This is a genomic window from Streptomyces phaeofaciens (assembly GCF_014648915.1).
Lineage (GTDB): Bacteria > Actinomycetota > Actinomycetes > Streptomycetales > Streptomycetaceae > Streptomyces > Streptomyces phaeofaciens.
In genome coordinates this window covers 454,536-682,542 of sequence record NZ_BMSA01000002.1, presented here as the reverse complement: position 1 = coordinate 682,542, position 228,007 = coordinate 454,536, and the positions used below count along the sequence as shown (strand labels likewise).

Sequence of the window (228,007 nt, the reverse complement as noted above, 5' to 3'; positions counted from 1 at the left end):
CGCCGTTGCCCGCGTCGTGTGTGACGCCCTGGGTGTCGGTGCACCGCGGCCGGTCGATCAGGGTGTCGCGCGGAATGGAGACCACGCTGGCCTTCTTGTGGCCCTCGTAGACGTGGACGATCATCGCCGTGTCGGAACGGGCGCTGCCGTCGTCGGTGCCGCCGCCGAGCTTCTTGTTGGCGCCGGAGCGGGTGTCCGAGCCGAGGACCAGGATGTTCTCGGAGCCGTTGTCGACCTTCGTCGGCCGGTCGGTGCCCAGTGCCTGGTCGATGTCGACGCTCTTGATGTTGCCGTTGAGCTTGAAGTACAGATAGCCCGCGCCGGTGCCGCCCAGGACCACGATCCCCGCGGCCGTCCAGGCCATGATCAGCAGGCCCTTGCGCCGGCCCCGCTCCTTACGGTGGCGCGGACCGTCGCTCGTGCCGGTCTCCCCCGGTATGCCGGGCTCCGGTGTGCTCTCGGCAGACATGTGCTCCTCTGTTCTCGTGCAACCTCACCATCGTCACTCCGCCTGGTCAGACGGGGAAACTCGGGACAGGGTTGCACGACGCTTTGTGCCCGAACCGCGGGGGTTCGGGCACAGAGCGTGTCCGCAGGGGCGGGGCAGACCCCGCTCACCTGCGCGTTCGGCCGAACTCAGCCGAAGAGGTCGTACTGCTGGAAACCGGTACCGAGCGACACCCTTGTGGCAAAGATCTCGCTGGTGTTCTTACCGGTCCCCTTGTAGAGGTACAGCGTTCCGGCGGGCGTGCGGGTCAGCAGGTCGGCCTTGCCGTCGCCGTTGACGTCCCCGACGGTGTCGAAGACGTTGTACGTCGTGGTGGCCCAGGTGGCGACCTTCAGACCGGCCGCGAAGGCGCCCGTGCCGGCCTGGCCGGTGCCCTTGAACAGGTACACCGCACCGGTGCTCTTGTTGCGGGCCAGCAGGTCCGCGCGGCCGTCGTTGTTGAAGTCGCCGTGACCGCGCACGACGTTGTACTGGTTCCAGCCGGTGCCGGCCTTCACGGCCGTCCCGATCTTGCCGTTGCCCAGGCCCGGGTGGATCCACAGCACGCCCGCGGAGTCGACGGAGAGCACGTCCGGCAGGGTGTCGCCGGTGACGTCACCGGGGGCGACGATCGCGAGGCGGGTCTTCCAGTTGTCGGCAAGCAGGTTGCTGACCCAGCTGCCGCTGGACGGCACGTAGTGCCGCCAGTAGACGTCGCCGTCCGAGGTGCGGCGCTGGATCAGGTCCTGGAAGCCGTCCCGGTCGAGGTCCGTCTGCACGACCAGGTTCCAGGCCGAGTACGAACCCCAGGACGCGCGGGAGCCCAGCGAGCTGCCCTTGGACGGCAGCTCGTAGCCGGTCTTGCTGGAGGAGTTGCGCACCCACACGTCGGCGTAGTTGTCGCCGGTGAGGTTGGTGTCGTCGACGCGCGGGTAGGTCGCGCCGACATACGTGGTGACCTTGCTGAAGACGCTGTACGCGCCTGCCGCGACGCAGTCCCGCACGCCCCACGACACCACGCCCACGATCCTGCCGCCGACCACGAGCGGGCCGCCGGAGTCGCCGTTGCAGGCGGAGGTGGTGCCGGTGTCGGAGCCGGTGGCGGGCTCGCCCGCGCACACCATGTGCCCCGCGACGAAGTCGGAGCCGTAGGCGTCCGAGCAGGTCGCGTTGGACTGGATCGGCAGCTCGGCCGTCTTCAGCAGGTCCGAGATGTCCTGGCTGGTGGAGCTGGTGCGGCCCCAGCCGAAGACCTTGGCCGGGGTGCCCGCCGTGTACGAGGCGGTGTCACCGGCGGTCGTCATCGGGATCGGCGTCGCCTTGACCGGGGTCGGCAGGGTCAGCAGGGCGATGTCGTTGTCGATGGTCACGTCGTTGTACGACGGGTAGTTCCACTGCCGCCAGACCCCGCGGGCGGTGCCGCCGTGCAGGTCGAGGTTGCCGCCGGCGTCCTCCGACAGCAGCTGCGCGGTGCCGGTGACGACGACGCCGTGGGCCTTCCAGTCGTAGCCCTTGACGCAGTGCGCGGCGGTGAGGATCTTCGTCGGGGCGACGACGGCGCCGCCGCAGAAGAAGCCGATGTCGTCCCTGGTGGTGGTGGTGCCGCGGTCGTCGCCGTACCAGAGCTGGGCCATCCAGGGCGCGTTGGCGATCGTCGTCGTGGAGCCGCCGATGATCTTCGGGTCCACGGAGGCGGTGCCGGTGCTCGCGCTCTGCGACGCCTTCGAGGACGACTCGCCCGCGATCTCGTCACCGTCGAGCGCGATCGCGAGGCGCGCGTCGATCTCGGCGGTCGACGGCGAGGTCCGTACCGGTGTCGGCGCCGCCGTGGCCGCGTCGGCCGTCGACATCAGCAGCACGCCGCCGACGGCGGCGGCCAGGGTCGCCGCGGCGACGGGCAGTGCGAAACGTATCCGGCGTCTGTGTCGGCCCCCGGACGTGGGTGTACCCACTCGAGTCCCCCCTCGGGATCAAGAAGTTCGGTGTCGGTACCCGCTCGACGAGCTGACCGAAGGGCGTGATCCTAACAACGGCCACGGACAACGCGGAGGGCCGCCCCCGGTGACGGGAGCGGCCCTCTGGTACGGCGTTCGGCGCGGGATCAGTCGTTGCCCGGCGTCGGCGTCGTCTTCTGGATCTGGAGCAGGAACTCGGCGTTCGACTTCGTCTGCTTCATCTTGTCGAGAAGCAGCTCGATCGCCTGCTGCGAGTCGAGCGCGTGCAGCACCCGGCGCAGCTTCCACACGATGCCCAGCTCTTCGGCACCGAGCAGGATCTCCTCCTTGCGGGTGCCGGACGCGTCGACGTCCACCGCCGGGAAGATGCGCTTGTCGGCGAGCTTCCGGTCGAGCTTGAGCTCCATGTTGCCGGTGCCCTTGAACTCCTCGAAGATCACCTCGTCCATGCGGGACCCGGTGTCCACAAGGGCGGTGGCGAGGATCGTGAGAGATCCGCCGTCCTCGATGTTGCGGGCCGCACCGAAGAAGCGCTTCGGCGGGTACAGGGCGGTCGAGTCGACACCACCGGACAGGATGCGGCCGGAGGCCGGGGCGGCGAGGTTGTACGCGCGGCCCAGGCGGGTGATCGAGTCGAGCAGGACGACCACGTCGTGACCCAGCTCCACCAGGCGCTTGGCGCGCTCGATGGCCAGCTCGGCGACCGTGGTGTGGTCCTCGGCCGGGCGGTCGAAGGTCGAGGAGATGACCTCGCCCTTCACCGACCGCTGCATGTCGGTGACCTCTTCCGGACGCTCGTCGACCAGGACGACCATCAGGTGGCACTCGGGGTTGTTGTGGGTGATCGCGTTGGCGATCGCCTGCATGATCATGGTCTTGCCGGTCTTCGGCGGGGCCACGATCAGACCGCGCTGGCCCTTGCCGATCGGCGACACGAGGTCGATGATCCGCGTGGTCAGCACGCCCGGGTCCGTCTCCAGACGGAGGCGGTCCTGCGGGTAGAGGGGGGTCAGCTTGTTGAACTCCGGGCGGCCACGGCCGTGTTCGGGCGCCATGCCGTTGACGGAGTCCAGGCGGACCAGCGCGTTGAACTTCTCGCGGCGCTCGCCTTCCTTGGGCTGACGGACCGCGCCGGTGATGTGGTCACCCTTGCGCAGGCCGTTCTTGCGGACCTGGGCGAGGGAGACGTACACGTCGTTCGGGCCCGGAAGGTAGCCGGAGGTCCGGATGAACGCGTAGTTGTCGAGGATGTCCAGGATGCCCGCGACGGGGATCAGGACGTCGTCGTCGGCGAGCTGCGGCTCGGCGGTGCCGATCTCGTCACGCCCACGGCGGCCACGGCGGTCGCGGTAGCGGCCACGACGGCCACGGCGGCCGCCCTCGAAGTCGTCGTCGTCCTGCGGACCGGCGTTGCGGTCCTGACGGCTCTGCTGCTGGGTCTGCTGGCCGCGCTGCTGGCCACCCTGCTGCTCGTCGCCCTTGCCGCGACGGTCACCGCGCTCGCCGCGGTCACGGTCACCGCGCTCGGTGCGCTCACCGCGGTCGCGGCCACGCTCACGGCGGTCACGGCGACGGCCCTCGGCGTCACCGGCGTCGGCGGCGTCGGCCGTCCTGGCCTGCGCGGGCGACTCGGCCTTGGGCTCGCTCTTCGCCTCTGCCGCGACCGTCTCGGGGCTGCCCGCCTCGGCGGTGGCGCGGCGACGGCGACGCTCGACGGGGGCGTCGGCACCGGCCGGCTGGCCGGGGATCTCGATCTGCTGCTGGGCCACGGCCTTCTCGGCGGGGGCCTCGGCGGCCTTGGGGGCGTCCGCCTTCTTCTCGGCGGCGTCGTCGCCCGTCCGGGCCTTGGAGGTGGCGCGGCGCTTGGGCTTGGTCTCGGCGGCCGGGTCCCCCGCGGGAGCGGCGGCCTTCGCCGGGGCGGCACCGGCTCCGGCCTGCGCCTCCTTGATGACCTCGATCAGCTGGCTCTTGCGCATCCGCGCGGTGCCCCTGATGCCGAGGCCGGATGCGACCTGCTGAAGCTCGGCCAGCACCATGCCCTCGAGGCCGGTACCGCGGCGCCGCCGGGAGCCGGCACCGGTGGCAGGCGCGGAGGCGTCCGTGGCGGGCGCGGCAGCGGTCTCCTCGACACGTGCGCCCATCAGATCGGTGGTGTCGCTCACGAAGGGTCCTTCCCTGGAGCGGACGTCGGCCTGTCTGGCTCGGCGACCGGTTGTGCTGTCCGACTTCGGTCCTTGCTGTGGCGAAGCCGGGGCGGTTGTCCGCCCGAAGCGGCGGAGGAAAATTTGCTGGTGATGGCGCTTCCTCGACGAGCCGTGGCACCGAGTGTCACGTGGCGTGGTAGCACCGATTCCGGAGCGTGCCCTGTGGACCGCTCAGCGTCGGTGTACGGCGTATTGCCCAGATACGACATACGGAACGCAGTGCGGCTTGGGGAGCTCCCGGAAGAATGTCTGTCCCGGACGGGGACGTGAAGCACCTCGCCATGGTGGGGTCGGGTGCAGACTTGAGGTTAACACTACCGGATCCAACAAACATTCCCCCTCTCGAAATCCGGCAACCGAGCACTAAATGTCGCCGGAATGCGTTTCACCGGCCGGTGCGAGCGGCAGCACGCTGGCGCCCCGCAGGTCCAGGGCCAGCCGGTTCGCGGCCCAGTCCGCGCCCGCCAGGGCCTCGACCTTGTCGGCCGTCTCCGCGTCGGCCAACGCCATCACGGTGGGGCCGGCACCCGAGATCACCGCGGGGATCCCGTCGCCGCGCAGCCGCTCCACCAGGGCGGCGCTCTCCGGCATGGCGGGGGCGCGGTACTCCTGGTGCAGCCGGTCCTCGGTGGCGGGCAGCAGCAGCTCGGGGCGCCTGGTCAGCGCCTCGACGAGCAGGGCGGCACGGCCCGCGTTGGCGGCGGCGTCGACATGCGGCACGGTGCGCGGCAGCAGTCCGCGCGCCATCTCGGTCAGTACCGGCTTCCCGGGCACGAAAACCACCGGAACGATGGAATCGGCGGGCTCCATCCTGATCGCCCGCGCGGCGCCGGACTCCATCCAGGACAGGGTGAATCCGCCGAGCAGACAGGCGGCGACATTGTCGGGGTGGCCCTCGATCTCGGTCGCGAGCTCCAGGAGGGCCGCGTCGTCGAGCTTGTTCTCGCCGCCTATGGTCACCGCGCGCGCGGCGACGATGCCCGCGCAGATCGCGGCGGAGGAGGAACCGAGGCCCCGGCCGTGCGGGATGCGGTTGGCGCAGACGATCTCCAGGCCGCGCGGCTGGCCGCCGAGGACGTCGAAGGCGGTGCGCAGGGACCGGACGAGGAGGTGCTTCTCGTCGCGCGGCAGCGTCTCACCGCCCTCCCCCGCGATGTCGATGTGCAGCCCGGAGTCGGCCACCCGGACGACGACGTCGTCGTAGAGACCCAGCGAGAGGCCGAAGGCGTCGAAGCCCGGGCCGAGGTTGGCGCTGGTGGCGGGAACGCGCACCCGTACGGCGGCGGCGCGGAAGGCGGGACCGGCCATCTCGCGATGACTCTCCTTGAGCTGCGTGATTGTCGAATGACATTCGATACGTGCGGGGGGACCCTGGGGCCGCGACGGCGGCGCGGCGACCACGTCGACTACATCGCCTCGATCGACGACGTCGACGACACGGTCGCTGCGCGGCACTGCGGCATATGCGGCAGGCGGGTTCAGTACAGCCTATCGAAGGAAGGTTCTGCGGCGACATAGGGCGCACAGGAGGCGCACGATGCGTGTCGCAAGCCCCCCGTGCACCCCCGACCGGGAAACCCCCCGCCGGGTCGCTCCCGGGGCGCCCGGGGCGCCCGGTCACCAGGGCCGGATCCCGGGCTCGCACCAGCGGGCCCGGGGGCGGTCCGGGTGCGGTTACGCGAGTCCGAGGCGCTCGGCGGCCGTCGCCGCGTCGACCGGAACGGTGACCGGCTGCGGGGCACCGGCGACGGCCCAGTCGGGGTCCTTCAGGCCGTTGCCGGTGACCGTGCAGACGATCCGCTGGCCCGGATCGACCAGGCCCTGCTCGGCGGCCTTCAGCAGACCGGCCACGGACGCGGCGGAGGCGGGCTCCACGAAGACACCCTCCTGAGCGGCCAACAGCCGGTAGGCGCGCAGGATCTCACGGTCCGTCACCTCGTCGATGAGCCCACCGGACTCGTCCCGCGCGGCCAGCGCGTACTGCCAGGACGCCGGGTTGCCGATACGGATGGCGGTGGCGATGGTCGACGGGTCCTTGACGACCTCGCCGCGCACGATCGGGGCGCTGCCGGACGCCTGGAAACCCCACATACGGGGGGTCTTCGCGGCGACACCGTCGGCGGCGTACTCCTTGTAGCCCTTCCAGTACGCGGTGATGTTGCCCGCGTTGCCGACCGGCAGGACGTGGATGTCCGGGGCGTCGCCCAGCATGTCCACGATCTCGAACGCGGCCGTCTTCTGCCCCTCGATGCGCACCGGGTTCACCGAATTGACCAGCGCCACCGGGTAGTTGTCGCTCAGCGCACGGGCGAGCGTGAGGCAGTCGTCGAAGTTTCCGTCGACCTGGAGGATCTTCGCGCCGTGGACGAGCGCCTGGCCCATCTTGCCGATCGCGATCTTGCCCTGCGGGACGAGTACGGCGCAGACCATCCCGGCGCGCACCGCGTAGGCGGCGGCGGAGGCGGAGGTGTTGCCGGTGGAGGCGCAGATGACGGCCTTCGCACCCTCCTCCTTGGCCCGGGTGATGGCCATGGTCATACCGCGGTCCTTGAACGACCCGGTCGGGTTGGCGCCCTCCACCTTGAGGTGGACCTCGCAGCCCGTGCGCTCGGAGAGCACCTGCGCGGGCACGAGAGGCGTGCCGCCCTCGCGGAGCGTCACGACGGGCGTGCTGTCGGAAACCGGCAGCCGGTCCCGGTACTCCTCGATGATTCCGCGCCACTGGTGAGTCATTGCTGGTTACTCTCCTTCGACCCGCATGATGCTGGCGACACCCCGCACGGTGTCGAGCTTGCGCAGCGCCTCGACGGTCCCGGTGAGGGAGGCGTCGGACGCGCGGTGGGTGACGACGACGAGGGACGCCTCGCCGCCTCCGTCCTGCCGTCCTTGCTGGCGCACCGTATCGATGGACACCCCGTGCTCGGCGAACACGGTGGCCACCTGGGCGAGAACACCCGGTTTGTCGGCCACGTCCAGGCTGATGTGGTAGCGCGTGACGACATCGCCCATGGGCGACACCGTCAGGGCGGCGTACGCCGACTCGCCGGGCCCCGTCGCCCCGCTGAGCCGGTTGCGGCAGACGGCGACGAGGTCGCCGAGCACGGCGGAGGCGGTGGGGGCACCGCCCGCGCCGGGGCCGTAGAACATGAGCTGACCGGCCGCGTCCGACTCGACGAACACGGCGTTGTAGGCGCCGCGCACCGAGGCGAGCGGGTGGGTCAGCGGAATCATGGCGGGGTGCACCCGGGCGGTGACGGATCCGCCGTCCGCCGCGCGCTCGCAGATGGCGAGCAGCTTGATGGTGCAGCCCATCTCCTTGGCGGAGGCGAAGTCGGCCGCGGTGACCTCGGTCATGCCCTCGCGGTAGACGTCGTCGAGGCGCACGCGCGTGTGGAAGGCGATCCCGGCGAGGATGGCGGCCTTGGCGGCGGCGTCGAAACCCTCGACGTCGGCGGTCGGGTCGGCCTCCGCGTATCCGAGGGCGGTGGCCTCGTCGAGGGCTTCCTGGTAGCCGGCGCCCGTGGAGTCCATCTTGTCGAGGATGAAGTTGGTCGTCCCGTTGACGATGCCCATCACCCGGTTGATCTTGTCGCCGGCGAGGGACTCGCGCAGCGGCCGGATCAGCGGGATGGCGCCGGCCACGGCGGCCTCGTAGTAGAGGTCCTTGCCGTGCTCACCGGCGGCCGCGTGCAGGGCCGCGCCGTCCTGGGCGAGGAGGGCCTTGTTGGCGGAGACGACGGAGGCGCCGTGCTCGAAGGCGGTGGTGATGAGGGTGCGGGCGGGCTCGATACCGCCGATGACCTCGACGACGACGTCGATGTCCCCGCGTTTGACCAGGGCGGTCGCGTCGGTGGTGACGAGGGCCGGGTCGATGCCCTCACGGACCCTGGAGGGCCGCCGTACGGCCACACCCGCGAGTTCCACGGGGGCGCCGATCCTCGCGGCGAGGTCGTCGGCGTGCGTCGTCATGATGCGCGCCACCTCTGAGCCGACCACTCCACAGCCCAGCAGCGCCACCTTCAGCGGACGCGTACGCATCATCCGACCTCGTTTCCTCATACCGTCTACGGTTGGTCCAGTCTCACTCACCGGACCGGAGTTTCTGCCCCTGGTCCGGATTGTGAGACATGTATTTCATTTTCACAGGGGCGGCAGACAGAAGATTCTCCCGCCCCCTTCTTTCTTTCCTTTTCCGCTTCAACCCGCCGCCCGCTCGCCCACGCGCCACGCGCCCGTCCGCCCACTCGCCCGTTCGGCCACCGGGGCTCACCCGACGTCGAGGCGCAGCAGATCCTCCTCGGTCTCCCGGCGGACGATGATCCGCGACGCGCCGTCGGCCACGGCGACGACCGGCGGCCGCAGCACGTGGTTGTAATTGCTCGCCATGGACCGGCAGTACGCGCCCGTCGCCGGTACGGCGATCAGGTCACCCGGTGCCAGGTCGGCCGGCAGGAACGCGTCCTTGACCACGATGTCCCCGCTCTCGCAGTGCTTGCCGACGACCCGGGCGAGCATCGGCGGGGCGTCGGAGGTGCGGGAGACCAGGGCGACGCTGTACTCGGCGTCGTACAGCGCGGTACGGATGTTGTCCGACATCCCGCCGTCGACGGAGACGTACGTCCGCAGCCCGTCCAGCGGCTTGATGGTGCCGACCTCGTAGAGCGTGAACGCGGTGGGACCGACGATCGCGCGCCCGGGCTCGACGGAGATCCGCGGAGTGCTCAGCCGCGCGGCCTCACACTCACGGGTGACGATCTCGGTCAGCGCCTTGGCGATCTCGTGCGGCTCACGCGGATCGTCGTCGCTCGTGTACGCGATCCCGAGACCGCCGCCGAGGTCGATCTCCGGCAGCTCCACCCCGTGCTCGTCACGGATGTCCTTGAGCAGCCCGACCACCCGGTGCGCGGCGACCTCGAAGCCGGACATGTCGAAGATCTGCGACCCGATGTGGCTGTGGATCCCGATCAGCTCGAGCCCGTCGAGCTGAAGGGCACGCCGGACGGCCTCCGCGGCCTGCCCGCCCGCCAGCGGGATCCCGAACTTCTGGTCCTCGTGGGCGGTGGCGATGAACTCGTGCGTGTGCGCCTCGACCCCGACCGTGATCCGGATCTGCACGCGCTGCCGCGTACCGAGGGACTGCGCGATGTGGGCGACCCGCACGATCTCCTGGAAGGAGTCGAGGACGATCCGGCCCACGCCGGCCTCGATGGCACGGTGGATCTCTTCCTTCGACTTGTTGTTGCCGTGGAAGGCGATCCGGTCGGCGGGCATCCCGGCGGACAGCGCGGTGGCGAGTTCGCCGCCGGAGCAGACGTCGAGGTTGAGTCCCTCCTCGTGCAGCCACCGCACGACGGCGCGGGAGAGGAACGCCTTGCCGGCGTAGAAGACGTCGGCGTCGGCCCCGAACGCGGTGCGCCAGGCACGGGCACGGGCCCGGAAGTCGGCCTCGTCGAGCACGTAGGCGGGGGTGCCGTGCTCCTCGGCGAGCGTCTTGACGTCGACACCGCCGACGGTGACGACGCCGTCGTCGTCGCGCGCGACCGTCTGCGCCCACACCTTGGCGTCCAGGGCGTTGAGGTCGGTCGGCGGGGCGGAGTAGTGGCCCTCGGTGAGGACATCGGCGTGACGGGGCCCGGCGGGGTGGGCGGAACGGCTCATCTTCGGCGTGCTCTTTCAGAGGTGGTCGGGTGCGTCGATGCCGAGCAGGGACAGGCCGCCGGCCAGCACCGTCCCGGCGGCTTCGGCGAGCGCGAGCCGGGCTCGGTGGGCGGCCGAGGGTTTCTCGTCACCGCGGGGCAGGGTGGCGGGGAGCAGATCGAGCGTGGCGTCGGCGACGGCGACCAGCTGCCGGGCGAGCCGCCCGGGCGTACCGATGCCGTCGGGCCGGGGCAGGGGGGCGGCGGTGGCGAGGAGGCGGGGGTAGTCGGCGAGGAGGGGGAGAAGGGTCGCGGGGACGCCGGACGGGGTGGCGGGCGCGGCCTGCGCGGCCTGCGCGATCGGCACGCCCGGCTCGGTGGGCTCGCCCGGCTCGGCGGAGAATCCGAGGTCGGCGGCGTTGCGGACGGTGGCCCGGGTGCGGGCGTGGGCGTACCGGACCCGGAAGAGAGGGTTGCTCTCCCGCTGGACCAGATGGTCGGCGGTGACACGGGGCCGGTCGTGCGGAGCGGGGTGCAACAGGGCCCAGCGGGCGGCGTCGGGCCCGAGCGGGGTGGGATCCTCCGGGGCGGGAACGGGCCGGACGTTGGCGGGCTCCCGGTGCTCCACCTCGACCCGTCCGCCCTGCGAGCCGACGATCCGGGCGAGCACGTCGGCGATCACCTCGGCACGGACCTCGTACGGCACACGCAGCACGTAGACCTGCCCGGTGAGGGCGCCGGTGTGCCCGTACCGGATTCCCTCGCGGCGGATCCGCCGGACGAGGGCGGTGGAGGCGGCGGCACGGTCGAGGCTGATGTTGAGGAAGCCGGGCCCGGTGATCTCGACGCCGGTGACGCCCTCGGCGCCGGCGAGATGCGGCCGCAGCACCTCGGCGACCTTCAGCGGGGGCTGCCCGGCGGGCCGGGCCAGTTGCAGCGCGATGTTGGTGGCGTAGTCCCCGGCCCCTCCGGGCCCCGGCACGGTGACGACGGCCCGCTCGGGAACGACGACGCTCAGCTCCCCGGCATCGACAGCACGACGCACCGCGCGCAGCACGGTACGGGAGAGCTCGACGGGGGTCACGGGACAAGCGTATGGGAGGAGGGGGGTGGGTACGCGAGCCGGTTTGGGGCGGTCCCGGGATGTGGACGGTGGGGAGGGGTGGGGAGGGACGGGGGGACGGGGAACGGCTGGGAAGGATGGGGAACGTTGAGGAACGTTGAGGAACGGGGGACCCGAGACGCGGGGGCGCTGTGGAACCCGGTGGAGGCGCGATGGGACCCGGGGACAGGAGGCGCGATGGGACCCGGGGACACGACATACGGGGCTGGTCCGCCGCCCCGAGCAAACCGCCGCGACGCGGAGGAAGGGGCAGCCGGCCTCAGTCCCCTCCCGGCCCCCCACCGGCCCCACTGCCCTGTCCGGCACCGAGCACGCTGCCCAGCCCGCGGCCACGCCCGCGACCACCGCCCCCGACGTCGGGGGCGTCACCTCGCCGCTCCCCCTCCAGCAACTGCCGTACAAGGGTGACTAGTTCATGGGGCTCGAAGGGCTTCGCGAGGAAGGCGTCGACGCCGACCTCGAGGCCGGTCTCGACCTCGTACTGCGTACACGCGCTGATGATGGCGAGGGGAAGATCACGCGTCCTCGGATCGGAACGCAGCCGAGCGGCGGTCCGCAGACCGTCCAGCCGGGGCATGACGACATCGAGGGTGACGACGTCCGGTCGCACCTGATGAACGACTTCCAGACACTCGGCACCATCGGACGCGGTCACGACCTCGAGACCCTCCAGCTCGAGATTGACCCTGATCAGCTGCCGGATGACCTTGTTGTCGTCCACAACAAGCACCCGACCCGACGCGCCTGGCACAACTCGAGAGTAGGTCCGCACCGGCCACCGCGTCCGGGTTTTCCCCACTTCCACCCCGTGCGGGCGACCCACCCCTCCCCACCCCCGGAAACCCGTTCATGACCACCCCGACCAAGCTGGTAGTGTTCTACCCGTCGCCGCGAGCAACACCCACACCGGCCGACACGCCCCCGTAGCTCAGGGGATAGAGCAACGGCCTCCGGAGCCGTGTGCGCAGGTTCGAATCCTGCCGGGGGCACCTTGAAGAAGGTGCCTAAAGACCCCGCCATCAGCGAGAACGCTGAGGACGGGGTCTTCGCGTATGTGCAGGCAGATGCAGCCCGGAGCGGGCGTATGTCGGGGTCTGTGGACGAGGCGTGGACGGGATCTTGGGACATTGCCGCAGGTGAGGTCCGGGAAAGAGTGAGGACCCGCACCACGGCCAGACGGCCCCACCCCGACGATGGTCATGCCGGGGAGACCACCCGCAGCTCTCGCGGGGGGGCCGCCGCACTCCACCGAGGCGCACCCAGCTCAGGCATGGCTCCAAGCCTGGCGGTGGCGAGCGACGCTGTACACCTGCTCAACCTGCTCGGGCGTCAGCACCCCTGAGAGCGGCGCCAGTGCCGCTACTTGGCGTTCCTGATACACGCGGACGCTGAGTTGGGTGGCGACCACCTTCAGATCGGTGACGCCGACGAAGACGAGCACGGGCTCCACCGGTACGGGAAAGCCGCAGTAGCGCTCAAGTACGCGGACTACTCGCGTGGCCTCCGCGCGGCTCTTGCGTACGTAGGGTGCCGGCTTTCCGTGATCGACTTTCACAGAATCGTCGCCGACCCACACGGCCCTTTTGTGGTGGTGCTTCGTATTGATGCTGAATACCCCACCGGGCCCGATCAGTAAATGATCGACATCCACCTTGTCGGCCAGGGGAATGGAGTGCAGGACCCGCCAGCCGTGACGTGCCAAGCGGTTCAGCTCGGCTCCCACCCTCTTCTCCCCCGCCAGCCCCTTGCGCCAGGAGTCCCACTCTGAGGGGCGCCGCAGGAGCTGTGAGACGGCTCGCTCGATCAGACCCGGACCAGACTTGTCGAGCAGATCACGCAGGGACTTACCGGGGGCGTTGGTGGACAGGTCGTCGTCCGGTGTAAGAGGCGGCAGCATCGGGCGCACTCGAACCTCAGGCGCGCTTTCCGGTGGAACCGGCTCGGCTTCGTTCTGTAAATGGTGTTTCAGTACAGCGATCACGCCGTCGCGATACTCAGCGACCAAGACCGTGATCTCCCCCGTCCTTACATCCGCCCAGCCGACCGCTGTGCCATCAGGCAGGTTCGCGTACAGGCGATCATGTCCGTACCGCTTCCAGTGCGTGACCTTCAGCTCCACGAGGCCCCCTCGTCCGCTCTCGGCTCGAAGCATCGCAGGAGGTGGGGCGCAAAACGAGAGAGGCCCCGGACAAGATGCCCGGGGCCTCGGTGGGGTGCAGCGTGTCTTACTCGTACTCGCGCAGGAGGTCCTCGATACGCCGGTTGGCGATGTCCTGCCCTCCGTCGAGACGCTTCGCATAGCGGGTCAGCAGCACCTCGACGCTGTTGCCGGCACGCTCGGCCGCGTCAGCCGGGTCGACACCGGCGTTGAGCCAGGTCGACAGCGCCGAGTGACGGAGGTCGTACGGCCGCCGGCAGCGCGAGGAGGCGAGCCTCCTGCCAGACGCGGCGGTAGGTCGTCTATACAAAGAGCGAGGAGAGCACTACCGCCCGGGCAGCTCGGCCAAGAGCAATGGGCGGGGCGGTCGTGAAGGGCGGATCGCGCGAAGCGTCGCAGACAAAGCTCTAATCAAGAGCCGCTAGGCCCGGCCACCAATTGGGGTGCTCGTTGATCAGTGATTGCATCACAGGACTGTTGTCCCGGATAAATTTACAGTAGTCGCTCCAACCTTCGTGCGACACCGTCCCCGGAATCCTGCTGGTGACGTTCAGGCCGTCTGTAAGCATGTCTGCGAATAGTTCTGCAAGCAGGAGGACTCGTTCGCGTTCTTCCCCTGCTTCCGGACACGGTTTGTTGTCGTAGAAGTACGCCCTCGCGCCAGGGTGCTCCATCATTTTGAAATAGATCTCACGCAGGCTCTGTAGCGTGTGGTCCAGCCCGTGAGTCGCGTTCAGGGTGTTGGAAGCCCGTACTTGCTCCGAGACGTCCCTGGTCTGCTTCGCCAGGAGCAACAACGAAAAGATCAACCCCAGAAGACCGCCGATTGCCGTAACTGCTGTCAGCACACCGCCCCCTGACAAATCAACCTCGGACCTCAGCATGCAGCACCGGACGGCGTCCGTCACCATCGCGTCGAAATCAGGCCGCCGCAGCTTGCGGGCGGGGCCGGCGCAAGCAGGTTGGCTGCACCGTGAGGGCAGCGAGGCATACACACCTCCGATCGGCCGGTGCACCCGTCGTCAGGTGCGCGGTCACCAATTGACGAGCAGGCGTTCAAGGCCCGGTATCCGCGCGGGGCTCTTCGAAGTGCCAGGAATGATGCCCGCACCATTCACGTGCCAGATCCTGGGGAGACTCACAGTGAGCGGCGGGGACTCAACCATGGCTCTGGTGAGGTCGGATCACCGTTCCGCCGTACGCCCTTGGCGCCGCGCACATCGACCGACATGAGTAAGCGGGGGTCGGTCTCGTTCGGTGCGCGCCGGGTCGTCGAGGCCGGCCGGCACATCCCGGTGTCGCTCGTCGTCGGAGTGTCGACAGAGCGGTGCTACCGGCATCGTGTACGGGCGACCAGATCGTTCCGTCGGGGGCAGGGACGTCGGGCGTACCGCTGAGAGCGTCGTCGACCTGGTCTTCGGTCCGCGGACGATGAAGGTGTTCGTTGACGTGAACATCGGCCTGACGATCTTCCGTATAACCAGCAGGAGCATCCGCGACGAGTAGTGGAGCTGCGCCGGTCCAGCCCGCTGGGAACGTCCGCAAGCATCTTTGGGGTGTGGGGAGTTCGCCACGGTAGCGCAGCGCGTGTTCGTCCGGCCATGGGCCCGCTCCTTGTCATGCTCGCAACCATTCGTGCGGGCAGGCTCGACCGATTTATCGATTTCTTGGAGGTTCGATGAAGTCCGTCATCCGGAAGATCGCAAGCTTCGCGGGGGTGAGTGTGGCTGCCGCGACCATGTCCGTGACCGGTGCGTCCGCGGCCCATGCGGAGTCGCCAACCCAGGGCTGTCCGTACCCCTATGTCTGCTTCTACGTGGACAACGACGCCTTGCTGGCAGGCAAGCCGCTCTCGAAGTACAAGGACGTCACCAGCGGGTATCAGGCGGTCACGCCCCGGCCGCACTACGGGGTCCTGAACACCCGGAACGACGACGTGGTGTATCTGCGGCTCCAGAGCGGGGGCTCGATCTGTCTTCCGCCGAACAGCCAGACGGTGTTCGCGGACGGCTACGCCGTCAACGGGATAAAGATCTCCAGCAGCTCCACGTGCTGATTCCGCTGGAACGGTCGGCAGCCTCGCGTGATCGCGCCGGCTGTCGGACGACGGGCGGGGCTGCGTCGTGCTCGCCGTGTCGCTCGGTTTGATCGCGTGACACCCAGAGCGGTGAGCAAGTAGGCGGGGCTGCCGGCGTGGTGGCGGAAGCCTGCGGAGACGTTGGTGCGGCCGGTGAGCCGGAGTGTGCCGACGGCGGGGTGTCTCAGGGCGCGGGCTCCGTCGCGTGACGCGACCCGGCCTGGAGGCGGAGACCCGTAGGGGCGCCGTCCGGTGAGGACGGCGCCCCTGTGGGACAGCCGCCGGGACTCGTCAGGTCCCGGAGACGCTCTCAGTACGTGACTACCGGACGTCCACGAAGTCGCCGGCCGCGTTGACGGCCGGAGTCGTCGTCGTGCCCGCGAAGCTGTAGCGGTAGTAGCCGTCGGTGGAGGCGGTGACGGTCGTCTTGAGGTTGCCCGTCGAGTTGGACTTGACCGTCTTCACCGTGGTGTAGGTGCTGCTGCCCTTCTTGCGGAACTGCAGCTTCACCGGCTGGCCCGTGTAGCCGTGGTACTTGTTGTCGTCCCAGCTGGCCCGGGAGAGCTTGCCGGTGACCGTGACGGTCTTGCCCTTCTTCACCGGCTCCGGCGCGGCGTTGGCCGTCAGCTTCGAGTCGCGCTGCACCTTGAACTTGGTGGCCGCGTCCCGGTGGATGTAGTCGTAGTCGTTGGCGGAGACCAGCGTGCGGAGGTTCCAGGTGCCCGCCGCGCTGTTGCCGACGAAGCCGGTCGACGCCTGCGGGTCGAACGTCAGTGTGCCTGTGCAGGTCGACGTGGTGGCGCTCACCTTGACGCAGGTGATGTCGCCGTCGTCGTACCAGATCTGCGCGTAGTTCGGCGTCGGGCCGAACGCGCTGATGTAGGTGGTCTCGGCGATGCCCGAATCGTCCGACGCGGTCACGGAGACCTTGACGGACACGACCTTGGTGGTACCGACCACGACCGGCTTGCCGCCGTTGACGACGACCTTGTCGATCGTGATGTTGCCCGCTCCGCCGTCTACCGCCTGGGCGGTGGTGGCACCGACCGCGGTGGCGACCAGCGCGACGCTGGTGCTGAGCAGGGCAAGGCGCGTGGTTGCGCGCATGAATGTCCCCCCGGATTTCATTGATCGATCGACGGGAGCCTACGGCGTTGGCCAACGGTTCACCATTTTGTTTTCTCAACGCCTCGGCACTCAGAGGCACTTCGTCCCCTTTCGAGCCCCAGGAGCCCTTGCCAGTGCCACGCCCTGTGCCCTTCGAGTCGAAGAACGAGGTGCTGCCCTTGCGGTGACCGGGCACCCTTCTACGAACACCGTGCTGGGGAGGGGCGGGTATGGGCGGAGAGCCACGTACGGCGGAAACGACGGCGGCAGGAATGCGTATCGCCCCGGTCGTGCTCAAGACGCTGATCACCGTCGCCGTGACCACGGTCGCGTATGTGATCACCGATCTGATCGACCTGTCCCGGGACGGACTGTGGAAACTCGGGATGTCCGTTGCCATCGGATGCTCAGCGTTGATCGTGCAATACCTGGTCGACGTCGAACGGCGGTTGACCTCGACGGAAGCCGGCGAGCGCGAGCGAGCCCGCGGGCTCCAGGACCACTTGACCCGGCTCAGCGAGGACGCCGGGCTCCTGACGGAGCTCGACCGGGCAGGCATGAGCACCAGTGGCGCCAGGCGTCTGCTGACAAGCGCGAGCCAGGTGGGTCTGCAAGGCCCGGAGATCATGAAGGCCTTCGTCCGTGCCGAACTGGAACGCCTCGCCTCGGTCGTCACCGGGCTGACCGCGATGACCGCCCACTGGCCGCGGGACAACGACGAGTGGCTCATCGGGCTCACTGAATGCGCTCGAAGCACCATCGATGTCACGAGCAGCTCCGTCGGTCTGCCCTCTTGGGACACCGACCGCGCGCGGAAGTCCCTGGACGCGCAGATCGCGGCGATGCGGGATCCCGGGGTGCGCATCCGGCGGCTCTTCCTGATCAGCGCTGCCGAGGAAAGCGACCTCGACTTCATGGACAGGTTCACGGCGCTCTGCCGTGGACAGCAGGAGCTCGGCATCACCGTGCGTTTCCTGGTCCTCTCCCCGCAGCGGCACGTCCGGGCGGTGGCGGCACGAGACCTCGTGATCTTCGATGGCGAGCTGTATCTGGAGTTCGAGCCGGACCGGCAGCAGGGAGACGTCGAGACCAGGCTCGACGCGGACATCCTGCGCGTCGACCAACAAGTCAGGCGCTTCAACGAACTGTGGGAGGCCGCTGCCGAGCCGGGTCCCCGACCGGGTTCCGCTACACGGTCCCCAGCGGAGTGAGCCTCCCTGTCGCACCTCCCTGCACCTCCCTGCACCTCCCTGTCGCACGACAGGGCGCGCGGCGGCCTGCGCCCCCTCTGCTCCGGCGCAGTTCCCGTGACACAGCACCCATCCGATGGAGACATAACTCATAAATCCTCCATATTGGGCAGGCGGATGGGTCAATGGGTGGAACAGAGGGGTGGAGACGCGCGCTTCTTGCGCTGTCCATCGCTCCGGCCGAGCGTGCGCGAAGCCCTCCGTGCGGCATGGCCGGACGGGCGGGCGGACCGAAATGGACGAGCCGGGCGAGCGGGACAGGCGTACAGTTTGTTCCGCCGCAGGTCAGCGGCGGGAATCCGCGGCTACTTTCCTCGTCTCTCCCCTTATGTCGTTCTGATCGTGCGGAGTCTGTGACGAACAGCGGACGCGAGGGGGAGGCCTGCGGGCGCATACTGGGGGCAATGACAAAGCCTGCTGCACCGAAGCGTCACTTGCCGACCAGTCCCTTCAAGGCCCCGGCCGCTCCACCGCCGAAGCACTTCGCCGTGGGCGACCAGGTCACGCATGACATGTACGGCCTCGGCCGGGTGATCGGTATCGAGGACGGCATCGCCGCGCTCGTCGATTTCGGCTCCGCCCAGATGCGGATCTTGAGCCCGTACTCCAAGATGACCAAGCTGTAAAACCGCTGTGCCCGGTCACGGCACGCCGGGTCCCTTCCGGGACCTGTCACGAATGGGAGACCTCTCATCGATCTGACCTCGCTGTTCTCCGCTCCGGAAGGGGCGCCCCGGCGCGCCGCCGCGGCATCGCCGCCTCCGGCCACCAACCCCTTCCATGCCCCGGACTTCGGGGAGGACGAGAGCTTCCTGCTCGAGGACGGGCAAGCGTCCGTCTCCGGCCTGGGCGCGGCTCGACGCACGACCGGCTGACTCCCACCTGTGACCGTGGCTCGACAGCCGGCCACGCCTTGCCATGCCAGGGGCCCGCTCCGCCGCCGTTCCACGGCCTGCGCCTGGTCCCCTGGGTGGGGCTCCGGCTGACAGCCGGGAATCACCTTCGCGCCCGGACCCGAACCACCTGCGCCGCAGGTTCCCGGACCTCGGCACCATCGACGACCGTCCACGGATCGTGCGTGGACGACGTCCCCCGACATCCGTCGCGAACGACCCCGGCAGCGGCCTCAGCCGCAACCGCACCCTCCATGAGGTGCCCAAGACCCCGTCACCAGCGGAAACGCTGAGGGTGGGGTCTTTTGTGTCGGGCGGACCTGTGGCCGGCGGACGCGTCTGCGGCGGCCCGTGCGTGGGCTGTGGCAGCCGGCAGCCCGTACGCGTGCGTGTAGCAGTCCGTACGCGTGCGTGCGGGAGTCCGTGGACATGCGTGCGGCGGTCCGGCGGTCGACTCTGGAGGGAGGGGGCCGGGAGGTGAGGTCGGTATGGAGATGCGTCCGGTCGTGTCGGCGGAGGAGTGGGAGGCTGCCCGGCAGCGGATGCTGGCCGAGGAGAAACGGCTGACCCGTGAGCGGGACGCCCTGGCCGCCGAGCGGCGCCGGATGCCGTGGACCGCGGTGGAGAAGGCGTACGCCTTCGAGGGGGCCGAGGGGCGCGTCGACCTGGCGGGGCTGTTCGACGGGCGCCGGCAACTGGTCGTGTACCGGGCCTTCCTCGAACCCGGGGTGAACGGGTGGCCCGAGCACGCGTGTGTGGGGTGCTCGATGGTCGCCGATCATGTGGGGCACCTCGCGCATCTGCACGCCCGGGACACCACCCTCGTCTTCGTCTCCCGTGCGCCGCAGGCGGACATCGAGCGGGTGAAGGCGCGCATGGGCTGGACGATGCCCTGGTACACGCTCACCGACGGCTTCGACGCCGACTTCGGGGTGGACGAGTGGCACGGCACGAACGCGTTCATCCGGGACGGCGACCGGGTGTTCCGTACGTACTTCATCAACGCCCGCGGTGACGAGGCGCTCGGCAGTACCTGGAGCTACCTCGACATGACCGCCCTCGGGCGGCAGGAGCAGTGGGAGGACTCGCCCGAGGGGTACCCCCAGACCCCGCCGTACGAGTGGTGGAGCTGGCACGACGCCTACCCTGACGCGTAGGGCCGCCGCCCCGCCCCCTGCCGTCCGGCCCTTCGGCCCGCTGGCCTTCTGGCGCACGGTCGTCGTCAGTAGCCCGCCGCCTCGATCCCCAGCGGTACGTCGTCGTCCGGGACCGGGACCCTGATCAGGGAGAAGCGGCCTTCGCGGGCCCGGTGTCCGGCCTGGTGGAGGGCCGTGTCCAGGGACTCCTCGTCGTGGACCGTCGTGCCATGGCCGCCGAAGGCCCTCGCCAGGTGGTCGGCCGGGGCGTCCGGGTCCCACGACGTGCCGATGTGGGGTCCGTCCGCTCCGGCGCGCAGCCGGCGGGGCCAGCCGAAGCCCTGGTTGTCGAGGACGACGACGATCACGCCGAGGGCGTGGTGGCGCAGCGCGTCCAGGGCGCCGACGCCGAGGCGCAGCGCGCTGTCTCCGGTGACCAGGACGACCGGCTCGTCGGGGCGGGCCAGGGCGGCGCCGATGGAGGCGCCCGCGCCGAAGCCCATCATCGTCTGTTCTCCGGGGCAGACCGGGCGTGCGCCATGGGCGACCGTGAGGACCGGGTAGTGGTAGGTCCAGATGTCGTGCAGGCCGTTCTCCTGGACCAGGAGGGTGTGCGGGCCGAGGATCCGCGACAGCGCGCGCAGGGTGGCGCGTACCGGGGAGGTCGCGAAGTCCGCCTCCGTGTGGACCCGCTGCGCTGCGGCGACCCGGTGCTGGAGGCCGGTCCAGGCCTCCGCCTCGGGGTGCGGGGTACGGGGACGGCTTCTCAGGCGGGTGCTCAGCTCCGGTACGGCCAGATGTACGTCGCCCAGGAGCGGGTGGGCCACCGGGCAGCCCTCTCCGAAGGCGACCGGTGACCGGTCCACCTGGATGACCGGTGCCGTCCGCCAGGACGTCCAGCCCATACGGGCCGTCTCCTCCAGTTTGGAGCCGAGGACGAGGATCGTGTCCGCCGATTCGAGGAGGTCGGTGGCCGGGGGCGTGGTGTAGAGGCCGAGGAGTCCGAAGGAGCGCGGGTGGCGTTCGTCGACGGCCCCGCGGCCGGCCGCCGTGGTGAAGACGGGGGCTTCCAGAAGGTCGGCCAGTTCCTCCACGCCCTGGAGGTCGTGCGGCCAGCGGGTGCCGCCGCCGGCCACGATCAGGGGGCGGTGGGCCTTGCGCAGCGCCTCGGCCGCCTCGTCCAGGTCGTCCGGGGGCGGGAGCGTACGCAGGTGCCGTACCGGGAGGGGGACGGGTGGCTCCTCGGGCTCCGACCCGGTCAGTTCGTCCGCGATCTCCAGGACCGTCACGTCCGGGCGGCCGTTCACCGCCCGGTGGACCGCCTGGCGTACGGCCCAGGCGACATGGTCCGGGTGGTCCGCGCGGTGGGTCCACCCGGCCAGGCGGTCGATCATGGCGAGCTGGTCGACGTACTGGAACGCCCCGCGGCCGGTGTTCTCCCTCGGGACGGCGGTCGTGATCACCACCAGGGGTACGGAGAGGGAGGACGCCTCCAGGAGGCCGGCCAGCGCGTTGGTGAAGCTGGGGCCGGAACTGAGGGCCAGGACGGTGGGTTCGCGGGCGGTGAGGGCGTAGCCGGTCGCCGCGCAGGCGGCCGTGCGCTGGTCGCCGATGACCGTGACGTCGAGGCCGGGGACGGCCGAGGCCGCGTCCAGCAGGCCCGGCTCGTCGGAGGGCAGGCCGAAGACGCGGCGTACGCCGGAGTGGGCGAGGGTGCGTGCCACGGTGTGCCAGCAGCCGGGGCGGTGCGGGTGAGCGGGGCGGCCGGTCGTCATGCTCGGGGTCCTTCCTCGGGGCGGGTCCTGCCGAGTTCGGCCGAGAGGAGGAGGGGGCGGGCCGAGAGTGTGCCGTGGGCGCGTACGTGGGCGGCGTCCGGGCCGTAGCCGCCGAGAGGCTCGTTGCCGTTCTCGGCGTCCAGGGCGGTGCGGGAGTCCAGGGCCACGCTGGTGCCGAGCCGGGGGTGGGGGGAGGGGTGGATGGAGGGGTGGGGGTGATGAGAGGGGTGGGTGGGGGTGGGGTGGATAGGGGTGGGGTGGAGTCCGGGTTCGCCGTAGAGCGAGACGTACATGCCTCTGCGGCGTTCCGCCGGGGTGTGCAGCCAGCGCAGGACGTCCGCGGCGGCGGTGTAGCGCATCACGCAGACGACGGGGGCGAAGAACTCGGGGGGTAAGAAGGAGTCGTCCCAGGCCAGGTCGAGGAGGGTGGGGGTGATGAGGCCGGCGCGGTGGTCGGTGGTGCCGCCCTCCCGGACGCGGTCACGGTGGGCTTCGAGGAAGGCGGCCGCCTGGCGTACGGCGTCCGGGTAGCACAGGGGGCCCACGCTGGTGGCCGGGTCGGTCAGGGGGCCGACCGGTACCGCGCGGAGCGCCTCGCGCAGGGCCGTGAGGAGGTCGTCCGCGATCGTGTGGTGGGCGAAGACGACATCGGGGCAGAGGCAGTCCTGGCCGGAGTTGTGGGTGCGGGTGCGGACGATGTCCCGGGCGGCGGTGGAGAGTTCGGCATCGGGACCGACGACGATCGGGTTCGGGCCGGAGCCGAAGGCGAGGAGGAGGGTGCGGGACGGCAGGCGTCCGCCGACGTCCTGGGCGTTCTCCGGGCGGCCGTTGAAGACCACGGCCTCCGACCGGGCGCAGCGCGCGATGAATTGACGTTGCGTCACGTCGGTGAGGTCGATGGGGTGGTGGTTCCGGAACGCGGGGTCGGAGGTGATGATGCGGTGTATCTCCCTCGACTCCTCCCCCACCCTGCGGGACGGCCGCATCACGATGCGCTGCGCGAACCGGCTCGGTATCAGTCCGAAGAGGACGTACGAGTAGAGGATGTTGTTGGAAGGGAGGAAGACGCCCAGTTCCGTGATGGCGCGCGGGCGGTGGGCGTCGATCTCCGCGCGGGCGCCGCGCAGGGCGGCTAGAGAGCTGTCGAACTCCGCGGTGGCGGCCTCCTGCGTGGCGATGGAGCCCAGCGCGGCAAGGAGTTCGGCGCGGTTGCGGTGGAGGACGGACGTCGCCGGGTCCGCCTGGTCCGGTGGGTCCGCCTGGTATGGCGGGGGCGCCTGGTTCGGCGGGGGCGCCTGGTTCGGCGGGGGCGTGGGATTCGGCTGGTCCGTGTGGTGCGTGTGGTGCACGTGGTCTGTCTGGTCCGCCTGGTCCATGAGGTGCGGCTCGGGCATGGTTCCTCCTGGCCTCGGACGGCGAGTTCGCCTCGGGTATCCGGTGGTTATGCCGTGGGGGTGTGCCGTGGGCGTGATGTACCCGACAGGTGCGGGGTCCACGCACGCGCAGGTGCCGAGCGGGTGTGCGTCGTACGGGTGAACGAATCGAAGCGGACGGGCGGCGCCTCAGCCGGCCGGCCGGGTGCTGTGGCGGACGCGCAGTTCCACGGGTACGAGGGTCAGGGGCGGCTCGGGCGGCGACGCGTCGTCGATGCGGCGCAGAAGGACGTGCAGGGAGCGGGTGCCGATGTCGGTGAAGTCCGTACGGACGGTGGTGAGCGGCGGGAGGAAGTGGGCCGCCTCCGGAATGTCGTCGTAGCCGACCACGCTCACGTCCTCGGGGACCCGGCGGCCCGCCTCGTGCAGGGCGCGCAGGACGCCCAGGGCCATCTGGTCGTTCGACGCGAAGATCGCGGTGACGGTGGGGTCCTTCGCCAGCTCGCGGCCCAGGTCGTAGCCGGAGTCGGCGCTCCAGTCCCCGATCAGGGGGGCGGGGATCTCGGCCCCGGCCGCCTTCAGCGTGTCCCGCCAGCTCTCCGCGCGGCGGTCCGCCGAGGTCCATCCGGTCGGGCCCGCCACATGCCGGACCGTGGGGTGGCCGAGGGAGAGGAGGTGGCGAGTGGCCAGGCGGGCGCCGGTGCGGGCGTCCGAGGTGACCACGGGGGTGCCGTCGCCGAGGTCGTTGTCCATGACGACCAGCGGGATGTCCAGGCGGGCCTCCGCCAGGGCCCTGGCCACCCACAGCTGCGGGGCGATCGCGATCACGCCGTCCGCGCCCTCCGCCGACAGCCGGTCCGCGGCCTGGAGCACCGTGTCCTTGTCGGCCGTGTCCAGGGCGATCGAGCTGAGCAGGTAACCCGCCTCCTGTGCCGCGGTGTTGATGGCGGTGAGGGTGGAGGCGGGACCGTAGCGGGCCGCGTCGAAGGAGATCACGCCGAGCATGCGGGTACGGCCGCTGGCCAGCGAACGGGCACTGCGGCTGGGGCGGTAGCCGAGGGTGCGCATGGCCGCCAGGACCGCCTCGCGGGTCTCGGCGCGGACGGCCGGGTTGTCGTTGAGCACCCGGGACACAGTCTGCTTGGAGACACCGGCCAGCTTCGCCACGTCGTCCATCACCGGACGGGCGCCCGCGAAGTTGCGGCGGCTGCGGCCCTTGGTCGCCGGGCCGTCGGCGGCGCTTGGGGTCATGGGGGGAGCTCCGCTTCCTTCGGCCTGGTGTTCGCGTCTGCCGGCTGGTGCAGTGTGCCGTGTGCCGTGTGCCGCGCGGAGCAGGCCGGTTCTGTCCGGCCCTGCCGTGCCCTGCCCGGCGGGACCCACAGGATAGGCCGGGAGGCACGGGCGGGGGCGGGGAGGCGGGGGCGGAAGGGGGAAAGCGGGGGTGGAGGGGGTGGATCGGTGGGGTGGGTGGAGGGGGGTGGGTGGGTGGAAGGGGGTGGATCGGTGGGTGGGGGGTGGGGTGGGTGGGGGTGGAGGTCAAGGGGTTTGGCGCAGCGTCCACCTTCGGACTGTCACGAACTCCGCCGCCCGGACCTCCGCGACCTCGGGCTCCGGGGTCTCCTCCGGAATGTGGACCTTCGCCCCGGCGGCCAGGGGCAGGATCCTCACCGTCAGCGGTGTGCCCGAGGGGAGACGGTCCAGGGACATGTCCCACGGGCGGCCCGTGAAGAACTGGTCGGCCACCAGCTCGTCCCCTGCGTACGCCCGTGCCGTGTCCCCCGTCCAGTGAAGGCGGAGGAGGGTGGTGCCCTCCGGGGTGGTGCTCGCGGGTGGGAGGTCCACTCGGTAGACGGCCGCGGTGGTGTCGTAGTGGTGGTCCGCCGGGGCGCTCGCGCGGTTCAGGGGGCCCGTTTCGGGGGTGGGGGGCGGGCCCGGTCTGGTGAGGAGCGTGAGGGTGGGGGTGGAGGGGGCGGGGGTGGTGGATGTGGTGGGTAGTTCCGGGTCGGGGAGGAGGGTGTAGCGGGTCAGGACGCCGTCCTGGCTCTCCTTCACCGTCGCTCCGGGGGCCGTCGGCGGGTGGTGCGGGGCGGGGAGGACGGAGAGGGACGCGGACTCGGCCGGGGAGCGGGTGTGGAGTCGTACCTCGTCCGCCGGCTCGTCGAAGACCACTCCGGCCGTGGCGAGGACCAGGCGTTGCGCACCCCAGGCCTCGCCCCGGTAGGCTGTACGGGCCGTTGCCGCGTCCAGGACGAGGAGCGCGACGGTTCGGGGGGTGTCTCCGGCGCCCCTGCCGGGTTTCCCTGTGGTTGCGGCTGTGGTCGGCTCCGGCTCCAGTTGCACTTCGATCAGTGCGTTCGTGCCCGGGGTGATGCCGGTGATCAGGATGCGGTCTTCGGTGGCCGTCGTCCGGGCGCCCTCGGGGGTGACCACCGATCTCACCGTGCTCGCGTCCAGGGCGACTTCCGGTGCGATGCCGTCCGTCGCCGCCAGGACCAGGACCGTGCGGTCGGCGTCGCCGTCGCCATCGGGGTCGGGGTCGGTGACCGTGCAGATCGGCTGTGCCGTGGCCCAGTCCACGCGGAGGCCCGCCACCTCCAGGCGCAGGGGCCAGCAGAAGTAGGCTCCCGCGGGGATCGTCACGGGGGTGCTGGGCAGGGTCAGGGGTGCGCTCTCGGGGAACTCCACCCTGAAGCGGGTCTCCGGGTGGTCCGGGAGCGGCTCGTGCGGCTGGTGGTTCGTGACGAAGAGGAAGCCGGACGCCCTGCCGTCCGTACGGACCGCCCAGCGCAGGGTGTCCCGGTCGTGCTGGTCCCGCGGACCGGCCTCCGGCAGCGCCGACTCCATCGGGGCCAGCGTCGCGCCGAAGTCCGCCAGCATCAGGTGCTGAAGGCGCAGTTCGTCGTACGACGGGCGGTACTGGCCGTACTCGCCGAGCGGCGCCTGGAAGTCGTACGTCAGGACCGGGAGGTCGTTGGGGTAGGCGGTGGCATGGGACTCCTGGAGGGTGGACAGCTCGCCCTTGGGATTCGTGCCGCCGTGGAACATGTAGTAGCCCTGCCACACCGAGCCGCAGCCGATCTTGGTGAGGGCGAGGGCCCCGATGTCCCGCGCGTCGACGCGCGGGCGACGGTGGTACGCCACGGCCATGCCGCCGCCCAGTTCGCAGGTCGCCCACGGGAAACGGGCCGTGCGGGACTCGGGGTCCGTGCCGCGAACCGTCGTCGGGCGCAGGTCGGCGCCGATGCCCTCGTCGTCGCGCTGGTGGGTGAAGAAGAAATGCTTGCGGCAGGTGTCCGGCCAGCCCGCGTCGGACTCCGTCCAGAACGCCTCCGGGTAGCCGCCGTAGAGCGGGAGGAGTTCGTCGCCCGGGAGCTGGACCCCGCCCCACGCCGTCGAGGTCCACAGCGGGGCGCTCAGGCCGGCCTCCTGGGCCATGCGCTTCAGCGTCAGCAGGTGGTCCGGGCGGTCGTACAGCTCGTTCTCGATCTGGATGGCGACGACGGGGCCGCCGTTCGCCCGTTCCAGACCGCGCAGCTGGGCGGCGATCGCCTCGAACCACGGGCGTACGGCGGAGAGGTACGCCGGGGCGTCCGTGCGGGTCGCCGTGGTGCGGGCCAGGACCCAGTCCGGGAGGCCGCCGTTGCGGACCTCCGCGTGGGCCCAGGGGCCGATCCTGGGGATGAAGTCGAGGCCGTGGCGGGCGCAGAGCCGGGCGAAGCGGCGCAGGTCGCGGTCGCCGTCGAAGCGGATGCGGCCCTCGGTCTCCTCGTGGTGGATCCAGATGACGTAGGAGGCGACCGCCGTCACTCCGGCCGCCTTCGTCTTCAGCAGCTCCTCCTCCCAGTGCCGGGCCGGGTGGCGGGAGTAGTGGAACTCGCCGGAGACCGGGAACCAGGGGCGGCCGCCTCGGGTGAGCCAGCGGCTGGTCACCTCGATGGGGTCGGGGACGCCGGGGGCGTCGGAGAAGGGGAGGTGCCCTCGTAACGGGGGTGCGGCGGCCGCCGGGACGCGGATGCGGTGCCTCATCAGGACCCCGCCGGGCCGAGGTCGGGGGTGTCGGTGAGGTGGGCGTGGCGGGTGGTGGTGCCGTGGAGTTCGAGGAGGATCAGGTCGTTGCTGCCGGGGCGCAGGACCGGGGCCGGGACGTAGAGCGTGCGCTGGGGGCCTCGGTTCCAGTAGCGGCCCAGGGGGAAGCCGTTGATCCACGCCTGGCCCTTGGTCCAGCCGGGGAGGGCGAGGAAGGCGTCGGCCGGCTCGGTGACGTCGAACGTACCGTGGTGGAAGGCCGGTTCGCGGGAGACGGGAGCGGTGGCCGGGGCGAACGTGGTCGGGTCCGGCGGCTCCGCCAGGGGCAGGGGGTGGCAGTCCCAGTCCCGGAGGGGCTCGCCGTCGAGGCTCACCGGGCCGAGCAGGCCCTTGGGGACTCCGATGCGGGGGCCGTAGTTCACCCGGCCCTGGTTCTCCACCAGGACGTCGAGGACCGCGTCCCGGCGGGGGACGTGGACCGGCAGCGTCTCGTCGTAGCGCTCGCGTTCGAGGACACCGGCCGGGGCGCCGTCCAGGAAGACCTGGGCCCGGTCGCCGACTCCGCCCTCGAAGGCCAGCAGGCCGGCTCCTTCGGCGGGGACCGTGGTGCGGTACAGGACGTATCCCGCCCGTTGCCCCAGCTCGTCGGCTGTGAGGGGGGCGGTGGCGCGGACGGCGGGGCCGAGGTGCGAGAGGAGGGGGGCGCTGGTGGTCAACTTCAGGGTGGTGAGGGGGAGTTTGGGGGTCGGTGCGGGGGTGGGGGTGGGTGGGATCTCAGCGTGGCGGGCCAGTACCTCGCGGAACGCGTGGTACTTCGGGCCCGGGTCGCCGCTCTCGGTGAGCGGGGCGTCGTAGTCGTACGACGTGACGGTGGGGACGTAGGCGTGGTGGTGGTTGGCGCCGCTCGTGAAGCCGAAGTTGGTGCCGCCGTGGAACATGTAGATGTTGACGGAGGCGCCCGCGGCGAGCAGGCGGTCCAGGTCGGCGGCCGCGTCGGCGGCGTCCCGGCCGTGGTGCGGGCCGCCCCAGTGGTCGAACCAGCCGATCCAGAACTCCCCGCACATCAGGGGCCCTTGGGGCTGGTGTTCGCGCAGGCGGGCCAGGGAACGGTCGACGCGGCTGCCGAAGGTGCCGGTGGCGAGGACGCCGGGGAGGGTGCCGTTCTTGAGGTGGTCGCCGTCGGTCTGGTCGCAGGTGAAGAGGAGCTCCTCGATGCCCCGGGAGCGGAGCGATGCCTCCAGGTGCTTGAGGTAGGCGATGTCGTCGCCGTAGGCGCCGTACTCGTTCTCCACCTGTACGGCGATGACCGGGCCGCCCGCCGCCGCCATGTGGGGCAGGAGCGGGGGGAGGAGGAGGTCCAGGTAGCGGTCCACGGCGCCGGTGAAGCGGGGGTCGCTGGTGCGCAGGCGGATGGTGGGGTCGGCGGTCAGCCAGTACGGGAGGCCGCCGCCGTCCCACTCGGCGCAGATGTACGGGCCGGGGCGGAGGAGGACGTGCAGGCCCTCGGCGGCGGCCAGGCGGAGGAAGCGGGGGAGGTCCAGGAGGCCGTCGAGGTCGAGGGTGTCGGGGGTGGGCTGGTGGAGGTTCCAGGGGATGTACGTCTCGACGGTGTTCAGGCCCATCAGGCGGGCCTTGTGGAGGCGGTCGGACCACTGGTCCGGGTGGACGCGGAAGTAGTGGAGGGCGCCGGAGAGGATGCGGAACGGTTCGCCGTGGAGGAGGAAGCCGTCGTTCGTCGTCGTCAGGGCGGGCATTCGGGTCCCTTCGGGGGTCGGGTGGGGGGTGGGGTGGGGTGGGGTGGGTGGACAGCGCTGATCGTCGGGTGTGGGTCGGGGTCGTGGCGGTGCGGCGAGCCCGTCGCGTGTTGGGCGTACTGCTGCCTGCTGCCACAGTCCGACCCGGCAGTGACGAGCTGAGCGACGGGCTGCGCCGCACCGCCACGACCCGCTCCCGTGGTACGGCGACCGCGGGTGCGTCGGGGTGTCCGGATCGCCGAAGCCGTCGCTCCCGCCTTGTGGCGGCCGGCGGTGCGTCGGGGTGTCCGGCTCAGCGGGGCGTCGCGCGGATCAGCCAGCGTGTCGCGGCCAGGCAGGTGGCCGAGACGGCCGCGAGGAGGAGGGGTACGGCGGTGACGCTCGACCACTCGATGACCTTGCCGAGTGCCGGGCCTGCGGCCACGCCGCCGACCATGGAGGCGGCGATGACCAGGGCGCCGGCGCGGCGGGCTCGGGGGGCGGCGCGGTTGAGCCAGGGGAGGCCGGTCGGGAAAATCGGTGCGATGAAGAGGCCTACGCCCGCGTAGGCGTACGGGGCCAGGTTCGGTACGGCGGCCAGGAGGAGGCAGGCCGTCATGCCGGCGCAGGAGGCCGTGATGATGGTCTGGGCCGAGAAGCGCAGGGTCAGCGGAACGACCAGGAAGCGGCCGACGGTCATCATCAGCCAGTAGACCGACGTGGCGGTCGCGGCGATGCCCGCGCCGTAGCCGACGGTTTCCAGGTGGGTGGGTTCCCAGCCGCCGACACCCGCCTCGATGCCTACGTGCAGGACGTAGAGGACGACGAAGACGGCCAGTACCGAGCGCAGGGCGTGGGTGGCGGGGGTGTCGCTCCGGGGGCCTTCGGTGGGTTGGGGGGTGTGGTCGCGTACGCCCCGGAGGCAGAGGAGGAGGGGGAGGTTGGCCAGGGCGAAGGCAAGGAAGATCGCCGGGTAGTGGTCGGCACCGACCGCGCCGATCAGGGCCGGGCCGAGGATGGCGCCGATGCCGAAGTGGGCGTTGAGGATGTTGAGCATCGCGGTGGAACGGCGGCCGAAGCCGACGGCGAAGAGCTGGTTGAGGCCGTAGTCGATGCCGCCGAAGCCGAGGCCGGCGAGGAGGGACGCGGTGAGGGCGAGGGGCCAGTTCGGGGCCAGTGCGAAGCCTGCGGCGCCGGCGGCCATCAGGAGGTAGGAGGTGCCGAGGATGCTCCGGTTGCCCGTGCGGCCGTAGAGGCGGTCGAAGAGGAGGACGCCGGCGACCCCGCCGACGAAGTGGGCGCTCAGGGCCAGTCCGGCGGTGGAGGGCGAGAGGCCGTACTCGTGGCGCAGGGCCGGGATGGCGGGGCCGTACAGGGCCTGGAGTGCGCCGATGAGCATGAAGCCCGTGCAGGAGGCGACCACGGCGGCCGTGCTGAAGAGAGTGGGGGCGGTCTCCGCCGCGCTCGGGGGTGTGGGGGTGCGCTGTGCCAGGGGGCGGTCGGTCACGCGGACTCCGGGGCGGACGGCCCACGACGGTGTGGGTGCGGGTGGTGATGCTCCGACGAGCGTCGATGTTACCGGTAACATTCGGTGCGTCAAGGGGGCCGGGGTGATGTGAGCGGCCGGGCAGGCGGCGGGCTCAGCCCGTTGATGGAGGAGGGCGTCGCCGAGCGTTTCGCGGTGCCCTGGTGACGGCGGGCCGAGTTGCTGGACAAGACCGGCGAGTCGGCGCGGCCGCGGCACATTCCGCGAGCGGACGCCCGCTGGCGGGTCGCCCTGCTGCGGGCTGCCCACGCCGCGGCCGCCCGGCGGGCAGTCGTCGGCTCCGCCAGGGACCGGGGATACGGGGCGCGACCGCTTCGAGTCGGCCGGGGCCTCCGTGGAGGTGGTCGACGGGGTCAAGGTCGGGTTCGAGACGGAGACACCGCTCACTCCCCCGGCGGTCTGACCCCCGACCCCGACCGTGTCGGCCGACCCGGCGCAGGACGACTGAGGGTTCGTCAGCCCTGTGCCACGAACCGTACGAACGCGGCCCACCGCGCCGACGCGAACGCCAGTTGGGCGCGGGTGGGCGCCTTGGAGTCGCGGATGTGGGTGGTGCCGGGCGTGGCGGCGGCCTCCAGGCATTCGCCGCCCTCGGCGCCGCTGTAACTGCTCTTGAACCAGGCGAGATGTGCGGATTCAGCGGTGCTCATCGGTCTCCCCGCGTGCTCTCGAGCCCACTTGGGCCTACGTGGTCCTCAGCCTTGCGCCGCGAACCGTACGAACGCGGCCCACCGCGGGGTCGCGAACGCCAGTTGGGCCCGGTCGGGAGCCTTGGAGTCGCGGATGTGGATAGTGCCGGCTGTGGCGGCGACCTCCAGGCAGGCACCGCCCTCATTGCCGCTGTAGCTGCTCTTGACCCAAGCGAGATGTGCGGGCTGCGGAGTGCTCATCGTTCTCCCACCATGCTCTCGATCAGGGCGACGGACTCCTGCATGGTGAGCGCCTGCGCCCTGATGCTTCCGTACCGTGCGGCCAGGATACGTACCTCCTCGGCGTCCGTTGTGAGTTGCGCCGAGTCCTGCGCCTCCGTGTAGCCAACCTGACGCTTCCCCTTGGGAGTCAGCAGGATGAACGCTCCTCCCATACCGGCGTGCTCGGTGCGGTTCATCGGCATCACCTGCAGCTCCACACTCCGCAGGGAGGCCAGCCGGATCAGCTGCTCCAACTGCTCTTGGTGGACCTCGGGCCCTCCGAGCGGTCGTCGCAACACCGACTCCTCAATGACGGTGCTGATCATGGTCGGAGGCCAGCAGGTCAGGATCTCCTGCCTCGCCAGCCGTGCCGCGACCCGCTGCTCGATGGTCTCTTCGTCCAGTAGCGGCCTCCTCATCTCGTACAGCGCCTGAATCCGATGTTTCGTCTGGAACAGCCCCGGGATGTCGTGGCAGCTGTAGTCGTTGATCTCGACCGCACTCCTCTCCAGCCGCGCGTAGTCCTTGAACCACGCCGGATGCCGTACCCGGGCCTTCGCCTTCGCTCGCTCGATGTCCTCGACGAGTGCCTTCAGCAAGCCTCCGGCGTCGAGGAGTTCGTCGGCGGCTTCCAGGAACTCCCGCTGAGGCGTCCGCACGCCCCGCTCCAGCGCGGAGACCAGGTCCGGACCGTATCCGAGCCGGTCCCCCACGTCCCGCTGGGCGAGGCCGGCTCGTTCCCTTAGCAGTCTGACCTGCCGGCCGACCGCCCGGTTGAGGTCGTTGAGCTGCTCGACCTCGTCGTAGGCCTCGGCGGCCGTCACGTCCTCGGCCTGCTCCGACACCGTCACTCCCGACCCCTCACTCTCCGTCCGAAGGATCCCCACGCGGATGCAGAGTAGAGCAGCCCGAACACGCTCCGTGACGGAAAGTCACAGATCTCCACCCCCGGGTGGAGCCTGCGGTTCCAGGTTTCGTGACGGGCACGGGTTGGTTGCGACAAGGGCTTTCGGGTGTGCGGGAGTTGGGGGGACGGGAAGCTGCGGGCATGAGTCGGGACCGGTACGTGGACTTTCTTCGGGCGTGGGCGATTCTGCTCGTCGTCCTGGGGCACTGGCTGATCACCGGGCTGGTCCGGCGGCCGGACGGGACGATCGTCGCGCCGGAGCTGCTGGCGACGGTGCCCTGGACGCAGTGGCTGACGCTCGGCTTCCAGATCATGCCGCTGTTCTTCCTCGCGGGAGGGTACGCGGCGGGCGGCTCCTGGGAGCGGGCGCGGGCGGCCGGCGGGACGGCGGCCGGGTGGGTGGGGCAGCGGGCGGTACGACTGCTGCTGCCCACGGCCGTGTACAGCGGGCTGGTGCTGCTCGCGGTGGGGGTCTGCGCGGCGGTCGGTGTGGATCCGGGCACGCTCGCGCTGGTGGGGTGGGCGATGGCCATGCAGTTCTGGTTCCTGCCGGTGTATCTGCTGCTCAGCGCGCTGACTCCGGTGCTGTACGCGCTGCATCGGCGGGGCGGGCTCGGTGTCCCGTTCGGGATGGGGGTGGCCGGGTTCGGCGTCGGTGTGCTGGTCGTGACGGTGGACGGGCCGTACGCGGAGGCCGTCGGGGCGCTCAACCACCTGCTGGTGTGGGGGGTCGTGTACCAGCTCGGCTTCTGCTGGCGGGAGGGGCTGCTGGGCAGGGGGCGGGCGGTGCCGGCCGCGATGGCGGCCGTGGGCGGGGCGGGATTCGCGCTGCTCGTCGGGATCGGGCCGTTCCCGGTCAGTCTGATCCTGGTGACCGGGCAGGACGTCAGCAACACCAATCCGCCGTCGGCGGCCATGCTGGCCTGGGCCGTCGCCCAGGTCGGGCTGGCGCTGCTGGTCGCGCCCGTCCTGCGACGGGGGTTGGGGCGGGCGCGGGTGGGGCGGGCCGTGCGGGGGCTGGGGGCCGCGAGCATGACGCTGTACCTGTGGCACATGCTGCCCGTGCTGGTGATCGCCGCCGCGTTCTATCTGACCGGGCTGGCTCCGCAGCCCGACTACGGCTCGGCGGGCTGGTGGGTGCTGCGGGGGCCGTGGCTGGTGGTGCTCGGGGTCGTGCTGGCCGCGGTCGTGCGGGGGCTGCGGCCGGTGGAGCGGCGGCTGGCACTGACGGAGGCGCGGGTCCGGCCGGGCGCGGGCGTGCGGGGCGTGGGCGGCTGGCGGGTGTGGGCGGGTGTCGGGGTGAGCGCCGGTGCGCTGACGTACTTCGCGGGGCACGGGTTCGCCTACGGGGGGCGGTTCCCCGTGGCGGCGGCGGTGGGGTTGGGGGTGGGGGTCGCGCTGGTGACGGTTCCGTGGGGGTGGGGGGAGACGGGCGGGGCCGGGGTGCGGGGCGGGGCCGAGGGGGCGCTGGAGCGGGTGGGGTGAGGGGGCGGGGAGCACCGGGTTCCCCGGGTCGTACGGCGTGATCCGGGGGCGAGGGGCCGGGTTCGGGCGGTCAGGCCGTGCGCTTGCGTGACGTCGTCTTCTTCGCCGGTGTCTTCTTCGCGGTGGTCTTCTTGGCCGCGGCCGTCCTCTTCGTGGCCGAGGTGCTCTTCGTCGTCGACGTGCTCTTCGACGCCGTCGTCTTCTTCGTGGCCTGCGCCGTCTTCGACGTCGTCTTTCTCGCGGTGCCGGAGGAGGCCGACTTCTTCGCGGTGGACGTCGACTTCTTCGCATCCGTCCGCTTCGGGGCCGCACGGGCCGACTTGCGTTGCGGGAGGGCTCTGACCTCGGCCTCTTCCGCCGCGGCCTGTCCCGCCGGCTCCTCGCCTCGCGACTGCTTCGCCGCGCGCACGCTCTTCTCCAGCGCCGCCATCAGGTCCAGGACCTTGCCGCCGGACGGTGCGGTGGGGGCCTCGGGGGGTGCCTCGCCGGCCGCCTTCGCGGCGACGAGTTCCTCGACCGCCTCGCGGTACTGGTCGTGCAGGTCGTCGAGGTCGACCTCGCCGAGGGTGTCCATCAGGGCGTCCGCGAGGTCGAGTTCCTTGTCACGGACGGTGACCGGGGTGTCCGGGGCGACGCCCTCGGGCGCGCGGACCTCGTCGGGCCAGAGCAGGCCGTGCATGGCGATCGCGTCGCCGACCACGCGGAGCATGCCGAGCCGTTCCCGGCCGCGCAGGGCGTACTTCGCGATGGCGACCTTGTTGCTGCGCTTCAGCGCTTCCCTGAGCAGGGTGTACGGCTTCGCGGCGGGGGCACCGCCGGCCTGGAGGTAGTACGCGGCGTCCATCTGGAGCGGGTCGATCCGGTCCTCCGGCACGAAGGCGACGATCTCGATCGTCTTCGCCGTGGGGATCGGGAGGTGGGACAGCTCCTCGTCGGTGATCGGGATGATCGTCCCGTCGGCGTCCTCCCACCCCTTGCCGATCTCCCCGGAGCCGACCTCGCGGTCCTCCAGTTCGCAGACCTTGCGGTAGCGGATGCGGCCGCCGTCCTCGGTGTGGATCTGGCGGAAGGAGATCGTGTGGCTCTCGGTGGCGTTCACCAGCTTGATCGGGATGCTGACGAGGCCGAAGGAGATGGCACCGTTCCATATGGATCGCACGTGCAGCACCCTCCTGGGCGGTCGGGGGTCGCGGGTCGGGGGTCGGGAATCGGCGGTCGATCGCCGGGGGTCGGTGGCGGCGGTCGGTCGCCGGGGGCGGTGGTCGACGGGAACACGGTGGGCGTTATCTGCCGTTTTCGTGTGATTCTCATCGTATGACGCCGATCACAGAGGTGGAGGGGCGGAGGCTCGCGCTCAGCAATCTGGAGAAGGTGCTGTATCCGGCGACCGGCTTCACCAAGGGCGAGGTGCTGCACTACTACGCGACCGTGGCCGACGCCCTGCTCCCCCATCTGCGGGACCGGCCGCTGTCCTTCCTGCGCTATCCGGACGGGCCGGACGGGCAGGTGTTCTTCGCCAAGAACGTGCCGCCGGGAACGCCCGAGTGGGTCACCACCGCCGAGGTGCCGCGCTCGGAGGGGCCGGCCCGGATGGTGCTCGTACAGGATCTGGCCACGCTGGTCTGGGCGGCGAATCTCGTCACCGAGTTCCATACGCCCCAGTGGGTGATCCAGGAACCCGGGCAGGCCGACCGGCTTGTTTTTGACCTCGATCCCGGTGCGCCGGCGGCCGTCGCCGAGTGCTGCGAGGTCGCGCTGTGGCTGCGGGAGCGGCTGGCGGCCGACGGGATCGAGGCGTACGCGAAGACATCGGGGGCGAAGGGGCTGCATCTGCTGGCGGCGGTGCGCGGGGCGTCGTCCGAACGGGCCACCGCGTACGCGAAGGAGCTGGCCGTGGAGGCGGAGCGGGCGATGCCGCGGCTGGTGGTGCACCGGATGACGCGGAGCCTGCGGCCGGGGAAGGTGTTCGTCGACTGGAGTCAGAACGCGGCGCGCAAGACCACGGCCACGCCGTACACCCTGCGGGCGCGGGCCGAGCCGACCGTGTCGGCGCCGCTGATGTGGGAGGAGGTGGAGGAGGTCACCGAGTTCCGGGGGCCGGAGCGGCTGGTGCTGCGGGCGCCGGACGTGGCGTCCCGCGTCCACGACCACGGCGATCTGCTGGCCCCGCTGCTCGACGCGGACCGGGCGGCGCCGCTGCCGTGAGGGCGGGGGGCTGCGCCGCTGCCGTGAGGACCGGGGTCGTGCCGCTGCCGTGAGGGCCGGGCCGCGCCGCCCCCCACCCCCCGAGGGCTCCGCCCTCGAACCCCCCAGGGCCCACGTCCCAGACCCCCGCTTCGGCCCTGGACGTCGTCCTCGAACGCCGGACGGGCTGAGGCATCCGGCCGGGGCCGGACGGCCGAGCGGCGGCGAAGCCCCCTCACGCGCCGTACGGCGCCCCCCTCACACCCTCCCCCACGTCCTCCGGTCCCGCGCCATCGCGTGCAGTGCCTCCACGTCCGCCGGCTTCAGGATGCCGCCCAGGCGGGCGAGGTCCGGGAGGTCGGTGTCGGTGAGGACGCGGACCTCCCGGGGTGGGCTGGTGAAGGAGATGTCCGTGGGGCCCACGAGGGCCAGTACCGGGCGGACCTCGGCGGTCAGGGCGTAGGAGGCCCGGTCCGCCTCGGCGCGGACGCGGCGCAGCAGGGGTTCGGGATCGCGGCGGCCCAGGGCGAGCAGCGGGTCGGCGACGCGTACCCGCTGCTTGCGGGCGTGGAGCGTGTGGACCGCGAAGAGGCCGCCGGGGCCGATGGCCAGGTGGTGGAGGCGGTCGCCGCCGGGGAGGGGGATCGAGTGCAGGGTGTGCCAGCCGGCGCCGTCGAGGCCGTCCAGGAGCTCGCCGACGGTCTGCTCGGCCGCGAGCGCGCGCCGGCGCGGGTCGGTGCGGAGCCGGTGGGCGGGGCCCGGGTCGCGGTCCAGGGCGACCAGGAGGGCCTCGCCGGGGCGGTTGGGCGCCAGGTCGTCGTCCGGGGGGAGGGTGAGCCGGGCCAGCTCCGCCGGGGTCGGCACCGGCGGTGGGCCGACCGTGACCGGGCCGGTCAGGAAGGGGCCGAGGGCCTCCAGTACGTCCGCTCTGCGGTCGTCGCTGAGCAGGTTGACCCTGGCCGTCTCACGGTCGTACCAGGCGATGTTCCTGCCGTCCGTGAGGCAGACGTAGAGACGTTCCTGGCCATGTCGCCAGGTCGGTATGACGCGCAGTCCGCTCATGCACCATCACCCCTTGACCATGGGAACAGGCCGCATGCTCCACGGGCAAGAAGGCGGTTACCTTTGGAGGGAGTTGGGCAGTCCCTCCAGAAGCATGTCGCAGGCCCTCGGGCAGCGCGTTGGGGAGGCGCCGTTGCGGACCCGCAGAAAGCAACCCGACGTACCGGCGCCGGACGGCCCGTGGGACGAGATCGTGCCCGGCCTGTGGATGGGCGGCCACGAGTTCCGCGGGCGCTCCGGCCGGCTGGAGTCCGCCGTGGTGCGTGATGAGTTCGATCTTGTCCAGACGTTGCTGCGGCAGCCCGGGCACGGGCCGGACCCCGGTGTGGAGCACCAGGTGTGGCCGATTCCGGACGGTCCGCTGGACGGCACCCAGCTCGCGGGGGTGATCCGGCTGGCCCAGGCCGCGGGCGACGCGCTGGACGCGGGCCGCACGGTCCTCGTCCGTTGCTACAGCGGATACAACCGCTCGGGGCTGGTGGTGGCGCACACCCTGACCCGCCGGGGGCACTCGGCCGACGAGGCGATCCGGCTGATACGGTCGCGGCGCTCACCGTGGGCCCTGCACAACGAGCTGTTCGTCGAGTACCTGCGGGCGGGGCTGCCGACGGCCAGGCTGCTGGAGGAACTGGCCGAGTGACCATGAACAATCGTTTCATCCGCAGCCACCCGCCCGGTACGCAAAAAGGACTTCCCTACGAATAAGGTGTACGGGGCCCCGCATCACCATGCACCACAGGAGTTCCGTGCCGCCCCGTCGCCCCACCCGCACCGCCCTCGCCGCAGTGGCCGTCGTCCTGCTGGGCACGGCCGCCGCGGCCTGCGGTGACGCCGGCGGGCTCCAGGGCGCGGGGGCCACACCGACCGCGGTCAGCCCGGACAAGCTCTGGCCGGATCTGACCCCCGCCTCCAGCCCGGCCTTCGAGCTGGGCGAGGTGGAGACCGAGGTGGTGAAGGGTGTCACCGTGCCCGGCGGCGACATCCGCACGGTGGACCCGGTGGAGGTGGTGCGCAAGGAGATCGCCGCGCATCCGGGCGACTACGCCGACGGGACGTACGGCGAGACCGCCCGGCGGATGGCCGACTGCGGGCCGCACGACGAGGACGGGAGCCGGTGCCCGGTCCTGCGGGCTTACTACCGCGACCTCACCGGCGACGGCCACGACGACATGACCCTCGGCTTCCGCCAGCTGCCCGGCAATCTGACCGCCGTCCGCGTCTACACCGTCCGGGGGGACCGGCTCGTCCAGGTCATGGCGTACGAGGACGCGGTGAGCGGGGTCGAGCTGGCCCGCCGGGCCGTGATCATCCGGGCCCCGTCGGAGGTCGCCGGGTACGAGTACCGGCTCCAGTGGACCTGGGACCCGCAGCAGCGCGCGATGCTGCTCACCCACGACGAGATGCTGCGGACCGGCGACCCGAAGCGGTCACCCCGCCCGACGGGCTCGGCCGGCCCCTCCTCCGCCTTCTCCTCCCGCTCGCCCGCCCCCTCCTCGGCCGCCCCCTCGACCTCCGCGAGCGGCCGATGAGGCTCGCGCTCCCCCGGTGGTCCGGCACCCTCGCCGTGAAGGCCGCCGTGTTCATCACGGTGATGTGCTGTGCGCTCGCCGCCCTGCTCGGCGTCCTGGTGCATGTCTCGGTGACGAACCAGACCGTCGGCCAGGCCCGCGACCTCGCCCTGTCCCGGCTGGACGACGCGACGACGGCGTTCGAGGCCGGGGACACCCTCGGCCCCGGCGCGGGCGTCGACCCGCCGGGGCTGCCCGCGTCGCTGCGGACGCTGGCCCTGTCCGGGGAGCGCGGCACGCTGGTCGCCGACCACCGGGGGCGGCCCACGATGTGGGCGGCCGGTCCGGTGGACGGCGACCGGGCCCTCGCCGTCCAGGTGGACTACGCGCAGAGCGCCCGCACCATCGAAGGACTGGACCGCGCGATCCTGTGGTCGTCCGGGCTGGCGATCGGGGCGACCCTGCTGGTCGGCGCGTTCGCGGTGACCCGGGTGACCCGGCGCCTGCACACCACCGCGCGGGTCGCCCGGCGGATCAGCGCGGGCGACCTGGACGCCCGGGTGGACGACCCCCGCACGAAGGAGCCGGGCCGGCCGCAGGACGAGGTGGCCGCGGTCGCCGCCGCCCTCGACACCATGGCCGCCACGCTCCAGGGCAAGCTGCTGAGCGAGCAGCGCTTCACCGCGGACGTGGCGCACGAACTGCGTACTCCGCTGACCGGGCTGCACGCGGCGGCCGAGCTGCTGCCGCCGGGCCGGCCGACGGAGCTGGTGCGCGACCGGGTGGCGGCGCTGCGCACCCTGACCGAGGACCTGCTGGAGATCTCCCGGCTGGACACCGGCCGGGAGCGGCTGGAGCTGGACGCGGAGGAGCTGCGGGCGCTGGCCGGCCGGGTGGTGCGGGCGTCGGGGAGGACGGACACGGAGGTCCGGATCGTCCGGGACGCGCGCGTGGAGACCGACCGGCGGCGGCTCGAACGGGTGCTGGGCAACCTGGTCGCCAACGCGCACCGGCACGGGCGGGCGCCGGTGCGGCTGACCGTGGACGGCGCGGTGGTCACCGTACGGGACCATGGGGACGGCTATCCGGAGTACCTGCTGGTCCATGGGCCGCAGCGGTTCCGCACCGAGGGCGGGTCGAAGGGGCACGGGCTCGGGCTGACCATCGCGGTCGGCCAGGCCGAGGTCCTGGGCGCCCGGCTGACGTTCGCCAACGCCGCGGACGGCGGGGCGGTCGCGACGCTGACGCTTCCTTCGGCGTAGCGAAGGGAGCGGGTGCCCGCGCCCCGATGGCCCAGCGTGACGGGCGGCGCCTGAACCGTGCCCCTAATGTGGCGACGAGTCAGTTTCGTACCCCGCACGGAGGTCTCGCCATGTCCCTGGAGTCAGGGCGGCGACGGCAACGACGACCGGCGCCCGCACGGCGACCCCATCGGCGAGGCGTCGCGCCGGTGCTGACACGACACCATGCCCAAGGCTCACAAGGAGCCCTATTTGGGTAAGTTCCGGACATGACGAGAGTCGGAGTCGGCGCCGGGACCGGTGCCCGCATCACCGTGGCGGCAGCCGACGCTCCCGCCACCGCGGGCCGCCTCCCCCGGCCCCGCGGCATCGAACTGGCCCTCATCGTCCTGGCCGTTCTGCTGTCGGTGTACGGCTACTGCGCGGTCGGCATCGCGAAGAACGGCACCGTCCCGCCCGGCGCCGCCGGCTACGGCGCCGGGCTCGGTGTGCTCGCGCTGCTGGCGCACTGCGCCGTACGGGTGCGCGCCCCCTGCGCCGACCCGCTGCCGCTGCCCATCGGCGTGCTGCTCAACGGGATCGGCCTGGTGCTGATCTACCGGCTGGACCTGGAGACGCCCGGCGACCGGGGGGCACCCGCGCAGCTGGTGTGGTCCACCCTCGGCATCACGCTCTTCATCCTGGTCGTGGCAGCCCTGCGGGACCACCGGGTGCTCCAGCGGTACGCGTACGTGTGCGTGGTGGCCGCGCTGGCCCTGCTCACCCTTCCGATCTTCTTCCCCGCCGTGAACGGCGCCCGGATCTGGGTCCGCGTCGCCGGGTTCTCGCTCCAGCCCGGCGAGTTCGCGAAGGTGCTGCTCGCGGTGTTCTTCGCCGCGTACCTGGCGGCGAACCGCACCGCGCTGGCGTACGCGGGCCGCAAGATCTGGTTCATGCAGCTGCCGACCGGCCGGGTGCTCGGCCCGATCGTGGCGATCTGGCTGATCAGCGTGGGCGTGCTGGTCCTGGAACGGGACCTGGGCACGTCCCTGCTCTTCTTCGGCCTCTTCGTGGTCATGCTGTACGTCGCCACCGGCCGCACCGGCTGGATCGCCGTCGGTCTGCTGCTGGCGGCGCTGGGCGCGGTCGCCGTGGGCCGTCTCGAACCGCATGTCCACGGGCGGATCGAGGACTGGCTGCACCCGTTCGCCTCCATCGAGGCGGGCCTCGGCCCCAATCAGCTCGCCCAGTCGCTCTTCTCCTTCGCGGCCGGCGGCATGCTCGGCACCGGCCTCGGCCTCGGCCACTCCCATCTCATCGGCTTCGCCGTGAAGTCCGACTTCGTCCTGGCGACGGCGGGCGAGGAACTGGGCCTGGCCGGACTGTCGGCGCTCTTCCTGCTGTACGGCCTGCTGGTGGAGCGCGGCTACCGGGCGGGCCTCGCCCTGCGCGATCCCTTCGGCCGGCTGCTGGCGATCGGGCTCGCCTCGATCGTGGCGCTCCAGGTGTTCGTGATCGCGGGCGGGGTGACCGGGCTGATCCCGCTGACCGGTATGGCGATGCCGTTCCTGGCGCAGGGCGGTTCGTCGGTCGTCACCAACTGGGCGATCGTGGCGCTGCTGATCCGGGTGAGCGACTCGGCCCGGCGGCAGTACGACGGAAAGGCGGCTCCATGAGTCCCACCGGTCCCAGAAGCACCACCGGCCCCAGAAGCACCGGGAGCACCGGAAGCCTCATGAGCATCAGGAGCCGTACGGCGGTCGAGCGGGGCGTCATGGCCTCCCGGGCCGCGCGGTGACCCGGTACATCCGGCACGCCGCCGTCTTCTGCGCCCTGCTGCTGCTGGCCCTCCTGATCAACGCCCTGCGCGTCCAGGTCGTCGAGAACGAGGCCTACGACGGCAACCCGGCCAACCGCCGGGACTCCATCGCCCGCTACGGCCGGCCCCGCGGCGACATCCTGGTCGGCGGCGCCCCGGTGACCGGCTCCCGGGACACCCGCGAGCAGCTGCGCTACGAACGGACGTACCGCGACGGGCCGTTGTACGCGCCGGTGACCGGCTTCTCCTCGCAGGAGTACGGGACGACGTTCCTGGAGCACACCGAGGACGGGGTCCTCTCCGGCACCGATCCGATGCTCGCGCCGTTCCCGCTCTGGAACGACGTGACCCGGGGCCGGCCGGCCGGCGGGAACGTCGTCACCACCCTCGACCGCCGGGCCCAGCGCGCCGCGTACGACGGGCTGCGGGGCCGCAAGGGCGCGGTGGCGGCGGTGGAGCCGGCGACGGGGCGGATCCTGGCGCTGGTGTCGAGTCCGTCGTACGACCCGTCCGTGCTGTCCGGGAACGACGCCGGGGCCGAGCGGGCCTGGGCGCGGCTGAACGGCGATCCGGACCAGCCGATGCTCAACCGGGCGATCCGGCAGACGTATCCGCCGGGGTCGACGTTCAAGGTGGTCACCGCGGCGGCGGCGCTGGACGCGGGGGTGATCACGGACCTGGACGAGCCGACCCGCTCCCCGGCCCCCTACCGGCTGCCCGGGACCAGGACGCGCCTGACGAACGCGGGCGACGGCTGCCGGGACGCCCCGCTGCGGGCGGCCTTCGTGTGGTCGTGCAACACGGTGTTCGCGAAGCTCGGCGTGGATGTGGGGCTGGCCCGGATGACGCGTACGGCGGCGGCGTTCGGCTTCAACGACGCGGACGTGCGGATCCCGTTCTCGGTCGCCACGAGCACCTTCGACACCTCGCTGGACCGGGCGCAGCTGGCCCTGTCGTCGATCGGGCAGTACAACACGCGGGCGACGCCGTTGCAGATGGCGACGGTGGCCGCGGCAGTGGCCGACGGGGGGCTGGTGCGTGAGCCGTATCTGGTGGAGCGCACGACCCGCCGGGGCGGGGCGACGGTGGCCACGGCCGGGCCGCGTCCGGCACGTCAGGCGATGTTGCCGTCCACCGCGCGGCGGATGCGGGAGCTGATGGAGGACGTGGTGCGGGAGGGCACCGGGACGAACGCGGCGATCCCCGGGGCGACCGTCGGCGGCAAGACCGGCACGGCCCAGCACGGCGTCGGCAACGCCGGGACGCCCTACGCCTGGTTCGTGTCGTGGGCGCGGGGCGAGCGGGAGATGGAGCCCGGGGTGGCGGTCGCGGTGGTGGTGGAGGACGGGTCGGCGGTCCGTGGCGACATCACCGGGGGCGGGATGGCGGCGCCGATCGCGCGGGCGGTGATGGCGGCGGTGCTCAGCCCGTGAGACGGGGGGTTTCCGAAGCGGACAGGAGCGTCCTACGGTGCGCGCATGACTGAAGCCGCGCACGAAAACGCCCCGGAATCCGCTCCCGCATCGTCCGCCCCCGAACTCGCCCAGGTCAACATCGCCCGCCTCAAGTTCCCGTTGGACTCACCCGAGTTGAAGGACTTCGTCGACGCCCTCGACCCGGTGAACGCGGACGCGGAGGCCGCGCCCGGTTATGTGTGGCGGCTCCAGTCGGAGGGGGGCGACGCCACCGACATCCCGGTCTTCGGCGACTCCTGGCTGATCGTCAACATGTCGGTGTGGCGGGACACCGACGCCCTGACCGCGTACATGTACCAGGGGCGCCACCGCGAGATGCTCTCCCGCCGGCGGGAGTGGTTCGAGCGGGTGAGGGAGGCCATGGCGGTCCTGTGGTGGGTTCCGGCGGGGCACCGGCCGACGGTCGCCGAGGCCGAGGCGCGCCTGCTCCACCTGCGGGCGCACGGTCCGACGCCGTACGCCTTCACCCTGCGGACCTCCTTCCCGCCGCAGGGCGCGGAGCCGGTCTCCTTCGCGGTGCCGGAGGAACTGGGCTGCTCCGTCTAGACCGGACCCGGCCCGGAGGAACTGGGCTGCTCGGTCTGGGCCGGACCCGGCCCGGTGGCCTACGGAAGTCTCAGCCGGAACGGGCCGGACGGGGGCGGGCGGTGGTGGCCGCAGTCGATCTCGTTGCCGTCCTCGTCGCCGACGAACGCGTGCGACGGGGCCCACACCGTGATCGCGCCCGGCTCGTGGGCCACCTCGAAGAGACCGACGTCCTCGGCCGTGAGCGCCCAGATCACGAAGGTCTCGCCGGGCCGCATCCAGTGGTCGCTGCCGTACGGTTCGAGGATCAGTTCCAGGAGTTCCTCGCCGCTGTTGGTCACCCGCAGGCCCGGGACCGGGCCGTCGGCGGGCCTCACGCGGGCCGTCCGGCCCCGGGCAGCGGCTCGCGCCGCTCCAGCCAGACCGCCGGGACGCCCTCGACTCCGGCGCGGGCCGCCACGACACCGCCGGTGATCGCACAGGTGGTGTCGACGTCACCGAAGCCCTCGGCCGTGGTCCACAGGGCGGCGACGAGGTCGTCGGGGTGGCGGGCGGCGGACCAGAGGGCGAAGGGGACCGTGTCGTCGGCACGGACCCGCCCGCCGCTGCCGAGGAGGTCCGCCGCCTTCCAGGGCTCGGTGGTGAAGGGCAGTGCGGCGGCACGGGCGAGGCCCTCGCGGACCGCGCTGTCCGGGGTGAGCGCGGCCACCGCGTCCAGGCTCTGCTCCCGCCGGGCGGAGAGCGCCGCGGCGACGGCCACGGCGACCGCACCGGCGATGCCCTCCGGGTGGGCGTGGGTGACCTCGGCGGAGCGGACGGCCTGCTCGGCGACCCGGTCGAGGTCGGCGTGGAACCAGGCGCCCAGGGGTGCCACGCGCATCGCCGCGCCGTTGCCGAGGCTGCCCTCGCCGCCGAACAGCTCGCGGCTGAACCCGGGCCATCCTGAGGGTTCCCGGAGCAGCCGGGGCAGCAGGGCGTGCATGCCGCGGCCGTAGCCCCGGGCGGGGTCGGCGTCGTGGCCGAGGGCGAGGGCGAGGGCCAGTTCGGTCCGCCGTATCTCGCCGTACCGGTCGAGGACGCGGAGGACGCCGAGGGCCATCGCGGTGTCGTCGGTCCAGTACCAGTGCGGTTCCGGCGGGATCCGGCGGGCGCGGATCTCCGTGTACGCCTGCCGTGGTGGCCTGAAGAGCGGGAACCAGCGTTCGCCGAAGGCGTCCCCGAGGGCGAGACCCTCCAGGCTGCGGCGTGCGGCGGCGCTGCGCTCGACGGTTGCGGATGCGGTGCTCACGCGCGTCTCCCCCCGACGTTCCCCCCAACCCGGCCAGTCTCGCACGCGTGTGCGGCGACGGGCGGGTGGACAACGGGCCCGCGGACAACTGGTGTGCGGGCAACAGGTGTGCGGACATCGGGACGACGAGTTGCCGCAGGGGGATTGACGCTCTTGCTGACAAGCAGTCTCATAAGAGCCATGACGACCCTCACGGACGCCGACGCACTGGAAGGGCTGCGGGACGCACTGGGCCTGCTCAAGGACCGGGAGCAGGTGGCGGAGCGGCTGCTCGCCTCCTCCGCCAAGCACTCCTTCGACCCGGACAAGGAACTGGACTGGGACGCGCCCTTCGAGGAGGGCAAGTGGTTCTGGCCGCCGGAGCTGGTGTCGCTCTACGACACCCCGCTGTGGAAGCGGATGAGCGAGGAGCAGCGGATCCTGCTGTCCCAGCACGAGGCCGCCGCGCTCGCCTCGCTCGGGATCTGGTTCGAACTCATCCTCATGCAGCTGCTCGTCCGGCACATCTACGACAAGGCGGCGACGAGCGCTCACGTGCGGTACGCGCTGACCGAGATAGAGGACGAGTGCCGCCACTCCAAGATGTTCGCCCGGCTGATCACCCACGGGGACACCCCCTGGTACCCGGTGAGCCGCGCCCACCAGCAGCTCGGCCGCGTTTTCAAGACGATCTCCACCACCCCGGGCTCGTTCACCGCGACCCTGCTCGGCGAGGAGGTCCTCGACTGGATGCAGCGGCTGACGTTCCCCGACGAGCGGGTCCAGACACTGGTCCGGGGCGTCACCCGGATCCATGTCGTGGAGGAGGCCCGGCACGTGCGCTACGCCCGTGAGGAGCTGCGCCGCCAGATGGTGACCGCCCCGAGGTGGTCGCAGGAGTTCACCCGGATCACCTCCGGCGAGTTCGCCCGCGTCTTCTCGGTCGCCTTCGTCAACCCCGAGGTCTACACGAACGTCGGTCTGGACAGGCGCGAGGCCCTGGCCCAGGTGAAGGCCAGCGGACACCGCCGCGAGGTCATGCAGACCGGCTCCAAGCGGCTCACGGACTTCCTGGACGACATCGGGGTGCTGCGGGGCGTCGGGCGGCGGCTGTGGAAGTCGTCGGGGCTGCTGGCCTGAGGACGCCCCCGGGACCACCGGCTCGGGCGCGCCCGGCGGGCGGGGCGATTACGCTGCACGTCATGACCCCCGCCGTGCCCGCCTACCGTCGGCTCAGCGTCGAGGAACGCCGCAGCCAGCTGCTCGAGGCCGCGCTCTCCCTCTTCGCTCTCCGCGCCCCCGAGGACGTCTCGCTGGACGATGTCGCGGAGGCCGCCGGGGTCTCCCGGCCGCTGGTCTACCGGTACTTCCCCGGCGGCAAGCAGCAGCTGTACGAGGCCGCGCTGCGCTCGGCCGCCGAGGAGCTGCGGCACTGCTTCGACGAACCCCACGAGGGCCCCCTCCTCCCCCGGCTCGGCCGCGCCCTCGACCGCTACCTCGCGTTCGTCGGCCGCCACGACGCCGGCTTCAGCGCCCTGCTCCAGGGCGGCAGCGTGGTGGAGACCTCCCGTACCACCGCCATCGTGGACGGCGTACGACGGGCCGCCGCCGAGCACATCTACAGCCACCTCGGGGTCAACGGTCCCGGGCCCCGGCTGCGGATGACCGTCCGGATGTGGATCACGGCGGTCGAGGCGGCCTCCCTGATCTGGCTCGACGAGGACAAGGATCCGCCCGTCGGCGAACTGCGGGACTGGCTGGTGGAGCAGTTCGTCGCGCTCCTCACCGTGACCGCCCGCCGGGACCCGCAGACCGCCGAGGTGGTCCGGGGCGCGCTGGCCGCGCGGACCTGATCGACACTGGTGCGGTGAAGAGCGAAGACACCCCCTTCGAGGGCGGGCCCATGGACGGCCGCGTCCTGCCCGTCCTGGTCGGCCCCACCGGACACCCGCCGAAGACGTACCGCATCCCCGTCCCCGACGCGGCCGGCGGCCCGCCCACCGTCCTGGTCTACCGGCGCGTCCCGCGCGGCCACACCAGACGGCTCGGCATCCAGCAGGGCTGGAAGTACGCGTACGACCCCACGGGCAGGGCCGGGGGCCGGCTGAAGTGGCCTTGGTCGAAACCGGAAACCCCCACGCCGGACGAGCGCCGGGACGACGCCGACGGGTGACCTCGTTGCGCCGAACCGCGCACGCCCGCGCGCGCACCGCGCCCACCCGCCCCAAGCTCGCCCTGCGGGACGGAGCGGCCACCCGGGCACCTCCCCCGCGGCGGAGGTGATGACGTGTCAGAAAGGCTCCTGCGGCTGGCCTGTACGGCGGTGACGGCGGCGCTGGCCACCCAGGTCGCCCTGGCCCCGGGGGCCGCCGTGGCCGTACCGGAGCCGGACCCGGCCGGACCGCCGGCGGCCGCGTCCCCGGATCCGGGCGGGCCGCGGGCGGCCGCTCCACCGGACCCGGCGCCCCCCGGCGAGCGGTCCGTGACCGACCTGCTGACGGACCTTCAGCGGCTGTACCGGGAGGCCGAGCGGGCCACCGAGACGTACAACGCCACCGAGGAGAAGCTGAAGGAGCGGCGGGCCGAGACCGGCCGCCTGGACACCGCGCTGGCGCGGGCCCGGCTGTCCCTCCAGGAGAGCCGCGGCGCGGCCGGCCGGCTGGCCCGCCAGCAGTACCAGGGCACCACCGAGATCTCCTCGTACGTCCGGCTGCTGTTCGCCCGCGATCCGCAGCACGCCCTCGACCAGGGCCATGTGATCGGCCGGCTGGCCCGGGAACGGGCCGACACGGTGGGCCGGCTGGAGGGCGGCGAACGCCGGGCCGACGCGCTGGCCCGCGAGGCCCGCGCCGCCCTCGACGCCCAGCTCACCCTCGCACAGCGGCGCAAGAAGGAACGCGACGACGTCCGCCGCCGCCTCGACGACGTCGAGAAGCTCCTCGCCTCCCTCACCGCCGCCCAGCTCACGGCGATCGCCGAACGGGAACGCGCCGATGTCGACGAGGCCCAGAAACGCGTCATGGCCACCGGCGACCTGGACGACGACCGCCCGCCGTCCCCGGAGGGCGACCGCGCCGTACGGTACGCCGTGGACCAGATCGGGAAGCCGTACGAGTGGGGTGCGGAGGGCCCCCGGTCCTACGACTGCTCGGGCCTGACCTCCGAGGCCTGGATCCACGCGGGCACCCCGATCCCGCGCACCAGCCAGGAGCAGTGGGCACGACTGCGGAGAATCCCGCTGAAGGAACTCCGCCCCGGCGACCTGGTGATCTACTTCCCCGAGGCCACGCACGTGGCGATGTACCTGGGCGACGGGACAGTGGTCCAGGCGCCGCGCACGGGAGAGAAGGTCAAGATCTCCCCGATCGCGTCCAACCCGGTCCTGGGGGCGGTCCGCCCGGATCCCGGGGCGAGGGCGACGGCGACGCCAACGCCGAAGGCAAAGGCGAAGGTGACGCCGGCTGGATTCACCGACCTGCTGAAACGCAGATCGCGCCCGGCGGGGTTCCCGCGTTGAGGTCCGAGGGTTCCCGTGGACCAGGGATGGCGTGCGACCGAAGGAAGATGCGTCTGGCGCCTCGGTCGAGCCCGAATGGTCCACGCAGTCCGAATGGGTGCGCTTGTTGGACTGTTGGGAGCGCAGGGCGCTCGCCCCCGGTACTGCGCTGCCTGGCCAGGGCACCACATGTGCGATCACGGGGTGCTCACGACGCGCTGAGAGAACGACGTGAGGGCGTACCCCTTTTCCGGACATGCGTAATGAAATGCCAGGAGAAGCCAGATGCGCATCGAAGTAGTCAGGATCCTGCGGCGCCGCTGGGTGCGGTCGGCGACGGTAGCGGTGGCGGCAGGGGCAGCCGGCGTGACCGGAGTCGCCCCCGCCGCGGCTGCCCAGGTGACTGCGGTGAACTGCAACGCCAACCCCGGCGCCTTGCAGCCGGCCATCACCGCCGCTTCGCCGGGAGACACCCTGCTGGTGAGAGGAACCTGCACCGGCCCCTTCACCATCGACAAGGACCTGACCCTGAGGGGCGTCGGCAGGACGGTGCTCGACGGCAACCAGGCAGGCTCCACCGTCACGGTCGGCAGCGGAGCCCAGGTTCTCTTGGACAGCCTGACCCTCACCCATGGCAGCGCCGCGGCCTCCGGCGGTGGCGTCAACAACGAGGGCACGCTGACGGTGAGCCGCTCCACGGTGAGAGACAACACGGCGCCCTCAGGCGCGGGTGGCGGCATCCACAACCTGGGCACGCTGACGGTGCTCGGCTCCGTGGTGAGGGACAACTACTCACTCGGCGCCGGCGGCGGCATCAACAACAACGGATTCCTCACGGTGCGTGGCTCCACCGTGTTCGGCAATTCCGGAGACAACGGCGGAGGCGTCTTCAACTATCTCGCCGGCCAAACGGTCGCGCTGATCAACTCGGCGGTGCACCACAACACCGCGAGAGTGAGTGACGGCGGCGGCATCCTCAACTACCAGGGCGAGATGACGGTCTCCGGCTCCACGGTGTACAGCAACACCTCCACCATCGGTGGCGGCATCTGGAACGGAGGCACGCTGACGGTGACCCGCTCCACGGTGCTACGCAATACCGCGACGGGCGGCCCCGGCAGTGGCGGCGGCATCTACAAAGCCGACGGCACCGTGGCCCTCGCCCGGTCCGTGGTCCTCAACAACACCCCGGACAACTGTGCTCCGCCCGGAAGTGTCCTGGGCTGCACAGGCTGAACCACCCAGCTCACCCGCATCCCTACAACTGCGGGGCTCATAGCGAAGAGGCCCCCAGTCGCAGTGTCCAGGGGCCTGTCCCTCAGCTGATGGGTGATGCGGGGCCGTCGGGGGCCGTCCGGGACCGTCCGAGGGCGACCCACAACGACCGATGACGACCGATGACGACCAGAGACGACCAGAGACGACCGTCAAAGCGCTGGTCAGGAGAGTGTCAGGCGCCCGTGACCGAGCCCAGGTACGCGGCCGTCTTCTCCGGCTCATAGAAGAAGTTCTCGAAGTCCGCCGGGTCGTTGAAGGCGTTGGCGAAACGATTGGCCACGGGCGGCAGCTGGCCGGCCGCGCCCAGCAGGTTCACGATGTGCTCCGGCGGCGGCGCCAGCATCGCGTTGGTCCACTTGGTGACGTGCTGCGCGGTGTCCCAGTACCGGTCGAAGGTGGCGCCCATCCACTCCTCGTCGAACTCCTTCTCCCCGCGCTCCAGGATCGACGCGAGGTAGGCCGCCGCGCACTTGGAGGCGGAGTTGGAGCCCTGTCCGGTGATCGGGTCGTTGGCGACGACCACGTCCGCGACGCCGAGGACCAGTCCGCCGCCGGGCAGCCGGCCGATGGGGTTGCGGACGGTCGGCGCGTAGCGGCCGGCCAGCGTGCTGCCGGCGTCCGTCAGTTCGACGTTCCTGGCGCGCTCGTACTCCCAGGGTGTGAACCGCTCCATGAGTTCCAGGGTCAGGGAGAGGTGCTCCGCCGGGTCCTTGACGCCGTTGAAGACGTCCAGCGGGCCGCCGGGTATGCCCTCCCAGAAGAGGATGTCGGCACGGCCGGACGTGGTGAGCGTCGGCATGACGAACAGCTCGCCGACGCCGGGGACCAGGTTGCAGCGGACGGCCTCGGTGTCCGGGTGCTCGGGGCGCGGGCCCAGCCCGTGGACGTAGGAGACGGCCAGCGCGCGCTGCGGCTCGCGGTAGGGGGAGCGCTCGGGGTCGCGGGCGAACATGGAGACCAGTTCGCCCTTGCCCGCGGAGACCAGGACGAGGTCGTAGGCGCGGGCGAAGTAGTCGAGGTCGGAGACGGCCGCGCCGTGGATGACGAGCTGGCCGCCGCGCTGGGCGAAGGTCTCCATCCAGCCGGCCATCTTCACCCGCTGGTCGACGGACTGCGCGAAGCCGTCGAGCCGGCCCAGCCAGTCGATCGCGCGCTGGGTCGGGCCCGGGTCGTGCGAGCCGGGGGCGGCCACCGAGACGCCGAGTCCCTGGATCTTCGGGGCCTGGGACTCCCAGAAGTTCAGCTGGAGATCGCGTTCGTGCTCCAGGGCCGTGTGGAACATGCACTGCGTCGACATGACCCGGCCGGAACGGATCTCGTCCGCCGTCCGGTTCGACATCAGGGTGACCTCGTACCCGTGCGACTGGAGGCCGAGGGCGAGCTGGAGTCCGGACTGGCCGGCTCCGACGACGAGTATCTTCCGCATGCGGGGATGGCTCCTAAGGGGGACTACTCGGGGGTTTCGTCCAGCGCGTGGCCCACCAGGGCCAGGAGGGTCTCGATCACCGAGATCCGGCGTCGCGCATCCATGATCATGACAGGTATGTGCGGGGGGATCGTCAGCGCCTCCCGCACGTCGTCCGGCTCGAACAGCTCGCTGCCGGTGAAGTGGTTGACGGCGACGACGTACGGCAGCCCGCAGCTCTCGAAGTAGTCCAGCGCGGGGAAGCAGTCCTTGAGCCGGCGGGTGTCGGCCAGCACGACCGCGCCGATCGCACCGCGCACCAGGTCGTCCCACATGAACCAGAACCGCTGCTGGCCCGGCGTGCCGAACAGGTAGAGCACCAGGTCGTCGTCGAGCGTGAGGCGGCCGTAGTCCATGGCCACCGTGGTGGTGGTCTTCTCGGGCGTACCGGTGAGGTCGTCGGTCTCCTCGCTGGCCTCGGTCATCAGCGCCTCCGTCTGGAGGGGCTCGATCTCCGAGACGGTGCCCACGAGGGTGGTCTTGCCGACCCCGAAGCCGCCCGCCACCACGATCTTCGTGGCTATCGGGGCACGGGTGCGGTCCGTCTGCCAGGGCTGGAGGGTCTCGTCGGGCTCGGGTGCGACGAGAGGGGTGACGCCAAAGGAGGAGGCGGCGTCAGAGACGACGGAGTCCACTCAGCACCCTTTCCAGCAGAGCGCGGTCGGGACGGCCCGTACCGTGAGCGGTACCGGTGCCGTACACACGGATCTTTCCCTGGTCGGCGAGGTCGCTCAGCAGGACGCGGACCACGCCGAGCGGCATCTTCAGCAGCGCGGCGATCTCGGCCACCGTGCGCATACGGCGGCACAGTTCGACGATGGCCCGCAGTTCCGGCATCACGACGGACCTGAGGGAACCGTTCGTCAGTTCCTTGCGCTCCTCGGGGGCTTCGAGCGCCGCCACGAAGGTCTCCACGAGGAGGACGTGACCGAAGCGGGTGCGGCCGCCGGTGAGCGAGTAGGGGCGGACCCTCGCGGGCCTGCGGTCGCCCCCGCGGACGGGGAGCTGGGGCCTGCTGGGCCGCGGCCGCTCCTGAGCGCCGCTCATCGGGTGCTCCCCGCGGACTCCGGCTCCGGCTCCGATTCGGATTCGAGGGATTTCCTCAGCTCGCTGCGGAGTTCGGGCGTGAGCACATGTCCGGCGCGGCCGACGAAGAGGGCCATGTGGTAGGCCACGACGCTCATGTCGCAGTCGGCCGCACCGTGGACGCCGAGCAGGGAGCCGTCGCTGATCGACATCACGAAGAGGCTGCCCTCCGCCATGGCGATCATGGTGTGTTTCACCCCGCCGGAATCCATCAGCCGGGCGGCGCCGATGGTGAGGCTGCCGATGCCCGAGACGATGGTGGCGAGGTCGGCGGACGAGCCGCGCGGGCCGGTGGGTTTGCCGCTTCTGGGCTGCCGGGCCTCGTCGTTGCGCCCTGGGTCCGAGGACAGCAGGAGCAGGCCGTCGGAGGAGACGACCGCGACGGACTGGATGCCCGGTACCTCCTCCACCAGGTTGGTCAACAGCCAGTGCAGGTTACGGGCTTCACTGCTCAGTCCGAAGGTACTGGGCGCGGTCAACTGCTTGCCTCCTCGACTGTGCCCCCCGTGTCTTCTTCGGCGTGTGCGTGTGCTTCTTGAGCTGTTTGAGGTGACGGAACCTTGTTCTGGCCCGTCCTTTCGGCGATCTCCGCTTCTACGTCGCGGTAACCGGCCTCCGCCCCCCGGCGGAAGCCGCCCAGACGACGGCGGAGGGCGTCGGCGTCGACCGAGCCGGTCCGCTGCCGCGGGGTCTGTGCGGGGGTGGTGATCCTGGGTGTGCGCTTGGGCAGACCCTTGTCGGTGACGCGTTCCTCGGACTCGTCCGGGACACGGCTGTGCTCCGGGCTGCGTACGCCGTCCTCGACGTCGGACGCGGGCTCCGGGGCGACCCGCGCCTCGTCCGCGTCCCCACGCGGGCTCGGCAGCAGGAGTTCCATGGTGGTCTCGGGCGAGAAGGCGGCGGGTGCCTCCGGCTCGGGACCCGGACCGGGTTCGGGCTCCGGGTCCGGCTCCGGGTCCGGATCCGGCGAAGTCTCCGTGCGGGGCTCCGGCGAAGTCTGCGTGCGGGGCTCGGCCGACGCCTCGGCCTGCGCCTCGGCGCGCGTCCCAGTGGTGGCCTCGGTGGTGGCCTCGGTGGTGGCCTCGGTGGCGGGCTCCGGCGGGTTCTTCTCGCCGTCCTCCTCCGTCGCCTCCTGTACGGCCTGCTCCGCCAGCGCGACCAAGGGGTCCGCGGTGGGCTTCGGGCGGCCGGGGAGGACGTTGGAGTTGGCCTCCGCGTCGGCGCCGGGGAGGGAGAAGGACGGGGCCGCGGCGGAGGCCGGCGCGGCGGACGGGACCGCGGCCGCCGGGGCCTCGGCGAGCAGCGACGTCGGCAGGACGACGACGGCCGCCACCCCGCCCTGCTTCTGCTCGCGCAACTGCACCCGCACCCCGTGCCGGTGGGCGAGCCGGGCGACGACGTACAGGCCGAGGCCGAGTCCTTCCTCGCCCTCCTGGTCGTACGGGGTCTCCGGGTCGAAGTCGGTGAGGCGGCCGTTGAGCCGGGTCAGGCGATCGCCCGGGATGCCGATGCCCTCGTCCTGGACGGAGAGCATGACCTCGCCGTTCTCCAGGAGCCAGCCGGAGACCTCGACGGGGAGGTCGGGCGGGGAGAACGAGCTGGCGTTCTCCATGAGTTCGGCGAGCAGATGGCTCAGGTCGTCCGCGGCGAAGCCGGCCACATGCGCGTGCGGGGGCAGGGAGGAGATCCGGACCCGCTCGTACCGCTCGATCTCGCTGACGGCCGCCCGGACCACGTCCACCAGCGGGATCGGGCCCGCGTGCTGCTGTACGTGTTCCGTGCCGGCGAGGACCAGGAGGTTCTCGCTGTGCCGGCGCATGACCGTGGCGAAGTGGTCGAGCTTGAAGAGGGTGGCCAGTCGGTCGGGGTCCTGCTCGCGCTCCTCCAGGGTTTCGATGACGGCGAGTTGACGCTCGACGAGACCGAGGGTGCGCAGGGCGAGGTTGACGAAGGTGCCGGTGATGCTGGACCGCAGCCGCTCCAGCTGGGTGGCGGAGTCAGTGAGTTCGGCGCGGAGTTCCTCACGGGCGTCGGCCATCCGCTGGCGCTGGCCGACGAGATGCTTGCGGTCGGACTCCAGCGTGCCGACCCGCTCGTGGACGGCGAGCGCGTGCGCGTGCAGGGCGTTGACGGAGCGGACGACCTGGGCGAACTCGTCGTTGCGGCCGGTGAAGGTGACGGGTTCCTCGGCGGCCGGGTTCTCCGCCTCGGCGAGCCGGGCGGAGCCGCGGCGCAGCACGGAGAGCGGGCGGGTGAGGCTGCGGGCCATGCCGGTGGAGACGGCGACCGCGAGCAGCATCAGCGCACCCAGCAGGGCGACCCGGATCTCCAGCGCGGTGACGTCGTCGTCGCGCAGCAGGGCGAGATCCTCGGTGCGGTGGTTGTAGGAGGAGGACTCGGCGCCGCGCATCAGGTCGACACGGGCGGAGAGCGCGGCGTCCAGCTTCTTCAGGCTGGTGCCGAGTTCGCGGGCGCTCAGCTCGGGCTGGTCGGTGAGGTCGGCGAGGTACTTCTCGGCGGTGTCGACGTCGCCGCCGGTGACCGTGGAGTCGTAGGAGTCCACGGCGTCCTCGGGCGCGCCCTCGCGGAAGTCGGCGAGGGCCGCGTCGGAGCGGACGCGGGACTGCTGGGCGGCGGCGGTGAGGGCGTCGCGCTGCTCGGTGTCGGCCTCGGAGGAGACCTTCTCGGTGCTCGTCAGGCCGGTGACCGGGTCGAGGACGGACCGGGTGGTGGTCGGCACGTTGAGCGCGGCGAGCAGCAGTCCGCGGGTGGCGGAGGCCTGCTGGACGGCGGTGTCGAGGGCGACGAGGGCGTGCGCGCCGGCGCCGGCGCGCGGTGGCGTCTGCTCCGCGAGGCGCTCGGCGAGCCCGTGCAGCGCGGTGATGACCTTGGAGTACGCCTGGTGGGCCTCCAGGGCGGTGCCCTCACCGGTGAGCGCGCCGCGGCGCACGGACCCGATGGAGTCGAGTGCCTCGCGCAGCGCGGCGGAGGTCTCCGTCTCTGCGGTCAGCTCGCGTGCCTGGCGGTCCACCCGGGCGCTGCCCTGCGTCGACGGGGTCCCGGACTTGGGCCGGCCGGCCGCCACGTAGACGGTGACCTCGTCGCGTTCGTCCGCGAGGGACTGGGCGAGTGCGAGGGCGTCCTGGGTCTGCTCGGCCAGGGTGACCAGGTCCTGCGAATCCTTCAGCTGCCCGGAGGCGGTGAGGAGTGCGGGGGCACCGGCGCCGGCGATCGCGGCGGCCACCACGGCCACGGCGACGATCAGCCGGTTGCGTACATGGGTCGGGCGGCCCTTGCCGACAGGGGTGCGCTCCGCGCCCCCCTCGGAGGCCGTCTGCCTGCCTGTGCGCCGAGGCCGCGTTTTCTGCACCGGTGCTCGCATTCCTGACTCGTGTGCTCATGGGCCGGATGTGACGCTTCGTCAACCGAGGCGTACGTCCGGTTCGGTCCCCGACCCTCCCAGTGCCGGTGGGCAGGGGCCGTGCATCGCCTGCCCCGCCACCCGAAGGAGTGAACATCGGAGGGGAGTTGACGGGCAAGTTCCTCTGGCGCGCGCAGCGGCCGTCTTCGGCAGGCCGGTTGGACGTGAGCGGCGGGCTTTGACAGTATTCGCCGCCACGCCTTCCCGGAGTGCTTCAATCCCTCCCAAAACAGGCGTCTGACCTGCGCCGGTACGCCTGTTCGGCAATCGATGCCGGCCTTTCGCGGAAGCGGTGGAGCAGTCGTGCAGACTGGCCGGATGCGTACGGAACTTGTGTCGGAGCCGGGCGATCGGGCCCGCCCCGACGAGGACTTCGCGAGTGTCGGACTTCCCGTCTCCGGACAGGGCGGTTCGGTCGTCCTCCTGGACGGAGTGACGCCGCCGCCGGACGGCGCGGGCTGTCTGCATTCGGTCCCCTGGTTCACGGCACGCCTGGGCGGGGCCCTGACCGAACTGACCGTTTCACTCCCGGATGTTCCGCTGGCCGAGGCCCTCTCGCTCGCCATCGCACGTACCGCCGGGGCCCACGCCGAAACCTGTGACCTTTCTCACCCACGCACACCGCAGGCGACCGTGGCCATGGCCCGCTGGTCGCCCGACACCGTGGAGTACCTGGTGCTGTGCGACGCGACGCTGCTGCTGGCGTCCCCCGGCGGCACGGTCACCCCGGTCCAGGACACCCGGCTGGCCCGGCTGCCGCGCGCCCTGCTGAGGAGCGCCGGGACGGTCGACGGCACGCTGCGCAACAAGGAGGGCGGCTTCTTCACCGCGGCGGCCGACCCGGCGGTGGCCGGGCGGGCGGTGACGGGGAGCGTGCCACGGGCGGACGTCGGCGCGCTGGCCGCGCTGTCCGACGGGGCGACGCGCTGGACGGAGACCTTCCGCGAGGGCGACTGGGCGGATCTGTTCGCCCTCGTCCACGAGAAGGGGACACGGACGCTGGTGGACCGCGTACGGGAGCTGGAGCGGGCGGACGAGGTGGAGCGGGCGTTCCTGGGGAGCGCCAAGACCCACGACGACGCGACCGCGGTGTACGTGGAGCTGTAGGACCGGGCCCGGTCCGGGTCGCTTCCCGAGGGGCCCGGCCGTTTTCCGAGGGGCCCGGTCGCCTCCCAAGGGGCCCGGCCGGCTCTCCCCTTCTTTCCTTATCTTCCCCGGGGCGGGCTACTTCTCCATGCCCCGGTTCAGCTCGTGCAGCAGCCGGGCCAGCTCGCCGACCTCGCCGCGGTCCCAGTCGGAGAAGTGGCGGACGTACCGCTCTCGGCGGGCCTCACGGACCCGGCTCACCCGGGTGCGGCCCTCCTCGGTCAGGTCGACGAGCCAGGCACGGCCGTCCGCCGGATCGGGTTCGCGGGCCACCAGACCGAGCTGCTCCAGGGCGCGCAGCTGGCGGGACATGGTGGCCTTGCCGACGCCGATGTAGGCGGCCAGTTCGGTGGCCCGCTGCCGGCCGCACTCCTCCAGCCGGACGAGCAGGCCGTACGCGGCGGACTCCAGGTCCGGGTGGACCTCGCGGGCCATCTCGCCCTGATTGGCCCGGGCCCGGCGCAGCAGCACCGTCAGCTCCCGCTCCAGGGAGAGGAACTCCGTGGACTCGCCCCCGCGGCCCTCGTGTCCCTCGTCGTGTGTGTCCTCGTGCACGTCAGCACCCCTGATCCGGTTCCCCGTACCTGCCTGCTCCTCTACGTGCGTAGCTTTCCATGCTTTTCCCGGGGGTTCTTCTGGTGCTCCCCCTGCCGCTCCCCGGGCGCTGCCTGGGTGTTCCCCGCCGTGCCCGGGTGCGGCGGGGGCCCGAGTCTCCCTCACGGAAGGCCCGGGCCCCGCCTTCTTCCGGCGGCGTCCGTCACGCCGCCACCGGAACCTCCGGCGTCGCGCCGTTGGCGGCGGGCGCGAGCGCCAGTTCCAGGACCTGGCGGACATCGGTGACGGCGTGGACGTCCAGCTTCTCCAGGACCTCCGCCGGGACGTCGTCCAGGTCGGGTTCGTTGCGCTTGGGGATGACGACGGTCGTCACCCCGGCGCGGTGGGCGGCGAGCAGCTTCTGCTTGACGCCGCCGATCGGCAGCACCCGGCCGGTCAGGGAGACCTCGCCGGTCATCGCCACGTCCGTGCGGACCAGCCGGCCCGACAGCAGGGAGGCGAGGGCCGTCGTCATGGTGACGCCGGCGCTCGGGCCGTCCTTCGGGACCGCGCCCGCCGGGAAGTGGATGTGCACGCCCCGGTCCTTCAGATCGCCGACGGGCAGCTCCAGCTCCGCGCCGTGCGAGCGCAGGAAGCTCAGCGCGATCTGCGCCGACTCCTTCATCACGTCACCGAGCTGGCCGGTCAGGGTCAGCCCCGCCGCGCCCGTCTCCGGGTCGGCGAGCGACGCCTCGACGTAGAGCACGTCACCGCCGGCACCGGTCACCGCGAGGCCCGTGGCCACGCCCGGCACCGCCGTGCGGCGCTCGGCCGGGTCCTGGGCGGCCTCGGGCACGTGGTGCGGCCGTCCGATCAGCGCGCGCAGGTCGGCGTCCGTGATGGTGAACGGCAGCTTCCGCTCGCCCAGTTCGTGCTGGGCCGCGACCTTGCGCAGCAGCCGGGCGATGGACCGCTCCAGGGTGCGCACGCCCGCCTCGCGGGTGTACTCGCCGGCCAGCTTGCGCAGGGCGCTCTCCTGGAGGACCACCTCGTCCTTGTCCAGGCCCGCCCGCTCCAGCTGGCGCGGGAGCAGGTGGTCGCGGGCGATGACGACCTTCTCGTCCTCGGTGTAGCCGTCGAGGCGGACCAGCTCCATCCGGTCGAGCAGGGCCTCGGGGATGGCTTCCAGGACGTTGGCGGTGGCGAGGAAGACGACGTCCGACAGGTCCAGCTCCACCTCCAGGTAGTGGTCCCGGAAGGTGTGGTTCTGCGCCGGGTCGAGGACCTCCAGCAGGGCGGCCGCCGGGTCGCCCCGGAAGTCGGACCCCACCTTGTCGATCTCGTCGAGCAGGATCACCGGGTTCATCGACCCGGCCTCCTTGACGGCGCGCACGATCCGGCCGGGCAGCGCGCCGACGTAGGTACGGCGGTGGCCGCGGATCTCGGCCTCGTCGCGGACGCCGCCGAGGGCGACGCGGACGAACTTGCGGCCCATGGCGTGCGCCACCGATTCGCCGAGGCTGGTCTTTCCGACGCCGGGCGGCCCCACGAGCGCCAGTACGGCACCGCCGCGCCGGCCGCCGACGACACCCAGTCCGCGTTCACCGCGGCGCTTGCGCACGGCCAGGTACTCGGTGATCCGCTCCTTCACGTCGTCCAGCCCGGCGTGCTCGGCGTCGAGGACCGCCCTGGCGCCCTGGATGTCGTACGCGCCGGTGTCATCGGTCCGTTCGTTCCACGGCAGTTCGAGAACGGTGTCCAGCCAGGTGCGGATCCACGATCCCTCGGGGGACTGGTCGCTGGACCGCTCCAGCTTGTCGACCTCCTTGAGGGCGGCCTCGCGGACCTTCTCGGGCAGGTCGGCGGCCTCCACGCGGGCGCGGTAGTCGTCGGACTCCTCGGCCGAGTCCTTGGAGTTCTCGCCGTTCAGCTCCCGCAGTTCCTTGCGGACGGCCTCCAGCTGGCGGCGGAGCAGGAATTCGCGCTGCTGCTTGTCGACGCCCTCCTGGACGTCCTTGGCGATGGTCTCGGCGACGTCCTGCTCGGCGAGGTGGTCGCGCAGCTGCTGGGTGGCGAGCTTCAGCCGGGCCACCGGGTCGGCGGTCTCCAGCAGTTCCACCTTCTGTTCGGTGGTCAGGAACGGCGAGTAGCCGGAGTTGTCGGCGAGCGCGGAGACGTCGTCGATGGCCTGGACGCGGTCGACGACCTGCCAGGCGCCGCGCTTGCGCAGCCATGCGGTGGCCAGCGCCTTGTACTCCTTGACCAGCTCGGCGACCTGCCCCGACAGGGGCTCGGGCACGGTCTGGTCGATACGGGTGCCCTCGACCCAGAGCGCCGCGCCCGGACCGGTCGTCCCGGCGCCGATCCGCACCCGGCCCCGGCCGCGGATCAGCGCGCCCGGGTCGCCGTCGGCCAGCCGGCCGACCTGCTCGACGGTGCCGAGCACCCCGGTGCTCGCGTACGTCCCGTCGATCCGTGGCACCAGCAGCACCCTGGGTTTTCCGGGCTCGGACCGCGCGGCGGCCTGGGCGGCCTCCACCGCGGCGCGTACGTCGGTGTCGTTGAGGTCCAGCGGAACCACCATGCCGGGGAGCACGACCTCTTCGTCGAGAGGCAGTACGGGCAGAGTGAGCGATGCGGACGTCGAAGCCATGATCTCCCCTTCGGCAGTCAAGTTGAGCTATGCCGACTCAATGCATGTGCGCCTCGGGATGTTCCCGGAACTGCCCCACGTTCGCTGTGGGCGATCACAGAAGGGAGAAGGAGAAGGGAGCCCCGTCCATTCCCCGTCATCCCCGTCACACGTCCGCAACGGCACTCACAGGCAACTCACGCACACTGCTGGCCGGTTCACAGTGAGCAAGCCGCCCGAAACGCGGGCACAACGGGGCCAGGGGGACGACATGAGCGACGCACCCGACAGGACGGGCGGCCGTGGGCCGAACCGCCGGGCACTGGTCGCCGGAGCCACCGCGATCGCCGCGGCGGCGGTCGCGGTCCCGGTGGCCGTCCGCGCGCACCGCGCCGAGGACGGCGCGCACGTGCCGGCCGCCGTGACCCCGTCGCCGGCCGCCCGCCGCGGCGGCCCGCGCGCCGAGCACCGGCCCAACATCCTCCTCGTCCTCACCGACGACCAGCCCAAGGAGACCGACTGGGCGCTGCGCCGGACCCTCGACTGGCTCGGCCGCGACGGCGTCGCCTTCGATCGCGCGCACGCCAACACCCCGTTGTGCGCCCCCTCCCGCGCCTCGGTCATGTCCGGCCGGTACGCCCACCACCACGGCGTCCTCGACACCCGCCACCCCGCCCACCTGGACCAGCGCACCACCGTCCAGCGGCACCTGCGCGAGGCCGGCTACCGCACCGGGCTGTTCGGCAAGTACCTCAATTTCTGGCGCCCCGCGGACAACCCGCCGCACTTCGACGAGTGGCTGCTCCAGGAGCCGGTCGCCTACACGAACGGCCACTACAACGACCAGGGGACGGTCCGTACCGTCCCCGGCTACAGCACCACCGTCATCAGGAACCGCGCCCTCGCCTTCATGGAGCGGTCCCGCACGGACCCCCGCCCCTGGTTCGCGTACGTCGCCCCGCGCGCGGCGCACGAGCTGAACATCCCGGAGGAGAGGTACGCGTACACGCGTGTGCCGGAGTGGGACGGCAGGCCGTCGGTCCGGGAGACCGGCCGGGCGGACAAGCCTCCGTTCCTGCGGGCCGCCCGCCACTCCTTCGCCGAGGGCCGGGCCCTGCGCGCCCGCCAGCTGCGCACCCTGCTCTCCGTGGACGACGCGATGCGCGACTTCCGGGACAAGCTGCGCGAGCTGGGCCGGCTCGACAACACCCTCGTGCTGTTCACCAGCGACCACGGCCTGTGCTGGGGCGATCACGGCTGGCTGCGCAAGTCGGTGCCGTACCGGCCGAGCCTGGAGGTGCCGTTCCTGATGTCCTGGCCGGCCGGGGGCCTCGCGCGCGGCAGCCGGGACGACCGGCTCACCGGGCATGTCGACATCGCCCCGACCTTGCTGGCGGCGGCCGGCGTCACCCCCGACACCCCGCACGACGGCCACTCCCTCCTCGACCCCCGCAACGACCGGGAGCACCTGCTGGCCGAGTGGTGGTGGAACCGCCAGGACAAGGTGCCGATCCACACCTGGGCGTCGTACGTCGGGAAGGGCGAGCAGTACACGGAGTACTACCGCGGCCGCCTCGGCGCCGACGGCCGGGCGCGGGGCACCCGTGAGGTCCTCTTCCGGGAGTACTACGACCTGCGCGCCGACCCCTACCAGCTCACCAACCTGCTGTACGGCGCGGACGCCGAGCGGGAGACCCGGCTCCGGATCCCCGAGCTGTCCCGCCGGCTGAGGGCGGCCGCCGCGGGCGGCTAGGGCTCCTCAGGGTCTTCTGCCGGGGTCGCGGCGTCCGGCACGCCCGTCCGCCGCGGACCGGAGCCGGCCTGATCCGAAGGGGAGGACTAGGCGGAGCGCCGCGCGGACACGTCACCCGCGCGCGGCTCGCGTGCCGCGGCCCGGCGGCGGACCCACGGCCAGGTCCCGATCCCGGTCGCCAGGGCGATGAGGTGTCCCCAGCCGGTCATCGGGTCGGTGAAGGAGAGGAGGTCCTGGGCGAGCATCCCGCCGAAGGCGGCGAGCAGCGGCCACCGCAGCCAGGGCCGCAGCAGGCCCGCGAGGGCGCCGACGCTCGCGGCCACGCCGAAGCTGATGCCGTAGTCGAGGCGGTGCAACGAACTGTCGGGAAGATGGCCCACCAGCACGGCCAGTCCCACCGGGACCTCGGTGGCGAGGGTGGCCAGGACATGCCCGACCAGGAAGACGACGGCCGTACGGACGCCGCCGAGGCGCCGTTCCAGCGCGCCGAGCACGAGCAGGAAGCCGAGCGTGAACGGCGAGAGGATCCCGCCGGCCACCCAGAGCGCGCTGGCCACCAGCACCAGGACCGGTGCGCGCAGCAGGTGCGCCACATCGGTGCTGGAGCCCTGGTGGAGGGCGTGCACGAGCGCGGGGTCGAGGTGGGCGGTGACCCAGGAGGTGACGACGAGGACGGCGGCGTAGGAAAGGGTGAAGGGGACGGGGACGCGGGGTCGGCGGCGGGGGCCCCCTCCGGCGGGCGGTTCGGCGGGTCGCGGGGCGCGCTGACGGGGGATGCCGTCCAGCGGTCGGGACACGCCGGGAGGAGCCGGGCTGCTGCGTTCCACCGCGAGGGGCTCCTTCCGTTTCCCCCAGCCTTCGCGCCCGACCGGCACCCTGTCTGTGACCGACGCCACGCGAGCGCCGATTCACAGGATGCTCCGAGGCCGCCGGAAGCTCCACCACCTACAGCGCACAGCGGTGCGTCAACGTCACACAGCCCCTTCACCCCTGCCCGACCAGCTCTCTCTCCATTCCGTCAACATTCCGTCAGGGAAGTGCCACGATGGGTCGATGGCCACCCCGTACGACATCCCCGAAGTGCTGGACCGTCGCGAAGGCCCTTACGGCGAGGTCGTGCTGCGCCGGCACGGAGAGCTGCTGCAGATCATCGCCAACGGCTGCTTCCTGATGGACACGTCCGACGGCCGCTCGGAGCGGTTACTCGTCGACGCCGCCCGGGACGCCCTCGACGCGCGTCCCGAGCCGAAGGTGCTGATCGGCGGCCTCGGGGTCGGATTCTCGCTCGCACACGCCGCGGCCGATCCCCGCTGGGGCGGCGTCACCGTCGTGGAGCGCGAACGCGCCGTCATCGACTGGCACCGGGACGGCCCGCTGGCCGCCGTCTCCGCCCCGGCTCTCGCCGATCCGCGCACGGTGATCGTCGAAGCGGACCTGCTGGACTACGTCAATGAGACATGCGACACGTTCGACGCGGTCTGCCTCGACATCGACAACGGCCCTGGCTGGACCGTCACCGAGGGCAATGGGAACCTCTACTCGACCACCGGACTGGCAAGCTGTGCCCGGGTGTTGAGACCCGGTGGCGTCCTCGCCGTATGGTCGGCGCAGCCCTCTCCGGAATTCGAGGGAACCTTGGGGAATGCCGGGTTCCAGCAGGTGCGTACCGAAGAGATCCCGGTTGCCCGAGGCGTGCCGGACGTCGTGCACCTCGCCGTCAGGCCTGGATAGCAATGGCGAGGTGACTCCGGGTACGTTGCATGCCTGACGCCGATCATTTACGCGTCAACCGCAGTCATGCGCAGACAAGGGACCACCCCACTGGTTCCGGAAAGCACACTCAGGGGCGGGCGATGGAGCAGACACACACCGCGCACAACGGCACGGCGACGGCGACCCAGGGCGCGCAGCGTCGCGTTCTGGTGGTCGAGGACGACCCGACGATCGTCGACGCCATCGCGGCCCGCCTGCGCGCCGAGGGATTCCTCGTGCAAACGGCGGGCGACGGCCCGGCGGCCGTCGACACCGCGGAGGCCTGGCAGCCCGATCTGCTGATCCTCGACATCATGCTGCCCGGCTTCGACGGTCTGGAGGTCTGCCGACGTGTGCAGGCCGCCCGTCCGGTGCCGGTGCTCATGCTCACCGCGCGCGACGACGAGACCGACATGCTCGTCGGGCTCGGCGTGGGCGCCGACGACTACATGACCAAGCCGTTCTCGATGCGCGAGCTGGCGGCCCGGGTGCACGTGCTGCTGCGCCGGGTGGAGCGGGCCGCGATCGCGGCGACCACTCCCCGCAGCGGCATCCTGCGGCTCGGCGAGCTGGAGATCGACCACGCGCAGCGCCGTGTGCGGGTCCGCTCGGAGGACGTGCACCTCACGCCCACCGAGTTCGACCTGCTGGTCTGCCTGGCCAACACCCCGCGCGCGGTGCTCTCCCGTGAGCAGCTGCTGGCCGAGGTGTGGGACTGGGCGGACGCCTCCGGCACCCGCACGGTCGACAGCCACATCAAGGCGCTGCGCCGGAAGATCGGCGCCGAGCGGATCCGCACGGTGCACGGCGTGGGCTACGCGCTGGAGACCCCCACGCCATGAGCGGCGCGGACGGTCCGAGAGACCCCGGGGAGGAGCCCTGGGGCAGAGTGCGCCCGTTCTCGATCAAGACCAAGCTGGGCGCACTGGTCGTCGTCTCGGTGCTGATCACCACCGGCCTCTCGGTGATCGCCGTGCACACCAAGACGGAACTGCGCTTCATCACGGTCTTCTCGATGATCGCCACACTGCTCATTACGCAGTTCGTGGCGCATTCGCTCACCGCGCCGCTGGACGAGATGAACACGGTCGCCCGCTCCATCTCGCGGGGCGACTACACCCGCCGGGTGCGGGAGAACCGCCGTGACGAGCTGGGCGACCTCGCCCAGACGATCAACGTCATGGCGGACGAGCTGGAGGCGCAGGACCGGCAGCGCAAGGAGCTGGTGGCGAACGTCTCGCACGAGCTGCGCACCCCGATCGCCGGGCTGCGGGCCGTGCTGGAGAACGTGGTCGACGGCATCGCCGAGGCGGATCCCGAGACGATGCGCACGGCCCTGAAACAGACCGAGCGGCTCGGCCGGCTGGTGGAGACCCTGCTGGACCTGTCCCGGCTGGACAACGGCGTCGTACCGCTGCGCAGACGGCGTTTCGAGGTGTGGCCGTACCTGTCCGGCGTGCTCAAGGAGGCCAACATGGTCGCCTCGGCGCGGGCGACCATGGGCTCGGGCGGCAACCACACCCGGACGGACGTGCATCTCCACCTGGACGTGTCCCCGCCGGAGCTGACCGCGCACGCGGACCCGGAGCGCATCCACCAGGTCGTCGCCAACCTGATCGACAACGCGGTCAAGCACAGTCCGCCGCACGGGCGGGTGACGGTGAAGGCGCGACGCGGCCCGCTGCCAGAGTCGCTGGAGCTGGAGGTCCTGGACGAGGGGCCCGGCATTCCGCGCTCGGAGTGGCACCGCGTCTTCGAGCGGTTCAACCGGGGATCCGTCCGCCGGCCGCACGGTCCGGGCAGCGACGGCGGTACGGGGCTGGGGCTGGCGATCGCCCGCTGGGCGGTCGATCTGCACGGAGGCCGGATAGGAGTGGCCGAATCTCAGCGGGGTTGCCGGATTCTTGTCACTCTTCCGGGAGAGCCTTCTCTTCCAAGTTGACGTAAAGTTCGAACCGGAGCCACAAGATCCACCGGCGTCCGCGCAGTCGGACACGTGTGATCAGGCAGAGGACCGTCGCAGGTCGGCTCGGGTCCGCACGCTCAGCGTGCGCGACCTGCATCAACGCACCCTTTTCGCAGCGCAACCGCGCTTGTTTCCCGCCATTTCCAGCCCCGAAACACGCTCTCCGGTGTGACTTACGCGACGATGGACCGGCTCGGCCTGACCTTCGTGCTCTTGGAGGCGTAGCCTTTATTCCCGCTGTCCATCACCTTGTGAAGCGGAAGAGGGCGGTTGCCGCCGTGTCGCCACAGTCCCCCAGTAACGCATCGAGCATCTCGACCGACGCAGACCAAGCGGGCAAGAATCCCGCTGCCGCGTTCGGACCGAACGAGTGGCTCGTCGACGAGATCTATCAGCAGTACCTCCAGGACCCGAATTCGGTAGACCGTGCCTGGTGGGACTTCTTCGCCGACTACAAGCCGGGCGCGGCCTCCGCCCCGGCTCCGGCGGGTACTGCGGCCGCGGGGGCCGCAGGGACCACCACCACGCCCCCGGCTCCCGCCGCACCGGCTCCCGCGCCGGCCGCCGCCGCGCCGCAGCCCGCGGCCGCCGCCCCGGCCCCGGTCGCTCCGGCCCCGGCCGCCCCGGCCGCCGCCGCTCCGGCCCCGGCTCCGGCGAAGCCCGCCGCGGCCCCCAAGCCGGCCGCCGCGAAGGCCGCGCCCGCCGCCGAGGCACCGGCCTCGCCGGAGGGCCCGGAGCTGGTCACGCTGCGCGGCCCGGCCGCCGCGGTCGCCAAGAACATGAACGCCTCGCTGGAACTGCCCACGGCCACGTCCGTGCGCGCGGTCCCGGTGAAGCTGCTGTTCGACAACCGCATCGTCATCAACAACCACCTCAAGCGCGCCCGGGGCGGGAAGATCTCCTTCACGCACCTGATCGGCTTCGCGATGGTGCAGGCCATCAAGGCCATGCCGTCGATGAACTGGCACTACGCGGAGAAGGACGGGAAGCCCACCCTCGTCAAGCCGCCGCACGTCAACTTCGGCCTGGCCATCGACCTGGTGAAGCCCAACGGCGACCGCCAGCTCGTCGTCGCCGGCATCAAGAAGGCCGAGACGCTGAACTTCTTCGAGTTCTGGCAGGCCTACGAGGACATCGTCCGCCGCGCCCGCGACGGCAAGCTGACGATGGCCGACTTCACCGGTGTCACCGTCTCCCTGACCAACCCCGGCGGCCTCGGCACCGTCCACTCCGTGCCGCGTCTGATGCCCGGACAGTCGGTCATCATGGGCGTCGGCTCCATGGACTACCCGGCGGAGTTCCAGGGCACCTCCCAGGACACCCTGAACAAGCTCGGCATCGCCAAGGTCATGACGCTCACGTCGACCTACGACCACCGGGTCATCCAGGGCGCCGCCTCGGGCGAGTTCCTGCGCGTCGTCGCGAACTACCTGCTCGGCGAGAAGGGCTTCTACGACGAGATCTTCGAGGCCCTGCGCATTCCGTACGAGCCGGTCCGCTGGCTCAAGGACATCGACGCCTCGCACGACGACGACGTCACCAAGGCCGCGCGGGTCTTCGAGCTGATCCACTCCTACCGGGTCCGCGGCCACGTCATGGCCGACACCGACCCGCTGGAGTACCGCCAGCGCAAGCACCCCGACCTGGACATCACCGAGCACGGCCTCACCCTGTGGGACCTGGAGCGCGAGTTCGCCGTCGGCGGCTTCGCCGGCAAGTCCCTGATGAAGCTGCGCGACATCCTCGGCGTGCTGCGCGACTCGTACTGCCGCACCACCGGCGTCGAGTTCATGCACATCCAGGACCCCAAGCAGCGCAAGTGGATCCAGGACCGCATCGAGCGCCCGCACACCAAGCCGGAGCGTGAGGAGCAGCTGCGCATCCTGCGCCGGCTGAACGCGGCGGAGGCCTTCGAGACCTTCCTCCAGACGAAGTACGTCGGCCAGAAGCGGTTCTCCCTGGAGGGCGGCGAGTCCGTCATCCCGCTGCTCGACGCGGTCATCGACAGCGCCGCCGAGTCCCGCCTCGACGAGGTCGTCATCGGCATGGCCCACCGCGGCCGGCTGAACGTCCTCGCCAACATCGTCGGCAAGTCGTACGCGCAGATCTTCCGCGAGTTCGAGGGCAACCTCGACCCGAAGTCGATGCACGGCTCCGGCGACGTGAAGTACCACCTGGGCGCCGAGGGCACCTTCACCGGCCTGGACGGCGAGCAGATCAAGGTCTCGCTGGCCGCCAACCCGTCCCACCTGGAGACGGTCGACCCGGTCATCGAGGGCATCGCCCGCGCCAAGCAGGACATCATCAACAAGGGCGGCACGGACTTCACCGTCCTGCCGGTGGCCCTGCACGGCGACGCGGCCTTCGCGGGCCAGGGCGTGGTGGCCGAGACCCTGAACATGTCGCAGCTGCGCGGTTACCGCACGGGCGGCACGGTCCACATCGTCATCAACAACCAGGTCGGCTTCACGGCGGCTCCCGAGTCGTCGCGTTCCTCGATGTACGCCACCGACGTGGCGCGCATGATCGAGGCCCCGATCTTCCACGTGAACGGCGACGACCCCGAGGCCGTCGTCCGGGTTGCCCGTCTGGCCTTCGAGTTCCGCCAGGCGTTCAACAAGGACGTCGTGATCGACCTCATCTGCTACCGCCGTCGCGGTCACAACGAGTCGGACAACCCGGCCTTCACCCAGCCGCTGATGTACGACCTGATCGACAAGAAGCGCTCGGTGCGCAAGCTCTACACCGAGTCCCTGATCGGTCGCGGCGACATCACCCTGGAAGAGGCGGAGCAGGCCCTCCAGGACTACCAGGGCCAGCTGGAGAAGGTCTTCACGGAGGTCCGCGAGGCCATCACCTCGCAGCCGGCCACGGGCGCGGTCTCCGACCCGCACGCGGAGTTCCCGGTCGCCGTGAACACCGCGATCTCCACGGAGACCGTGAAGCGGATCGCCGAGTCCCAGGTCAACATCCCCGACTACTTCCACGTGCACCCGCGTCTGCTGCCGCAGCTGCAGCGCCGGGCGACGATGGTCGAGGACGGCACGATCGACTGGGGCATGGGCGAGACCCTCGCCGTCGGCTCCCTCCTGCTGGAGGGCACGCCGGTCCGGCTGTCCGGCCAGGACTCCCAGCGGGGCACCTTCGGCCAGCGTCACGCGGTCCTCATCGACCGTGAGACGGGCGAGGAGCACACGCCGCTCCAGTACCTCGCCGAGGACCAGGCGCGCTACAACGTCTACAACTCCCTGCTGTCCGAGTACGCGGTCATGGGCTTCGAGTACGGCTACTCGCTGGCCCGCCCCGACGCGCTCGTGATGTGGGAGGCGCAGTTCGGCGACTTCGTCAACGGCGCGCAGACGGTGGTCGACGAGTACATCTCGGCGGCCGAGCAGAAGTGGGGCCAGACGAGCGGTGTCACGCTGCTCCTCCCCCACGGCTACGAGGGCCAGGGCCCGGACCACTCCTCGGCCCGTGTCGAGCGGTTCCTCCAGCTCTGCGCCCAGAACAACATGACGGTGGCCATGCCCACGCTCCCGTCGAACTACTTCCACCTCCTGCGGTGGCAGGTGCACAACCCGCACCACAAGCCGCTGGTCGTCTTCACCCCGAAGTCGATGCTGCGTCTGAAGGCCGCCGCGTCGAAGGCGGAGGAGTTCACCACGGGCCAGTTCCGCCCGGTCATCGGCGACGCCTCGGTCGACCCGAACGCGGTCAAGAAGGTCGTCTTCTGCACCGGCAAGGTCTACTACGACCTGGACGCCGAGCGGCAGAAGCGCGGGGTCACGGACACGGCGATCATCCGCCTCGAGCGGCTGTACCCGCTGCCGGGTGCCGAGGTCCAGGCCGAGGTCAACAAGTTCCCGAACGCCGAGAAGTACCTGTGGGTCCAGGAGGAGCCGGCCAACCAGGGTGCCTGGCCGTTCATCGCCCTGAACCTGATCGACCACCTGGACCTGGCGGTCGGCGCCGACGTCCCGCACGGCGAGCGGCTGCGGCGCATCTCGCGCCCGCACGGCTCGTCCCCGGCCGTCGGCTCCGCCAAGCGCCACCAGGCCGAGCAGGAGCAGCTGGTGCGTGAGGTGTTCGAGGCCTGATCCCGCTCTCGCGGCAGTGCCTGCGCGGCCGGGCCGCACCCCCTTTCCGGGGGGTGCGGCCCGGCCGTTTCGCACACTTATCCTGGACCTCATGTACTTCACGGACCGTGGCATCGAAGAGCTGGAGAAGCGGCGCGGCGAGGAGGAGGTCTCCTTCGAGTGGCTCGCCGAACAGCTGAGGACGTTCGTCGACCTCAACCCGGACTTCGAGGTCCCCGTGGAACGACTGGCCACCTGGCTGGCCCGGCTGGACGAGGACGACGACGAGTAGGCCCGGAACGGCAGAGGGGCGCCCCTTAGGGCGCCCCTTTCGTGTGTACGAGGGGGAGGCGGCGTTCTCGGGGGGGTGGGGTGCGTCGGGTGGGGGCTGGGGGCTGGGGCTGGGGACGGGTTCTGAGGCCGGGGCCGGGGGGCTGGGTGCCGGGGCTGGCGCCGGGCGCCAGGTGCCGAGGCCGGGTGCTGGGGCTGGGTGCCGAGGCCAGCGCCGGATGTCGAGGCCGGGTGCTGAGGCCGGGGCCGGGCGCCGGGTGCCGAGGCCGGGTGTTGGGGCTGGAGCCGGGTGCCGGGTGCTGCGACGGGGTGCCGTCGTCAGTCGCGTGGGCGCCCCAGGTCGTACGCCAGGCCCAGGAGGCCGTGGGCCAGGAGCAGGGCGCCCGCGGCGATCCAGCCGGTGCTGCGCCGCCGCAGGCCCCAGGCGGTGACGGGGAGGCCGGCCGTCACCTGGGCCAGGGCGAGGGCGTGTGCGCGGGGCGTGCCGGACCAGGGCAGCCAGGGGCCCAGGGGGCTGTTCTCGACGACGCTCTCCACGGCGTCGAGTTCCGTGCGGACCGTCTCGCGCCAGCCCGGCCATTCGATCCGCCGGACGTCGGCCCGCGCGCGGGCGGCCCGGCCGAGACGGTCCGCGGGGAGGCCGGGGGCCAGTCCGGCGGGGAGGACGAGCCCCGCGCGGGTGAGCACGGCGAGCAGCGCCCGCACGCGCGCGTGGGCATCGGCCTCGGCGTCCGCACGGGTCAGCCGCTCCAGGTCCTGGACGTCGAGGACGGGGTCGAGGCCGAGGCGGCCGGCGAAGGTGTGCAGGGCCTCGTCCTCGCCGTCCGGGGTGCCGTCGGCGAGCCAGGTGTAGCCGACGGGGCGACGGAAGCCGGACGCGAGGGCGAGGCCGGCCCGGTCGGCGTCCCACCACAGTGCGAGGACGGGCCAGGGCGCGCCGACGGCCAGGGCGGTCGCCCAGCCGGTGAGGACCTCGTCGACGGGGTCGTCGCCGCGCAGCCACGGCGCGCCCTCGGGCACCAGGACGCTCCAGTCGTCGCCGGCGCCGGTGAGCAGCATGCGGGCGCGCAGAAGGTGGGCCGCGGGGGCGACGGAGTCGGGGTCGGCCCGGCACAGGAGCAGGGCGCCGGGGGCGGTGTCTTCCGTCGGCATGTCCCCACGCTAGGACGATCCGCGCTCCCGCGAGTGCCGGTGATCACCCGAACGGGTGTCTTGACTTCCCGAGGTCGCGATATATCGTGAATAGCGGAAGACGCGATATGGCGCGTTGCCGTCGCACCGAGGAGGTCAGCACCATGTCCGAGTGGTCCGTCGCCGAGCCCAGGAAGCTTTCCTTCGACGAGCCGGTGAGCGACCTGCACGTGCGCCTGGTGAACGGCACGGTGAACGTCGTGGGCACCGAGGGAGGACCCGCCCGACTGGAGGTGTCCCGGATCGAGGGACCACCCCTGCTGGTGAGCCGGCGGGACGGCATCCTGACGGTGGCCTACGAGGACCTGCCCTGGAAGGGCTTCCTCAAGTGGCTGGACCGCAAGGGTTGGCGGCGCAGCGCCGTGGTCTCCCTGGCCGTGCCGGCGGGCACCCGCGTGGAGGTGGGCGTGGTGAGCGCCGGCGCGACGGTGTCCGGGATCGACGGACCCACCGAGGTCAAGGGCGTCTCCGGTGACACCACCCTGGTGGGCCTCGCGGGCCCGGTCCGCGCGGACACGGTGTCGGGGAGCGTGGACGCCCAGGCCCTCACCGGCGACCTGCGCTTCAACTCCGTCTCCGGGGACCTCACGGTCGTGGAGGCCGGCTCCTCCGTCAGGGCCGACTCGGTGAGCGGCTCGATGGTCGTCGACCTGGACCCCACGAGCGGGCCCACGGACATCTCGCTCGCCAGCGTCTCCGGCGAGATCGCCATCCGCCTCCCCCACCCGGCGGACGCGCACGTGGAGGCGAACACGGCGAGCGGTTCGGTCTCCAACGCCTTCGAGGACCTCCGGGTCAGCGGCCAGTGGGGCGCCAAGCGGATCACCGGCCGCCTCGGCGCGGGCAACGGCCGGCTGAAGGCCACGACGGTCTCCGGCTCGATAGCCCTGCTGCGCCGGCCCGCGACGGAGGACGGACCGGCCTTCGGCACAGGAGACAATGCCCCTTCCGGCCCGGAGGACGGCTCCCGCGACATCCCGGCCGACAGCACGACCGACAAGAAGGTGCTCTGACATGCCTCCCGTCTTCGCCCACGGCCGCCTCCGCCTCTACCTGCTGAAGCTGCTGGACGAAGCCCCACGCCACGGCTACGAGGTGATCCGCCTCCTGGAGGAACGCTTCCAGGGGCTGTACGCCCCGTCGGCGGGCACGGTGTACCCGCGGCTGGCCAAGCTGGAGGCCGAGGGTCTCGTCACCCACACCACCGAGGGCGGCCGCAAGGTCTACGCGATCACCGACGCGGGCCGGGCCGAGCTGGCCGACCGCAGCGGTGAACTGGCCGACCTGGAGCTGGAGATCCGCGAGTCGGTGGCGGAGCTGGCCGCGGAGATCCGGGCCGATGTGCGCGGCGCGGCCGGCGATCTGCGCCGCGAGATGCGGGCGGCGGCCTCCGAGACCCGGCAGGGGACCGGGGCGGGCCCCGCCGGGGAGCAGGAGTACGGCGACAAGGAGGCATGGCGTGCCGCCAAGGAGGAGATGCGCCGCGTCAAGCTGGAGTGGAAGGAGCAGGCCCGCCGGGCGAAGGACGAGAGCCGCCGCGCCCGTGACGAGGCCCAGCGGGCCCGCCGCCAGGCCAAGGAGGCCCAGGACCGCGCCGCCGCCCAGGCCCAGGAGGAGGTGCAGCGCATAGCGCGCCGCGTCCAGGAGCAGGTCCAGGACCACTTCGCGCGCGGCGACTGGCCGACGGGCGTCCGCGAGGGGCTGACCGAACTGGCCAAGGAGTTCGGCGAGTTCGGAAAGGACTTCGGCCGCGACTTCGGGTTCGGCCGCACCGCCGCCGACAAGGAGCCGACGGCGACGGCCCCGCCGTCGGCGACCCCGCCCTCGGCGGACCGGACCCCCGAGTACTCCCGCACCCCGGAGGACTTCCCCGCCGGGTACGAACCGGCCTGGGCCCACGAGGACTCCAGCGGCGACCCGGCGCGCGACCTCGACCGTCTCCTCGACCGCTTCCGCGACGACATCCGTGACGCGGCCCGCGACCACGGCGTCACCCCGGACCAACTCCGGGACGCCCGCCGCCACTTGTCGACGGCGGCGGCCCATATCGGGGTGATACTGCGGTCGCCGAAGAGCTGAGGCCGAGGGCGGGCCGGGTCAGCCGGCCCGGGCCTCTCCCCCGGCGCCCAGCACCCGGGTCAGGGATGCATGGGTCACCCCGTGGTCGGCGAGCACCTCGGCGGCCGGTCCGGGGGTGACGGTCATCGCGAGCAGGATGTGCTCGTCACCGATGAACCGCTCACGGCGGGCCATGGCCATCCGCAGGGACTGTTCCAGGATGCGCTTGGCCTCCCGGCCGAAGCCGGGGCGCCCGCCCCACCGGCCCCCGCTCTTCCCGTCGCCCGACATCGCGCCGGCGCCGTGCACCTCCTCGACCCGGGAGACGATCTCCGAGACGTCGATGCCCAGCCCCGCGAGGGCCTCGGTCTCGGCGCGGGACAGGCCCGCCCGCCGGCGGGTCTCGTCCAGCGCCGTGCGCACCGAGTCCTTGCGCTCGGCGAGCCCGAGGGCGGCCAGCGCGAACGACGCGCGGCTCGCCTCACGGTCCAGCAGCGCCAGCAGCAGATGCTCGACGTCGACGGTCCTGACCCCCGCCCCCTCGCAGTGCTCGACCGCACCGCGCACCACGTCCCGGGCGTCCTTCGTGAACCGCTCGAACATCACTGCCTCCCGTGCTTCTTGTGGACGGCCTGCCGGCTGACTCCGAGTTCCGCGGCGATCTCCTGCCACGACCAGCCCTGGTTGCGCGCACTGCGCACCTGCACCGCCTCCAGCTGTTCCAGCAGCCGGCGCAGTGCGGCGACGGCACGCAGTCCGACCCGTGGATCGCGGTCGCCGGCGCGCTCGGCGAGATCCGTTGCTTCGGTCATGGCGTCAACTTACATTGACAAGAGCGGGGGCGTCAACCGTGGTTGACAATCCGGGGACGCAAAAGGCGGGCCCGGGTTTCCGGACCCGCCTCACGGCGAAGGACGCAGGGGCGAAGAGCGAGGCGCGGCGCGCCCGGCGCGACGACCGTCAGGAGTGCGTGAGCACGATCTTGCCGAACTGATCGCCGGACGCGAGGCGCTCGAACCCCTCACGGGCGCGGTCCAGCGGGAGCATCTCGTCGATCACGGGGCGGACCCCGGTGGCGGCGCAGAAGGAGAGCAGATCCTCCAGCTCGTCCTTGGTCCCCATGGTGGAGCCGACGACCTTCAGCTCCAGGAAGAAGATCCGGGTCAGCTCGGCGTGCGAGGGCCGGTCACCGCTCGTCGCGCCGGAGATCACGAGCGTGCCGCCCGGCCGCAGCGACTTCACCGAGTGGGACCAGGTGGCGGCGCCGACGGTCTCGATGACGGCGTCCACCCGCTGAGGCAGCCGCGCCCCCGGCTCCACCGCCTCCACGGCACCCAGCTCCAGCGCCCGCTTCCGCTTGGCCTCGTCCCGGCTGGTCGCGAAGACCCGCAGCCCGGCGGCCTTGCCCAGCACGATCGCGGCGGTGGCGACCCCACCCCCGGCGCCCTGCACGAGCACGGAGTCACCGGGCCGTACGCCCGCGTTGGTGAAGAGCATCCGGTAGGCCGTCAGCCAGGCGGTGGGCAGACAGGCGGCCTCCGCGAAGGACAGCTCCCTGGGCTTGGGCAGGATGTTCCAGGTCGGAACGGCGACCTGCTCGGCGAAGGTGCCCTGGTAGCGCTCCGTGAGGATGGACCGGGGTTCCCTGGGGCCGACGCCGTGGCCGCTCTGGCCGATGACGGAGTGCAGGACGACCTCGTTGCCGTCCTCGTCGACACCGGCGGCGTCGCAGCCGAGGATCATCGGCAGCTTGTCCTCGGCGAGGCCGACGCCGCGCAGGGACCAGAGGTCGTGATGGTTGAGGGAGGCGGCCCGGACCTGGACGGTACTCCAGCCGGGACGGGCCTCGGGGGCCGGTCGCTCCCCCAACTCCAGTCCGGAAAGCGGCTGGTCGCGGTCGATTCGGGCGGCGTAGACGGCGAACATGTCCCTGACGATAGGGGCCGGGAGGGGTGGGGGAAACCGGGGGCCACTGTGAGACATGCCCTCTTGCGCAACGGCGTTCCCGTCGTGGCCGACCGGCCGGCGCCGGCCGGTCGGGCTCCCGGCACACCCGGCGCACGCCGCTCACCCGAACGGGCCAGCGGGTGGGCAAAGAAATGGCCCCGCCCGAACGGACGGGGCCATTCGAGGCACATCAGCGACGCGCGACACCCTCGGCACGGGCAGCGGCGGCGACCGCGGCCGTCACCGCGGGAGCGACCCGCTCGTCGAAGGGCGACGGAATCACGTAGTCCGCGGAGAGGTCGTCACCGACGACACCCGCCAGCGCCTCCGCCGCCGCGATCTTCATACCCTCGGTGATCCGGGACGCCCGCACCTGGAGCGCGCCCGCGAAGATCCCCGGGAACGCCAGCACGTTGTTGATCTGGTTCGGGAAGTCCGACCGCCCGGTCGCGACGACCGCCGCGTACTTGTGGGCGACGTCCGGGTGCACCTCGGGGTTCGGGTTGGCCATGGCGAAGACGAACGCGCCCTCGGCCATCGAGGCCACCGCCTCCTCCGGGACCGTACCGCCGGAGACGCCGATGAAGACGTCCGCGCCGGCCAGCGCGTCCTCGAGGGAGCCGGACAGCCCGGCCTTGTTGGTGAACCCGGCCAGCTCGCGCTTGACGTCGGTCAGGTCCTGCCGGTCCGCCGACACGATGCCCTTGCGGTCGGCCACCGCCACGTCCCCGATACCGGCCTCGACCAGCATCTTCGCGATGGCGACGCCGGCCGCGCCGGCGCCCGAGATGACGGCCCGCAGGTCACCGACGGCCCGCCCGCTCAGCCGCGCCGCGTTCCGCAGCGCCGCCAGCGTCACGACCGCCGTACCGTGCTGGTCGTCGTGGAAGACCGGGATGTCGAGGGCCTCCTGGAGCCTGCGCTCGATCTCGAAGCACCGCGGTGCCGAGATGTCCTCCAGGTTCACTCCGCCGAACGAGGGTGCGAGGCGCACCACCGTCTCGATGATCTCGTCCACGTCCGTGCAGGCGAGCGCGATCGGGACCGCGTCCACTCCGCCGAACTGCTTGAAGAGGATGGCCTTGCCCTCCATCACGGGAAGGGAGGCCTCCGGGCCGATGTCGCCGAGTCCCAGCACGGCCGTACCGTCGGTGACGACGGCGACGACCGAGGACTTCCAGGTGTAGTCGTTCACCAGGTCCGGCTGTTCCGCGATCGCGGTGCACACGCGCGCGACGCCGGGGGTGTACGCGAGGGACAGGTCGTCCTTGTCACGGATCGGGACGGTGGCCTGCACGGCCATCTTTCCGCCCCGGTGCAGCGCGAACGCCGGATCGAACGAGTCGAGGGGCTCCGCACCGCCCTCCTGGCCCGCATGGTCCGCGCTATCGCTGCGAGGATTGACGATCTCCGCTGCCACTGTTTTTTACCCCTTAGGTGTTCATGGTTGAGGGTGGCCACTCCTGGTGAGGAGTGGGCGGGCGCCGCGCAGAGCCCAGAGGTGATGCGTACGAGCGCCTGCGCGTCGGGCGCGCCGCACACGCGCCCTGAGCCCCGGATGAGGGGTGTAAAGAACCTTCTTACCGGACGGAGACCACAGCCGACGAGTCCATTCGTGCAAGGTCACATGGCGTCCCTTGCAGGACTCCTACAGTCCGCACCGCGCAGCCACGCCGCACCCGCCCCGCAGTCGTATCCCAGTGACATGACTCATGCGGGGAGAAGTGGACAACCATCGGACGGGGCCTTGACAAGACTCTTGACACAGACTCAAGTCAACGGACAGGCCGCATCAGTGGCGATCACATGGTGAGATGAACCGAAGATCTTTCGGCCGGAACGGGAGATTCCCGCAGATGGTCCGGCTCCGTCCGGCCGTGATGTACCGGACTGGTGCGGTTCGGGGGTGGCCCGTTATCCGATTTTGACATAGCTGGCCCCCTGAATGGCGTAGTCCGAATGGCAAGATGCCGTAATCACACGAGGTCGCGACACCCGAAGGTGTGTGTTCTCGTCGACCCATCGGCATTTGTCGACCCATCGGCATTCCATCCATCCGCCGGAGGAACCCACCATGACCGCACGCTCCACCCGACGCACGACCGCCTCGCGGACCCGCCTGGCAACGGTCGGATCCCTCGCGGTCGCGGGCGCCCTGCTCCTCTCCGCCTGTGGTGACCAGACCGAAGGCGGCGGTGACAGCACCTCCGACGCGACGGGCAACGCCAGCACCGCCCCCCTCTTCTCCAAGCTGCCCGCGGACATCCAGAAGAGCGGCGTCATCCAGGTCGGCACCAACGCCGAGTACGCCCCCATGGAGTCCGTCGACAACGGCAAGATCGTCGGTGTCGACCCCGACATCGCGGCCGCCCTCGGCAAGCAGCTCGGCGTCGACTTCAAGTTCACCTCGGGCGGCTTCGACACCCTGATCACCGCGGTCAACACCGGCCGCTACGACATCGCGATGTCGTCGATCACGGACAACAAGCAGCGCCAGGAAGGCCTGGACGACAGCGGCAAGAAGCTCGGCGAGGGTGTCGACTTCGTCGACTACTTCACCGCCGGCACGGCCATCTACGTCAAGAAGGGCAACCCCGAGGGCATCACCTCCCTGGACGACCTCTGCGGCCGGACCGTGGCGGTGCAGCGGGGCACCACGTACGAGGAGGCCCTCAAGACGCAGTCCGCGAAGTGCACGGACGGCGGCAAGAAGGCCATCAAGATCGAGTCCTTCGAGAACGACACCGAGGCCCAGACCCGCGTGAAGTCCGGCGGTGCCGTGGCCGGCGTCAACGACTACCCGGTCGCCGTGGACCTGGCCCGCAAGGCCGGCGGCGGCAACACCTTCGAGGTCCTCGACAAGCAGTACGAGGCCGCTCCGTTCGGCATCGTCGTCGACAAGAAGAACACCCAGCTGCGCGACGCGCTGAAGGAAGCCGTCGACGCGATCATCAAGGACGGCTCGTACCAGAAGGTCCTGGAGAAGTGGGGCGCCGAGAGCGGCGCGATCAAGGAAGCCGCGATCAACAGCGGCAAGTGATCCACCCGCACTTCTGAAGGGCAGTCCCCATGACTGACAAGCTCGAGAAGTCCTCGGCGGGCGTACCACCCGAGGACACCCCGCCGGTCTCGAAGGACTCGGAGTTCTCCGGCCCGCCGGAGGCCATCAAGGCCATCCCGGTGCGCCACTGGGGCCGCTGGGTCAGCGGCGTCGTCGTCGTCGCGCTCCTCGCGCTGCTGGTCAACGCGTTCGCGAACGGTGACATCCAGTGGGGCACCGTCGGCGACAAGGTGTTCGACTCCACCGTCATCGCGGGCGCCGGCCGCACCCTGCTGATCAGCATCCTGGCCATGGTGCTCGGTGTGGTCCTGGGTGTCGTCCTGGCCGTGATGCGGCTGTCGAAGAACCCGGTGACCAGCACGGTCTCCTGGCTGTACATCTGGTTCTTCCGCGGCACCCCGGTCTACGTCCAGCTGCTGATGTGGTTCAACCTGGCGCTGATCTTCCCGATGCTGAACCTCGGGCCGATCTACAAGGACGAGATGACGGACGTCATGACGCCGTTCATGTGCGCCCTGCTCGGCCTGGGTCTGAACGAGGCCGCGTACATGGCCGAAATCTGCCGTGCCGGCCTGCTGGCCGTGGACGAGGGTCAGACCGAGGCGTCCCACGCCCTGGGCATGAGCCACAGCAAGACCCTGCGCCGGATCGTCATCCCGCAGGCGATGCGCGTGATCGTGCCGCCGACCGGCAACGAGTTCATCAACATGCTGAAGACCTCGTCGCTGGTGTACGTGGTGACGTACAACGAACTGCTGCGCTCGACCTCGGTGATCGGCTCCTCGTCGTTCGCCGTGATGGAACTGCTGTTCGTCGCCTCCATCTGGTACCTGGTCATGACCAGCATCTTCAGCGTCTTCCAGTACTACCTGGAGCGTCACTACGCACGCGGCAGCAGCCGTAGCCTGCCGCCCACGGTCTTCCAGAAGATCAGGGCGAACCTGTTCGGATCCTCGAGGAGCAAGGCATGACCGCGATGGTGAAGGCCGAGGGCGTCCACAAGTCCTTCGGCGCGGTCGAGGTCCTCAAGGGCATCGACCTGGAGGTCAAGAACGGCGAGGTGTTCTGCCTCATCGGCCCGTCCGGCTCCGGCAAGAGCACGTTCCTCAGGTGCATCAACCACCTGGAGAAGATCAACGCCGGCCGTCTGTACGTCGACGGGAATCTGGTGGGCTACCGCCAGAAGGGCGACAAGCTGTACGAGCTGAAGGACAGCGAGGTCGCGCTCCAGCGCCGGGACATCGGCATGGTGTTCCAGCGGTTCAACCTGTTCCCGCACATGACGGCGGCGGAGAACATCGTCGAGGCCCCCGTGCAGGTCAAGGGCGTCAGCAGGGCGCAGGCCAAGCAGCGGGCGCTGGAGCTGCTGGACCGGGTCGGTCTCGCCGACAAGGCCGGCAACTACCCCGCGCAGCTCTCCGGCGGCCAGCAGCAGCGGGTGGCGATCGCCCGGGCTCTGGCCATGGACCCGAAGCTCATGCTGTTCGACGAGCCGACCTCGGCCCTCGACCCGGAGCTGGTCGGTGACGTCCTCGACGTCATGCGCGACCTGGCCGAGTCGGGCATGACGATGGTCGTCGTCACCCACGAGATGGGCTTCGCCCGCGAGGTGGGCGACAGCCTGGTCTTCATGGACGGCGGCGTGGTCGTCGAGTCCGGCAACCCGCGCGAGGTTCTCACGAACCCGCAGCACGAGCGGACGCAGGCGTTCCTGTCCAAGGTGCTGTAACCCGGCAACGCGGAAGGGGCGGTACGGAGTTCCCGTACCGCCCCTTCCGCGTGTCACCCGTCTCCCGTGCCGCGCTCCTCGGTCGCCCCCTTCCCGTGCCGCTCTCGCCCCTGTCCTACGGCAGCAGCTCGTCGCTGAGCGCCAGTTCCCGCAGCTGCGCCCGCGTCAGGGGGTACGTCTTCAGCGGCGGGCCCTGCGAGCGGACCCCGCTGAAGCCGGTCAGGTCACTGAGGGTGAGCAATGTCCCGTCGTCGAGCCGCAGACGGGCCGAGAGCAACGCCCCGCCGGAGACCACCACCGCCCGTGCTCCGGCGGACTTCTGTTTGACCGCCCACTTCGTGGCGGCCGTCTCCCAGATCGACAGCAGGCCGACGCCGGGAATCCTCTCGTTGGTGCACCGGTCCGCGATCGCAGCCAGGTCGGCCAGGGCGCACGAGTCGGGCCCGGGGTCGGTGCCGGTCTTCTCGACGCCCTTGACGCCCTTGACGCCCTTGACGCCCTTGACGCCCTTGTCCACGTGGATGGTGATGTACCCGATGCCTCCGGCCCGGGCGACGGAGTACTCCCCGTCGTAGGGCCCGACGTTCTTTCCGGCCAGCGGCCCGCCCCCGCCCCGCAGCAGGCTCCCCAGTGACACCTCGCGCACCGTTCCCACGTCCGAGGGCAGCAGCTTCTCGAATCCGGCCGCCCGGCCGCCGGCGTTCGCGGACGTCGTCGAGGGAAGCAGGCCGGACCCCAGGAGGACTCCCCCGGTGACCACGGCGGCGGCCGCCGTGGTCACCGCCGTGCGCCGCCTCAGCCGCTTCGCCGCGGCCCGCGCGAAGACGGACTCGCCGCCCGGCCCGGGAGGCACGGCCACCGTGTCGACGGCCCGCCCCAGCAGCTCCCGAACTTCCGTGTCGTTCATACGTGTTCCTCCCGCACCGCGGCCTTCAGGGCCGCGAGTCCCCTCGCCGTGTGGCTCTTGACCGTGCTTTCCCGCATGCCGAGCAGCTCGGCGGTGGCGGCGACACTGAGGTCCTCCCAGTAGCGCAGCACCAGCACCGCCCGCTGCTTGGGGGTGAGCTCCGCCAGGGCGGCCCGGACCATCAGGCCGGTCTCGTTGTCCGCCTGCTGCGCGGGCACGTCGGGCAGTTCGCCGTACGCGTGCTCGCGGCGCCAGAACCGTCGGCGTCCCGAGACGAACGTGTTGACCAGCGTCCTGCGCGCATAGGCGTCGAGGTTGTCCAGCCTCCCGTGCCGGCGCGCGCCGAGGACGACCCTGACCAGCGTGGTCTGGACGAGGTCCTCGGCCTCGTCCCGGTTGCCGCACAGCAGGTAGGCGCTGCGGAACAGCGCCGTGCGCCTGCCCTCGACGAAGACATGCAGCGCCGTGTCCGTGCCCCGCCTCATCCCTCCCCCTCTCCCGGCCCTCCCGTGGGGACCGTCTCACCCCTTCCAGTGCGGTGGGAGGGTGTGGGGGACGCAGCGGAGGCGGTACGAATTCCTTCGTACCGCCTCCTGGCCCGTCGGGGTCACTTCAGCGCGAGCAGCAGCGTGTCCGAGGGGGACGCCCACACCGGCCGGGCCTCCGTGAATCCCCTTTCCTTCAGCACGCGCGCGTGCCAGGCGGCGGAGGGCATGTCGCCGTCGGCGTGTTCGCCGTAGATCTCGAAGCGGCGGGCGGTGGGGGCGGCCAGGACCGGGTCCTGGGCGGCGAGCTGCCACCACTCGGCCCAGTCGAGGGCGCCGTCGACCCTGGCCTGATCCATGCGGGTGTGCCGCTGGGCCCGTTCCGCCGCGTTGATCCGGGGCGTCGAGTCGTCGATCATGTGGTCCGCGTTCATGAAGACACCGCCGTCGCGGACGAGTTCCGCGATCCGACCGTAGAGGGCCGCGAGGGGTTCGCTGTGCAGCCAGTGCAGGGCCGTCGCGGTCAGTACGGCGTCGTACGAGTCGTGCGGCAGCCGGGCGGGCCAGTCCGGGTCCTTGAGGTCGGCGGTGACGAGGGTGACGCGGTCGTCGCCCGCGAAGGTGCCCTCCGCGATGGCCAGCAGGGCCGGGTCGAGGTCGACGCCGGTGCTGGTGGCGTCGGGGAAGCGGGCGAGCAGCCGGGCGGTGACGGTGCCGGTGCCGCAGGCGAGGTCGAGGACGCGCGGTGCGGTGCCGACGAGCGCCTCGACCATGTCCAGCATGATCCGGAAGCGGTCCTCCCGGTCGGGCATGTACCACTCCTGCTGACGGTCCCAGCTCTCCTGCCAGGCCTGCCAGTCGGTTCCCGTACCCGTGGTCATGGGAGCACTCCCCTCCGTCGCCCGCGTAATACCCTGGATGCACGATCAGCTGTTACCCCGACCGCACCCACGACCCTAGAGCTCCCCTGTAAGGACTACAAGTGGAACTGGCCTATTACTCGGATTACGCCGTCCGTCTCGTCAACAGCGAGGAGCCGGCCCGGGGCAAGGACTCGCTGACCTCGGTCGAGGCCGTCCGCGACCTGTTCGGCGGCAACCAGTCGGCGGCCCGCCGCGCCACCGACGCGGACGTCACCCGGTTCCGCTCGGTCCGGGCCCGGCTGCGCGCCGTCTTCGAGGCGGCCGACAGCGGCGACGAGACGCTCGCCGTGGACCTGCTGAACTCGCTGCTGCTGGAGTTCCCGGTCAGCCCGCAGATCTCCGGCCACGACTTCCGCGACGACGACGGCCGCCCGCTGTGGCACATGCACCTGGCCGACCACCCGTCGAACGCGACCGCGGGCTACGCCGCGATCGCCGCCATGGGCCTGGCCTTCCATCTGACGGAGTACGGCGTCGACCGGCTCGGCCTGTGCGAGGCAGCGCCGTGCCGCAACGCCTACCTGGACACCTCCACCAACCGCTCCCGGCGCTACTGCTCGGACCGCTGCGCGACCCGCGCCAACGTGGCCGCCTACCGCGCCCGCAAACGCCTGGAGGCCGACCGGGCGGACAGCACGGGCCTCGCGGCCGAGAACGCCCAGCGCACCCACGCGAACGGGGAGCGCTGAGCGGACGTGCGCGGCCGGTAGCGCAGCCGCACCCGGCCCAGGATCAGCTCGTCGGGCACGGTCCCGTAGTCGGTGCTGTCGCCACCGGCGTAGGCGTTGTCCCCGAGGACCCACCAGCCGCCCTCACGGCGCTCCGCGGCCCGCTTGACGACGAGCAGGTCCTGCTGGAAGGGGTGCCGCAGCACGACGACGTCTCCGGGCCGGACCCTGGCCCCGTACTGCACCACCAGCTGGTCCCCGTGGTACAGCGTGGGCACCATCGACGGACCGGTCACCTCGGCCAGTCCGAACAGCGCGGCCACCCTGCCGCGCTCGGTCTCCTGCGACAGCTCCGGCATCGCCGGCACCTCCCCTGGTCCGTTCCTCCACCAGTCTCAGTCTGACCCCGGACTTTTGTCCTAAGCCCATGGGGGCACTCGCGAAAACCCTTCCCGCAGGGAGTAATGTCCCACCTGAGAAGACGATCACGAGGAAGGAACGCTCCATGCTTTCCCGCCTGTTTGCCCCCAAGGTCAAGGTCAGCGCGCACTGCGACCTGCCCTGCGGCGTGTACGACCCGGCCCAGGCCCGCATCGAGGCGGAGTCGGTGAAGGCCGTGCAGGAGAAGATGGCCGCCAACGACGACCCGCACTTCCAGGCGCGTGCCACGGTCATCAAGGAGCAGCGCGCCGAGCTCGCCAAGCACCACGTCTCCGTGCTGTGGAGCGACTACTTCAAGCCCCCGCACTTCGAGAAGTACCCGCAGCTGCACGTGCTGGTCAACGACACCCTGAAGGCCCTGTCGGCCGCCAAGGCGTCCGCCGACCCGAAGACCGGTGAGAAGGCCCTGGAGCTGATCGCCGAGATCGACCGCATCTTCTGGGAGACCAAGGCCTGACATCCGGGCCTCCCCCACCGGCGGTCGGTGCACCACCGCGGGCCCGGGGGTTCTCGGAAAAGGGCCCGGTCGACGCACGTCGTCGACCGGGCCCTTTTCGTACGCCAGCCCCGGGCCCGCCCCAGGCCCGCCCCGGGGCCTGTCTACGATCACCGCATGGACTCCCGCACCCGCGTCCGCTGGACGTACGCCTTCGCCGACCGGCCCGCCGAACGCTTCGCGCGGGCGTGCGACTTCTGGACGGCCGTCACGGACACCCGGCTGTCCGCGTTCCGCGGCGAGCGCGAGGAGTTCGTCACGCTGCTCGCGGAGGGCGCCGACGCCTGTGTGAAGGTGCAGGGGGTCGCCGGCACGGAGGGCGGCGCGCATCTCGACTTCGCCGTCGAGGACGTGCCCGGGTTCGTCGCGGCGGCGCTGGAGCTGGGCGCGACGACCGTGGCCGCGCACGACGGATGGTCCGTACTGCGCTCCCCCGGCGGGCAGTCGTTCTGCGTGGTGCCGTGGCACGGCGAGTCGGTCCGGCCGCCCGTGGTCGCCGGCAGCCGCCTGGACCAGGTCTGCCTCGACGTCCCACCCTCCGCGTACGACGCCGAAGTCGCCTTCCTCGGTGCCCTGCTGCCCGACTGGACGTCCCGGGCCGGCTCCCGGCCCGAGTTCCATGTGGTCGAGCCCCCGGCCGGGCTGCCGATCCGCATCCTGCTCCAGCGCCTCGGCGGCGAGGCACCCGCCGCCGCCCACCTCGACCTGGCGAGCGGACCGGACATCGGCGCCGTCCGCGCGCGGCACGAGCGGCTCGGCGCGGTCCTCGTCGCCGAACAGCCCCACTGGACGGTGATGCGTGACCCGGCGGGCGGCCTGTACTGCCTGACCGGCCGCGACGCGGAGACCGGCGGACTGCCGCGAGCGGACGCCTGAGCCCGCCCGCTAACGGCCCGTCGCCCGGATGCACAGCACGACCCCGCCGTCCGGATCCCGGGGACACGCGTCGTCCTCGTCGACCTCCGCGCTGAGCAGCGGCGCGGCCGACTCCTGGGGCGTGGGCCCCCCGGACGGCCGTTCCGCCTGTCCGTTCGTGTCCTGGAGCCACAGGGTCAGGGCGCCCCCGGCGACCGCGGCCGCCACCCACACTCCGACGGCCCACCGCCACCGTCGGCGCCGGCTTCCCCCCGCCGCCGTCACCGCCAGGGCTCCACGTCCACGACGGCGTCCACCGGGATCGGCCCGTACACGTGCGGGAACTCCTCGCCGCCGGGCTCCGGGGCCTCGTACCTCAGCGGGACATCCAGCCGGGCGGGGTCCACGACCAGGACCACCAGCTCGTCGGGGCCGTCGTACGCGCCGTAGAGGAACGCGGCGACCTTGGGGAGCTGGGCGCGGGTCGAGCAGTGGATGAAGCCCTCCTCGGCGAGGGTGCGGCCGCGGGTCGACCAGGCGTAGGCGCCCTGCTCGCGGGCCGCGCTCCACAGGGCGCGCTCGGTGAGGTGCAGGACGTACGGGAGGGGTGTGGTCATGGGCTCACGCTAACCGGTGGGCCGCACGGGAGCGCCGGAATTCCGTCCGGGCTCCACTCCCTCCTCGACGTACGCCTCGCACTTCGGGTTGTGGCAGGGGCCCGCGACCCAGCGCGGAACCCAGGCGCCCAGCGTTTTGTGGCGCTGGACGACTGACTGCACGGACTGTCCACAGGCGGGACAGCTGCGTTGTTCCCTGTCCATGCCCTCAGGGTAGGGCGGTCCGGGCGCCGGCGCTCCCTGCTGTCGGCCGGAAATCGCGGGGAGCCCCCGGGAGCACCGGTGGGGCGAGAGGTGTCCCGGCGGGAACACGGGCGGGCCCCGCACACCGTGGGGATGTGCGGGACCCGTCGGGCCGGCGCCACGGACGCCCTACGGAGTCAGGGCCGCGGGGTCCGGGGTGCCGGGTCAGGGGGACCCGGGTCGTGAAGGCACCGGGTGCCGGATCGGGGTCGTGGGGTCGGGTGCCGGGTCGCCGGGCAGGGGTGCCCGGTCGTGGGGATCCGGTTCGTGGGGACGGATCCGGCTCGTGGGGACGGGGACCGGCTCGTGGGGACGGGTGCCGGCCTCGGGACGGGTGCCGGGTTCCGGGGCGTGGGCGTTCGCCCGCCTGTGGGGCACCGCCCGTCGCCCTTCGGCCCCGTCGCCCTGTCTCAGTTGCTGCGGCGGGTCACGAACTCCGCCAGGGACAGCAGGCCGCCCGCCGACTCCGGGTCCGGGATCGCCCGGGCCAGCTCCGACATCGCCCGGGACATCCGGTCGGCCGCCTGGTCCTGCGCCCAGGCCCGCCCTCCCGCCTGTTCCACGGCGAGTGCCGTGCGGTCCAGGTCGGCCGGCTCGTACGGCGCCGCGTACAACGCGGCCAGCTCGACGGCCGCCTGGGTGCCGGAGGACAGCGCGGCGACCACCGGCAGGGACTTCTTGCGGACGGCGAGATCCGCGCCGGCCGGCTTGCCGGTGTGCCGCGGGTCGCCCCATATGCCGATGACGTCGTCGATGAGCTGGAAGGCGAGCCCGGCCTCGCGGCCGAACGCGTCCAGCGCGTCGACGTCCTCCTCCGCCGCGCCCGCGTACAGCGCGCCGACCGCGCAGGCGCACCCGATCAGCGCCCCGGTCTTGGCCTCGGCCATGGCGAGCACCTCGTCGAGGGCGACCTCGCCGGGGTCGCGCCGCTCCATCGCCGTGTCCACCTGCTGGCCGGCGCAGAGTTCGACCACACAGGCCGCGACCCGCGCGACGGCCGCCGTGGACGCCGGGTGCGGGTCCTCCGCGAGCATGCCGAGGGCGAGTGCCTGGAGGGCGTCCCCTGCCAGGATCGCGTCGGCGTCGCCGAACACGCTCCAGACGGTGGGGCGGTGGCGGCGGGTGGCGTCCCGGTCCATCACGTCGTCGTGCAGCAGCGTGAAGTTGTGGACCAGTTCGACCGCCGCGGCCGCCCGCACGGCCGCCGCGCGGGCCGCCGGGCCGCCGAGTGCGGCGGCCGCGGCGAGGACGAGCGCGGGACGGATCGCCTTGCCGGCGTTGCCCGTGGCCGGGGTGCCGTCGGCGTGCTCCCACCCGAAGTGGTAGCGCGCGATCCGGCGCAGCGGTCCGGGCAACGCGTCGACGGCCGCGCGCAGTTCGGGGTCGACGGACACCCGTGCGCGCTCCAGGATCGCCGCCGCCTCCTGCCCGTCGGACGCACCCGGCCCGGTCCCGCCCTGGCTCCCGACGGACCCCCGCGTTCCGCGCGTCCCGTACGGCCTGGTGGCGGAGGTCACCGCCAGCGGCCGATCTCGACGTTCTCCAGGACGCCCAGCGCGTCGGGCACGAGGACGGCGGCCGAGTAGTAGGCCGTCACCAGGTACTTGATGATGGCCTGTTCGTTGATGCCCATGAACCGGACGGACAGGCTCGGCTCGATCTCGTCCGGGATGCCTGACTGGCGCAGGCCGATGACGCCCTGGTCCTGCTCGCCGAGACGCAGCGCGATGATCGAGCTGGTCCGGGCCGGGGTGACGGGGATCTTGTTGCACGGGTAGATCGGCACGCCGCGCCAGGTCGGGATCCGGTTGCCGCCGATGTCGATCGTCTCGGGGACCAGCCCGCGCTTGTTCAGCTCACGGCCGATCGCGGAGATCGCGCGCGGGTGGGCGAGCAGCATCTTGGTGCCGCGCCGCCGGCTGAGCAGCTCGTCCAGGTCGTCCGGGCCGGGCACGCCGTCGTGCGGCTGGAGCCGCTGGTCGTACTCGCAGTTGTGGAGCAGCCCGAACTCCCGGTTGTTGACCAGCTCGTGCTCCTGGCGCTCCTTGAGCGCCTCGACCGTCAGCCGCAGCTGCTGCTCGGTCTGGTTCATGGGCTGGTTGTAGAGGTCGGCCACGCGGGTGTGGATGCGCAGGACGGTCTGGGCGATGCTCAGTTCGTACTCGCGCGGGCGGGCGTCGTAGTCGACGAAGGTGTGCGGGATGTCCGGCTCACCGGCGTGGCCCGCGGCCAGGTCGACCTCCTTCTCGCCGTACTTGTTGGTGCGCTGCTCGGGGATCGCCCGGAGCTGCTGGAGGTGCTCGCGCAGGGTGTCGGCGCGCTCCGCGACCTGCTCGACCTCCTGGCGGGGCAGGATCAGCACCGTGCAGGCGGTGTCCGCGCGGGCCGTGTACTCCCAGATGGCGTCGCCGTCGAGCAGCGCCTGGTCGCCGAAGTAGGCGCCGTCGGCGAGCACCCCGAGGACCTGGTCGTCGCCGTAGGGGCCGGTGCCGACCTTCTCCACCCTGCCGTGTGCCAGCAGGTAGACCTCGTCGGACTGGCTGCCGAAGGACGCGATGACCTCGCCGGGGCCGAACTCCCGCTGCCGGCAGCGCTGGGCCAGCTCCGCCAGCACCTCCTGGTCCTCGTACGAACGCAGCGCCGGCAGTTCGCCCAGCTCGGCCGGGATCACCTCGACGCGGTCGCCGGTCTTGACGAACGTGATCCGGCCGTCGCCGACCGCGTACGTCAGTCGCCTGTTGACCCGGTACGTACCGCCCTGCACGTCCACCCAGGGCAGGGTCCGCAGCAGCCAGCGGGAGCTGATCTCCTGCATCTGCGGTGCGGACTTGGTCGTGGTGGCCAGGTTCCGCGCGGCCGCGGTGCCGAGACTCTGCTGCGGCGTGCCCGAATCCGTGCGGACCTCTTCGCCTACCGACATGAGAAATTGCCCTCCCAAATCATGCACGGGCGCCGAACTGCGCCGATGCACTGTTCACGCGAGCCAGCCTTCCATCACGGTGTGTGCCCGTGCCATTACCCGAAAGAGCGGGAATGGATCATTGCGGAGCCGGGAAGAGGGACGTTTCCGCGAACGATGTTCGACAATGACCGGGTGACCGACCTGCGCCCCCGCCTGCCCTCCCCGCTCCAGGAGGTGGCCGACGACCGGTTCGCCCGGCACGGCGTGCGGCTGCTGCTGAAGCGCGACGACCTGATCCACCCGGAGCTGATCGGCAACAAGTGGCGCAAGCTCTCGCCCAACCTGGAGCGGGCGGCGGGCCGGACGCTCCTCACCTTCGGCGGGGCCTACTCCAACCACCTGCGCGCCACCGCGGCCGCCGGCCGGCTGCTCGGACTGCCCACGGTCGGCGTGGTGCGCGGCGACGAACTGGCCGGCCGGCCGCTGAACCCGTCCCTGGCCCGCTGCGCGGCCGACGGCATGCGCCTGCACTTCACCGACCGCGCGACCTACCGCCGCAAGGCCGAGCCGGACACCCTGGCGACGGTCCTGCGGACGGCCGGCGCCGAGGACGCGTACGTCGTCCCCGAGGGCGGCAGCAACACGCTCGCCGTGCGCGGCTGCCGGGCCCTGGGCGAGGAGCTGCGCGGCCGTGCCGATGTCGTCGTCCTGGCGTGCGGCACCGGCGGCACGCTCGCCGGGCTGGCCGCCGGGCTCGCCCCCGAGCAGCGCGCCGTCGGCATTCCGGTTCTCAAGGGCGGCTTCCTCGGCGAGGAGATACAGGCCCTCCAGCAGCAGGCTTTCGGCGCCCGGCGCGGCGCCTGGCGTCTCGACGACCGGTTCCACTTCGGCGGCTACGCGCGCGTTCCCGCAGAGCTCGACTCCTTCGCCGCGGACTTCGAGCGGCGCCACGGGATCCCGGTCGAGCGTCTCTATGTCGCCAAGTCGCTGTACGCCCTTGTCGCCCTCGTCGAGGAGGGCGCGTTCCCGCGCGGGACGCGCCTCGCGGCGGTCGTGACGGGGGCACCCTTCCCCGCCTGAGCGCTCGCCCGGCCGAGCGGCTACGTGGCCTCCCGGTAGGCCGCCGCCTCCTCCAGGTCCAGTCGGCGCAGCAGGGCCCGCAGCATCTCGTCGTCGATGTAGCGGCCGTCGCGGAGGCGGACGAAGACCTCACGCTCGGCGCTGATCATCTCGCGGGCGAGGCGGCGGTAGGTGTCGTCGACGGTCTCGCCGGTGACCGGGTTGGCCTGGCCGAGGCGCTCCCAGACGGCGTTGCGGCGGCGCTCCAGGACGCTGCGCAGCCGGTCGGCGAGCGGTGGGGGCAGGGTGTTGCGCTCGTCCGCCAGCAGGGCGTCCAGGCGCTCCTCGGCGACCCGGGACGCCTGCGCCTGGGCGTTGGCCTCGGCGAGCGTGGCGGCCTGCGGGTCGGGCTCGGGGAACTTCAGCAGCCGGATCATCGGGGGCAGGGTCAGGCCCTGCACGACCAGGGTGCCGATGACGGTGGTGAAGGTCAGGAACAGGATCAGGTTGCGGTGCGGGAAGGGCCCCTCGCCGTGGTCCACGGTCAGCGGGATGGAGAAGGCGATGGCCAGCGAGACCACGCCCCGCATCCCGGCCCAGGCGATCACGATGGGCCCGCGCCAGGTGGGGTTCTCCTCCCGCGCGCGGATGCGGGCCGACAGCAGCCGCGGCAGGAAGGTCGCCGGGTACACCCACAGGAAGCGGACCGCGACGACCACCAGGAACAGGGCGATCGCGTACCAGGCGGCGTCCAGGCCCTCGTAGTCGCCGAGTCCTCTGAGGACGACCGGGAGCTGGAGGCCGATCAGGGCGAAGACCGCCGACTCCAGGATGAAGGCCACCATCTTCCACACGGCCTCCTCCTGGAGGCGGGTGGCGAAGTCGACCTCCCACGCGCGGTGCCCCAGGTAGAGGGCGACGACGACCACGGCGAGCACACCGGAGGCGTGGAACTGCTCGGCGGCCGCGTAGGCGACGAAGGGGATCAGCAGGGAGAGCGTGTTCTGGAGGAGGGGTTCCTTCAGATGGGTGCGCAGCCAGTGCAGCGGGGCCATCAGGACCAGCCCCGCGGCGACCCCGCCGACCGCCGCCACCAGGAATTCCTCGATGCCGCCGGCCCAGGAGGCGCCCTCGCCGACCACGACCGCGAGGGCCACCTTGTAGGCGGTGATCGCGGTGGCGTCGTTCAGCAGGGACTCGCCCTGGAGGATCGTGGTGATCCGTGAGGGGAGGCCGACCCGGCGGGCCACCGCGGTCGCCGCGACCGCGTCCGGCGGCGCGACGACCGCGCCCAGCACCAGCGCCGCGGTCAGCGGCAGCCCCGGCACCAGCAGGTACACGGCCCAGCCGACGACGAGCGTCGCGAAGAGCACGTAGCCGACCGACAGCAGGGCCACCGGCCGCAGCTGGGCTCGCAGGTCCAGGTAGGAGCTGTCGGTCGCCGAGGTGTACAGCAGCGGGGGCAGCAGGAGCGGCAGGACGACGTCGGGGTCCAGGGTGTAGTCCGGGACCCCGGGCACGTACGACACCACCAGGCCGACCGCCACGAGCAGCAGCGGCGCCGGCACCGGGGTGCGCCGGGCCGCGGCCGCGATCGCCGCACTGCCCGCCACCAGCAACAGCAGTGGCATCACGTCCATGTCTTGCCCGCCCTCGTTTTTCCGCGCGGTCGTCCGCACACCCGTCGTAATCTGGCAATCATGAAACAGTGCACGCACGCCGACGCGCTGCCCGACCCCGAACCCGTCGCGCTCGGCGAGACGTGTCCCGAGTGTCTGCGCGACGGCACCCACCCGGTACAGCTGCGGCTGTGCCTGACGTGCGGCCACGTCGGCTGCTGCGACTCCTCGCCCGCCCGGCACGCGACGGAGCACCACAAGGACTCCGGGCACCCGGTGATGCGTACCTTCGAACCCGGCGAGAACTGGCGGTGGTGCTTCGTCGATCACGTTCTGGTGTGAACATCCACGGCCGCCCGTTCGTTTCAGTTCTGAGACGGTCCGAGCGCCGTACTCGTGAGACGGCCCGGCCGTCCGGCGGGTACGGTTCGACCATCTGACGCCTGGGTACGTCAACCCGGCGCGCCCTCTTCCCTTTTGGGTCCGCAGACCCCCTAGACACGGAGCGTGTTCACAGCTTTACTGTGAGTGACGCCAGGGGGTTGGGGTCCCGGGACGGGAGACCGGAGAGCGCGGTAGCGTCACCGCTGCACCACCCACGCGTTACGCCGGGGGGCGACCCTCGGCCCCGAAAAGCTTGTACCACCTTGGAGGTGAGGGTGTCCCAGATCGCAGGCGAGCCCGCGACCCAGGACTTCGTGGAAGTCCGGCTGCCGGCTGCGGGTGCCTACCTGTCGGTGCTGCGGACGGCCACGGCCGGCCTCGCGGCCCGTTTGGACTTCACCCTGGACGAGATCGAGGACCTCCGCATCGCGGTGGACGAGGCCTGCGCGATCCTGCTCCAGCAGGCCGTGCCGGGCTCGGTACTCAGCTGTGTGTTCCGGCTGGTCGACGACTCGCTCGAGGTGACCGTCTCGGCGCCGACCACGGACGGCCACGCCCCCGCGCGGGACACCTTCGCCTGGACCGTCCTGTCCGCCCTCGCGGGCAAGGTCTCCTCGGCCGTCGACGAGGACAAGACCGTGTCGATCAGCCTCTACAAACAGCGCGGCGCGGGACCCGGGCCGGCGTGAGGAACGGGGACGGGCCGGTGCGGGACGAAGAGCGCGGCACACGGGAGCTGCCGGCCGAGGACACAGTCTCTCCGGGCGGTTCCCGACGCATGACGGCGGATGGCATCGACGGCATTCCCGAGCAGGCCAGGCCGCACCCGGAGGACGATCCGGCCTCCGCGGAGGCCGGTCTCCCGGATGATGCCGTGCAGGACGGCTCGCCTCAGGAGAGGCGGATGGGGGGTTCCCCCGGCCGGGCTGCCGAGGCCAGGGCTCGACAGAGGGCGACGGGCGGGACGATGAGCGAGCACCAGCGAGACGACGAACACCGCGTGCCGGGCACGCAGCACGAGCCCCGTCCTGAAGGGGACCGCAGCGGGGCACGGGCGATGTTCGTCGAGCTGCGCGGACTGAAGGACGGCAGCCCCGAGTACGCGGAGCTGCGCAACCGGCTGGTCCGGATGCACCTGCCGCTCGTGGAGCATCTCGCGCGCCGCTTCCGCAACCGCGGGGAGCCGCTGGACGACCTCACCCAGGTCGCCACCATCGGACTGATCAAGTCGGTCGACCGCTTCGACCCGGAGCGCGGCGTGGAGTTCTCCACCTACGCGACCCCGACGGTCGTCGGCGAGATCAAGCGGCACTTCCGCGACAAGGGCTGGGCGGTGCGGGTGCCGCGGCGTCTCCAGGAGCTGCGTCTCGCGCTGACCACGGCGACGGCGGAGCTGTCCCAGCAGCACGGCCGCTCCCCCACGGTCCACGAGCTGGCCGAGAAGCTCGCCATCTCGGAGGAGGAGGTCCTGGAGGGCCTGGAGTCCGCCAACGCGTACTCCACGCTGTCCCTGGACGTGCCCGACACCGACGACGAGTCCCCTGCGGTCGCGGACACGCTGGGCGCGGAGGACGAGGCGCTGGAGGGCGTCGAGTACCGGGAGTCGCTCAAGCCGCTACTGGAGGATCTCCCGCCGCGTGAGAAGCGGATCCTGCTGCTGCGCTTCTTCGGCAACATGACCCAGTCGCAGATCGCGCAGGAGGTCGGCATCTCGCAGATGCACGTCTCCCGGCTGCTGGCACGCACGCTGGCGCAGCTGCGCGAGAAGCTGCTGGTCGAGGAGTGACGAAGGAAGGCGAGGGGAAGCCCCCGAGGGGCTACCTCTGGTCCTGTACGTTGCCCGGCCCCCGGATCCCGAGGGCCCGGGTCGTCTCTCCGTTGACGAGCAGGACGAGCGCCGCGACGGCGACGGCCGCGAGCGCGATACCCGCCGGGATCGCCATGCTGTCGGCCTGGAGCAGGTTGTAGGCCACGGGCAGCGCCATGATCTGTGTGATGACGGCGGGTCCGCGGCTCCAGCTGCGCATCCCCAGCAGCCCGCGCGCGGCGAGCAGCGGCAGCAGGGCGAGCACGATCAGCGTGATCCCGCCGGTGACGGCCTGCTGCCGGTCGTCCGGGGCGCCGGTGACCCCCAGGACGAGGATCCAGATCCCGCCGACGACCAGCGCCAGCCCCTCCAGGCCGGTCAGCGCGGCGGCGTAGGTCAGACGGCGCGGGCGGGCGCCTGCGGTCTCGGGGGCGACGGGGCTCTGCTCACTGCTCACCCCTGAAGGGTAGCCGTCGGGGCCCACGGTTCCCCGGCCGCCCGCGCGCCGGCCGACGGCCTCTCCTCGGAGCACCGGCCCGCCCGGACGTGCGGCGCTCGTGTCGAGCCTCACCCCGCGATCTCCTGTCCGATCACGGCCTCGGCCTGTGCCGGGTACCACCCAGTAGGTACGCTGCAACCCATGCGTGCACTTCTCGTGGTCAATCCGGCAGCAACGACGACGAGTGCACGGACGCGTGACGTCCTCATCCACGCGCTCGCCAGCGAGATGAAGCTGGAGGCGGTCACCACCGAGTACCGCGGGCACGCGCGTGACCTGGCACGACAGGCCGCGGAGAGCGGGAACACCGACATGGTCGTGGCCCTCGGCGGCGACGGCACCGTCAACGAGGTGGTCAACGGTCTGCTGCACGCCGGCCCCGACCCGGAGAACCTGCCCGGTGTCGCGGTGGTCCCCGGCGGCTCCACCAATGTCTTCGCCCGCGCCCTGGGTCTGCCCAACGATCCGGTGGAGGCCACCGGCGCCCTGCTGGACGCGCTGCGCGAGGAGCGCCAGCGCACGGTCGGCCTGGGTGTCGTCTCGGGCACGCCGGGCTCCGAGGACGAGGCGGTGCCCTCGCGCTGGTTCACCTTCAACGCCGGGCTCGGGTTCGACGCGGGGGTCGTCGGCCGGGTCGAGCAGCACCGGGAGCGCGGCCGGAAGTCCACCCACGCGCTCTATCTCCGGCAGGCCGTGCGCCAGCTCCTCGGCGAGTCGCACCGCCGGCACGGGTCGATCACACTGGAGCGGCCGGGCGCGGATCCGGTGACCGATTTGGTGCTGTCCATAGTCTGCAACACGGCTCCGTGGACCTATCTGGGCAATCGCCCGGTGTACGCGTCGCCTAAGGCCTCGTTCGATACAGGGCTCGACGTACTCGGTCTCAGCCGTCTGTCCACTGCCGCGGTTGCCCGGTATGGCACCCAGTTGCTCACTTCGTCCCCCGAGCGCGGTCCGCACGGCAAGCACGCCCACTCCTTCCACGACCTGGACCAGTTCACCTTGCATTCGAAGGCGCCTCTGCCCCTCCAGATGGACGGCGACCACCTCGGACTGCGTACGAGCGTGACGTTCACAGGCGTACGCCATGCACTGCGTGTGATTGTGTGAGCAGAAAGGGCTGAAGTCCTTTCACTCGAACGTTTAGGCCAGGGTCCACCCCATGGAAGTACGGCTGTGACCTAGTCGACACCGAGGAATCAAAAAAAACTTTCCGGAAGGGGTTGTATCCGTCGCCGAGGTTTGCGAGTCTCTTCATGGCGATCGGGACGGCCCGCAACACCAGCCTCCACTGATCACCAGAACCCCTCTTCAATCCACAGGACCACGCCAGCGAACCTGGCGGGCTGGCCCTTCACTTGTTGAGGGATTCGTGAAAGCGTTCACATTCACAAGCAACCTGCACGTAATACCAAGGAGAGGTAGCAGCCATGGACTGGCGTCACAACGCCGTTTGCCGCGAGGAAGACCCCGAGCTCTTCTTCCCCATCGGCAACACCGGTCCTGCGCTGCTGCAGATCGAGGAAGCCAAGGCCGTCTGCCGTCGCTGCCCGGTTATGGAGCAGTGTCTGCAGTGGGCGCTCGAGTCCGGCCAGGACTCCGGCGTCTGGGGTGGTCTCAGCGAGGACGAGCGTCGCGCCATGAAGCGCCGCGCCGCCCGCAACCGGGCCCGTCAGGCCTCCGCCTGACAACACCCGCCCCGTACACAGCCTGAGCTTGGCGGCGCGTACAGCGAGTACGCAACTCCCGCCCCCGAGCCGCAGCGCGCAGTACCCCCGATGCGCAGCTAATCGCTGGCAACGAGCATTTGAGCCCCGGACCCCTGAACGGTCCGGGGCTTCTTGCTGTCCCCGGCCGGACCCTCCACCGAATTCCTCGGCGCACATTCCTCCGCGCGCATTCCCCATGCGCATTCCTCGGCGCGCATTCCTATGCACGCATTGCCGCACCCGCACGGGTCGCGCCCGCATTCCCCACGGCCCACTCGGACGGCTGCACTTCGGCGGGCGCGGGCCGGCGTTCGCGCTCCTACTTCTGCGCCCGCACCGGAAGGTCGAGGATCACCTGCGTGCCGCGCTCCGGCGCCGGGACCATGTCGAAGGTTCCCCCCAACTCCCCCTCCACCAGGGTCCGTACGATCTGGAGGCCGAGGTTGCCGGAGGTGTGCGGGTCGAAGCCCTCGGGCAGGCCCACGCCGTCGTCCTGCACGGTGACCAGCAGACGGGCCTCCTTCGTCGTACCGCCGCGGACCGCCGACACCTCGACCGTGCCGGTGTCGCCCTCCCGGAAGCCGTGCTCCAGCGCGTTCTGGAGGATCTCGGTGAGCACCATGGAGAGCGGGGTGGCGACCTCCGCGTCCAGGATGCCGAAGCGTCCGCTGCGCCGGCCGGTGACCTTGCCCGGCGAGATCTCGGCGACCATGGCGAGGACCCGGTCGGCGATCTCGTCGAACTCCACCCGCTCGTCCAGGTTCTGGGACAGCGTCTCGTGGACGATGGCGATCGAGCCGACCCGGCGGACCGCCTCCTCCAGGGCCTCGCGGCCGCGCTCGGACTCGATCCGGCGGGCCTGGAGGCGCAGCAGGGCGGCGACGGTCTGGAGGTTGTTCTTCACCCGGTGGTGGATCTCCCGGATGGTCGCGTCCTTGGTGATCAACTCGCGCTCGCGGCGGCGCAGTTCGGTGACGTCCCGGAGCAGGACGAGCGAGCCGATGCGGGTGCCCTTGGGCTTGAGCGGGATCGTGCGGAACTGGATGGCCCCGTCCTTGGCCTCGATCTCGAACTCGCGGGGTGCCCAGCCGCTGGCGAGCTTGGCGAGCGCCTCGTCCACCGGGCCCCGGGTGGGGGCGAGTTCGGCCGTGGTCTGCCCGAGGTGGTGGCCGACGAGGTCGGAGGCGAGGCCGAGGCGGTGGTAGGCGGAGAGCGCGTTCGGGGAGGCGTACTGGACGATGCCGTCGCCGTCGACCCGGATCAGACCGTCACCGACGCGCGGGGCGGCGTCCATGTCCATCTGCTGGCCGGCGAAGGGGAAGGAGCCGGCCGCGATCATCTGGGCGAGGTCGGAGGCGCTCTGGAGATAGGTCAGTTCCAGCCGGCTCGGGGTGCGCACGGTGAGCAGGTTGGTGTTGCGGGCGATGACGCCGAGCACGCGGCCCTCGCGCCGTACGGGAATGGACTCGACCCGGACGGGGACCTCTTCGCGCCACTCCGGGTCGCCCTCGCGCACGATCCGGCCCTCGTCGAGGGCGGCGTCCAGCAGGGGACGGCGGCCGCGCGGCACCAGGTGGCCGACCATGTCGTCCTGGTACGAGGTCGGGCCCGTGTTGGGGCGCATCTGGGCCACCGAGACATAGCGGGTGCCGTCGCTCGTGGGGACCCACAGGACCAGGTCGGCGAAGGAGAGGTCGGAGAGCAGCTGCCACTCCGAGACCAGCAGGTGGAGCCACTCGAGGTCGGAGTCGTCGAGGGCGGTGTGCTGGTGTACGAGTTCGTTCATGGAGGGCACGCTGCGAGCGTACCCGCGGGTCTGTCCCTGGCCTAAAAACACCGTGCCCCGGAAACACCCGCGGGCCGCGGCGCCTGGGAGGGACCCTCAACCCTCCCGGCACCGCAGCCCGGAGCAATATCGGCCGCGGGGTGTGCGGTCCCGTCGGCCGAAGGTGAGGAGCCGGGGCAGTCAGGGCAGAGAGCTCCGGACCCTCGGTCCGCCTTCCTGTGCGGGGAAGACGGAAGTTCTTGGTGTTGCTTCTCCTGCTACTCCCGCCATTGTGGACTAGACCACTAGGTGTGTCCATGAGGGGGAGGCTGTCGGTTGTTGTGGACGCGCCGACTATTCGGACGCCCTAGCATCCACAACGCAGCCTAGCCTGTGCGAGTTCCCGCGCGGGGCCAGTTCGAGGGGGCAATTTGCGCGAGGGTCCGCGGCGCACTCCCGGACCGCGACCCGCAGGCGCTCCGGAGGCGACACCGGGCGGACGGCCGGGGTTCGCCCGGACCCCGCCCGACGGCCATGCCACCCTCACCCAGCTCTGCTAGATTGGTCTAAACCACATAGCCTTGCAGCCCCTTCAGATCTCTCCAGAACGGCAGGCCCAGCGTGGAAGTTGTCATCGTTCCGGACGCCGAGTCGGGCGGCGAACTCATCGCCGAGGCCATGGCGCAGCTGCTGCGGCGCAAGCCGGACGCCGTGCTCGGCGTGGCCACCGGCTCCACCCCGCTGCCCGTCTACGAGGCGCTGGCGGCCAAGGTGCGGGCCGGCTCCGTGGACACCGCGCGGGCGCGGATCGCCCAGCTCGACGAGTACGTGGGGCTGCCCGCCGAGCACCCCGAGTCCTATCGCTCGGTGCTGCGGCGCGAGGTACTGGAGCCGCTGGGCATCGGAATGGACGCGTTCCTCGGGCCCGACGGCACGGCCGGGGACATCCAGGCGGCCTGCGAGGCGTACGACGCGGCGCTGGCGACGGCCGGCGGGGTGGACCTCCAGCTGCTGGGGATCGGGACCGACGGGCACATCGGCTTCAACGAACCGTGCTCCTCGCTGGCCTCGCGCACCCGGATCAAGACGCTGACCGAGCAGACCCGCGTCGACAACGCGCGCTTCTTCGACGGCGACATCGAGCAGGTCCCGCACCACGTGATCACCCAGGGCATCGGCACGATCCTGGAGGCACGGCACCTGGTGCTGCTGGCGACGGGCGAGGGCAAGGCGGACGCCGTCGCGGCCACCGTCGAGGGCCCGGTCGCCGCGATCTGCCCCGCCTCCGCGCTCCAGCTGCACCCGCACGCCACCGTCGTGGTCGACGAAGCCGCGGCGTCCAAGCTGAAGCTCGCGGACTACTTCCGCCACACCTACGCCGCCAAGCCTGACTGGCAGGGCATCTGAGGACAGGTCCGGGCCTGCCGTCCAGGCCCACTGGACCTGCTTGTCCGGGCCTGCCGGCCGGAAGCACGGTCCGGAAACGCGAAGGCGCCGGGTTCCTGTCGGGAACCCGGCGCCTTCGCTCGTGATCAGTCCGCCCGGCGGCCGGTGACGAACTCCGCCGCGGCCCGGCCGCAGGCCCTCGCCGCGCCGTGGGTGGCCAGGTGCAGGGCGCCGCGGGGCGTGGCCTGGGGAACGCCCATCTCGACGACGACCGTGTCCGGGCGGGCCGCCAGGAGGGTGTCGAGGGCCGCCGCCATCCAGGGGTGACGGTGTTCGTCGCGGACCACGGCGACGATCCGCCGCTCCCCCGCGTCGGCCAGCGCCGCGCGGCCGGCGTCGTCCCCGGTGAAGCTGCCCGTCCGGGTCCCCGGCAGCAGCCGGGCCAGTTCCGCGGCCACACCCCACGGCGTCTCGTCGCCGACGGCGATGTTGGCGACCGGGGTGAGGGCGGCGACGTACGGGGGCTCGGTGAGCGGGGTGAAGCCGTCCGGGGCGGTGTCGCGAAGGGCCCGGCGGGCGGCGGTCAGGCCGATCTCCGGCTCGGCCTCGACGGTCGTGGCGGATGCCGACGCCGTCCAGCGGGCCAGGGCCCGTACCCGCCGCGCCGCGTCGGCGAGGCGTTCCTCGGGGAGTTCGCCGGTGCGCACGGCGGTGACCAGCGCGTCGCGCAGCCGGCGTACCGTCTCGTCGTCGGCGAGGCCGCCGCCCACGCAGATGGCGTCGGCGCCGGCCGCGATCGCGAGGACGCTGCCGCGCTCGATGCCGTAGGTGCCGGCGATCGCCTGCATCTCCATGCCGTCGGTGACGATCAGGCCGTCGTAGCCGAGTTCCTCGCGCAGGAGACCGGTGAGGATGCGGCGGGACAGCGTGGCCGGGCGGACCGGGTCCAGGGCCGGGACCAGGATGTGGGCGCTCATGACGGCCCGGGTGCCGGCGTCGATGGCCGCGCGGAACGGGATCAGCTCGCGGTCCGGCAGGACGTCGGCCGGTACGTCGATGCGGGGCAGCGCGTGGTGGGAGTCGACGGCCGTGTCGCCGTGGCCCGGGAAGTGCTTGGTGCAGGCCGCCACGCCCGCGGACTGGAGGCCGGTGACGTAGGCGGCGGTGTGCCGGGCGACCAGAGCGGGGTCGGCGCCGAAGGAGCGGACGCCGATGACCGGGTTCGCCGGGTTGGAGTTCACGTCCGCCGACGGGGCCCAGTTCAGGTTCACGCCGCACTCCGCGAGCCGGCGGCCCAGCTCGCGGGCGACCTTGCGGGTCAGGTCCACGTCGTCCACCGCGCCCAGGGCGTGGTTGCCGGGGAAGGAGGAGCCGGTGCGCACCTCCAGCCGGGTGACGTCGCCGCCCTCCTCGTCGATCGCGACCAGGACGTCGTCCCGTTCGGCGCGCAACTGGGCGGTGAGAGCGGCGAGTTGCTCCGGGGAGGCGATGTTGCGGCCGAACAGGCCGACCGAGGCGAGGCCTTCGCCGACGCGGCGCAGCAGCCAGTCGGGGGCGGTCACCCCGGTGAAACCGGGCTGGAGGACGGTCAGGGCGTCGCGCGTCAGAGTGTCGCTGCCACTGGCGATCGTCGTCATCGGGGGCGTCATCCCTTCACCGCGCCCGCGGTGAGACCCGCGGCCATCTTGCGCTGGACGAGGAGGAACAGGACGACGATGGGGACGGCCATCATCGTGGCGCCGGCCATCATCGGGGCGTACTCGGTGCCGTGCTTGGTGGTGAAGTTGCCGAGCCACACGGTCGCGGTCTGGTTCTTCTGGCTGAGCAGCATCAGGGCGTAGAGGTACTCGTTCCAGGCCTGGATGAAGGCGTAGACCGAGGTGGCGACCATGCCGGGGGCCAGGAGCGGGAAGACGACCCGGACGAAGGCGCCGGTGCGGGTGCAGCCGTCGACCATCGCGGCCTCCTCCAGCTCCTTCGGGATGTTGACGATGAACCCGCGCAGGGTCCACACCGTGAAGGGCAGGACGAACGTCAGATACGTGATGACCAGGCCGGACAGCCTGTCGTACTGGTTCAGGTCGTTCAGCAGCAGGAAGACCGGGATGATCATGGCGACGAGCGGGACCATCTGGACCGCCAGGATGCCCACGATCACGATCTTGCGGCCGCGGAAGGCGAACCGGGAGATGGCGAGGGCGGCCAGCAGTCCGACGATCATGCCGATCACGACGACCGCCAGGGAGACGATCAGGCTGCGCCCGACCGGGCCCCAGAAGTCGGCGATGTCCAGCGCGCGGCCGAAGTTGGAGAAGGTCACGCTGGTCGGCAGCAGGCTCGGATCCGGGTCGATGGCGTCCTTCGCCGGTTTGAACGCCGTGTTGAGCATCCAGTAGACGGGGAAGCCGACGACGACGAAGACGAGGAGTCCGAGGATGTTCCAGCCGAGCTTCGACCGCCTCGGAGCGGACACCGTGCTCATTCGACCTCTCCGATCTTCAGCATCTGACGCATGTACACGGCGACCACCCCGAGCAGCAGCAGGACGGTGACCAAGGCGATCGCCGAGCCCTGCCCGTAGTCGTTGACGACGAAGGCGCGGTCGTAGGAGTACGTCGTCAGCAGCTGGAACTCGGCTTCCGGGTGGCCGTTGCGCATCACGAAGACCTGCGGGAAGACGCCCATGTCCCAGATGACCGACAGGGTCGTGAGCATCACGATGATCGGCTTGAGGATGGGCAGGGTGACGTACCGGAAGACGCCCCAGGCGCCGGCGCCGTCGAGCCGGGCGGCCTCCTCCAGCTCGGCCGGGACCTGGGTGAGGCCGGCGCTGAGGGTGATCACCACGAAGGGCACCGCGCCCCAGATCACCAGCAGCATGATGACGGCGAGGCCCTGCGGTCCGCTGGCGAACCAGTTGTGGCCGATCAGATCGACCCCGGGGAGCTTGCTCAGGACCGCGTTGAGGATGCCGTAGTCGGAGTCGAACAGCCATTTGAAGACGGTGGTGGCGACGATGACCGGCATGCCCCAGCTGGCCACCAGAGCGATGTTGACCAGGGTCTTCACCCAGCCGGAGACCCGCTGGAGGAGCAGCGCGATCACCATGCCGAGGACCATCGTGAGGATCACGCAGCCGGCGGCGAAGACGATCGTACGGACGACGACCTGCCAGAACTCGCCGTCGCCCAGCACTCCCGCGAAGTTGTCGAAGCCGACCGACTCGGCGGGCTGGAAGCCCCAGAGCTGGGACTGGCCGAACTTCTGGAAGGAGAGGGTGACCAGGCGGACCAGCGGATAGCCCATCACCAGCGCGAGCACCAGCAGACAGGGTGCCAGCAGCAGCCAGGGAGTACCGGCGGAGCCCGAACCCCGCCGTCCCGGTGGCTTTCTCGCATCGGCCCGTGGTGGGGGTGACGGCCGCGTCGGCGGCACCTTGGCAGGGGTGGTCGTGTCTGCGGCACTCATCCGCGCGCTCCTCAGCGGTCCCTCGGGTCGTACGACGAGCGGGGCCCCGCCCCCGAAAGACACCTCCCGGGTGCGACGGGGCCCCGCTGTCAGGTCACTTGGTGTTGATGACCTTGTCGATCGCGGCGTCCGCTTCCTTCGCGGCGTCCTCGACCGACTTCTTGCCGGTACCGATGCTCTGGAGCATGGTCTGGAGCACCTGGGCCTTCTCGACCTGGCCCCAGCCGGGGGCCATCGGGACGAACCAGTTGGACTCGGCCGCGGTGGCCGGGACGGCCGTCGCCGGGTCGTTCTTGAGGGGGGCGAGGTCCGTCAGGTTGTTGGGCAGGTTGCCCTTGGCCATCAGGCCCTTCTGGCCGGAGGGGCCGGTGAAGGCGTTGATCCACTCGGCGGCGAGGTCCTGCGCGTCCGACTTCACCGGGACGGCGAGGTCGGAACCGCCCAGGAACACCGGGAGGTTCTTGCCGGACGGGCCGGGCAGCACGAAGTTCTCGACGTTGTCCTTGAGCTTGCCCGTCTTGTCGTTCTCCGGGGCGGCGGCCGTGGCGCCCTCCCAGGCGGGGGCGAAGATCATGCCGGACTTGGCCTGGCCGTAGACGATGTAGCGGTCGGACTCGTCCTTGGTCTTGTCGCCGTGCATGTACTTGTCGACGACGTTCTTGAACTCGTTGAGGCCCTTCAGGGACTCGGCCGAGGAGAGGTTGCCCTTCCACTGGCCGCCCGACTCGACCGCGATGGAGCCGCCGGCGTCGTAGACGAAGGACATGGCCGCGTACCAGTCACGGGTGGGCTGGTACCAGGCGGAGAACTTGCCGCCTTCCTTCTTCTGCACCTTGTCCAGGGCGGCGGTCAGCTCGGCGTAGGTCTTCGGCGTGGACTTGACTCCCGCCGCGGCGAAGACGTCCTTGCGCCAGTTGGCGACGCGGCCTCCGGCGTAGTAGGGGACGCCGTAGGTCTTGTCCTCGTAGGTCACGGAGGCCTTGAGGCCGTCCAGCCAGGCGGAGGAGTTGTCGAACTTCGAGGCGTCGAGGGGGGCGAAGGCACCCTTGACCATGTAACCGAGCATCTCGGTGTTGCCCATCTCGACCACGTCGGGGGCCTTGTCGGTGGCGAGCACCGCGTCGAGCTTGGCGTTCTTGTCCGGCCAGCCGTAGTACTCGTGAGTGATCTTGACGCCGGGGTGCTTCTTCTGCACCGCCGCGTCGGCGGCCTTCACCAGCTCGGGCCAGTTGTTCTGGGCGTCGACGGTCAGCCAGACCGTCAGCTCCTTGGCGTCGGTCCCCTTCGAGTCCCCGCTGCCCTTGTCGTCCCCGCACGCCGCGATGGAGACCATCATGCCCGCGATACCGATCGCGGCTATCAGCTTGCGCTTCACGCCACCCTCCTCAGGGATGCCACAAACCCCCCTGCCTCCCCGCCGCGGTTGAGCGTCAACGCGTACCGTCCGTGGGGCCGGGACCTGGACCATTGGTGTAGACCAGTAGGGGGAGCTTGGCTCAGACCAATAGGGCTGTCAAGGGTGTTCGAGCGCGCTGGAGTCGTCCGTTACGCGACCGCGATATGCAGGGACTTTTCGTTTTTCGGCCACCGGAACGGAGGGGGATCGGGCGCCCGCGCGCGGGTGTACCACCGGGCCGGCCGCCACCCCCGGAAGCGGAATCTTGGACTAGACCAAGGGCGGGCGTGAAGGTATACAGGGAGATCACGGACGTGCGAGGTCACCCACACGGGACACCCCGCGCACCAAGCCGTGCCACGATGTGAGCCGCGGCCGACGGCGTGTCGGCCATTTCGGCACCCGGAGCCGGGAAGGCAGGCCATGAGCACCGACGTCAGCAGTGCGGAGAACGAGGGTGGGGCGACCGTCCGTACCGCGCGTGTGCCCAAGTACTACCGCCTGAAGAAGCACCTGCTCGACATGACGGAGACACAGGCGCCGGGCACCCCGGTCCCGCCGGAGCGGACCCTGGCGGCCGAGTTCGACACCTCCCGCACGACCGTCCGCCAGGCCCTCCAGGAGCTGGTCGTCGAGGGCCGCCTGGAGCGCATCCAGGGCAAGGGCACCTTCGTCGCCAAACCGAAGGTCTCCCAGGCACTGCAACTCACCTCGTACACCGAGGACATGCGCGCCCAGGGTCTCGAACCCACCTCGCAGCTGCTGGACATCGGCTACATCACCGCCGACGACACCCTCGCCGGGCTGCTCGACATCACCGCCGGCGGCCGGGTGCTGCGCATCGAGCGGCTGCGCATGGCCAACGGCGAGCCGATGGCCATCGAGACCACCCACCTCTCGGCGAAGCGTTTCCCCGCCCTGCGCAGGTCACTGGTCAAGTACACCTCCCTCTACACGGCCCTCGCCGAGGTCTACGACGTCCGTCTCGCCGAGGCCGAGGAGACCATCGAGACCTCCCTGGCCACCCCGCGCGAGGCCGGCCTGCTCGGCACCGACGTCGGTCTGCCGATGCTGATGCTCTCCCGGCACTCCCTCGACCAGGAGGGCAAGCCGGTGGAGTGGGTGCGGTCGGTCTACCGCGGGGACCGCTACAAGTTCGTGGCGCGTCTGAAGCGGCCCACGGAGTAAACCGTGCAGAAGCGGAGGTGATCTACGGAGGAGGTCTTCCGCTGCGCTTACCCGTCACTTACATTGCCTGCGCATTACAACGGTGATCAAGGCAATCAGTGAGGGGACGGGAGCCGCCGATGTCAGAGACCCCGGAAGGAACCAGGGATCCGGTGGTGACGCCTGTGCGCGTCGTCATCGCCCTGTGCCTGCTCGCGCCGTTCGTGGCGATGCTGTGGGTGGGCTCGTACGCCAAGGTGGATCCCGCGTTCATCGGGATCCCGTTCTTCTACTGGTACCAGATGCTGTGGGTGCTGGTCTCGACCGCGCTCACGATGGTCGCCTACCAGCTGTGGCAGCGTGACCAGCGCGCCCGCAAGACCCGGACCGGGGGTGCGGCGCAGTGAACGACGGCGTGAACGGCGTGGCACTCGCCGTCTTCATCTTCTTCTTCCTGGCCGTCACGATCGTCGGCTTCATGGCCGCGCGCTGGCGCAAGGCCGAGAACGAGCACAGCCTCGACGAGTGGGGCCTGGGCGGCCGGTCCTTCGGCACCTGGATCACCTGGTTCCTGCTCGGCGGCGACCTCTACACCGCGTACACCTTCGTCGCCGTACCCGCGGCGATCTACGCGGCCGGCGCGGCCGGCTTCTTCGCGGTCCCGTACACGATCCTGGTCTACCCGCTGATCTTCACCTTCCTGCCCCGTCTGTGGTCGGTGTCGCACAAGCACGGGTACGTGACGACCTCCGACTTCGTGCGCGGGCGCTGGGGCTCCAAGGGCCTGTCGCTGGCGGTGGCGCTGACCGGCATCCTCGCGACGATGCCCTACATCGCGCTCCAGCTCGTCGGCATCCAGGCCGTGCTCGACGTGATGGGCGTCGGCGGCGGCGAGAACACCAACTGGTTCGTCAAGGACCTGCCGCTGCTGATCGCCTTCGGCGTGCTCGCCGCGTACACCTACTCGTCCGGTCTGCGCGCGCCCGCGCTGATCGCGTTCGTGAAGGACACGCTGATCTACCTCGTCATCGCGGTGGCGATCATCTACATCCCGATCAAGCTCGGCGGATTCGACGACATCTTCGCCAAGGCGGGCGAGGCGTTCAGCCAGACGAACCCGGCCACCGGCAAGCCACGCGGCTCCCTGGTCCCGGCGGAGGCCGGCCAGTGGACGTACGCCACCCTCGCCCTCGGCTCGGCGCTGGCGCTGTTCATGTACCCGCACTCGATCACCGCGACCCTCTCCTCCAAGAGCCGTGAGGTGATCCGCCGCAACACCACGATCCTGCCGCTCTACTCCCTGATGCTCGGTCTGCTGGCCCTGCTGGGCTTCATGGCGATCGCGGCCGGCGTCAAGGTCACCAACGGCCAGCTGGCCATCCCGCAGCTCTTCGAGGACATGTTCCCGGCCTGGTTCGCGGGCGTGGCCTTCGCGGCGATCGGCATCGGCGCGCTCGTCCCGGCGGCCATCATGTCGATCGCGGCCGCGAATCTCTTCACCCGCAACATCTACAAGGACTTCATCAGGCCGGACGCCACCCCGGCGCAGGAGACCAAGGTCTCCAAGCTGGTGTCCCTGCTGGTGAAGGTGGGCGCCCTCGTCTTCGTCCTCACCATGGACAAGACGGTCGCCATCAACTTCCAGCTGCTGGGCGGCATCTGGATCCTTCAAACCTTCCCGGCCCTGGTCGGCGGCCTCTTCACCCGCTGGTTCCACCGCTGGGCCCTCCTCGCCGGCTGGGCGGTCGGCATGGTCTACGGCACGGTCGCCGCGTACGGGGTCGCCTCCCCGACCCAGAAGCACTTCGGCGGCTCGTCCGACGAGATCCCCGGCATCGGCGAGATCGGCTACATCGGCCTCACGGCCTTCGTCCTGAACGTCGTCGTCACGGTGATCCTCACCTTCGTCCTCAAGGCCGCGAAGGCCCCCGAGGGCATCGACGAGACCCGCCCCGAGGACTACACGGCGGACGCGGGCGACCCGGGCGTCCAGACCGAACTGCCGCCGGCCACGGCGGGCACCTCGCACTGAACCTCATCGGCACGTGCACGGCCGGACAGGTACTGGACCTGTCCGGCCGTTCGTGTTTCCCCACGGCTGGGGCCTGACCCCGCCGGCCGGGTCCTAGTCGCGGGTCCGGCCTGCCATCGCGTCCCAGAAGCGGTCCAGTTCACGGACGCGCATGCCGACCCAGTGCGGTGTCTTCCTGCGCAGCCCCCTGGGCAGCCAGCGCCGCACGCTGCCGGGCAGCAGGGCCTGCTGCTGGCGGCAGAACGGCTCGCGGATCTCTCCCCGGGGAACCCAGCCCCTGGGAGGGTACGGGCAGAGCTGGAACTTGCAGTCGGGCAGACAGCCCGACCCCGGTGCGGGCGGGGTGGACATGCCGATCCGCAGTCCGGGCTGCAGCGGTTCCCGGTCCCTGCGGATGCACGGCGGCAGCGGCATACCGGGCTGCTCCGCACGGGCGAGCCGCTCCTCGACCTCGTCCGGGTGCCCGTCCCGCTCGATGAGGTTCAGCATGACCAGGACGTCGGCGACGAGGCGCTGGGCACGCGGGTCGAGGGTGCTCCAGCCGACCGACGGCGCGATCCACAGGCTGTGCCTGCGGTATCCCCCGGCGTTGTCCGCGCGTGAGCCGATGTTGTCGGCGACACCTTTCTCGTCGATCCACAGGAACCGCTCGGGCTGCCCGGTCTCCAGGGCGAGGGCCACCAGGTCCCCGGCCTCGGCGACGAACGGATGCAGGCACCGCCGGGCCGGCTCACCACGGGCGTCGGACCGCCCCGGCGAGGCGTTCACCGTGCCCGCCATCGACAGCCAGCGCCGCACGGTCCGTACGGCGGCGGCTCCGCCGAGCGGCTGGAACGGCTCGTGTCCGTCGGAGCGGCCGCCGTTGCGCCCCGAGGCGGCGGGTCCCCGCGGGTCAGGGCCGCCGGCACTGTCCGCGAGCTCCCACAGGCACAGTGCCTGGAGGAGGCTGAGCTGCGCGTACCAGCACCGGGACTGCTGGAGGACGGTCTCCGCCTGCCGGATCAGGTCGGCGCGGCCGCCCGGATCGGTGTACGGGTGCCGGTGGCGCCGGTTGGCCGCGTACTTGAAGCCCTGGGCCAGCGCGGCCTCGAGGGCGAGCGGCAGATCAGGGGCACCGCCGGTGAAGTTCGGGTCGAGGTGACGCAGCCACTTGGTGAGGCGTTCCCGGGCCTCGTCGCGGTGGGCCTCGTCGACGGAGCCCAGCAGCATGGGGACCATCCAGGCCCGCATCACGAACTCCCGGAAGAGATCGACCCGTTGCTCGCGATAGCGTCGGTTCAGTACCTTCCGGTCCTGTTGCAGCCGTCTGACGCTCTCGGACGACGCGGCCCGCGACGAGGGACCGGCCGCCCTGGCCCGCCCCATGCGCGCGGCCCATGACTCGTATTCCCCTCGCTTCCATGCCTTCAGCCTGTCGAGCCGGTCGTTGTACTCCTTGACGGGATCGCTGTTCAGGCCGACGCGTTCGCGGATCACGGCGAACGCCGCGTTGCCGCCGGTACCGAACTCCTGGGCGACGGCCAGGCGGATGGAGTAGGAGGGCTCTTCGATGCCCAGCCGGAAGAGCTGCCAGTACAGAGGGGTGGTGTCCGTCCGGTCGGAGACCTTGCGCAGCGCGGCTCCCACTTGCCTGAGCAGCCTCAGCTTGGCGTCCTCCAGGGTGCGCCGGTCGCCCTTGATCCCGGACCAGCGCTCGCGCACGGCCCTGATGATGGTGCCCAGCAGCTTCGGGTCGTCGTCCACGCTCGCGATCTCCAGGGCCGCCGCGTAGAGGTCGAGGGCCTTCGGGTCGTCGGTGCGGCGGTCCGCGGCCGAGCACAGCCGATGGGCCAGGGGTCGGCCCCGCACGGGGGTCTGCCGCACCAGCCCCGCAAGTTCCTTGCGCACCTCGGCTCGGACGCCGCCGCCGGGCGCGGGGCGCGCCGCCGCCCGTCGACGGGACAGCAGCACCAGGGCGATGAGCAGTTCACGGCTGGGTCCGGGCGGCTGGAGCGCCCGCTCGACCAGCTCGCCGACGCCCCGCTCGCCCAGGTGGTTCAGCACGCGGTAGCCGAAGTAGGCCTGGATGATGCTGTGCGGAAAGCGGACTCTGCGCGCGGTGCCCTCCACGAGTTCGAGCTGGTGCGCGCGGGCCGCGTAGCGGGCGAGGGCGGCGCGGCACTGGTCGAGGTTGCCCTCGCGCAGCCGCCGGCTCTCCTCGTCGCCGAGGCGCTCGCCGAGCGCGTTCCAGATCTTCTGACGGTGCCATTCGGTCAGGCCGTTGCCGCGCCTGCCGTACCGGTCGAAGCCGCGTCGGCCGGCCCACAGGTGCTCGGCCCGGGCCCGGGCCCGACGCCCCGCGCCGGGATGGTGGACGTCCGGGTGGAGCAGCTCCGCGAAGCCGACCTCCAGGCTGTCCTGGAGCAGTCCGAGGCAGGCGAGGGCCGAGACCACCTCCAGGGTGTCGCGGCGCTCGCGCGGGGTCAGCGCGACGTCCTCGCGCAGTGTCCCCCGGCACAGCGCCTCGTCCCAGGTCCGAAGCAGCCACAGGCGCAGGGCGGCCCGGTCGCGGCCCCGTGTGCCCAGGTGCTGGGGGTCGTCGTCCGGGCGTTCGTGCTCCAGGGCTCCGTGCCGGTGGAGTTCGCGGGCGATGTGGAGGTAGATCGGTGACTCGGTCACCTCCGCCGTCTCCACGATCCAGTCCACGAGCCGCTCGTCGGTCTCCGGTACGCCGGCTTCGACGAAGCGCAGCGCCGCCTCCTCGCTGAGCGGTTCCAGTTCGACGATCGCGGCGGAGGTGCTCTCCAGCGGGCTGTGCGGGCGTGAGGCGATGACCAGGGGCAGTTTCTCCTCGTGGGCGCGCTCGATGGCCCGGCGGATGATGTTGTCCCGGTTGTGGCCCTGACCGTCGTCGAGGAGGGCCTCTTCGAGGCCGTCGGCGAGGACCACCGGCTTGTCGTCGGCGAGGAGCTGCTGCCAGACCCGGTCGGTCTTGCCGCGCGCCAGGATGCCTTTGGGCGCCTCCTCGGCGAAGCGCCGTCTGGCGAGGCGTTCGAAGTTCAGGTCGGACCCGTCGACGGCGTCCCGCAGCCGGATCGGAACCGGTACGGCGTTCTGGTGGGCCAGGAGTTCGGTGAGCCGTACGAGGACGGCGGTCTTGCCCGCGCCGACGCCGCCGACGAGCAGATAGGGCCGACGGGTGTCGCGCTCCCGCAGCCGTTCGGCGATGACCTGGGCGATCTCCTCGCGGCCCACGATCTCGGCGGTGTCGTGCCCCGCGGTGGGCACCAACTGGCGGGGATCCCGTAGCGCCTTGGTGAGGTAGCGCCGTTTGGTCCAGCGGTACCACCAGAACAGGAAGAGCGTGGCGGCGATCGAGGCGCCGAGGATCGGGCCGACGAACTTGAAGACGGTCTCGAACCCCTCGTTGCCCTGCCGCCATTCCTCGAAGCCGGTCGTCTGGTGCGTGATGAGAATGAACAGGCCCTCCCCGACCCAGGCGAGCAGTGCCAGCACGGCGACGAGCCAGATCATCCTGGTGACGTTGGCGTAGGAGACGTAGCGGCGCCACTTCCTGGGCCGGGTGGACCCGCGGCGGGCCTCCAGACGGATCGTCAGGCTGTGCCAGCGGCCCATGAGGCCGTGTCCGACCCGGTTTCCCGCCCGCCGGACGTCCAGGGTCGCCATCGGCGCGGCGCGGGGTCGGTCCTTGCCCGGCGGGTGACGCACGACGCTCGTCATGGCGCGTTCTCCTTGCGGGTTCCTTGCGGGTTCCGAGAGTGCTTCTCGGGACGGAGGATCCGCGGAGCGCCGACGCCTCCTTCCATGGAATCACTCCCGGCACGCACCGCAACCCGGCCGCCCCCGGCGAAAATCACCCGGCCGCACGACCCGGGCGTCCGGCACACTCGGCGGCATGGACATCGTGATACGGCGGGTGGAGCGCGGGGAGTTCGCGGCGCTCGGGGAGATCACCGCGCGGGCCTACCTGGACGACGGTCTGCTCGACTTCGGGGAGAGCGACGCGTATCTGGTCGAGCTGCGGGACGTGGCGAAGCGGGCCGGGGCGGCCGAGGTTCTCGTCGCCGTGGAGGGCGGGTGTCTTCTCGGCGGAGTGACCTTCGTGCCGGGCCCCGGGCCGATGGCCGATCTGGCGGTGCCCGGTGAGGCCGAGATCCGGATGCTCGCCGTCGATCGTGCCGCCCGCGGGCGGGGTGCCGGTGAGGCACTGGTCCGCTCCTGCGTCGAGCGTGCGCGGGCCGTCGAGGGGTGCGTGAGGGTGATCCTTTCGACCCAGCGGTCCATGCGCTCGGCCCACCGCATCTATGAACGTCTCGGCTTCGTCCGCACACCCGAGCGGGACTGGAATCCCGTGCCGGAGTGGGACGACATCACTCTCCTCACCTATCAGTTGACGCTCTGACACCGCCCCGACACAACATCTGGGGGTGGCACGACAGGCGGGCACAAGATGTATGCTCATGCTCGCTGTCGCCGCAGGGGAATCCGGTGCGAATCCGGAACTGTCCCGCAACGGTGTACTTGTGCATATCTGTGCACAGGAGTCAGTCCGAGGACCTGTCGACAGCGCACCCGGCCGTCCGGTTCGGGTGCTTGCCGTCCGGGCCTCGTGGAGTGGGCCGGTGGACCGCGACGCCGTGCGCGCTCGCGTGCTGCCTCCTGCCCTCCGCCAGGCCCACTGCCGAGCGAGGGAGAGCCCCACGTGACCATCGCGCCAGCCGACCCGGCTTCAGCCATCCAGCTGGACACCGACGGTCCTGGTACCGCACTGCTGCGGACCCTGACCGAGCTGACCGCCGACCTCCCCGACGCCGACCCCGGCCGGGTCGCCGCCGCCGCGCTGCGCGGCCGGTCCGCGCGGGCGGACGAGACGGAGCTGCGCGAGCTGGCCACGGAGGCGGCCGCCGGCCTGATCTCCGAGGACCCCGCCTACTCGAAGCTGGCCGCCCGGCTGCTGACCGTCAGCATCGCCGCGGAGGCGGCCTCCCAGGGGGTGACGTCGTTCACCGAGTCGGTCGCCGTCGGCCACCGCGAGGGCCTCGTCGCCGACCGCACCGCCGAGTTCGTCCGGCTGCACGCGGCCCGCCTCGACGCGCTGGTCGACACCGGCGCCGACGACCGCTTCGGCTACTTCGGGCTGCGCACCCTGCACAGCCGCTATCTGCTGCGCCACCCCCACACCCGCCAGGTCGTCGAGACGCCCCAGCACTTCCTGCTGCGGGTCGCCGCCGGTCTCGCCGAGGACGACACGCCCCGCTCCGTCGACGAAGTCGCCGCGCTCTACGGGCTCATGAGCCGGCTCGACTACCTGCCGTCCTCCCCCACCCTCTTCAACTCCGGCACCCGGCACCCGCAGATGTCGTCGTGCTACCTGCTCGACTCCCCGCTGGACGAGCTGGACTCGATCTACGACCGCTACCACCAGGTGGCCCGGCTCTCGAAGCACGCCGGCGGCATCGGCCTGTCGTACTCCCGGATCCGCAGCCGCGGTTCGCTGATCCGCGGCACCAACGGCCACTCCAACGGCATCGTGCCGTTCCTGAAGACCCTGGACGCCTCGGTCGCCGCCGTGAACCAGGGCGGCCGGCGCAAGGGCGCGGCCGCGGTCTACCTGGAGACCTGGCACTCCGACATCGAGGAGTTCCTGGAGCTGCGCGACAACACCGGCGAGGACGCCCGCCGTACGCACAACCTGAACCTCGCGCACTGGGTGCCGGACGAGTTCATGCGCCGGGTGAACGCCGACGGGCAGTGGTCGCTGTTCTCCCCGTCGGACGTGCCCGAGCTGGTCGACCTGTGGGGCGAGGAGTTCGACGCCGCCTACCGCGCGGCCGAGGCGAAGGGGCTCGCGCGCAAGACCATCCCGGCCCGTGACCTGTACGGCCGGATGATGCGCACCCTCGCGCAGACCGGCAACGGCTGGATGACCTTCAAGGACGCGGCCAACCGCACCGCCAACCAGACGGCCGAGCCGGGCCAGGTGATCCACTCCTCGAACCTCTGCACGGAGATCCTGGAGGTCACGGACGACGGCGAGACGGCGGTCTGCAACCTGGGGTCGGTCAACCTCGGCGCGTTCGTCGACACGAGGTCCGGTGACATCGACTGGGAGCGGCTGGACGACGCCGTCCGCACCGCCGTCACCTTCCTCGACCGGGTCGTCGACATCAACTTCTACCCGACCGAGCAGGCGGGCCGCTCCAACGCCCGCTGGCGTCCGGTGGGCCTGGGCGCGATGGGTCTCCAGGACGTCTTCTTCAAGCTGCGGCTGCCCTTCGACTCCCCGCAGGCCCGGGCCCTGTCGACGCGGATCGCCGAGCGGATCATGCTCGCCGCGTACGAGGCCTCCGCCGACCTCGCCGAGCGCAGCGGCCCGCTGCCGGCCTGGGAGAAGACCCGTACCGCCCGCGGTGTCCTGCACCCCGACCACTACGGTGTCGAGTTCACCTGGCCGGAGCGCTGGGCGGCGCTGCGCGAGCGGATCGCGGCCACCGGGATGCGCAACTCGCTGCTCCTCGCCATCGCGCCGACGGCCACCATCGCCTCCATCGCCGGTGTGTACGAGTGCATCGAGCCGCAGGTGTCCAACCTGTTCAAGCGCGAGACGCTGTCCGGCGAGTTCCTCCAGGTCAACTCCTACCTGGTGCAGGACCTCAAGGAGCTGGGCGTCTGGGACGCGCGCACCCGTGAGGCGCTGCGCGATTCGGGCGGCTCGGTGCAGGACTTCGCCTGGATCCCGGACGAGGTGCGCGCCCTGTACCGCACGGCGTGGGAGATCCCGCAGCGCGGCCTGATCGACATGGCCGCCGCCCGCACGCCGTACCTGGACCAGGCGCAGTCCCTGAACCTGTTCCTGGAGACGCCGACCATCGGCAAGCTCTCCTCGATGTACGCGTACGCCTGGAAGTCGGGTCTGAAGACGACGTACTACCTGCGCTCGCGCCCGGCGACCCGGATCGCCCGTGCGGCCCAGGCCGCGATTCCCGTCCAGCAGCCGGCCCCGGAAGACGCGGTCGCCTGCTCCCTTGAGAACCCCGAGTCCTGCGAGGCCTGCCAGTGATGACCCCCGAAGCCAAGAACCTTCTCGACCCGGGCTTCGAGCTGACCCTCCGGCCCATGCGCTACCCGGACTTCTACGAGCGCTACCGGGACGCGATCAAGAACACCTGGACCGTGGAGGAGGTCGACCTCCACTCGGACGTCTCCGACCTCGCGAAGCTGACGCCGATGGAACAGCATCTGATCGGCCGGCTGGTGGCGTTCTTCGCGACGGGCGACTCGATCGTCGCGAACAACCTGGTGCTGACGCTGTACAAGCACATCAACTCGCCGGAGGCGCGGCTGTATCTGTCGCGTCAGCTGTTCGAGGAGGCCGTGCACGTCCAGTTCTATCTGACGCTGCTGGACACCTATCTGCCCGACCCGGAGGACCGCAACGCCGCGTTCGCGGCCGTGGAGAACATTCCCTCCATCCGCGAGAAGGCCGAGTTCTGCTTCAAGTGGATCAACGAGGTCGAGAAGCTGGACCGTCTGGAGTCGAGGGCCGACCGCCGTCGCTTCCTGCTCAACCTGATCTGCTTCGCCGCGTGCATCGAGGGCCTGTTCTTCTACGGTGCCTTCGCGTACGTCTACTGGTTCCGCAGCCGGGGTCTGCTGCACGGTCTCGCCACCGGCACCAACTGGGTGTTCCGTGACGAGACCATGCACATGAGCTTCGCGTTCGAGGTGGTCGACACCGTCCGCAAGGAGGAGCCGGACCTCTTCGACGACCAGCTCCAGCAGGAGGTGACGGACATGCTGCGGGAGGCCGTCGAGGCCGAGCTGCAGTTCGCCCGTGACCTGTGCGGGGACGGCCTCCCGGGGATGAACACCGACTCCATGCGGCAGTACCTGGAGTGCGTCGCCGACCAGCGTCTGGCACGGCTCGGCTTCGCTCCGGTGTACGGCTCGGAGAACCCGTTCTCCTTCATGGAGCTCCAGGGCGTTCAGGAGCTGACCAACTTCTTCGAGCGCCGTCCGTCGGCGTACCAGGTCGCCGTGGAGGGCACGGTCGACCTGGACGAGGACTTCTGACCCTTCCTGTCCCTCGGGGTCTCCCGGGTCTCCTGGGCCTCCCTGATCTGCCGGTCGGCGCGCCGGTCGCGCACCACGCCGAGCGCGGAGGGGAGGACCAGGAGGACGAGGATTCCGAGGACCATGAGCATTCCGACGAGGCCTTCGATCTGGTTCGTGTTCATGGACACCACTGTCCCGCCGAACACTCCTGACCGTGAGTGGCAGGACTGCCGTACACCTTCAAATTACTGCCACCTCGGGTGCACACTGGAAGCATGCTGAAGAACGTGGCGGCCGTCCTCCTCGACGGCGTACATCCCTTCGAACTCGGCGTCGTCTGCGAGGTGTTCGGCCTCGACCGCAGCGACGAGGGGCTGCCGGCGTACGACTTCGCGGTGGTCTCGGCGGAGGGCCCGGTCCTGGGCACCCATGTCGGCGGGCTCACCGTGTCCACGCCGTACGGCCTGGACCGGCTGGAGGAGGCCGATCTGATCGCCGTACCGGCCTCGGACGCGAACGTCGAGCGGGACTATCCGCCCGCGCTGCTCGACGCCCTGCGCCGGGCGGTGGACCGGGGCGCCCGGGTGCTCAGCGTCTGCTCGGGCGTCTTCGTACTGGGCGCCGCGGGGCTGCTCGACGGGCGGCGCTGCGCGGCGCACTGGCGGCACGCGGACCTGCTGGCCCGCCGGTACCCCCGGACCGCCGTCGAACCGGACGTCCTCTACGTCGACGAGGACCCGGTCATCACCTCCGCCGGCACGGCCGCGGGGATCGATGCCTGTCTGCACATCGTGCGCAAGGAGCAGGGGCCCGAGGTGGCCAACGGCATCGCCCGGCGGATGGTCGTACCGCCGCACCGGGACGGCGGCCAGGCGCAGTACATCGCCCGCCCGCTGCCCGCGTCGTCGTGCGACACGATCGGCCCGCTGCTGGCGTGGATGGACGAGCACCTCGACCAGGAGGTCACGGTCGAGCAGCTCGCCGCCCGCGCCCACATGGCCCCGCGGACCTTCGCCCGCCGTTTCCAGCAGGAGACGGGCACCACCCCCTACCGGTGGCTCCTGCGCCAGCGCGTCCTGCTGGCACAGCAGCTGCTGGAGGCGACGGACGAGACGATGGACGCGATCGCCTGGCGCACCGGCTTCGGCACGGCGGGCGCCCTGCGCCATCAGTTCGTGCGGGCCCTGGGGACGACCCCGAACGCCTACCGGCGCGCGTTCCGGGGTCCGCAGGCCGCCTGACCCGCACGTCGTGTCTCACCCCGCGCTCACCCGGGTATCGCCCGCAGCCTCAGCCGGCGCGGCCGCAGGGTGATACCGATACGGGTCCTGGGGTCGGAGCCCTCCGCCGGCTCGAAGCGGAACGCGGTCGCGACGACCGCGGTGATCAGCGTCAGCTCGGCCATCGAGAAGTGGTCGCTCGGGCACTTCCGGTTGCCGACGCTGAACGGGGCCATCGCGTACTTCGGCACCTCCTTGGCCCGTTCCGGGAGCCAGCGGTCGGGATCGAACTCGCCGTGGCGCCGGTAGGACCGCGGATCGCGCTGGATCGCGTACGGGCTGTACACGATGTCCGCACCGGCGGGAATGCGGTATCCGCCGAGGTTCGTGTCGGTCACCGCCCGCCGCGTCAATATCCATACGGCGGGGTGCAGACGCATGGTCTCGACGACGACATTCGCGGTGTGCGTGAGCTTTCGGACGTCGCCGAATGCGACGGTCCGGTCACCGACCACGCTTTTCACCTCGGCGCGGATCTTGTCCACCTGATCCGGGTGCTCCGCGAGGACGAGGAGCAGCGACATGACCAGGGATCCGACGGTTTCGCTGCCGGGGGTGAGTATCGCGATGACCTGGTCGTGGATCTCCTGCTCCCCGATCGGGTCCCCATTCTCGTCCTTCGCCTCCAGCAAAGCCGTCAGCAAATCGTCCGGCTTTTGACTGGATGCCCGGCGGTCGGCGACGATCTCGTCCACCAGGCGATGCAGATCGGCCAGCGCCCGGTTGAATTCGCGGTTGGCCGGAATCGGTACCCGATAAAGGGGTCCGAGGGGCACGACCATGCGTTGGTACATACCGGCGAACAGGGTGGCGAGCGCGGAGGTGATGTGCTCGGCCCGCTCGTCCATGTAGCTGCCGCGCATGAGACAGCGGGCGGAGATGCGCACGGCGACCCGGAAGGACTCCGCCGTGATGTCGAGGGTCTCGCCGGCCTTCCAGCGGTCGACGAGCGCGTACACCTCCTCCTCCATGATCGGGCCGTAGGACGCGATGTGGTCGAGCCGGAACGCGGGCTGGATGGTGCGTCGCTGCCTGCGGTGGAGCGGGCCGTTGGCGGTGGCCACGCCCTCCTTGCCGAGCAGGTCCTCCAGGGACTCCCAGAGGGGGCCGGAGATGATGTAGTCCGGGCTGAGGGCGAGCGCCCCGGTGAGGTCGGGCGCGGTGACGGCGTACACCGTCTTGGGGCCGAGCCTGAGGCGGACGATGTCGCCGTGGTCGCGCAGCCGGGCCAGGAAGGCCAGCGGGTCACGGGCCAGCCTCCAGCCGTGGCCCAGCAGCGGGACGCCGCCACCGGCCAGGGGTGGCTCACGCAGCTCGGGTGGTTCGGACGTGACGGGTTTCACCGACTCGACGGTCATTTCTCACCTGCCGCTTCGTTGTTGACGTACGGGGGCGTGGACCGGTCGTCCCAGCTGTCGACCATGTATCGGCCGGACTCGTGGTGGAACCAGTAGACGGAACTGAACCAGTTCCGCATATTGGCGAGGCAGGTCCGTACGGCGGCGCCGAGTTCCTTTCCGTGGACCGTCCCGTCATCGAGGCGGTCGGCGAGCCGTAAGACGTCCTGCTCGACGACGAGGAATTCTGATATGCATTCCTCGACGCGCCGTCGGAGTTCTTCAACTGCTTCTTCCAGAGTCAGTCCCTCATGGGTGATGAGACTGATTCCGAGATTGTGCACCTCATCGCCCGCTATTTCTTTGGGGAGCGAGCAGAGATCGTTGTACCAGGCGGCGAATTCCTGACTCAGTACGGCCGCGCGCCGATAGGCCGGATGTTTCCGCACCGGATCCGGGAGTTCACATCCCGCGCTCGGTTCGAGCAGGTCCGTCCAGATCCAGTGCGCAAAGGTGAGCCGCCGCAGTGCAAGATATTCGTCGACCCCGGGGACGCGCCCTTCCAGGCGATTGCGGAATTCCCGGTCGTACGCCTCGATCACGGCGTGGAAGTGCCGGGTGAAGCGCGCGCCCCAGGTGCCGGGAAGGAACGAGAACAGCCGGCCCGCGCTGTCCGCGAGCCCGGCCACCAGCGGATCCCGGTGGTGGAGGTGCTCCGCCGGGGCGTCCAGCGCCGCGTGCAACCGGAACCTAAGCTGCCGCCAGGCCTTGACCCGGCCGTGGACGACGTCCCGGTCGTGCCGGTCGTCCCAGACGAAGAACCATGCGCTGTAGTCGGCTATGGCCTGGAGCACCTCGTCGGGTGCGCCGAGGTAGTAGCCCGCCATCAGGTCCGTGTAGCACAGGCCGTCGGCATATTCTGCGACCTTGTCCGGCGGCATCAACCTTTTTTCCAGCAGCCAGGAGCGGGTCTTCTCCTGCAACTGCGGCCAATACGGATGCAGCCGCCGGGGAAACACCGCCTCGATGACCGGAAGAGAGAGCGAGGGCGGGACCGCGGGCGCGGCCGCCGTCGCCGTGGTGCTGTATGTGGTGCTGTATGGGAAAGCTGGCACGAACAACCCCTCTCAGCCGCCAGTGGGCACACGCCCCTCCCGCCGTGCCGGGCGCGCACCGTTGCGTATCCCCGCCCTTCCCATTCAGCACTACAACTGACCGTTCTGGGAACGGATTTGCTGCATTCACTACACCAACATGCTGAGAATCCACCCCTGTGTGACTGGTTATGGATCAGCGGATGTGCGTAAGCGATCGAACATGCGACGGACATACGAACGACGCCTGACCGGGAGTGTTCCCGGCCAGGCGTCGTGATCTCCGCGTATGCGCTCAGTCGTTGGCGACCACGGCGTAGCGGGGCTCGTTCTCGGCCATCTGGCGCAGCGCGTCCTTGCGTTCGCGCTTGGACAGCCGGTCGATGTAGAGGTATCCGTACAGGTGATCGGTCTCGTGCTGCAAACACCGAGCGAAGTACCCGGTGCCACGCACCTTGATCGGGTTGCCCTTCTCGTCCTGACCGGTCACCTCGGCGTAGTCCGGTCGGGCCAGCGGCGCGTAGGCGGTGGGCACCGAGAGGCAGCCCTCGTTGCTGTCGTCCAGCCGGCGCCGCTCGGCGGGCAGTTCGACCAGCTTGGGGTTGCAGACGACACCGGTGTGCCGCACGCCCTCGTCGTCGGGGCAGTCGTAGACGAAGACCTTCAGGTCGACACCGATCTGGTTGGCGGCCAGGCCCACGCCCTCGGCGGTGTGCTGGCTGGCGAACATGTCGTCCACCAGCTTCAGCAGCTCGTCGCCGAACTCGGTGACGTCCTTGCACTCCTTGTGCAGCACCGGGTTCCCGACGACGGTGATCGGCCGCGAGGTGCCGCGCTCGCGGTACGCCAGCTCCCGCTCCTCCGCCTGCTCGGTGTCGATGACGAAGCCCTCGTCGTCCACGGGGAGCACGCCCGCGTGCTGCTGATCGGTGTCCTGCTGCGCCATGACCGACGTATGCCTTCCTAGAAAAACAAGGGGGGTGTAATGCTCGATACAGGGTACGGGGACGCGCCCTCACGGGGCGCGGGGCTGTGTCTCCCGTGCGGCTGCGCCGCGGGGCGCGACCGGCCACGACAGGCCCGCGGACGACGGACTGCCTCAGCAGACCTCTTCCAGATCGCGCCAGTCACGGGAATCCGGGCTGTCGGCGACCCAGCCGTCCAGCAGGCCTCTGACCAGCGATGCCGGCGCGGCCACCCCGCACTCCCGCTCCGGCACCCACAGCTGCCCGTCGGTGCGATGCCCGAGCGGTCCGGGGTGCCCCGGCTCGCTGTGGTCGTGGGGATCGAGATGCTCCCCGTCGCCCTCGTCCGACGGCATCCGCGACTCCGAGCACATCCGGCACAGCAGCCGCACGGACGACGACCAGTCCTCCGCGGCGAACCCCGCGTCGGCGGCCAGCTGCTCCAGGGCGTCCCGGTCCGCCTCACCGGCCGCCTCCAGCAGCACCACCCAGGTGGGGACCGGCGACGGCGCCCACAGCTCGATCTCGTCGAAGACGGGGTACGCGTGCCCGGAGGACGTGGTCCGCTCCCCGTGCGGGACGCCGTCGTGCAGCACGACCTCGCCCCAGCGCCGCCCGGACGACGGCAGCGGGATCGACAGCACCTCGATGCGCGCGGGGTCCAGCCGCCGCCCCCACACCACCTCGGCCTCCCCCTCGGGCGACAGCCGGACGGCGGCGCTGCCCAGCTCCATGCCGAGGGGCTCGCCGGAGCCGGTCACACTGCCGGGGACGTGCAGTCCGTACGCCTGCCAGGCGCGGCGGGCCAGCGGCCAGTCCTGGAGCGCGGTGGCGGCGATGCCGACGTTCCACCAGTCGGGGGCGCCGGTCTCGCGGTCGAGCAGGGCCACGGCCCGCAGCCCGGCGGTACGGGCCTGCTCCCAGTCGTGCCGGAACTTGTGCAGCAGGGCGAGGTTGAACCAGGACTCGGACAGCCAGGGTTCCAGGTCGGCGGCACGTGTCAGCAGCGCCCCCGCGTCCTCGTAGCGTCCGTCGCCGATCAGCGTGAACGCGCGGTCGGTGGCCTGCCGCCAGGAGGCGGAGGGCCGGTGCCGTCCCTTGCCGAAGATCCTCACGATTCCCGCCTGCCAGTTCCGTGGTGTGGGCTGGCCAGTGCCCCCGGACACTCTCTCCCTCGCATCCAACCACGTGTGGCTGGAGGGCCGCTCATTACCCATGGGTTACCCAGCCCTGGGCAGGGTCAGACAGTCCCGCCCGACGCCCGCCGGCGGCCTGCCCGGGACTCCCCCAGGGCTGAACGCCCGGGGGCACCCCCGGCGCGCCGCCCCCTTGATCCCCGAGCACCCTGGCCAGCGCCTCCACGACCTCCGGCGCGTACTCCCCGCCGGTGCCCAGCCGCAGCTCCTCCAGGGCGGTGAGCGGCCCACCGGGGCCGGCGTCGCGCACCTTCTCCTCGTAGGCGTTCACCACCCGGACTATGCGGGCGGCCGCCGGCTGCTCGAGGTAGGGGTCGGCCTGCCGCTCGACGACCGCGGCGACCTGGGCGCTCGCCCCGGTCTGGCGGACGACGGCCCCGCCCAGCAGGGCGATCCGCCGCTGCTCGGCCGCGGGCAGGTCCGCGGTGGCGCCGGCCGGGACCGGGTCGACGAGGCTGAGCTGGCCGATGTCGTGCATGAGGGACGCGTACTCCAGGACGGTCAGCTCGGCCTCCGGAAGCCCCAGGTCACGGCCCACGGCCTGGCCGAGCGCGGCGACCCGGTGGGCGTGTCCGGCCGGCGTGTACCCGGCGATCTCGGTGGCGCGGGCGAGGGAGGCGATGGTCTGCCGGTAGGTCGCGCGCACGGCGGCGCACCGGCGCAGGGACAGCTGGGTGAGCAGCAGCGGCACCGAGAACACGGGCAGCGCCCACAGGCCGACGACGGCCACCGCGAGCGCCATCACCGCGCCCGTCGCGCACACCGCCGACCCGATGCCGGGCACGGCCCGCAGCTCGTCCCGCAGCAGCGGCCCGAACGGCCAGCCGGTGCGGGAGTGGGCCAGCGCGGCGGCGACCACGGCGTCGCAGAGCACGGTCATGACGAGCAGCGCGAGCAGCAGCAGCGCGTACGCCGGGCCGCTCCAGCCGTCGAAGAAGCCGCGGTGGTAGAGCGGCTGGAAGCACACGGCGGTGAAGCCGGCGGCCAGGACCCGCCGGACCAGGTGGTCGAGGACCGGTCCCTGCCCCCGGGCCACGTGCGGCACGCTGCCCAGCAGCGCGGCGGCCGCCACGACCGACACCACCTGGGCGACCCCGTGGTGCGTGGGCTGACCCGCGTGCTCCCCGACCAGCGCGTACGACAGGGCCCCGGCGGCGCCGAGCGGCGCGGCCTCGCGCGGCCCGGGTCCGCCGCTCCAGCGGATCAGCTCGCCGACGGCCACCAGGACACCGAAGGCGAGGGCGGTCGGCCGTGCCTCGACGCCCGTGCGCAGGGTGGCGAGGAGGGAGAGGGCGGCGAGGAGCGCGGCGGCGGCGCGCAGGACGAGGAGGGGACGGCGTGAGGTCATCGGCGTACCTCGGGGCGCTGCCGGGCGGACGGCTGCGGGGGAAGGGCGGGCGAGGGCTCGTCGGCGGTGACCACGGGATGCCAGCCGTCGCGGTCGATCACCCGTACCAGGGCCGTCACCATCCGCGGGTCGAAGTGGGTCCCGGCGCACCGCCGCAGTTCCTCCAGTGCCGTGTCCACCGGCCTTGCCCGGCTGTAGCTCCGGTTGGAGGTCATCGCGTCGAAGGCGTCCGCGACGGCCACCACCCGTGCGGACTCCGGGATCTGACGGCCGACCAGTCCATACGGGTAACCGCTGCCGTCGATCCGTTCGTGGTGGTGGAGGATCGCCGAGCGGGCCTCGCCGAGGAAGGAGATGCCCCGGGTGATCTCGTGGCCGTACTCGGGGTGCAGCTCGATCACCCGCCGTTCCTCGGGGGTCAGCGGCCCGTCCTTGCGGAGCAGCCGGGTGGGGACGCCGAGCTTGCCGACGTCGTGCAGGATCCCGGCGAACCGGAGGACCTCGATCCGCCCCTCGTCCATACCGAGTTCGCGCGCGATCATCATCGAGGCCTGGCCGACCCGCTCACTGTGCCCGCGGGTGTACCCGTCCTTGATGTCGACGGCCTGCACCAGCGCCCGGATGGTCGCCCGGTGCGCGGCCCGCTCCCGGTGGTACTGGGCGAACACCCACCAGGAGACGCCCACCGGGAACAGCACGAGCAGCGCGGAGACCGGTCCGTAGGGGCTGCGCCACAGCACGGCCGTCATCAGCCCGGCGAGCCCGTGCACGGCGAGGGGGGCGAGGGAGCGCACGAACAGCCCCCGGCAGACCCGGCGCAGCGGCAGGCCCTCGGCGAGCGCGAGCATCCCGCCGTCCAGCAGGACGAGCACCGCGCAGAAGACGAGGACGGCCGCGCCGGCCGGCAGCAGCGCGTACGGCAGCGCGGCGCCGAGCATGGCGTCCGGCCCGCCCAGCGCTCCGTGCGCCCGCGCGGCGGCCCACACCGCGAGCGAGGACTGGGCCGCGCGCCAGATCCGGCGCAGCAGAACGGGGCCCTGCTCGACGTGCGAGAACAGGGCCCCGGGGAGGGGGACGAGCGCGGCGGCGGGTGGCGGCAGCAGAAAGGCGCCGGCGAGCAGCACGGTCGAGAAGGTGCCCGCGAACCGGCGCCGGGCGATCTGCTCGCCCCCCGCGTACAGGGCGGCGAGCAGCCCGACGGTCCACCAGGGCGTGCGTACGGTGGTGAGCGGGGCGAGACAGACCAGGGCGCCGAGGGCGGCACAGGCGACATGGACACGCGCCCGTACCGGAACTCCCTGCATGTCCGCTCCGCCTCCCCCAGCTGTGCCTGTCCGGGCTCAGGAGCCTAGGACGGCCGGGGGTGGTCGGGCGGGCGTATCACCCGCCGATTAGCACATTCGAGTGACCCGCGGGCGATTCAGGGCCGCCGCGGCCGCACGGCTGCCCGCGCCTGGGGCACCTGTGCGGGTGCGGCGGTGGGCAGCGGCGATGGCGGCGGGTGCCTCAGGACTCCTGGGGAGTCACGGGGGCGGCCGTCACCTCGTGCTCGGGCACGGCCTGGCCGGAGCGGATCAGGTCGAGCCGGCCGAGAACCTTGGCGCGCAGGTCGGTGGGCACGTCGTCATGCCCGCAGCACCGCTTGACCAGCTTCTTCACAGCCTCCTCCAGCCCGTACTTCTCCAGGCAGGGCGAGCACTCCTCGAAGTGGTGCTGGAACTTGTCCCGGTCGAGCGGGGGCATCTCACTGTCGAGGTACTCGTACAGGTGGTCGAGGACCTCACTGCAGTCCGTCTCGTGCGGATCTCCGCAGCTCATGAGCCCGAACCTTTCGCTTCGTTCGACTCTCCGGCGCCGGCCGGGACCAGCCCGCGCTCACGGGCGTAGTCCTCGAGCATGCCGCGCAGTTGACGGCGGCCCCGGTGCAGCCGGGACATCACCGTACCGATGGGTGTCCCCATGATGTCGGCGATCTCCTTGTACGCAAAGCCCTCGACATCCGCGAGATACACGGCGATGCGGAACTCTTCGGGGATCGCCTGAAGTGCTTCCTTCACGTCCGAATCGGGCAGGTGGTCCAGCGCCTGCGACTCGGCGGAGCGCAGACCGGTCGACATGTGCGACTCGGCACGGGCCAGCTGCCAGTCCTCGATCTCCTCGGCCGCACTGCGCTGGGGCTCGCGCTGCTTCTTGCGGTACGAGTTGATGAAGGTGTTGGTGAGGATCCGGTACAGCCAGGCCTTGAGGTTGGTGCCCTCGCGGAACTGGTGGAAGGACGCGTACGCCTTGGCGTACGTCTCCTGCACCAGGTCCTCCGCGTCCGCCGGGTTGCGCGTCATGCGCAGCGCGGCCGAATACATCTGGTCGAGGAACTCCAGCGCGTCCCGCTCGAAGCGCGCACTGCGCTCCGCGGTCGACTCCGTGCCCGTCGCCGCGTCCGTGCCCTGGCCCTCGGGCAGCTCCGCCTGGCCGTTGTCGGTCCCTGCGTCGGTACCGGTGACCGGACCCACCTCCTCAAGATTGCGGGCGAGACCGAAACCGATCCCACTCGAATCGGAGGATAGACGACTGCCCGTGCCCGCCGCCCCTCGAATAGGCGCGGTCGTGGCCGCGTGCAGCACCGTCCAGTCCAGGTCGGTGCGGCTGCTGCGGCCCGGGCAGATGGTCGAACCCATGCGGCGGACTTCCTCTCCCACGACGTCGGTGCTGCGTGTTCAGCACTGTGTCCACTCAACAGGGAGGGGCCCCACAACATTCCCTGCCCTTTACCCGAGTGACTCGGCCCACTTCACGACGGCGGACGAGACGATCTCCAGCGCCTGCTCCTGGCTGATCGCGGCCCGCTTGGGCACCGCGAGGCCGTGGTCGCCGTACGGCACCTCGGTCAACTCGTAGGCGCCCTCGGGGAACTCGCCGGGCCGGCCGAAGGCGTCGTTCCCGCCCTGGACGACGAGCGTGGGCACCCCGGCGCCGAGCAGTTCGGCGGCCCGGGACTTCTCGGGGCGCCCCGGCGGGTGCAGCGGGAAGCCGAGCGCGAGGACGGCGTGCGCGCCGAGTTCGCCGGCGGTACGACAGGCCACCCTGGCCCCGGCCGACCGTCCGCCCGAGATCACCGGCAGCCCGGGCCCGGCGACGGCCGGCCAGATCCCGCGCCAGCCGACGTCCAGCGTCCTGGGCGCGGGCGCCACCTTCTTGCCCGCCACCCGCCAGGGCTGTTCGACGAGGGCGACGGTGATGCCGTGGGCCGGGAGGACCCGGGCCAGCGTCTGGAGGTCGCGGGCCTCGATGCCGCCGCCGGCGCCGTGGCCGGCGGCGAGGACGAGCCGCGGCTCGGCGGCGGGATGCCAGGTGACACGGGCGTCGCCCGCGTCGGTGGACACGATCTGTGAGGTCACGGTGGTCACGTCAGAAGAGTGTGCCCTCCTCCGGCCCCTCCAGCTCCTTCAGCAGCTCCGGGCCGTTGTTGCGGACGTTGCTGACGGCCGTGGACACGGGGTAGGCGCGCATCAGGCCGGCCGGCGGCGCATCGAGGAGGGAGCGCAGCTCGTCGAGGTCGGTGCGGGCCGGGTCCAGCCAGGCGTCCCAGCGGTCCGGGGTCAGCATCAGCGGCATCCGGGGATGGATGTCGGCGAGCGCGTGCGGGCCGTCGGCGGGGGCCACGGCGAGCGGGGTCGTCTCCGCCTCGGTGGTGATCACCGAGCAGGTGACCCACCAGGCCCGCGGGTGGTCGTCGGGCAGGGTCCCGTCCCGCCAGAACTCGTACAGCCCGGCCATCGCGAAGACCGAACCGTCGGCCGGGAGCACGAAGTACGGCTGCTTGCGGGCCCGCTTCTTCTTCCCCTCGACCTCCAGTTCGCGCTCGTCCCTGGCCGTGACCCACTCGTAGTAGCCGTCGGCGGGCAGGATGCAGCGCCGGGCGGCGAAGGCGCGGCGGTACGACGGCTTCTCGTGGACGGTCTCCGCGCGCGCGTTGATCATCCGGGCGCCGCCCTCGGGCGACTTGGCCCAGGACGGCACGAGCCCCCACTTCAGCGCGCGCAGCTGGCGAACCGGACGCCGGTCGTCGGCGTCTTTCACCGGACGGTCGAGAACGGCGTAGACCTCCTTGGTCGGCGCCACGTTGAAGTCGGGTGCCAGGGTCTCCTCCGGCTCCCACTTCTCGATTTCAAAGATTCCTGCGAGATCCTCGGGCCTGCGACTCGCTGCATACCGTCCGCACATGCGTGCCACACTGCCAGGCCCACCCGTCACCCGACCACCGTCCCCCGAAACACGGCGCTCCGCGCCGGCCCCGTTGATTCCACGTTGATCCACGAGAGGGAGCCACCGCCGAACATGGAGAGCACCGCCGCCATAGCGCTGCCCGACCTGTGGGACCGTCTCGTCGGCACCCAGCCCGACCCCGACCTGTGGGTGGTGATCGCCACCGCGGTCGTCGCACTCGCCGTCGTGGTCCCGCACCACCTGTGGCGGCTGTCCCGCAACGCCATCACCATCGCGCACGAGGGCGGCCACGGCCTGGTCGCGCTGCTGACCGGACGCCGGCTCACCGGCATCCGGCTGCACTCCGACACCAGCGGTCTGACCGTCAGCCGCGGCAAGCCGCACGGCCTCGGCATGATCCTCACGGCGGCGGCCGGCTACACCGCTCCCCCGCTGCTCGGCCTGGGCGGCGCGGCCCTGCTCGGCGCCGGCCGCATCACCCTGCTGCTGTGGCTGGCCACGGCGCTGCTGGTGGCGATGCTGGTGATGATCCGCAACGCGTACGGGGCGCTGACCGTCGTCCTCACCGGGGGCACGTTCCTGCTGGTGTCGTGGCTGGCCGGTCCCCAGGTCCAGGCGGCGTTCGCGTACGTGGTCGTCTGGTTCCTGCTGCTGGGCGGGGTGCGGCCGGCGTTCGAACTCCAGGTGAAGCGGACCCGCGGCGGGGCGGGCGACTCGGACGCCGACCAGCTGTCGCGTCTGACGCATGTCCCGGCGGCGCTGTGGCTGTTCCTGTTCCACGCGGTGAGCCTGTGCTCGCTGATGGGCGGGGGGCGCTGGCTGCTCGGGCTGTGAGCGCCCCGGGTCCCGGTGGACGCGACCGGGGCCCACGGCGCCGCACCCCGAATGTCCCCCTCCGACTAAAGTGAACGCATGCCCGTGAACCCGGCCCACACCGCCCTCTGGCCCGCCCCCACCGTGAGCGAGGCCGTCGACGCGACGGTCCACGTGCCGGGGTCGAAGTCGGTCACCAACCGCGCCCTCGTCCTCGCCGCCCTCGCCTCCGAACCCGGCTGGCTGCGGCGCCCCCTCCGCTCCCGCGACACCCTGCTGATGGCGGAGGCCCTGCGCGCGATGGGCATCGGCATCGAGGAGGGCGTGGGCCCGGACGGCACCGGCGAGGCCTGGCGGGTCCTGCCGGCGGGGCTGCACGGCCCGGCCACGGTCGACGTCGGCAACGCGGGCACGGTCATGCGGTTCCTCCCGCCGGTCGCCGCGCTCGCCGACGGCCCGGTCCGTTTCGACGGCGATCCGCGCTCGTACGAGCGTCCCCTGCACGGCGTCATCGACGCGCTGCGCGTCCTCGGTGCCCGGATCGACGACGACGGCCGGGGCGCGCTGCCCCTCACCGTGCACGGCTCGGGCGCGCTGGACGGCGGGCCGGTGGAGATCGACGCCTCGTCGTCGTCCCAGTTCGTGTCGGCGCTGCTGCTGTCGGGGCCGCGCTTCAACCAGGGCGTGGAGGTCCGCCACACCGGCGCCACGCTCCCCTCCGTGCCGCACATCCGGATGACCGTCGACATGCTGCGCGCGGTCGGCGCCCAGGTGGACACCCCGGAGTCGGGCGGTGAGCCGAACGTCTGGCGGGTCACGCCGGGCGCGCTGCTGGGCCGGGACCTGACCGTCGAGCCCGACCTGTCGAACGCCCAGCCGTTCCTGGCGGCGGCGCTGGTGACGGGCGGCCGGGTGACCGTGCCCGACTGGCCGGCGCGCACCACGCAGCCCGGTGACCGGCTGCGCGAGATCTTCACCGAGATGGGCGGCTCCTGCGAGCTGACCGACTACGGGCTGGTGTTCACCGGGTCGGGCTCGGTCCACGGGGTGGACGTCGACCTGAGCGACGTGGGCGAGCTGACCCCGGGCATCGCGGCCGTCGCCGCCCTCGCGGACTCGCCCTCCACCCTGCGGGGCGTGGCGCACCTGCGCCTGCACGAGACGGACCGGCTGGCGGCGCTGACCAAGGAGATCAACGAGCTGGGCGGGGACGTCACGGAGACGGCCGACGGCCTGCACATCCGTCCGCGCCGGCTGCACGGCGGGATCTTCCACACCTACGACGACCACCGCATGGCCACCGCCGGTGCGATCATCGGCCTGGCCGTGGAGGGCGTACAGATCGAGAACGTGGCGACGACGGCGAAGACGCTGCCGGACTTTCCCGAGCTGTGGACCGGGATGCTCGGGATCTAGGGACTATCGCCATGCGCCGCTACGGCAAGCACACCGACGAGGACGACATCCGCAGCCGCCCGAACCGCAAGGGCAACCGGCCTCGTACCCATATCCGCCCCAAGCACGAGGACGCCTGCGAGGGCATGGTCCTCACCGTCGACCGAGGCCGGCTGACCTGCCTCGTCGGCGACCGGATCATCATGGCCATGAAGGCCCGTGAGCTGGGCCGCAAGGCCGCGATCGTGGGCGACCGGGTCGCCCTGGTCGGCGATCTGTCCGGCACGAAGGACACCCTGGCCCGGATCGTCCGCATCGAGGAGCGCACCTCGGTGCTGCGCCGCACCGCGGACGACGACGACCCGTACGAGCGGGTGGTGGTCGCCAACGCCGACCAGCTCGCCGTCGTCACCGCCCTCGCCGACCCCGAGCCGCGCCCGCGCCTGATCGACCGCTGCCTGGTCGCCGCCTACGACGGCGGTCTGACGCCGCTCCTGGTCATGACCAAGTCGGACCTGGCCCCGCCGGACAAGCTCCTGGAGCTGTACGGCGACCTCGACATCCCGTACGTCGTCACGAGCCGCGAGGAGCTGGAGAACGGCGGCGCGGCGGACCGGGTGCGCGCGTTCCTGGCCGGGCGGACCACGGCGTTCGTCGGCCACTCGGGCGTCGGCAAGACGACCCTCGTCAACGCGCTGGTCCCGAAGGACAGACGCCGGGTGACGGGGCACGTCAACGCGGTGACCGGCCGGGGCCGGCACACCACGACCTCGGCGCTCGCCCTGCCCCTCGACGGCACCGACGACTGGGTGATCGACACCCCGGGCGTGCGGTCCTTCGGCCTCGCCCACATCGACCCGTCCCGGGTGATCCACGCCTTCCCCGAGCTGGAGGAGGGCACGGAGGGCTGCCCGCGCGCGTGCAGCCACGACGAGCCGGACTGCGCGCTGGACGCGTGGGTGGCCGCGGGCCACGCGGACCCGGCGCGGCTCTACTCGCTGCGGCGACTGCTGTCCACGCGGGAGCGCACGGAGGGCGACTGACCTCCGCGTTGTTTGTGGGGTGGTGAGCCCGGTAAGTGCATAATCGCACCGAGCCGCACACACGGGAGGACAGCACATGGCGTGGCTGCTGGTCATCGTCGCGGGACTGCTCGAGACCGGCTTCGCCGTCTGCCTGAAGCTCTCGCACGGCTTCACCCGGCTCTGGCCGACCATCGCCTTCTGCATCTTCGCCCTCGGCAGCTTCGGCCTGCTGACCCTCTCCCTGAAGAAACTCGACGTCGGCCCCGCGTACGCCGTGTGGACCGGCATCGGCGCGGCGGGCACCGCGATCTACGGAATGATCTTCCTGGGCGACCTGGTGTCCACCCTGAAGATCGTCTCGATCAGTCTGGTGATCATGGGAGTGATCGGACTCCAGCTGTCGGGGTCGTCGCACTAGGGGGCTTCCGGCGGTCGGGGGGTCTCCGGCGCGGTGGCGGAATTCGGCGCGGTGGTGGGGTTCGGCGCGGTGGTGGGGGTGTACCGGCGTGCCGGCGCGCTGCCGGCGTGCCGGCGCTACTGCCCGTTCTGGCGCGGCAGAGCGCAGCGCAGCAGGTCCGCCACGCCGTCCCGTCCGGGCGGTGGCGCCGCGACGCAGGACAGGGCCAGCCGGACGGTCAGTTCGCAGGAGCGGGCCAGGTCGGCGAGGTCCGCCCGCGCCGCCGCCCCGGGGCCGCCCAGTACGGCCACCGCCCGGTCGCGGACGGCCGCCATGAGGTCCCCGGGGGAGGGCAGCGGGCCGTCCGCCCGCCGTTGCGCCGGGACGGCGGAGGAGGACGGCACCGCGGAGAGCGTCGGGGACGGCAGGCGCTCGCTCCAGCAGCCGGTGAGCATGGCCCGTATCAGCGCGTTGTCACCGGCGGCGGAGACGATCCACTCGGCGGCGGCGGTCAGGCGCGTGCGCACGTCGCCCTGCACGGCCAGGGCGTGCTCGGCCCCGGCGAGATATCCGTCGGCCTCCCGCCGCACCAGCGCCCGGGCGAGGCCCTCCTTGCTGCCGAACTCGTTGTAGAGCGTCTGCCGGGAGACTCCGGCCGTCGCGGCGACGTCCACCATCCGCACCGCGGACCAGGGCCGCTGGGCAAGCGCCGTGAAGGCGGCGTCCAGTAGGGATTCCCGCGCAGCAGGCATCATCGCCTCCCTGGGGCGAGCGGCTTGCTGCCCAGTTTGACGCGGAAGGGGGCACTGTCAAGGGTGCGCGGAGACAGTCGGCCGGGCCCCGCCGTCCGCACCCCGGTCCCCTGTGGCCCCGTCCGACGCCCGCCGGATACCGTTCGTCCCATGCCGGACTACCTCGACGACCTCCGTCTCGCGCACGTCCTCGCGGACACCGCCGACGCCGCGACCATGGACCGCTTCAAGGCCCTCGACCTCAAGGTCGAGACCAAACCGGACATGACTCCGGTGAGCGAGGCCGACAAGGCCGCCGAGGAGCTGATCCGCGGCCAGCTCCAGCGCGCCCGCCCCCGGGACGCGGTCCTCGGCGAGGAGTACGGCCTCGAGGGCACCGGTCCCCGCCGCTGGGTGGTCGACCCGATCGACGGCACCAAGAACTACGTCCGCGGCGTCCCGGTCTGGGCGACCCTCATCTCCCTGATGGAGGCCGGCGAGGGCGGTTACCAGCCCGTCGTCGGCGTGGTCTCCGCCCCGGCCCTGGGCCGCCGCTGGTGGGCCGCGAAGGGCCACGGCGCCTACTCCGGCCGCAGCCTCTCCTCCGCCACCCGGCTGCACGTCTCGGGCGTCTCGCAGCTGTCCGACGCCTCGTTCGCCTACTCCTCGCTCTCCGGCTGGGAGGAGCGCGGCCGGCTGAACGGCTTCCTGGACCTGAGCCGCGAGGTGTGGCGCACGCGCGCGTACGGCGACTTCTGGCCGTACATGATGGTCGCCGAGGGGTCCATCGACTTCTGCGCCGAGCCCGAGCTGTCCCTCTGGGACATGGCGGCCAACGCGATCGTCGTGACGGAGGCCGGCGGTACCTTCACCGGGCTCGACGGCCGCCCGGGCCCGCACAGCGGTGACGCGGCCGCGTCGAACGGGCTGCTCCACGACGAGCTGCTGGGGTATCTCGACGGGCGCCGCTGACCGCCCACAGATGAGCGCGCGCGCCCTCAATTGGCAGCGCGCGCCCTCTTGTTGACCCTCGCTTTACCTGGGACTCTGAGAGCACCGCCACTTGTGAACTTGTGAATCCATGAACTAGCCCTCATGGATCCGTAGGAGGTGCTCCAGCCCATGCTCGTCCGAGACGCCATGAGCACGGTGGTCCTCACCATCGGCCCCGACCACACACTGCGCCAGGCCGCCGCCCTGATGTCCGCACGCCATGTCGGCGCGGCCGTCGTCCTCGACCCGGACGCCGGCGGCACAGGCATCCTCACCGAGCGGGACATCCTCAACTCCGTCGGCCTGGGCCAGGACCCGGACGCCGAGCGGACCCACGCCCACACCACCAACAACGTGGTCTTCGCCGCGCCGACCTGGACCCTGGAGGAGGCGGCCCGCGCCATGGCCCACGGCGGCTTCCGGCACCTGATCGTCCTCGACCGGGGGGAGCCGGCCGGGATCGTCTCGGTCCGCGACATCATCCGCTGCTGGGCGCCGCAGAGGGAGCACGCGCCCGTCTGACACCGGCCCGACAGCTCCGCGAGCACGCACGGACGGGCCGGATCTCCGCACCGGGAGGTCCGGTCCGTCCGCTCACGGCAGGTGGACGACTCCGGGCACACCTTGGCCAGAGCCGCGCGCGATCCTACAATGGACCGAGTCCAAGTCCAGCTCTGATCCAAAGTCACACCCGATCGGAAACTGTTCCCCCTGCTGTTAGGCTGGTGCGCATGAGTGACCTTCTGGAACGCCTGCGCGGACGCGGCTGGCGGATGACCGCGCAGCGACGTGTCGTGGCCGAGGTCCTCGACGGCGATCACGTCCATCTGACGGCCGACGAGGTGCACTCCAGGGCGGTCGCCAAGCTGCCCGAGATCTCCCGCGCGACGGTGTACAACACGCTGGGCGAGCTGGTCTCCCTCGGTGAGGTGCTCGAGGTCGCCACCGACAAGCGCGCCAAGCGGTACGACCCCAACGCGCACCGCCCGCACCACCACCTGGTGTGCGCCCAGTGCGGCGCGATCCGCGACGTCCACCCGACCGGCAACCCGCTGGCCGACCTCCCCGACTCGGAGCGCTTCGGCTTCTCCGTCTCCGGCGTCGAGGTGACGTACCGCGGCACCTGCCCCAACTGCGCGGCGGCGTAACCCTCCCCCTTTCTCCGAAGCCCCGGCCCCTTCGAGGGCGCCGGGGCTTCGTGCTGCACCGGGAGACTCACCACCGGCCGGGCCGAGGCACACATGCACCGAGGGCCGGAACCCTTTCGGATTCCGGCCCTCGGCCTTCAGTAGCGGGGACAGGATTTGAACCTGCGACCTCTGGGTTATGAGCCCAGCGAGCTACCGAGCTGCTCCACCCCGCGTCGATGAATGCAACATTACGTGATGGGGGAGGACGGAGGCAAATCGCTTCCCCGAGGGCCTTCCGCCGGCCCCCGGGGGTTCTCCGTCAGCCCCCCGAGGGCCTTCTCCCGGCCCCCGGGGAGGTCACGCCGACAGTTCCTCCCGCAGCGCGTCCCGCAGCCGTGCCGCCCGCTCCGCGACCTCGCCCGGCCCCAGTGACACCGCGCGGTCGGCCCAGCGCTGGCCTTCCGCCAGCTCACCGCGACGCGCGTAGACCAGGGCTAGCCGCAACGCCGCCCGTCCGTGCCCGTCATCGGCGGCCCGGGTCCACCACACCACCGCCTCGGGCTCGCTGCCCTCTCGCGCCAGCAGCAGCCCCAGATTGAAGGCACCGTTGCGCGACCCGGCCTCGGCGGCCGTCCGGTACCACCGCGCGGCCTCCACGACGTCGCCCCGCGCCGCGGCCAGCATCCCGACCCGCACCTGGGCCCGCCGGTGCCCCTGCGTGGCGGCCCGCTCGTACCACTCCTCGCATTCGGTCTTCTCGTGCACGATCTCGCCCAGCTCGTGCGCGGGCTGCGGCGGCCGCCGCGCGTCGAGCACGGCCGCCAGCCGGTACGCCGCCTCCGCGCTGCCCCCGCCCGCGGCGCACCGCAGATGCCGCTCGGCCTCCGGCTCGTCGCCGTCCCGGAGCCGGGCGATGCCGACCTGGAGCGCCGCCTCGGTGTGTCCCGCGGCCGCCGCACGTCCGTACCAGCGCAGCGCGACCGTCTCCTCGCCGCGCCCGGCGAACAGGATCCCCAGATTGAACGCGGCGTCCACGCTCCCCGCCTCCGCGGCCTTGGAGAACCACGGCTCGGCGCCGGCGGTGTCCCCGACCTGGAGCAGCAGGACGGCGAGCGCGTTGGCGGCCTCCCGGTGCCCGGCGTAGGCCGCCCGCCGGTACCACTGCTCGGCCTGCGCGGTACGGCCCTGCTCCGCGCAGAGCAGTCCGAGGTTGTAGGCGCCGTTGTCGTCGCCGGCGTCCATCGCGGCCCGGTACCAGCGCTCGGCGGTCTGGGTCTGGCCGCGCTCGGCGTGCAGCGCGCCCAGCGCGTTCGCGGCGTTGCCGTCACCGTCCTGCGCGGCCCGCAGCCACCAGATGGCGGCGTTCTCGGTGTCGCCGGCGTCGCGCAGCAGGAAGCCGAGCGCGCAGGCGGCCCGTGCCTCGCCGTCCTTGGCCGAGGTCAGGTACCAGCGTCCGGCTTCCTTGAGCTCGCCGCGCCGCTCCAGGATCGCGCCGAGGTGCAGCGCGGCCCGCCGGTGCCCGCGCGCGGCGGCCTGCCGGTACCACTGCTCGGCCTCCGTCTGCCGGGAGACACCGTTGTCGGGGCCGCCCTCGGCCGGGGAGGCGACCCTGGCCTCCGGGTCGTCCCGGTGTTCGAGCGCCCTCGCCAACCGGTACGCCGCCTCGCGGTGCCCGCGCTCGGCCGCGGCCCGCATCCACCGCTCGGCCCCGCTGTCGCCGCGGTGCTCCAGCAGATCGGCGAGGGCGTACGCGCCCAGCGCGTGGCCCTGCTCGGCGGACTGGCGCAGCCAGTACTCGGCGGCGGGTTCGTCCCCGCGCTCACGATGGTGACGGCCGAGGGCGTGCGCGGCCGCGACGGAGCCGGCGACGGCGGCGACCCGCCACCATCCGGCCGCCTCGTCGGGGTAGCCGCGCTGGTGCAGGAGGACACCCAGATTGTTGGCCGCGGCCCGGTCGCCCGCCGCGGTGGCGGCCCGCAGATGGGGCTCGGCTCCGTCGAGGTCGCCGCGGCGCAGCAGCATGGCCCCGAGGACGCTGGTCGACTCGGCGTCGCCGCCCTCGGCCGCGAGCCGCAGCCGCATCTCCTCGACGGCCTCCCCCGCCTCGACCGTCCCGGCCGCTTCGACCGCGTCGGCCGTGTCCACCGTCTCGACGGACTCCACCGTCTCGTCCCGGCTCTGGTCCGGGGTCGCTTCCTCACCGGAAGGCTGCACAAACCGCCCTGTCTCGAACAGAGTTGCCTTGTCCCCCATAACGTCCATCGTCGCACCACCTGCAACCCGGGTACACCTGGTATACCGCAGCCCGTAAGGTCACTTCAGCGTTTTGTCGACATGCCCACAGAGAGACAAGTCAAACACAACTCCCCGAACTCCCCACAGCGGCGCGGCGGCCCGCCGTGGCGGCACATGCGTTCGCACACCACGAAGGCCCGGATCCGTTTCCGGATCCGGGCCTTCGTTTTCAGTAGCGGGGACAGGATTTGAACCTGCGACCTCTGGGTTATGAGCCCAGCGAGCTACCGAGCTGCTCCACCCCGCGTCGTGTGAGACAACTGTACCACGACGCGGGGGGAGCTTGATCAGCCGCTGTCGGCGCCGGCGGTCGGACTCGGACTGGCCGCCGGGCTGGCGGAGTTGCCCGGACTGGGGCTGCTGCCGGCCTTGTCGCCGCTCTTCTCAGCCGCCTCCTGCGCGTCCTCGGCCCGCTTGAGCGCGGCCGCGAGGTCGTCCTGCGCCTTGCCGTACGCCTCCCAGTCGCCCTTCTTGAGGGCTTCCTGGCCGGCGGTGAAGGCCGCCTGGGCGTCGTCCAGCGCCTCCTTGACCGTGGGGTTGGTGGACGTCGGTGGCGGTGTGGTGCCGCCGTCGTCTCCCCCGTCGTCCTCGGGCGGGGCCGTGGCCGTGGCGCCGAAGACCTTGTCGAGAGCCTGGTCGAGGGTGTCCTCGAAGGCCGTCACACCGCCGTAGGACACCAACACCTTGCGCAGCAGCGGGTACTTGAGGCCACCACCGCGTACGTAGACCGGCTCCACGTACAGCAGTCCTCCGTCGAGCGGCACGGTCAGCAGATTGCCGTACTCGACCTCCGAGTCGCCGCCTCTCAGCAGCCTGATGGACTCGGCGATGTCCTGTTCGGAGTTGAACTGGCTCTGGACCTGTTTGGGTCCGTCGACGGTCGTGCTCGTCGGCAGTTTCAGGACTCTGATCTTGCCGTAGTCGGGAGTGCCCGCCTCGGAGTCGACCGCCATGAACGCGCTGAGGTTGTCCCGGCCGTTGGGTGTGAAGGTCGTCGTCAGCGAGAACGCCTGCGCCTGCTGGTCCGGCATCTTCATGCTCAGGTAGTACGGCGGCACCGCGTCGCCCGACTTGTTGGTCGGGTCGTCCGGCACCTGCCACACCTCGCTGCCGCTGAGGAACGTCGTCGCGTCCTTCACGTGGTAGCGGGTGAGCAGCTCGCGCTGGACCTTGAACAGGTCCTGCGGGTACCGGAGATGGGCCATCAGCTTGTCCGAGATGGCGGTCTTGGGCTCGACCGTGCCCGGGAACGCCTTCATCCAGGTCTTCAGGACCGGGTCCTGGGTGTCCCACTGGTAGAGCTTGACCTCACCGGTGTACGCGTCGACGGTCGCCTTCACCGAGTTGCGGATGTAGTTGACCTGGTTCTGCTGGGCCACCACCGCACGGTTGTCGTTGGTGGCGGTCAGCGAGTCGGCGGTCGTGTCACCGAGGGTCGTGCGCGAGGCGTACGGGTAGCCGTTGGTGGTCGTGTAGGCGTCGACGATCCACTGGATCCGGTCGCCCACGACCGCCGGGTAGGCGTCGCCGTCGATGGTCAGCCACGGGGCGACCGCCTCGACGCGGTCCTTCGGCGTGCGGTTGTAGAGGATCCGCGAGCCGTCGCCGATCGCGCCGGAGTAGAGGATCTGCGGCTCTCCGAACGCCACCGCGTACGCGGCGCGGTTGATCGGGTTGGAGAGGTTGACGCCGCTCTCACCGGTGTAGCTGGTGGTCTTCTCGCCCTGGTCGTCGGAGTAGTCGATCTCCTTCTGGGGACCGCCGACGATCGAGTACGTGGTCGTCTTCTCGCCGTAGTAGATCCGCTGCTCGTAGTCCCCGAGCACGCCCTCCGACGGCAGGTTGGACTCGGTGAATGCCGGGCGGCCGTCGGCATCGGCCGTGGTGCCCTTGGCGGCGACCACGCCGTAGCCGTGGGTGTAGCGGAAGTGGTTGTTGATCCAGTTCTGCTTGTCGACGCCCGCGAGGTTCAGCTCGCGCAGACCGATGACGGTGTCCTGGTCCTGGCCGTTCACGCTGTAGCGGTCCACGTCCAGGTTGGTCGGGAACGCGTAGTACTTCCGGATCTGCTGGAGTTGCTGGAAGGTCGGCGACACGATGTTCGGGTCCAGGACACGGATGCTCGCCGTCGTGCCGACATCGTCGCGCAGCGTGGTCTTGTCCTCGGTCTTGCTCGTCCCCGAGTACTCGTCGACCTGGGCGCCGTCGATGCCGTACGCCTCACGCGTCGCCTTGAGGTTCTTCTCGACGTACGGGGCTTCCTTGGCCTGCTCGTTCGGCTGGACCTGGAACTTCTGGACGATGGCCGGGTACAGGCCGCCGATCAGGATCGCCGAGAGCACCATCAGGCCGAAGCCGATCACCGGCAGCTGCCAGGTGCGCCGCCACAGGGTGGCGAAGAACAGCAGGGCGCAGATGACGGCGATGCAGAACAGGATCGTCTTGGCCGGCAGGTAGGCGTTGGCGTCGACGTACCGCAGGCCGGTCCAGTTGTCCGTCGCCTTGAAGTCGCTGGACTTCACCGCGAGGCCGTAGCGGTCGAGCCAGTAGGCGACCGCCTTCAGCGCGACGAAGATGCCCAGCAGCACCGACAGGTGCCCGGTGGCCGCGGCCGTGGCGCGCGCCCCGGGGCTGGTGACGCGCAGCCCGCCGTAGAGGTAGTGGGTGAGCGCGGCGGCGATCAGGGAGAGGATCGTGGCGGCGAAGCCGAAGCCGAGCAGGAAGCGGTACCAGGGCAGGTCGAAGGCGAAGAAGGACACGTCGAGGTGGAACTGCGGGTCCTTCTGGCCGAAGGACACGCCGTTGACCCACATCAGCCAGGTCCGCCACTGGCCGGCCGCCGAGGCGCCCGCGATCAGGCCCACCAGGGCGGCGATGCCGAGCAGCAGCCACCTCTTGAAGGGCGCGATCCCCATGCGGTAGCGGTCGAGGCTCTGCTGCTCGACGGACATCGCGCTCAGCGGCGGCCGCAGCCGGTGGGCCAGCCAGATGTTGAAGCCGACGGCGAGAGCCATCAGCAGGCCGAAGACGGAGAACAGCCCGATCTTGGTCCACAGGGTGGTGGTGAACACCGACGAGTAGTTCACCGACCGGTACCACAGCCAGTCCGTCCAGAACCCGGCGAACATGGTGAACGCCATGCCGAGCACGGCAAGGACGCCCAGTGTCATGAGCAGGGTTCTGACCCGCCGGGACGGGCGGCCCACTCTGATCCGCGGCCCTGTCGGGCCTCCGCCGCGGTCCGGCATCTGGAAAGCCAAGGTGCGCACCTCGAAAGTCGCTGTTGATCCGTCAGGCCCGCGTGTTCGTGGACCGTGAGTGGCCCCCCGTGATCGTGGGCCCACACCTATGCAACTTACTCACCGTTTACTCGGTTCCCGATTCCGCCCAGGAACGAGGCAGGATTGTGACCATGTCCAACACTCCCATGGCGGCGAGCCCGCTCACCCGGGCCGTACTCGAGATCGACGAGTACGCCTCCGGCCTCGGCTGGGACCAGCCCGCCCGCCTTTTCGCCCTCGTAGACACCGCACGGCTGCGGGCTCAGGAACCCTCGCTCGCGGCCCAGCTCGGCCTGGAGCAGGCGAGCGAGACCACCGGTCTCACCCCGATCGAGCAGGACGAAGTGCCAACGGACAAGGCGCTCGACGAGTTCCTTGCCACGATCGCCTGGCCCGACGCGGTGGTCGGCTGCGCGCTCACCGTGGAGCGGCTGATGCTGCCGCCGTCCGCCGAGGCCCAGGTCCCGAAGGGGCTGAGCGACGCGAAGCTGGCGCGGTGGGTGGCCGAGCACCCCGACCGCCAGGAGGTCCGGATGACGGTCGGCGTGCTGCGCGACGGCACCCGTGACTCGGCCCTGCGGCTGCGCGAGAAGGACGCCCCGTCGGAGGTCCTCACGGGCGCGAGCCTGGTCCCCGGCCTGGCGGAGGCCCTGTCGGCGACCTTCGAGGAGTAAGGGCCTCTCTTTCGGATCTTGCCGGGGGTCGCGGGGTCTGGCACGCACATCTGCGGCGTTGTCGTCGGTTGTCAACGCTCCGCGTTGCCGCCCTCCTCCGCCTTGCAGCTGCACGCACCAGACCCCGCTCGGCCATGCCGACAACTCCCGCGGACCGGAACCGGCCTGATCCGAAAGACAGGCCCTAGCCGCCCCGGCTACCTCGTGCACTTCGGCAGATCGGCGGTGTCGCCGCTGCGGATGTCCTTGAGCGCGGCGAGGGCGTCGTCGATGGTGTCCACCTTGACGAGCCTGAGCCCCGCCGGGGTGTCCTTGGCGGCGGCCTTGCAGTTGTCCTTCGGGGTCAGGAAGTACTGGGCGCCCTGGCTGCGCGCGCCGACGGTCTTCATCTCGATGCCGCCGATCGGCCCGACCTTGCCGTCGTCGTCGATCGTGCCCGTGCCGGCGACGAACGTGCCGCCGGTGAGGCTGCCCGGCGTGAGCTTGTCGTAGATCCCGAGGGCGAACATCAGACCGGCGCTGGGCCCGCCGACGTCCGCGAGCTTGATGTCGATGGTGAACGGGAACGTGTGATCGGTCCCGGCGGAGATCCCGACGATCGCCCGCTTCTCACCGGTGTCGTCCGAGGTCGCGGTCTTGATCGCGACGTCCTGCGTCGTGGTCGCGGTCTTGTTCGCCTTCTCGGCCGCGGCCTGTTCCTTGGCCGGGACGATCGTGAAGACGACGTCCTGCCCCGGCTCGTGCTTGGTCACCAGCTCGGCGACGTCGCCCGGCTCCTTCACCGCCTTGCCGTCCACGGCCTTGATCACGTCACCGGCGTGCAGCTTGCCCTCCGCCGGGGAGTCCTTGACCACGGTCGAGACGATCACCCAGGACGAGACCGGGATGTCCAGCTCCTTCAGGGCGGCGACCTTGGCGCTCTCCTGCGACTGGCTGAACTCCTCGGCGTTCTCCTGGGTGGACTCCTCCTCGGTCTTGCCGTCGGGGTACAGCGTGTCGTGCGGCACGACCTTGTTGTCGTGCGCAAGCCACCCGTACACGGCCTCGACGAGGTTCATCCGGTAGTCGGCGCTGGTGACGCGCACGGTGGTCATGTTGAGGTTGCCGTCGGCCTTGTACGTCTTGCGCCCGGAGATCTGGAGCACCGGCTCGCCGTCGTGCTCCCCCAGCGTGTTCACCGTCGGCCCCGGGGACATCTCCGCGTACGGCACGGGGATCAGCACCCCCGCGCACAGGAGCGCGATCAGCATCAGGGTGGAGGCGAGCATCGTCGCGGTGCGGCGTGGCATGACTCGACAGTACGGGACGCTTCTGTCAGCGCACCGTCAGGGCCACCACCAGGGTGGGCTCTCGCGGCGGGCGGTCCGGGTCAGCTCCCCGAGTGGGACGTCTCCCTGGCCTCGGGCCGCTGCACCACGGCGGACCGCTCCATGGCGGCACGGAACCGCGCGTACCCGTCCAGCTCGGGTCCGTCGCCGCGCGCCCTGCGGGTGCGGTTGGCCCAGCTCCCCCACAGGCCGGCACCGACGGCAGCCACAAGCGGAATCAGCAACCAGACGAGCACCGCCATGCCGACCTCCCAACCCCATACCGCAACTGACTGATCAGCAGATTAACCATCTGCACTGACAACGCTCACGGCAGGGGGCCGGTTACGCAACCGGAGCACCGGAGTGGTCCGGTCCGGGTCGGATCCGGGTCGGATGTCGGCCGGTCGGGGATCGGATCCGGGCCGCTACGGGCCGGTCGGGATCGGGTCCGGGGCGGTCGGGGTCCTCAGCAGGCCCCGACCCACTCCTCGGTCCCGTCGGAGAACGTCTGGTGCTTCCAGATCGGCACCTCGTGCTTGAGATCGTCGATCAGCTTGCGGCAGGCCTCGAAGGCCTCCCCCCGGTGCGGACACGACACGGCGACGACGACAGCGAGATCGCCGACCCTCAGATCCCCGACCCGGTGCACCGCCGCGAGCGCCCGCACCGGGTACTCGGCGACCACCTTCTCCGCGATCCGCCGCATCTCCGCCTCGGCACTGGGGTGGCAGGAGTACCCGAGCGAGTCGACATCGGCACCCCCGTCGTGGTTGCGCACGGTGCCGACGAACAACGCCGTCCCGCCGGCCGCGTCGTCCCCGACGGCCCGGAAGACCTCGTCCAGGGAGAGCGCCGTGTCCCGGACGGCGATCAGCTTCACGGGATCCTGCGCACCCTGCTCGCCGGGATGATCGTTGGTGACTGCCATACCCCCATCGTGCCGCACGCCCGGGAGCACGGGGAATAGCGTGATCGCCCGGCACACGCGCGTGCGGGCTTGGAGTCTTCTACAGGGACGGCGGGAGCGCGGCCCCGGACGCCGAGGCGCCCGCCCCCGCCGTCGGGCTCACCGCCGCCGCGCCTTCCGGGCCCGCCGCACCACGGCCGCCGCCCCGAGCAGGGCGACGGTCGCCCCCGCGGCGCCCGCCGCGGTCGCGTCCTTGCGTCCCAGCCGGCGTCCGGCCACCGTGTGCCGCCCGGCCACCTCCTCCAGCAGCTCGGCGAGCACCTCCTCATTGGTCCACCGCGCCCGCCACCCCGCGTCGTGCAGCCGGCTCCCGCTCACCACCCACGGATACATCGTGTAGGCGAGATCACCCGCGGGGGACGGCGTGAGCCCGATCCGGTGGAGCCGGGCCGCCGCGCCGAGCGCCACCGCGGACGGCAGCTCCATCCGCCGGATCCCGCTGAGCTCCTCGACCTCCTCCTGCTCCAGCCAGCCGTCGCAGCCGACGGCCAGCTCGCCGTCGACCTTCTCCAGGACGGCGTACTCCAGGGCACTGCACAGGTCCTCGACGTGGCAGAACTGCCAGGCCGGCCGGGATCCGGCCACCACCAGCAGACGGGGCGACTCGAAGTACCGGGTCAGCGCCGTGTCGGTGCCTCCCACCAGTACGGCGGGCCGCACCACGGTGACGTTCAGCCCGGGATGCGCCCGAGGCGCCCGCCGGGCCAGCCGTTCGACCTCCAGCAGGTCGCCGACGCCCGTCGCCTCCGCCGTCGCGCGCAGCTCGGCGTCCTCCGAGAGCGGCAGCTCGTTGTCCTCCAGCGCCCCGTAGACCATCGCGGAGGTGCACAGCACCACGCGGCGCACACCCGCCGCCGCGGCCGCGGTCAGCACGGTCTGCGTCCCGCGCACGTTGTAGGCCGTCCGGGCGGCGGCGTCACTCCCCAGGTCGAGATCGAGCGCGAGATGGACGACGACGTCCGCCCCGCGCAGCTTGTCGGCGATCGCGGGGTCACGGACGTCCAGGATGTGCCACTGCGCCGCGTCGCACTCACCCCGCCGCTCGTCGATCGCGAGGACCTGCTTGACCTCGTCCGACGCGGCGAGCCGCTCGGTGAGCAGCGCGCCGACCCCGGTGGCGGCGCCGGTCACGGCGACGACGGGCCCGCGCGAGCCGCCCGGGGTGGAGGGGTTTCGCGCTGCGCGAACCTGCGGATCTGGGGAACTCACCAGGTGTCTCCAGCGGTTGTCTTGGCATACGGGCGCGAGTGACGCGTACGTACCAGTGGCATCCATCCTGCCGCAGGCCAAGAGTCGGCGAAGCACCGAGGCCCGATCGAGCCCCGGGGTGTCTACGCTGGGTGGTGTTGCAGGGCAGCCGCGCCGCCGGGCCAGAACCGGTGGCCTTACCAGCCGAGGAACCCCGTGAGTGACACCCCATTCGGATTCGGCCTTCCGCCGGAGGAGCCGGAAGACGGCGACGAGGGCAAGAAGAAGGACCAGCAGAGCGGTGGTGGTCAGGGACCGGCCAACCCGTTCGGTTTCGGCGGGATGCCCGGAGCCGGCGGCTTCGGCGCCCCGGGCGCGGACAATCCGCTCGCGGCCATGTTCGGTTCGCTGAACCCCACCGACCTGGGCGCCGCGTTCCAGCAGCTGGGCCAGATGCTCTCCTACGAGGGCGGCCCGGTGAACTGGGACATGGCCAAACAGATCGCCCGCCAGACGGTCTCCCAGGGCACGCCCGACGGCGTGAAGGACGCGAGCATCGGCCCCGCCGAGCGCACCGCGGTCGAGGAGGCCGTCCGCCTGGCCGACCTGTGGCTGGACGACGCGACGTCCCTGCCGTCCGGCGCCGGCTCCGCGGTGGCCTGGTCGCGCGCGGAGTGGGTCGAGGCGACCCTGCCCGCCTGGAAGGAACTGGTCGACCCGGTCGCCGAGCGGGTCGGCGCGGCCATGGGCGACGTCCTGCCGGAGGAGATGCAGGCCATGGCCGGCCCGCTGATCGGCATGATGCGTTCCATGGGCGGCGCGATGTTCGGCTCGCAGATCGGCCAGGCCGTCGGGGTACTGGCGGGCGAGGTCGTCGGCTCGACCGACATCGGGCTGCCGCTCGGCCCGGCCGGCCGGGCCGCGCTGCTGCCGGCGAACATCGAGGCGTTCGGCAAGGACCTGGGCGTGGCGAAGGACGAGGTGCGGCTGTACCTCGCGCTGCGCGAGGCCGCCCACCAGCGTCTGTTCGCGCACGTCCCGTGGCTGCGGTCGCATCTGTTCGGCGCGGTCGACGGCTACGCGCGCGGGATCAAGGTCGACACGGCCAAGCTGGAGGACGTGGTCGGACAGTTCGACCCGCAGAACCCCGAGCAGCTTCAGGACGCCCTTCAGCAGGGCATGTTCCAGCCGGAGGACACCCCGGAGCAGAAGGCCGCCCTGGCCCGTCTGGAGACGGCTCTGGCGCTGGTCGAGGGCTGGGTGGACGCGGTGGTCCACGCGGCCGCGAAGCCGCGTCTTTCGTCCGCGGACGCGCTGCGCGAGATGCTGCGCCGCCGCCGTGCCACGGGCGGTCCGGCGGAGCAGACGTTCGCCACGCTGATCGGCCTGGAGCTGCGCCCGCGCCGGCTGCGCGACGCCTCCCGTCTGTGGGCGTCGCTGACGGACGCGCGCGGGGTCGACGGCCGGGACGGCCTGTGGGCCCACCCGGACATGCTGCCGACGGCCTCCGACCTGGACGACCCGGACGGCTTCGTGCACCGCGAGCACCTGGACTTCTCGGAGCTGGACAAGATGCTCGGCGAGGCGGCCGGCCATGCCGCGGGCGAGAAGCCGAACCTGTCGAAGGACGACGAAGGCGACCGGGGCAACGGCGGAAGCGACGGCAAGGGCGACGGCAAGGGCGACGACACCGAGTGAGTCTCCACGACGACGCGGTCCTCGTGCTGAAGCGCCACGAGGGCCAGGACGAGCTGCGTCATGCCTACCTGGAGCATCTGGAGACCCATCCGGACGGCATGTGGAAGGCCTGCGGCGACGGGCATGTCACGGCGAGCGCGCTGGTGATCGACCCCGAGCACGGCCGGGTCCTGCTGACCCTGCACCGGAAGCTGCGCAAGTGGCTCCAGATGGGTGGCCACTGCGAGCCGCAGGACACCTCCCTGGAGGCGGCGGCGCTGCGCGAGGCCACGGAGGAGTCCGGCATCGAGGGCCTGACGCTCCTGGCGGGCGGCCCGGTGCGCCTCGACCGGCATCCGATCCCCGAGCCGTGCCGGTGGCACTTCGACGTCCAGTACGCGGTCCTGGCCCCCGCCGGCGCGACCCAGGCGATCAGCGACGAGTCCCTGGACCTGCGCTGGTTCCCGTACGACGAGGTCGCGGCCGTGGCGGACGACTCCGTCGTACGGCTGCTGGAGGCCACCCGCGCGCTGGTGTGAGAGCGCCCGCGTGGCCCCCGCGTCGAACGCGTGTCCGACGCGGGCATGGGTAAGGGGCGGCCACCTGGGCAGCCGCCCCTTACGCGAGCCTTCCGGACGGTCAGCTCCAGACGTTGCCCTGGTTCTGCCCCCGGACCCCCTGCTGTCCCATCCCGTACTGCGCGGCCAGGCCGGAGCCGATCTGGGCGTTCTGCGGCGGCAGCAGCTCACTGGGCTGCACGAGCGCGAAACCGGTGCCCATGAAGCTCAGCTCCCAGCCCTCACCCGTGCTGCCCCGTCGGCGCCACACCCCGGAGGTGTGCGTCTGCGCCTGCATCTGCACCCGCAGCCCGGTGGACCAGGCCACGATCGCGTCGGCGTCGCAGTTGACGTACTTGTCCGGCGTGACCTGCATCATCAGCGGCGCGCCCGAGGTCATCAGCGCAACCTTGCCGCGGCCGGTGATGTTGAGCTGGTACTTCCCGGAGCCGGAGATGCCGTAGAGGCTGTCGACGGCGATGACCTCGTGGTGCAGCGAGGAGTCCATGGCCAGCACATAGCTGCTGTCGACGGTCAGGCCGTCCTGCTCCACCTCCACGAGATGGACGTGCTGCGCCAGGTTGGCGAGGAAGACCGTGCCCTGTCCGTGACAGCGCATCAGGTCCAAGCCCTCGCCGGTACGCGCACGCGCGCGTCCCTGCTGGTTGCTCTGGTATTCGGCGTCGAACTCGACCAGGCCCTGATAGGCGACCATCGTGCCCTTGCGGGCGAGGATGTCGTCGTGGCCCTCCAGGGCGACGCGGAGCATCTGCTTGTTCTGGAGGCTCCAGCGGTCCTGGGTCTGCTGGTCGTTGTAGGCGAAAAGCGGGCTCTGCATGGCTTTCTGGCTCCCCCTCAGCCCCGGATCCGGAGGCGGTCGGTGCTGTCCTCACTGGGCTGGACGACGACGATGCCCTGGCCGGAGAAGGCCATCTGGTAGGCCTCGCCGCTGCCCCGGCCGATCAGGGACTGCGCCTTGAAGCTGCGCTTGCCCTTCACCTTCAGGTTCGGGGACCAGGCGACGAGCGCGTCCGGGTCGACGTACGTCTCGTCCTCGCCGCCACCGCAGTCGACGACGATGGGCTTGCCCCGGGAGGTCAGCGCGACCCAGCCCTGCCCGGAGATCTTGGTGTTCCACAGGCCCTGACCGGCGAACTTCGCCAGGCCCTTCACCCGCTCGACGCCCCAGGTGAGGTGCGCGTCGAAGGCCAGCAGGTTGGTGGCGTTGACGGAGATGCCGTCGCCGTTGAGGTTGATCACGACGACGTTGGCGCCGTAGTCGGCGAGGTAGAGCAGACCGTCCCCGGAGCACTTCATCAGGGGTGCGCCCTCGCCGGTCATCCAGTCGCGCGCGATCTGGCGCACGGCCGGCGGGTTGGGCTCGTACTGGACGAAGCCCTCGTAGGCGACCATCGAGCCCACGCGCGCGAAGAGGTCGTTCCCGGTCTGCATGGCGACCTTCAGCATGTGATTGCCGTGGTTCTCCATGCGGGCGGTGACGGGTGCGGGGGCGTAGCCCGCGAGCGGCTGGTTCATGACGGGCTCCCTCAGACCTCGTACGGCTGGACGACGATGAAGTTGCCGGGAGCGCCCCGGAACTGGAGGTTGACGCTCTCTCCGGTGTCGCCGGGGTAGGCGTTGCGGCGCATCCGCACCTGGCTGGAGACGACCACCTGGGAGGCGGCCGACCAGGCGACGACGGCGTTGCAGTCGGCGAAGGTGGTGGGCGTGACCGGCAGGACGACGGGGACACCGTGCGTCTTCACCACGATGGTGCCGGTACCGGTGAACTGCATGGTGAACAGGGCGCCACCGGGGATGCCGTGACCCTCGACGCGGCGTACCTCGTACTGGAGGCTCTCGTCGAACGCGAGGACGTTCTCCGCGGAGACGCAGATGCCGTCGCCCTGGAGCTCGATCGGGTGCAGCATCGTGGAGTTCTCGGCGAGGAACACCTGACCCTGGCCGGTGCAGCGCATCAGCTGCATCTCCTGGCCGGTCGCGTTGCCCACGATCCGGCCGGCGAAGCCCGCGCCCTTGTAGCTGAAGTCGACCTTGCCCTGGTAGAGCACCATGCTGCCCTGGCGGGCGAGCACGGGCTGGCCGCCGACGCCGAGGTCGACGCGGACCAGCTTCCTGTTCTGCTGGGTCCAACGCTGCCCGGTGGGCGTCTCCTTGAACTGCTGGAGCGCGGCCGTCACACCGGCACCACCCTGGGGCGCGCCCTGCGGAACGCCGTACGCCTGCTGGCCGGGGGCCTGCCCGAAGGGAGGCTGCTGGCCGTAGCCGGGGGGCGTGGGCTGCTGGCCGTAACCGGGCGGCATCGGGGCCTGCGGCGCCTGGGGCTGGCCGTAGCCGGGCGGCATCGGGGCGCCCGGGGCGGCGGGCTGGCCGTAGGGCTGCTGCTGCGGCGGCTGGCCGTACGGCGGCTGGGGCTGGCCGTAGGGCGCGGGCGCCGGGGCCGGCGGCGGGACATGGACTCCGCCGGGCGGGGTCAACGGCGCCACGATGGTCGGCGCGCCGTGCACGGAGGGCGCGGGCGCCGGGGCCGGCGGCGGCGTCGCTCCGGGCGGCGGCGCGAAGCCCTGCGCGGCGGCGGGCTGCGGCTGCTGCGGGGCAGCGGGCGCCGGGACGGGCGCCGGGCCCGGGGCGCCGAACGCGGGCGGGGCGAAGCCGGGGCTGGCACCGGCCTGCGGCTGGGACGGCGCGGCGGGCGCCTCCTCCTCCGCCACCTCACCGCCGAAGTTCTTCAGCAGCGCCTCCAGGCCGCCGTCGAAGCCCTGTCCGACGGCCGCGAACCGCCAGACGTCCTTCAGGTAGAAGTCACCCAGCATCACGGCCCGCTCGGTGGTGAACTCGGAACCGTTGAACGCGTACCGGGCCACCTCCTCGCCGCCGGCGACGATGCGGAGGTACCCGGGGGCGATCTGCGACATCTGTCCGGCGCCGTCGATGGTCGCCGTGAAGGACAGCTTCTGGATCTGCGCCGGGATCCGGTCCAGGGTGATGCGGAAGGACTCCGTGTCGCCCGCCTGGGCGCCCAGGAGCTGGACGGACTCCTCGGGGGACTTCGGCTGGTTGAAGAAGACGAAGTACCGGTCGTCCGAGAGCCGCTCGTCGGCGTCCAGGCCGAAGCAGCTGATGTCGAAGGACAGGCCGGGGGCGGAGATCTGCACGCCTACGTACAGATCGGTGCCCGCCGTGAGGTCACTGATCCTGGCCTTGTGGCCGCGCTGGAATTCCCTGGGCATGCGTAACGACCGTCCCCCATCCCGATTGCGAGTGCGTCGCGTCAGGCTAACGGCAAAGTCGGACAACGCACGATGTCGGTACAGACCCGGTACAGAACCGGCGCTCGGGGTGCCGGGAGGACTACTCTCCGCGCGCGTCCGGCAGGTGGGGCAGCCGCTCGGCGGCGACCACGCCCTCGAGATAGCCACGGGCCCGCTCGGTGCGCGGGTACGCCTCCAGCAGCCGCCAGAAGTCGGGCCCGTGCCCCGGGACCAGCAGATGCGCCAGCTCATGGGCGAGCACGTAGTCGATGACGTACTCCGGCATCCCCTTCAGCCGGTGCGAGAGTCGGATGCTGCCCTCGGCCGGGGTGCACGAGCCCCAGCGGGTGTTCTGGTTGGTCACCCAGCGGACCGAGGTGGGCCGGGCCCGGCCGCCGAAGCACTGGTCCGACAGCCGCTGCGCGCGCTCCGCCAGTTCGGTGTCGCCCGGTACCCGCCTGCTCTCCTGCGCGGCGAGCTTGTCGAGCATGACGCTCACCCAGCGTTGCTCCTCGGCCTCGGACATCCGGGCGGGGATGAGCACGATGGTGCGGTCGCCCTCGCGGTACGCGGAGACCGTCCGACGCCGACGGGCGCTTCTGCGAACCTCGATCGGGCTCGTCCTCGATCCGCTGGGCGGCTGGCTCGTCGTGCTGCGCGGTGGGGTTCCGGCGCGGTGCAGGGGGTCGGCGGGCACGCCCCGACGTTACCCGCTGCACATGGGAGAAGTCCCGACTCCGGGACGGTCGGGTTCCGAACCCTCACCCCCGGTTCGCCTGGTACGACGGATTTGTACGACGAACTCCCCCGCCTGTGGACAACTTTCGGCACGCCTCGGCGGGGGCCGGGCATGCTGGCACTCGCCGGCGGAGCGAGGACGAACCCCACGCCCCCGCTCCGCCGGCGTACGGGGAGTACGAGGCGTACGGGGGTCTTCGATGCATCCGATGGTGAAGCCGGCGCTGCGGCGCGGCTGGCGTGATCTGAACACCGTGCAGTTCGGGATGGCTCCGGCGCACGCGCTGACACTCGGTCCGGTGGACACGGCGACAGGCAGTTTCCTCGACCTGCTGGACGGCACCCGCGGGCTCGCCCTGCTGCGCGAGGAGGGGCGCCGCATGGATCTGCCCGACGGCCACGTCGACCGGCTGGTGGAGCGGCTGGCGCACGCCGGCCTGCTGGACGACGCGCGCGGGGGCGGTCCGGACGCGGACGCCCTGCGGGAACGCGAGGACGTCCTGGACCGGCTGCGCCCCGATCTCGCCTCGCTGTCCCTGACCACGGCGGAACCGGGCGAGGCGATCGGCCGGCTTGCCGCCCGGCGCCGGTTGCGGGTTCAGGTCCGGGGCGCCGGCCGGGTCGGCGTGGTGCTGGCCTCGCTGCTGGCGGGCGCGGGGGTCGGCGAGGTGGACGTCCGCGACGGCGGCCGGGTGGAGCCGCAGGACGTCGCACCGGGCGGGCTGCCCGCCGAGGCGGTCGGCGAGCGACGGGACGAGGCCGCCCGGCGGGCCGTGCGCCGGGCCGCCCCGGGGCGCCCGCCGCGCCGGGGCGCGGGACCGTCGGCCGGTTCCGACACGCCCGGTTTCTCGCTGGTGGTCCTCGCCCCGCGCGACGACGTGTCCGTGCACGCGCCCGATCCGTCGGCGGCCGAGCCGCTGATCGCCTCGGGCACACCGCACCTCTACGCGGGGGTGGTGGAGGCCACGGGCGTCGTCGGCCCGCTCGTCCTGCCCGGTGAGACGGGCTGTGCGGGCTGTCTGCACCAGGAGCGCACCGACCGGGACGCGACCTGGCCGCGGCTGGTGGCACAGTGGCAGTCCGGGCGGCGGCGTCCGGCCCGCGCCTGCGACCTGGCGCTGGCCGGAACGGTCGCCGGGCTGGCGGCCGCCCACGCGCTCGCCTTCCTCGACGGCGGGGCACCGCCCGGCGCGGGAGCCCGTTGGGAAGTGGCCCTGCCCACACTCCAGTGGCATGCGCGACCGTTGTGGCCGCATCCCGCATGCTCGTGCGGGGCCGCCGAGAAAGGTAAGCGGGAACACACCGCCGAGGACGGGGGATCACGCGAGACAATGACGGGGCAACGGCATTCGAAGGCATTACGCCGTACGACAGTGGCGGCGCGGCAGGCTGGGACTTGGAGGGCGTATGTCTGATCTTCCCCGGAAGGCGGTCACCAGGACCGCCAAGCTCGCCGCGCTCCCGCTCGGCTTCGCGGGCCGGGCGACCTGGGGCCTGGGCAAACGGATCGTGGGCGAGTCCGCGGAGATCGTCGGGCGTGAGCTGCAACAGCGCACCGCGGAGCAGCTGTTCAAGGTCCTGGGCGAGCTGAAGGGCGGTGCGATGAAGTTCGGGCAGGCCCTGTCCGTCTTCGAGTCGGCCCTGCCCGAGGAGGTCGCCGGCCCCTACCGGGCGGCCCTGACGAAGCTTCAGGACGCGGCACCGCCGATGCCGACGCGCACGGTGCACGCGGTGCTCGCCGAGCGGCTCGGCGAGGACTGGCCGGAGCTGTTCCGGGAGTTCGAGGACCGGCCGGCCGCCGCGGCCTCGATCGGGCAGGTGCACCGCGCGGTGTGGCACGACGGCCGTGCGGTCGCGGTCAAGGTCCAGTACCCCGGGGCGGGCGAGGCCCTGCTGTCCGACCTCACCCAACTCAGCCGCTTCGCCCGTCTGCTGGGCCCCCTGATCCCGGGTATGGACGTCAAGCCCCTGATCTCGGAGCTGCGGGACCGGGTCTCCGAGGAGCTGGACTACGGCCTGGAGGCACAGGCCCAGCAGGCCCACGCGGAGGAGTTCGCCGGCGATCCGGACGTGGTGGTCCCTGCGGTCGTCCACCAGTGCGACCAGGTGCTGGTCACGGAGTGGATGGACGGCGTGCCGCTGTCCGAGGTGATCACCGACGGCACACAGGAGCAGCGCGACCGCGCGGGCCAGCTGTTGTCCCGGTTCCTCTTCTCCGGCCCGGCCCGCACCGGTCTGCTGCACGCCGACCCGCACCCCGGCAACTTCCGTCTGCTGCCCGGCGGTCCGGACGGCGAGGACGACTGGCGGCTGGGCGTCCTGGACTTCGGCACCGTCGACCGGCTCTCGGGGGGCCTGCCGCAGCCGATCGGCGAGTCCCTGCGCATGACGCTCGACGGCGAGGCGGACGCGGTCTACGACCTGCTCCGCACGGAGGGCTTCGTCAAGGAGTCCATCGATCTGGAACCCGACGCGGTCCTCGACTACCTGCTGCCGATCATCGAGCCGGCCCAAGTGACCGAATTCACGTTCACCCGGGGCTGGATGCGCAGCCAGGCGGCCCGGATCGCCGATCCCCGCTCCCCCGCCCACCAGTTGGGCAAGCAGCTCAATCTGCCGCCGGCCTATCTGCTGATACACCGGGTGACGCTGAGCACGATCGGTGTGCTGTGCCAGCTCGGCGCGACGGTTCGGCTGCGGGACGAACTGGAGGAGTGGCTGCCCGGGTTCGTCCTGGAGGACGACCTGGACGCGGAGCAGGCGGTGGCGGAGGCGTGAGAGGGGTTCCCGCCGCGTGGCGGGGCCTCGTCCCGGCTCCGGGCCTCACCACCACTCCGAGTCCAGCCGTCCCTCGATCGCTCTGAGGTTCTCCCGGGCGCAGGCCTCGCAGATGTAGCGGCGGACGCCGTTCTCCACGGAGCAGGTCCAGGTGACGGGCGGCGGTTCCTCGGCCCGGGTGCCGCAGCGGTCGCATCTGAGGGGGCGGGGCCTCGGCGGGGAGCCGCCGTGGTCGCTGCCGCCGGATTGACTCGTCACGCCCGGGACGATACGCCGAGGTGGCGCCGCTCCGGGGACAACGCACCGCGGGGGCCGGTCCGTGCGGACGGACCGGCCCCCGCGGGAAGAGTTCCGCCTCCCCCGGAGGGGAGGCCACCGCTTCCGGTGTGTGCTCGCTACTGCATCACGGCCATGGCGAGCGCCCGGCGGGCACGCATCGAGGCGCGCTCCGCCCGGCGCTGCATCCGGCGAGCGGTCGCCAGGCGCAGCGCCCGGCGTTCCCGCTCGGCCAGGTGCAGCTGCTCGTGCATATGCGCACGAGCCAGGGCTTCTGGGATGAGTTGCATCTCGCGGGTCCTGTTCTGACGCGAGTCGATCGCGCCGGTGGTGGTGACGTCTTCGGTCGCTGAGCCTTCGGGCTCGCTGGTGAACGGCTTCATCGGGGCCTGCTTCTGGGGGTCTTGCGTGAGGGGACGGTCGATCGTTCCTGTGGTGTTCATGCCGTGACCGGGTTCTTGCGCGGGCGGCCACGCGGCCGCTTCCGGGCGACGACGACGCCCTGGACGAACAGCTCGCCACCCCAGACGCCCCACGGCTCACGCCGCTCCTTGGCGCCGGCGAGGCAGGCCTCCATCAGCGGGCAGGTGCGGCAGAGGGACTTGGCGTACTCGACATCGGCCGGGGACTCGGCGAAGAAGACCTCCGGGTCGTAGGAACGGCAGGGGACGGGTACGCCGAGGTTCTCGATGGCGTCGTCGAGCGCGGTGAGCGCCGTGAGCGGGGTCAAGGTGGAGTCCTCCGTGAGGCCGGGCGGGGGGATCGTTTCGGAAGGCGGTACGGACGGGGCGTGCGCTTCGAGTTGCACGGTTCGTCTTCCTCGTCTGGTCGGTCCGGCCCTGTTGGGCCGGGTGTCGGCGTTTCTTGTCCCGAGGCCCCTTCGCCCGTCTGTCCCCGGTACGGGGACAAACAGAAGGGCCGCGGATCCCGGTTGGGGTTCCGCGGCCCTGAAGGCGCCGGCCTGATCTTCGATCAGACTGGATCACTCCAGGGTTCTGGCCCACGGAAGGCCCACATCAGGTGGTGCTGCGTCGTCTGCTTCCGGTCTTCGGCACCGGCCGCCGTAAAGGCATAGGCCTGCGCCTTTGCCGCTACTGCTTCCAGTGCCTCGGTCGGTCGCTCATTGCGCTCACGGGTGAGAAGACCCGTGGGGGCAACGGAGAGGGACGCCGACCGGTCGGCACGAATGCCGGACAGACCGGTGCCCAGGTTCGAGGCGCCGAGCATGCACATGGAGACGACCGAGCGATCGGTCAATTTGGCGGTGCTGACAGAGCTGCTGTTGATGATGATCACTGGAATCGCCTCCTCTCGGCGTCTCGGGGGACCGGGGGTGAGCCCAGTCCTGCGGATATGAAAGTAGAACACGGAATCAGGGCCTCCGAGAAGGCCGCCGCTCTCGTGTCTAAGAACCTATGGGGATTGCCGGGGCATGCGCAAACTATTTTTTCGACGAGTTCGCATCAATCCCCCTCGTCCCCCTCGGTGAGGTGTTGGCCTGCGCAGATGGCCAGCACATCGGTTCCGTAGCGGTTGAGCTTGCGCACGCCGACCCCGGGGATCCTCGCGAGTTCGCCCGCCTCCTCGGGGACGGACTCGGCGATGGCCATCAGGGTCTTGTCGGTGAAGACGCAGAACGCGGGCTGTCCGTTGCGTCGCGCCTGGACCGCGCGCCAGTCCCGCAGCCGTTCGTAGAGTCCCTCGTCCATGTCGGAGGGGCAGGTCTCGCAGCGCATCAGCTTCAGCTCACCGGCGTCGGTGAGGGTGCGCCCGCAGACCCGGCAGCGGGCCGGGGTGCGCTGTCTGCGGCGCGGCACGTCGGGGGTGCCCACGACAGCGCCGGAGAAGCCCCGCTCGATGCCTCCGGCGGCCCCGGAGGCCGAGCGGCCCGCGGCCGTCCCCGAGCCGGGGCGCAGTCCGTCGAGGAAGCGGCTGGGACGGCGGCTCGGGCGGCCGCCGGGCGAGCGGGAGAGCGCCCAGGAGACGTGCAGGCGCTCCCGGGCCCGGGTGACCCCGACGTAGAGGAGGCGGCGCTCCTCCTCGATCTGCTCGTCCGTCTTCGCGTAGGTGATCGGCATCATGCCCTCGGCGACGCCGACCAGGAACACGACGTCCCATTCCAGGCCCTTGGCCGAGTGCAGGGAGGCCAGGGTGACGCCCTGGACGGTCGGGGCGTGCTGGGCGTTCGCCCGCTCGTCGAGTTCGGCGACCAGGTCGGCGAGGGTGGCGCCGGGGCTGGCGGCGGCGAAGTCCTGGGCGAGGTTCACCAGCGCGGCCAGGGAGTCCCAGCGCTCTCTGACGGCTCCCGAGCCGGCCGGCGGCTGTGAGGTCCAGCCCTCGCCGGAGAGGACGGCACGCACCTGGGAGGGCAGGTCGACGGTGTCCTCGAGGAGGGTGTCGTTGCCGCCGAAGCGGGCGGCGCCGCGCAGGGCCACCCCGGCCTTGCGCACCTCGGGCCGGTCGAAGAACCGCTCGGCACCGCGCAGCTGGTACGGGATGCCGAGGTCGGCGAGGGCCTGTTCGTAGGTCTCGGACTGGGCGTTGGTGCGGAACAGGACGGCGATCTCGGCGGCCGGCACCCCGGCGGCCAGCAGCTCGCGGATGCGGCGGGCGGCGCCCTCGGCCTCGGCGGGCTCGTCGGTGTACTCGGTGTAGGCGGGCTCGGGTCCCGGGCCGCGCTGGGAGACCAGCTCCAGGCGGTGGTCGGCGGCGCGGCCGCTGGCCTGGGAGAGCAGACCGTTGGCCAGGTGGACGACCTGGGGGGTGGAGCGGTAGTCGCGGACCAGTTTGACGACGGTGGCGCCGGGGTGGCGGGTGCGGAAGTCGAGCAGGTGGTCGGGGGTGGCGCCGGTGAAGGAGTAGATCGTCTGGCTGGCGTCGCCGACGACGCACAGGTTGTCCCGGTCACCGAGCCACAGATCCAGCAGACGCTGCTGAAGGGGGCTGACGTCCTGGTACTCGTCGACGACGAAGTGCTGGTACTGGGCGCGGACCTGCTCGGCGATGTCGCGCCGGTCCTGGAGGACGGCGACGGTCAGCAGCAGGACGTCCTCGAAGTCGATGACCGCGCGGTCGCGCTTGAGGTCCTCGTAGGCGGCGTAGAGCTGGGCGATCTCGGCGGGGGCGCGGGGGGCCTCCCGGCCCGCCTTGGCGACGGCGGCGGCGTAGTCGGCGGGGACGGTCTGGGTGACCTTGCACCACTCGATCTCCGCGGTGGCGTCCCGCAGCTCGCCGCGGTCGAGGCGGATGCGGCAGGCGGCGGCCGCGTCGGCGACGAGCTGGATCTTGCGGTCGACGATCCGGGGCAGGGAACCACCGATGGCTTTCGGCCAGAAGTACTGGAGCTGACGCAGGGCCGCGGAGTGGAAGGTGCGGGCCTGGACACCCTGCGCGCCGAGCTGGCGCAGCCGGCCGCGCATCTCGCCGGCGGCACGGTTGGTGAAGGTGACGGCGAGCACGCTGGAGGGCTGGAGGATGCCGGCGCGCACCCCGTAGGCGATGCGGTGGGTGATCGCCCGGGTCTTGCCCGTACCGGCTCCCGCCAGCACGCACACCGGCCCGTGCAGGGCGATGGCCACCTCGCGCTGCTCGGGGTCGAGCCCTTCGAGCACCGCGTCGGCCGAGTCCGGTACCCGCGGGAAGAGGGGGGAGTGCGTTGCTGCTGTCACATGGCCATGCTGCCAGGTCGGCGGAGGCGGGCGAGCCGGTTGTCCACAGGTGGGCCGCTGCGGTCGTACCAATGCGGCGGAGGTCACGTCCGGCCGCTCCCGCCCCGGGGACCTTCCGGGAATGGTGGCCCTTTCACGTACGTTCTCTCTCTGCGACCCTCCGTCCCCCGACCCGCCGAAGGAGCACAAGAGACATGCTGGGCACTGTGACGATGTACAGCACCACGTGGTGCGGCTACTGCCAGCGGCTGAAGAAGCAGCTGGAGCGCGAGGGCATCGCGTACACCGAGATCAACATCGAGCAGGACCCGGAGTCCGCGGCGTTCGTGGAGAAGGCGAATGGCGGAAACCAGACGGTGCCGACCGTGCTGTTCCCGGACGGTTCGACGATGACGAACCCGTCCCTGGCGCAGGTGAAGCAGAGGATCGGCGCGTAACCGCACGCCGAAGGGCGGCCCCCGGAACACCGGGGAGCCGCCCTTTTGCGTGAGGTGGATCGGATCTCGTGCCGTGCGTCACACGAAGCTGCGCGTCGGCAGCGGCTTGCCGTACCAGAGCTCGATCAGGCGGGCCGCGATCGAGATGCCGTACGGGGGCAGGACCTCGCCGGACTCGAAGGCCGCGCCCAGCTCGTCGCGGGAGAACCAGCGGGCCTCGTGGATCTCGTCGCCGTCGACGTCGATCTCGGTGGAGGTGGCGCGGGCCACGAAGCCCAGCATGAGGCTGGACGGGAAGGGCCAGGGCTGGCTGGCGATGTAGTCGACCTGGCCGACGGAGACGCCGACCTCCTCGAAGACCTCGCGGCGCACGGCCTGCTCGATGGACTCGCCGGGCTCGACGAAGCCGGCCAGGGTCGAGAAGCGGCCCTCGGGCCAGTGGACCTGGCGGCCGAGGAGGATGCGGTCGTCCTCGTCGGTGACGGCCATGATCACCGCGGGGTCGGTGCGCGGGTAGTGCTCGGCGCCGCACGCGGGGCAGCGACGGATGTGGCCGGCGGCGGCGATGACCGTGCGCTCGCCGCAGCGGGAGCAGAAACGGTGGGTGCGCTGCCAGCTCTCCAGGCCGACCGCGTGCACCATCAGGCCCACGTCGCGCGGCGACAGCAGCAGTCCGGCCTCGCGCAGCCCGGCCGGGCGCGCGGACTGGTCGATACGGCCGGGCAGGGAGTCCTTCTGGAGGGCGAAGTAGCTCGCCCCTTCCTCGTCCGTGCCCAGGAAGTAGCGGTGCGCCTCGGTGAGCGGGGCCTCGAAGGAGGGGGTCATGACCAGCTCGGTCCGGCCGTCGGGCGTCTCGTCGATGAGGACCTGCCCCCCGGAGACGACGAAACAGCGCGTCGTGGGGTGGCTCCACGCGGCGGCGAGCCAGGCCTCGTCGAGCCGGTGGTGGGCGGCCCGGTCGATGCCGCTGGGTGCGGTGAGTGAGATGGGCCGGTCGGCGTTCTGGTCGGTCCAGGTGGTCACGGGTGCTTCCAACTCCCCCGGTGGAACGGTTGATTCGGCGGACGGTTCAGCGGAACGTGCGCGAGGGGGCAACCGGGTCCGGTGCGGTGGCGCGGTGCGGCATCTCCAATGTGCCCCGCGCGCTGCCGCGCTCCGGTCCGAGCGAGGCCGTCAGGGCGCATGGCGCCAGTTCTCGGCGAGGTCGCCCCAGAGATACGCGGTGGTCTCGACGCCCTTGACGAGGAGATCCAGCTCGACCTTCTCGTTCGGGGCGTGCCAGCCGTCCGAGGGGACGGAGATGCCCAGGAAGAGCACGGGGGCGCCGAGGATCTCCTGGAGGTCGGCGGCCGGTCCCGAGCCGCCCTCACGGGTGAAGCGGACGGGCCCCTCGAAGGCGCGGCCCATGGCGCGGACCACGGACCGGAGGGCGGGGTGGTCCAGCGGCGTCAGGCACGGGCGCGTGGCCGGGCTGAACGCGATCTCGTGGCGGATCCCGGCGGGCAGCCGCTCGGCGGCCCAGGCGCGGACCGCCTTCTCCACCTGCCCCGGGTCCTGGCCGGCGACCAGCCGGAAGGACAGCTTCACGAAGGCCGTGGACGGGATGATCGTCTTGCTGCCGGGGCCCTGGTAGCCGCCGCCGATGCCGTTGACCTCGGCGGTGGGGCGGGCCCAGATGCGCTCCAGGGTGGTGTGTCCGGCCTCGCCGTGGGTCGCGTGGGACTTGGCGGTGCGCAGCCACCGGTCCTCGTCGAAGGGCAGCTCGGCGAAGAGCTCGCGCTCGCGGTCGGTGAGTTCCACGATGCCGTCGTAGAAGCCGGGGACGGCCACCCGTCCGTGCGCGTCGTGCAGGGCGGCGACCAGGCGGGCGGCCGCGGTGGCCGGGTTGGGCACGGCGCCGCCGAAGGACCCGGAGTGGATGTCCTGGTCGGGGCCGGACAGCCGGATCTCGCACTCGGCGAGCCCGCGCATGCCGGTGCACACGGTGGGGGTGTCCTCGGACCACATGCCGGTGTCGGAGACGATCACGGCGTCGGCGGCGAGCCGCTCGGCGTGCTCCTCGACGAGGGCGCGGAAGTGCGGGGAGCTGGACTCCTCCTCGCCCTCGATCAGCAGCTTGAGGTTGACGGCCGGGGCGTCGCGGCCGGTGGCGGCGAGGTGGGCGCGGACGCCGAGGGTGTGGAAGAACACCTGGCCCTTGTCGTCGGCGGCCCCGCGCGCGTAGAGGCGGTTGTCGCGGACGACGGGCTCGAAGGGGTCGCTGTCCCAGCCGTCCTCGACGGCGGCGGGCTGCACGTCGTGGTGGCCGTAGACCAGGACGGTGGGTGCCTCGGGGTCGCCGGAGGGCCACTCCGCGTAGACGGCGGGGGCGCCCGGGGTCGGCCAGACCTCGGCGGTGGGGAAGCCCGTCTCCTTCAGTTTCGCGGCGAGCCAGTCCGCGCTGCGGCGTACGTCGGGGGCGTGGTCGGGCTGCGCCGAGACCGACGGGATGCGCAGCCACTCGGCGAGGTCGTCGAGGAAGGCGGCGCGGTGCTGCTCGATGTACGTGCGGACGGCGCTGACGGCACTGTCAACGGTTTGGCTCATGGTCACGAGCCTATCGGCCCGCGCGGGCTTACTCGCCGGACGGTTGTGCACGGTTTTCTTGCGCGGCCTGCCCCCGCGGATCGCCGGAAACGGCCTCCTCGCCCGTCAACAGGCGCTCCAGCGCCCCCCGATCGGGCAGGCCGTCGGGCCGGACGACGTCGCCGGTGCGCACATAGAGGAACGCCGCTGTGACCGATTCCACGGGGACACCCCGCTGCTCGGCCCAGGCGAGCCGGTAGAGAGCGAGCTGGAGCGGGTCGGCGGTGCGCAGCCGGTTGGTCTTCCAGTCGACGATCTCGTACGTCGCCGTCTCGCCGTCGCCCTCCTTGTAGACGGCGTCGATCCGGCCCCGTACGACCCGCCCGGCGAGGGCGAGCTGGAAGGGGGCTTCGACGCGGTAGGGGGTGCGGCGGGCGTACTCGGTGCGCTCGAAGGCTTCCTTGAGGGCCGCCAGGTCGTGCTCGTCGGCGATCTCCGCGTCGGCGCCGGGCAGCTCGTCCGGTTCCAGCAGCGGAAGCGTCAGTTCCTCGAAGCGGGCCTCGACCCATGCGTGGAACCTGGTGCCCCGGCGCGCGGCCGGTTGCGGCGGGCGCGGCATGGGGCGCGCGAGTTCCTGCGCGAGACCGTCCGGGTCGGCGGCCAGACGCATCAGCTGCGACGCGGTCAGGGTCGTCGGCAGGGGTACGTCGGTGACGCTCCGGCGGGCCCGCATCAGCTCTCCGGAGAGCGCGTCGAGGTCGCGGTCCCAGGAGGCGACGGCGCGGGCCTCCTCGGGCGTGAGGCGGCCGCGCCGGGCCGCGGGGCCCGAGCGGGGGCGGCCGCCGGAGAGCTCGGGGGCCGTGGCCTGGTGGGGGACGGCGGGGCGGGCGGTGGGCCACTCGTCCCGGTCGTCCCGTGCGTCCCGGTCTGCGGGATCCGCAGGGTTCGCGGCGGGGCCGTCGGCGAACGCGGCATCCGGGTCGTCGGCGAACGGGTCGGAGTCGTCGTATCCGTAGACGTCGGCGTCGTCGTGTCCGTAGTCGTCGGAGTCGGCGTCGTAGGGCGGCTCGTCGTCGTCCGGCGGCGGGGGCCAGTCCGGGTCGTCGTAGGTGTCCGGGTCGTGGGTGGCGGCGGGGTGGGCGGCCTCCTGGGAGGCGAGGTCCTCCAGGTGGGCGAGGACGGTCTCGGCGGCGGCGCGGCGCCGGGCGAGCGCGGCGTCGTCCAGGGGGAGCGGCCAGACCTGGTCGGCCCGCGCGGCGTGCAGGGTGGGGTTCTCCTCGTCCTCCTCCGGTTCCTCCGCCCAGGCCTCGATCTCGCCGTGTCCGGCCGCGCAGTGGTCGTACAGGGCCCACAGGAAGTCGGAGGGGCCGCGGGGCTTCTTCTGGGTGGGGCCCCACCAGTGGCCGGAGCCGAGGAGGAGGGAGCGGGGGCGGGTGAAGGTGACGTAGCCGAGGCGGAGTTCCTCGGTGTGCTGGTGATCCTTCATGGCCTCGTGGAAGGCCTTCATCCCCCGGGAGTACCAGGAGGCGATGTCGGGGAGGGTGTCGGCGTCGCCGCGCAGTTCGTGCGGCAGCACCTTGGCCTGGGCGGTCCACTTCTCGCGGCCCTGGCCGCTGGGGAAGGTGCCGTTGACCAGGCCGGGGACGACGACGACGTCCCACTCCAGGCCCTTGGACCGGTGCGCGGTGAGCACCTTGACGGTGTTCTCGCCGCCGGGGAGGGCGTTGTCGAGGCCCTTCTCGTACTGGGCGGCGGTGCGCAGGAAGCCGAGGAAGGCGAGCAGGCTCGCCTCGTTCTCCCCGGCGGCGAAGGACGCGGCGATGTCGAGGAAGTTCGACAGGGTCTCGCGGCGGCGGGCGGCCAGGGCGTGCGGGGACGCCGACAGTTCGACTTCGAGGCCGGTGACGGCGAGCACGCGGTGCAGGACGTCCATCAGCGGGTCGGACAGGGAGCGGCGCAGGTCCCGCAGTTCGGTGGCGAGCCGGGCGAAGCGCACGCGCGCGTCCGGCGAGAAGGGCAGGCCGTCGTCCTGAGGACGCTCCAGCGGCGTCTCCAGGAACGTGTCGAGGGCGTCCGCGAGCGATATCACCTCGGACGGGTCGACCCCCTCGACGGCCTCGGCGAGACGGCGGTCGGGGTCGTCGCCGGCGTCCCCGCGCGCGTGGGACACGAGCAGCCGTGCCCGCCGTCCCAGGAGGGCGAGGTCGCGCGGGCCGATGCGCCAGCGCGGGCCGGTGAGCAGCCGGACGAGGGAGGCGTTGGCGCCGGGGTCCTGGAGCACCTCGCAGACGGCGACCAGGTCGGCGACCTCGGGGAGGTGCAGCAGGCCGGAGAGGCCGACCACCTCGACGGGCACGTCCCGGGCGACCAGCGCGCCCTGGATCTCCGCGAAGTCGGTGGCGGTGCGGCACAGGACGGCGATCTCGCCGGGCTCCTTGCCGGTGTTCACCAGGTGGGCGACGGAGTCCGCGATCCAGTCGATCTCCTCGGCGTGGGTGGTCAGCAGGGCGCAGCGGACCACGCCGTCGCGTTCGGCGCCCGGGGCGGGGCGGAGGGCCTCCACGCCCGCGTGCATGGCGCGCAGCGGCTCGGCGAGGCCGTTGGCGAGGTCGAGGAGGCGGCCGCCGCTGCGGCGGTTCTCGCTGAGCGCCTGGCGGGTGGCGCGGGCGCCGTCGGCGTGGGCGAAGTGCTCGGGGAAGTCGTCGAGGTTGGCGACGGAGGCGCCGCGCCAGCCGTAGATGGCCTGGCAGGGGTCGCCGACGGCCGTCACGGGGTGGCCCGTGCCGCCGCCGAACAGCCCGGCGAGGAGGATGCGCTGGGCCACCGAGGTGTCCTGGTACTCGTCGAGCAGGACCACGCGGAACTCGTCGCGCAGGATCCGCCCGACCTCCGGAACTCCGCCGAGGCGGGCCGCCAGGGCGATCTGGTCGCCGAAGTCGAGCAGGTCGCGCTCGCGTTTGGCGGCCCGGTAGCGCAGCACCAGCTCGGCGAGTTCACGGCGGGCGGCGGCCGTCTCGGGCACCTTGCGCAGGTCGGCGTTGGTGAGCTTCGCGCCGTCCAGGGTGGTCAGCAGGCCGGCGTCCCACGCGCGCAGGTCCTCGGGGCGTACGAGGTGCTCGGCGAGTTCCGCGTCGAGGGCGAGCAGGTCGCTGACCAGGTCGGCGAAGGAGCGGGTGAGCGACGGGTAGGGGCCGGGGGCCTCGCGCAGCACGCGCGCGGCGAGCTGGAAGCGGGTGGCGTCGGCGAGCAGACGGGCGGTCGGTTCCAGTCCGATGCGCAGTCCGTGGTCGGTCAGCAGGCGGCCCGCGAAGGCGTGGTACGTCGAGATCACCGGCTCGCCCGGCGGGTTGTCCGGGTCGATCACGTCGGGGTCGGTGACGCCGGCCCGGATCAGTGCCTTGCGGACGCGTTCGGCGAGTTCACCGGCGGCCTTGTTGGTGAAGGTCAGGCCGAGGACCTGTTCGGGGGCGACCTGGCCGGTGCCGACCAGCCACACCACGCGCGCGGCCATCACCGTCGTCTTGCCCGACCCGGCTCCGGCCACGATCACCTGCGGTGCGGGCGGCGCGATGATGCAGGCCGTCTGCTCCGGGGTGAAGGGGATCCCGAGGAGCTCCTTGAGCTGCTCGGGATCGGTGATACGGGCGGGCATGTCGGAGAGGCTATCGGCGCCCACTGACAGTCGATGACAAATCGCCCGCCGGGGCGGAGGAAGCGCAGGTCAGCGCGTGTGGTGCGGTCCGTCACACCGGGGCGGCCCCGGCGGCACCGCCCTCACTCCACGACGTGGCGTCCCTCCGGCCGCGCGCTGCACGAGGCGCGGAACGCGCAGTGTGTGCAGTGCTGGCCGGCGCTCGGGGTGAACCGCTCGTCGAGGACCTTGCCGGCCGCCGTGGCGAGCAGGTCGCCGACCCACTCCCCCGACGCGCCGTCCAGGGCCTCCTGCGCCTGCACCTTGGGCAGGGTCTCGCCGCCGTCCCGCTTGGCGGCGCCCTGGCGCAGCTGGACGAGTTCGGCGCCGCCCGGCTCGGGGCGCACACCGTCGAAGGCCTCGTCGACGGCGCCCTCGCGGACGGCGAGCTGGTAGACGGCGAGCTGGGGGTGGCGCTCCACCTCGCGGGCGGTCGGGGCCTGCTTGCCGGTCTTGAAGTCGACGACATAGGCGCGGCCTTCGCCGTCCGCCTCGACGCGGTCCATCTGGCCGCGGATACGCACCTCGTAGTCGCCCGCTTCGAGGGTGACGTCGAAGTCGTGCTCGCTCGCCACGGGTGTACGGCCGGTGCGGGCGCCGGTGGAATCGACGTGCCAGGTCAGGAAGCGTTCGAGTGCCACACGGGCGTGCTCCTTCTCCTGCGCCGACTTCCAGGGCGCGTCGAAGGCGAGCGCGTTCCACACGGAGTCGAGGCGCTCCATGAGGACGGCGAGGTCGGCAGGGGTGTGCCCGGAGGCGACCTCGTCGGCGAGGACGTGCACGACGTTGCCGAAGCCCTGCGCGGCGGTGGCGGGGGCGTCGGCCTTCACCTCGCGGCCCAGGAACCATTGCAGGGCGCAGGTGTTGGCGAGCTGGTCGAGGGCGCTGCCGGAGAGCACGACGGGCTGGTCGCGGTCGCGCAGCGGCACCTTGCTCTCGGTCGGTTCGAACATGCCCCACCAGCGGTAGGGGTGCGCGGACGGCACCAGGGGCCGGCCGTCCTCGTCGGTGAGCGCGGCCAGCCGGGCGAGACGCTGGGCGGCGGCCTCCCGCAGGGCGGCGGAGACGCGCGGGTCGACGGTCGTGGCGCGCAGTTCGGCGACGAGCGCGGCGACGGAGAGCGGGCGGCGCGGTCGGCCCGTGACGTCCCTGGGCTCGACGCCGAGTTCGGTCAGGAAGCGGGAGGGCTGGTCGCCGTCGTCGGCGGGGGCCTTCACCGCGGTCACGACGAGACGGTCACGCGCGCGTGTGGCGGCGACGTAGAAGAGGCGGCGCTCCTCGGCGAGCAGGGCGCCCGGGGTGAGCGGTTCGGCGAGTCCGTCGCGGCCGATGCGGTCGGCCTCCAGGAGCGAACCGCGGCGGCGCAGGTCGGGCCAGAGCCCCTCCTGGACTCCGGCGACGACGACCAGGCTCCACTCCAGGCCCTTGGCGCGGTGCGCGGTCATCAGCCGTACGGCGTCGGGGCGCACGGCGCGGCGGGTGAGGGTGTCGGCGGCGATGTCCTCGGCCTCGATCTCGGCCAGGAAGTTCAGGGCGCCGCGGCCGCCGGTGCGCTCCTCCGCGCGCGCGGCGGTGGCGAACAGGGCGCATACGGCGTCCAGGTCGCGGTCGGCGTTGCGGCCGGCCGCGCCGCCGCGCCGGGCGGCCCGCTCCAGGCGGGTGGGCCACGGCGTGCCCTCCCACAGGTCCCAGAGCGCCTCCTCCGCCGTACCGCCGCGCGCGAGGCGCTTGCGGGCCGTGGCGAGCAGGGCGCCGAGCCGTTGCGCTCCGCGCGCGTAGGCCGGGTCGTGCGTGACGAGCCGCTCGGGCTCGGACAGGGCGCGCGCGAGCAGCTCGTCGGAGGGGGGCGGCAGCGGGTTGCCTGCGGCGCGCTCCTCCTCGCGCAGGGCGCGGCCCAGGCGGCGCAGGTCGGCGGCGTCCATGCCGGCGAGGGGGGAGGCCAGGAGGGTGAGGGCGGTCTCGGTGTCGAGCCAGCAGACGCCCGCGTTCTCCCGGTTCTCGTCCACCGCGGACGGTGCCGGAGTGTCGGCTCCGGGTGCGTCCGCCACGGTCGGTGCCGGAGTGTCGGCTCCGGGTGCGTCCGCCACGGTCGGTGCCGGAGCGTCCGCTCCGGGTGCCGAGGCCTCCGCCGAGGATGCGGAAGCCTCCGCTCCTGGTGCTGCGGCCGTCGCCGCGGGCGCCGAAGCCTCCGCCGGTACGTCCGAACCGCCCGCCGGTGGCGTCGCGGCCTCCGCCGTCGCCACCGCGCGCAGGGCCGTCAGCAGAGGCGCCACGGCGGGTTCGTGGCGCAGGGGCAGGTCGTCGCCGTCGATGTCGAGGGGGACGCCGGCGGCCGTGAGGGCACGGCGGACCGTCGGGATGGTGCGGGAGCCGGCGCGGACCAGGACGGCCATCTCGCCCCAGGGGACGCCGTCCTCCAGATGTGCGCGGCGCAGGATGTCGGCGATGTTGTCCAGTTCGGTGCCGGCTGTCGGGTACGTGTAGACCTCGACGCCGCCGCCCGCGCGCGCGGGCGCCAGGTCCCGGTGGGCGCGCACCTTCTCCGCCGGGAGGCGGGTCAGCGGCATGCGCTGGGTCAGCAGCCGGGTCGCGGCCAGCAGCGTGGCGCGGGAACGGCGGGAGGTGCGCAGGACCTCGACGGGGGCGGGCCGGCCGTCGGGGCGGGGGAAGGCTCCGGGGAAGTCCAGGATGCCGTTCACGTCGGCGCCCCGGAAGGTGTAGATCGACTGGTCGGGGTCGCCGAGGGCGACGAGGGTGCGGCCGCCGCCGGCGAGAGCGTGCAGCAGCCGTACCTGTGCGGGGTCGGTGTCCTGGTACTCGTCGACGTAGACGGCGTCGTACTGCGCGGCGAGCCGCTCGGCGACCTCCGTGCGGTGGGCGAGCAGTACCGCGCGGTGGACGAGTTCGGCGTAGTCGATCACGCCGTGCAGGTCGAGGACGTCGAGGTACTCGGCGAGGAAGGCGGCCGCGGCCCGCCAGTCGGGGCGGCCGATGCGGCCGGCGAACGCGTCCAGCGCCTCGGGGCCGAGGCCCAGTTCGCGGCTGCGGGCGAGCACCGCGCGGACCTCGTCGGCGAAGCCACGCGTGGTGAGGCAGGCGCGCAGTTCGTCGGGCCAGCGCACGTGCGCGAGGCCCAGCCGTTGCAGGTCGAGCTGTCCGGCGAGCAGCTCGCGGACGGCCACGTCCTGCTCGGGGCCGGACAGCAGCCGCAGCGGCTCGACGAACAGGTCGGCGTCCTGGTGGGCGCGGACCAGGGCGTAGCAGTACGAGTGGAAGGTGGTCGCCTGGGGCGCGCGGGCGGCGCCCATGCGCAGTGCCATCCGGTCGCGCAGCTCGACGGCGGCCTTGCGGCTGAAGGTGAGGACCAGCACGCGCGCGGGGTCGGCGCCGCGGGCGATCCGGGCCGCGACGGACTCGACGAGGGTGGTGGTCTTCCCGGTGCCCGGACCGGCGAGGACGAGCAGTGGACCGGCGGTGTGGTCAACCACGGAGCGCTGTGCGGCGTCCAGAGGAGGGGGATCCGCCTGGGCCGGCCGGGTACGGACCAGTCGGTAAGCGCCACGGTTCCCCTGTCGCCCCTGGGGGTGCGACAGGTGCCTGGTGGAGAAAGAGGAGCTCACGTGGTTCGCCGGTCCTGGTGGGTGTGCTGTTGGTCACCGTCGGTGCGGAGCACCGCCGGAACGGGGTGGTGCCCGGGTGATGTGCGGGAGGACCAGGGCCCGGGGCGGGCGGTGGTCGAGGGATGAGCGGGACGCGTGCAGCCGACGCTACGCCGGAGGGCCGTACGGAAGCAGGGCTTCCGATTCTTCCCTCCCGGCCCGCACGCCACGCGCGCCCCATGCCCCTCGAACGTACGCCATGCCACGGACGTGCCCGGTTCCTCCCGGTTCCCCCGTACGGACCACGGACTCCCCTCGGCCCCGTCCGATGGCGGAAGCTGTCAGGTGTGACCCTCCGCGCGTTCGCCGCCGTCCCATCGCGCCCGTTTCATGTCGAGGCGCGGCAGGTGGCCGTCGGCGGCCCGGCTCGCCTCCTTCAGGGGCGTGCCCTCGGCGCGGTACCGGTCCAGCGCCCGCAGCTCGTGCCCGGGGAGCAGCACGCCGTCCGCGCGCACCACCCGCCACCAGGGCACGGCTCCCCCGTAGAGGGCCATCACCCGGCCGACCTGCCGGGGTCCGCCCTCGTCGAGCCACTCGGCGACATCGCCGTAGGTCATGACCCGGCCGGGCGGGATCAGCTCCGCGACGTCGAGGACCCGCTCGGCGTACGCGGGCAGGGCGTCCGTGTACTCCGGGCGGGCGTCGTCCGGAAGGCTCTGCTCGCTCATCCGCCCCATCCTGCCGCATCGCACCGACAATGCGACGGGCCCGCGACCCTGCGTGACCCTCGCCCCCGGGCGGTGCTTCGGGCAGACTGTGCGCCCCCGCGTTTGCACCCTGATGCCCCCGTGTGTCGGTGCGGCATGCCACCATCGTGCGGGCGGTGACCGGTGATACGAGATCAAGAAGAGACGATGAAGCAGCAGGGTGTGCACCCCGAGGACGCCGAGGGCACCTCTGATGCCGCGTCGCGCCCGGAGGCCGCCGAGGACCCTCGGGAGGAGGTGCACATCGACGAGGTCGAGGGCGACGAACCGCTGCTCCCCGCGCGCGTGCACCGCCCTTCCGACCTGATGCGGCTGCTGGTCGGCGTCCTCGCGGTCATCGTGCTCCTGGGCATCGCCGCCTTCGCCCACGGGACCACCTCGGGCCTCGAACAGGACATCAACAAGGGCACCGGACAGGCGCCCGATCTGCTCATCAAGATCGCCGGCCTGGCGTCCAGCATCGCGATCCTGCTGGTGCCGGTCGCGTTCGCGATCGAACGGCTGATCAAGCGGGACGGACTGCGTATCGCCGACGGTGTGCTCGCCGCCGTCCTCGCACATGGTGTGACCCTCGCCACCGACCTCTGGGTCGCCAAGGCCGCCCCGGACTCGATCCAGGAGGCGCTCACCCAGCCCTCCCCCGGTGACATCCACGCCCTCACCGACCCGGTGCACGGCTATCTCGCGCCCGTCATCGCGTACATGACTGCCGTCGGCATGTCACGCCGTCCGCGCTGGCGGGCGGTGCTGTGGATCGTGCTGCTCCTCGACGCGTTCTCCATGCTCGTCACCGGCTACACGACACCGTTCTCGATCATCCTGACCGTACTGATCGGCTGGACCGTGGCGTACGGCACCCTGTACGCGGTCGGCTCGCCGAACGTCCGGCCCACCGGACGCACCCTGATGGCGGGCCTGCGGCACGTCGGCTTCCACCCGGTGAGCGCGGCCCGCGAGGAGGCGCCGGACACCTCCGAGACCGGCGACCGGGGCCGGCGCTACTTCGTCACCCTGGAGGACGGACCACCGCTGGACGTCACGGTCGTCGACCGCGAACAGCAGGCCCAGGGCTTCTTCTACCGCGCGTGGCGCAATCTGACGCTCCGGGGCTTCGCCACCCGCAGCAGCCTCCAGTCGCTGCGCCAGGCCCTCGAACAGGAGGCGCTGCTCGCCTACGCGGCGATCGCCGCGGGCGCCAACGCGCCGAAGCTGATCGCGACCTCGGAACTCGGCCCGGACGCCGTGATGCTCGTCTACGAGCACACCGGCGGGCGCACGCTGGACTCGCTGGCGGACGACGAGATCACCGACGAGCTGCTGCGGGACACCTGGCACCAGGTGCGCGCCCTCCAGTCACGGCGCATCGCGCACCGCCGGCTGGTGGGCGACGCGATTCTGGTGGATCGTTCCGGCACGGTCATCCTGACCGATCTGCGCGTCGGCGAGATCGCGGCGAACAACCTGCTGCTGCGGATGGACATCTCCCAGCTGCTGGTGACGCTCGGCCTGCGGGTCGGCGCCCAGCGCGCGGTCGCCTCGGCGGTGAGCCTGCTCGGCCCCGACACCGTGGCCGACTGTCTGCCGATGCTCCAGCCCATCGCGCTCAGCCGCTCCACGCGCGCGACGCTGCGCAGACTCGCCCGGGAGCGCGCGCAGCGCGAGCGCGACGCGGTCCTGGAGGCGTCCCGGCAGGCCAAGCAGGCCCGCCTGGAGGCCGGGCACGAGGAGTCGGCCGCCCCGGAGAAACCCGACAAGAAGGCCGTACGCGCGGAGCAGCGCGCCGAGAAGCGGGCCATCGACGACGCGCTGGAGGAGGCCCGCGAGGAGGACCTGCTCACACAGATCCGGCACGAGGTGCTGCTGATCCGCCCGCAGGCCCCCGTCGAACCGGCCCGGCTGGAGCGGGTGCGGCCGCGCACCCTGATCAGCTTCATCGCCGGTGCCATCGGCGCCTACTTCCTGCTGACCCAGCTCACCCACATCGAGTTCGGGCCGCTCGTCGCCAACGCCGAGTGGGGCTGGGTGGCCGCGGCGGTGCTGTTCTCGGCGCTGAGCTATGTCGCCGCGGCGATGAGCCTGCTGGGGTTCGTGCCGGAACGGGTGCCCTTCCCGCGGACGGTGGCCGCGCAGGTCGCCGGGTCGTTCGTGAAGATCGTCGCCCCGGCCGCGGTCGGCGGCGTCGCCCTCAACACACGGTTCCTCCAGCGCGCGGGGGTCCGGCCGGGGCTCGCGGTGGCCAGCGTGGGCGCCTCGCAGCTGTTCGGGCTCGGCTGCCACATCCTGATGCTGCTGTCCTTCGGCTATCTGACCGGCACCGAGAAGACCCCGTCGCTGTCGCCGTCCCGCACGGTCATCGCCGGTCTGCTGACGGTGGCGGTACTCGTGCTCGTGGTGACATCGGTGCCCTTCCTGCGGAAATTCGTCTCCACGCGCGTGAGGTCGCTGTTCGCCGGGGTCGTGCCGCGCATGCTGGACGTGCTCCAGCGGCCGCAGAAGCTGGTCACCGGCATCGGCGGCATGCTGCTGCTGACGGCCTGCTTCGTGATGTGCCTGGACGCGTCGATCCGCGCGTTCGGCGACCAGACGACGTCGATCAGCATCGCCAGCGTCGCGGTCGTCTTCCTCGCCGGCAACGCGCTCGGCTCCGCCGCTCCCACGCCGGGCGGCGTCGGCGCCGTCGAGGCGACCCTGACGGTCGGTCTGATCGCGGTCGGGCTGCCCAAGGAGGTCGCCGCCCCCGCGGTGCTGCTCTTCCGGCTGCTGACGCTGTGGATCCCGGTGCTGCCGGGCTGGCTGGCCTTCAACCACCTGACCCGCAAGGGCGCCCTCTAGGTCCCCGCGCAAGGCCGTGCCGGCCTGTTCCTGAGCCTGGGCGGGGGCCTGGGCTGGGGCCTGGGCGAGGGCCTGGGCAGCCGTCCCTCGTACGGCCCGCGCCCCGCGCGCGCGGGTGGGCCCGACCGCAGGATGGGATCATGCCGAACGCCTCCCGCCTGCGCGCCGCCGTCGTGACCGCCGTTCTGCTGTCCTCCCTGGTGGCCGGGTGCGGCGACGACGCCGGGGACGGGGATCTGACGGCGCAGCGGCTGGACTGGGAGGACTGCCCGGCGCCGTCCCGGGCGGAAGGCGGCGGGAGCGCCCCCTCTCCCCTGCCGAACGGCGACGAGTGGGAGTGCGCCACGATGAAGGCGCCCCTGGACTGGGCCGAACCGGAGGGCGATACCATCGGCATCGCGCTGATCCGGGCCCGGGCGAGCGGCCCCGCGAGCGGGCGGATCGGCTCCCTGGTGTTCAACTTCGGCGGACCCGGCGGCTCGGGCATCAGCACGCTGCCCGCGTTCAGCGAGGACTACGCGAAACTGCGCACCCGGTACGACCTGGTGAGCTTCGACCCGCGCGGGGTGGGCCGCAGCGCCGGTGTGCGCTGCGAGAACGACCGGCAGCTCGACGCGTACTTCCAGCAGGACACGACGCCCGACGACAGCGGCGAGCGCACCACGCTGCTGGACAACACCAAGGAGTTCAACGCGGCCTGCGAGCAGCACTCCGGGAAGACGCTGCCGCATGTGCGCACCACCGACGCGGCCCGCGACCTGGACCTCATGCGCCAGGTCCTCGGCGACCGCCGTCTGTTCTACTTCGGCATCTCCTACGGCACCGAACTGGGCGGCGTCTACGCCCATCTGTTCCCGACACACGTGGGCCGGGCCGTCTTCGACGCGGTCGTCGACCCGACGCAGACCTCCGAGCAGGGTGCGCTCGGCCAGGCCAAGGGCTTCCAGCTGGCGCTCGACAACTACGCCGAGGACTGCACGTCCCGGACCGAGGACTGCCCCGTCGGGGACACCGCGCAGGACGTGAAGGACCGGATCGCCACGCTGCTGAAGGATCTCGACGCCAAGCCGATCCCGGGCGCCTTTCCGCGCGAGCTGACCCAGAGCGCCGCCACCAACGGCATCGCGCAGGCCCTGTACTCCAAGGACTTCTGGGAGTACCTCACCGAGGGGCTGGAGCAGGCCTATGACGGGGACGGCAGGATCCTCATGCTGCTGTCCGACTCGATGAACGGCCGCGGCGCGAACGGCGAGTACAGCAACATCGCGGCCGCCAACGTCTCCATCAACTGCGCCGACGACAAGCCGCGCTACTCCGCCGGCCATGTGGAGGAGGCACTTCCGGAGTTCCGCGCCGCCTCCCCGCTGTTCGGGGACTTCCTGGCCTGGTCGATGGTCACCTGCACCGACTGGCCGGTGCCGGGCGCCGGCGACCATCCCGCCGTCGGCGCCCCCGGCTCGGCGCCGATCCTGGTCGTGGGCAACACCGGTGACCCGGCGACCCCGTACGAGGGGGCGGGGAAGATGGCCGCGGCGCTCGGCGAGGACGTCGGCGTCGAGCTGACGTACCGGGGACAGGGGCACGGCGCCTACGACAGCAAGAACCCGTGCGTACAGACGGCGGTGAACGGCTACCTCCTCGACGGCAAGGTGCCGGCGGCCGGTACGGTCTGCTCCTGACACCCACCCCTCGGATCGGGGAAAACCGCAGGTCAAAAGGTTATCCACAGGCTCGTCCTGGCGGGCCGGGATCCGCCTACCATTGCAGGACAGCCGTCCCGCCATCTGGCGCGGACGGTCCGCGAGGGGGGAAGTGCACATGGCGCGATTCCTACGGTGGACGGCGCTCGGCGCCGCCGCCGCACTGCTGGCGACGGGCTGTAGCAGCGGCGCGTCGGACGACGGGGACGACGGCAAGGGGGGTACGGCGGACGCGCGTGCGTCGGCGGGCTCCTCGGCCACGACGGCGGCGCTGCCGGCCTCGCTCACCGGGCAGAAGCTCGACTGGGGGCGGTGCAAGGCCACCGCGGACTCCGCGCCGGGCAGTGAGTGGAGTTGCGCGTCGCTGAAGGTGCCGCTGGACTGGTCGAAGCCGGAGGGCACGACCATCGATCTCGCGCTGATCCGCGCCAAGTCCCGCGGCAGCGGCGGCAAGCGCATCGGCTCGCTGCTGTTCAACTTCGGCGGCCCCGGCGGCTCGGGCGTCTCGACGCTCCCGGCCTTCGGCTCCACGTTCTCCTCGCTCCGCGACAGCTACGACCTGGTGAGCTGGGACCCGCGCGGCGTCGACCGGAGCGAGGGCGTCCGTTGCCGCAGCAACAAGGACATCCAGGCCGCCGAGTCCATCGACTCCACGCCCGACACCCCGGCCGAGGAACAGGCGTACTTCCAGGACTCCAAGGACTTCGGCAAGGGCTGCGAGCAGGCCGCCCGCTCCCTGCTGGGGCATGTCTCGACCACGGACACCGCCCGCGACATGGACCTGATGCGCCAGGTCCTGGGTGACCGGCAGATGCACTACTTCGGCATCTCCTACGGCACGGAGCTGGGCGGTGTGTACGCCCACCTGTTCCCGAAGAACGTGGGACGGCTGATCCTCGACGCGGTCGTCGACCCGAGCGCCGACGCGGTGGGCCACGCCGAGAACCAGGCCCGGGGCTTCCAGCGCGCGCTCGAGGACTACCTCAAGTCCACGGGCCAGGACCCGAAGCAGGGCAGCGCGAAGATCGCGGACCTCCTGGACCGGATCGACGGCGACCCGCTGCCGACCTCGGACGGCCGCGAGCTGACCCAGACGCTCGCCGTCACCGGGATCGTCCTGCCGCTCTACAGCAAGGAGGGCTGGCCCAGCCTGACCAGCGCCCTGGAGGCGGCACAGGCGGGCGACGGATCCGAGCTGCTGGCGCTCGCCGACGGCTACAACGAGCGGGACCCCTCGGGGAACTACGGCACGACGACCCACTCGCAGCGCGTCATATCGTGCCTGGACGACAAGCAGCGGCCGACCGCCGAGGAGACGAAGAAGCTGCTGCCGGAGTTCGAGAAGATCTCGCCCGTGTTCGGCGACTTCCTCGGCTGGGACACGGCCGGCTGGTGTCACGACTGGCCGGTGGCCGGGCAGTTCGACACCCCGGAGGTGAGCGCGGCGGGTGCGGCGCCGATCCTGCTCGTCGGCAACACCGGCGACCCGGCGACGCCGTACGAGGGCGCGCGGAAGATGGCCGACGAGCTGGGCAAGGATGTCGGTGTGCTGCTCACCTGGAAGGGCGAGGGGCACGGCGCGTACGGGAGCGGCAGCGACTGCGTCGACTCGGCGGTGAACGCCTACCTGCTGAAGGGCACGGTCCCCAAGGACGGCACGGTCTGCTCATGACGACGGCGGGGGCTTCGGGCACCCGTGGTGCCCGAAGCCCCCGCCGCTCGGACGGTCGAACCGGATCAGTAGATCGGCTTGCTCGGCTCGATCTGGTTGACCCAGCCGATCACACCGCCACCGACGTGCACGGCGTCCGCGAAGCCCGCGGACTTCAGGACCGCGAGGACCTCCGCACTGCGGACACCCGTCTTGCAGTGCAGGACGATCTTCTTGTCCTGCGGCAGGCCCTCCAGGGCGGTGCCGAGGAGGAACTCGTTCTTCGGGATCAGCTTGGCACCCGGGATCGAGACGATCTCGTACTCGTTCTGCTCGCGGACATCGATGATCTCGATGCTCTCGCCGTCGTCGATCCACTCCTTGAGCTGCTTGGGAGTGATCGTCGAACCGGCCGCCGCCGCCTGGGCCTCCTCGGAGACGACGCCGCAGAAGGCCTCGTAGTCGATGAGTTCGGTGACGGTCGGGTTCTCGCCGCAGACCGCGCAGTCCGGGTCCTTGCGGACCTTGACCTGGCGGTATTGCATCTCCAGGGCGTCGTAGATCATCAGGCGGCCGACCAGCGGCTCGCCGATGCCCGCGAGGAGCTTGATCGCCTCGTTGACCTGGATGGAGCCGATCGACGCGCACAGCACACCGAGGACACCGCCCTCGGCGCAGGAGGGGACCATGCCCGGCGGCGGGGGCTCCGGGTACAGGCAGCGGTAGCAGGGACCGTGCTCGGACCAGAAGACGGACGCCTGGCCGTCGAAGCGGTAGATCGAGCCCCACACGTACGGCTTGTTCAGCAGCACGCACGCGTCGTTGACCAGGTACCGGGTCGCGAAGTTGTCCGTGCCGTCGACGATCAGGTCGTACTGGCTGAAGATGTCCATCACGTTCTCGGCCTCGAGCCGCTCTTCGTGAAGGATCACGTTCACGTACGGGTTGATGCCCTTGACGGAGTCCCGCGCGGACTCTGCCTTGGAGCGGCCGATGTCCGCCTGGCTGTGGATGATCTGGCGCTGGAGGTTCGACTCGTCGACCTCGTCGAACTCCACGATGCCCAGCGTGCCCACGCCCGCCGCGGCCAGGTACATCAGCGCCGGCGAGCCCAGGCCGCCGGCGCCCACACAGAGCACCTTGGCGTTCTTCAGCCGCTTCTGCCCGTCCATCCCCACGTCGGGGATGATCAGGTGGCGGGAGTACCGGCGAACCTCGTCTACGGTGAGTTCGGAGGCTGGCTCGACCAGGGGTGGCAGCGACACGGGGACTCCGTTGGTCGGTCGATCACTACAGTTGTTCTCCCTGTAACACTGCCATGGCCTTCTTCATTCCGAGACACCCGTTCCGATCCGCGAGACGATTTCGTCCCAGTAGCCGGGCATGGTCTCCCAGGGGTCGCACCGGCCCCCGCGGTCGTGACGGTCGGTGAACCAGATCGTCGACGCCCCCTGCCAGCGGGCGATGCGCAGCGCCTCGTCGAGATGGCCGCGGGGCATCCCGTGCACGAAGTGGCAGAACCGCTCGGGCGGATGGTCCGCCGTCCACTCGGCGACCTGCGACCAGCGGTAGTCGTTCCACGAGCCGGAGAAGGTGACCAGCTGATCGGCGAGGGCGGCGTAGCCGGGGTGGGGGTGCGTGCCGTGGTCGAGGACGACGTGGGGCGTGTCACGGAGCGTACGGAGTGTGGCGACGGTGCGCCGGATGTCGGGGAGTGTGCCGCCGTCGGACGGACAGCGGTCCAGGAGGAAGCCGTCGACCTGGTACCAGTCGAGGTAGCGCTGCGCGTCGGCGATCCGTTCCGCGAAGGCCCGGATCCCGTAGGCGGTGTCGACCCGGCCGAGGACGCGGATGCCCGCGTTGCGCAGCCGGCCGGCCGCCTGGAGGCAGTGCGGGTCGGGGCGGACACCGGGGCCGCCGGCGACATCGAGGACCACCCAGTGCAGTGGCGGGCCGGGGCGGGCGAGTTCGCCCCACTCGGCCGGAGCGAGCAGGGGGTGGGCGATGCCGGGGACACCGAAGCCGGTGCGGACATCGGTGGCCCCGGTGCCGGTGGTGCCCGCCGGAGTGCCGGTCAGATACGACATGCCGCCTCCATCCAGATGTCGGCGAGGGACTCCTCCAGGTTGATCCGGGGCCGCCAGCCGAGCCGGTCGCGGGCGGTGCGCACATCGGCCTGCTGCCAGCTGCCGCAGCCGTCCGGGTACGGGTACGCGAGCGGGCCGGCGTGGTCGGAGTCGGGGCGGGGGTGGCCGATGGTGGGCCGGAGGTGGCCGCCGGGCGGTCCGTCGAGTTCGTGGAGGGCACCGCCGTATCCGGCGACGCGCGCGAGGATCGCGGCGGCGTCACGCAGCCGCACGGCGCGGCCCGAGCCGATGTTGATGACGCCCTGGGCGGCGGAGAGCGAGGCGGCGTGCACCGCGCGGGCGACGTCCCGGACGTCGACGAAGTCGCGCTGGGCGCCGAGGCCGCCGAGCTTGAGCTCGCCGTCGCCGGACTGCATGGCGCGGCGCATGGCCTCGGCGAGCCGGCCCAGCGGGGATCCGGCGGGGGTGCCCGGGCCGGCCGGCGAGAAGACCCGCAGCACGACGGCGTCCAGACCCGAGCCGAGGACGAGTTCGGTGGCGGCGAGCTTGCTGACGCCGTACGGGCCGCCGGGGCGCGGTACGGCGTCCTCGGCCGTGGAGGAGCCGGGCTGGCTCGGGCCGTACTCTGCGCCGCAGCCGATCTGCACCAGCCGGGCGCCGCAGCCGCTGCGGCGCAGCGCCTCGCAGACGGTGGCGACGGCGACGGTGTTGTGCCGGGTGAGTTCGCGGGCTCCGCCGCGGGTGGTGCCCGCGCAGTTGACGACGACCTGCGGGTGGACGGCGTCGAGGAACCGGGTGAGTGCGCCGGGGCTGCCGGTCGCCAGGTCGAAGCGGACGTCGGCGTCGTCGCCGCGGCCGAGCGCGGTGAGCTGGACGGCAGGGTCGGCGAGCAGGCGGTCGGCGACGAAGCGGCCGAGGTAACCGTTGGCTCCGATCAGCAGGACCCTCATCGTGCGGCCTTCCGGGTGTGCGTCGTGGCTGGTGCGGGTGGCGCGGCTGCTCCTGTGACCGCGGGGGCTCCTGCGACCGCGGGGGCCCCGGTGGCTCCGGTCGCTCCGGATCGGGAGGTGGTCATCTGGTCTCTCCTTACAGGGGTGTTGCGCTTGCCTGCGGCTGGATGGAGGAGCGCGTGCGTCGTGCGGTGGTCGGGGCACGGTGGGGGTGGCGCTGCGCGCGGGGTTCGGGGGGCGGCGGGGCACCGGTGCGCGGGGGCGGGGCCGGGCGTCAGCACGGTGCGGCCGTTCGGGCGTGGGCCGAGGCCCTGGTCAGGGTGCGGGCGGCGTGGAGCAGCAGGGTCAGGGCCGCCGTCGCACAGATGAGGACGGGGACGGCGGCCGGGCCCCGGGCGGCCACCAGGGTCTCCACGGGGACGGCGAGGAAGCCGCAGCCGGGAAGGCGGCCCGCGAAGACGGTGGCGACGGCGAGCACCTCGGCCGCCGCGGCGGCGGTGAGGACGGCCGCCGGGGCGTGGGGGAAGCCGTGGACGGTGAGGAGGCGGGCGAGCAGGAGGAGCGCGCCCAGCGTGAGGGTGGCGGCGTAGCCGGCGGGCTCGCCCAGGGCCGCCGCGCAGAGGGCGGTCAGTACGGCGAGCGCGCACAGGTACAGGGTGAACGTGCCGAGCAGCAGCGGCCGTACGGAGGCGGCGAACTCCTCCAGGCCACGGCTGGTGTCCAGGCGGCGCCCGGCGCGCACGGCGAGGAGGCGGGCGCACCAGGCGGCCGGCGCGCAGGCCAGGGCGAGGGTGAGGAGGGGCGTGGCGGCGAGGGGCCAGGCGCCGTCCGCCGTGCCGGTGGGCGGGCCGTCGGGTCCGCCGGTGACGGCGGCGTGCAGCAGGCCGTCGCCGAGGGCCGCGTAGGCGAGCAGCCAGCAGGTCCAGGCTCCGGTGCGGTGGGGGCCGGGGCGGTTGCCGGCGCGGGGGCTCAGGGGGCCCCGGCGCAGGGTCGCGCGCAGGGCGAGGAGCACGGCGAGCACGCCCACGGCGACGACCAGGAGGCGGGTCCTCCCCTGGGTGAGGCGCAGGCCGCCGATCGTCGCGGCGCACAGGATGCCCGGCAGCAGGGTGAGCAGCGCCCGGTCCGGGCGAGGCCGCGGGAGGGCGGCGGGCACGGGGCGGGGAGGCGGGTCGCCGTCGCGGGGGACCCGGGCGTACATCTCCTCCGCGAGGGAGAAGACGTCCCGGTGCCGGAAGCGGGCGGCGGTGCGGTCGGTGACCCCGTGCGCCTCCAGGCCCGCCGCGATCTCCAGCGGGTCGACGGCCCGTTCGCACAGCTCGCGGTGCCGGTGCATCAGGGTCTTCACCGGGTCCACGGCGCCGCGCCGGGAAGTGGCGGGGCCGGCAGGCCCCGGGGCGTCGGCGGGGGCGTCCGCGCCGGAGCGCTCCTGTCCCCGGGGACCGGCGCCGGCGCCCGCGCGCACGCCGGCATGCGCGCCGCTGCCCGCGCCTCCCTCTCCCGCGGCCCACTCCCCCGACCGCGCGTCCCAGGCCCCACCGCTCTCCGGGGTCCCGGGCCGGTCCAGTTCACCGAGCCCGCTCATCGCGCCCCCTTCCCCGCGGAAACGGTGGGGACGGGCGAGACAGGGGAAACAGAGGAGACAGAAGAGGCAGGCGGGGAGGCGGAGGAGCAGTGCGGGACCGGAACGGCCGGCGAGGTCCCCCGCACCGGCGGCCCCGCCGCCCAGCCGGGTCCGCGCCGGGTGGCGGTGACCCGCGCCCCCAGGCCGGTCCACCGGCCGGGCAGCCAGGCCTCGGCCGGGACGGCGAACGGGAGGGGGTCCCCGGCATCGTCCAGGGCGAACCGGCGTACCGGGCTCCGCGAGACGATCTCCAGGTAAATGCCGTGAAATGCCGCGACGTTCTGCTCGACCGTGAACAGTTCCAGGGCGCGTGCGCGGGCGGCCGCGCCGAGGCGCGCACGGCGCTCGGGGTCGCGCAGCAGTGCCCCGCACGTCTCGGCGAGCGCCCGCGGGTTGCGCGGCGGGACGACGAGTCCGGTGCCGCCGATGACCTCGACCACCGCGCCGACGTCCGTCGACACGGTCGCCCGGCCGCAGAACATCGCCTCGGCCAGACCCACCGGGAACCCCTCCACGACGCTGGACAGCACGACGACGGCACCGGCGGCGTACGCCTCGGCGAGGGTGGGCACCTCGGGACCGCCGATCTCCTCGAAGGAGACCGGGTTGTCGCCGACGGCGTGGGGGCTCTCCGCCTCGTCGGGGAAGAGCTGCGCGGCCAGCATCCGGCAGTGGCCGAGGTAGGCGCGGCCCTCGGGCCCGGCCGGCGCGCCGATGATCCGCAGCCGGGCCCTGGGCTCCGTCCGGCGGATCTCCGCGAAGGCGTGCAGCAGGGACACCAGGTCCTTCGCGGGTTCCACCCGGCCGACCCAGACCAGCGTGTGCGGGTCGGCGCCGTCCGGGCCGTCGCCGACCTCGGCGAACCGATCGCTCTCCATGCCCGGGTGGACCGTGCGCAGCTTGGCGCGGTCGGCCCCGCAGCGCTCCTGCCAGCGGCGGGCGTGCGCGTTGCCGGGCGTGACGCACGCGGCCTGCCGGTACATCTCGGCGGCGAGCCGGCCGTGGAACGCGGCGAGCAGGGCACGTACGGCGGGGGCGCTCTCGCCGGAGGGCGCGTCGGGCGTTCCCGAGCCGAGGTAGTGGCTCCGCAGGCGTACCCCGTACTCGGTGACCAGCAGGGGCACGTCGAAGAAGTGCCCGGCCAGCAACCCGGGCAGCGCCGCGACGCCGCCGGACGCGGCATGGCAGAGGTCGACCGAGCCGAGGCCGCGGGGCGCGTCGCCACCGCCGTCCGCGTACCAGTCGAGCGACAGGGGGCGCAGTGCGCGTTCGAGGTGGGCGGCGACGGCGAGGAGATCGGGTACGCGTGCCTCCCGCGCCGCGCGCAGCGCGCCGGGCGCGCGGCAGGCGCGCTCCAGGGCGCGCACGGCGCCCTCCGAGCGGAGTGCCCCCACCAGTCCGCCCTCGTCGCGGGCCAGGTCGGCAAGGCCGTACAGCGCGCTGGCGAAACGGTCCGCCTGAGAAGCGGAGGCACCCTCGGATCCGTGCCCCTCGGTACTCCCCGGGGCGTCGGCCCCGCCGCTCTCGCACAGCGCGGCCGCCAGCTCTCCGTAGCACTCGGTGAAGCGCCGGCGCGCGCGCCTGCCGTAGGCGACGCCGTCGTCCTCGGCCGTCCACAGCGGTGCCGTCCGTACGCCGCCGACCTGCGGCGGAAGGGCGACCCAGCCCGCAGTCTCCTGGTGTGGGCCGCAGCTGAGCGCGTAGATGTCGAACTCGTGCTGCCCGAGCCCGCGCACGAGCCGGTCGCACCAGAGTCCGGCGTCACCGCTCACATACGGATAGCCACCCTCCGTCAGCAGTCCGATGCGCAACGCACGCACCCCCGATCTCCCGTTTGGGGAGCCGCCGTTGACCCGGCGGCTCGCAGCGGGAAGAACGTATGCGGACAAGAGGGTGGCGCGACGGACGGTTGTCCGTCGCACCACCAAAAGGGGTGAACGGACGTAACTTTCCCGTACGGTCGGCGTTCCGTCGCGCTAAGAGATCACCTGGATGCGAAACGTCACACCCGCACCGCCGCGCCCGGCCGCCACGGACACCAGGCCGCGGCGCGGCTCGTCAACTCTTCGGGTAGGCCCAGGGGTTGGGCAGACAGTGGACCCCGTCGTGGTCGAGGAACTTCGTCTGCTGCTGCATGACGGGCGCGAGGTCGCCGTCCTTGTCGCAGGTCACATGGTGGTGGCCGAGCCGGTGGCCGACCTCGTGGTTGATCAGCATCTGCCGGTACGCGTGGATGGCGTCACCGTAGGTGGTCGATCCCTGGGCCCACCGGTACGCGTTGATCATGACGCGTTCGGTGGCGGCCGAGTCGCAGGAGACGTTGTCCTCGGTGGTGTCCAGGCCGGACTTGGCACACCAGTCGGCGGTGGTGCCGGGGCTGGCGAGCGTGATGACGAAGTCGGGCTCGCCGGAGTGGATCCGCTCGAAGGTGCGCGCGCCGTCGTGCGCCCAGCTGCGGTCGTCGTTCAGGGTCTTCTGCACGGCCTGCGCGAAGAGCGCGCCGTCCAGCCCGAGACCCCGCTCCACGTCCACCCGATAGGTGAACTTCTGCCCCTTGCCGGGCGCCTTGTCGACGCCGGGGATCGCGTCGAACTTCCCCGATGCGTCGAGCTTGGCGCTGAGCGCGTACGTGGCGTCCATCTTCTGTTCGTACGTCAGCGTCACCGGGCGGCCCGACGCGGACGGGCTGGGCGCGGCGGACTCCAGGGCGTCCTGGGCACCCTGGGCCTTCTGGCCCCCCCGGTCGGCGGACTGCGACCGGACGGTGTCCTCGTCCCGCGTGTCGGTGACCTGCCCGGCCACCACGACGGCCAGCACGGTGGTGACGGCGGCGGCCGCGATACCGGTGAACGCCCGCCCCTTGGCGCCCTTCCCGGGCGCCGGCTCCCCGGTCGGCGGCGCCTCGTCGCCCTCCGGGCCGACACCGGCCGGGGCGGCCGCGGCGGCGCCCTCGTCCCACCCGGTGGGGGCGGCGTACGGGTCGGCCGCGACGGACGCGTACGGGTCCCCCGCGCGCGAGGGTGCGTACGGGTCGGCCGGGCGCGGCGGCGCGTAGGCGTCCCCCGCGCGCGCGGCGGCGTACGGCCGTCCCGCGCGCGTGAAGACGTCGTCGTCCTCCCCGAAGGCGTCGAGGTAGTCCTGGCGCGGCCCCTGCGGCGGCATCGGCCGCTGACGCGGTATCACGGGCTGCCCGGCGCCACCGGCCGGCCTGCCCCTCAACTCGCCCCAGCCGCCCCCGGACTCGCGCTGCTCGGGATGCCCGCCCCGCACCCGCGGAACACCGTGGGCGGGGGTGCCGTCGGGATACCGGGGCACTCCGCGCGCGGGCGTTCCGTCGGGAAGGCGAGGCACTCCGCGCGCGGGGGTGCCGTCGTAGTCGTAGGGCCGGGGCGGCGCGCCCGTCGGCCCGCCGCCCCGGGAAGCCCCACGAGGCGCCCCGTCGGCCCCCGCCGCGCCCCCGGATCCGCCCGACGCCCCGGATCCGGCGGATCCACCGGATGTACCGGATCCACCGGATGTACCGGAAGCGTTCTTGGGCGTGCTCTTGGGCGCCGGTCCACGCCGGCTGTGGCGTCCCACGTCCGCCTCAGCCCTTCGAGGCCGCGGACGCGGTCTCGGCGAGCAGTTCGCGGAACGCCGTGGCCACCGTCTCCGGGTACTCCATCATCGCCACGTGCCCGGCCTCGGGCAGGGTGAGCAGACGGGAGTCGCGGAAGGTACGGGCGGCCCGCTGGGCCATCCGGTAGCCGACGAGCTGGTCGCGGCCGCCGTAGACCAGGAGGGTCGGGGCGAGGACCCGCTCCGCCTGACGCCACAGTCCGTGCTGCCCGCCGAGCGTGTAGGCGCTGAGCAGTCCGCGGGTGGACCGCGTCAGCGCGTCCCAGAAGTACGGCAGCTGGAGTCGTCGCTCCAGCTCCTGCACCGCGTACCGGAAGGCCTCCGGGCCGACCCGCCCGGGATCGCCGTAGCAGAGCGCCAGGACGCCGCGGACGCGCTGTTCCGCCGTCCAGTCCCGGGTGAGCCGGCTGAAGAGCGCGGCCACGCCCGGCAGGCCGACCAGCCCGGTGGGCAGCGCGGTCCGCTGCACGCGCAGCTCGGGCAGCGCGGGCGAGACCAGGGTCAGGGTCCGCACGAGATCGGGCCGTACGGCGGCCACCCGTGTCGAGACGGCGCCGCCGAGCGAGTTGCCGACGAGGTGGACGGGGCCGCGGTCGGCCGCGTCGAGGTAGCGGATCACGGCACGCGCGTGTGCCGTGATGGAGTACGTGCCGTCGTCCGGCGGCGGGGAGTCGCCGAAGCCGGGCAGGTCGACGGCCTCGCTCTCCACCACGCCGTCGAGCAGTGCCATCATCGCGGACCAGTTCTGCGAGGAACCGCCGAGGCCGTGCACGAACAGCGCGGGCGCGAGCCCCTCGCGCGCGGGCGGCCGGGAACGGACCGTCAGCGTGGTGCCGGGCAGCCCGACCGACCGGAGTCGCTCCCCCTCCGCGACCCGGACGGCGACCGCCTTCGGCAGCACACTGGTGGGCGGCACGGAGGGCAGCTCGGTCGAAGACATGCGGGCAATGTTACGAGACGATCACGCCGAGCCTTACGTGTTCGGCGTCACAGGCGTGGGGCGGGTGGGGTGGAGACCGGAGCGAATCGGGGGGCTCATCGCATAGCGCCCGAAACGGGTGTCTCCTAGGCTCGTACCGAGGGCACCCGCTTGTGGCCCCTGCACGTTTCAGGGACGTTCGTAGGAAGGGAGCCCATCATGGCCGTTGATCCCACCGACCCCGGGACGTTCGAGGAGGACGACGACTTCGGGGACATCGACGTCGAGACACCGGAGAGCGAGGCCGCCGAGCAGTACGCGGACATCGCGCCGGAGCGTGACGACCCCCTGGAGGACGTGGACCCCGCCCGGGCGAACGAGGCGGACCTCGTCGAACAGGCTCGTGTCGTCTCGCTCGACGAGGACGACTACCGCTGACGACCGGGTGACCGGAGCGGCGCGGTGAGCAGGAGCGGGGCCGCATTTTGCCCGGACCGACCCACTTAAAACCTTCTGTACTACTTTCGTGATCGTCCGGTCCGTGAAATTCTGCGCTCTCACCGCGCACAGCACGGTTACCGAAAAGTACGATGGCCGCGCGGCGCACACCGCAAGTGGACGACTTTGGGAGGCGGCGTGACAGCCATCGAGCAGACAGAGGCGGCGCGCCCGCGAGGTACGCGCCTGCCGCGCCGTGCCCGACGGAACCAGCTGCTGGGCGCCGCCCAGGAAGTCTTCGTGGCGCAGGGCTACCACTCGGCCGCCATGGACGACATCGCCGAGCGGGCCGGCGTCAGCAAGCCCGTGCTCTACCAGCACTTTCCGGGCAAGCTCGACCTCTACCTGGCCCTGCTGGACCAGCACTGCGAGTCGCTCATCCAGGCCGTGCGCGGTGCGCTCGCGTCGACGACCGACAACAAGCAGCGCGTCCGCGCGACCATGGACGCCTACTTCGCGTACGTCGAGGACGACGGCGGCGCCTTCCGCCTGGTCTTCGAGTCGGACCTGACGAACGAGCCCGCGGTCCGCGAGCGCGTCGACAAGGTCACCACCGAGTGCGCCGAGGCGATCTGCGAGGTCATCGCCGAGGACACCGGTCTCTCGCGCGCGGAGTCGATGCTGCTCGCCTCCGGACTGGGCGGCCTGGCGCAGGTCGTGGCCCGCTCCTGGCTGCACAGCGACCGCAGTGTCCCGCGCGACCAGGCGGTGCAACTGCTGGCCTCCCTGGCGTGGCGCGGCATCGCCGGTTTCCCGCTGCACGGCACCGAACAGCACTGACGGGGACCGCGTCGCTGGTTTGTTCCCGTCCGCTGTTCGCTCCTGGCGTGGACGGCCGCGCGGTGTACGTCCCCTCACCGGGCTAATGTGTGCAGCGTACGGCGCGGACGCCCGCGCACTCAGTGACCGTCGGAGGGACATAGCCGTGGAGGTCAAGATCGGCGTGCAGCACGCGCCCCGCGAGATCGTTCTGGAGAGCGGTCAGACTCCCGAGGAGGTCGAGCGCGTGGTGGCCGAGGCACTGGCCGGCAAGTCGCAGCTGCTCAGCCTCGTGGACCAGCACGGCCGCAAGGTCCTGGTGCCGGCCGACCGCCTGGCCTACGTGGAGCTGGGCGAGCCCGCCCCGCGCAAGGTGGGCTTCGGCGCGCTGTAGACACACGCATCGGACGAAGGGGCCCGACGGTCGTCATGACCGCCGGGCCCCTTCGTCGTGTTCACGCACGGACGCGGCACGTTCACCCACGGAGCACAGGTCCTCCACGGGGAGGATTGCATTCCGCAGGTCACGGGTATGACGGGCTACGACCTTGGTGCACCGCCCCGCCGTCCGGGAGGGACCCCTACATGATCTTGGAAGCGCTCGGCTCCGCTGTGCTCGGTCTCGCCCTCGCGTGGGCGGCACTGCACCGTCTTTCGCACCGCCTGCCGTTGCGCCCCCTCGTCCTGGCGACGGGCGTCGCCGGAGCCCTGTTCGGTGACTTCGTCACCCACAGCGCGCTGGGCCCCGGCACCCTCCTGGTCAGCCTGATCGGAGCGGCGGTGGTCTCCGCCGCGTCCCTCTCCCTGCTGCTGCGCCCGGCCGGCCACTTCCGTCGCCGATCGGCCCCGGCCCAGGTCTGAGGCCGACGGCACCACGACGCACCGGCGGCATCGCGGCACCCCGCCGCCGGCACCACGACACCGCGCCGCCGACATCACGGCACCGCACCGCCCGTCGCCACCGCGACGCCGTCACAGCGCGAGAGCGCGACAGCGCCGCGGTACCGCGCCGCACCGCTCGGCGACAGCCCCGACTACGCGGCCAGCCCCAGCGCCGCCATCCGCTTGGTGTGCGCCTCGGTGATCCGGGAGAACATCCGACCGACCTCGGCGAGGTCGAAGCCGTCCGCGACACCGCCCACGAGCATCGTCGACAGCGCGTCCCGGTCCGCGACCACCCGCTGGGACTGCGACAGCGCCTCGCCCATCAGCCGGCGCGCCCACAGCGCGAGCCGTCCGCCCACGCGCGGGTCCGCGTCGATCGCGGCGCGCACCCGGTCCACGGCGAAGCCCGCGTGCCCGGTGTCGTCGAGCACGGCGATCACCAGGGCGCGGCTGTCGGTGTCCAGGCGCACCGCGACCTCGCGGTAGAAGTCGCTGGCGATCGAGTCGCCGACGTACGCCTTGACCAGGCCCTCCAGCCAGTCCGAGGGGGCCGTCTGCCGGTGGAAGCCGTCGAGCGCGGCGACGAACGGCTCCATCGCCAGGGTGGGCTGCTCGCCGATCTCGGTGAGCCGGTCGCGCAGCCGCTCGAAGTGGTGGAACTCGGCGGACGCCATCTTCGCCAGCTCGGCCTTGTCGTCCAGCGTGGGCGCCAGCTTGGCGTCCTCCGCGAGCCGCTCGAACGCCGCCAGCTCGCCGTACGCGAGGGCGCCGAGCAGGTCCACGACCGCGGCCCGGTACTGCGGATCGGCGGAGGCCTGCGCCCAGTCCTGGGCGGCGATGCCGGTGGGTGCGGCGGACTCCGCGGACTCGGCGGACTCCGCGGGCTCGTCGGACGCGTTGTCAGGCTTGTCAGAGGTCGTCATGAAGCGCACAATAGCCCGCCCGCCGCGCGGCGGAAGTCCCTGGTCAATACGTGTGGCCTGGACGACGCGAGGGACCGGGCCCGGCACTGTGACAACCACAACGTGACCGGATCGGCCATCGCATGTGCGTGATTCCAGGGTATGGTGGTAATGCGCCTGCCGAATATTCGACGGGCCGCACGTATGAGGATGCCCGGTCGGTGGCCCGATCGGCTCCGACCCGACAGCCCTCCCTGACCGTACGGCCCATCGCGTACGACGACCGGAGGGAACCCCTCAGCGGTACGAGAGCTAGAGCGTCGGCAGTGGTCCCCGTGTCATACGGCTTGCCTTGACGGCAACCCGTACGGCCGCCGACGTCCCCCGGCACGGTCCGTCAAACGACCCCCGCGCTCGCCTCGCACCGCGTACACAGAAGAGGCAGCACCCTGACTACGTTCCGAGAGCTCGGAATCCTTCCCGAGACCGCCGAGGCCCTTGAGGCCGTCGGCATCATCACCCCCTTCCCCATCCAGGAGATGACGCTCCCCGTGGCCCTGACGGGCACGGACGTCATCGGCCAGGCCAAGACCGGCACCGGCAAGACGCTCGGCTTCGGCCTCCCGCTCCTCGAGCGTGTCACCGTCCCCGCCGACGTCGAGGCCGGCCGCGCGAAGCCCGAGGACCTCACCGACGCCCCGCAGGCGCTCGTCGTCGTCCCCACGCGCGAGCTGTGCACCCAGGTCACCAACGACCTGCTGACCGCGGGCAAGGTGCGCAACGTGCGCGTCCTCGCCATCTACGGCGGCCGGGCCTACGAGCCCCAGGTCGAGGCCCTCAAGAAGGGCGTCGACGTGGTCGTCGGCACCCCGGGCCGCCTGCTGGACCTCGCGGGCCAGAAGAAGCTCGACCTCAAGCACATCAAGTCCCTCGTCCTGGACGAGGCCGACGAGATGCTCGACCTGGGCTTCCTGCCCGACGTCGAGAAGATCATCAACATGCTGCCGGCACGCCGCCAGACCATGCTGTTCTCGGCGACCATGCCGGGCGCGGTCATCGGTCTCGCCCGCCGCTACATGTCGCAGCCCACGCACATCCGCGCCACCGCGCCGGACGACGAGGGCGTGACCGTCGCGAACATCTCGCAGCACGTGTACCGCGCGCACAACATGGACAAGCCCGAGATGGTCGCGCGGATCCTCCAGTCCGAGGGCCGGGGCCTGGCCATGGTCTTCTGCCGCACCAAGCGCACCGCGGCCGACCTCGCCGACCAGCTCCAGCAGCGGGGCTTCGCCTCCGGCGCGGTCCACGGCGACCTCGGCCAGGGCGCCCGCGAGCAGGCGCTGCGCGCCTTCCGCAACGGCAAGGTGGACGTCCTCGTCTGCACCGACGTCGCCGCCCGCGGCATCGACGTCGAGGGTGTCACCCACGTCATCAACTATCAGTCCCCCGAGGACGAGAAGACGTACCTGCACCGCGTCGGCCGTACCGGTCGCGCGGGTGCCAAGGGCATCGCGATCACCCTCGTCGACTGGGACGACATCCCGCGCTGGCAGCTCATCAACAAGGCGCTGGAGCTCAACTTCAACGACCCGCCGGAGACGTACTCCACCTCCCCGCACTTCTTCGAGGAGATGAACATCCCCGCGGGCACCAAGGGTGTCCTGCCGCGAGCGGAGCGCACCCGCGCCGGGCTCGACGCGGAGGAGCTGGAGGACCTCGGCGAGCCGGGCGGCCGCGGTGCACGCGGCGGTCGCGGTGGCCGGGGCGAGCGGAACGACCGAGGCGGCCGGGGCGAGTCCCGTTCCGCCGACCGCGAGCGGGCGGCCCGTACGCCGCGCCGCCGTCGCCGTACGCGCGGCGGAGCGGTCCTCGACGGGGCACCGGAGCAGGCCGGCACCGCCGCGCCCGTGGCCGAGTCGACGCCCGTGACCGAGGAGGCCGGCACCTCGCGCACCCCGCGCCGCCGGCGCCGTACGCGCAACGGGGCGGCACCCGAGGCGGCGGCCGTTGTGGCGGCTGTCACCGAGTCCGTCGCCCCCGAGGCGGCGGAAGCGGCCGTGACGACGGCCGAGGGCCCGGCCCTCGACCTTCCGGAGACCGCGAAGGCCCCGGCCAGGCCGCGCCGCCGCCGTACCCGCAGGAGCGGGGAGGCCGCGCCGGCCCAGCCGACCGCCGCCGAGACGGCCGTCGACACGGTCGCCGTCGTCGACACGCCGGAGGTCGTGGAGCCCGCTCCGCGCCGCCGCACCCGCAAGGCGACGGCTCCGGCCGAGACCCCCGCGGTCGTCGAGACGCCGGAGGCCCCCGCGGCCGAGGCCGAGGCCGAGCCCAAGGCGCCGCGCCGTACCCGCAAGGCGGCCGTGGCGGCCGTCGACACGGCGGAGGCCGTCGAGGCCAAGCCGCGCCGCACCCGCAAGGCCGCCGCCCCGGCCCCGGCCGAGACGGCCGCCGCCGAGACCGCGGTCGACACGGCCGAGGCCACCGAGGCCAAGCCCCGCCGCCGCACCACCCGCAAGGCCGTCCAGGCCCCGGAGACGGCCGCGACGGCCACCGCCACGGCCGACATCCCGGCCCAGGCCACGCAGGAGCCGGAGGCGGCGGTCAAGCCGCGCCGCACCCGCAAGACGGCCGCCACGGCCACGACGGCCGCCGCCGAGACCGCGGTCGACACGGCCGAGGGCACGGAGGCGGCGGTCAAGCCCCGTCGCACCCGCAAGACGGCTGCTGCGGCCGAGACGGCCGTGGACACGGCGGAAGCCACCGAGGCCAAGCCCCGCCGCACGCGCAAGACGGCCGCGGCGGTCGTCGAGGCCCCGGAAGCGGCCGAGGCCGAGCCCAAGCCGCGCCGGACGCGCAAGACGGCGGCCACGGCCGCGGTCGACACGGCCGAGGGCACGGAGGCGGCGGTCAAGCCCCGTCGCACCCGCAAGACGGCCGCGACGGCCGCGACCGCCACGGCGGAGGCGGACACCGCCGCCGAGGTCACGGAGGCGAAGCCGCGCCGTACCCGCAAGGCGGCCGTGGCGGCCGTCGACACGGCGGAGGCCGCCGAGGCCAAGCCGCGCCGCACCCGCAAGACCGCCGCGACGGCCACCGCCACGGCCGACATCCCGGCCCAGGCCACGCAGGAGCCGGAGGCGGCGGTCAAGCCGCGCCGCACCCGCAAGACCGCGGCCACCGCCACGGTGGCGTCCGACGCGGTCGAGGAGCCGAAGCCGAGGGTGCGCCGCACCCGTAAGGCGACGGCCGCCGCGGAGCCCACGGACGGCTGATCGACCGGCAGCACGACCCGACGGCCCGGCCCCTCCCCCCGGAGGAGCCGGGCCGTCGGCGTACGCGCCGCGGGCACCCGCCGCAGCGCCCCCGGCCCCCGTTACCCGGCTGTGCCGCTGCCGGTAGCCTCGGCACGTGACCAGGCCGACCAGCAGCACCTCGACCCCGTTCCCCCCGCCCGCCGGCGCCCGCGCGTACCCGCTGCGGACCGCGCGGGGCGAGTTCGCCGTCGTCGACTCGCCCGTGGCCGCCGGTGTCGAGCCGCGCGGTGTCGCGCTGCTGCTGCCGGGGTTCACCGGCAGCAAGGAGGACTTCCACCTGCTGCACGAGCCCCTCGCGGCACGCGGTTACCGGACCGTCGCCGTGGACGGCCGCGGGCAGAACGAGAGCGACGGTCCGGCCGAGGACGAATCCCCTTACGCGCGGGCCGAGTTGGCGCTGGACGTGCTGGCGCAGGCGGCCGCCCTCGGCACCGGGCTGCACCTGGCCGGGCACTCGCTCGGCGGCCAGATCTCCCGTGCCGCCGTGCTGCTCGACCACTCCCCGTTCGCCTCGTTCACCCTGGTCGCGTCGGGGCCCGCCGAGATCTCCGAGTCCCAGAAGCAGCGGGTGAAGCTGCTGCACGACGCGCTCGCGGTGATGACGATGCCGCAGGTGTGGGAGGCGATCCTGGCGATGGGCCCGCCGGAGGAGGTCGGCGGTCCGGCGCGCGGCTTCGGCACCCCGGAGCAGCTGCATCTGCGCTGGCTGAACCACAAGCCCGCCCAACTCCTGGCCACGGGGCGCCAGTTGTGCGCCGAGCCGAACCGGGTCGAGGAACTGGCCGCCGTCCCGCTGCCGTTCCACGTCCTGTCGGGCGCCCGCGACGACACCTGGCCGGTGACGCTCCTGGACGAGATGGCCGTACGGCTGGGCGCGCACCGCAGCGTGATCCCGGGTGCCGAGCATTCGCCGAACCTGGACCGGCCCGAGGCGACGGCCGCCGCCCTCGCGGACTTCTGGGACGACCCGGCGGCACACCAGGACCTGTCCGGCAGGTCCTAGTACTGCGTCTGCACGTGCTCCCAGAAGCCGTCCCGCAGGGCGCGCCGGAGGTCGGCCTGGCCGCGCAGGGAGTACTGGAGCAGTCCCTCGGCCTCCACGAGGAGGTCCTGGTCGACGGATCCCGGCAGATACGGGTGGCCCGGCAGCAGCTCGACGAGGGCCTCGCGGCCGCGCGCCGCGAGCCACTTCGCGGCGATCTGCGCGCCGACGAAGCGGACGTCCTCGCGGGTGGGCCGGTTGGTGCCGGTCGCGTCGTAGGCCTGGGCGGTGCGGCGGGCGACGTACGGCTTGAAGAAGTCGAGGTCGAGGGTGCGCTGGCTGTCGACCTCCCAGAGCAGCGGTTCGGCCTGGTTGCGGCCCTCGGGGGCCTCGATGCCCCAGAGGTGGACACGGGCGCCGTACCCCTGGGCGGCCTCCACCGCCGAGACGAGGTCCTCGTCACCGCCGAGGAGCGCCGCGTCGCTGATGGCGCGGTGCCGGGCCAGTGACTCCAGGTCGGTCCGGATCAGCGAGTCGACGCCCTTCTGCTGGTTGTTGGCGTTGAGGTTTCCCAACCGGACCTTGACGTCGGGGAGTTCGGCGATGGACTGCTGCTCGGCGGTGTGGATGCGGCGGCGGGCGCCGTCGTACCAGTAGACGCGCAGCAGTCTGCTGTCCGCGAAGATCGTGCGGGCGCGGTCGATGAGGGCCTCGATGAGGCCCTCGGCGTCCAGGTCGAACGCTCTGCGGTCCTCGGTGCCGGCGATGAGCCGCCCCGCGGCCGCGTAGAGATACCCCGCGTCGACGAAGATCGCATGGGTCGAGGGCGTCTTGGCCACCTCGGCGAGCATGCGCGTCAGGAGTTCGTTCGTACGGTCGATGCGGGCGGCGAGGGCCGCGTGGTCGTCGTTCATCGACTCCATTGTCCCGGCGGTCACGCTGTGAACACAACCGATCCCGTTCAGTCTCCGCAGAGTCCCTTACTCGTCAGTAATTAGTCGTTCGAAAAATTTCTTTAGCGTAGGGAATGTTTGTAACACGCACCCCGTTGACTCCTCATGTAGCAAGCAATCCTCCAGGAGGATGACCAGACGAAGGGAGAAGCGATGCGCTTCGAAATCATGCGACTCGACGACGTCGACGGCACGCCCGTGGACAGCACCGTCGTGGACGCCGCCTCCGTCAACCGGATCGTTCAGCAGGCCGCCGCCATCGGGCAGCGGCTGTGGATCCGTCCGGCCGACTCCACGGCCTCGTAACACCACGAGCCCTCGGCACATCACACTTCAGAGCCCCGTACGGCGACGAACGCCGTACGGGGCTCTGCGTGTGCCCGGGGACTCCGCGCCAGGGACTCAGCTCCCCCGGATCACCTGGGTGACCCCGTTGATGATCTGCTGCACGGCGATCGCGGAGAGCATCATGCCCGCGAGCCGGGTCACCAGGACCACGCCGCCGTCCTTGATGACGCGGATGATCAGCAGCGAGTAGCGCATCACCAGCCACAGCACGACATGAATGGCCAGGATCGCCGCCCACACCGACACCTGGCCGGCGACACCGTCGGCCTTCTGCACGGCGAGGATGACAGACACGATCGCGCCGGGACCGGCCAGCAGGGGCATGCCCAGCGGCACGAGCGCCACGTTCACGTCCTTGGTCTGCTTCGGCTCGTCGGTCTTGCCGGTGAGCAGGTCGAGGGCGATCAGCAGGAGCAGCAGCCCGCCCGCGATCATCAGGGCGGGCACGGAGACATGCAGGTAGTCGAGGATCTGGTGGCCCAGGAGCCCGAAGACGGCGATGACACCGCCCGCCACGCACACGGCCTGGAAGGCCATCCGCTTCTGCACCTTGGCGGGGCGCCCGGCGGTCAGCGCGAGGAAGATCGGGGTGATCCCGGGGGGATCCATGATGACGAAAAGGGTCAGGAAGAGGGAGCCGAAGACGGCGACGTCGAACATCAGTGCAGAGGCCTTGCAGGAAAGAGGGTGAAGGGGGACGCCGAGGTGGTGAGGCTCAGGCTCCGCCGGTCCCGGGCACCGGGAACGCACCGGTCGCACGCCGGGTGATCTCCCCGTACACCTCGGGGTCGGTCGTGTACTCGCCGAGCACACAGGTCTTGCGGCTGCCGTGGTAGTCCGAGGAACCGGTGACCAGCAGCCCCAGATCGGCGGCGAGCCCGCGCAGCCGCGCGCGCGTGGCCTCGTCGTGGTCCATGTGGTCGACCTCGATGCCGTCGAGTCCGGCGGTGGCCATCTCGGCGATCACGGCCTCCGGGACGGTACGGCCGCGCTTGCTCGCGCCCGGGTGCGCGAAGACGGTGACCCCGCCCGCGCCCTTGACCAGCCGGATCGCCTCGAACGGGTCGGTCTCGTGCTTCGCGACGTGGGCCCGGCCGCCGTCGGCAAGCCAGTCCTGGGTGAACGCGTCGCTCACGGTCGGTACGACACCCAGCTCGACGAGCGCGGTGGCGACATGCGGCCGGCCGACGGACCCGTCCCCCGCGATCCGCTCCACCTGTTCCCAGGTGACCGGCACGCCCAGCTCCTGGAGCCGGGCGACCATCCCTCGCGCCCGCGGCACCCGGTCGTCCCGCACCAGCTCCCGCTCGGCGAGCAGCGCGGGCTCCTCGGGGTCGAACAGGTAGGCCAGCATGTGCAGGGAGACGCCGTCGACCCGGCAGGACAGCTCGGCCCCGGTGACCAGCGTCAGCCCGGCCGGCAGCGCGCCGATCGCCTCGGCGTGTCCGCGGGTGGTGTCGTGATCGGTCAGCGCCATGACGTCCAGCCCGGCGGCGGCGGCGTTGCGCACCAGCTCGGCCGGGGTGTCCGTACCGTCGGACGCCGTGGAGTGGCAGTGCAGATCGATACGCACGACGCGGACTCCCAGCGGGGACGGGGTGGACGGGACGCTTCAGCATAGCGGCAATTCGAACGCCCGATGTCACACCTGAAAGTGGGGTGCACCCCCTACAGGCGCCTCCCGCGGAAGCCCTCGCGGAAGCCCTGGCGGGCACCCCGCACCGGCACCCTCTCCGGGCGCCGCGCACTGGCACCCCTCCGGGCGCCGCACACCCGACACCCCCTCCGGGCGCCGCGCACGGCGGGCACCCGGCGCCGACGCCCTCGCCCTCGCCCTACGGCTTGAGCAGGCGCGGCGACAGCGCCCCGCAGGGCACCAGCTCCACCTCCGCCCCCGCGTCCCGCAGGTCCGTCAGCACCAGCTCGTCGTACATCAGCAGTCCCGACTGCTCGGGCCAGACCACCGCCCACAGCCACAGCCCCAGCGCCTCACCGGCGAAGACCGCCCGGTCGTCCGGGGTCGCGGAGACATGCCACAGCGGTGTCGGCCGGCCGGCGGCGAGCACCTTGGCCTGCGGCGGTTTCTCGACGCTCAGGTACGGGCCCGGGTCCGGACCGTCGACGCCCGCGTACCGCGCGCCGAGACCGACGCCCAGTTCCTCCGCGACGAGGATCAGCTCGCCCATGCCGCCGAGCGGACCGGGTCCGGAGCAGGCCACGGCGGTGGCGCGACCGCCGCTGCGGTCGTCACCGGCGTACGTCACGCCCGTGAACAGCCAGCCCACCGGCAGGGGCCACGGCATCCACACGGGCACCTGCGTGCGGTGCACCACCACACCGAGGGCCTCGACGCTGGGCGGGATCACGGGCTGGAGTGGATGCACCGTCCCGTGCGCATCGCACTGCCAGGAGTCGGAGAAGAGTCCGGGAGCCCTGACCCGGCCACCACACTTCGGGCAACTGGGTTCGCCCCTCATAGAGCCCCACGGTCCTACCCGAGCCCGCCCACGTCAAGGACGATCACCCGTCCGGACGGAACCGGTTCACCCCTCGACCGCAACAACCCCGCACCCGCGACCCCCTCGTGGGCCCCACCGGCCAAAACTAGATGCACCTTGCATTAATTAGACGACCTAACTTACTGTGTGCATATACCAACCATCTGCCGGAGCGAGTGAGCCGGAGTGAGCGAGGGAGCGGAACCATGGACCCGTTCGACGAAGGAGCACGCGGCCTCCTGCGACAGCCCGGGGCGGTCTGGGCCACCGCCGGCGCCTCGGTCGTCGCCTTCATGGGCATCGGCCTGGTCGACCCGATCCTGCCGTCGATCGCCCGCGGCCTGGACGCCACGCCCGGCCAGGTCTCCCTGCTCTTCACCTCGTACTTCCTGATCACCGCGTTCGCGATGCTGCTGACCGGCTGGGTCTCCAGCCGCATCGGCGGCCGCCGGACCCTGCTGCTCGGGCTCGCCCTCGTCGTGGTCTTCGCGGGCCTGTCGGGCACCTCGGGCTCGGTCGCCGAACTCGTCGGCTTCCGCGCGGGCTGGGGTCTGGGCAACGCCCTCTTCGTGTCGACCGCGCTCGCCGTCATCGTCGGCGCGGCGGCCGGAGGCAGCGCGGCCGCCATCCTGCTGTATGAGTCCGCCCTCGGCCTCGGCATGGCGTGCGGGCCGCTGCTGGGCGCGCTGCTCGGCGACGCCAGCTGGCGCTACCCCTTCTTCGGCACCGCGGCCCTGATGGCGATCGGCTTCCTGTGCATCACGGTGTTCCTGAAGGAGCAGCCGAAGCCCGCGCGCAGGACCTCGCTGCTCGACCCGCTCAAGGCGCTCGGTCACGGCGGGCTCGCCTCCGTCGCCGCCTCGGCGTTCTTCTACAACTACACGTTCTTCACCGTGCTGGCCTTCACGCCGTTCGTGCTGGACATGTCGCCCTACAGGTCGGGGGCGGTGTTCTTCGCCTGGGGCCTGCTGCTCGCGGTGTTCTCCGTGCTCGTGGCGCCGCGGCTCCAGCAGCGGTTCGGCTCGCTGAAGGTGCTCGGCGGCTCACTGGTGCTGCTCGCGGCCGACGTGCTCGTCCTCGGCTACGGCGACCACACCACGGCGGTCGTCTGCACGGTCCTGTCCGGTGCGTTCATCGGCGTGAACAACACCGTCTACACCGAGTTGGCGCTCGGCGTGTCCGACGCCCCGCGTCCGGTGGCCAGCGCGGGCTACAACTTCGTGCGCTGGTTCGCGGCGGCGGCCGCGCCCTTCTTCGCGCCGAGGATCGAGGAATGGACCGACGTCCACGTCCCGTTCGTCGTCGCCGCGGCCACCGCGCTCGCCGGCGCCGCCGTGGTCGTCGTACGGCGCAGGGCACTTGTGGCCGAGGCCGCGGAGGCGGCGCCGCGGCGCACGGCCGAGGACTCGGTCACCGTCTTCGCCAACTGACGGTTTTCAGCCACCGGTTGGTGACATCAGTCACTCCAGCGGGACGGACCGCCGGGACGGGTCCCGCAGGTCCGTCCCGTTCGTCAGCCACCGCTCCTGGAGGGCCTGGGCGCCGTGCACCCGCTTCCAGGCGGCCTCGTTCGGGGTCATGGGCAGCAGCGGCAGGAAGCGGACCGGGTCGAGCGGCTCGTCCAGCTCCAGGTCCGCCACCAGACCGCCCGGCTCGGCGACCAGCACCGAGGTGAACGGGGCGCCCGGCCACAGGGGTCCACCGACGTCGAGGGAGGCGCCGGGGGCCACCACCACACCCTCGACCTGCGGGGAAGCGGCGAGGACGGCGAGCGGGCGGAGCACCTTGTCGGTCTCGGCGAGCCCGCCGCGGACGGAGATGACCAGCTCGGCGCGGGGCCCCTTGACCGGGTCGGCGAGCATCGCGGTGGGATCCGCCATCGGCTGCGCGGACATGCCGAGCGTGGCGTAGCGGACGATGTCGCCCTCCTGGAAGCGGAGCACCTCGATGCGGTCCGTGCCCAGGAACGTGACCGCCGCGCGGGCGTCCGGCTCACCCAGCGCGGTGCGCAACCGGGCCTCGACAAGGGGAAGAACATCAGCCATGCCGCGAGCATAGAACTCGTCAGTACCGGGCAAAGCAGCGCCTTGACACTTCAGTCGGCTGATACTCTTGGCCGGTGGTTCGGGGCAGCACGCAGAAGCGTCGCGATCTTGCCTCGACGCCGATGGGACTCCCTTACGAGGGACCGGCTGGAGGAGGTGGGGCTGTCATGGATCGAAGTCACCCGTGCAGTACCACTCGCTCTTCCCGCCGCTGACACAGCTGCTCCGGCTTCTGGGCCCCCGGCTGGTCGCCACCTCTCGCGCTCGTCTTCACTCGGAATGCGGAAGAGCACTTCGTTTCGTTTTACCTGATCTGTCTGATCTGAATCAGTAGCGAAGTTCGCCACCGCAACGGTGCGGTGCTCCCCGCTTTGTGGACGTGCCAAACATCCGCAGTCAGGACGTCCTCATTCCGGGTAGTTCCACCCGTCGCAACGGCCTTTCGTTGCCCGACGCGAAGGAGCCTGCCATGTCGATGATCCGCGACCTGCGAGCCGTGGTCCGTCCCGCCCGTCCGTCCCTGCGCAAGGGCGGCGTCCGCATGGACACCGGCCCGTACGACACCACCCGCGACCCCGCGACCCCGTCGGCCGTCGTCGACTGCGCCGTCTACCGGGGCGGCTCGCGCATGGAGTTCACGCACCCGCTGACCCCGCAGGAGGCCATGCGCCAGGTGCGGCGCGACGGCGGTTTCGTGTGGATCGGGCTGCACGAGCCGACCGAGGCCGAATTCGCCGGTATCGCGAGCGAGTTCGGGCTGCACCCGCTGGCCGTGGAGGACGCGGTGCAGGCCCACCAGCGCCCCAAGCTGGAGCGGTACGACGACTCCCTCTTCACCGTCTTCAAGACGATCCACTACATCGAGCACGACCGGCTCACCGCCAACAGCGAGGTCGTGGAGACCGGTGAGGTCATGTGCTTCACCGGCAAGGACTTCTTCATCACCGTCCGGCACGGCGGCCAGGGCTCGCTGCGCGCGCTGCGCCACCGCCTCCAGGACGACCCGGAGCTGCTCGCCAAGGGCCCCTCCGCGGTGCTGCACGCCATCGCCGACCATGTCGTCGACGGCTACATCGCGGTCGCCGACGCCGTACAGGACGACATCGACGAGGTGGAGACCGAGGTCTTCTCCCCGGGCCGCAAGGGCACCCCGCGCGGTACCGACGCCGGCCGGATCTACCAGCTCAAGCGCGAGGTGCTGGAGTTCAAGCGGGCCGTCTCCCCGCTGCTGCGCCCCATGCAGCTGCTGAGCGAGCGGCCGATGCGGCTGGTCGACCCCGACATCCAGAAGTACTTCCGGGACGTGGCCGACCACCTGGCCCGCGTCCAGGAGCAGGTCATCGGCTTCGACGAGCTCCTCAACTCGATCCTCCAGGCCAACCTCGCGCAGGCCTCCGTCGCGCAGAACGAGGACATGCGCAAGATCACGTCCTGGGCGGCCATCATCGCCGTACCGACGATGGTGTGCGGGGTCTACGGCATGAACTTCGACTACATGCCGGAGCTGCACTGGAAGTTCGGCTACCCCGTGGTCATGTCGGTGATGGTGGGCATGTGTGTCGGCATCCACCGGACGCTCAAGCGCAACGGCTGGCTGTGAAGGAAGGGCGCCTGGATAGGCTGGGCGGCATGACAAGCGAGCTGCTCGACCAGGCCCTCGTCGAGGAGGCCACCAAGAAGTCCGGCCTCATCTGGGTCCGGGGCGCCGGGGAACCGGCGGCGCGGGTGCTGTGGCACGTGTGGCACGAGGGCGCGGCCTGCGTCCTCGGCGACGGCCCCGGCGAGCAGCCGCTGCCCGGACTGACCGACGGCGGCTCGGCCGAGGTCACCGTGCGCAGCAAGGACAAGGGCGGCCGGCTGGTCGCCTGGACCGCGAAGGTCGTCCAGCTCGCGCCCGGCTCCCCCCAGTGGGAGGCGGCCGTCGGCGAGCTGAAGGGCAAGCGGCTGAACGCGCACGACGGCGAGGCCATGCCCGAGCGCTGGGCGCGCGAGTGCCGGGTGGTGCGGCTGGAGCCGGTGCCGGGCGTACTGCCGCTGCCCGACGGCGACCTGGCCGCGGCCCCGCTGCCGTCACCGGCCACGACCCGCCGGCCGATGCCCGCGGGACTGCCGAAGCTGCTCCTGAGGAGAAAACGGCGCGGGTAGGGCCTGTCGTCCTCGTCCGGACCAGGTCGCTGGGTACGGCCGTGGGTCAGGACGTCGGCAGCTGCTTGCCGTAGTCCACCGTCTCGCCCTCGGCGGGCTCCTTCAGGGCGAAGTCCTTGCCCCAGGAGGAGAAGCTGAGGGTGCCCGCGCCGCCGCCGCGCACCAGGCGCAGCGGGTACGGCTCGCCCTCCAGGGAGACGTCCAGCGTGCCGCCGGAACCGCCGTCGCCGGTGATACGGATCGTGCGCACCCCGGACTGCTCGTGGTGCCCGTCCGTCTTCACCGACCCGTGCAGGGTCAGCAGACCGTCGAGGAGGAGGTCCTTGTCCGTGAAACCGCTGAACTTCTTGTACGAGGCGTCCCCCGTCGGCACCTTCACGTACTTGCCGTCGAGCTTGTCGGCGGCCGCCTTGTCCGCGCCGGCGTCGCCGGACTCGCCGTCCTCGTGCTTCCAGAACGCCGCGTCGGCCTTCAGGTACAGCGCCTCGCCGACCCGCAGCAGATGGAAGGTGCTGCCCTCCGCGGTCACCGACCCGGTGCCGCCGTCCGCCTTCAGCCGCATGTCGAGCGTGTACGTCTTCCCGCTGGTGACCACGGTCCCCGCCAGCCGCACGGCGTCCACGGAACCGGCGGCCTTCCTCGTCTTCGACTGGATCTCCTGCGCGGACAGTTTGCCCACGCCGTTCGTCCCCGCGTCCGGATCCTCGCTGCATCCCGTCGCTCCCAGGCCCACGACCAGTGCGCACAAGGTGCTCACCAACGCGGCCCGGCGGGTACGGCCCTGGGGAATCGCAGTCACAGAGAAGGCTGCCTTTCTGCGGGGGTGTGCTGAGCGGCGTACGGCAGCGTACCGGGGTCCGGGAGCGCGAACGGAGCCAGTCCGTCCGGAGCGCTCACCAGGGCGTATCCGATCGGGACGGGCTAGCCTGAAGCCCGCAGGAGCGGGCAATCCGGATAAGGAACCCAGCACCGCAGCACGCAAAAGGAAGCAGGGAACCACAGCCATGGCAGCCGGCGTCCCCCGGATCTTCGTCTCGCACCTCTCCGGCGTGCCCGTCTTCGATCCGAACGGCGATCAGGTGGGCCGGGTGCGGGACCTGGTCGCCATGCTGCGCGTCGGCCGTCGGCCACCGCGGCTGCTCGGGCTCGTCGTCGAACTGTCCACCCGGCGCCGTATCTTCCTGCCCATGACCCGCGTCACGAGCATCGAGTCCGGCCAGGTCATCGCCACCGGCGTGTTCAACGTCCGCCGCTTCGAGCAGCGGCCCACCGAGCGCCTCGTCTTCGGCGAACTGCTCGACCTGCGGGTCACCCTCGTCGAGACCGGCGAGGAGGTCACCGTGCTGGACCTGTCGGTGCAGCAGCTGCCGGCCCGCCGGGACTGGGAGATCGACCGGGTCTTCGTGCGCAAGGGGAAGAGGGCGAGCGCCTTCCGCCGGGCGCGGGGCGAGACGCTGACCGTCGAGTGGTCGGCGGTCACCGGGTTCTCCCTGGAGGAGCACGGACAGGGCGCCGAGAGCCTGCTCGCCACCTTCGAGCAGCTGCGCCCCGCCGACCTCGCCAACGTGCTGCACCACCTGTCCGCCAAGCGGCGCGCCGAGGTCGCCGCCGCCCTCGACGACGACCGGCTGGCCGATGTCCTGGAAGAGCTGCCGGAGGACGACCAGATCGAGATCCTCGGCAAGCTGAAGGAGGAGCGCGCCGCGGACGTCCTGGAGGCCATGGACCCCGACGACGCGGCCGACCTGCTCGCCGAGCTGCCCGAGGCGGACCAGGAACGGCTGCTGAGCCTGATGCAGCCCGAGGACGCGGCCGACATGCGGCGCCTGATGTCCTACGAGGAGCACACGGCCGGCGGTCTGATGACGACCGAGCCGATCGTCCTGCGGCCCGACGCGACCGTCGCCGACGCCCTCGCGCGGGTCCGCAACCCCGATCTCTCCCCCGCCCTCGCCGCCCAGGTCTACGTCTGCCGCCCGCCCGACGAGACACCCACCGGCAAGTACCTCGGCACGGTGCACTTCCAGCGCCTGCTGCGCGAACCGCCGTACACGCTGGTCAGCGCGGTCCTCGACGACGACCTCCAGGCGCTCGACCCGGAGGCCGCGCTGCCGGTCGTCGCCGGGTTCTTCGCCACGTACGACATGGTCGCGGCGCCCGTGGTGGACGAAGCGGGGTCGCTGCTCGGCGCGGTGACCGTGGACGACGTCCTCGACCACATGCTGCCGGAGGACTGGCGGGAGACGGAGTTCCACCTGGACGAGGAGACCGCCGACGGCGCGGAGGTGGCTCCGCATGGCTCCTGAGCGCGAGACCGCCCGCGAACGGACGCCCTCCGGCGCGACGGCCACCGGCCGCCCGCGCGTCCGGCTCGACCAGCCGCGCCCGCCGCGCCGCCGGCTGGTGCCCGAATGGGACCCGGAGGCCTTCGGCCGGCTGTCGGAGCGCATCGCGCGGTTCCTGGGCACCGGGCGGTTCATCGTCTGGATGACGATCGTCATCATCCTGTGGGTGGTGTGGAACGTCTTCGCGCCGGGCGACCTGCGGTTCGACAACTACCCGTTCATCTTCCTGACCCTGATGCTGTCCCTCCAGGCGTCCTACGCGGCCCCCCTGATCCTGCTCGCGCAGAACCGGCAGGACGACCGCGACCGCGTCAACCTCGAACAGGACCGCAAGCAGAACGAGCGGTCCATCGCGGACACCGAGTACCTGACCCGGGAGATCGCCGCCCTGCGGATGGGCCTCGGCGAGGTCGCCACCCGCGACTGGATCCGCTCCGAGCTCCAGGACATGCTCAAGGAGCTGGAGGAACGCCGGGACGGCCACCCGCGGCACGGCGGTCATACCGTATTCCCGGCAGATCGGTCGTCGGGACGTGACGCAGACGACCGCTGAGGGGCTGGCCGCTTGCCCCGGTGGGCGCCGTACCATCGTCCTTATGGCTAGCGAAGACGCGGTGCGCGAGGCACTGGCGACGGTGAACGACCCCGAGATCAACCGGCCCATCACCGAGCTCGGGATGGTCAAGTCGGTGGAGATCGGTGCGGACGGAGCGGTCGCGGTCACCGTGTACCTGACGGTCTCCGGCTGCCCGATGCGCGAGACGATCACGCAGCGCGTGACCGACGCGGTCCAGGCGGTCGAGGGCGTCACGCGCGTCGACGTCACGCTGGACGTCATGAGCGACGAGCAGCGCAAGGAGCTGGCGAGCGCCCTGCGCGGCGGCCAGACCGAGCGCGAGGTCCCGTTCGCCAAGCCCGGAAGCCTCACCCGGGTCTACGCGGTCGCGTCCGGCAAGGGCGGCGTCGGCAAGTCGTCGGTGACGGTGAACCTCGCCGCCGCGATGGCGGCCGACGGCCTCAAGGTGGGCGTGGTCGACGCCGACATCTACGGCCACAGCGTGCCGCGGATGCTGGGCGCGGACGGCCGTCCCACCCAGGTCGAGAACATGATCATGCCGCCGTCGGCGAACGGCGTGAAGGTCATCTCCATCGGCATGTTCACCCCGGGCAACGCCCCGGTCGTCTGGCGCGGCCCGATGCTCCACCGCGCGCTCCAGCAGTTCCTGGCGGACGTGTACTGGGGCGACCTGGACGTCCTCCTGCTCGACCTCCCGCCGGGCACGGGCGACATCGCGATCTCCGTCGCCCAGCTGGTCCCGAACGCCGAGATCCTGGTCGTGACGACCCCCCAGCAGGCGGCGGCCGAGGTCGCCGAGCGGGCGGGCTCCATCGCCGTCCAGACGCACCAGAAGATCGTCGGTGTGGTCGAGAACATGTCCGGCCTGCCCTGCCCGCACTGCGACGAGATGGTCGACGTCTTCGGCACGGGCGGCGGCCAGTCGGTCGCCGACGGCCTGACCCGCACGACGGGCGCGACCGTCCCGGTCCTCGGCAGCATCCCGATCGACGTCCGGCTGCGCGAGGGCGGCGACGAGGGCAAGCCGGTCGTCCTCACCGACCCCGACTCCCCCGCGGGCTCCGCGCTGCGGGCGATCGCGGGCAAGCTGGGCGGCCGCCAGCGCGGCCTGTCGGGACTGTCCCTGGGGATCACCCCGAAGAACAAGTTCTAGGAAGAACACGCTCCGGCGCTACGCCCATGAGGGTGCCCACCTCCGGGAGGGCACCCTTCGTCGTGCCCGGGGTCTGTCCCCGGGACGCCCCCTAGGCGTACTCGGCGATGTCCTTGATCACGGAGAAGCCGAGCCCGTACGCGCTCATGCCCCTGCCGTACGCCCCCAGGTGCACGCCGCCCTCGGTGGAGCCGGCCAGCACCCAGCCGAACTCGGACTCCCGGTAGTGGAACGGCGTCGGCACGCCGTCGACCGGCAGGGACAGCGTCGACCAGTCCGGCCCGGACAGATCGTCGGCCAGCACCCACGCGGTCTCGGTCTGCTGGTCCAGCCAGTCGTCGCGCAGGCTGTGGTCCATCTGGCCCGGCCAGGTGAAGGACAGCAGGCCCACCCCCGCCAGCCAGGCCGCGGAGGACACCGAGGTGGCCTCCATCAGGCCGGTGCCGTCCGCGCTGCGCCGCACCGGGTTCGCGGCGACGGTCACCACGACCGCGAACCGCCCGCGGTCCTCGCCCGCCGTCTCGTGCCGTACGGACGGCTCGTCGCCGTGCCCCACGGAACCGTGCTCGACGGCCCCGTCGGCCGCCGCTCCCACCTGCATCAGCCAGCGCGCGCCCGTGAAGGCCTCGTCGAGGCCGTACCAGGGGAAGGGCGCCTCAAGGTAGCCGTCGACCGTACGCCGGGCGGAGGGGACCTGTTGTCCACCCTCCGCGGCCGGCGCCTGTTCGACTGCCCGACTCGTCGTCTCCATGTGCCCGGACGCCTCCTCGCTCTCGGCGGAGTGGCCCGGCCCGCCCCCCTTCGGGCGTACTCGTCCGCTCCGCACAACAACCAGGCAGCATAGCCACCCCGCCACGGGCGACGGGGAAGCCGCCCGGTGCACGGGTCGCCCTGGGGGCGGTCGGGGTCGCTCGAAAGGCGGCCCGAAGCAGGCCGGAGCACGGACGGGAAGCGGCCGAAGAACGGCCGGAGGACTTCCGGAAGACGGCCGCAGCCGCACGGCCGCCGCGGCGGTCCGGGTCGCTCAGGTGGCGTCCGCGTCGAACGGCGGGCGGTCGTCCTTGCCCGCGTCCTCGGGCTTCTTCGTCATGTCGATCCGCCCGCCCTCCGAGGAGCCGGACGAGCCGGAGGAGGCCTCGGTGTCACGGCTGTGGACGGCGTCGGTGACCTCGGCCATCTCCTTCTTCAGGTCGAAGCCGTTGCGGATCTCCTTGAGCCCCAGCTCGTCGTTGTCCAGCTGCTTGCGGATGAACGTCTTGGGGTTGAGATCCTCGAACTCGAAGTCCTTGAACTCCGGGCCGAGTTCCGACCGGATGTCCGCCTTGGCGCTCTCCGAGAACTCACGGATCTTCCGAACCGTGCGCATCACGTCCTGGATGACCTTCGGGAGCTTGTCCGGACCGAAGACGAGCACGGCCAGGACGACGATCGTCACCAGCTCGAGCGCACCTATGTCATTGAACACCTGAAGCTCCTTGCGATCTCCGCGGTCCTCGGCCCTCGGTGGTCAGTTCATGTCTTCCGTGGTCCGGGCCGGGTCCACGGTACCTGTCGCACCTGTCCGACCGGTACCGTCCCGCCGTGTCCGAGTGGGTGTACACGGCCGGTTTTCCGCGTTGTTTGCCTTGTCGGAGCAGGTTTCGGGGTCCGCCCTGTGAGGTTTCTGTCAATAGCTGTGCACAGGCCGCGCTCAGCTGCCGTCGGCGGAGCCGAGGACCAGGGTGAGCGTGCGTTCCTCGCCGTCGCGCTCGACGGTCAGCTCCAGGCGGTCGCCGGGGCGGTGGGCACGCGTCTTGACGATCAGTTCGTCGCCGGAGTGGACGCGCTGACCGTCGACCTCGGTGATCACGTCTCCCGGCTCGATGCCGGCCAGGGCGCCGGGCCCGCCCGGTGTGACCGGGGCGCCGCCGTCGCTGCCCTTGGTGCCGACCCGGGCGCCGTCGCCGGCGTACTCCAGGTCGAGGGTGATGCCGATGACCGGATGGGTCGCCCGGCCGGTGTTGATCAGCTCCTCGGCGACCCGCTTGCCCTGGTTGATCGGGATGGCGAAGCCCAGGCCTATGGACCCGGCCTCGCCGCTCTCGGAGTCGGAGCCGTCGTCGGCGGAGCGGATGGCGGAGTTGATGCCGATGACCCGGCCGCGGGCGTCGAGCAGGGGGCCGCCGGAGTTGCCCGGGTTGATGGGAGCGTCGGTCTGCAACGCGTCCACGTACGACACGTCGCTGCCGTCGCCGCTCTCGCCGCCGGCCGTGATGGGCCGCTCCTTCGCGCTGATGATGCCCGAGGTGACCGTGCCCTCCAGGTCGAAGGGGGCGCCGATGGCGACGACCGGGTCGCCGACCTGGACACCGTCGGAGTTGCCGAGGGGCAGCGGTGTGAGGCCGCTGACCCCGCTGACCTTCACCACGGCGAGGTCGTAGCCGCTGTCCCGGCCGACCACCTCGGCCCGCGCGGTCTGGCCTCCGTTGAAGACGACGGTGATCTCGCCGTCGTCCTCGGCGGGCTCGACGACATGGTTGTTGGTGAGGATGTGGCCCCGGGTGTCGAGCACGAACCCGGTACCGGTGCCGGACTCGGCACTGCCGGAGACATGCAGGGTGACCACGCTGGGCAGGGCCCGGGCGGCGATCCCGGCGACGCTGTCCGCGGCACGTCCGGTGGGCTCGGCGGAGGCCTGGGGCAGCTCCACCGTGCCGAGGCCTCCGTTGCGCTCCAGATGGGCCCCCACGAGCCCGCCCAGCACCCCGGAACCCAGCGCGAGCACCAGCGCGCCCCCGGCCATGCGCCGGCGCGTCCTGCGCCGACGCTGGTCCTCGCTGAGGACGGCGGCCCCGGTCTGGTGCAGGGCACCGCCGACGGGGGCGGCGGGGCCGGCCGGGGCGCCGGGAGACCCGGCTCCGGCGAGCGGGTGGGGGGCCCAGGGGTCGTAGCGGTGCCAGGGGTCGGCGGGGGGCGTGGCGGTGGCGTCGCTGGGGGGCGGTCCGGACGGGGCCTCGCCGGGGGCGGGGGGTGCGGGAGTGGGGGTGGGGGTGGCGACACCCGGCACCGGTCCGGACGGGGGCATGGGTGCGGGCGGGGCGTCGGTGGGAACGGGGGGCGCGGGAGCGGGAGTGGGGGGTGCGGGCGCCGCGGGCGCCGGGGCGGGGGCGCTCGGGTCCGTGCCGTACGCGGGCGGGGGCGCGGGCGCCGGGGCGGGAGCGGGGGCGCTCGGGTCCGTGCCGTACGCGGGCGGGGCCGCCGCCACCGCCGGGTGCTGGACGGGCGGCGCGGGCGCCCAGGGGCCCGGCTCGCCGTACGGCGGGGTGCTGTAGGGGTCGGGGTCGTGCAGCGGCTTGGGACGCGCACCGGCGGGCGGGAGCGGCTCGACGGGGGCGGCGTAGGCCTGGTCGGTGTGGGCCTGGTCGGTGTGGGCGCGGTCAGCGTGGCCGGCGGCCTGATCTGCCGGGGCGGCGTCGGCGGCGGCCGGGCCCGGGGAGGCCGGACCCGAGGAAGCCGGATCGGCGGGCTCCCCGGCAGGGGACACCTCCGGGAAGGGGACCGGGCCTGCCGGATCGACCCGGTCCGCCGGGGCGGCCTCGCCCGCGGAACGAGCCGACGCGGCCCCGTCGGACGCACCCGCCCCCGGGCCGCCCGTCTCCGATATCGCCGTGCCCGCGGGGCGGCTCAGCTCATAGTCGCCATCGCCATCGCCGTCGTCATGGCCATAGCCATCGCGATCACCGTCACCGCGGCCGTTCTCGCCCTCCCCGGCCGCGGCCGGGCGGGCCAGTTCGAAATCGCCGTCGGGTGACTCCGCGGGCCCCGAAGGGGTCTGTGGTCGAGGCCGGCTCCACCACTTCGCCTTCGTGGGCTTCCCCTCGTCCATGCTCTCCCCACAGTTGGCGGTCCCTTCCTGGATTCAACCAGGTTCACGACGGACCGGCGCAGCGACCGGTCAGCGGGCGCTGCGCGAGGAGGGGGAGGAGGAGGCGTCGGGGACGGGTGCGGCGAGCAGACCGGGGTGGGTGGCCTCCGGGGCGGTCGTCGAGGTGGTCAGGGAGATCGGCTGGGTGGTGCCGAGCGGACGTATGAGCGGGGACATCGCGGCGGCGCCCGCCACCATGGGCGCGGTGAGCTGGTGCAGCGGGTGACCGGCGGCCGGGGCGGGCACACCGGGCAGCAGCGGGGCGGACACCTCGGTCGGGGCGACCGGGGAGTCCCCGAGCAGCTGGCCGCCCTGGGCGAGCAGTGGTCCGGTGGTACGGCGCCGCTGGCCCTCGGGGGTCGTCGCGGAGCCCGAGCCCGGGGAGCGGGCCGGGGTCACATTGCTGCCGTTGCCTGAGCCGCCGCGGGCGTCCGCGGCCGAGTCGGTCGGCGCGCCGGTGTTCATGCCGCCCAGGGCGATCGCGGCCAGCGACACCGCGCCGGCGGCTACGAAGGCGAACCGCATCCCTCGGGAGCGCTCGGAGTCGTGCCGGTCGAGGCGTCCGACCGGGTGGATGCGGAAGCCGCGGTCGGGGGGCGGAAGGAGGGAGCCGTGGCCGCCGGCCGGGACGTAGCCGAACTCGAACGGCTCGTCGTGTCTCACGCCGAAGGCTCCGCCGCCGAAGCCTCCCCCGCCCAGCGGTGTGCCGCCGCCGTCGGGGTCACCTCCCGCGGGGAGCCCCTGGAGTCGGGCCAGGAAGCTCTCGGAGGGGGCGGGCGGGGCCACTTCCGCGAAGACGTTCTTCAGCCGGCGCTGTGCGTCGACCTCGGCCTTGCACTTCGGGCAGGTCGCCAGGTGCGCCAGCACGCGCTCACGCGTGTCATGACCGAGTTCACCGTCCACCAGGGCGGAGAGCCGGTCTCCCAGGTGCTGCTCCGCGAGGATCGCCTCGGCGGGATTGCGTTTGGTTCCACTCACGCGGTCGCGCCCCCTCCTCCCAGAGCGGGAACACGGGGCACGAAGGAGCGGCGCTTCTCACGGGCCTCCGGCGAACGGTGCGCGAGGGCCTTGCGCAGCTGCGAACGGCCACGGTGGATGCGCGAGCGGACCGTGCCCAGCTTGACGCCCAGGGTCGCGGCGATCTCCTCGTAGGACAGTCCTTCGATGTCGCAGAGGACGACCGCGGCGCGGAACTCGGGCGCGAGGGTGTCGAGGGCCTGCTGGACGTCCGCGTCGAAGTGGGCGTCGTTGAAGACCTGCTGCGGGCTGGGCTCCTTGCTGGGCAGCCGCTCGGCCGCGTCGTCGCCGAGCGCGTCGAAGCGGATGCGCTGCTTGCGGCGGACCATGTCCAGGAAGAGATTGGTGGTGATGCGGTGCAGCCAGCCCTCGAAGGTGCCCGGCGTGTACGTCGACAGGGAGCGGAAGACCCGGACGAAGACCTCCTGCGTGAGGTCCTCGGCGTCGTGCTGGTTGCCGGTGAGGCGGTAGGCGAGCCGGTAGACCCGGGCGCTGTGCATGCTGACGATCTCCTCCCACGTGGGCGGAGTCCACGCCTGCCCGTCCGCGTCGGTGGAGAAGGTCGCGGTCTGGGCTCGGCCGGTGGTGAAACCAGCGGCGTGGCTGTGGTCAGCAGCGGTGTCGTTCACGGATTTCGGCCTGCCTGCCGATCCGAGAAAGCGCTTCAGCACTCCTCCCCGATCCACAGGCGCAGCCGCACCTCCCCTGTCGGCTCTGGTGGTGTCCAGTGGAGCCCCTACCATAGCCACCTCGCCCGTTAGCTCCGGATAAGCGGTTTTACGAGAAATTGATCTGTGCTGATACGGCTCATACGGCTGCGTCAGCACTTGCTGGGACCCAGGCCCCTCATCGTGATCCAACTGTGTCCCCCGGTCGTCGTTCCCACCCCTTCAAACGCCCGGTCCCATCAGCGGGTTCCCGGCGGCAGCGGATACAGTCACGCCCAGGCAACCACGGGGACAGGAGAGGGTCATTACCGGCAACCGGCAGGCAAGCTGGGCGTTCGCCGACGCCTATGCCGCCGAGGACGACGCGCTGCGCTGGGCCCGTGACCGGGCCCGTGAGGCAGGGCTGCGCTCGGTGTCGCCCAGCACGGGCGCCGCGCTGCGGTTGCTCGCCGCCACCGTGGACGCGAAGGCGGTCGCGGAGATCGGTACCGGCACCGGTGTCTCCGGGATCCACCTGCTGCACGGCATGCGCCCCGACGGTGTCCTGACCACCGTCGACCCCGAGCCCGAGCACCAGCAGTTCGCCCGGCAGGCCTTCCGGGCGTGCGGCTTCGCCAGCAACCGGGCCCGCTTCATCCCCGGCCGGGCGCTCGACGTCCTGCCGCGCCTCGCGGACGCCGGCTACGACCTCGTCTTCTGCGACGGCGACCGGCTGGAGTTCCTGGACTATCTCGCTGAATCGTTGCGCCTGCTGCGCCCCGGTGGCCTGGTGGTCTTCGAGGGCGTGTTCGCCAACGGCCGCACGGTCGACTCCGGTCCGCAGCCCACCGAGGTCACCCGGATCCGGGAGCTGCTGCGGGCGGTGCGCGAGAGCCAGGAGCTGGTGCCCTCGCTGCTGCCGGTGGGCGACGGCCTGCTCTGCGCGGTCAAACGCTGACCGCTGGGCCGTCCGGGCGAGGGGTGTGCGCCGAAACAGCCGCCCCGGCACCCATGAGGATGCCGGGGCGACTGAAGGGGTATGGTCGCTTGCGCGTCAGCCGACGACCTTCTTGAGGGCATCGCCCAGCGCGTCGGCCTCGTCAGGGGTCAGCTCGACGACGAGCCGACCGCCGCCTTCGAGCGGAACGCGCATGACGATGCCCCGCCCCTCCTTGGTCACCTCGAGCGGGCCGTCGCCCGTCCGCGGCTTCATGGCCGCCATGCTCGTTCCCCTTCCTGAAACCAGCTCACGTCAAAGCCGACGGCCCTGGGAGGGCACGCGCGCTCCAGACGTGGGACACGCGTCACCGGCATCGAACACATTGCTTCCCAGCCATTATCCCGCATCTCAGGACCCGATGACCAACATCGGTCGGCATCGCTTGCGCAACGCGCGCGAGCAAAACCACCCAATTCGGCGATGTGACTGCGATACTGCGCCGCCGCGCGGACACCCGTCGTCCGGAAACCGGTCCGATTTCTTTGACGCAGGTCACACGTTGCGTCCGGTCGTCGGACGGCGATCTCCGCCATGCTTTCCTCGTACACCGGACGTACCGACCAGTAGTACGCCGGAGCCGCGACACGGAGGGGATACGCCATGGCCGACACCGTGCTCTACGAGGTGAGCGACGGGCTCGCGACCATCACCCTGAACCGCCCGGAGGCGATGAACGCGCTGAACGTCGCGACCAAGGTCGCCCTGCGGGACGCGGTACGGGCGGCGGCGGACGACAACGCCGTACGGGCCGTGCTGCTGACCGCCGCCGGGGACCGGGCGTTCTGCGTCGGCCAGGACCTCAAGGAGCACATCGGGCTGCTCGCCGAGGGCTCGGGGCACGTCATGAGCACGGTCAAGGAGCACTACAACCCGGTGGTGCGGGCGCTGACGGAGGCGCCGAAGCCGGTGGTCGCCGCGGTGAACGGGGTCGCCGCCGGGGCCGGCTTCGGCTTCGCGCTCGCCGCGGACTACCGCGTGGTGGCGGACACGGCGTCCTTCAACACCTCGTTCGCGGGGGTCGCGCTCACCGCCGACTCCGGCGTCTCCTGGACCCTGCCCCGCGTGGTCGGCCCCGGGCGCGCCGCCGACCTGCTGCTCTTCCCGCGCACCGTGAAGGCCGCGGAGGCGTACGAGCTGGGGATCGCGAACCGGGTCGTCCCGGCGGCCTCGCTGCGCGAAGCGGCGGAGCAGGTGGCGCGGATGCTGGCCTCGGGGCCGACGGTGGCGTACGCGGCGATCAAGGAGGCCATGGCGTTCGGGTTCTCGCACTCGCTCTCCGAGACGCTGGAGAAGGAGGACGAACTGCAGACCCGCGCGGGGGCGTCCGAGGACCACGCGATCGCGGTGCGGGCCTTCGTCGAGAAGAAGGATCCGACCTACCTGGGCCGGTAGGACGGGGCAGCGGGGCAGCGGCCCCGGGGCTACCGGCTCACGCAGGTCTTCAGATGGTCGTTGACCAGGCCGCACGCCTGCATCAGCGCGTACGCCGTGGTCGGTCCCACGAACCGCAGGCCCTTCTTCTTCAGGGCCTTCGACAGGGCCGTCGACTCGTCCGTCACCGCCGGGACGTCCGCGAGCGTGCCGGGGGCCGGGCGGGTCGCCGGGTCGGGGGCGTGGGACCAGATCAGGGTGTCCAGCTCGCCCGGGGCCCACTCGGCCAGTACGCGCGCGTTGGCGAGGGTGGCGTCGATCTTGGCGCGGTTGCGGATGATGCCGGCGTCGGCGAGGAGCCGTTCGCGGTCCTCGTCGGTGAAGGCGGCGACCGACGCGATCGTGAAGTCGGCGAAGGCGGTGCGGAAGCCTGGACGGCGGCGCAGGATGGTGATCCAGGACAGGCCGGACTGGAAGGCCTCCAGGCTGAGCCGTTCGAAGAGCGCGTCGTCGCCGTGGACCGGGCGGCCCCACTCCTCGTCGTGGTAGGTCACATAGTCCGGCGTGGACAGGGCCCAGGGGCAGCGCAGCGCGCCGTCGGGACCGGCGAGCGCGGTGCCGTCGCTCACTGCTGGTCCTCCGGTTCGGGCTTCTCGAAGGAGACCTGGGGGCGCGTCGAGGCCTGGGCGCCGGACAGGGCGGACTCCAGGTCGGCGATCCGGGCGTCGCGCTCGGCGAGCTCGGCGGCGACACGGTTGAGCGCGTCGTCGACGTCCGTCATGCGGTAGCCGCGGGCGGCGAGCGGGAAGCGCAGCCGGTCGATGTCGGCCCGGTCGAGCGGGCGGTCCGGGGGCAGCGGGTCGTGCAGCCGCTCCGGCGCCGCCTCGGGCAGCGGGCCGCTGCCCTCGCCGCCGCCCACCACGGCGAGTGTCACCGCGGCGACCACCACGGCGAGCGCGATGACCAGGAACAAGAACATAACCATCGGGTGGGCCCCCACGCTCGGAGTGCTCGGTCTCGAATCTCTGTGGGTCCGATCGTGCCATGCGGGTCCGGCGGTTAGGGTCACAGGCGGTGGATGTGCAGGACGTTCTAGGAGAGGTCACAGGCGATGCTCAGGCTGGGCAGGCGTGAATTCGGGCCCCATGAGCCGGTGATCATGGCGATCGTGAACCGGACCCCGGACTCCTTCTACGACCAGGGCGCCACCTTCCGCGACGAGCCGGCGCTCGCCCGGGTGGAGCAGGCGGTGGCGGAGGGTGCCGCCATCATCGACATCGGCGGGGTGAAGGCCGGGCCGGGCGACGAGGTGACCGCCGAGGAGGAGGCCCGGCGCACGGTCGGTTTCGTGGCCGAGGTGCGGCGGCGCTTCCCGGACGTCGTCATCAGTGTGGACACCTGGCGGGCCGAGGTCGGGGAGGCGGTCTGCGAGGCGGGGGCGGATCTGCTGAACGACGCGTGGGGCGGGGTCGACCCCGCCCTGGCGGAGGTCGCCGCGCGGTACGGGGCGGGACTGGTGTGCACGCACGCGGGCGGCTCGGAGCCCCGGACACGGCCGCACCGGGTGACGTACGACGACGTCGTGGCCGACATTCTGCGGGTGACCGTGGGACTGGCGGAGCGGGCGGTGCGGCTGGGGGTGCCGAGGGAGTCGGTGCTGATCGATCCCGGGCACGACTTCGGGAAGAGCACGCGGCACAGCCTGGAGGCGACGCGGCGGCTGGGGGAGATGGTGGAGACGGGGTGGCCGGTGCTGGTTTCCCTGTCCAACAAGGACTTCGTGGGCGAGACCCTGGACCGGCCGGTGAAGGAGCGGGTCCTGGGGACGCTGGCCACGACCGCGGTGTCGGCCTGGCTGGGGGCGCAGGTGTACCGGGTGCACGAGGTGGCCGAGACGCGGCAGGTGCTGGACATGGTGGCGTCGATCGCGGGCCACCGGCCCCCGGCGGTCGCCCGCCGAGGGCTCGTGTAGCCCGCACACGCCGTACGGAGGCACCGCCCACGCCGTACGCAGCCCGCACACGCCGTACCGAGGCACCCCCCACGCCGTACGCAGCCCGTACCCGCGGTACGGGAACCCGCTCTAGCGGGCCGCCTCCTTCGAGACCAGGGCGACCGCCTCGTCCACGTCGTCCGTGACGTGGAAGAGGAGGAGGTCCTTCTCCGCGGCCTTGCCCTGGGCGACCAGGGTGCCCCGGAGCCAGTCGATCAGGCCGCCCCAGTACTCCGTGCCGAAGAGGACGATCGGGAAGCGGGTGACCTTCTGGGTCTGGACGAGGGTGAGGGCCTCGAAGAGCTCGTCCAGGGTGCCGAGGCCGCCGGGCAGGACGACGAAGCCCTGCGCGTACTTCACGAACATCATCTTGCGGACGAAGAAGTAGCGGAAGTTCAGGCCGATGTCGACGTAGGGGTTGAGCCCCTGCTCGAAGGGCAGCTCGATGCCCAGGCCGACCGAGATGCCGCCCGCCTCGCAGGCACCCTTGTTGGCCGCCTCCATCGCGCCCGGACCGCCGCCCGTGATGACCGCCCAGCCCGCGTCGACGAGCGCGCCGCCCAGCCGCACGCCCGCCTCGTACTCCGGGGAGTCGGACGGCGTCCGCGCGGAGCCGAACACACTGATCGCCGGGGGGAGTTCGGCGAGGGTGCCGAAGCCCTCGATGAACTCCGACTGGATGCGCAGGACCCGCCAGGGATCGGTGTGGACCCAGTCGGAGGGGCCGCCCGCGTCCAGCAGGCGCTGGTCGGTGGTGCTCGCCGTGACCTGGCTCCGCCTCCGGAGGACCGGTCCCAGGCGCTGTTCCTCCGGTGGCTGCTTCTTGCCCTCGGGGTTGCCGGTAGCCATGTGGACTCCCTCCGCTTGCGGTTGTTCCACCTCAGCGTAGATCTACGCGGGTTACGACGGGGGGACGTCGGCGTGTCCGGTACACAGCGACCCGGTTCGGCCGCGTCAGCCGAGCCAGGCCCGCAGGCGCTCCTCGCCGGCCAGGATCTTCGCCGTGTCGACCCGCTCGTCCCGCTTGTGGGCCAAGTGCGGGTTGCCGGGGCCGTAGTTGACGGCGGGGACGCCGAGCGCGGAGAAGCGGCTGACGTCCGTCCAGCCGTACTTGGGCTGCGGGGTGCCGCCCACCGCCTCGATGAAGGCGGCCGCGGCCGGGTGGGAGAGGCCGGGGAGGGCGCCGCCGCTGTGGTCGTCCACCACGAACTCCTCCACCCCGCAGTCGGCGAAGACCTCCCGCACGTGGGCGATCGCCTCCTCCTCGCTCCGGTCGGGCGCGTAGCGGAAGTTGACGGTCACCACGCACTCGTCGGGGATGACGTTGCCGGCCACCCCGCCCCGGATGCCGACCGCGTTGAGGCCCTCGCGGTACTCCAGGCCGTCGATCACCGGATAGCGCGGCTCGTAGGCGGCGAGCCGGGCCAGGATCGGGGCGGCCGCGTGGATCGCGTTGGAGCCCATCCAGCCCCGCGCGGAGTGGGCCCGCTCGCCCTTGGTCCGCAGCAGCACCCGGAGCGTGCCCTGGCAGCCGCCCTCGACCTGCCCGTCGGAGGGTTCGAGCAGCACCGCGAAGTCGCCCTCCAGCCACTCCGGGTGGGCCTCGGCGACATGCTTGAGGCCGTTGAGGTCGGCCGCGACCTCTTCGTTGTCGTAGAAGATGAAGGTCAGGTCCCGGTTGGGCGCGGGGACGGTGGCCGCGATGCGGAGCTGGACCGCCACGCCGGACTTCATGTCGCAGGTGCCGCAGCCCCACAGGACGCCGTCCTCGTCGAGGCGCGAGGGGACGTTGCCGGCGATCGGGACCGTGTCGATGTGCCCGGCGAGGATCACGCGCTGCGCGCGGCCCAGCTCGGTCCGGGCGATCACGTTGTTGCCGAAGCGGTGCACCGTCAGATGGGGCAGTGCGCGCAGGGCGGTCTCGATCGCGTCCGCGAGGGGCTTCTCGCTGCCGCTCTCCGAGGGGAAGTCGACGAGCCGGGCGGTGAGTGCCGCGGCGTCCAGAGTGAGGTCAAGCGGGGTGTCGGCCATGGCGTCGACCCTAACGCGCCAGTTGTCCGCCTCGCTTTTCCCGGAGTCGCACACACGTCTCCCGCGTCTCAATACCGTCCAGTACCTTGTACGCGTGCCAGAGCCGTCCCCTTCTTCCAAGCGCCGTGGCCGCCTGTTCCGTTCCACGGCGGCCTGTGTGGTCCTGTCCGCGGTCGCCGGTTATGTGGTGGTCCAGTACGTCACCGGTGGCACGGGCGACCCCGGGTGCAGAGTCGTTTCCGGGACGGCCGACAGAACGACGTACGAATTCACGCCGGAGCAGGCGGTGAACGCGGCCACGATCACGGCCGTCGGCACCGACCGGGGCATGCCGGAGCGGGCCGTGACCATCGCGCTGGCGACCGCGCTCCAGGAGTCGGCGCTGCGCAACCTCACCCACGGCGACCGGGACTCGCTCGGCCTGTTCCAGCAGCGGCCCTCGCAGGGCTGGGGCACGACGAAGCAGGTCACGGACCCGGCCTACGCGGCGGACATCTTCTACGAGCACCTCGCCAAGGTGCCCGACTACACCGAGCTGCCGCTGACCGTCGCCGCGCAGCGCGTGCAGCGCAGCGGCTACCCGGAGGCGTACGCCAAGCACGAGCCGGACGCGACGCTGCTGGCGGCCGCCCTGACCGGCTCCTCGGCGGCCACGCTGACCTGCGCGGGCACCCCGGACGCCACGGCGACCACCGGCCCGGACGGGGTGCGGGCGGCGCTGCTGCGGGACTTCGGGCGGAACGCGGTGCGTGAGGCGGCGGCCGAGGCGGACGACGACGGGACGTCCTCGGCGTCCGCCGAGGGCACGGTGGACGGGCCGGACGCGGTGACCGACGGGCGGACGGTGATACTGCCGGTCGCCGAGGACACCACGGCCGCCGGGCGCACGGTCCGCGAGCGCGGCTGGCAGCTGGCGCACTGGGCGGTGGCCAACGCCTCGGCCCTGCGCATCCAGAACGTGTCGTACGCGGGCCAGGTGTGGACCGCCGGGAACACCGACAGCGAGTGGCGGGCGGCCGCGACGACCAGCACGGAGGCCGCGGGCACCGCGGGGGCGGGCGGCGGCACCGGGAGCGTGCGGATCGTCACCGCGCGGTAGTGCGGGACGCCGTACGGGCAGGAGTGCGGGGGGTCACCCGGACGGGTAGGGCACGGACCCTCGAACGGCGGTGTGCTCAAGCTTTCGCGCCGTCACCCCGTTGTGCGGCGAAACCCTTGGGGGCAAAGGGCTCCGAGGGTCCGCCGGGCTTTCACGTGGGGCACTTTTCGCCCGTTTTTATCCACAACTGATAATGCGACGCATTACCAACTCTTTACGTCGGGCGTCCGCAACCTTCGAGGGCTTCGAGCGGTAGTCACTGCGTCCGGGCCCGGACAGACAGTTTCTGATCTCCGATCTCTGTTCTCTCCCGTCGAAGGAGCATCATGTCCCTCCCCCTGACCCGCCGGATCGCCCGTGCCGCGCTGCTTGTCGCTGCGGGAGCGGCCGCCGGGGTCGGTGCGGCCGGCTCCGCCGGCGCGGCCCCCTCCACCCTGCCCGCCACCCCGAACCTCGGCGGGCTGACCGCCCTGGACGGGGCGAACGTCGGCAACACCGTCGACGGCGCGGCGCGCCAGGCGACCGGGCTCGCGGGTGAGACCGGCGGCAAGGCGGTCCAGCAGACCGTGCCGACCGCGGGCAAGACCGGCGGCAAGGCCGTGAAGAAGGCGACGCCTGCCGCGCAGAAGGCGGCCGGCGAGGCGGCGGGCTCCGCCGGGAACCTCCTCGGGGACACCGCCAAGACCGCGACGAAGGGCGGGCTGCCGACGGAGGGGCTCACCAAGGGCGGGGTGCCGGGTGCCGGCACCCTGCCGACGAAGGGCCTTCCGCTCGGCTGAGCCACCTCCGCCCGAGACGACGACGGGGCCCGGGGATCTCCCCCGGGCCCCGTCGCGCTGTCCGCTGCCGCGCCTGGTTACAGGCGTTCCACCGCCGCGCGGATCCGTTCGTCCGTCGCCGTGAGCGCCACGCGGACGAACCGCTCGCCCGCCTCGCCGTAGAAGTCGCCGGGGGCCACGAGGATGCCCCGGTCGGCGAGGTGGGCGACCGTGGCCCAGCAGGACTCGTCCCGGGTGGCCCAGAGGTAGAGGCTGGCCTCGCTGTGCTCGATGCGGAAGCCGTGGCCGAGCAGGGCCTCGCGCAGGAGGGCGCGGCGGGCCGCGTAGCGTTCGCGCTGCTCGCGGACGTGGACGTCGTCGCCGAGCGCCGCCACCACCGCCGCCTGGGTGGGCGCCGACGTCATCATGCCGCCGTGCTTGCGGATCTCCAGCAGCGGGGCGAGGACCGCCGGGTCACCGGCCAGGAAGGCCGCGCGGTAGCCCGCCAGGTTCGACCGCTTGGAGAGCGAGTGCACCGAGACGATGCCTTCGTACGAGCCGCCGTTCACCTCCGGATGGAGGACCGAGACCGGGTCGGCCTCCCAGCCCAGCTCCAGGTAGCACTCGTCGGAGAAGAGCAGGACGCCGTGCTCACGGGCCCAGGCGACGATCCGCGTCAGCTCCGCCTTCGACAGGACCCGGCCGGTCGGGTTGGAGGGCGAGTTCAGCCAGAGGAGCTTCAGGCCCTCGGGGTCCAGCTCGGTGGGGTCGTCGTAGACCTCGTACGCGGCGCGGGCCAGGCGGGCGCCCACCTCGTACGTCGGGTAGGCCAGCCGCGGGTACGCCACCCGGTCGCCGGGGCCGAGACCCAGCTGGGTGGGGAGCCAGGCGACGAGTTCCTTGGAGCCGACGATCGGCAGGACATGGCGGTGGGTGACCTCACGGGCGCCCAGGCGGCGCTCCAGCCAGCCGGTGATCGCGTCGCGCAGCGCCGGCGTGCCCCAGACCGTCGGGTAGCCCGGGGAGTCCGCCGCGTCGATCAGGGCCTTCTGGATCAGCTCGGGGACCGGGTCGACCGGGGTGCCGACGGAGAGGTCGACGATGCCGTCCGGGTGCGCTGCGGCCGTCTTCTTGTACGGCTCCAGCTTGTCCCAGGGGAAGGTGGGAAGACGGTCGGAGACTGCGGACACGGGCTCTGGCTCACTTTCTGATACGGCAAACGCCTCGGTCCCGTACGGCGATCAAGGGTGATCGGGCCGTACGGGACCGAGGCGGCACGGATGCGGACTGCGTACCGGGTCGCTTACTGGTTCTGCGGCGGCAGCGCGGCGACGAAGGGGTGGTCGCGCTCGATCACGCCCAGCTTGCTGGCGCCGCCCGGAGAGCCGAGCTCGTCGAAGAACTCGACGTTCGCCTTGTAGTAGTCCTTCCACTCCTCCGGAGTGTCGTCCTCGTAGAAGATCGCCTCGACCGGACAGACCGGCTCACAGGCACCACAGTCGACGCATTCGTCCGGGTGGATGTACAAGGACCTGGAGCCCTCGTAGATGCAGTCGACCGGGCACTCCTCGATGCACGCCTTGTCCTTCACGTCGACACAAGGCTGCGCGATGACGTAGGTCACGCTGTCGTTCCTCCTCGATAGGGCGCTGGCGGGCCTGTCGTAGGCTCCGCCGCCTGGCGCGCGGGAGCGCGGCGTCGTCGATGCCCGCACCTAGTATCTCCGTTCTTGGGCATGATCCGAACAGGAGGGGTGAACCGACCTGTGGAATTCTCGGCCGCTGGACGCCTCGAGGTCCGCATCAGCGTTGCTGACGTGGGCAAACGTGTCTCCGTACGGCGTTTGACCGAATCGGGCGTCACCGAGGGGAAATTCACCGACACGGTCGGTGTTCTCACATCATGGGACGACGCTGTGCTGGTGATCACACGGAAGAGCGGGGAGAGCGTCCGGATTGACGAATCCTCCCTGGTCGCCGGGAAGGTCGTCCCGCCCGCCCCGGCCCGCCGCCGGGGTCCGGCCGCCTCGTACGAGGAACTCGCCCGGGTCGGCGCGCGGGCCTGGCTGCCGGTGGAGAGCGAGCGGCTCGGCGGGTGGGAACTGCGGGCCGCCTCCGGGTTCACCCGCCGGGCCAACTCCGTGCTGCCGCTCGGCGACCCGGGCCTCCCGCTGGACGAGGCACTGGACGTCGTACGACGCTGGTACGCGGAACGTGGTCTGCCCGCGTACGTGCAGACCGCGACCGGAGCCGAGGGCACCCAGGAGCTGCTGGGCGCGGAGCTGGAACGGCGCGGATGGGTGCGTGAGGTGACCGCCGAGCTGTGGATCGGGGCGCTGGCGCCGGTCGCCGACATCGCCGGGCCGGCCGCGGTCCGCGACGTCCTGCTGGCGCGGGAGGCCGACGAGGCCTGGCTGGCCCGGTATCAGCGCAAGGGGGTGAGCGAGGTGGCCCTGAAGGTGCTCGGCAAAGGACCGTCGGTGTGGTTCGCGACCGTGCCGGGTGCGGCGCCCGGTGACGCGCCCGCCGCCATCGGACGGTGTGTCGTGGACGGCCGGTGGGCCGGGTTCGCCGCGGTCGAGGTCGACCCCGCGCGGCGGCGCAGGGGGCTCGCCAGGACCGTGATGGCCGCGTTGGCCGGGCGAGCGCTGGAGGAAGGCGCGTCGGCCGCCTGGCTCCAGGTGGAGCAGGAGAACACGGGGGCCCGCGCGCTGTACGCCGGGATGGGGTTCGCGGCGCACCACGCGTACCACCACTACCGCGAGCCCCAGGAGCCGCAGGAGCCCCTCGAACCGCAAGGGCCGCGGGAGCCGCGGGAGGCCTCGTGAGCGGCGACGAGAACGGCGACGTGCGCGGCTTCGCGGCCGGTGAGGTGCGGCGGCTGTTCGCCGAGGAGGCTCGCGCGGAGCGGCCCGACCTCACCACGATGTGTCTGCTGATCGGCGCGGAGGCGGACCCGGAGCTGGGCCCGGCCGGGCTGGACGCGGCACAGGTGGAGCTCGACCGGCTGGCCGGGGAGGTGCCGTACCGGCCCGGCGGGGCGCGGGACTGGGCGGTGGCCCTGCGGGAACTGCTGGGCGGGCGGTACGGGTTCCGCGGCTCCGCCACGGACTACCAGCGGCTGGAGTCCTCGCTGCTGCACCAGGTGCTGGCGCGGCGGCGCGGCCTGCCGATCCTGTTGTCGGTGGTGTGGGTCGAGGTCGCCCGGCGGGCGGGGGCTCCGGTGCACGGGGTCGCCCTGCCGGGGCACTTCGTGGTCGGGTTCGGGGCGGACTGCGAGGTGCTGGTCGATCCGTTCGACGGGGGGCGGCTGCTGGGCGAGGGGGAGGCGGACGCGCTGGTGGCCGGGGCCACGGGGGCTCCGCTGTCGCCGTCGATGATGGTGCCCGCGGAGCCGCTGGAGGTGGTGATCCGGATCCTCAACAACATCCGGTCGTGGGCGACGGCCCGGCCGGAGCGGTCGGATGTCGCCCTGTGGGCGCTGGAGCTGTCGCTGCGGGTGCCGCACCATCCGGCCCGGTTGCGCCACGAGAAGGGGCAGTTGCTGGTGCGGCGGGGTGATTTCCTCGGCGGGGCCGCCGAGTTGGAGGAGTACGCGGAGCTCGTGGAGGTGGTGGACGAGTCGCTGGCGGCTCGGGTGCGGGCGGAGGCCCAGACCGCGCGGGCGATGCTGAACTGACCGTCCGGCGGCCGCCGGTGGGCTACAGCCAGCCCTTGTCCCTGGCTGTCCGTACCGCCTCCGCCCTGTTGCGGACGGCCAGTTTCTGGATCGCCGTCGACAGGTAGTTGCGGACCGTTCCCTGGGACAGGCGCAGGAGCACCGCCAGTTCCGCGTTCGTCGAGCCGTCGGCCGCCGCCCGCAGGACCTCACGCTCACGGTCCGTCAGGGGGTTCGCGCCCCCCGCCAGAGCCGCCGCGGCGAGCGTCGGGTCGATGACGCGCTCCCCCGCCAGGACCTTGCGCACCGCCTCCGCCAGCTGGGCGGCCGGGGCGTCCTTGACGAGGAAGGCGTCGGCGCCCGCCTCCATCGCGCTGCGCAGGTAGCCGGGGCGGCCGAAGGTGGTGAGGACGACCAGTTTCAGGGCGGGGAACTCCTGGTGGAGCTGGGCCGCCGCCTCGATCCCCGTCAGGCCCGGCATCTCGATGTCGAGCAGGGCCACGTCGACGTCGTGGGCGCGGGCGGCCGCGAGGACCTCGTCGCCGCGGGCCGCCTGGGCGACCACCTCGATGTCGTCCTCCAGGCCCAGCAGGGCCGCCAGGGCCTCGCGGACCATCGACTGGTCCTCGGCCAGGAGGACCTTGATCGTGCCACCACTCATGGGCGGGATCCTATGTCCGCACCGGTGCCGGCCGGGACGCGGGCCACCAGTCGGAAGCCGTTCCTGGTCCGGCCCGCCTCCAGGGTGCCGCCGGCCTTCTCCAGGCGTTCGGTGAGGCCGGTGAGGCCGTTGCCCGGGCCGTTGCCGGAACCGCCGGAGCCGTCGTCCTCGACGGAGAGTTCGAGGACGGGGCCGTCGAGGGTCTGGCGGCGGACGACGTCCACCGTGCAGCGGGTGGCGCCGCTGTGCCGGACGACGTTGGTGATCGCCTCGCGCAGGGCCCAGGCGAGGGCGGACTCGCTCTCCTCGGGGACCTGGTCGAGGTCGGGTTCGGCGGGGGCGACGGCGATGACGCCGGCCGCCGTCAGGGCGACCTGGGTGCCCGCGAGTTCGGCGGCGAGACGCGGCCGCCGGTAGCCGGTGACGGCCTCGCGGACGTCCACCAGGGCCTGCCGGCTGACCTGTTCGATGTCGGCGACCTGCCGGGCCGCCTTCTCGGGATGGTCGGGGAGCATCCGCCCCGCCAGCTCGCTCTTGAGGGTGATGAGGGAGAGGGAGTGGCCGAGGAGGTCGTGCAGGTCCCTCGCCAGGCGCAGCCGTTCCTCGTTGGCGGCGAGTTGGGCGACCGTCGCGCGGGCCTTGCGCAACTCGATCGTCGTGCGGACCAGTTGGCTCACGCCCGTCATCGCGAAGCCGATGAGCAGGACCAGCACCAGCAGGTCGGCCGCCTCCTCCACACCGGTGCGAAGGCCGACGAGCATCATGGTGGCGGCGGTGGCCGGGATCGTCCAGAACGCCTGCCGCGGCGGGAGGACCATCCCGCAGGCCACGGAGACGTAGCAGAACAGGCCGAGCCAGGGGGAGCCGAGGGTGAGGCCGAGGACGACGGCGAGCACCGCCATCGAGCCGATGAGTCCGCCGACCAGCCTCGGGGGGTAGGGCGCCGCTCCCATGTTCCGGAAGAGGAGCGAGAGGTAGCCGGTGACGAAGACCGCCAGGCCCAGCCAGCCGGCGACGGTGCCCCCGGTGGTGTGGTGGCCGGACAGCAGGTCGTGGACCGGTGAGCTGAGGAAGACCAGCCACACGCCGATCCACAGGGCCTTGCGCCGCCACAGCTCGCGGCGGGTGCGGGCGGACTGCCCCAGCGGGATCACCGGATCCCGCAGGGCCTCCTCCGACAGCAGGTCGTCCGTCGTGGTGTTCACGCCTTCAGCGTGTCCTTCCGGTACAGCCAGGCCGCACCGCCCGTGAACAGGGCGAAGAAGACGGCCAGGATGACGATGTCCTGGGCGTGCGGGGCCTGGTTCCGTTCGATCGCCTGGCCCAGGGCAGCGTACGCGTGCGTGGGCACCCACTTCGCGATGTCCTGGAGCCAGGCCGGGAAGGTCGTCGTGGGCATCCACAGGCCGCCGAGGATCGACAGCCCGAAGTAGGTGATCATCGTGACCGGGCGGACCGCGTCCCCGCTGGTGAGGTAGCCGAGCGCGACGCCCAGGGCGGCGAAGACCAGGCTGCCGGCCCAGATGGCGCCGGTGAGCGCGAGCCACTGCCAGGCGTCCAGGCGTACGTCCTTCACGGCCGCCGCGACGGCGAAGACGATCACGATGGACGGGAGGCTGACCACGGCCGCGCTCGCCGTCTTGGCGAGGACGTAGCCCCGGCCGGGCAGCGTGGTGAGCCGCAGCTGCCTCACCCAGCCGCTCTCCCGCTCCTTGGCGATCCGCTCGCTGTTGCCCATCAGGACGGCCGTCAGGGCGCCGAAGGAGGCCATGGAGACCATCATGTACGTGGGCAGGGTGAGGCCGGTGCCGTCGACCACGGTGGTGCTGTCGGCGCTGCCCGCGATCAGCAGGAACAGCACGGACGGGTAGATCACCGAGAAGAACAGGAACTTGCGGTTGCGCAGGGCGCGGGTGAGTTCCAGCTTGATCAGGCTGTTCACTTGGTCTTCGCCTCCTCGGCGGTGGTGAGGGCGACGAACGCCTGCTCCAGGCCGAGCCCGGCGACCTCCAGGTTGCGCGGGTAGAGGCCGAGTCCGTACAGCGCGTGGACGGTGGCGTCGGCGTCGGCGGACTGGACGCGGACGGTGTGGCCCGAGACGTCGACCGCGGTCAGGAACGGCAGCGCGCGCAGTGCGGGCTCGTCGATCTCGCCCTCCAGGTCGAAGGAGATCCGCCGGGCGCCCGCCTTGGCCTTGATCTCGGCGGCCGTGCCGTCGGCCAGCAGCCGCCCCCGGTGCAGGACCAGCACCCGGTCGGCGATCGCGTCCGCCTCCTCCAGGTAGTGGGTGGCGAAGAGGACCGTGCGGCCCTGGTCGGCCTGCTCGCGCATGGTGGCCCAGAACGCCTGGCGGGTGGTGACGTCCATGCCGGTCGTGGGCTCGTCCAGGACGATCAGGTCGCTGTCGCCGGCGGTGGCGAGGGCGAAGCGGACCCGCTGGGCCTGGCCGCCGGAGAGCTTGTCGACCTTGCGGCCGGCGATCTGGGAGACGCCGGCCCGGGACAGCACCTCGGAGAGCTTGTACGGCTTGGGGTGCAGGGCGCAGGCGAGCGCCACCAGCTCGGCGACCGTGACCTCGTCCATCAGCCCGCCGCTCTGGAGCATCGCGCCGACCCGGCCGGCGACGATCGCCTCGCGCGGGGCGGTGCCGAAGACGCGGACGGTGCCGCTGTCGGCCTGCTTGAGGCCGAGCAGCAGGTCGAGGGTGGTGGACTTGCCGGCGCCGTTGGGGCCCAGCAGGGCCACCGTCTCCCCGGGGTGCAGGGCGAGCGTCAGGCCGTCCACGGCCCGTACGTCCCCGTAGGTCTTGCTCACCCGGTCGAATCCCACCGCCGGTGCTGTCGTCGTCGTCATGACAGCCATCGTCGTCCGGGAGACCGGGCGGGCGGCAGTGCCGACTGTCCTCGGTGCCGCATGACAGATGTCATGCGGCACCGGGGGCACGTCAGCTGGGGTTGGTGTCGATGACCCCGGTGCGCTCCGCCGCCGTCTTGCCGCGCAGGGCCGTGCGCAGGGCGGAGACGACGTCCTGCGGCAGGATGTCGCGCTTCCCGCTCGCGCCGTCGACCTTCACGCCGACGAAGGTGCTGCCGTACGCGGCCTGGAGCGCCTTGAGGTCGTACGTCTCCACGAGCTTGCCGTCGACGGCCTTGACTCCGAGGATCTTCGGCAGGGACACGGGGCCGAACTGGATGCTGTGCGCCGCGTCGGTCTGCACGGTGACCAGGGCGGACATCGCCGGTTCGGCGAACTCCTTCATCATCCGGTCGACCTCGGCGTCGGAGATCGTCGGCTGCTTGGTGACGGTCGGGACGTTCACCGGGGTGGCGGTGCCCGACTCGACCTGGCTGCGGTAGGCCGCGACGACCGAGTCCTCGGCCTTGGCCGCGTCGATGCCCTTGCCGGCCTTGCCGTAGACGGCGACGGCCTTGCCGGACCGGAACTTGATCGTGCCGTCGGTGGCCGATCCGGAGCCGCCCGCGGCGGACTCCAGGGCCGCCTGGAGCTTCTCCTCGTCGACCGGCATCTCCGGCTCGACGACGCGTTCCTGGCCGAAGAGGGTGCCGATCACGGAGACCGGGTTGTAGTCGCTCTTGGCGACGCCGTCGACGGTGGCCGCGATGTCGAACTGGAGGCCCGCCTGGTCCGGCTTGAGGGTGACGGTGTCGCCGCCGACGGACAGCTTCAGCTTCTGGCCGGCCCGCTCGTCGAAGGCGTCGTCGAGCTTCTTGACGGCGTCGTCGCGGGTGCTGCCGCCGATGTCGACGCCGAGCACGGTGGTGCCCTTGGGCACGTCGGAGTGGTTCATCAGCAGGCCGGCGCCGTAGACACCGGCGCCGCCGAGGACCAGGACGCCGCCGAGCAGGACCAGCTTGCTGCGGCCCTTCTTCTTTTTCTTCGTGGAACCGGTGGACGCGTTCGGCGAGGCCGGCTCCGGCCGCTTCGGCGGGGTCTGCGTCGCCGGTCCGCCGGGGGCGGTGGCGCCGGGCGGGAACCCGCCGGGGCCGCCCTGGCCGCCCGAGGGCACGACCGGGATGCCGCTGGTGACGGTGTGCCCGGAGACGTTGTCGACGGGACGGCCGCCGTAGCCGCCGGCGCCCGGTTCGGGGGCGTGCTTCTGCGGGGTCAGGATCGCCGTGTCGTCGCTGATCCCGCCGCCGGGGAGGCGGGCGGCGCCGGGGCCCGCGCCGGGAGCGAGGGCGGCGGGACGCCGGCCGCCGGGGCCCGCGGGTCCGCCGGGAGCCGTGGGTCCGCCGGGAGCCGTCGCCGTGCCGCCGGCCGCGCCGTGCGCCATCGGGGGCACGATCGGGCCGTCGCCGGTGACCGGGCCGCCGGTGGGGCCCGCGGGGCCCTGCGGGCCGCCTCGGCCGCCGGGGCCGCCGGGCAGGTCCGGGCCGTTGAAGTCGTACGAGCCACCGGGCCCTGCCGGTCCGCCGCCGGGACCACCGGGGCCGCCGGGGCCGCCGGGGCCGGCGAAGCCGTGCTCGCCGTTCGGGCCCTTCCGGGCGGGGAGGCCCGGCTGAGCGCCCTGGCCGTTCGGGCCCGGGAAGCCGTTCTGGCCGCTTTGAGCGTTCTGTCCGCCCTGGCCGCCCGGTCCGCCCTGGCCGTTGCCGGAGAAGTACGGCAGTTCGTCGCGGCGGGGCTCGGCGGGGGCGCCGCCCTGGGGCGGGCGGGGGCCGTTGCCGAGCGGGCCCGCGGCGAGCGCCTCGGTGACGTCGAAGGAACCGGTGCCGCCGCCGTGGCCGGGGGCCACCGGACCGCCGGTGGCGCCGCCGGGCATCCCCGCGCCGTTGGTACCGCCGGGACGAGGGCCCGGCGCGCCCATGGAACCGACCACCGAGCCCGGTCGCCCGGCACCCGGACGGGCGCCGGTGGGCGCGGGGGTGCCCGCACCGGCGGACGGACCGCCCGGCGCGGCACCGGCGGCCGAACCGCCCGGCATCCCCGCGCCGTTCGTACCGCCGCCGCCCTGACCGCCCTTGCCCCCGCCGGACTTGCGCGGCGCGAACCAGTCGCTCGTCTTCTCCTCGGCCCCGGCCGCGGCCGGGGCGCCCGGGTCGGCGGGCATCTCGAAGGTGCCGGTGTCGGACGCGGACCCCGTGGGGGCGGGCGTCTGCGGGGCGGCGGCGACCTCGTCGACCGCGCCCTCGGTCTCCCCGACGGGCTTGCGCACGACGACCGGCGGAATGGGCCGCGAACCGGGGATGTTGATCCGGATCCGGGTCGTCAGCGTGGTCTCGGTCTTGCGTTCTTCCGGCTGGGCGGCCGAACGGCCCGCATCCGCACTGCCTTCGGACACCACAGGGGTGCCGTACGGCGGCGTACCCGACGGGTAGGCGGCTCCGCCGCGCCCGTTGGGCCCGGAGGACGGACTGTCAGTTTCACGACTCAAGGCAGGTTCTCCAGGTTGGCTCCACCGCCCACCACGGCCTCACGGGCGGCTCGGCGGCGCGCACCACCATACTGGCCACTTCTGGCCCGTATCCCGTGACCGTCGTGGAAACCCACACCGGACTCGCACCGCCACGGCACGGCGAAGTGGTACGTCACTTCCCAAGTCGGACCTCGTCGCCGACCGGTTGCCGCCCGAACGCAAGGGTGGCGCAGATCACAGCGAGGGCCATGCCGCCGAGCAGGAAGAGATAGGAGCCTCCTCCCGCGCCGAACAGGAAGTCTCCCTCGGGCCGGCCGGCGGTGAGCACGACGACGCCGATCATCCAGCCCGCGGCGGGCGCGACGGCCCCGCCCCGGCTGCCGAGCGCCCGTGCGCCGCCGAGGAAGAGGCCGGCCGCGCCGAGGAGCGCGAGCAGCAGTCCGCCGGGGAACCAGCCGGCCTGGACGAGCGCCCCGGCCAGTCCGGTGACCGCGCCGAGCAGGAGAAGTCCGACGTAGGCGACGAGCCGTCCGGCGGGGGGCCGCCGGAGGGGCTGGGCGAGCATCGAGCCGCGGTCCGACATCAGACCCCCTCCTCAATGCCGGCGAACAGGTCGGTCTCCCGGTTCCCGCCGGTCTCCGGGCTCCCGCCGGCCTCCCCGTCGCGACCGGGCGGGCGACCGGTTTCCCCGCGCACGAGTTGGTAGTACTCGGTGGTGAACAGGGGCTGGGCCAGCTCGTTGGAGAGCGCGAAGTGGCGCTCGTCCGGGGCGACCTCGATCTGGGTGGCGTGCGCGCGCATCGCGGCGGCCTTGGCGGCGGCGTACGCGGCGCCGTCGATCTCGGTGGTGATCAGCTCGTCGTCCACCACGCCGGGCACGTCGGAGACGGCGGCGCTGCGGGCGAAGGGCAGACCGGGCAGCTCCTGGCGGAGCCGGTCGAAGGCGGCCTCGGCGACGGAGCGCGGGACGCGGTTGAGGTAGACCTTGGGGACCGTCCACCCGGCGTCCGCGGCGCGCTCCACGGCACGCAGGGCGACCCGGTGGGCCTGGATGTGGTCGGGGTGGCCGTAGCCGCCGTTGTCGTCGTACGCCACGACGACCTGGGGCCGGACCTCCAGGACGACCTCGGCGAGCGAGGCGGCGGCCTCGTCGACGTCGGCCTGCCAGAAGCAGCCGGGGTCGTCGTTGTCGGGGATGCCCATCATCCCGGAGTCGGCGTAGCGGCCCGCGCCGCCGAGCAGCCGGAAGTCGGTGACGCCGAGACCGGCCAGGGCGTCGGCCAGCTCACGCAGGCGGTGTTCGCCCAGGGCCGCACCCGTCAGGTGCCGCAGCTCCGGCGGGATGACCTCGCCGCGTTCACCGAGGGTGCAGGTGACCAGGGTCACATGGGCACCCTCGGCCGCGTAGCGGGCCATGGTCGCGCCGTTGTTGATCGACTCGTCGTCCGGGTGCGCGTGCACCAGCAGCAGACGCCGGGCGGGCAGTTCCGTCATGGGGCCAACCCTACGAGGCAGGACTACCTCGCCGACGCAGGGGCAGACGCAGGAACGGCACGCGTCAGAACTTGATGCTGCCGATCATGCTCGCCACGCTCGTGGTGAGGTCGCTGATCGTCGGCGCGATCGTCGAGGACGCGAGATAGAAGCCGAGCAGGATGCAGACAACCGCGTGACCGCCCTTCAGGCCTGACTTCTTGATCAACAAGAAGACGATGATCGCCAGCAGCACCACCGCCGAAATCGAGAGTGCCACGGCGGCTCACCTCCAAGAACCCGGGAACGTGGGGGAAAACAGAGCGAGGGAACTTGTCCATCCGTACAACTGCCAGCAGGTTCATACCCACACAGCGCTAGTGATCATAACTATGAGTGCGTGCGCATCTCTCGGCGCACAGCCGCACAAGGGGGCGCATGGCCAATATGGTCGGGGGATGACGAACGAGTCCGACTCCTTCCCCCGCCGGCACGCCCGCACCCAGCGTTTCTCGCTCGGCGCGCCGCGTTCGTTCACGGTGGCCCCCGACGGCTCCCGGGTCGCGTTCCTGCGGTCCGGATCCGGTACGGACCGCGCCAACTCGCTGTGGGTGCTCGACCCGGCGGACGGCACCGAGCGCCTGGCCGCCGACCCGCACACCCTCCTGGGCGGCGCCTCGGAGGACCTCTCGGCCGAGGAGCGGGCGCGCCGTGAACGCAGCCGCGAGGGGGGTGCCGGGATCGTCGGCTACGCCACCGACGAGGCCGTGGAGCTGGCGTCTTTCGCCTTGTCAGGGCGGCTTTTCACGGCCGAGCTGCGGGCCGGGACGGCACGTGGGCTGGCCGTCCCGGGGCCGGTGATCGACCCCCGTCCGTCCCCCGACGGGCGGCTCGTCGCGTATGTCTCGGGGGGCGCCCTGCGGGTCGTCGGCGCCGAGGGCGAGGGCGACCGGGCGGTGGTGGAGCCCGAGTCCGCGTCGGTTTCCTATGGATTGGCCGAGTTCATCGCGGCCGAGGAGATGGGGCGTTCGCGGGGTTTCTGGTGGGCTCCGGAGTCGGACCGGCTGCTCGTCGCGCGCGTGGACGACACGCCGGTGGAGCGGTGGTGGATCTCCGACCCCGCCCAGCCGAAACGTGACCCACAACACGTGCCGTATCCGGCTGCCGGGACGGCCAACGCGGAGGTCCGGCTCTTCGTGTTCGGCCTCGGCGGGGTGCGCACGGAGGTCGTCTGGGACCGGGCACGCTATCCGTATCTGGCGCGAGTGCACTGGTCAGGGGCGGGTGCGCCACTGCTGCTCGTACAGGCGCGCGACCAGCGCAGCCAGCTCTTCCTCGCCGTGGACACCGACACCGGGGCGACCCGGATGGTGCACGCCGACGAAGATCCGATTTGGCTGGATCTTTTCCCTGGAGTGCCGTGCTGGAGCCCCTCCGGACGGCTGGTGCGGATCGCCGACGAGGGGGGCGCCCGGGTTCTCGCGGTGGGCGAACGACCCCTGACCGGGGCGCAGTTGCACGTGCGGGCGGTGCTGGACGTCACGGCGGACGACGTGCTGGTCGCGGCCTCGGCCGGCGAGGACGCGGAACGCCCGGAAATCGGCGAGGTCCATGTCTACCGGGTCAACGAACTGGGGGTCGAGCGCATCTCCCAGGAGCCCGGTGTGCACTCGGCGGTGCGGGCCGGGGGCGTGACCGTCATGGTGTCGGCGGTACCGGACCGGCCGGGGAGCGTGGCGCGGGTGCTGCGCGAGGGGAAGAAGCCCGTGACGGTCCGGTCGCATGCGGAAGATCCCGGTCTGTCCCCGCGCGTGGTGCTCACCGAGGGGGGCGCACGGAGGATCCCGTGCGCCGTGCTTATGCCTACGGACTACCCCGGTGACACCTCGCAGCACCCGGCACCCCTGCTGCCCGTCCTGCTCGACCCCTACGGCGGCCCCCACGGCCCCCGGGTGCTCG

The 228,007-nt window shown here is 71.9% G+C and carries 203 protein-coding genes, 3 tRNA genes, 1 pseudogene and 1 riboswitch (2 of these 208 only partly in view); of the genes and pseudogenes, 84 read left to right on the top strand and 123 right to left on the bottom strand.

Features of this window, described 5'->3' with window-relative positions; translation table 11 throughout:
- From IE275_RS06570 to IE275_RS06530, 9 genes are all read right to left on the bottom strand, one after another.
- A protein-coding gene (locus IE275_RS06570; protein WP_189708505.1) for an LCP family protein crosses the window boundary here: on the bottom strand, window positions 1–469 show its start. 653 nt of this gene lie to the left of the window's left edge; 469 of the gene's 1,122 nt are visible here — the first part of the coding sequence; it begins with the start codon at window positions 467–469; its stop codon lies beyond the left edge, outside the window.
- A gap of 167 nt (window positions 470–636) precedes the next feature.
- Entirely contained in the window at window positions 637–2,439 is a 1,803-nt protein-coding gene (locus IE275_RS06565; RefSeq protein ID WP_229870127.1) for a trypsin-like serine protease, read from the bottom strand.
- 149 nt (window positions 2,440–2,588) lie between these two features.
- Window positions 2,589–4,604, bottom strand: a complete 2,016-nt coding sequence (rho, locus tag IE275_RS06560; RefSeq protein ID WP_189708503.1) for a transcription termination factor Rho — start codon at window positions 4,602–4,604, stop codon at window positions 2,589–2,591.
- Window positions 4,605–5,009: 405 nt separating this feature from the next.
- Window positions 5,010–5,954, bottom strand: coding sequence for a homoserine kinase (gene thrB, locus IE275_RS06555; protein ID WP_189708501.1), 945 nt, complete (start codon window positions 5,952–5,954; stop codon window positions 5,010–5,012).
- Window positions 5,955–6,320: 366 nt separating this feature from the next.
- The gene (gene thrC, locus IE275_RS06550) at window positions 6,321–7,379 is read right to left on the bottom strand and encodes a threonine synthase (RefSeq protein WP_189708499.1); all 1,059 of its coding nucleotides are present in this window, start codon (window positions 7,377–7,379) and stop codon (window positions 6,321–6,323) included.
- A gap of 6 nt (window positions 7,380–7,385) precedes the next feature.
- Window positions 7,386–8,684 carry a homoserine dehydrogenase gene (locus IE275_RS06545; RefSeq protein WP_189708760.1) on the bottom strand — a complete coding sequence of 433 codons (1,299 nt, stop codon included), beginning with the start codon at window positions 8,682–8,684 and terminating at the stop codon, window positions 7,386–7,388.
- A gap of 228 nt (window positions 8,685–8,912) precedes the next feature.
- Window positions 8,913–10,304 carry a diaminopimelate decarboxylase gene (lysA, locus tag IE275_RS06540; RefSeq protein ID WP_189708498.1) on the bottom strand — a complete coding sequence of 464 codons (1,392 nt, stop codon included), beginning with the start codon at window positions 10,302–10,304 and terminating at the stop codon, window positions 8,913–8,915.
- A gap of 15 nt (window positions 10,305–10,319) precedes the next feature.
- Window positions 10,320–11,366, bottom strand: a complete 1,047-nt coding sequence (gene nrtL, locus IE275_RS06535; RefSeq protein WP_189708496.1) for an ArgS-related anticodon-binding protein NrtL — start codon at window positions 11,364–11,366, stop codon at window positions 10,320–10,322.
- Between the two features lie 298 nt (window positions 11,367–11,664).
- Complete coding sequence (locus tag IE275_RS06530) at window positions 11,665–12,204, bottom strand: response regulator (RefSeq protein WP_189708758.1); 540 nt, start codon at window positions 12,202–12,204, stop codon at window positions 11,665–11,667.
- A 118-nt stretch (window positions 12,205–12,322) separates the two neighbouring features.
- Between IE275_RS06530 and IE275_RS06525 the strand changes: the two genes are divergently transcribed.
- Window positions 12,323–12,394, top strand: a tRNA-Arg gene (locus IE275_RS06525).
- A gap of 275 nt (window positions 12,395–12,669) precedes the next feature.
- Here IE275_RS06525 and IE275_RS06520 read toward each other — a convergent pair.
- From IE275_RS06520 to IE275_RS06510, 3 genes and pseudogenes are all read right to left on the bottom strand, one after another.
- Complete coding sequence (locus IE275_RS06520; RefSeq protein WP_189708494.1) at window positions 12,670–13,557, bottom strand: nuclease-related domain-containing protein; 888 nt, start codon at window positions 13,555–13,557, stop codon at window positions 12,670–12,672.
- Window positions 13,558–13,630: 73 nt separating this feature from the next.
- Window positions 13,631–13,865 (bottom strand): annotated as a pseudogene (locus IE275_RS06515) (tyrosine-type recombinase/integrase); the annotation flags it as partial.
- A 105-nt stretch (window positions 13,866–13,970) separates the two neighbouring features.
- Window positions 13,971–14,411 carry a hypothetical protein gene (locus tag IE275_RS06510; RefSeq protein WP_189708492.1) on the bottom strand — a complete coding sequence of 147 codons (441 nt, stop codon included), beginning with the start codon at window positions 14,409–14,411 and terminating at the stop codon, window positions 13,971–13,973.
- An 830-nt stretch (window positions 14,412–15,241) separates the two neighbouring features.
- Between IE275_RS06510 and IE275_RS06505 the strand changes: the two genes are divergently transcribed.
- Window positions 15,242–15,619: a hypothetical protein gene (locus IE275_RS06505; RefSeq protein WP_189708490.1), complete on the top strand. Its 378-nt coding sequence runs from the start codon at window positions 15,242–15,244 to the stop codon at window positions 15,617–15,619.
- A 342-nt stretch (window positions 15,620–15,961) separates the two neighbouring features.
- Here the strand turns inward: IE275_RS06505 and IE275_RS06500 are convergent, their stop codons facing one another.
- Entirely contained in the window at window positions 15,962–16,747 is a 786-nt protein-coding gene (locus tag IE275_RS06500; RefSeq protein ID WP_189708488.1) for a calcium-binding protein, read from the bottom strand.
- 290 nt (window positions 16,748–17,037) lie between these two features.
- Between IE275_RS06500 and IE275_RS06495 the strand changes: the two genes are divergently transcribed.
- The 3 genes from IE275_RS06495 (at window position 17,038) to IE275_RS06485 (ending at window position 20,047) form a co-directional block, all read left to right on the top strand.
- Window positions 17,038–17,958, top strand: a complete 921-nt coding sequence (locus tag IE275_RS06495; protein WP_189708486.1) for a DUF6879 family protein — start codon at window positions 17,038–17,040, stop codon at window positions 17,956–17,958.
- A 443-nt stretch (window positions 17,959–18,401) separates the two neighbouring features.
- Window positions 18,402–18,623, top strand: a complete 222-nt coding sequence (locus tag IE275_RS06490) for a hypothetical protein (protein WP_189708484.1) — start codon at window positions 18,402–18,404, stop codon at window positions 18,621–18,623.
- Between the two features lie 755 nt (window positions 18,624–19,378).
- The gene (locus IE275_RS06485; RefSeq protein WP_189708482.1) at window positions 19,379–20,047 is read left to right on the top strand and encodes a DUF899 domain-containing protein; all 669 of its coding nucleotides are present in this window, start codon (window positions 19,379–19,381) and stop codon (window positions 20,045–20,047) included.
- Window positions 20,048–20,112: 65 nt separating this feature from the next.
- Here IE275_RS06485 and IE275_RS06480 read toward each other — a convergent pair whose 3' ends face one another.
- The 9 genes from IE275_RS06480 to IE275_RS06440 form a co-directional block, all read right to left on the bottom strand.
- Window positions 20,113–21,801: a thiamine pyrophosphate-binding protein gene (locus IE275_RS06480; protein WP_189708480.1), complete on the bottom strand. Its 1,689-nt coding sequence runs from the start codon at window positions 21,799–21,801 to the stop codon at window positions 20,113–20,115.
- Complete coding sequence (locus IE275_RS06475; RefSeq protein ID WP_189708478.1) at window positions 21,798–23,195, bottom strand: aldehyde dehydrogenase family protein; 1,398 nt, start codon at window positions 23,193–23,195, stop codon at window positions 21,798–21,800. Before IE275_RS06475 ends, IE275_RS06480 begins: the two co-directional genes overlap by 4 nt.
- 168 nt (window positions 23,196–23,363) lie before the next feature.
- Window positions 23,364–24,425, bottom strand: coding sequence for a LacI family DNA-binding transcriptional regulator (locus IE275_RS06470; protein ID WP_189708476.1), 1,062 nt, complete (start codon window positions 24,423–24,425; stop codon window positions 23,364–23,366).
- 285 nt (window positions 24,426–24,710) lie between these two features.
- Window positions 24,711–27,200 (bottom strand): beta-galactosidase, encoded by a 2,490-nt coding sequence (locus tag IE275_RS06465; RefSeq protein WP_189708474.1) that lies wholly within the window; start codon window positions 27,198–27,200, stop codon window positions 24,711–24,713.
- Window positions 27,200–28,954: a glycoside hydrolase family 35 protein gene (locus tag IE275_RS06460; protein WP_189708472.1), complete on the bottom strand. Its 1,755-nt coding sequence runs from the start codon at window positions 28,952–28,954 to the stop codon at window positions 27,200–27,202. The genes IE275_RS06465 and IE275_RS06460 overlap by 1 nt, the downstream gene beginning before the upstream one ends.
- A gap of 292 nt (window positions 28,955–29,246) precedes the next feature.
- Window positions 29,247–30,440, bottom strand: a complete 1,194-nt coding sequence (locus IE275_RS06455; RefSeq protein ID WP_373299177.1) for an MFS transporter — start codon at window positions 30,438–30,440, stop codon at window positions 29,247–29,249.
- A gap of 494 nt (window positions 30,441–30,934) precedes the next feature.
- Entirely contained in the window at window positions 30,935–31,129 is a 195-nt protein-coding gene (locus IE275_RS06450) for a DUF397 domain-containing protein (RefSeq protein ID WP_189708468.1), read from the bottom strand.
- A 45-nt stretch (window positions 31,130–31,174) separates the two neighbouring features.
- The gene (locus IE275_RS06445; protein WP_189708466.1) at window positions 31,175–31,369 is read right to left on the bottom strand and encodes a DUF397 domain-containing protein; all 195 of its coding nucleotides are present in this window, start codon (window positions 31,367–31,369) and stop codon (window positions 31,175–31,177) included.
- Window positions 31,366–32,277 carry a helix-turn-helix domain-containing protein gene (locus IE275_RS06440; RefSeq protein WP_229870125.1) on the bottom strand — a complete coding sequence of 304 codons (912 nt, stop codon included), beginning with the start codon at window positions 32,275–32,277 and terminating at the stop codon, window positions 31,366–31,368. Before IE275_RS06440 ends, IE275_RS06445 begins: the two co-directional genes overlap by 4 nt.
- 161 nt (window positions 32,278–32,438) lie before the next feature.
- Here IE275_RS06440 and IE275_RS06435 point away from each other — a divergent pair, with 161 nt between their 5' ends.
- Window positions 32,439–33,782: an acyltransferase family protein gene (locus IE275_RS06435; protein WP_189708464.1), complete on the top strand. Its 1,344-nt coding sequence runs from the start codon at window positions 32,439–32,441 to the stop codon at window positions 33,780–33,782.
- A gap of 70 nt (window positions 33,783–33,852) precedes the next feature.
- Here the strand turns inward: IE275_RS06435 and ku are convergent, their stop codons facing one another.
- Entirely contained in the window at window positions 33,853–34,941 is a 1,089-nt protein-coding gene (gene ku, locus IE275_RS06430) for a non-homologous end joining protein Ku (RefSeq protein WP_189708462.1), read from the bottom strand.
- Between the two features lie 155 nt (window positions 34,942–35,096).
- Here ku and ligD point away from each other — a divergent pair, with 155 nt between their 5' ends.
- Complete coding sequence (gene ligD, locus IE275_RS06425; protein WP_189708460.1) at window positions 35,097–35,987, top strand: non-homologous end-joining DNA ligase; 891 nt, start codon at window positions 35,097–35,099, stop codon at window positions 35,985–35,987.
- A gap of 237 nt (window positions 35,988–36,224) precedes the next feature.
- On the opposite strand, the gene IE275_RS06420 is transcribed toward ligD, so the two are convergent.
- Window positions 36,225–37,028, bottom strand: a complete 804-nt coding sequence (locus IE275_RS06420; RefSeq protein WP_189708459.1) for a nuclease-related domain-containing protein — start codon at window positions 37,026–37,028, stop codon at window positions 36,225–36,227.
- A gap of 133 nt (window positions 37,029–37,161) precedes the next feature.
- Here IE275_RS06420 and IE275_RS06415 point away from each other — a divergent pair, with 133 nt between their 5' ends.
- The 6 genes from IE275_RS06415 (at window position 37,162) to IE275_RS06390 (ending at window position 43,596) form a co-directional block, all read left to right on the top strand.
- Window positions 37,162–37,668 carry a protein-tyrosine phosphatase family protein gene (locus IE275_RS06415; protein WP_189708457.1) on the top strand — a complete coding sequence of 169 codons (507 nt, stop codon included), beginning with the start codon at window positions 37,162–37,164 and terminating at the stop codon, window positions 37,666–37,668.
- 88 nt (window positions 37,669–37,756) lie between these two features.
- Window positions 37,757–38,557: a hypothetical protein gene (locus tag IE275_RS06410; protein WP_189708454.1), complete on the top strand. Its 801-nt coding sequence runs from the start codon at window positions 37,757–37,759 to the stop codon at window positions 38,555–38,557.
- Complete coding sequence (locus IE275_RS06405; RefSeq protein ID WP_189708452.1) at window positions 38,554–39,798, top strand: ATP-binding protein; 1,245 nt, start codon at window positions 38,554–38,556, stop codon at window positions 39,796–39,798. Before IE275_RS06410 ends, IE275_RS06405 begins: the two co-directional genes overlap by 4 nt.
- Before the next feature lie 248 nt (window positions 39,799–40,046).
- A complete protein-coding gene (locus IE275_RS06400; protein ID WP_189708450.1) occupies window positions 40,047–41,432 on the top strand; it encodes an FtsW/RodA/SpoVE family cell cycle protein in 1,386 nt (461 codons plus the stop codon).
- Window positions 41,433–41,550: 118 nt separating this feature from the next.
- Window positions 41,551–43,008, top strand: coding sequence for a peptidoglycan D,D-transpeptidase FtsI family protein (locus IE275_RS06395; RefSeq protein ID WP_189708448.1), 1,458 nt, complete (start codon window positions 41,551–41,553; stop codon window positions 43,006–43,008).
- A gap of 45 nt (window positions 43,009–43,053) precedes the next feature.
- Window positions 43,054–43,596, top strand: a complete 543-nt coding sequence (locus IE275_RS06390; RefSeq protein ID WP_189708446.1) for a DUF3291 domain-containing protein — start codon at window positions 43,054–43,056, stop codon at window positions 43,594–43,596.
- Window positions 43,597–43,655: 59 nt separating this feature from the next.
- Here the strand turns inward: IE275_RS06390 and IE275_RS06385 are convergent, their stop codons facing one another.
- Window positions 43,656–43,952: a hypothetical protein gene (locus tag IE275_RS06385; protein WP_229870124.1), complete on the bottom strand. Its 297-nt coding sequence runs from the start codon at window positions 43,950–43,952 to the stop codon at window positions 43,656–43,658.
- Window positions 43,949–44,863, bottom strand: a complete 915-nt coding sequence (locus IE275_RS06380; RefSeq protein WP_189708444.1) for an ADP-ribosylglycohydrolase family protein — start codon at window positions 44,861–44,863, stop codon at window positions 43,949–43,951. Before IE275_RS06380 ends, IE275_RS06385 begins: the two co-directional genes overlap by 4 nt.
- 180 nt (window positions 44,864–45,043) lie before the next feature.
- On the opposite strand from IE275_RS06380, the gene IE275_RS06375 reads away from it, so the two are divergent.
- The 5 genes from IE275_RS06375 to IE275_RS06355 all read left to right on the top strand — a co-directional run bounded on the left by IE275_RS06375 (window position 45,044) and on the right by IE275_RS06355 (window position 49,574).
- On the top strand, window positions 45,044–45,982 hold the full coding sequence (locus IE275_RS06375; protein ID WP_189708442.1) for an AurF N-oxygenase family protein: 939 nt from the start codon (window positions 45,044–45,046) through the stop codon (window positions 45,980–45,982).
- Window positions 45,983–46,044: 62 nt separating this feature from the next.
- Complete coding sequence (locus tag IE275_RS06370; protein ID WP_189708440.1) at window positions 46,045–46,695, top strand: TetR/AcrR family transcriptional regulator; 651 nt, start codon at window positions 46,045–46,047, stop codon at window positions 46,693–46,695.
- A gap of 14 nt (window positions 46,696–46,709) precedes the next feature.
- The gene (locus IE275_RS06365; protein WP_189708438.1) at window positions 46,710–47,015 is read left to right on the top strand and encodes a DUF8847 domain-containing protein; all 306 of its coding nucleotides are present in this window, start codon (window positions 46,710–46,712) and stop codon (window positions 47,013–47,015) included.
- A 114-nt stretch (window positions 47,016–47,129) separates the two neighbouring features.
- Window positions 47,130–48,359: a C40 family peptidase gene (locus tag IE275_RS06360; protein WP_189708436.1), complete on the top strand. Its 1,230-nt coding sequence runs from the start codon at window positions 47,130–47,132 to the stop codon at window positions 48,357–48,359.
- Window positions 48,360–48,623: 264 nt separating this feature from the next.
- The gene (locus tag IE275_RS06355) at window positions 48,624–49,574 is read left to right on the top strand and encodes a right-handed parallel beta-helix repeat-containing protein (RefSeq protein WP_189708434.1); all 951 of its coding nucleotides are present in this window, start codon (window positions 48,624–48,626) and stop codon (window positions 49,572–49,574) included.
- Between the two features lie 214 nt (window positions 49,575–49,788).
- On the opposite strand, the gene IE275_RS06350 is transcribed toward IE275_RS06355, so the two are convergent.
- Genes IE275_RS06350 through IE275_RS06330 form a run of 5 tightly spaced genes read right to left on the bottom strand, consistent with a single transcriptional unit; the run spans window position 49,789 to window position 55,537 of the window.
- A complete protein-coding gene (locus IE275_RS06350; RefSeq protein ID WP_189708432.1) occupies window positions 49,789–51,042 on the bottom strand; it encodes a styrene monooxygenase/indole monooxygenase family protein in 1,254 nt (417 codons plus the stop codon).
- A gap of 23 nt (window positions 51,043–51,065) precedes the next feature.
- On the bottom strand, window positions 51,066–51,716 hold the full coding sequence (locus IE275_RS06345) for a GTP-binding protein (protein ID WP_189708430.1): 651 nt from the start codon (window positions 51,714–51,716) through the stop codon (window positions 51,066–51,068).
- Window positions 51,697–52,128: a DUF742 domain-containing protein gene (locus IE275_RS06340; RefSeq protein WP_189708427.1), complete on the bottom strand. Its 432-nt coding sequence runs from the start codon at window positions 52,126–52,128 to the stop codon at window positions 51,697–51,699. Before IE275_RS06340 ends, IE275_RS06345 begins: the two co-directional genes overlap by 20 nt.
- Complete coding sequence (locus IE275_RS06335) at window positions 52,125–52,646, bottom strand: roadblock/LC7 domain-containing protein (protein ID WP_189708425.1); 522 nt, start codon at window positions 52,644–52,646, stop codon at window positions 52,125–52,127. Before IE275_RS06335 ends, IE275_RS06340 begins: the two co-directional genes overlap by 4 nt.
- On the bottom strand, window positions 52,643–55,537 hold the full coding sequence (locus IE275_RS06330) for a sensor histidine kinase (RefSeq protein WP_189708423.1): 2,895 nt from the start codon (window positions 55,535–55,537) through the stop codon (window positions 52,643–52,645). Before IE275_RS06330 ends, IE275_RS06335 begins: the two co-directional genes overlap by 4 nt.
- A gap of 369 nt (window positions 55,538–55,906) precedes the next feature.
- On the opposite strand from IE275_RS06330, the gene IE275_RS06325 reads away from it, so the two are divergent.
- Window positions 55,907–56,695, top strand: a complete 789-nt coding sequence (locus IE275_RS06325) for a hypothetical protein (protein WP_189708421.1) — start codon at window positions 55,907–55,909, stop codon at window positions 56,693–56,695.
- Between the two features lie 117 nt (window positions 56,696–56,812).
- Here the strand turns inward: IE275_RS06325 and IE275_RS06320 are convergent, their stop codons facing one another.
- A complete protein-coding gene (locus IE275_RS06320) occupies window positions 56,813–57,289 on the bottom strand; it encodes a MarR family winged helix-turn-helix transcriptional regulator (protein ID WP_189708419.1) in 477 nt (158 codons plus the stop codon).
- A 202-nt stretch (window positions 57,290–57,491) separates the two neighbouring features.
- Complete coding sequence (gene lon / locus IE275_RS06315) at window positions 57,492–59,921, bottom strand: endopeptidase La (RefSeq protein ID WP_189708417.1); 2,430 nt, start codon at window positions 59,919–59,921, stop codon at window positions 57,492–57,494.
- A 250-nt stretch (window positions 59,922–60,171) separates the two neighbouring features.
- Here lon and IE275_RS06310 point away from each other — a divergent pair, with 250 nt between their 5' ends.
- Window positions 60,172–61,653 carry a sulfatase family protein gene (locus tag IE275_RS06310; protein ID WP_189708415.1) on the top strand — a complete coding sequence of 494 codons (1,482 nt, stop codon included), beginning with the start codon at window positions 60,172–60,174 and terminating at the stop codon, window positions 61,651–61,653.
- Window positions 61,654–61,739: 86 nt separating this feature from the next.
- Here the strand turns inward: IE275_RS06310 and IE275_RS06305 are convergent, their stop codons facing one another.
- Entirely contained in the window at window positions 61,740–62,480 is a 741-nt protein-coding gene (locus tag IE275_RS06305; protein ID WP_229870123.1) for a rhomboid-like protein, read from the bottom strand.
- A 226-nt stretch (window positions 62,481–62,706) separates the two neighbouring features.
- On the opposite strand from IE275_RS06305, the gene IE275_RS06300 reads away from it, so the two are divergent.
- From IE275_RS06300 to IE275_RS06280, 5 genes are all read left to right on the top strand, one after another.
- On the top strand, window positions 62,707–63,384 hold the full coding sequence (locus tag IE275_RS06300) for a spermidine synthase family protein (RefSeq protein WP_189708413.1): 678 nt from the start codon (window positions 62,707–62,709) through the stop codon (window positions 63,382–63,384).
- Window positions 63,385–63,506: 122 nt separating this feature from the next.
- Window positions 63,507–64,247 (top strand): response regulator transcription factor, encoded by a 741-nt coding sequence (locus IE275_RS06295; protein ID WP_189708411.1) that lies wholly within the window; start codon window positions 63,507–63,509, stop codon window positions 64,245–64,247.
- A complete protein-coding gene (locus tag IE275_RS06290) occupies window positions 64,244–65,347 on the top strand; it encodes a sensor histidine kinase (protein ID WP_189708408.1) in 1,104 nt (367 codons plus the stop codon). The genes IE275_RS06295 and IE275_RS06290 overlap by 4 nt, the downstream gene beginning before the upstream one ends.
- 302 nt (window positions 65,348–65,649) lie before the next feature.
- Window positions 65,650–69,468: a multifunctional oxoglutarate decarboxylase/oxoglutarate dehydrogenase thiamine pyrophosphate-binding subunit/dihydrolipoyllysine-residue succinyltransferase subunit gene (locus IE275_RS06285; protein WP_189708406.1), complete on the top strand. Its 3,819-nt coding sequence runs from the start codon at window positions 65,650–65,652 to the stop codon at window positions 69,466–69,468.
- Between the two features lie 91 nt (window positions 69,469–69,559).
- On the top strand, window positions 69,560–69,739 hold the full coding sequence (locus tag IE275_RS06280; protein WP_189708405.1) for a DUF6104 family protein: 180 nt from the start codon (window positions 69,560–69,562) through the stop codon (window positions 69,737–69,739).
- A gap of 317 nt (window positions 69,740–70,056) precedes the next feature.
- Here the strand turns inward: IE275_RS06280 and IE275_RS06275 are convergent, their stop codons facing one another.
- Window positions 70,057–70,890: a hypothetical protein gene (locus tag IE275_RS06275; RefSeq protein ID WP_189708403.1), complete on the bottom strand. Its 834-nt coding sequence runs from the start codon at window positions 70,888–70,890 to the stop codon at window positions 70,057–70,059.
- A 143-nt stretch (window positions 70,891–71,033) separates the two neighbouring features.
- On the opposite strand from IE275_RS06275, the gene IE275_RS06270 reads away from it, so the two are divergent.
- Both IE275_RS06270 and IE275_RS06265 read left to right on the top strand, forming a co-directional pair.
- Window positions 71,034–71,942, top strand: coding sequence for a DUF4097 family beta strand repeat-containing protein (locus IE275_RS06270; RefSeq protein WP_189708401.1), 909 nt, complete (start codon window positions 71,034–71,036; stop codon window positions 71,940–71,942).
- A 1-nt stretch (window position 71,943) separates the two neighbouring features.
- Complete coding sequence (locus IE275_RS06265; protein ID WP_189708399.1) at window positions 71,944–73,008, top strand: PadR family transcriptional regulator; 1,065 nt, start codon at window positions 71,944–71,946, stop codon at window positions 73,006–73,008.
- An 18-nt stretch (window positions 73,009–73,026) separates the two neighbouring features.
- Here the strand turns inward: IE275_RS06265 and IE275_RS06260 are convergent, their stop codons facing one another.
- From IE275_RS06260 to IE275_RS06245, 4 genes are all read right to left on the bottom strand, one after another.
- Window positions 73,027–73,590 (bottom strand): Clp protease N-terminal domain-containing protein, encoded by a 564-nt coding sequence (locus tag IE275_RS06260; RefSeq protein ID WP_189708397.1) that lies wholly within the window; start codon window positions 73,588–73,590, stop codon window positions 73,027–73,029.
- A complete protein-coding gene (locus IE275_RS06255; RefSeq protein WP_111002852.1) occupies window positions 73,590–73,799 on the bottom strand; it encodes a helix-turn-helix domain-containing protein in 210 nt (69 codons plus the stop codon). The genes IE275_RS06260 and IE275_RS06255 overlap by 1 nt, the downstream gene beginning before the upstream one ends.
- 148 nt (window positions 73,800–73,947) lie before the next feature.
- Window positions 73,948–74,913 carry a zinc-binding dehydrogenase gene (locus IE275_RS06250; protein ID WP_189708395.1) on the bottom strand — a complete coding sequence of 322 codons (966 nt, stop codon included), beginning with the start codon at window positions 74,911–74,913 and terminating at the stop codon, window positions 73,948–73,950.
- Between the two features lie 211 nt (window positions 74,914–75,124).
- A complete protein-coding gene (locus IE275_RS06245; protein ID WP_189708393.1) occupies window positions 75,125–76,354 on the bottom strand; it encodes an NAD(P)-dependent malic enzyme in 1,230 nt (409 codons plus the stop codon).
- 654 nt (window positions 76,355–77,008) lie between these two features.
- On the opposite strand from IE275_RS06245, the gene IE275_RS06240 reads away from it, so the two are divergent.
- Genes IE275_RS06240 through IE275_RS06230 form a run of 3 tightly spaced genes read left to right on the top strand, consistent with a single transcriptional unit; the run spans window position 77,009 to window position 79,724 of the window.
- On the top strand, window positions 77,009–77,974 hold the full coding sequence (locus tag IE275_RS06240; RefSeq protein WP_189708391.1) for an ABC transporter substrate-binding protein: 966 nt from the start codon (window positions 77,009–77,011) through the stop codon (window positions 77,972–77,974).
- Window positions 77,975–78,003: 29 nt separating this feature from the next.
- Complete coding sequence (locus IE275_RS06235; RefSeq protein WP_189708389.1) at window positions 78,004–78,966, top strand: amino acid ABC transporter permease; 963 nt, start codon at window positions 78,004–78,006, stop codon at window positions 78,964–78,966.
- Complete coding sequence (locus IE275_RS06230) at window positions 78,963–79,724, top strand: amino acid ABC transporter ATP-binding protein (RefSeq protein ID WP_308435635.1); 762 nt, start codon at window positions 78,963–78,965, stop codon at window positions 79,722–79,724. Before IE275_RS06235 ends, IE275_RS06230 begins: the two co-directional genes overlap by 4 nt.
- A gap of 115 nt (window positions 79,725–79,839) precedes the next feature.
- On the opposite strand, the gene IE275_RS06225 is transcribed toward IE275_RS06230, so the two are convergent.
- From IE275_RS06225 to IE275_RS06215, 3 genes are all read right to left on the bottom strand, one after another.
- Entirely contained in the window at window positions 79,840–80,631 is a 792-nt protein-coding gene (locus IE275_RS06225) for a hypothetical protein (protein ID WP_189708387.1), read from the bottom strand.
- Window positions 80,628–81,116, bottom strand: coding sequence for a SigE family RNA polymerase sigma factor (locus IE275_RS06220; protein ID WP_189708384.1), 489 nt, complete (start codon window positions 81,114–81,116; stop codon window positions 80,628–80,630). Before IE275_RS06220 ends, IE275_RS06225 begins: the two co-directional genes overlap by 4 nt.
- A gap of 122 nt (window positions 81,117–81,238) precedes the next feature.
- A complete protein-coding gene (locus IE275_RS06215; protein ID WP_189708382.1) occupies window positions 81,239–81,997 on the bottom strand; it encodes a class I SAM-dependent methyltransferase in 759 nt (252 codons plus the stop codon).
- Between the two features lie 101 nt (window positions 81,998–82,098).
- Here IE275_RS06215 and IE275_RS06210 point away from each other — a divergent pair, with 101 nt between their 5' ends.
- Window positions 82,099–82,728: a CGNR zinc finger domain-containing protein gene (locus tag IE275_RS06210; RefSeq protein ID WP_189708380.1), complete on the top strand. Its 630-nt coding sequence runs from the start codon at window positions 82,099–82,101 to the stop codon at window positions 82,726–82,728.
- Here the strand turns inward: IE275_RS06210 and sodX are convergent.
- On the bottom strand, window positions 82,632–83,066 hold the full coding sequence (sodX, locus tag IE275_RS06205) for a nickel-type superoxide dismutase maturation protease (RefSeq protein WP_189708378.1): 435 nt from the start codon (window positions 83,064–83,066) through the stop codon (window positions 82,632–82,634). The two genes, IE275_RS06210 and sodX, sit on opposite strands and share 97 nt — an antisense overlap.
- Before the next feature lie 146 nt (window positions 83,067–83,212).
- On the opposite strand from sodX, the gene sodN reads away from it, so the two are divergent.
- The gene (sodN, locus tag IE275_RS06200) at window positions 83,213–83,605 is read left to right on the top strand and encodes a superoxide dismutase, Ni (RefSeq protein ID WP_189708376.1); all 393 of its coding nucleotides are present in this window, start codon (window positions 83,213–83,215) and stop codon (window positions 83,603–83,605) included.
- A gap of 156 nt (window positions 83,606–83,761) precedes the next feature.
- The gene (locus IE275_RS06195) at window positions 83,762–84,520 is read left to right on the top strand and encodes a VOC family protein (RefSeq protein ID WP_189708374.1); all 759 of its coding nucleotides are present in this window, start codon (window positions 83,762–83,764) and stop codon (window positions 84,518–84,520) included.
- Between the two features lie 9 nt (window positions 84,521–84,529).
- On the opposite strand, the gene IE275_RS06190 is transcribed toward IE275_RS06195, so the two are convergent.
- The 4 genes from IE275_RS06190 to IE275_RS06175 all read right to left on the bottom strand — a co-directional run bounded on the left by IE275_RS06190 (window position 84,530) and on the right by IE275_RS06175 (window position 88,279).
- Window positions 84,530–84,727 (bottom strand): hypothetical protein, encoded by a 198-nt coding sequence (locus IE275_RS06190; RefSeq protein ID WP_189708373.1) that lies wholly within the window; start codon window positions 84,725–84,727, stop codon window positions 84,530–84,532.
- Between the two features lie 53 nt (window positions 84,728–84,780).
- The gene (locus IE275_RS06185) at window positions 84,781–85,116 is read right to left on the bottom strand and encodes a DUF952 domain-containing protein (protein ID WP_189708371.1); all 336 of its coding nucleotides are present in this window, start codon (window positions 85,114–85,116) and stop codon (window positions 84,781–84,783) included.
- Between the two features lie 653 nt (window positions 85,117–85,769).
- Window positions 85,770–86,876: a family 2 encapsulin nanocompartment cargo protein polyprenyl transferase gene (locus IE275_RS06180; protein WP_189708369.1), complete on the bottom strand. Its 1,107-nt coding sequence runs from the start codon at window positions 86,874–86,876 to the stop codon at window positions 85,770–85,772.
- Entirely contained in the window at window positions 86,873–88,279 is a 1,407-nt protein-coding gene (locus tag IE275_RS06175) for a family 2B encapsulin nanocompartment shell protein (RefSeq protein WP_189708367.1), read from the bottom strand. Before IE275_RS06175 ends, IE275_RS06180 begins: the two co-directional genes overlap by 4 nt.
- 174 nt (window positions 88,280–88,453) lie before the next feature.
- Here IE275_RS06175 and IE275_RS06170 point away from each other — a divergent pair, with 174 nt between their 5' ends.
- Complete coding sequence (locus IE275_RS06170) at window positions 88,454–89,341, top strand: 1-aminocyclopropane-1-carboxylate deaminase/D-cysteine desulfhydrase (protein ID WP_229870121.1); 888 nt, start codon at window positions 88,454–88,456, stop codon at window positions 89,339–89,341.
- A gap of 20 nt (window positions 89,342–89,361) precedes the next feature.
- Here IE275_RS06170 and IE275_RS06165 read toward each other — a convergent pair whose 3' ends face one another.
- Window positions 89,362–90,960 (bottom strand): Na+/H+ antiporter, encoded by a 1,599-nt coding sequence (locus IE275_RS06165; RefSeq protein ID WP_189708363.1) that lies wholly within the window; start codon window positions 90,958–90,960, stop codon window positions 89,362–89,364.
- A gap of 60 nt (window positions 90,961–91,020) precedes the next feature.
- Here IE275_RS06165 and IE275_RS06160 point away from each other — a divergent pair, with 60 nt between their 5' ends.
- The 3 genes from IE275_RS06160 to IE275_RS06150 all read left to right on the top strand — a co-directional run bounded on the left by IE275_RS06160 (window position 91,021) and on the right by IE275_RS06150 (window position 93,109).
- Window positions 91,021–91,281, top strand: a complete 261-nt coding sequence (locus tag IE275_RS06160; RefSeq protein ID WP_189708361.1) for a UBP-type zinc finger domain-containing protein — start codon at window positions 91,021–91,023, stop codon at window positions 91,279–91,281.
- Window positions 91,282–91,598: 317 nt separating this feature from the next.
- Window positions 91,599–92,012, top strand: a complete 414-nt coding sequence (locus IE275_RS06155; RefSeq protein ID WP_019058277.1) for an ATP-binding protein — start codon at window positions 91,599–91,601, stop codon at window positions 92,010–92,012.
- Window positions 92,009–93,109: an RNA polymerase sigma factor SigF gene (locus IE275_RS06150; RefSeq protein WP_189708359.1), complete on the top strand. Its 1,101-nt coding sequence runs from the start codon at window positions 92,009–92,011 to the stop codon at window positions 93,107–93,109. Before IE275_RS06155 ends, IE275_RS06150 begins: the two co-directional genes overlap by 4 nt.
- A gap of 31 nt (window positions 93,110–93,140) precedes the next feature.
- Here IE275_RS06150 and IE275_RS06145 read toward each other — a convergent pair whose 3' ends face one another.
- Window positions 93,141–93,587, bottom strand: coding sequence for a hypothetical protein (locus IE275_RS06145; protein ID WP_189708357.1), 447 nt, complete (start codon window positions 93,585–93,587; stop codon window positions 93,141–93,143).
- 183 nt (window positions 93,588–93,770) lie between these two features.
- Here IE275_RS06145 and IE275_RS06140 point away from each other — a divergent pair, with 183 nt between their 5' ends.
- Both IE275_RS06140 and IE275_RS06135 read left to right on the top strand, forming a co-directional pair.
- Window positions 93,771–94,739 (top strand): diacylglycerol/lipid kinase family protein, encoded by a 969-nt coding sequence (locus IE275_RS06140; RefSeq protein ID WP_189708355.1) that lies wholly within the window; start codon window positions 93,771–93,773, stop codon window positions 94,737–94,739.
- 320 nt (window positions 94,740–95,059) lie between these two features.
- A complete protein-coding gene (locus IE275_RS06135; RefSeq protein WP_016639615.1) occupies window positions 95,060–95,317 on the top strand; it encodes a WhiB family transcriptional regulator in 258 nt (85 codons plus the stop codon).
- Between the two features lie 340 nt (window positions 95,318–95,657).
- On the opposite strand, the gene IE275_RS06130 is transcribed toward IE275_RS06135, so the two are convergent.
- Complete coding sequence (locus tag IE275_RS06130) at window positions 95,658–97,124, bottom strand: sensor histidine kinase (RefSeq protein WP_189708353.1); 1,467 nt, start codon at window positions 97,122–97,124, stop codon at window positions 95,658–95,660.
- A gap of 600 nt (window positions 97,125–97,724) precedes the next feature.
- Here IE275_RS06130 and nagB point away from each other — a divergent pair.
- The gene (nagB, locus tag IE275_RS06125; RefSeq protein ID WP_189708351.1) at window positions 97,725–98,510 is read left to right on the top strand and encodes a glucosamine-6-phosphate deaminase; all 786 of its coding nucleotides are present in this window, start codon (window positions 97,725–97,727) and stop codon (window positions 98,508–98,510) included.
- Between the two features lie 125 nt (window positions 98,511–98,635).
- Here the strand turns inward: nagB and IE275_RS06120 are convergent, their stop codons facing one another.
- The 4 genes from IE275_RS06120 to IE275_RS06105 all read right to left on the bottom strand — a co-directional run bounded on the left by IE275_RS06120 (window position 98,636) and on the right by IE275_RS06105 (window position 103,332).
- Entirely contained in the window at window positions 98,636–100,126 is a 1,491-nt protein-coding gene (locus IE275_RS06120) for a glycoside hydrolase family 3 protein (protein WP_189708349.1), read from the bottom strand.
- 8 nt (window positions 100,127–100,134) lie between these two features.
- Window positions 100,135–100,971, bottom strand: a complete 837-nt coding sequence (locus tag IE275_RS06115; RefSeq protein ID WP_189708347.1) for a carbohydrate ABC transporter permease — start codon at window positions 100,969–100,971, stop codon at window positions 100,135–100,137.
- On the bottom strand, window positions 100,968–101,957 hold the full coding sequence (locus IE275_RS06110) for a carbohydrate ABC transporter permease (RefSeq protein WP_189708345.1): 990 nt from the start codon (window positions 101,955–101,957) through the stop codon (window positions 100,968–100,970). Before IE275_RS06110 ends, IE275_RS06115 begins: the two co-directional genes overlap by 4 nt.
- 94 nt (window positions 101,958–102,051) lie before the next feature.
- Window positions 102,052–103,332 carry an extracellular solute-binding protein gene (locus IE275_RS06105; RefSeq protein ID WP_189708343.1) on the bottom strand — a complete coding sequence of 427 codons (1,281 nt, stop codon included), beginning with the start codon at window positions 103,330–103,332 and terminating at the stop codon, window positions 102,052–102,054.
- Window positions 103,333–103,776: 444 nt separating this feature from the next.
- On the opposite strand from IE275_RS06105, the gene IE275_RS06100 reads away from it, so the two are divergent.
- The 3 genes from IE275_RS06100 (at window position 103,777) to mctP (ending at window position 106,552) form a co-directional block, all read left to right on the top strand.
- Window positions 103,777–104,541 carry a GntR family transcriptional regulator gene (locus IE275_RS06100; protein WP_189708341.1) on the top strand — a complete coding sequence of 255 codons (765 nt, stop codon included), beginning with the start codon at window positions 103,777–103,779 and terminating at the stop codon, window positions 104,539–104,541.
- A 119-nt stretch (window positions 104,542–104,660) separates the two neighbouring features.
- Window positions 104,661–104,927, top strand: a complete 267-nt coding sequence (locus tag IE275_RS06095; RefSeq protein WP_189708339.1) for a DUF3311 domain-containing protein — start codon at window positions 104,661–104,663, stop codon at window positions 104,925–104,927.
- Complete coding sequence (mctP, locus tag IE275_RS06090) at window positions 104,924–106,552, top strand: monocarboxylate uptake permease MctP (protein WP_189708337.1); 1,629 nt, start codon at window positions 104,924–104,926, stop codon at window positions 106,550–106,552. Before IE275_RS06095 ends, mctP begins: the two co-directional genes overlap by 4 nt.
- Window positions 106,553–106,645: 93 nt before the next feature.
- On the opposite strand, the gene IE275_RS06085 is transcribed toward mctP, so the two are convergent.
- Window positions 106,646–110,272 (bottom strand): NACHT domain-containing protein, encoded by a 3,627-nt coding sequence (locus IE275_RS06085; protein ID WP_189708335.1) that lies wholly within the window; start codon window positions 110,270–110,272, stop codon window positions 106,646–106,648.
- Between the two features lie 175 nt (window positions 110,273–110,447).
- Between IE275_RS06085 and IE275_RS06080 the strand changes: the two genes are divergently transcribed.
- The 3 genes from IE275_RS06080 (at window position 110,448) to IE275_RS06070 (ending at window position 114,625) form a co-directional block, all read left to right on the top strand.
- Window positions 110,448–110,954, top strand: a complete 507-nt coding sequence (locus IE275_RS06080; protein ID WP_189708333.1) for a GNAT family N-acetyltransferase — start codon at window positions 110,448–110,450, stop codon at window positions 110,952–110,954.
- 52 nt (window positions 110,955–111,006) lie between these two features.
- A riboswitch (cobalamin riboswitch) is annotated at window positions 111,007–111,131 on the top strand.
- A 123-nt stretch (window positions 111,132–111,254) separates the two neighbouring features.
- Entirely contained in the window at window positions 111,255–113,612 is a 2,358-nt protein-coding gene (locus IE275_RS06075) for a ribonucleoside-diphosphate reductase subunit alpha (protein WP_189708331.1), read from the top strand.
- Window positions 113,612–114,625: a ribonucleotide-diphosphate reductase subunit beta gene (locus tag IE275_RS06070; RefSeq protein WP_189708329.1), complete on the top strand. Its 1,014-nt coding sequence runs from the start codon at window positions 113,612–113,614 to the stop codon at window positions 114,623–114,625. The genes IE275_RS06075 and IE275_RS06070 overlap by 1 nt, the downstream gene beginning before the upstream one ends.
- Here IE275_RS06070 and IE275_RS06065 read toward each other — a convergent pair.
- Window positions 114,538–114,789, bottom strand: a complete 252-nt coding sequence (locus tag IE275_RS06065; protein ID WP_189708327.1) for a hypothetical protein — start codon at window positions 114,787–114,789, stop codon at window positions 114,538–114,540. The genes IE275_RS06070 and IE275_RS06065 overlap by 88 nt on opposite strands.
- 93 nt (window positions 114,790–114,882) lie before the next feature.
- Between IE275_RS06065 and IE275_RS06060 the strand changes: the two genes are divergently transcribed.
- Window positions 114,883–115,848, top strand: coding sequence for a helix-turn-helix domain-containing protein (locus IE275_RS06060; protein ID WP_189708325.1), 966 nt, complete (start codon window positions 114,883–114,885; stop codon window positions 115,846–115,848).
- Between the two features lie 26 nt (window positions 115,849–115,874).
- On the opposite strand, the gene IE275_RS06055 is transcribed toward IE275_RS06060, so the two are convergent.
- The 10 genes from IE275_RS06055 to IE275_RS06010 all read right to left on the bottom strand — a co-directional run bounded on the left by IE275_RS06055 (window position 115,875) and on the right by IE275_RS06010 (window position 126,048).
- Window positions 115,875–117,245 carry a bifunctional albaflavenone monooxygenase/terpene synthase gene (locus IE275_RS06055; protein ID WP_189708323.1) on the bottom strand — a complete coding sequence of 457 codons (1,371 nt, stop codon included), beginning with the start codon at window positions 117,243–117,245 and terminating at the stop codon, window positions 115,875–115,877.
- Window positions 117,242–118,339 carry an epi-isozizaene synthase gene (cyc1, locus tag IE275_RS06050; RefSeq protein WP_189708316.1) on the bottom strand — a complete coding sequence of 366 codons (1,098 nt, stop codon included), beginning with the start codon at window positions 118,337–118,339 and terminating at the stop codon, window positions 117,242–117,244. Before cyc1 ends, IE275_RS06055 begins: the two co-directional genes overlap by 4 nt.
- A gap of 274 nt (window positions 118,340–118,613) precedes the next feature.
- Window positions 118,614–119,264 (bottom strand): peptide deformylase, encoded by a 651-nt coding sequence (gene def / locus IE275_RS06045; protein ID WP_189708314.1) that lies wholly within the window; start codon window positions 119,262–119,264, stop codon window positions 118,614–118,616.
- Between the two features lie 153 nt (window positions 119,265–119,417).
- Window positions 119,418–120,398, bottom strand: a complete 981-nt coding sequence (locus tag IE275_RS06040) for a tetratricopeptide repeat protein (RefSeq protein ID WP_189708312.1) — start codon at window positions 120,396–120,398, stop codon at window positions 119,418–119,420.
- A 94-nt stretch (window positions 120,399–120,492) separates the two neighbouring features.
- Window positions 120,493–121,827, bottom strand: a complete 1,335-nt coding sequence (locus IE275_RS06035) for an HD-GYP domain-containing protein (protein ID WP_189708310.1) — start codon at window positions 121,825–121,827, stop codon at window positions 120,493–120,495.
- Window positions 121,824–123,131 (bottom strand): HD-GYP domain-containing protein, encoded by a 1,308-nt coding sequence (locus IE275_RS06030; RefSeq protein ID WP_189708308.1) that lies wholly within the window; start codon window positions 123,129–123,131, stop codon window positions 121,824–121,826. The genes IE275_RS06035 and IE275_RS06030 overlap by 4 nt, the downstream gene beginning before the upstream one ends.
- Window positions 123,132–123,333: 202 nt before the next feature.
- On the bottom strand, window positions 123,334–123,645 hold the full coding sequence (rsrA, locus tag IE275_RS06025) for a mycothiol system anti-sigma-R factor (RefSeq protein ID WP_189708295.1): 312 nt from the start codon (window positions 123,643–123,645) through the stop codon (window positions 123,334–123,336).
- Complete coding sequence (gene sigR / locus IE275_RS06020) at window positions 123,642–124,337, bottom strand: RNA polymerase sigma factor SigR (protein WP_189708748.1); 696 nt, start codon at window positions 124,335–124,337, stop codon at window positions 123,642–123,644. Before sigR ends, rsrA begins: the two co-directional genes overlap by 4 nt.
- A gap of 255 nt (window positions 124,338–124,592) precedes the next feature.
- Window positions 124,593–125,231 carry an alpha/beta hydrolase family protein gene (locus IE275_RS06015; RefSeq protein WP_373299176.1) on the bottom strand — a complete coding sequence of 213 codons (639 nt, stop codon included), beginning with the start codon at window positions 125,229–125,231 and terminating at the stop codon, window positions 124,593–124,595.
- A gap of 1 nt (window position 125,232) precedes the next feature.
- Window positions 125,233–126,048: an SOS response-associated peptidase gene (locus tag IE275_RS06010; protein ID WP_189708293.1), complete on the bottom strand. Its 816-nt coding sequence runs from the start codon at window positions 126,046–126,048 to the stop codon at window positions 125,233–125,235.
- A 114-nt stretch (window positions 126,049–126,162) separates the two neighbouring features.
- Between IE275_RS06010 and IE275_RS06005 the strand changes: the two genes are divergently transcribed.
- The 4 genes from IE275_RS06005 (at window position 126,163) to IE275_RS05990 (ending at window position 129,702) form a co-directional block, all read left to right on the top strand.
- Window positions 126,163–126,885, top strand: coding sequence for a M50 family metallopeptidase (locus tag IE275_RS06005; protein WP_189708291.1), 723 nt, complete (start codon window positions 126,163–126,165; stop codon window positions 126,883–126,885).
- Window positions 126,886–126,963: 78 nt separating this feature from the next.
- A complete protein-coding gene (aroA, locus tag IE275_RS06000; RefSeq protein WP_189708289.1) occupies window positions 126,964–128,280 on the top strand; it encodes a 3-phosphoshikimate 1-carboxyvinyltransferase in 1,317 nt (438 codons plus the stop codon).
- An 11-nt stretch (window positions 128,281–128,291) separates the two neighbouring features.
- The gene (rsgA, locus tag IE275_RS05995; RefSeq protein ID WP_189708287.1) at window positions 128,292–129,302 is read left to right on the top strand and encodes a ribosome small subunit-dependent GTPase A; all 1,011 of its coding nucleotides are present in this window, start codon (window positions 128,292–128,294) and stop codon (window positions 129,300–129,302) included.
- Between the two features lie 76 nt (window positions 129,303–129,378).
- On the top strand, window positions 129,379–129,702 hold the full coding sequence (locus tag IE275_RS05990; RefSeq protein ID WP_189708285.1) for a DMT family transporter: 324 nt from the start codon (window positions 129,379–129,381) through the stop codon (window positions 129,700–129,702).
- Between the two features lie 116 nt (window positions 129,703–129,818).
- Here the strand turns inward: IE275_RS05990 and IE275_RS05985 are convergent, their stop codons facing one another.
- Window positions 129,819–130,433 (bottom strand): TetR/AcrR family transcriptional regulator, encoded by a 615-nt coding sequence (locus IE275_RS05985; protein WP_189708283.1) that lies wholly within the window; start codon window positions 130,431–130,433, stop codon window positions 129,819–129,821.
- A 150-nt stretch (window positions 130,434–130,583) separates the two neighbouring features.
- On the opposite strand from IE275_RS05985, the gene hisN reads away from it, so the two are divergent.
- From hisN to IE275_RS05970, 3 genes are all read left to right on the top strand, one after another.
- Window positions 130,584–131,384 carry a histidinol-phosphatase gene (gene hisN, locus IE275_RS05980; RefSeq protein WP_189708281.1) on the top strand — a complete coding sequence of 267 codons (801 nt, stop codon included), beginning with the start codon at window positions 130,584–130,586 and terminating at the stop codon, window positions 131,382–131,384.
- Between the two features lie 150 nt (window positions 131,385–131,534).
- Window positions 131,535–131,927: a CBS domain-containing protein gene (locus IE275_RS05975; protein ID WP_189708280.1), complete on the top strand. Its 393-nt coding sequence runs from the start codon at window positions 131,535–131,537 to the stop codon at window positions 131,925–131,927.
- A gap of 209 nt (window positions 131,928–132,136) precedes the next feature.
- Complete coding sequence (locus IE275_RS05970) at window positions 132,137–132,553, top strand: Fur family transcriptional regulator (RefSeq protein ID WP_189708278.1); 417 nt, start codon at window positions 132,137–132,139, stop codon at window positions 132,551–132,553.
- A gap of 141 nt (window positions 132,554–132,694) precedes the next feature.
- On the opposite strand, the gene IE275_RS05965 is transcribed toward IE275_RS05970, so the two are convergent.
- The 4 genes from IE275_RS05965 to IE275_RS05950 all read right to left on the bottom strand — a co-directional run bounded on the left by IE275_RS05965 (window position 132,695) and on the right by IE275_RS05950 (window position 138,078).
- Window positions 132,695–132,768: transfer RNA gene (locus IE275_RS05965), tRNA-Met, on the bottom strand.
- 124 nt (window positions 132,769–132,892) lie between these two features.
- Window positions 132,893–134,797 carry a tetratricopeptide repeat protein gene (locus IE275_RS05960; protein WP_189708276.1) on the bottom strand — a complete coding sequence of 635 codons (1,905 nt, stop codon included), beginning with the start codon at window positions 134,795–134,797 and terminating at the stop codon, window positions 132,893–132,895.
- Window positions 134,798–135,003: 206 nt separating this feature from the next.
- Window positions 135,004–135,077, bottom strand: a tRNA-Met gene (locus IE275_RS05955).
- 40 nt (window positions 135,078–135,117) lie between these two features.
- Window positions 135,118–138,078: a UPF0182 family membrane protein gene (locus IE275_RS05950; RefSeq protein ID WP_189708743.1), complete on the bottom strand. Its 2,961-nt coding sequence runs from the start codon at window positions 138,076–138,078 to the stop codon at window positions 135,118–135,120.
- Window positions 138,079–138,242: 164 nt separating this feature from the next.
- On the opposite strand from IE275_RS05950, the gene IE275_RS05945 reads away from it, so the two are divergent.
- Window positions 138,243–138,785, top strand: coding sequence for a PPA1309 family protein (locus IE275_RS05945; RefSeq protein ID WP_189708274.1), 543 nt, complete (start codon window positions 138,243–138,245; stop codon window positions 138,783–138,785).
- Between the two features lie 197 nt (window positions 138,786–138,982).
- Here IE275_RS05945 and IE275_RS05940 read toward each other — a convergent pair whose 3' ends face one another.
- The 4 genes from IE275_RS05940 to IE275_RS05925 form a co-directional block, all read right to left on the bottom strand.
- A complete protein-coding gene (locus tag IE275_RS05940) occupies window positions 138,983–140,074 on the bottom strand; it encodes a YlbL family protein (RefSeq protein ID WP_189708272.1) in 1,092 nt (363 codons plus the stop codon).
- Window positions 140,075–140,154: 80 nt separating this feature from the next.
- Complete coding sequence (locus IE275_RS05935) at window positions 140,155–140,355, bottom strand: hypothetical protein (RefSeq protein ID WP_189708270.1); 201 nt, start codon at window positions 140,353–140,355, stop codon at window positions 140,155–140,157.
- 206 nt (window positions 140,356–140,561) lie between these two features.
- Window positions 140,562–141,023 (bottom strand): molybdenum cofactor biosynthesis protein MoaE, encoded by a 462-nt coding sequence (locus IE275_RS05930; protein WP_189708268.1) that lies wholly within the window; start codon window positions 141,021–141,023, stop codon window positions 140,562–140,564.
- 138 nt (window positions 141,024–141,161) lie between these two features.
- Window positions 141,162–142,271 (bottom strand): SDR family oxidoreductase, encoded by a 1,110-nt coding sequence (locus tag IE275_RS05925; RefSeq protein WP_189708266.1) that lies wholly within the window; start codon window positions 142,269–142,271, stop codon window positions 141,162–141,164.
- A 195-nt stretch (window positions 142,272–142,466) separates the two neighbouring features.
- Between IE275_RS05925 and IE275_RS05920 the strand changes: the two genes are divergently transcribed.
- Together IE275_RS05920 and IE275_RS05915 are read left to right on the top strand one after the other, a co-directional pair.
- Window positions 142,467–143,948 carry a zinc-dependent metalloprotease gene (locus tag IE275_RS05920; protein WP_189708264.1) on the top strand — a complete coding sequence of 494 codons (1,482 nt, stop codon included), beginning with the start codon at window positions 142,467–142,469 and terminating at the stop codon, window positions 143,946–143,948.
- Entirely contained in the window at window positions 143,945–144,466 is a 522-nt protein-coding gene (locus IE275_RS05915) for an NUDIX hydrolase (protein ID WP_189708262.1), read from the top strand. The genes IE275_RS05920 and IE275_RS05915 overlap by 4 nt, the downstream gene beginning before the upstream one ends.
- Window positions 144,467–144,566: 100 nt before the next feature.
- Here the strand turns inward: IE275_RS05915 and IE275_RS05910 are convergent, their stop codons facing one another.
- The 4 genes from IE275_RS05910 to IE275_RS05895 all read right to left on the bottom strand — a co-directional run bounded on the left by IE275_RS05910 (window position 144,567) and on the right by IE275_RS05895 (window position 148,453).
- Window positions 144,567–145,322: an AIM24 family protein gene (locus IE275_RS05910; protein WP_189708260.1), complete on the bottom strand. Its 756-nt coding sequence runs from the start codon at window positions 145,320–145,322 to the stop codon at window positions 144,567–144,569.
- A gap of 17 nt (window positions 145,323–145,339) precedes the next feature.
- Window positions 145,340–146,020, bottom strand: coding sequence for an AIM24 family protein (locus IE275_RS05905; RefSeq protein WP_189708258.1), 681 nt, complete (start codon window positions 146,018–146,020; stop codon window positions 145,340–145,342).
- Window positions 146,021–146,031: 11 nt separating this feature from the next.
- Window positions 146,032–147,735 carry a TerD family protein gene (locus IE275_RS05900; RefSeq protein ID WP_189708256.1) on the bottom strand — a complete coding sequence of 568 codons (1,704 nt, stop codon included), beginning with the start codon at window positions 147,733–147,735 and terminating at the stop codon, window positions 146,032–146,034.
- Between the two features lie 121 nt (window positions 147,736–147,856).
- Window positions 147,857–148,453, bottom strand: coding sequence for a M48 metallopeptidase family protein (locus tag IE275_RS05895; protein ID WP_189708254.1), 597 nt, complete (start codon window positions 148,451–148,453; stop codon window positions 147,857–147,859).
- A gap of 241 nt (window positions 148,454–148,694) precedes the next feature.
- On the opposite strand from IE275_RS05895, the gene IE275_RS05890 reads away from it, so the two are divergent.
- A complete protein-coding gene (locus tag IE275_RS05890; RefSeq protein WP_189708251.1) occupies window positions 148,695–149,909 on the top strand; it encodes a TOMM precursor leader peptide-binding protein in 1,215 nt (404 codons plus the stop codon).
- A complete protein-coding gene (locus tag IE275_RS05885) occupies window positions 149,902–151,272 on the top strand; it encodes an ABC1 kinase family protein (protein ID WP_189708249.1) in 1,371 nt (456 codons plus the stop codon). The genes IE275_RS05890 and IE275_RS05885 overlap by 8 nt, the downstream gene beginning before the upstream one ends.
- Window positions 151,273–151,317: 45 nt before the next feature.
- On the opposite strand, the gene IE275_RS05880 is transcribed toward IE275_RS05885, so the two are convergent.
- The 5 genes from IE275_RS05880 to IE275_RS05860 all read right to left on the bottom strand — a co-directional run bounded on the left by IE275_RS05880 (window position 151,318) and on the right by IE275_RS05860 (window position 155,216).
- On the bottom strand, window positions 151,318–151,530 hold the full coding sequence (locus tag IE275_RS05880) for a hypothetical protein (protein WP_189708247.1): 213 nt from the start codon (window positions 151,528–151,530) through the stop codon (window positions 151,318–151,320).
- A gap of 137 nt (window positions 151,531–151,667) precedes the next feature.
- On the bottom strand, window positions 151,668–151,991 hold the full coding sequence (locus IE275_RS05875; RefSeq protein ID WP_189708245.1) for a putative WhiB-interacting protein: 324 nt from the start codon (window positions 151,989–151,991) through the stop codon (window positions 151,668–151,670).
- Complete coding sequence (locus IE275_RS05870; protein WP_005480495.1) at window positions 151,988–152,356, bottom strand: WhiB family transcriptional regulator; 369 nt, start codon at window positions 152,354–152,356, stop codon at window positions 151,988–151,990. The genes IE275_RS05875 and IE275_RS05870 overlap by 4 nt, the downstream gene beginning before the upstream one ends.
- A 164-nt stretch (window positions 152,357–152,520) precedes the next feature.
- A complete protein-coding gene (locus tag IE275_RS05865) occupies window positions 152,521–152,844 on the bottom strand; it encodes a hypothetical protein (RefSeq protein WP_189708244.1) in 324 nt (107 codons plus the stop codon).
- 167 nt (window positions 152,845–153,011) lie between these two features.
- Entirely contained in the window at window positions 153,012–155,216 is a 2,205-nt protein-coding gene (locus IE275_RS05860; protein ID WP_189708242.1) for an ATP-dependent DNA helicase UvrD2, read from the bottom strand.
- 194 nt (window positions 155,217–155,410) lie between these two features.
- Between IE275_RS05860 and IE275_RS05855 the strand changes: the two genes are divergently transcribed.
- Complete coding sequence (locus tag IE275_RS05855; protein WP_189708240.1) at window positions 155,411–155,653, top strand: mycoredoxin; 243 nt, start codon at window positions 155,411–155,413, stop codon at window positions 155,651–155,653.
- A gap of 78 nt (window positions 155,654–155,731) precedes the next feature.
- On the opposite strand, the gene nudC is transcribed toward IE275_RS05855, so the two are convergent.
- The 5 genes from nudC to IE275_RS05830 all read right to left on the bottom strand — a co-directional run bounded on the left by nudC (window position 155,732) and on the right by IE275_RS05830 (window position 166,236).
- Window positions 155,732–156,676, bottom strand: coding sequence for an NAD(+) diphosphatase (gene nudC / locus IE275_RS05850; protein WP_189708238.1), 945 nt, complete (start codon window positions 156,674–156,676; stop codon window positions 155,732–155,734).
- A gap of 150 nt (window positions 156,677–156,826) precedes the next feature.
- Window positions 156,827–158,239: a dipeptidase gene (locus tag IE275_RS05845; protein ID WP_189708236.1), complete on the bottom strand. Its 1,413-nt coding sequence runs from the start codon at window positions 158,237–158,239 to the stop codon at window positions 156,827–156,829.
- A gap of 28 nt (window positions 158,240–158,267) precedes the next feature.
- A complete protein-coding gene (locus tag IE275_RS05840) occupies window positions 158,268–161,870 on the bottom strand; it encodes an ATP-dependent helicase (protein WP_189708234.1) in 3,603 nt (1,200 codons plus the stop codon).
- A 122-nt stretch (window positions 161,871–161,992) separates the two neighbouring features.
- A complete protein-coding gene (locus IE275_RS05835; RefSeq protein ID WP_189708232.1) occupies window positions 161,993–165,529 on the bottom strand; it encodes an ATP-dependent helicase in 3,537 nt (1,178 codons plus the stop codon).
- A 320-nt stretch (window positions 165,530–165,849) separates the two neighbouring features.
- Window positions 165,850–166,236, bottom strand: a complete 387-nt coding sequence (locus IE275_RS05830) for an MGMT family protein (RefSeq protein WP_189708230.1) — start codon at window positions 166,234–166,236, stop codon at window positions 165,850–165,852.
- A gap of 186 nt (window positions 166,237–166,422) precedes the next feature.
- Here IE275_RS05830 and IE275_RS05825 point away from each other — a divergent pair, with 186 nt between their 5' ends.
- The 3 genes from IE275_RS05825 (at window position 166,423) to IE275_RS05815 (ending at window position 172,479) form a co-directional block, all read left to right on the top strand.
- A complete protein-coding gene (locus IE275_RS05825) occupies window positions 166,423–169,107 on the top strand; it encodes a lysylphosphatidylglycerol synthase domain-containing protein (RefSeq protein ID WP_189708228.1) in 2,685 nt (894 codons plus the stop codon).
- A 140-nt stretch (window positions 169,108–169,247) separates the two neighbouring features.
- Window positions 169,248–170,786, top strand: a complete 1,539-nt coding sequence (locus tag IE275_RS05820; RefSeq protein ID WP_189708226.1) for an alpha/beta hydrolase — start codon at window positions 169,248–169,250, stop codon at window positions 170,784–170,786.
- Between the two features lie 139 nt (window positions 170,787–170,925).
- Window positions 170,926–172,479 carry an alpha/beta hydrolase gene (locus IE275_RS05815; RefSeq protein WP_189708224.1) on the top strand — a complete coding sequence of 518 codons (1,554 nt, stop codon included), beginning with the start codon at window positions 170,926–170,928 and terminating at the stop codon, window positions 172,477–172,479.
- A gap of 65 nt (window positions 172,480–172,544) precedes the next feature.
- On the opposite strand, the gene moeZ is transcribed toward IE275_RS05815, so the two are convergent.
- The 7 genes from moeZ to IE275_RS05780 form a co-directional block, all read right to left on the bottom strand.
- Window positions 172,545–173,723, bottom strand: a complete 1,179-nt coding sequence (gene moeZ / locus IE275_RS05810; RefSeq protein WP_189708222.1) for an adenylyltransferase/sulfurtransferase MoeZ — start codon at window positions 173,721–173,723, stop codon at window positions 172,545–172,547.
- A gap of 63 nt (window positions 173,724–173,786) precedes the next feature.
- Window positions 173,787–174,545, bottom strand: coding sequence for a spherulation-specific family 4 protein (locus IE275_RS05805; RefSeq protein ID WP_189708220.1), 759 nt, complete (start codon window positions 174,543–174,545; stop codon window positions 173,787–173,789).
- A complete protein-coding gene (locus IE275_RS05800; protein WP_189708218.1) occupies window positions 174,533–175,495 on the bottom strand; it encodes an NAD-dependent epimerase/dehydratase family protein in 963 nt (320 codons plus the stop codon). The genes IE275_RS05805 and IE275_RS05800 overlap by 13 nt, the downstream gene beginning before the upstream one ends.
- Window positions 175,496–175,769: 274 nt before the next feature.
- Entirely contained in the window at window positions 175,770–177,080 is a 1,311-nt protein-coding gene (locus IE275_RS05795) for a hypothetical protein (RefSeq protein ID WP_189708216.1), read from the bottom strand.
- On the bottom strand, window positions 177,077–178,930 hold the full coding sequence (locus IE275_RS05790; protein ID WP_189708741.1) for a DUF3492 domain-containing protein: 1,854 nt from the start codon (window positions 178,928–178,930) through the stop codon (window positions 177,077–177,079). The genes IE275_RS05795 and IE275_RS05790 overlap by 4 nt, the downstream gene beginning before the upstream one ends.
- A gap of 247 nt (window positions 178,931–179,177) precedes the next feature.
- Window positions 179,178–180,698 carry a DUF3152 domain-containing protein gene (locus IE275_RS05785; RefSeq protein WP_189708215.1) on the bottom strand — a complete coding sequence of 507 codons (1,521 nt, stop codon included), beginning with the start codon at window positions 180,696–180,698 and terminating at the stop codon, window positions 179,178–179,180.
- Window positions 180,699–180,705: 7 nt separating this feature from the next.
- Window positions 180,706–181,677 carry an alpha/beta fold hydrolase gene (locus IE275_RS05780; protein ID WP_189708213.1) on the bottom strand — a complete coding sequence of 324 codons (972 nt, stop codon included), beginning with the start codon at window positions 181,675–181,677 and terminating at the stop codon, window positions 180,706–180,708.
- A 198-nt stretch (window positions 181,678–181,875) separates the two neighbouring features.
- Between IE275_RS05780 and IE275_RS05775 the strand changes: the two genes are divergently transcribed.
- From IE275_RS05775 to IE275_RS05760, 4 genes are all read left to right on the top strand, one after another.
- Window positions 181,876–182,094 (top strand): hypothetical protein, encoded by a 219-nt coding sequence (locus tag IE275_RS05775; protein ID WP_189708211.1) that lies wholly within the window; start codon window positions 181,876–181,878, stop codon window positions 182,092–182,094.
- 198 nt (window positions 182,095–182,292) lie between these two features.
- Window positions 182,293–182,934: a TetR/AcrR family transcriptional regulator gene (locus IE275_RS05770; RefSeq protein WP_189708209.1), complete on the top strand. Its 642-nt coding sequence runs from the start codon at window positions 182,293–182,295 to the stop codon at window positions 182,932–182,934.
- Between the two features lie 145 nt (window positions 182,935–183,079).
- The gene (locus tag IE275_RS05765; protein ID WP_030784015.1) at window positions 183,080–183,307 is read left to right on the top strand and encodes a DUF3107 domain-containing protein; all 228 of its coding nucleotides are present in this window, start codon (window positions 183,080–183,082) and stop codon (window positions 183,305–183,307) included.
- A 191-nt stretch (window positions 183,308–183,498) separates the two neighbouring features.
- Complete coding sequence (locus IE275_RS05760) at window positions 183,499–183,774, top strand: hypothetical protein (protein ID WP_189708207.1); 276 nt, start codon at window positions 183,499–183,501, stop codon at window positions 183,772–183,774.
- 173 nt (window positions 183,775–183,947) lie between these two features.
- Here the strand turns inward: IE275_RS05760 and IE275_RS05755 are convergent, their stop codons facing one another.
- On the bottom strand, window positions 183,948–184,730 hold the full coding sequence (locus IE275_RS05755) for a ferritin-like fold-containing protein (protein WP_189708205.1): 783 nt from the start codon (window positions 184,728–184,730) through the stop codon (window positions 183,948–183,950).
- A 509-nt stretch (window positions 184,731–185,239) separates the two neighbouring features.
- On the opposite strand from IE275_RS05755, the gene IE275_RS05750 reads away from it, so the two are divergent.
- Together IE275_RS05750 and IE275_RS05745 are read left to right on the top strand one after the other, a co-directional pair.
- Window positions 185,240–187,975: a DEAD/DEAH box helicase gene (locus tag IE275_RS05750; protein ID WP_189708203.1), complete on the top strand. Its 2,736-nt coding sequence runs from the start codon at window positions 185,240–185,242 to the stop codon at window positions 187,973–187,975.
- A gap of 136 nt (window positions 187,976–188,111) precedes the next feature.
- Window positions 188,112–189,020 carry an alpha/beta fold hydrolase gene (locus tag IE275_RS05745; protein ID WP_189708201.1) on the top strand — a complete coding sequence of 303 codons (909 nt, stop codon included), beginning with the start codon at window positions 188,112–188,114 and terminating at the stop codon, window positions 189,018–189,020.
- Here the strand turns inward: IE275_RS05745 and IE275_RS05740 are convergent.
- The gene (locus IE275_RS05740; RefSeq protein WP_189708739.1) at window positions 189,017–189,922 is read right to left on the bottom strand and encodes an NYN domain-containing protein; all 906 of its coding nucleotides are present in this window, start codon (window positions 189,920–189,922) and stop codon (window positions 189,017–189,019) included. The two genes, IE275_RS05745 and IE275_RS05740, sit on opposite strands and share 4 nt — an antisense overlap.
- Window positions 189,923–190,105: 183 nt before the next feature.
- Between IE275_RS05740 and IE275_RS05735 the strand changes: the two genes are divergently transcribed.
- Window positions 190,106–190,258, top strand: coding sequence for a DUF8834 family protein (locus IE275_RS05735; RefSeq protein WP_106983652.1), 153 nt, complete (start codon window positions 190,106–190,108; stop codon window positions 190,256–190,258).
- 96 nt (window positions 190,259–190,354) lie between these two features.
- On the opposite strand, the gene IE275_RS05730 is transcribed toward IE275_RS05735, so the two are convergent.
- The 3 genes from IE275_RS05730 to IE275_RS05720 form a co-directional block, all read right to left on the bottom strand.
- Window positions 190,355–190,960: a MarC family protein gene (locus IE275_RS05730; RefSeq protein ID WP_189708199.1), complete on the bottom strand. Its 606-nt coding sequence runs from the start codon at window positions 190,958–190,960 to the stop codon at window positions 190,355–190,357.
- A gap of 55 nt (window positions 190,961–191,015) precedes the next feature.
- A complete protein-coding gene (locus IE275_RS05725) occupies window positions 191,016–191,873 on the bottom strand; it encodes a PHP domain-containing protein (RefSeq protein ID WP_189708198.1) in 858 nt (285 codons plus the stop codon).
- Window positions 191,874–192,135: 262 nt separating this feature from the next.
- Window positions 192,136–192,777, bottom strand: a complete 642-nt coding sequence (locus IE275_RS05720; RefSeq protein WP_189708196.1) for a DUF6758 family protein — start codon at window positions 192,775–192,777, stop codon at window positions 192,136–192,138.
- A 227-nt stretch (window positions 192,778–193,004) separates the two neighbouring features.
- Here IE275_RS05720 and IE275_RS05715 point away from each other — a divergent pair, with 227 nt between their 5' ends.
- Window positions 193,005–194,228, top strand: coding sequence for an MFS transporter (locus IE275_RS05715; RefSeq protein WP_189708194.1), 1,224 nt, complete (start codon window positions 193,005–193,007; stop codon window positions 194,226–194,228).
- A gap of 30 nt (window positions 194,229–194,258) precedes the next feature.
- On the opposite strand, the gene IE275_RS05710 is transcribed toward IE275_RS05715, so the two are convergent.
- A complete protein-coding gene (locus IE275_RS05710) occupies window positions 194,259–194,843 on the bottom strand; it encodes a suppressor of fused domain protein (protein ID WP_189708192.1) in 585 nt (194 codons plus the stop codon).
- A gap of 469 nt (window positions 194,844–195,312) precedes the next feature.
- On the opposite strand from IE275_RS05710, the gene IE275_RS05705 reads away from it, so the two are divergent.
- Window positions 195,313–196,443, top strand: a complete 1,131-nt coding sequence (locus IE275_RS05705; protein WP_189708190.1) for a magnesium and cobalt transport protein CorA — start codon at window positions 195,313–195,315, stop codon at window positions 196,441–196,443.
- 29 nt (window positions 196,444–196,472) lie between these two features.
- A complete protein-coding gene (locus IE275_RS05700) occupies window positions 196,473–196,988 on the top strand; it encodes a hypothetical protein (RefSeq protein ID WP_189708188.1) in 516 nt (171 codons plus the stop codon).
- 46 nt (window positions 196,989–197,034) lie between these two features.
- Here the strand turns inward: IE275_RS05700 and IE275_RS05695 are convergent, their stop codons facing one another.
- Window positions 197,035–197,787: a hypothetical protein gene (locus IE275_RS05695; protein WP_189708186.1), complete on the bottom strand. Its 753-nt coding sequence runs from the start codon at window positions 197,785–197,787 to the stop codon at window positions 197,035–197,037.
- Window positions 197,788–197,992: 205 nt separating this feature from the next.
- Between IE275_RS05695 and IE275_RS05690 the strand changes: the two genes are divergently transcribed.
- The 3 genes from IE275_RS05690 to IE275_RS05680 are packed head-to-tail and all read left to right on the top strand — an operon-like array spanning window position 197,993 to window position 201,063.
- Window positions 197,993–199,294, top strand: coding sequence for a magnesium transporter MgtE N-terminal domain-containing protein (locus IE275_RS05690; protein ID WP_189708184.1), 1,302 nt, complete (start codon window positions 197,993–197,995; stop codon window positions 199,292–199,294).
- Window positions 199,284–199,886 (top strand): DUF1003 domain-containing protein, encoded by a 603-nt coding sequence (locus tag IE275_RS05685; protein WP_189708183.1) that lies wholly within the window; start codon window positions 199,284–199,286, stop codon window positions 199,884–199,886. The genes IE275_RS05690 and IE275_RS05685 overlap by 11 nt, the downstream gene beginning before the upstream one ends.
- A gap of 43 nt (window positions 199,887–199,929) precedes the next feature.
- The gene (locus IE275_RS05680; protein ID WP_189708181.1) at window positions 199,930–201,063 is read left to right on the top strand and encodes an Mrp/NBP35 family ATP-binding protein; all 1,134 of its coding nucleotides are present in this window, start codon (window positions 199,930–199,932) and stop codon (window positions 201,061–201,063) included.
- A gap of 91 nt (window positions 201,064–201,154) precedes the next feature.
- Here the strand turns inward: IE275_RS05680 and IE275_RS05675 are convergent, their stop codons facing one another.
- The 5 genes from IE275_RS05675 to sigE form a co-directional block, all read right to left on the bottom strand.
- Window positions 201,155–201,814, bottom strand: coding sequence for a hypothetical protein (locus IE275_RS05675; protein ID WP_229870119.1), 660 nt, complete (start codon window positions 201,812–201,814; stop codon window positions 201,155–201,157).
- Between the two features lie 273 nt (window positions 201,815–202,087).
- Window positions 202,088–202,528: a sec-independent translocase gene (locus IE275_RS05670; RefSeq protein WP_189708177.1), complete on the bottom strand. Its 441-nt coding sequence runs from the start codon at window positions 202,526–202,528 to the stop codon at window positions 202,088–202,090.
- Window positions 202,529–202,753: 225 nt separating this feature from the next.
- Entirely contained in the window at window positions 202,754–204,586 is a 1,833-nt protein-coding gene (locus tag IE275_RS05665; protein ID WP_229870118.1) for a S1C family serine protease, read from the bottom strand.
- A gap of 411 nt (window positions 204,587–204,997) precedes the next feature.
- Entirely contained in the window at window positions 204,998–205,945 is a 948-nt protein-coding gene (locus tag IE275_RS05660; RefSeq protein ID WP_189708173.1) for an anti-sigma factor family protein, read from the bottom strand.
- The gene (gene sigE, locus IE275_RS05655; RefSeq protein WP_189708171.1) at window positions 205,942–206,655 is read right to left on the bottom strand and encodes an RNA polymerase sigma factor SigE; all 714 of its coding nucleotides are present in this window, start codon (window positions 206,653–206,655) and stop codon (window positions 205,942–205,944) included. The genes IE275_RS05660 and sigE overlap by 4 nt, the downstream gene beginning before the upstream one ends.
- Window positions 206,656–206,890: 235 nt before the next feature.
- Here sigE and IE275_RS05650 point away from each other — a divergent pair, with 235 nt between their 5' ends.
- Entirely contained in the window at window positions 206,891–207,589 is a 699-nt protein-coding gene (locus tag IE275_RS05650) for an O-methyltransferase (protein ID WP_308435637.1), read from the top strand.
- A gap of 96 nt (window positions 207,590–207,685) precedes the next feature.
- Here the strand turns inward: IE275_RS05650 and IE275_RS05645 are convergent, their stop codons facing one another.
- On the bottom strand, window positions 207,686–207,853 hold the full coding sequence (locus IE275_RS05645) for a DUF3117 domain-containing protein (RefSeq protein WP_003966491.1): 168 nt from the start codon (window positions 207,851–207,853) through the stop codon (window positions 207,686–207,688).
- 378 nt (window positions 207,854–208,231) lie between these two features.
- On the opposite strand from IE275_RS05645, the gene chcB reads away from it, so the two are divergent.
- The gene (chcB, locus tag IE275_RS05640) at window positions 208,232–209,023 is read left to right on the top strand and encodes a 2-cyclohexenylcarbonyl CoA isomerase (protein ID WP_189708169.1); all 792 of its coding nucleotides are present in this window, start codon (window positions 208,232–208,234) and stop codon (window positions 209,021–209,023) included.
- A gap of 29 nt (window positions 209,024–209,052) precedes the next feature.
- Here the strand turns inward: chcB and IE275_RS05635 are convergent, their stop codons facing one another.
- Window positions 209,053–209,631: a DNA-3-methyladenine glycosylase I gene (locus IE275_RS05635; RefSeq protein ID WP_189708167.1), complete on the bottom strand. Its 579-nt coding sequence runs from the start codon at window positions 209,629–209,631 to the stop codon at window positions 209,053–209,055.
- Window positions 209,628–209,987 carry a DivIVA domain-containing protein gene (locus tag IE275_RS05630; protein WP_189708165.1) on the bottom strand — a complete coding sequence of 120 codons (360 nt, stop codon included), beginning with the start codon at window positions 209,985–209,987 and terminating at the stop codon, window positions 209,628–209,630. The genes IE275_RS05635 and IE275_RS05630 overlap by 4 nt, the downstream gene beginning before the upstream one ends.
- Before the next feature lie 126 nt (window positions 209,988–210,113).
- Here IE275_RS05630 and folP point away from each other — a divergent pair, with 126 nt between their 5' ends.
- Window positions 210,114–210,974 carry a dihydropteroate synthase gene (gene folP, locus IE275_RS05625; protein ID WP_189708163.1) on the top strand — a complete coding sequence of 287 codons (861 nt, stop codon included), beginning with the start codon at window positions 210,114–210,116 and terminating at the stop codon, window positions 210,972–210,974.
- A 111-nt stretch (window positions 210,975–211,085) separates the two neighbouring features.
- On the opposite strand, the gene IE275_RS05620 is transcribed toward folP, so the two are convergent.
- Both IE275_RS05620 and dapE read right to left on the bottom strand, forming a co-directional pair.
- The gene (locus IE275_RS05620) at window positions 211,086–211,844 is read right to left on the bottom strand and encodes an LOG family protein (RefSeq protein WP_189708161.1); all 759 of its coding nucleotides are present in this window, start codon (window positions 211,842–211,844) and stop codon (window positions 211,086–211,088) included.
- 105 nt (window positions 211,845–211,949) lie between these two features.
- Window positions 211,950–213,026, bottom strand: a complete 1,077-nt coding sequence (dapE, locus tag IE275_RS05615) for a succinyl-diaminopimelate desuccinylase (protein ID WP_189708159.1) — start codon at window positions 213,024–213,026, stop codon at window positions 211,950–211,952.
- A 94-nt stretch (window positions 213,027–213,120) separates the two neighbouring features.
- Here dapE and IE275_RS05610 point away from each other — a divergent pair, with 94 nt between their 5' ends.
- Complete coding sequence (locus IE275_RS05610; protein WP_189708157.1) at window positions 213,121–214,125, top strand: VldE C-terminal domain-containing protein; 1,005 nt, start codon at window positions 213,121–213,123, stop codon at window positions 214,123–214,125.
- Window positions 214,126–214,451: 326 nt separating this feature from the next.
- On the top strand, window positions 214,452–214,904 hold the full coding sequence (locus tag IE275_RS05605) for an ATP-binding protein (RefSeq protein WP_189708155.1): 453 nt from the start codon (window positions 214,452–214,454) through the stop codon (window positions 214,902–214,904).
- A 77-nt stretch (window positions 214,905–214,981) separates the two neighbouring features.
- Here the strand turns inward: IE275_RS05605 and IE275_RS05600 are convergent, their stop codons facing one another.
- Entirely contained in the window at window positions 214,982–216,073 is a 1,092-nt protein-coding gene (locus IE275_RS05600) for a bifunctional succinyldiaminopimelate transaminase/glutamate-prephenate aminotransferase (protein WP_189708153.1), read from the bottom strand.
- A 113-nt stretch (window positions 216,074–216,186) separates the two neighbouring features.
- A complete protein-coding gene (gene fdxA, locus IE275_RS05595; protein ID WP_189708151.1) occupies window positions 216,187–216,507 on the bottom strand; it encodes a ferredoxin in 321 nt (106 codons plus the stop codon).
- 141 nt (window positions 216,508–216,648) lie between these two features.
- On the opposite strand from fdxA, the gene IE275_RS05590 reads away from it, so the two are divergent.
- Window positions 216,649–217,710, top strand: coding sequence for a GNAT family N-acetyltransferase (locus tag IE275_RS05590; RefSeq protein WP_189708733.1), 1,062 nt, complete (start codon window positions 216,649–216,651; stop codon window positions 217,708–217,710).
- The gene (locus IE275_RS05585; protein ID WP_229870117.1) at window positions 217,707–218,561 is read left to right on the top strand and encodes a transglutaminase family protein; all 855 of its coding nucleotides are present in this window, start codon (window positions 217,707–217,709) and stop codon (window positions 218,559–218,561) included. The genes IE275_RS05590 and IE275_RS05585 overlap by 4 nt, the downstream gene beginning before the upstream one ends.
- A gap of 22 nt (window positions 218,562–218,583) precedes the next feature.
- Here the strand turns inward: IE275_RS05585 and IE275_RS05580 are convergent, their stop codons facing one another.
- From IE275_RS05580 to IE275_RS05545, 8 genes are all read right to left on the bottom strand, one after another.
- On the bottom strand, window positions 218,584–219,201 hold the full coding sequence (locus IE275_RS05580; RefSeq protein ID WP_189708149.1) for a response regulator transcription factor: 618 nt from the start codon (window positions 219,199–219,201) through the stop codon (window positions 218,584–218,586).
- Window positions 219,198–220,406, bottom strand: a complete 1,209-nt coding sequence (locus tag IE275_RS05575; protein WP_189708147.1) for a sensor histidine kinase — start codon at window positions 220,404–220,406, stop codon at window positions 219,198–219,200. The genes IE275_RS05580 and IE275_RS05575 overlap by 4 nt, the downstream gene beginning before the upstream one ends.
- Window positions 220,403–221,143, bottom strand: coding sequence for an ABC transporter permease (locus tag IE275_RS05570; protein WP_189708145.1), 741 nt, complete (start codon window positions 221,141–221,143; stop codon window positions 220,403–220,405). Before IE275_RS05570 ends, IE275_RS05575 begins: the two co-directional genes overlap by 4 nt.
- Complete coding sequence (locus tag IE275_RS05565; RefSeq protein ID WP_373299175.1) at window positions 221,140–222,054, bottom strand: ABC transporter ATP-binding protein; 915 nt, start codon at window positions 222,052–222,054, stop codon at window positions 221,140–221,142. The genes IE275_RS05570 and IE275_RS05565 overlap by 4 nt, the downstream gene beginning before the upstream one ends.
- Before the next feature lie 91 nt (window positions 222,055–222,145).
- Window positions 222,146–224,593, bottom strand: coding sequence for a hypothetical protein (locus IE275_RS05560; protein ID WP_189708141.1), 2,448 nt, complete (start codon window positions 224,591–224,593; stop codon window positions 222,146–222,148).
- 154 nt (window positions 224,594–224,747) lie between these two features.
- Window positions 224,748–225,158: a DUF6113 family protein gene (locus IE275_RS05555; RefSeq protein WP_189708139.1), complete on the bottom strand. Its 411-nt coding sequence runs from the start codon at window positions 225,156–225,158 to the stop codon at window positions 224,748–224,750.
- Complete coding sequence (gene mshB, locus IE275_RS05550; protein ID WP_189708137.1) at window positions 225,158–226,069, bottom strand: N-acetyl-1-D-myo-inositol-2-amino-2-deoxy-alpha-D-glucopyranoside deacetylase; 912 nt, start codon at window positions 226,067–226,069, stop codon at window positions 225,158–225,160. Before mshB ends, IE275_RS05555 begins: the two co-directional genes overlap by 1 nt.
- 64 nt (window positions 226,070–226,133) lie before the next feature.
- Window positions 226,134–226,328 carry a hypothetical protein gene (locus IE275_RS05545; protein WP_073498771.1) on the bottom strand — a complete coding sequence of 65 codons (195 nt, stop codon included), beginning with the start codon at window positions 226,326–226,328 and terminating at the stop codon, window positions 226,134–226,136.
- Window positions 226,329–226,506: 178 nt separating this feature from the next.
- On the opposite strand from IE275_RS05545, the gene IE275_RS05540 reads away from it, so the two are divergent.
- Window positions 226,507–228,007 carry the 5' portion of a S9 family peptidase gene (locus IE275_RS05540; protein WP_189708135.1) on the top strand. It continues 635 nt past the right edge of the window, so only the first 1,501 of its 2,136 coding nucleotides appear in the window; the start codon lies at window positions 226,507–226,509; the stop codon falls past the right edge of the window.

Excerpts from the sequence above, each read along its gene's own strand:
- thrB (WP_189708501.1), bottom strand. The coding sequence starts at position 5,954 with ATGGCCGGTCCCGCCTTCCGCGCCGCCGCCGTACGGGTGCGCGTTCCC.
- thrC (WP_189708499.1), bottom strand. The coding sequence starts at position 7,379 with ATGACTCACCAGTGGCGCGGAATCATCGAGGAGTACCGGGACCGGCTG.
- IE275_RS06545 (WP_189708760.1), bottom strand. The coding sequence starts at position 8,684 with ATGCGTACGCGTCCGCTGAAGGTGGCGCTGCTGGGCTGTGGAGTGGTC.
- lysA (WP_189708498.1), bottom strand. The coding sequence starts at position 10,304 with ATGAGCCGTTCCGCCCACCCCGCCGGGCCCCGTCACGCCGATGTCCTC.
- IE275_RS06520 (WP_189708494.1), bottom strand. The coding sequence starts at position 13,557 with ATGCTTCGAGCCGAGAGCGGACGAGGGGGCCTCGTGGAGCTGAAGGTC.
- IE275_RS06505 (WP_189708490.1), top strand. The coding sequence starts at position 15,242 with ATGAAGTCCGTCATCCGGAAGATCGCAAGCTTCGCGGGGGTGAGTGTG.
- IE275_RS06500 (WP_189708488.1), bottom strand. The coding sequence starts at position 16,747 with ATGCGCGCAACCACGCGCCTTGCCCTGCTCAGCACCAGCGTCGCGCTG.
- IE275_RS06490 (WP_189708484.1), top strand. The coding sequence starts at position 18,402 with ATGACAAAGCCTGCTGCACCGAAGCGTCACTTGCCGACCAGTCCCTTC.
- IE275_RS06485 (WP_189708482.1), top strand. The coding sequence starts at position 19,379 with ATGGAGATGCGTCCGGTCGTGTCGGCGGAGGAGTGGGAGGCTGCCCGG.
- IE275_RS06480 (WP_189708480.1), bottom strand. The coding sequence starts at position 21,801 with ATGACGACCGGCCGCCCCGCTCACCCGCACCGCCCCGGCTGCTGGCAC.
- IE275_RS06475 (WP_189708478.1), bottom strand. The coding sequence starts at position 23,195 with ATGCCCGAGCCGCACCTCATGGACCAGGCGGACCAGACAGACCACGTG.
- IE275_RS06470 (WP_189708476.1), bottom strand. The coding sequence starts at position 24,425 with ATGACCCCAAGCGCCGCCGACGGCCCGGCGACCAAGGGCCGCAGCCGC.
- IE275_RS06465 (WP_189708474.1), bottom strand. The coding sequence starts at position 27,200 with ATGAGGCACCGCATCCGCGTCCCGGCGGCCGCCGCACCCCCGTTACGA.
- IE275_RS06460 (WP_189708472.1), bottom strand. The coding sequence starts at position 28,954 with ATGCCCGCCCTGACGACGACGAACGACGGCTTCCTCCTCCACGGCGAA.
- IE275_RS06450 (WP_189708468.1), bottom strand. The coding sequence starts at position 31,129 with ATGAGCACCGCTGAATCCGCACATCTCGCCTGGTTCAAGAGCAGTTAC.
- IE275_RS06445 (WP_189708466.1), bottom strand. The coding sequence starts at position 31,369 with ATGAGCACTCCGCAGCCCGCACATCTCGCTTGGGTCAAGAGCAGCTAC.
- IE275_RS06435 (WP_189708464.1), top strand. The coding sequence starts at position 32,439 with ATGAGTCGGGACCGGTACGTGGACTTTCTTCGGGCGTGGGCGATTCTG.
- ligD (WP_189708460.1), top strand. The coding sequence starts at position 35,097 with ATGACGCCGATCACAGAGGTGGAGGGGCGGAGGCTCGCGCTCAGCAAT.
- IE275_RS06420 (WP_189708459.1), bottom strand. The coding sequence starts at position 37,028 with ATGAGCGGACTGCGCGTCATACCGACCTGGCGACATGGCCAGGAACGT.
- IE275_RS06410 (WP_189708454.1), top strand. The coding sequence starts at position 37,757 with ATGCACCACAGGAGTTCCGTGCCGCCCCGTCGCCCCACCCGCACCGCC.
- IE275_RS06405 (WP_189708452.1), top strand. The coding sequence starts at position 38,554 with ATGAGGCTCGCGCTCCCCCGGTGGTCCGGCACCCTCGCCGTGAAGGCC.
- IE275_RS06400 (WP_189708450.1), top strand. The coding sequence starts at position 40,047 with ATGACGAGAGTCGGAGTCGGCGCCGGGACCGGTGCCCGCATCACCGTG.
- IE275_RS06390 (WP_189708446.1), top strand. The coding sequence starts at position 43,054 with ATGACTGAAGCCGCGCACGAAAACGCCCCGGAATCCGCTCCCGCATCG.
- IE275_RS06375 (WP_189708442.1), top strand. The coding sequence starts at position 45,044 with ATGACGACCCTCACGGACGCCGACGCACTGGAAGGGCTGCGGGACGCA.
- IE275_RS06370 (WP_189708440.1), top strand. The coding sequence starts at position 46,045 with ATGACCCCCGCCGTGCCCGCCTACCGTCGGCTCAGCGTCGAGGAACGC.
- IE275_RS06355 (WP_189708434.1), top strand. The coding sequence starts at position 48,624 with ATGCGCATCGAAGTAGTCAGGATCCTGCGGCGCCGCTGGGTGCGGTCG.
- IE275_RS06350 (WP_189708432.1), bottom strand. The coding sequence starts at position 51,042 with ATGCGGAAGATACTCGTCGTCGGAGCCGGCCAGTCCGGACTCCAGCTC.
- IE275_RS06340 (WP_189708427.1), bottom strand. The coding sequence starts at position 52,128 with ATGAGCGGCGCTCAGGAGCGGCCGCGGCCCAGCAGGCCCCAGCTCCCC.
- IE275_RS06325 (WP_189708421.1), top strand. The coding sequence starts at position 55,907 with ATGCGTACGGAACTTGTGTCGGAGCCGGGCGATCGGGCCCGCCCCGAC.
- lon (WP_189708417.1), bottom strand. The coding sequence starts at position 59,921 with ATGGCTTCGACGTCCGCATCGCTCACTCTGCCCGTACTGCCTCTCGAC.
- IE275_RS06310 (WP_189708415.1), top strand. The coding sequence starts at position 60,172 with ATGAGCGACGCACCCGACAGGACGGGCGGCCGTGGGCCGAACCGCCGG.
- IE275_RS06300 (WP_189708413.1), top strand. The coding sequence starts at position 62,707 with ATGGCCACCCCGTACGACATCCCCGAAGTGCTGGACCGTCGCGAAGGC.
- IE275_RS06295 (WP_189708411.1), top strand. The coding sequence starts at position 63,507 with ATGGAGCAGACACACACCGCGCACAACGGCACGGCGACGGCGACCCAG.
- IE275_RS06290 (WP_189708408.1), top strand. The coding sequence starts at position 64,244 with ATGAGCGGCGCGGACGGTCCGAGAGACCCCGGGGAGGAGCCCTGGGGC.
- IE275_RS06280 (WP_189708405.1), top strand. The coding sequence starts at position 69,560 with ATGTACTTCACGGACCGTGGCATCGAAGAGCTGGAGAAGCGGCGCGGC.
- IE275_RS06275 (WP_189708403.1), bottom strand. The coding sequence starts at position 70,890 with ATGCCGACGGAAGACACCGCCCCCGGCGCCCTGCTCCTGTGCCGGGCC.
- IE275_RS06270 (WP_189708401.1), top strand. The coding sequence starts at position 71,034 with ATGTCCGAGTGGTCCGTCGCCGAGCCCAGGAAGCTTTCCTTCGACGAG.
- IE275_RS06265 (WP_189708399.1), top strand. The coding sequence starts at position 71,944 with ATGCCTCCCGTCTTCGCCCACGGCCGCCTCCGCCTCTACCTGCTGAAG.
- IE275_RS06260 (WP_189708397.1), bottom strand. The coding sequence starts at position 73,590 with ATGTTCGAGCGGTTCACGAAGGACGCCCGGGACGTGGTGCGCGGTGCG.
- IE275_RS06255 (WP_111002852.1), bottom strand. The coding sequence starts at position 73,799 with ATGACCGAAGCAACGGATCTCGCCGAGCGCGCCGGCGACCGCGATCCA.
- IE275_RS06250 (WP_189708395.1), bottom strand. The coding sequence starts at position 74,913 with ATGTTCGCCGTCTACGCCGCCCGAATCGACCGCGACCAGCCGCTTTCC.
- IE275_RS06240 (WP_189708391.1), top strand. The coding sequence starts at position 77,009 with ATGACCGCACGCTCCACCCGACGCACGACCGCCTCGCGGACCCGCCTG.
- IE275_RS06235 (WP_189708389.1), top strand. The coding sequence starts at position 78,004 with ATGACTGACAAGCTCGAGAAGTCCTCGGCGGGCGTACCACCCGAGGAC.
- IE275_RS06230 (WP_308435635.1), top strand. The coding sequence starts at position 78,963 with ATGACCGCGATGGTGAAGGCCGAGGGCGTCCACAAGTCCTTCGGCGCG.
- IE275_RS06225 (WP_189708387.1), bottom strand. The coding sequence starts at position 80,631 with ATGAACGACACGGAAGTTCGGGAGCTGCTGGGGCGGGCCGTCGACACG.
- IE275_RS06220 (WP_189708384.1), bottom strand. The coding sequence starts at position 81,116 with ATGAGGCGGGGCACGGACACGGCGCTGCATGTCTTCGTCGAGGGCAGG.
- IE275_RS06215 (WP_189708382.1), bottom strand. The coding sequence starts at position 81,997 with ATGACCACGGGTACGGGAACCGACTGGCAGGCCTGGCAGGAGAGCTGG.
- sodX (WP_189708378.1), bottom strand. The coding sequence starts at position 83,066 with ATGCCGGAGCTGTCGCAGGAGACCGAGCGCGGCAGGGTGGCCGCGCTG.
- sodN (WP_189708376.1), top strand. The coding sequence starts at position 83,213 with ATGCTTTCCCGCCTGTTTGCCCCCAAGGTCAAGGTCAGCGCGCACTGC.
- IE275_RS06195 (WP_189708374.1), top strand. The coding sequence starts at position 83,762 with ATGGACTCCCGCACCCGCGTCCGCTGGACGTACGCCTTCGCCGACCGG.
- IE275_RS06185 (WP_189708371.1), bottom strand. The coding sequence starts at position 85,116 with ATGACCACACCCCTCCCGTACGTCCTGCACCTCACCGAGCGCGCCCTG.
- IE275_RS06175 (WP_189708367.1), bottom strand. The coding sequence starts at position 88,279 with ATGTCGGTAGGCGAAGAGGTCCGCACGGATTCGGGCACGCCGCAGCAG.
- IE275_RS06165 (WP_189708363.1), bottom strand. The coding sequence starts at position 90,960 with ATGGACGTGATGCCACTGCTGTTGCTGGTGGCGGGCAGTGCGGCGATC.
- IE275_RS06160 (WP_189708361.1), top strand. The coding sequence starts at position 91,021 with ATGAAACAGTGCACGCACGCCGACGCGCTGCCCGACCCCGAACCCGTC.
- IE275_RS06140 (WP_189708355.1), top strand. The coding sequence starts at position 93,771 with ATGCGTGCACTTCTCGTGGTCAATCCGGCAGCAACGACGACGAGTGCA.
- IE275_RS06135 (WP_016639615.1), top strand. The coding sequence starts at position 95,060 with ATGGACTGGCGTCACAACGCCGTTTGCCGCGAGGAAGACCCCGAGCTC.
- IE275_RS06130 (WP_189708353.1), bottom strand. The coding sequence starts at position 97,124 with ATGAACGAACTCGTACACCAGCACACCGCCCTCGACGACTCCGACCTC.
- IE275_RS06120 (WP_189708349.1), bottom strand. The coding sequence starts at position 100,126 with ATGACGACGATCGCCAGTGGCAGCGACACTCTGACGCGCGACGCCCTG.
- IE275_RS06115 (WP_189708347.1), bottom strand. The coding sequence starts at position 100,971 with ATGAGCACGGTGTCCGCTCCGAGGCGGTCGAAGCTCGGCTGGAACATC.
- IE275_RS06110 (WP_189708345.1), bottom strand. The coding sequence starts at position 101,957 with ATGAGTGCCGCAGACACGACCACCCCTGCCAAGGTGCCGCCGACGCGG.
- IE275_RS06100 (WP_189708341.1), top strand. The coding sequence starts at position 103,777 with ATGAGCACCGACGTCAGCAGTGCGGAGAACGAGGGTGGGGCGACCGTC.
- IE275_RS06095 (WP_189708339.1), top strand. The coding sequence starts at position 104,661 with ATGTCAGAGACCCCGGAAGGAACCAGGGATCCGGTGGTGACGCCTGTG.
- IE275_RS06085 (WP_189708335.1), bottom strand. The coding sequence starts at position 110,272 with ATGACGAGCGTCGTGCGTCACCCGCCGGGCAAGGACCGACCCCGCGCC.
- IE275_RS06080 (WP_189708333.1), top strand. The coding sequence starts at position 110,448 with ATGGACATCGTGATACGGCGGGTGGAGCGCGGGGAGTTCGCGGCGCTC.
- IE275_RS06070 (WP_189708329.1), top strand. The coding sequence starts at position 113,612 with ATGACCCCCGAAGCCAAGAACCTTCTCGACCCGGGCTTCGAGCTGACC.
- IE275_RS06065 (WP_189708327.1), bottom strand. The coding sequence starts at position 114,789 with ATGAACACGAACCAGATCGAAGGCCTCGTCGGAATGCTCATGGTCCTC.
- IE275_RS06060 (WP_189708325.1), top strand. The coding sequence starts at position 114,883 with ATGCTGAAGAACGTGGCGGCCGTCCTCCTCGACGGCGTACATCCCTTC.
- IE275_RS06055 (WP_189708323.1), bottom strand. The coding sequence starts at position 117,245 with ATGACCGTCGAGTCGGTGAAACCCGTCACGTCCGAACCACCCGAGCTG.
- def (WP_189708314.1), bottom strand. The coding sequence starts at position 119,264 with ATGGCGCAGCAGGACACCGATCAGCAGCACGCGGGCGTGCTCCCCGTG.
- IE275_RS06035 (WP_189708310.1), bottom strand. The coding sequence starts at position 121,827 with ATGACCTCACGCCGTCCCCTCCTCGTCCTGCGCGCCGCCGCCGCGCTC.
- IE275_RS06030 (WP_189708308.1), bottom strand. The coding sequence starts at position 123,131 with ATGCAGGGAGTTCCGGTACGGGCGCGTGTCCATGTCGCCTGTGCCGCC.
- rsrA (WP_189708295.1), bottom strand. The coding sequence starts at position 123,645 with ATGAGCTGCGGAGATCCGCACGAGACGGACTGCAGTGAGGTCCTCGAC.
- IE275_RS06010 (WP_189708293.1), bottom strand. The coding sequence starts at position 126,048 with ATGTGCGGACGGTATGCAGCGAGTCGCAGGCCCGAGGATCTCGCAGGA.
- IE275_RS06005 (WP_189708291.1), top strand. The coding sequence starts at position 126,163 with ATGGAGAGCACCGCCGCCATAGCGCTGCCCGACCTGTGGGACCGTCTC.
- aroA (WP_189708289.1), top strand. The coding sequence starts at position 126,964 with ATGCCCGTGAACCCGGCCCACACCGCCCTCTGGCCCGCCCCCACCGTG.
- rsgA (WP_189708287.1), top strand. The coding sequence starts at position 128,292 with ATGCGCCGCTACGGCAAGCACACCGACGAGGACGACATCCGCAGCCGC.
- IE275_RS05990 (WP_189708285.1), top strand. The coding sequence starts at position 129,379 with ATGGCGTGGCTGCTGGTCATCGTCGCGGGACTGCTCGAGACCGGCTTC.
- IE275_RS05985 (WP_189708283.1), bottom strand. The coding sequence starts at position 130,433 with ATGCCTGCTGCGCGGGAATCCCTACTGGACGCCGCCTTCACGGCGCTT.
- hisN (WP_189708281.1), top strand. The coding sequence starts at position 130,584 with ATGCCGGACTACCTCGACGACCTCCGTCTCGCGCACGTCCTCGCGGAC.
- IE275_RS05975 (WP_189708280.1), top strand. The coding sequence starts at position 131,535 with ATGCTCGTCCGAGACGCCATGAGCACGGTGGTCCTCACCATCGGCCCC.
- IE275_RS05970 (WP_189708278.1), top strand. The coding sequence starts at position 132,137 with ATGAGTGACCTTCTGGAACGCCTGCGCGGACGCGGCTGGCGGATGACC.
- IE275_RS05960 (WP_189708276.1), bottom strand. The coding sequence starts at position 134,797 with ATGGACGTTATGGGGGACAAGGCAACTCTGTTCGAGACAGGGCGGTTT.
- IE275_RS05950 (WP_189708743.1), bottom strand. The coding sequence starts at position 138,078 with ATGCCGGACCGCGGCGGAGGCCCGACAGGGCCGCGGATCAGAGTGGGC.
- IE275_RS05945 (WP_189708274.1), top strand. The coding sequence starts at position 138,243 with ATGTCCAACACTCCCATGGCGGCGAGCCCGCTCACCCGGGCCGTACTC.
- IE275_RS05940 (WP_189708272.1), bottom strand. The coding sequence starts at position 140,074 with ATGCCACGCCGCACCGCGACGATGCTCGCCTCCACCCTGATGCTGATC.
- IE275_RS05935 (WP_189708270.1), bottom strand. The coding sequence starts at position 140,355 with ATGGCGGTGCTCGTCTGGTTGCTGATTCCGCTTGTGGCTGCCGTCGGT.
- IE275_RS05930 (WP_189708268.1), bottom strand. The coding sequence starts at position 141,023 with ATGGCAGTCACCAACGATCATCCCGGCGAGCAGGGTGCGCAGGATCCC.
- IE275_RS05910 (WP_189708260.1), bottom strand. The coding sequence starts at position 145,322 with ATGCAGAGCCCGCTTTTCGCCTACAACGACCAGCAGACCCAGGACCGC.
- IE275_RS05905 (WP_189708258.1), bottom strand. The coding sequence starts at position 146,020 with ATGAACCAGCCGCTCGCGGGCTACGCCCCCGCACCCGTCACCGCCCGC.
- IE275_RS05900 (WP_189708256.1), bottom strand. The coding sequence starts at position 147,735 with ATGCCCAGGGAATTCCAGCGCGGCCACAAGGCCAGGATCAGTGACCTC.
- IE275_RS05890 (WP_189708251.1), top strand. The coding sequence starts at position 148,695 with ATGCATCCGATGGTGAAGCCGGCGCTGCGGCGCGGCTGGCGTGATCTG.
- IE275_RS05885 (WP_189708249.1), top strand. The coding sequence starts at position 149,902 with ATGTCTGATCTTCCCCGGAAGGCGGTCACCAGGACCGCCAAGCTCGCC.
- IE275_RS05875 (WP_189708245.1), bottom strand. The coding sequence starts at position 151,991 with ATGAACACCACAGGAACGATCGACCGTCCCCTCACGCAAGACCCCCAG.
- IE275_RS05855 (WP_189708240.1), top strand. The coding sequence starts at position 155,411 with ATGCTGGGCACTGTGACGATGTACAGCACCACGTGGTGCGGCTACTGC.
- IE275_RS05845 (WP_189708236.1), bottom strand. The coding sequence starts at position 158,239 with ATGAGCCAAACCGTTGACAGTGCCGTCAGCGCCGTCCGCACGTACATC.
- IE275_RS05840 (WP_189708234.1), bottom strand. The coding sequence starts at position 161,870 with ATGCCCGCCCGTATCACCGATCCCGAGCAGCTCAAGGAGCTCCTCGGG.
- IE275_RS05830 (WP_189708230.1), bottom strand. The coding sequence starts at position 166,236 with ATGAGCGAGCAGAGCCTTCCGGACGACGCCCGCCCGGAGTACACGGAC.
- IE275_RS05825 (WP_189708228.1), top strand. The coding sequence starts at position 166,423 with ATGAAGCAGCAGGGTGTGCACCCCGAGGACGCCGAGGGCACCTCTGAT.
- IE275_RS05820 (WP_189708226.1), top strand. The coding sequence starts at position 169,248 with ATGCCGAACGCCTCCCGCCTGCGCGCCGCCGTCGTGACCGCCGTTCTG.
- IE275_RS05815 (WP_189708224.1), top strand. The coding sequence starts at position 170,926 with ATGGCGCGATTCCTACGGTGGACGGCGCTCGGCGCCGCCGCCGCACTG.
- IE275_RS05805 (WP_189708220.1), bottom strand. The coding sequence starts at position 174,545 with ATGTCGTATCTGACCGGCACTCCGGCGGGCACCACCGGCACCGGGGCC.
- IE275_RS05800 (WP_189708218.1), bottom strand. The coding sequence starts at position 175,495 with ATGAGGGTCCTGCTGATCGGAGCCAACGGTTACCTCGGCCGCTTCGTC.
- IE275_RS05795 (WP_189708216.1), bottom strand. The coding sequence starts at position 177,080 with ATGAGCGGGCTCGGTGAACTGGACCGGCCCGGGACCCCGGAGAGCGGT.
- IE275_RS05780 (WP_189708213.1), bottom strand. The coding sequence starts at position 181,677 with ATGTCTTCGACCGAGCTGCCCTCCGTGCCGCCCACCAGTGTGCTGCCG.
- IE275_RS05775 (WP_189708211.1), top strand. The coding sequence starts at position 181,876 with ATGGCCGTTGATCCCACCGACCCCGGGACGTTCGAGGAGGACGACGAC.
- IE275_RS05760 (WP_189708207.1), top strand. The coding sequence starts at position 183,499 with ATGATCTTGGAAGCGCTCGGCTCCGCTGTGCTCGGTCTCGCCCTCGCG.
- IE275_RS05750 (WP_189708203.1), top strand. The coding sequence starts at position 185,240 with ATGACGCTCCCCGTGGCCCTGACGGGCACGGACGTCATCGGCCAGGCC.
- IE275_RS05740 (WP_189708739.1), bottom strand. The coding sequence starts at position 189,922 with ATGGAGTCGATGAACGACGACCACGCGGCCCTCGCCGCCCGCATCGAC.
- IE275_RS05735 (WP_106983652.1), top strand. The coding sequence starts at position 190,106 with ATGCGCTTCGAAATCATGCGACTCGACGACGTCGACGGCACGCCCGTG.
- IE275_RS05730 (WP_189708199.1), bottom strand. The coding sequence starts at position 190,960 with ATGTTCGACGTCGCCGTCTTCGGCTCCCTCTTCCTGACCCTTTTCGTC.
- IE275_RS05720 (WP_189708196.1), bottom strand. The coding sequence starts at position 192,777 with ATGAGGGGCGAACCCAGTTGCCCGAAGTGTGGTGGCCGGGTCAGGGCT.
- IE275_RS05715 (WP_189708194.1), top strand. The coding sequence starts at position 193,005 with ATGGACCCGTTCGACGAAGGAGCACGCGGCCTCCTGCGACAGCCCGGG.
- IE275_RS05710 (WP_189708192.1), bottom strand. The coding sequence starts at position 194,843 with ATGGCTGATGTTCTTCCCCTTGTCGAGGCCCGGTTGCGCACCGCGCTG.
- IE275_RS05705 (WP_189708190.1), top strand. The coding sequence starts at position 195,313 with ATGTCGATGATCCGCGACCTGCGAGCCGTGGTCCGTCCCGCCCGTCCG.
- IE275_RS05700 (WP_189708188.1), top strand. The coding sequence starts at position 196,473 with ATGACAAGCGAGCTGCTCGACCAGGCCCTCGTCGAGGAGGCCACCAAG.
- IE275_RS05690 (WP_189708184.1), top strand. The coding sequence starts at position 197,993 with ATGGCAGCCGGCGTCCCCCGGATCTTCGTCTCGCACCTCTCCGGCGTG.
- IE275_RS05685 (WP_189708183.1), top strand. The coding sequence starts at position 199,284 with ATGGCTCCTGAGCGCGAGACCGCCCGCGAACGGACGCCCTCCGGCGCG.
- IE275_RS05680 (WP_189708181.1), top strand. The coding sequence starts at position 199,930 with ATGGCTAGCGAAGACGCGGTGCGCGAGGCACTGGCGACGGTGAACGAC.
- IE275_RS05675 (WP_229870119.1), bottom strand. The coding sequence starts at position 201,814 with ATGGAGACGACGAGTCGGGCAGTCGAACAGGCGCCGGCCGCGGAGGGT.
- IE275_RS05645 (WP_003966491.1), bottom strand. The coding sequence starts at position 207,853 with ATGGCGGCCATGAAGCCGCGGACGGGCGACGGCCCGCTCGAGGTGACC.
- chcB (WP_189708169.1), top strand. The coding sequence starts at position 208,232 with ATGGCCGACACCGTGCTCTACGAGGTGAGCGACGGGCTCGCGACCATC.
- IE275_RS05630 (WP_189708165.1), bottom strand. The coding sequence starts at position 209,987 with ATGGTTATGTTCTTGTTCCTGGTCATCGCGCTCGCCGTGGTGGTCGCC.
- folP (WP_189708163.1), top strand. The coding sequence starts at position 210,114 with ATGCTCAGGCTGGGCAGGCGTGAATTCGGGCCCCATGAGCCGGTGATC.
- IE275_RS05620 (WP_189708161.1), bottom strand. The coding sequence starts at position 211,844 with ATGGCTACCGGCAACCCCGAGGGCAAGAAGCAGCCACCGGAGGAACAG.
- dapE (WP_189708159.1), bottom strand. The coding sequence starts at position 213,026 with ATGGCCGACACCCCGCTTGACCTCACTCTGGACGCCGCGGCACTCACC.
- IE275_RS05605 (WP_189708155.1), top strand. The coding sequence starts at position 214,452 with ATGTCCCTCCCCCTGACCCGCCGGATCGCCCGTGCCGCGCTGCTTGTC.
- IE275_RS05580 (WP_189708149.1), bottom strand. The coding sequence starts at position 219,201 with ATGAGTGGTGGCACGATCAAGGTCCTCCTGGCCGAGGACCAGTCGATG.
- IE275_RS05565 (WP_373299175.1), bottom strand. The coding sequence starts at position 222,054 with ATGACGACGACGACAGCACCGGCGGTGGGATTCGACCGGGTGAGCAAG.
- IE275_RS05555 (WP_189708139.1), bottom strand. The coding sequence starts at position 225,158 with ATGTCGGACCGCGGCTCGATGCTCGCCCAGCCCCTCCGGCGGCCCCCC.
- mshB (WP_189708137.1), bottom strand. The coding sequence starts at position 226,069 with ATGACGGAACTGCCCGCCCGGCGTCTGCTGCTGGTGCACGCGCACCCG.